This is a genomic window from Buchnera aphidicola (Macrosiphum gaurae) (assembly GCF_005080965.1).
Classification (GTDB): domain Bacteria; phylum Pseudomonadota; class Gammaproteobacteria; order Enterobacterales; family Enterobacteriaceae; genus Buchnera; species Buchnera aphidicola_S.
The window spans coordinates 346,027-576,712 of the sequence record NZ_CP034867.1 but is presented as its reverse complement, the minus strand read 5'-3'; the positions used below and the strand labels follow the sequence as shown (position 1 = coordinate 576,712).

The 230,686-nt window shown below is 26.0% G+C and carries 218 protein-coding genes, 12 tRNA genes, 2 rRNA genes, 1 other RNA gene and 2 pseudogenes (2 of these 235 running past the window's edge); 124 read left to right on the top strand and 111 right to left on the bottom strand.

All coding sequences use genetic code 11. The features are described from left to right. The 5 genes from aroK to trpS all read left to right on the top strand — a co-directional run. On the top strand, window positions 1-338 hold the 3' portion of the coding sequence (gene aroK, locus D9V72_RS02740; protein WP_158355287.1) for a shikimate kinase AroK. 184 nt of this gene lie to the left of the window's left edge; only the last 338 of its 522 coding nucleotides appear in the window; the start codon falls outside the window, past its left edge; its stop codon occupies window positions 336-338. A 40-nt stretch (window positions 339-378) separates the two neighbouring features. Continuing rightward, window positions 379-1,461 (top strand): 3-dehydroquinate synthase, encoded by a 1,083-nt coding sequence (gene aroB, locus D9V72_RS02735; protein ID WP_187308302.1) that lies wholly within the window; start codon window positions 379-381, stop codon window positions 1,459-1,461. A 632-nt stretch (window positions 1,462-2,093) separates the two neighbouring features. Continuing rightward, window positions 2,094-2,177 carry a DNA adenine methylase gene (locus D9V72_RS03215; RefSeq protein ID WP_158355442.1) on the top strand — a complete coding sequence of 28 codons (84 nt, stop codon included), beginning with the start codon at window positions 2,094-2,096 and terminating at the stop codon, window positions 2,175-2,177. 443 nt (window positions 2,178-2,620) lie between these two features. Beyond that, entirely contained in the window at window positions 2,621-3,307 is a 687-nt protein-coding gene (gene rpe / locus D9V72_RS02725; RefSeq protein ID WP_158355283.1) for a ribulose-phosphate 3-epimerase, read from the top strand. 20 nt (window positions 3,308-3,327) lie between these two features. Further along, window positions 3,328-4,350, top strand: a complete 1,023-nt coding sequence (gene trpS / locus D9V72_RS02720; RefSeq protein WP_158355281.1) for a tryptophan--tRNA ligase — start codon at window positions 3,328-3,330, stop codon at window positions 4,348-4,350. Window positions 4,351-4,407: 57 nt separating this feature from the next. On the opposite strand, the gene tsgA is transcribed toward trpS, so the two are convergent. Next, window positions 4,408-5,574 (bottom strand): MFS transporter TsgA, encoded by a 1,167-nt coding sequence (gene tsgA / locus D9V72_RS02715; protein ID WP_158355279.1) that lies wholly within the window; start codon window positions 5,572-5,574, stop codon window positions 4,408-4,410. A gap of 314 nt (window positions 5,575-5,888) precedes the next feature. Between tsgA and D9V72_RS02710 the strand changes: the two genes are divergently transcribed. The 37 genes from D9V72_RS02710 (at window position 5,889) to rplQ (ending at window position 27,907) form a co-directional block, all read left to right on the top strand. Further along, entirely contained in the window at window positions 5,889-7,106 is a 1,218-nt protein-coding gene (locus tag D9V72_RS02710) for an aspartate aminotransferase family protein (protein ID WP_158355277.1), read from the top strand. Between the two features lie 441 nt (window positions 7,107-7,547). Continuing rightward, a complete protein-coding gene (fkpA, locus tag D9V72_RS02705; protein ID WP_187308301.1) occupies window positions 7,548-8,312 on the top strand; it encodes an FKBP-type peptidyl-prolyl cis-trans isomerase in 765 nt (254 codons plus the stop codon). Window positions 8,313-8,396: 84 nt separating this feature from the next. Further along, a complete protein-coding gene (tusD, locus tag D9V72_RS02700) occupies window positions 8,397-8,783 on the top strand; it encodes a sulfurtransferase complex subunit TusD (RefSeq protein WP_158355275.1) in 387 nt (128 codons plus the stop codon). 18 nt (window positions 8,784-8,801) lie between these two features. After that, complete coding sequence (tusC, locus tag D9V72_RS02695) at window positions 8,802-9,161, top strand: sulfurtransferase complex subunit TusC (RefSeq protein ID WP_158355273.1); 360 nt, start codon at window positions 8,802-8,804, stop codon at window positions 9,159-9,161. Window positions 9,162-9,172: 11 nt separating this feature from the next. Continuing rightward, a complete protein-coding gene (gene tusB / locus D9V72_RS02690) occupies window positions 9,173-9,460 on the top strand; it encodes a sulfurtransferase complex subunit TusB (RefSeq protein WP_158355271.1) in 288 nt (95 codons plus the stop codon). A 125-nt stretch (window positions 9,461-9,585) separates the two neighbouring features. Then, on the top strand, window positions 9,586-9,960 hold the full coding sequence (gene rpsL / locus D9V72_RS02685) for a 30S ribosomal protein S12 (protein ID WP_158355269.1): 375 nt from the start codon (window positions 9,586-9,588) through the stop codon (window positions 9,958-9,960). A gap of 44 nt (window positions 9,961-10,004) precedes the next feature. After that, window positions 10,005-10,475 carry a 30S ribosomal protein S7 gene (gene rpsG, locus D9V72_RS02680; protein ID WP_158355267.1) on the top strand — a complete coding sequence of 157 codons (471 nt, stop codon included), beginning with the start codon at window positions 10,005-10,007 and terminating at the stop codon, window positions 10,473-10,475. A gap of 111 nt (window positions 10,476-10,586) precedes the next feature. Beyond that, window positions 10,587-12,695, top strand: a complete 2,109-nt coding sequence (gene fusA / locus D9V72_RS02675) for an elongation factor G (RefSeq protein ID WP_158355265.1) — start codon at window positions 10,587-10,589, stop codon at window positions 12,693-12,695. A 69-nt stretch (window positions 12,696-12,764) separates the two neighbouring features. Then, window positions 12,765-13,949, top strand: coding sequence for an elongation factor Tu (tuf, locus tag D9V72_RS02670; protein WP_158355263.1), 1,185 nt, complete (start codon window positions 12,765-12,767; stop codon window positions 13,947-13,949). Window positions 13,950-14,272: 323 nt separating this feature from the next. Then, the gene (rpsJ, locus tag D9V72_RS02665) at window positions 14,273-14,584 is read left to right on the top strand and encodes a 30S ribosomal protein S10 (protein ID WP_009874476.1); all 312 of its coding nucleotides are present in this window, start codon (window positions 14,273-14,275) and stop codon (window positions 14,582-14,584) included. Window positions 14,585-14,617: 33 nt separating this feature from the next. Next, window positions 14,618-15,247, top strand: a complete 630-nt coding sequence (gene rplC / locus D9V72_RS02660; protein ID WP_158355261.1) for a 50S ribosomal protein L3 — start codon at window positions 14,618-14,620, stop codon at window positions 15,245-15,247. Window positions 15,248-15,264: 17 nt separating this feature from the next. Next, window positions 15,265-15,870, top strand: coding sequence for a 50S ribosomal protein L4 (rplD, locus tag D9V72_RS02655; protein WP_158355258.1), 606 nt, complete (start codon window positions 15,265-15,267; stop codon window positions 15,868-15,870). After that, window positions 15,867-16,169: a 50S ribosomal protein L23 gene (rplW, locus tag D9V72_RS02650; protein ID WP_158355256.1), complete on the top strand. Its 303-nt coding sequence runs from the start codon at window positions 15,867-15,869 to the stop codon at window positions 16,167-16,169. Before rplD ends, rplW begins: the two co-directional genes overlap by 4 nt. A 15-nt stretch (window positions 16,170-16,184) precedes the next feature. After that, complete coding sequence (gene rplB / locus D9V72_RS02645; protein WP_158355254.1) at window positions 16,185-17,006, top strand: 50S ribosomal protein L2; 822 nt, start codon at window positions 16,185-16,187, stop codon at window positions 17,004-17,006. A 19-nt stretch (window positions 17,007-17,025) separates the two neighbouring features. Further along, entirely contained in the window at window positions 17,026-17,304 is a 279-nt protein-coding gene (gene rpsS, locus D9V72_RS02640) for a 30S ribosomal protein S19 (protein WP_158355252.1), read from the top strand. A 29-nt stretch (window positions 17,305-17,333) separates the two neighbouring features. Continuing rightward, window positions 17,334-17,666: a 50S ribosomal protein L22 gene (rplV, locus tag D9V72_RS02635; protein ID WP_158340821.1), complete on the top strand. Its 333-nt coding sequence runs from the start codon at window positions 17,334-17,336 to the stop codon at window positions 17,664-17,666. 20 nt (window positions 17,667-17,686) lie between these two features. Next, the gene (rpsC, locus tag D9V72_RS02630) at window positions 17,687-18,388 is read left to right on the top strand and encodes a 30S ribosomal protein S3 (RefSeq protein ID WP_158355250.1); all 702 of its coding nucleotides are present in this window, start codon (window positions 17,687-17,689) and stop codon (window positions 18,386-18,388) included. A 20-nt stretch (window positions 18,389-18,408) separates the two neighbouring features. Then, the gene (rplP, locus tag D9V72_RS02625) at window positions 18,409-18,819 is read left to right on the top strand and encodes a 50S ribosomal protein L16 (protein ID WP_158355248.1); all 411 of its coding nucleotides are present in this window, start codon (window positions 18,409-18,411) and stop codon (window positions 18,817-18,819) included. Continuing rightward, a complete protein-coding gene (gene rpmC / locus D9V72_RS02620; RefSeq protein WP_158355246.1) occupies window positions 18,819-19,016 on the top strand; it encodes a 50S ribosomal protein L29 in 198 nt (65 codons plus the stop codon). The genes rplP and rpmC overlap by 1 nt, the downstream gene beginning before the upstream one ends. Further along, the gene (gene rpsQ, locus D9V72_RS02615; protein WP_158355244.1) at window positions 19,013-19,267 is read left to right on the top strand and encodes a 30S ribosomal protein S17; all 255 of its coding nucleotides are present in this window, start codon (window positions 19,013-19,015) and stop codon (window positions 19,265-19,267) included. The genes rpmC and rpsQ overlap by 4 nt, the downstream gene beginning before the upstream one ends. A gap of 128 nt (window positions 19,268-19,395) precedes the next feature. Continuing rightward, window positions 19,396-19,764, top strand: coding sequence for a 50S ribosomal protein L14 (gene rplN, locus D9V72_RS02610; RefSeq protein WP_158355242.1), 369 nt, complete (start codon window positions 19,396-19,398; stop codon window positions 19,762-19,764). A gap of 24 nt (window positions 19,765-19,788) precedes the next feature. Next, a complete protein-coding gene (rplX, locus tag D9V72_RS02605) occupies window positions 19,789-20,103 on the top strand; it encodes a 50S ribosomal protein L24 (RefSeq protein ID WP_158355240.1) in 315 nt (104 codons plus the stop codon). 14 nt (window positions 20,104-20,117) lie between these two features. Beyond that, the gene (rplE, locus tag D9V72_RS02600; RefSeq protein ID WP_158355438.1) at window positions 20,118-20,657 is read left to right on the top strand and encodes a 50S ribosomal protein L5; all 540 of its coding nucleotides are present in this window, start codon (window positions 20,118-20,120) and stop codon (window positions 20,655-20,657) included. Between the two features lie 14 nt (window positions 20,658-20,671). Further along, window positions 20,672-20,977, top strand: a complete 306-nt coding sequence (gene rpsN / locus D9V72_RS02595; RefSeq protein ID WP_158355238.1) for a 30S ribosomal protein S14 — start codon at window positions 20,672-20,674, stop codon at window positions 20,975-20,977. 30 nt (window positions 20,978-21,007) lie between these two features. Beyond that, entirely contained in the window at window positions 21,008-21,400 is a 393-nt protein-coding gene (rpsH, locus tag D9V72_RS02590) for a 30S ribosomal protein S8 (protein ID WP_158355236.1), read from the top strand. Between the two features lie 18 nt (window positions 21,401-21,418). Next, entirely contained in the window at window positions 21,419-21,955 is a 537-nt protein-coding gene (rplF, locus tag D9V72_RS02585) for a 50S ribosomal protein L6 (RefSeq protein ID WP_158355235.1), read from the top strand. A 1-nt stretch (window position 21,956) separates the two neighbouring features. Next, window positions 21,957-22,325 (top strand): 50S ribosomal protein L18, encoded by a 369-nt coding sequence (gene rplR, locus D9V72_RS02580; protein WP_158355233.1) that lies wholly within the window; start codon window positions 21,957-21,959, stop codon window positions 22,323-22,325. A gap of 15 nt (window positions 22,326-22,340) precedes the next feature. Then, window positions 22,341-22,844 carry a 30S ribosomal protein S5 gene (gene rpsE, locus D9V72_RS02575; RefSeq protein WP_158355231.1) on the top strand — a complete coding sequence of 168 codons (504 nt, stop codon included), beginning with the start codon at window positions 22,341-22,343 and terminating at the stop codon, window positions 22,842-22,844. A gap of 10 nt (window positions 22,845-22,854) precedes the next feature. Continuing rightward, window positions 22,855-23,034: a 50S ribosomal protein L30 gene (rpmD, locus tag D9V72_RS02570; RefSeq protein ID WP_158355229.1), complete on the top strand. Its 180-nt coding sequence runs from the start codon at window positions 22,855-22,857 to the stop codon at window positions 23,032-23,034. A gap of 4 nt (window positions 23,035-23,038) precedes the next feature. After that, complete coding sequence (rplO, locus tag D9V72_RS02565) at window positions 23,039-23,473, top strand: 50S ribosomal protein L15 (protein ID WP_158355227.1); 435 nt, start codon at window positions 23,039-23,041, stop codon at window positions 23,471-23,473. Between the two features lie 10 nt (window positions 23,474-23,483). Next, window positions 23,484-24,797, top strand: coding sequence for a preprotein translocase subunit SecY (gene secY, locus D9V72_RS02560; protein WP_158355225.1), 1,314 nt, complete (start codon window positions 23,484-23,486; stop codon window positions 24,795-24,797). A 32-nt stretch (window positions 24,798-24,829) separates the two neighbouring features. Next, window positions 24,830-24,946, top strand: a complete 117-nt coding sequence (rpmJ, locus tag D9V72_RS02555) for a 50S ribosomal protein L36 (RefSeq protein ID WP_014499634.1) — start codon at window positions 24,830-24,832, stop codon at window positions 24,944-24,946. Window positions 24,947-25,034: 88 nt separating this feature from the next. Beyond that, window positions 25,035-25,391 (top strand): 30S ribosomal protein S13, encoded by a 357-nt coding sequence (rpsM, locus tag D9V72_RS02550; RefSeq protein WP_158355224.1) that lies wholly within the window; start codon window positions 25,035-25,037, stop codon window positions 25,389-25,391. A 17-nt stretch (window positions 25,392-25,408) separates the two neighbouring features. Further along, window positions 25,409-25,804 (top strand): 30S ribosomal protein S11, encoded by a 396-nt coding sequence (gene rpsK, locus D9V72_RS02545; protein ID WP_009874452.1) that lies wholly within the window; start codon window positions 25,409-25,411, stop codon window positions 25,802-25,804. Between the two features lie 25 nt (window positions 25,805-25,829). Continuing rightward, window positions 25,830-26,450 (top strand): 30S ribosomal protein S4, encoded by a 621-nt coding sequence (rpsD, locus tag D9V72_RS02540; RefSeq protein ID WP_158355222.1) that lies wholly within the window; start codon window positions 25,830-25,832, stop codon window positions 26,448-26,450. A gap of 28 nt (window positions 26,451-26,478) precedes the next feature. Further along, window positions 26,479-27,468 carry a DNA-directed RNA polymerase subunit alpha gene (locus tag D9V72_RS02535; RefSeq protein ID WP_158355220.1) on the top strand — a complete coding sequence of 330 codons (990 nt, stop codon included), beginning with the start codon at window positions 26,479-26,481 and terminating at the stop codon, window positions 27,466-27,468. A 46-nt stretch (window positions 27,469-27,514) separates the two neighbouring features. Continuing rightward, window positions 27,515-27,907, top strand: a complete 393-nt coding sequence (rplQ, locus tag D9V72_RS02530; protein ID WP_158355218.1) for a 50S ribosomal protein L17 — start codon at window positions 27,515-27,517, stop codon at window positions 27,905-27,907. Between the two features lie 128 nt (window positions 27,908-28,035). Here rplQ and fmt read toward each other — a convergent pair whose 3' ends face one another. Together fmt and def are read right to left on the bottom strand one after the other, a co-directional pair. Next, window positions 28,036-28,983, bottom strand: a complete 948-nt coding sequence (gene fmt, locus D9V72_RS02525; RefSeq protein WP_158355217.1) for a methionyl-tRNA formyltransferase — start codon at window positions 28,981-28,983, stop codon at window positions 28,036-28,038. Between the two features lie 14 nt (window positions 28,984-28,997). Continuing rightward, window positions 28,998-29,516, bottom strand: a complete 519-nt coding sequence (def, locus tag D9V72_RS02520; RefSeq protein ID WP_158355215.1) for a peptide deformylase — start codon at window positions 29,514-29,516, stop codon at window positions 28,998-29,000. A gap of 245 nt (window positions 29,517-29,761) precedes the next feature. Here def and D9V72_RS02515 point away from each other — a divergent pair, with 245 nt between their 5' ends. The 7 genes from D9V72_RS02515 to cspE all read left to right on the top strand — a co-directional run bounded on the left by D9V72_RS02515 (window position 29,762) and on the right by cspE (window position 35,606). Next, entirely contained in the window at window positions 29,762-30,235 is a 474-nt protein-coding gene (locus tag D9V72_RS02515; RefSeq protein ID WP_158355213.1) for a DUF494 family protein, read from the top strand. A gap of 101 nt (window positions 30,236-30,336) precedes the next feature. Beyond that, window positions 30,337-30,864 (top strand): Sua5/YciO/YrdC/YwlC family protein, encoded by a 528-nt coding sequence (locus D9V72_RS02510; protein ID WP_158355436.1) that lies wholly within the window; start codon window positions 30,337-30,339, stop codon window positions 30,862-30,864. Continuing rightward, window positions 30,857-31,678, top strand: coding sequence for a shikimate dehydrogenase (aroE, locus tag D9V72_RS02505; RefSeq protein ID WP_158355211.1), 822 nt, complete (start codon window positions 30,857-30,859; stop codon window positions 31,676-31,678). The genes D9V72_RS02510 and aroE overlap by 8 nt, the downstream gene beginning before the upstream one ends. A 148-nt stretch (window positions 31,679-31,826) precedes the next feature. Beyond that, window positions 31,827-31,899: transfer RNA gene (locus D9V72_RS02500), tRNA-Glu, on the top strand. Window positions 31,900-32,057: 158 nt separating this feature from the next. Further along, window positions 32,058-34,972: ribosomal RNA gene (locus D9V72_RS02495) — 23S ribosomal RNA — on the top strand. Between the two features lie 102 nt (window positions 34,973-35,074). Continuing rightward, window positions 35,075-35,190: ribosomal RNA gene (gene rrf, locus D9V72_RS02490) — 5S ribosomal RNA — on the top strand. 206 nt (window positions 35,191-35,396) lie between these two features. Continuing rightward, complete coding sequence (gene cspE / locus D9V72_RS02485; protein ID WP_009874442.1) at window positions 35,397-35,606, top strand: transcription antiterminator/RNA stability regulator CspE; 210 nt, start codon at window positions 35,397-35,399, stop codon at window positions 35,604-35,606. A 107-nt stretch (window positions 35,607-35,713) separates the two neighbouring features. On the opposite strand, the gene ybeD is transcribed toward cspE, so the two are convergent. After that, entirely contained in the window at window positions 35,714-35,977 is a 264-nt protein-coding gene (gene ybeD / locus D9V72_RS02480; protein ID WP_158340798.1) for a DUF493 family protein YbeD, read from the bottom strand. A gap of 203 nt (window positions 35,978-36,180) precedes the next feature. Between ybeD and cysS the strand changes: the two genes are divergently transcribed. Next, window positions 36,181-37,575 (top strand): cysteine--tRNA ligase, encoded by a 1,395-nt coding sequence (gene cysS / locus D9V72_RS02475; RefSeq protein ID WP_158355208.1) that lies wholly within the window; start codon window positions 36,181-36,183, stop codon window positions 37,573-37,575. On the opposite strand, the gene folD is transcribed toward cysS, so the two are convergent. Beyond that, the gene (gene folD / locus D9V72_RS02470; protein WP_158355206.1) at window positions 37,572-38,429 is read right to left on the bottom strand and encodes a bifunctional methylenetetrahydrofolate dehydrogenase/methenyltetrahydrofolate cyclohydrolase FolD; all 858 of its coding nucleotides are present in this window, start codon (window positions 38,427-38,429) and stop codon (window positions 37,572-37,574) included. The two genes, cysS and folD, sit on opposite strands and share 4 nt — an antisense overlap. 154 nt (window positions 38,430-38,583) lie before the next feature. On the opposite strand from folD, the gene D9V72_RS02465 reads away from it, so the two are divergent. Next, window positions 38,584-38,657, top strand: a tRNA-Arg gene (locus D9V72_RS02465). 4 nt (window positions 38,658-38,661) lie between these two features. On the opposite strand, the gene adk is transcribed toward D9V72_RS02465, so the two are convergent. From adk to dnaX, 5 genes are all read right to left on the bottom strand, one after another. Then, on the bottom strand, window positions 38,662-39,309 hold the full coding sequence (gene adk, locus D9V72_RS02460) for an adenylate kinase (protein WP_158355204.1): 648 nt from the start codon (window positions 39,307-39,309) through the stop codon (window positions 38,662-38,664). A gap of 68 nt (window positions 39,310-39,377) precedes the next feature. Further along, window positions 39,378-41,252, bottom strand: a complete 1,875-nt coding sequence (gene htpG / locus D9V72_RS02455; protein WP_158355202.1) for a molecular chaperone HtpG — start codon at window positions 41,250-41,252, stop codon at window positions 39,378-39,380. Between the two features lie 153 nt (window positions 41,253-41,405). After that, entirely contained in the window at window positions 41,406-41,735 is a 330-nt protein-coding gene (locus D9V72_RS02450) for a YbaB/EbfC family nucleoid-associated protein (protein WP_158355200.1), read from the bottom strand. A gap of 57 nt (window positions 41,736-41,792) precedes the next feature. Then, complete coding sequence (locus D9V72_RS02445) at window positions 41,793-42,368, bottom strand: DNA polymerase III subunit gamma/tau C-terminal domain-containing protein (protein WP_158355198.1); 576 nt, start codon at window positions 42,366-42,368, stop codon at window positions 41,793-41,795. Beyond that, window positions 42,361-43,458: a DNA polymerase III subunit gamma/tau gene (gene dnaX, locus D9V72_RS02440; RefSeq protein WP_158355196.1), complete on the bottom strand. Its 1,098-nt coding sequence runs from the start codon at window positions 43,456-43,458 to the stop codon at window positions 42,361-42,363. Before dnaX ends, D9V72_RS02445 begins: the two co-directional genes overlap by 8 nt. A gap of 196 nt (window positions 43,459-43,654) precedes the next feature. Here dnaX and ffs point away from each other — a divergent pair. Beyond that, window positions 43,655-43,750, top strand: an RNA gene (gene ffs, locus D9V72_RS02435) — signal recognition particle sRNA small type. Window positions 43,751-43,754: 4 nt separating this feature from the next. Here ffs and D9V72_RS02430 read toward each other — a convergent pair. From D9V72_RS02430 to D9V72_RS02395, 8 genes are all read right to left on the bottom strand, one after another. After that, a complete protein-coding gene (locus D9V72_RS02430; RefSeq protein ID WP_158355194.1) occupies window positions 43,755-45,497 on the bottom strand; it encodes a SmdB family multidrug efflux ABC transporter permease/ATP-binding protein in 1,743 nt (580 codons plus the stop codon). A 22-nt stretch (window positions 45,498-45,519) separates the two neighbouring features. Continuing rightward, window positions 45,520-47,265, bottom strand: coding sequence for a SmdA family multidrug ABC transporter permease/ATP-binding protein (locus tag D9V72_RS02425; RefSeq protein WP_158355192.1), 1,746 nt, complete (start codon window positions 47,263-47,265; stop codon window positions 45,520-45,522). An 841-nt stretch (window positions 47,266-48,106) separates the two neighbouring features. Continuing rightward, window positions 48,107-49,981 carry a SurA N-terminal domain-containing protein gene (locus D9V72_RS02420; RefSeq protein WP_158355191.1) on the bottom strand — a complete coding sequence of 625 codons (1,875 nt, stop codon included), beginning with the start codon at window positions 49,979-49,981 and terminating at the stop codon, window positions 48,107-48,109. Between the two features lie 153 nt (window positions 49,982-50,134). Further along, entirely contained in the window at window positions 50,135-52,468 is a 2,334-nt protein-coding gene (gene lon, locus D9V72_RS02415) for an endopeptidase La (RefSeq protein WP_158355189.1), read from the bottom strand. Between the two features lie 186 nt (window positions 52,469-52,654). Next, window positions 52,655-53,941 carry an ATP-dependent Clp protease ATP-binding subunit ClpX gene (gene clpX, locus D9V72_RS02410; RefSeq protein WP_158355187.1) on the bottom strand — a complete coding sequence of 429 codons (1,287 nt, stop codon included), beginning with the start codon at window positions 53,939-53,941 and terminating at the stop codon, window positions 52,655-52,657. 97 nt (window positions 53,942-54,038) lie between these two features. After that, entirely contained in the window at window positions 54,039-54,650 is a 612-nt protein-coding gene (gene clpP / locus D9V72_RS02405; RefSeq protein ID WP_158355185.1) for an ATP-dependent Clp endopeptidase proteolytic subunit ClpP, read from the bottom strand. A 130-nt stretch (window positions 54,651-54,780) separates the two neighbouring features. Beyond that, window positions 54,781-56,112 (bottom strand): trigger factor, encoded by a 1,332-nt coding sequence (tig, locus tag D9V72_RS02400; RefSeq protein WP_158355183.1) that lies wholly within the window; start codon window positions 56,110-56,112, stop codon window positions 54,781-54,783. 203 nt (window positions 56,113-56,315) lie between these two features. Next, a complete protein-coding gene (locus D9V72_RS02395) occupies window positions 56,316-56,621 on the bottom strand; it encodes a BolA/IbaG family iron-sulfur metabolism protein (protein WP_158355181.1) in 306 nt (101 codons plus the stop codon). A gap of 268 nt (window positions 56,622-56,889) precedes the next feature. Between D9V72_RS02395 and cyoA the strand changes: the two genes are divergently transcribed. Genes cyoA through cyoE form a run of 5 tightly spaced genes read left to right on the top strand, consistent with a single transcriptional unit; the run spans window position 56,890 to window position 61,618 of the window. Then, window positions 56,890-57,810: a ubiquinol oxidase subunit II gene (gene cyoA, locus D9V72_RS02390; RefSeq protein WP_158355179.1), complete on the top strand. Its 921-nt coding sequence runs from the start codon at window positions 56,890-56,892 to the stop codon at window positions 57,808-57,810. A 4-nt stretch (window positions 57,811-57,814) separates the two neighbouring features. After that, on the top strand, window positions 57,815-59,803 hold the full coding sequence (gene cyoB / locus D9V72_RS02385; protein ID WP_158355177.1) for a cytochrome o ubiquinol oxidase subunit I: 1,989 nt from the start codon (window positions 57,815-57,817) through the stop codon (window positions 59,801-59,803). Next, complete coding sequence (cyoC, locus tag D9V72_RS02380) at window positions 59,800-60,417, top strand: cytochrome o ubiquinol oxidase subunit III (RefSeq protein ID WP_158355175.1); 618 nt, start codon at window positions 59,800-59,802, stop codon at window positions 60,415-60,417. The genes cyoB and cyoC overlap by 4 nt, the downstream gene beginning before the upstream one ends. Further along, window positions 60,417-60,734: a cytochrome o ubiquinol oxidase subunit IV gene (gene cyoD / locus D9V72_RS02375; protein ID WP_158355173.1), complete on the top strand. Its 318-nt coding sequence runs from the start codon at window positions 60,417-60,419 to the stop codon at window positions 60,732-60,734. The genes cyoC and cyoD overlap by 1 nt, the downstream gene beginning before the upstream one ends. A 26-nt stretch (window positions 60,735-60,760) precedes the next feature. Then, window positions 60,761-61,618, top strand: coding sequence for a heme o synthase (gene cyoE, locus D9V72_RS02370; protein WP_158355171.1), 858 nt, complete (start codon window positions 60,761-60,763; stop codon window positions 61,616-61,618). A gap of 10 nt (window positions 61,619-61,628) precedes the next feature. On the opposite strand, the gene D9V72_RS02365 is transcribed toward cyoE, so the two are convergent. Then, on the bottom strand, window positions 61,629-61,973 hold the full coding sequence (locus tag D9V72_RS02365; RefSeq protein WP_158355169.1) for a TusE/DsrC/DsvC family sulfur relay protein: 345 nt from the start codon (window positions 61,971-61,973) through the stop codon (window positions 61,629-61,631). 64 nt (window positions 61,974-62,037) lie between these two features. Between D9V72_RS02365 and D9V72_RS02360 the strand changes: the two genes are divergently transcribed. The 3 genes from D9V72_RS02360 to dxs all read left to right on the top strand — a co-directional run bounded on the left by D9V72_RS02360 (window position 62,038) and on the right by dxs (window position 65,964). Then, the gene (locus D9V72_RS02360) at window positions 62,038-63,198 is read left to right on the top strand and encodes an MFS transporter (RefSeq protein ID WP_158355167.1); all 1,161 of its coding nucleotides are present in this window, start codon (window positions 62,038-62,040) and stop codon (window positions 63,196-63,198) included. Window positions 63,199-63,278: 80 nt separating this feature from the next. Then, complete coding sequence (locus D9V72_RS02355) at window positions 63,279-64,163, top strand: polyprenyl synthetase family protein (protein ID WP_158355165.1); 885 nt, start codon at window positions 63,279-63,281, stop codon at window positions 64,161-64,163. A gap of 19 nt (window positions 64,164-64,182) precedes the next feature. Further along, window positions 64,183-65,964, top strand: coding sequence for a 1-deoxy-D-xylulose-5-phosphate synthase (dxs, locus tag D9V72_RS02350; RefSeq protein ID WP_158355163.1), 1,782 nt, complete (start codon window positions 64,183-64,185; stop codon window positions 65,962-65,964). Between the two features lie 55 nt (window positions 65,965-66,019). On the opposite strand, the gene nusB is transcribed toward dxs, so the two are convergent. The 5 genes and pseudogenes from nusB to mltA all read right to left on the bottom strand — a co-directional run bounded on the left by nusB (window position 66,020) and on the right by mltA (window position 70,244). Continuing rightward, window positions 66,020-66,451 (bottom strand): transcription antitermination factor NusB, encoded by a 432-nt coding sequence (nusB, locus tag D9V72_RS02345; protein WP_158355161.1) that lies wholly within the window; start codon window positions 66,449-66,451, stop codon window positions 66,020-66,022. Window positions 66,452-66,483: 32 nt separating this feature from the next. Then, window positions 66,484-67,575: pseudogene (ribD, locus tag D9V72_RS03195) on the bottom strand (bifunctional diaminohydroxyphosphoribosylaminopyrimidine deaminase/5-amino-6-(5-phosphoribosylamino)uracil reductase RibD). A gap of 57 nt (window positions 67,576-67,632) precedes the next feature. Next, the gene (thiL, locus tag D9V72_RS02330; protein ID WP_158355157.1) at window positions 67,633-68,604 is read right to left on the bottom strand and encodes a thiamine-phosphate kinase; all 972 of its coding nucleotides are present in this window, start codon (window positions 68,602-68,604) and stop codon (window positions 67,633-67,635) included. 48 nt (window positions 68,605-68,652) lie between these two features. Next, window positions 68,653-69,129: a 6,7-dimethyl-8-ribityllumazine synthase gene (gene ribE, locus D9V72_RS02325; RefSeq protein ID WP_158355155.1), complete on the bottom strand. Its 477-nt coding sequence runs from the start codon at window positions 69,127-69,129 to the stop codon at window positions 68,653-68,655. A 35-nt stretch (window positions 69,130-69,164) separates the two neighbouring features. After that, entirely contained in the window at window positions 69,165-70,244 is a 1,080-nt protein-coding gene (gene mltA, locus D9V72_RS02320; RefSeq protein ID WP_158355153.1) for a murein transglycosylase A, read from the bottom strand. A gap of 109 nt (window positions 70,245-70,353) precedes the next feature. Between mltA and D9V72_RS02315 the strand changes: the two genes are divergently transcribed. Together D9V72_RS02315 and argA are read left to right on the top strand one after the other, a co-directional pair. After that, window positions 70,354-70,430: transfer RNA gene (locus D9V72_RS02315), tRNA-Met, on the top strand. Between the two features lie 130 nt (window positions 70,431-70,560). Beyond that, on the top strand, window positions 70,561-71,889 hold the full coding sequence (gene argA / locus D9V72_RS02310; RefSeq protein WP_158355151.1) for an amino-acid N-acetyltransferase: 1,329 nt from the start codon (window positions 70,561-70,563) through the stop codon (window positions 71,887-71,889). A gap of 37 nt (window positions 71,890-71,926) precedes the next feature. On the opposite strand, the gene recD is transcribed toward argA, so the two are convergent. The 8 genes and pseudogenes from recD to D9V72_RS02275 all read right to left on the bottom strand — a co-directional run bounded on the left by recD (window position 71,927) and on the right by D9V72_RS02275 (window position 84,478). Beyond that, window positions 71,927-73,726 (bottom strand): exodeoxyribonuclease V subunit alpha, encoded by a 1,800-nt coding sequence (gene recD / locus D9V72_RS02305; protein ID WP_158355148.1) that lies wholly within the window; start codon window positions 73,724-73,726, stop codon window positions 71,927-71,929. Between the two features lie 5 nt (window positions 73,727-73,731). After that, on the bottom strand, window positions 73,732-77,280 hold the full coding sequence (gene recB / locus D9V72_RS02300) for an exodeoxyribonuclease V subunit beta (protein ID WP_261979219.1): 3,549 nt from the start codon (window positions 77,278-77,280) through the stop codon (window positions 73,732-73,734). Further along, window positions 77,241-78,737, bottom strand: a complete 1,497-nt coding sequence (locus tag D9V72_RS03205; protein WP_315984298.1) for a hypothetical protein — start codon at window positions 78,735-78,737, stop codon at window positions 77,241-77,243. The genes recB and D9V72_RS03205 overlap by 40 nt, the downstream gene beginning before the upstream one ends. Before the next feature lie 843 nt (window positions 78,738-79,580). Beyond that, window positions 79,581-80,452 (bottom strand): annotated as a pseudogene (locus D9V72_RS03200) (exodeoxyribonuclease V subunit gamma); the annotation flags it as partial. A gap of 59 nt (window positions 80,453-80,511) precedes the next feature. After that, entirely contained in the window at window positions 80,512-81,357 is an 846-nt protein-coding gene (mscS, locus tag D9V72_RS02290) for a small-conductance mechanosensitive channel MscS (protein ID WP_158355146.1), read from the bottom strand. Between the two features lie 138 nt (window positions 81,358-81,495). Beyond that, a complete protein-coding gene (fbaA, locus tag D9V72_RS02285; RefSeq protein ID WP_158355144.1) occupies window positions 81,496-82,578 on the bottom strand; it encodes a class II fructose-bisphosphate aldolase in 1,083 nt (360 codons plus the stop codon). Window positions 82,579-82,593: 15 nt separating this feature from the next. After that, window positions 82,594-83,766, bottom strand: a complete 1,173-nt coding sequence (locus D9V72_RS02280; RefSeq protein ID WP_158355142.1) for a phosphoglycerate kinase — start codon at window positions 83,764-83,766, stop codon at window positions 82,594-82,596. 121 nt (window positions 83,767-83,887) lie between these two features. After that, complete coding sequence (locus tag D9V72_RS02275) at window positions 83,888-84,478, bottom strand: YhgN family NAAT transporter (protein WP_158355140.1); 591 nt, start codon at window positions 84,476-84,478, stop codon at window positions 83,888-83,890. A gap of 300 nt (window positions 84,479-84,778) precedes the next feature. Here D9V72_RS02275 and asd point away from each other — a divergent pair, with 300 nt between their 5' ends. Further along, window positions 84,779-85,891: an aspartate-semialdehyde dehydrogenase gene (gene asd / locus D9V72_RS02270; protein WP_158355138.1), complete on the top strand. Its 1,113-nt coding sequence runs from the start codon at window positions 84,779-84,781 to the stop codon at window positions 85,889-85,891. Window positions 85,892-86,018: 127 nt separating this feature from the next. Here the strand turns inward: asd and tusA are convergent, their stop codons facing one another. From tusA to prfB, 12 genes are all read right to left on the bottom strand, one after another. After that, window positions 86,019-86,249, bottom strand: coding sequence for a sulfurtransferase TusA (gene tusA, locus D9V72_RS02265; RefSeq protein WP_158355136.1), 231 nt, complete (start codon window positions 86,247-86,249; stop codon window positions 86,019-86,021). 68 nt (window positions 86,250-86,317) lie between these two features. Then, window positions 86,318-86,968, bottom strand: coding sequence for a nicotinate-nucleotide adenylyltransferase (gene nadD / locus D9V72_RS02260; protein WP_158355134.1), 651 nt, complete (start codon window positions 86,966-86,968; stop codon window positions 86,318-86,320). Window positions 86,969-86,993: 25 nt separating this feature from the next. Continuing rightward, window positions 86,994-87,989, bottom strand: coding sequence for a DNA polymerase III subunit delta (gene holA, locus D9V72_RS02255; RefSeq protein WP_158355132.1), 996 nt, complete (start codon window positions 87,987-87,989; stop codon window positions 86,994-86,996). A gap of 38 nt (window positions 87,990-88,027) precedes the next feature. After that, a complete protein-coding gene (leuS, locus tag D9V72_RS02250; RefSeq protein WP_158355130.1) occupies window positions 88,028-90,607 on the bottom strand; it encodes a leucine--tRNA ligase in 2,580 nt (859 codons plus the stop codon). Between the two features lie 95 nt (window positions 90,608-90,702). Continuing rightward, on the bottom strand, window positions 90,703-91,578 hold the full coding sequence (gene corC / locus D9V72_RS02245; RefSeq protein ID WP_158355128.1) for a CNNM family magnesium/cobalt transport protein CorC: 876 nt from the start codon (window positions 91,576-91,578) through the stop codon (window positions 90,703-90,705). Between the two features lie 80 nt (window positions 91,579-91,658). Next, window positions 91,659-91,967 (bottom strand): rRNA maturation RNase YbeY, encoded by a 309-nt coding sequence (ybeY, locus tag D9V72_RS02240; protein WP_261979218.1) that lies wholly within the window; start codon window positions 91,965-91,967, stop codon window positions 91,659-91,661. 178 nt (window positions 91,968-92,145) lie between these two features. Next, window positions 92,146-93,465, bottom strand: coding sequence for a tRNA (N6-isopentenyl adenosine(37)-C2)-methylthiotransferase MiaB (gene miaB, locus D9V72_RS02235; RefSeq protein WP_158355124.1), 1,320 nt, complete (start codon window positions 93,463-93,465; stop codon window positions 92,146-92,148). Between the two features lie 56 nt (window positions 93,466-93,521). Beyond that, window positions 93,522-94,316 carry a thymidylate synthase gene (gene thyA / locus D9V72_RS02230; RefSeq protein WP_158355122.1) on the bottom strand — a complete coding sequence of 265 codons (795 nt, stop codon included), beginning with the start codon at window positions 94,314-94,316 and terminating at the stop codon, window positions 93,522-93,524. A 6-nt stretch (window positions 94,317-94,322) separates the two neighbouring features. Then, complete coding sequence (gene lgt / locus D9V72_RS02225) at window positions 94,323-95,174, bottom strand: prolipoprotein diacylglyceryl transferase (protein ID WP_158355120.1); 852 nt, start codon at window positions 95,172-95,174, stop codon at window positions 94,323-94,325. A gap of 35 nt (window positions 95,175-95,209) precedes the next feature. Continuing rightward, window positions 95,210-96,457, bottom strand: coding sequence for a diaminopimelate decarboxylase (gene lysA, locus D9V72_RS02220; RefSeq protein ID WP_158355118.1), 1,248 nt, complete (start codon window positions 96,455-96,457; stop codon window positions 95,210-95,212). Between the two features lie 68 nt (window positions 96,458-96,525). Then, the gene (gene lysS, locus D9V72_RS02215) at window positions 96,526-98,043 is read right to left on the bottom strand and encodes a lysine--tRNA ligase (RefSeq protein WP_158355116.1); all 1,518 of its coding nucleotides are present in this window, start codon (window positions 98,041-98,043) and stop codon (window positions 96,526-96,528) included. A 9-nt stretch (window positions 98,044-98,052) separates the two neighbouring features. Then, a protein-coding gene (prfB, locus tag D9V72_RS02210; RefSeq protein WP_222836980.1) for a peptide chain release factor 2 occupies window positions 98,053-99,151 on the bottom strand; the annotation gives its coding sequence in 2 pieces (ribosomal slippage) (window positions 98,053-99,075 and window positions 99,077-99,151; 1,098 coding nt in all). 175 nt (window positions 99,152-99,326) lie between these two features. On the opposite strand from prfB, the gene ygfZ reads away from it, so the two are divergent. Next, a complete protein-coding gene (ygfZ, locus tag D9V72_RS02205; RefSeq protein ID WP_158355114.1) occupies window positions 99,327-100,289 on the top strand; it encodes a tRNA-modifying protein YgfZ in 963 nt (320 codons plus the stop codon). Between the two features lie 128 nt (window positions 100,290-100,417). Beyond that, window positions 100,418-101,041, top strand: coding sequence for a guanylate kinase (gmk, locus tag D9V72_RS02200; RefSeq protein ID WP_158355112.1), 624 nt, complete (start codon window positions 100,418-100,420; stop codon window positions 101,039-101,041). Between the two features lie 103 nt (window positions 101,042-101,144). Here gmk and typA read toward each other — a convergent pair whose 3' ends face one another. Then, window positions 101,145-102,968, bottom strand: a complete 1,824-nt coding sequence (typA, locus tag D9V72_RS02195) for a translational GTPase TypA (RefSeq protein ID WP_158355110.1) — start codon at window positions 102,966-102,968, stop codon at window positions 101,145-101,147. Window positions 102,969-103,171: 203 nt separating this feature from the next. Between typA and yihA the strand changes: the two genes are divergently transcribed. Continuing rightward, window positions 103,172-103,789: a ribosome biogenesis GTP-binding protein YihA/YsxC gene (gene yihA, locus D9V72_RS02190; protein ID WP_158355108.1), complete on the top strand. Its 618-nt coding sequence runs from the start codon at window positions 103,172-103,174 to the stop codon at window positions 103,787-103,789. 60 nt (window positions 103,790-103,849) lie between these two features. On the opposite strand, the gene D9V72_RS02185 is transcribed toward yihA, so the two are convergent. Both D9V72_RS02185 and D9V72_RS02180 read right to left on the bottom strand, forming a co-directional pair. Then, window positions 103,850-104,713: a 5'-3' exonuclease gene (locus D9V72_RS02185; protein WP_158355106.1), complete on the bottom strand. Its 864-nt coding sequence runs from the start codon at window positions 104,711-104,713 to the stop codon at window positions 103,850-103,852. Between the two features lie 110 nt (window positions 104,714-104,823). Then, window positions 104,824-105,453: a DsbA family protein gene (locus D9V72_RS02180; RefSeq protein WP_158355104.1), complete on the bottom strand. Its 630-nt coding sequence runs from the start codon at window positions 105,451-105,453 to the stop codon at window positions 104,824-104,826. Window positions 105,454-105,594: 141 nt separating this feature from the next. Here D9V72_RS02180 and mutS point away from each other — a divergent pair, with 141 nt between their 5' ends. From mutS to D9V72_RS02120, 12 genes are all read left to right on the top strand, one after another. Further along, window positions 105,595-108,000, top strand: coding sequence for a DNA mismatch repair protein MutS (gene mutS, locus D9V72_RS02175; RefSeq protein ID WP_158355102.1), 2,406 nt, complete (start codon window positions 105,595-105,597; stop codon window positions 107,998-108,000). Window positions 108,001-108,190: 190 nt separating this feature from the next. Then, entirely contained in the window at window positions 108,191-109,996 is a 1,806-nt protein-coding gene (locus D9V72_RS02170) for an assimilatory sulfite reductase (NADPH) flavoprotein subunit (RefSeq protein ID WP_158355100.1), read from the top strand. Beyond that, window positions 109,996-111,705 carry an assimilatory sulfite reductase (NADPH) hemoprotein subunit gene (cysI, locus tag D9V72_RS02165; protein ID WP_158355098.1) on the top strand — a complete coding sequence of 570 codons (1,710 nt, stop codon included), beginning with the start codon at window positions 109,996-109,998 and terminating at the stop codon, window positions 111,703-111,705. Before D9V72_RS02170 ends, cysI begins: the two co-directional genes overlap by 1 nt. Window positions 111,706-111,720: 15 nt before the next feature. Next, window positions 111,721-112,455 (top strand): phosphoadenylyl-sulfate reductase, encoded by a 735-nt coding sequence (locus D9V72_RS02160; protein ID WP_158355430.1) that lies wholly within the window; start codon window positions 111,721-111,723, stop codon window positions 112,453-112,455. A 368-nt stretch (window positions 112,456-112,823) separates the two neighbouring features. Further along, window positions 112,824-114,203 carry a siroheme synthase CysG gene (gene cysG, locus D9V72_RS02155; protein WP_158355096.1) on the top strand — a complete coding sequence of 460 codons (1,380 nt, stop codon included), beginning with the start codon at window positions 112,824-112,826 and terminating at the stop codon, window positions 114,201-114,203. A 55-nt stretch (window positions 114,204-114,258) separates the two neighbouring features. Continuing rightward, window positions 114,259-115,167, top strand: a complete 909-nt coding sequence (gene cysD / locus D9V72_RS02150; protein ID WP_158355094.1) for a sulfate adenylyltransferase subunit CysD — start codon at window positions 114,259-114,261, stop codon at window positions 115,165-115,167. A 21-nt stretch (window positions 115,168-115,188) separates the two neighbouring features. Beyond that, a complete protein-coding gene (gene cysN / locus D9V72_RS02145; RefSeq protein WP_158355092.1) occupies window positions 115,189-116,610 on the top strand; it encodes a sulfate adenylyltransferase subunit CysN in 1,422 nt (473 codons plus the stop codon). Between the two features lies 1 nt (window position 116,611). Next, window positions 116,612-117,232 (top strand): adenylyl-sulfate kinase, encoded by a 621-nt coding sequence (gene cysC / locus D9V72_RS02140; RefSeq protein ID WP_158355090.1) that lies wholly within the window; start codon window positions 116,612-116,614, stop codon window positions 117,230-117,232. A gap of 57 nt (window positions 117,233-117,289) precedes the next feature. Next, a complete protein-coding gene (locus D9V72_RS02135) occupies window positions 117,290-117,529 on the top strand; it encodes a septum formation initiator family protein (RefSeq protein WP_158355089.1) in 240 nt (79 codons plus the stop codon). Between the two features lie 60 nt (window positions 117,530-117,589). Next, window positions 117,590-118,297 carry a 2-C-methyl-D-erythritol 4-phosphate cytidylyltransferase gene (gene ispD, locus D9V72_RS02130; RefSeq protein WP_158355087.1) on the top strand — a complete coding sequence of 236 codons (708 nt, stop codon included), beginning with the start codon at window positions 117,590-117,592 and terminating at the stop codon, window positions 118,295-118,297. A 22-nt stretch (window positions 118,298-118,319) separates the two neighbouring features. Further along, entirely contained in the window at window positions 118,320-118,805 is a 486-nt protein-coding gene (gene ispF, locus D9V72_RS02125) for a 2-C-methyl-D-erythritol 2,4-cyclodiphosphate synthase (protein WP_158355085.1), read from the top strand. 305 nt (window positions 118,806-119,110) lie between these two features. Further along, the gene (locus D9V72_RS02120; protein ID WP_261979217.1) at window positions 119,111-119,902 is read left to right on the top strand and encodes a peptidoglycan DD-metalloendopeptidase family protein; all 792 of its coding nucleotides are present in this window, start codon (window positions 119,111-119,113) and stop codon (window positions 119,900-119,902) included. A 520-nt stretch (window positions 119,903-120,422) separates the two neighbouring features. Here the strand turns inward: D9V72_RS02120 and eno are convergent. The 3 genes from eno to glnS all read right to left on the bottom strand — a co-directional run bounded on the left by eno (window position 120,423) and on the right by glnS (window position 125,260). Further along, window positions 120,423-121,727 (bottom strand): phosphopyruvate hydratase, encoded by a 1,305-nt coding sequence (gene eno / locus D9V72_RS02115; RefSeq protein WP_158355081.1) that lies wholly within the window; start codon window positions 121,725-121,727, stop codon window positions 120,423-120,425. Continuing rightward, entirely contained in the window at window positions 121,720-123,381 is a 1,662-nt protein-coding gene (locus D9V72_RS02110; protein WP_158355079.1) for a CTP synthase, read from the bottom strand. Before D9V72_RS02110 ends, eno begins: the two co-directional genes overlap by 8 nt. Window positions 123,382-123,565: 184 nt before the next feature. Further along, entirely contained in the window at window positions 123,566-125,260 is a 1,695-nt protein-coding gene (glnS, locus tag D9V72_RS02105; RefSeq protein ID WP_158355077.1) for a glutamine--tRNA ligase, read from the bottom strand. Between the two features lie 97 nt (window positions 125,261-125,357). Here glnS and D9V72_RS02100 point away from each other — a divergent pair. The 4 genes from D9V72_RS02100 (at window position 125,358) to rpiA (ending at window position 126,514) form a co-directional block, all read left to right on the top strand. Further along, window positions 125,358-125,434, top strand: a tRNA-Met gene (locus tag D9V72_RS02100). Window positions 125,435-125,447: 13 nt separating this feature from the next. Further along, window positions 125,448-125,529, top strand: a tRNA-Leu gene (locus D9V72_RS02095). A 42-nt stretch (window positions 125,530-125,571) separates the two neighbouring features. Continuing rightward, window positions 125,572-125,646: transfer RNA gene (locus tag D9V72_RS02090), tRNA-Gln, on the top strand. Between the two features lie 178 nt (window positions 125,647-125,824). Beyond that, window positions 125,825-126,514, top strand: coding sequence for a ribose-5-phosphate isomerase RpiA (gene rpiA / locus D9V72_RS02085; RefSeq protein ID WP_158355076.1), 690 nt, complete (start codon window positions 125,825-125,827; stop codon window positions 126,512-126,514). 194 nt (window positions 126,515-126,708) lie between these two features. On the opposite strand, the gene D9V72_RS02080 is transcribed toward rpiA, so the two are convergent. After that, window positions 126,709-127,452 carry a 16S rRNA (uracil(1498)-N(3))-methyltransferase gene (locus D9V72_RS02080; protein WP_158355074.1) on the bottom strand — a complete coding sequence of 248 codons (744 nt, stop codon included), beginning with the start codon at window positions 127,450-127,452 and terminating at the stop codon, window positions 126,709-126,711. After that, window positions 127,449-128,120, bottom strand: coding sequence for an endonuclease (locus tag D9V72_RS02075; protein ID WP_158355072.1), 672 nt, complete (start codon window positions 128,118-128,120; stop codon window positions 127,449-127,451). Before D9V72_RS02075 ends, D9V72_RS02080 begins: the two co-directional genes overlap by 4 nt. Window positions 128,121-128,462: 342 nt before the next feature. On the opposite strand from D9V72_RS02075, the gene metK reads away from it, so the two are divergent. Beyond that, window positions 128,463-129,602 carry a methionine adenosyltransferase gene (metK, locus tag D9V72_RS02070; RefSeq protein ID WP_158355070.1) on the top strand — a complete coding sequence of 380 codons (1,140 nt, stop codon included), beginning with the start codon at window positions 128,463-128,465 and terminating at the stop codon, window positions 129,600-129,602. 133 nt (window positions 129,603-129,735) lie between these two features. On the opposite strand, the gene gshA is transcribed toward metK, so the two are convergent. The 6 genes from gshA to D9V72_RS02040 all read right to left on the bottom strand — a co-directional run bounded on the left by gshA (window position 129,736) and on the right by D9V72_RS02040 (window position 135,654). Further along, complete coding sequence (gene gshA, locus D9V72_RS02065; RefSeq protein ID WP_158355068.1) at window positions 129,736-131,292, bottom strand: glutamate--cysteine ligase; 1,557 nt, start codon at window positions 131,290-131,292, stop codon at window positions 129,736-129,738. A gap of 113 nt (window positions 131,293-131,405) precedes the next feature. Further along, window positions 131,406-131,479 (bottom strand) — tRNA-Arg (locus tag D9V72_RS02060). 18 nt (window positions 131,480-131,497) lie between these two features. Beyond that, window positions 131,498-131,591: transfer RNA gene (locus D9V72_RS02055), tRNA-Ser, on the bottom strand. A 165-nt stretch (window positions 131,592-131,756) separates the two neighbouring features. Continuing rightward, window positions 131,757-131,930 (bottom strand): carbon storage regulator CsrA, encoded by a 174-nt coding sequence (csrA, locus tag D9V72_RS02050; protein WP_158355066.1) that lies wholly within the window; start codon window positions 131,928-131,930, stop codon window positions 131,757-131,759. Between the two features lie 188 nt (window positions 131,931-132,118). Beyond that, window positions 132,119-134,755 carry an alanine--tRNA ligase gene (gene alaS / locus D9V72_RS02045; protein WP_158355064.1) on the bottom strand — a complete coding sequence of 879 codons (2,637 nt, stop codon included), beginning with the start codon at window positions 134,753-134,755 and terminating at the stop codon, window positions 132,119-132,121. Between the two features lie 155 nt (window positions 134,756-134,910). Then, entirely contained in the window at window positions 134,911-135,654 is a 744-nt protein-coding gene (locus D9V72_RS02040; protein WP_158355062.1) for an outer membrane protein assembly factor BamD, read from the bottom strand. Window positions 135,655-135,794: 140 nt separating this feature from the next. Here D9V72_RS02040 and rluD point away from each other — a divergent pair, with 140 nt between their 5' ends. Together rluD and fis are read left to right on the top strand one after the other, a co-directional pair. Continuing rightward, complete coding sequence (gene rluD, locus D9V72_RS02035) at window positions 135,795-136,748, top strand: 23S rRNA pseudouridine(1911/1915/1917) synthase RluD (RefSeq protein WP_187308307.1); 954 nt, start codon at window positions 135,795-135,797, stop codon at window positions 136,746-136,748. A gap of 158 nt (window positions 136,749-136,906) precedes the next feature. Further along, a complete protein-coding gene (fis, locus tag D9V72_RS02030; protein ID WP_158355058.1) occupies window positions 136,907-137,203 on the top strand; it encodes a DNA-binding transcriptional regulator Fis in 297 nt (98 codons plus the stop codon). Between the two features lie 184 nt (window positions 137,204-137,387). Here fis and aroQ read toward each other — a convergent pair whose 3' ends face one another. Then, a complete protein-coding gene (aroQ, locus tag D9V72_RS02025) occupies window positions 137,388-137,858 on the bottom strand; it encodes a type II 3-dehydroquinate dehydratase (RefSeq protein WP_158355056.1) in 471 nt (156 codons plus the stop codon). Between the two features lie 111 nt (window positions 137,859-137,969). On the opposite strand from aroQ, the gene tldD reads away from it, so the two are divergent. Further along, complete coding sequence (gene tldD, locus D9V72_RS02020; protein ID WP_158355054.1) at window positions 137,970-139,421, top strand: metalloprotease TldD; 1,452 nt, start codon at window positions 137,970-137,972, stop codon at window positions 139,419-139,421. Between the two features lie 83 nt (window positions 139,422-139,504). On the opposite strand, the gene rplS is transcribed toward tldD, so the two are convergent. From rplS to D9V72_RS01990, 6 genes are all read right to left on the bottom strand, one after another. Next, entirely contained in the window at window positions 139,505-139,852 is a 348-nt protein-coding gene (rplS, locus tag D9V72_RS02015) for a 50S ribosomal protein L19 (RefSeq protein WP_158355052.1), read from the bottom strand. 97 nt (window positions 139,853-139,949) lie between these two features. Further along, a complete protein-coding gene (trmD, locus tag D9V72_RS02010) occupies window positions 139,950-140,657 on the bottom strand; it encodes a tRNA (guanosine(37)-N1)-methyltransferase TrmD (protein WP_158355050.1) in 708 nt (235 codons plus the stop codon). Between the two features lie 14 nt (window positions 140,658-140,671). After that, window positions 140,672-141,202, bottom strand: a complete 531-nt coding sequence (gene rimM / locus D9V72_RS02005) for a ribosome maturation factor RimM (RefSeq protein ID WP_158355048.1) — start codon at window positions 141,200-141,202, stop codon at window positions 140,672-140,674. A 1-nt stretch (window position 141,203) separates the two neighbouring features. Continuing rightward, window positions 141,204-141,452, bottom strand: coding sequence for a 30S ribosomal protein S16 (gene rpsP / locus D9V72_RS02000; protein WP_158355046.1), 249 nt, complete (start codon window positions 141,450-141,452; stop codon window positions 141,204-141,206). A gap of 122 nt (window positions 141,453-141,574) precedes the next feature. Beyond that, window positions 141,575-142,930 (bottom strand): signal recognition particle protein, encoded by a 1,356-nt coding sequence (gene ffh, locus D9V72_RS01995; protein WP_158355044.1) that lies wholly within the window; start codon window positions 142,928-142,930, stop codon window positions 141,575-141,577. A 195-nt stretch (window positions 142,931-143,125) separates the two neighbouring features. Then, window positions 143,126-144,283, bottom strand: a complete 1,158-nt coding sequence (locus tag D9V72_RS01990; protein WP_158355042.1) for a chorismate mutase — start codon at window positions 144,281-144,283, stop codon at window positions 143,126-143,128. A gap of 222 nt (window positions 144,284-144,505) precedes the next feature. On the opposite strand from D9V72_RS01990, the gene rplM reads away from it, so the two are divergent. Further along, a complete protein-coding gene (gene rplM, locus D9V72_RS01985) occupies window positions 144,506-144,934 on the top strand; it encodes a 50S ribosomal protein L13 (RefSeq protein ID WP_158355040.1) in 429 nt (142 codons plus the stop codon). A 19-nt stretch (window positions 144,935-144,953) separates the two neighbouring features. Then, complete coding sequence (gene rpsI / locus D9V72_RS01980; RefSeq protein WP_158355038.1) at window positions 144,954-145,346, top strand: 30S ribosomal protein S9; 393 nt, start codon at window positions 144,954-144,956, stop codon at window positions 145,344-145,346. A 63-nt stretch (window positions 145,347-145,409) separates the two neighbouring features. On the opposite strand, the gene cgtA is transcribed toward rpsI, so the two are convergent. The 5 genes from cgtA to D9V72_RS01955 all read right to left on the bottom strand — a co-directional run bounded on the left by cgtA (window position 145,410) and on the right by D9V72_RS01955 (window position 148,818). Further along, window positions 145,410-146,414, bottom strand: coding sequence for an Obg family GTPase CgtA (cgtA, locus tag D9V72_RS01975; RefSeq protein ID WP_158355036.1), 1,005 nt, complete (start codon window positions 146,412-146,414; stop codon window positions 145,410-145,412). Window positions 146,415-146,557: 143 nt separating this feature from the next. Next, the gene (gene rpmA / locus D9V72_RS01970) at window positions 146,558-146,812 is read right to left on the bottom strand and encodes a 50S ribosomal protein L27 (RefSeq protein ID WP_158355034.1); all 255 of its coding nucleotides are present in this window, start codon (window positions 146,810-146,812) and stop codon (window positions 146,558-146,560) included. Window positions 146,813-146,816: 4 nt separating this feature from the next. Further along, window positions 146,817-147,143, bottom strand: a complete 327-nt coding sequence (gene rplU, locus D9V72_RS01965) for a 50S ribosomal protein L21 (protein WP_158355032.1) — start codon at window positions 147,141-147,143, stop codon at window positions 146,817-146,819. Between the two features lie 119 nt (window positions 147,144-147,262). Next, window positions 147,263-148,513 carry a UDP-N-acetylglucosamine 1-carboxyvinyltransferase gene (murA, locus tag D9V72_RS01960; protein ID WP_158355030.1) on the bottom strand — a complete coding sequence of 417 codons (1,251 nt, stop codon included), beginning with the start codon at window positions 148,511-148,513 and terminating at the stop codon, window positions 147,263-147,265. Between the two features lie 35 nt (window positions 148,514-148,548). Then, complete coding sequence (locus D9V72_RS01955) at window positions 148,549-148,818, bottom strand: BolA family protein (RefSeq protein ID WP_158355028.1); 270 nt, start codon at window positions 148,816-148,818, stop codon at window positions 148,549-148,551. A gap of 523 nt (window positions 148,819-149,341) precedes the next feature. On the opposite strand from D9V72_RS01955, the gene greA reads away from it, so the two are divergent. The 13 genes from greA (at window position 149,342) to D9V72_RS01890 (ending at window position 165,373) form a co-directional block, all read left to right on the top strand. Further along, complete coding sequence (gene greA / locus D9V72_RS01950) at window positions 149,342-149,818, top strand: transcription elongation factor GreA (RefSeq protein WP_261979232.1); 477 nt, start codon at window positions 149,342-149,344, stop codon at window positions 149,816-149,818. 79 nt (window positions 149,819-149,897) lie between these two features. After that, the gene (gene rlmE / locus D9V72_RS01945; RefSeq protein WP_158355024.1) at window positions 149,898-150,518 is read left to right on the top strand and encodes a 23S rRNA (uridine(2552)-2'-O)-methyltransferase RlmE; all 621 of its coding nucleotides are present in this window, start codon (window positions 149,898-149,900) and stop codon (window positions 150,516-150,518) included. 65 nt (window positions 150,519-150,583) lie between these two features. Then, window positions 150,584-152,419, top strand: a complete 1,836-nt coding sequence (gene ftsH / locus D9V72_RS01940; protein ID WP_158355022.1) for an ATP-dependent zinc metalloprotease FtsH — start codon at window positions 150,584-150,586, stop codon at window positions 152,417-152,419. A gap of 226 nt (window positions 152,420-152,645) precedes the next feature. Continuing rightward, complete coding sequence (gene glmM / locus D9V72_RS01935) at window positions 152,646-153,980, top strand: phosphoglucosamine mutase (RefSeq protein WP_158355021.1); 1,335 nt, start codon at window positions 152,646-152,648, stop codon at window positions 153,978-153,980. Window positions 153,981-154,165: 185 nt separating this feature from the next. Further along, window positions 154,166-154,495 (top strand): preprotein translocase subunit SecG, encoded by a 330-nt coding sequence (secG, locus tag D9V72_RS01930; protein ID WP_158355019.1) that lies wholly within the window; start codon window positions 154,166-154,168, stop codon window positions 154,493-154,495. A gap of 49 nt (window positions 154,496-154,544) precedes the next feature. Continuing rightward, window positions 154,545-154,627: transfer RNA gene (locus D9V72_RS01925), tRNA-Leu, on the top strand. 337 nt (window positions 154,628-154,964) lie between these two features. Then, on the top strand, window positions 154,965-156,458 hold the full coding sequence (nusA, locus tag D9V72_RS01920; RefSeq protein WP_158355017.1) for a transcription termination factor NusA: 1,494 nt from the start codon (window positions 154,965-154,967) through the stop codon (window positions 156,456-156,458). A 16-nt stretch (window positions 156,459-156,474) separates the two neighbouring features. After that, window positions 156,475-159,111 (top strand): translation initiation factor IF-2, encoded by a 2,637-nt coding sequence (infB, locus tag D9V72_RS01915; protein ID WP_158355015.1) that lies wholly within the window; start codon window positions 156,475-156,477, stop codon window positions 159,109-159,111. 45 nt (window positions 159,112-159,156) lie between these two features. Then, window positions 159,157-159,519: a 30S ribosome-binding factor RbfA gene (gene rbfA / locus D9V72_RS01910; RefSeq protein ID WP_158355013.1), complete on the top strand. Its 363-nt coding sequence runs from the start codon at window positions 159,157-159,159 to the stop codon at window positions 159,517-159,519. A 38-nt stretch (window positions 159,520-159,557) separates the two neighbouring features. After that, window positions 159,558-160,496, top strand: a complete 939-nt coding sequence (gene truB / locus D9V72_RS01905) for a tRNA pseudouridine(55) synthase TruB (protein WP_158355011.1) — start codon at window positions 159,558-159,560, stop codon at window positions 160,494-160,496. Between the two features lie 103 nt (window positions 160,497-160,599). Further along, the gene (rpsO, locus tag D9V72_RS01900) at window positions 160,600-160,869 is read left to right on the top strand and encodes a 30S ribosomal protein S15 (RefSeq protein WP_158355009.1); all 270 of its coding nucleotides are present in this window, start codon (window positions 160,600-160,602) and stop codon (window positions 160,867-160,869) included. 196 nt (window positions 160,870-161,065) lie between these two features. Then, entirely contained in the window at window positions 161,066-163,189 is a 2,124-nt protein-coding gene (pnp, locus tag D9V72_RS01895) for a polyribonucleotide nucleotidyltransferase (RefSeq protein ID WP_158355007.1), read from the top strand. A 381-nt stretch (window positions 163,190-163,570) separates the two neighbouring features. After that, window positions 163,571-165,373, top strand: a complete 1,803-nt coding sequence (locus tag D9V72_RS01890) for a DEAD/DEAH family ATP-dependent RNA helicase (protein WP_158355005.1) — start codon at window positions 163,571-163,573, stop codon at window positions 165,371-165,373. Between the two features lie 87 nt (window positions 165,374-165,460). On the opposite strand, the gene D9V72_RS01885 is transcribed toward D9V72_RS01890, so the two are convergent. The 4 genes from D9V72_RS01885 to argF form a co-directional block, all read right to left on the bottom strand. After that, complete coding sequence (locus D9V72_RS01885; RefSeq protein WP_158355003.1) at window positions 165,461-165,847, bottom strand: RidA family protein; 387 nt, start codon at window positions 165,845-165,847, stop codon at window positions 165,461-165,463. A gap of 43 nt (window positions 165,848-165,890) precedes the next feature. Then, entirely contained in the window at window positions 165,891-166,355 is a 465-nt protein-coding gene (pyrI, locus tag D9V72_RS01880) for an aspartate carbamoyltransferase regulatory subunit (protein WP_158355001.1), read from the bottom strand. 3 nt (window positions 166,356-166,358) lie between these two features. Beyond that, complete coding sequence (pyrB, locus tag D9V72_RS01875) at window positions 166,359-167,291, bottom strand: aspartate carbamoyltransferase (protein ID WP_158354999.1); 933 nt, start codon at window positions 167,289-167,291, stop codon at window positions 166,359-166,361. A gap of 116 nt (window positions 167,292-167,407) precedes the next feature. After that, complete coding sequence (gene argF, locus D9V72_RS01870) at window positions 167,408-168,424, bottom strand: ornithine carbamoyltransferase (RefSeq protein WP_158354997.1); 1,017 nt, start codon at window positions 168,422-168,424, stop codon at window positions 167,408-167,410. A gap of 268 nt (window positions 168,425-168,692) precedes the next feature. Here argF and D9V72_RS01865 point away from each other — a divergent pair, with 268 nt between their 5' ends. The 3 genes from D9V72_RS01865 (at window position 168,693) to D9V72_RS01855 (ending at window position 174,142) form a co-directional block, all read left to right on the top strand. Continuing rightward, on the top strand, window positions 168,693-170,192 hold the full coding sequence (locus tag D9V72_RS01865; RefSeq protein ID WP_158354995.1) for a leucyl aminopeptidase: 1,500 nt from the start codon (window positions 168,693-168,695) through the stop codon (window positions 170,190-170,192). An 85-nt stretch (window positions 170,193-170,277) separates the two neighbouring features. After that, window positions 170,278-173,145, top strand: coding sequence for a valine--tRNA ligase (locus tag D9V72_RS01860; protein WP_158354992.1), 2,868 nt, complete (start codon window positions 170,278-170,280; stop codon window positions 173,143-173,145). A 61-nt stretch (window positions 173,146-173,206) separates the two neighbouring features. Then, window positions 173,207-174,142: a rhodanese-related sulfurtransferase gene (locus D9V72_RS01855; RefSeq protein ID WP_158354990.1), complete on the top strand. Its 936-nt coding sequence runs from the start codon at window positions 173,207-173,209 to the stop codon at window positions 174,140-174,142. Window positions 174,143-174,240: 98 nt separating this feature from the next. Here D9V72_RS01855 and D9V72_RS01850 read toward each other — a convergent pair whose 3' ends face one another. The 3 genes from D9V72_RS01850 to pyrD all read right to left on the bottom strand — a co-directional run bounded on the left by D9V72_RS01850 (window position 174,241) and on the right by pyrD (window position 179,357). Beyond that, a complete protein-coding gene (locus D9V72_RS01850) occupies window positions 174,241-176,031 on the bottom strand; it encodes an ATP-binding cassette domain-containing protein (RefSeq protein WP_158354988.1) in 1,791 nt (596 codons plus the stop codon). Window positions 176,032-176,050: 19 nt separating this feature from the next. Further along, a complete protein-coding gene (gene rlmKL, locus D9V72_RS01845; RefSeq protein ID WP_158354986.1) occupies window positions 176,051-178,153 on the bottom strand; it encodes a bifunctional 23S rRNA (guanine(2069)-N(7))-methyltransferase RlmK/23S rRNA (guanine(2445)-N(2))-methyltransferase RlmL in 2,103 nt (700 codons plus the stop codon). 190 nt (window positions 178,154-178,343) lie between these two features. Then, window positions 178,344-179,357 carry a quinone-dependent dihydroorotate dehydrogenase gene (pyrD, locus tag D9V72_RS01840; RefSeq protein WP_158354984.1) on the bottom strand — a complete coding sequence of 338 codons (1,014 nt, stop codon included), beginning with the start codon at window positions 179,355-179,357 and terminating at the stop codon, window positions 178,344-178,346. A 284-nt stretch (window positions 179,358-179,641) separates the two neighbouring features. Here pyrD and pncB point away from each other — a divergent pair, with 284 nt between their 5' ends. From pncB to D9V72_RS01825, 3 genes are all read left to right on the top strand, one after another. Next, on the top strand, window positions 179,642-180,841 hold the full coding sequence (pncB, locus tag D9V72_RS01835) for a nicotinate phosphoribosyltransferase (protein ID WP_158354982.1): 1,200 nt from the start codon (window positions 179,642-179,644) through the stop codon (window positions 180,839-180,841). A gap of 151 nt (window positions 180,842-180,992) precedes the next feature. Next, on the top strand, window positions 180,993-182,393 hold the full coding sequence (asnS, locus tag D9V72_RS01830; protein WP_158354980.1) for an asparagine--tRNA ligase: 1,401 nt from the start codon (window positions 180,993-180,995) through the stop codon (window positions 182,391-182,393). 144 nt (window positions 182,394-182,537) lie between these two features. Further along, window positions 182,538-183,677 carry a porin gene (locus tag D9V72_RS01825; RefSeq protein ID WP_158354978.1) on the top strand — a complete coding sequence of 380 codons (1,140 nt, stop codon included), beginning with the start codon at window positions 182,538-182,540 and terminating at the stop codon, window positions 183,675-183,677. A 286-nt stretch (window positions 183,678-183,963) separates the two neighbouring features. On the opposite strand, the gene D9V72_RS01820 is transcribed toward D9V72_RS01825, so the two are convergent. The 12 genes from D9V72_RS01820 to rluC all read right to left on the bottom strand — a co-directional run bounded on the left by D9V72_RS01820 (window position 183,964) and on the right by rluC (window position 192,559). Next, on the bottom strand, window positions 183,964-184,491 hold the full coding sequence (locus D9V72_RS01820; RefSeq protein ID WP_158354976.1) for a hypothetical protein: 528 nt from the start codon (window positions 184,489-184,491) through the stop codon (window positions 183,964-183,966). Between the two features lie 60 nt (window positions 184,492-184,551). After that, window positions 184,552-184,896, bottom strand: a complete 345-nt coding sequence (locus D9V72_RS01815; RefSeq protein ID WP_158354974.1) for a histidine triad nucleotide-binding protein — start codon at window positions 184,894-184,896, stop codon at window positions 184,552-184,554. A 12-nt stretch (window positions 184,897-184,908) separates the two neighbouring features. After that, window positions 184,909-186,348, bottom strand: a complete 1,440-nt coding sequence (ptsG, locus tag D9V72_RS01810) for a PTS glucose transporter subunit IIBC (RefSeq protein ID WP_158354972.1) — start codon at window positions 186,346-186,348, stop codon at window positions 184,909-184,911. A gap of 122 nt (window positions 186,349-186,470) precedes the next feature. After that, the gene (locus D9V72_RS01805; RefSeq protein WP_158354970.1) at window positions 186,471-187,265 is read right to left on the bottom strand and encodes a TatD family hydrolase; all 795 of its coding nucleotides are present in this window, start codon (window positions 187,263-187,265) and stop codon (window positions 186,471-186,473) included. 24 nt (window positions 187,266-187,289) lie between these two features. Further along, entirely contained in the window at window positions 187,290-188,279 is a 990-nt protein-coding gene (locus tag D9V72_RS01800; protein WP_158354968.1) for a DNA polymerase III subunit delta' C-terminal domain-containing protein, read from the bottom strand. Next, window positions 188,276-188,914 carry a dTMP kinase gene (tmk, locus tag D9V72_RS01795; protein WP_158354966.1) on the bottom strand — a complete coding sequence of 213 codons (639 nt, stop codon included), beginning with the start codon at window positions 188,912-188,914 and terminating at the stop codon, window positions 188,276-188,278. The genes D9V72_RS01800 and tmk overlap by 4 nt, the downstream gene beginning before the upstream one ends. 113 nt (window positions 188,915-189,027) lie before the next feature. Then, window positions 189,028-189,270, bottom strand: a complete 243-nt coding sequence (acpP, locus tag D9V72_RS01790) for an acyl carrier protein (RefSeq protein ID WP_158354964.1) — start codon at window positions 189,268-189,270, stop codon at window positions 189,028-189,030. A gap of 45 nt (window positions 189,271-189,315) precedes the next feature. Continuing rightward, window positions 189,316-190,050 carry a 3-oxoacyl-[acyl-carrier-protein] reductase gene (fabG, locus tag D9V72_RS01785; RefSeq protein ID WP_158354962.1) on the bottom strand — a complete coding sequence of 245 codons (735 nt, stop codon included), beginning with the start codon at window positions 190,048-190,050 and terminating at the stop codon, window positions 189,316-189,318. Beyond that, entirely contained in the window at window positions 190,037-190,552 is a 516-nt protein-coding gene (locus tag D9V72_RS01780) for an ACP S-malonyltransferase (protein WP_261979216.1), read from the bottom strand. The genes fabG and D9V72_RS01780 overlap by 14 nt, the downstream gene beginning before the upstream one ends. Continuing rightward, window positions 190,516-190,992 carry an ACP S-malonyltransferase gene (locus D9V72_RS01775; RefSeq protein ID WP_158354960.1) on the bottom strand — a complete coding sequence of 159 codons (477 nt, stop codon included), beginning with the start codon at window positions 190,990-190,992 and terminating at the stop codon, window positions 190,516-190,518. The genes D9V72_RS01780 and D9V72_RS01775 overlap by 37 nt, the downstream gene beginning before the upstream one ends. Before the next feature lie 378 nt (window positions 190,993-191,370). Then, entirely contained in the window at window positions 191,371-191,535 is a 165-nt protein-coding gene (gene rpmF, locus D9V72_RS01770) for a 50S ribosomal protein L32 (RefSeq protein ID WP_158354958.1), read from the bottom strand. Window positions 191,536-191,614: 79 nt separating this feature from the next. Continuing rightward, window positions 191,615-192,559 (bottom strand): 23S rRNA pseudouridine(955/2504/2580) synthase RluC, encoded by a 945-nt coding sequence (gene rluC / locus D9V72_RS01765; protein WP_158354956.1) that lies wholly within the window; start codon window positions 192,557-192,559, stop codon window positions 191,615-191,617. 346 nt (window positions 192,560-192,905) lie between these two features. Between rluC and rne the strand changes: the two genes are divergently transcribed. Next, entirely contained in the window at window positions 192,906-195,623 is a 2,718-nt protein-coding gene (gene rne / locus D9V72_RS01760) for a ribonuclease E (protein WP_158354954.1), read from the top strand. Between the two features lie 165 nt (window positions 195,624-195,788). Here rne and D9V72_RS01755 read toward each other — a convergent pair whose 3' ends face one another. The 10 genes from D9V72_RS01755 to flgB form a co-directional block, all read right to left on the bottom strand. Then, entirely contained in the window at window positions 195,789-197,432 is a 1,644-nt protein-coding gene (locus D9V72_RS01755; RefSeq protein WP_158354952.1) for a flagellar hook-associated protein FlgK, read from the bottom strand. Window positions 197,433-197,480: 48 nt separating this feature from the next. Beyond that, on the bottom strand, window positions 197,481-197,795 hold the full coding sequence (locus D9V72_RS01750; RefSeq protein WP_158354950.1) for a rod-binding protein: 315 nt from the start codon (window positions 197,793-197,795) through the stop codon (window positions 197,481-197,483). After that, complete coding sequence (locus D9V72_RS01745) at window positions 197,796-198,893, bottom strand: flagellar basal body P-ring protein FlgI (RefSeq protein WP_410051774.1); 1,098 nt, start codon at window positions 198,891-198,893, stop codon at window positions 197,796-197,798. It abuts the gene before it with no gap. Window positions 198,894-199,144: 251 nt separating this feature from the next. Continuing rightward, complete coding sequence (locus tag D9V72_RS01740; RefSeq protein WP_158354946.1) at window positions 199,145-199,861, bottom strand: flagellar basal body L-ring protein FlgH; 717 nt, start codon at window positions 199,859-199,861, stop codon at window positions 199,145-199,147. An 84-nt stretch (window positions 199,862-199,945) separates the two neighbouring features. Continuing rightward, window positions 199,946-200,728 (bottom strand): flagellar basal-body rod protein FlgG, encoded by a 783-nt coding sequence (gene flgG, locus D9V72_RS01735; RefSeq protein WP_158354944.1) that lies wholly within the window; start codon window positions 200,726-200,728, stop codon window positions 199,946-199,948. A gap of 19 nt (window positions 200,729-200,747) precedes the next feature. Beyond that, window positions 200,748-201,506 (bottom strand): flagellar basal-body rod protein FlgF, encoded by a 759-nt coding sequence (flgF, locus tag D9V72_RS01730; RefSeq protein ID WP_158354943.1) that lies wholly within the window; start codon window positions 201,504-201,506, stop codon window positions 200,748-200,750. A gap of 27 nt (window positions 201,507-201,533) precedes the next feature. Beyond that, a complete protein-coding gene (locus tag D9V72_RS01725; protein ID WP_158354942.1) occupies window positions 201,534-202,757 on the bottom strand; it encodes a flagellar hook protein FlgE in 1,224 nt (407 codons plus the stop codon). Between the two features lie 39 nt (window positions 202,758-202,796). Continuing rightward, window positions 202,797-203,468 carry a flagellar hook assembly protein FlgD gene (locus D9V72_RS01720; protein WP_158354941.1) on the bottom strand — a complete coding sequence of 224 codons (672 nt, stop codon included), beginning with the start codon at window positions 203,466-203,468 and terminating at the stop codon, window positions 202,797-202,799. Between the two features lie 10 nt (window positions 203,469-203,478). Then, window positions 203,479-203,889, bottom strand: a complete 411-nt coding sequence (gene flgC / locus D9V72_RS01715; RefSeq protein WP_158354940.1) for a flagellar basal body rod protein FlgC — start codon at window positions 203,887-203,889, stop codon at window positions 203,479-203,481. 8 nt (window positions 203,890-203,897) lie between these two features. Further along, the gene (flgB, locus tag D9V72_RS01710; protein ID WP_158354939.1) at window positions 203,898-204,308 is read right to left on the bottom strand and encodes a flagellar basal body rod protein FlgB; all 411 of its coding nucleotides are present in this window, start codon (window positions 204,306-204,308) and stop codon (window positions 203,898-203,900) included. Between the two features lie 259 nt (window positions 204,309-204,567). On the opposite strand from flgB, the gene flgA reads away from it, so the two are divergent. Together flgA and flgN are read left to right on the top strand one after the other, a co-directional pair. Next, complete coding sequence (gene flgA, locus D9V72_RS01705; RefSeq protein ID WP_158354938.1) at window positions 204,568-205,248, top strand: flagellar basal body P-ring formation chaperone FlgA; 681 nt, start codon at window positions 204,568-204,570, stop codon at window positions 205,246-205,248. A gap of 79 nt (window positions 205,249-205,327) precedes the next feature. Continuing rightward, window positions 205,328-205,741: a flagellar export chaperone FlgN gene (gene flgN, locus D9V72_RS01700; RefSeq protein WP_158354937.1), complete on the top strand. Its 414-nt coding sequence runs from the start codon at window positions 205,328-205,330 to the stop codon at window positions 205,739-205,741. Window positions 205,742-205,756: 15 nt separating this feature from the next. Here flgN and pyrC read toward each other — a convergent pair whose 3' ends face one another. Then, window positions 205,757-206,812: a dihydroorotase gene (gene pyrC / locus D9V72_RS01695; RefSeq protein ID WP_158354936.1), complete on the bottom strand. Its 1,056-nt coding sequence runs from the start codon at window positions 206,810-206,812 to the stop codon at window positions 205,757-205,759. Window positions 206,813-207,095: 283 nt separating this feature from the next. Here pyrC and murJ point away from each other — a divergent pair, with 283 nt between their 5' ends. Together murJ and D9V72_RS01685 are read left to right on the top strand one after the other, a co-directional pair. Beyond that, entirely contained in the window at window positions 207,096-208,631 is a 1,536-nt protein-coding gene (gene murJ / locus D9V72_RS01690; protein WP_158354934.1) for a murein biosynthesis integral membrane protein MurJ, read from the top strand. A gap of 131 nt (window positions 208,632-208,762) precedes the next feature. After that, window positions 208,763-209,809, top strand: coding sequence for an OmpA family protein (locus D9V72_RS01685; protein ID WP_158354932.1), 1,047 nt, complete (start codon window positions 208,763-208,765; stop codon window positions 209,807-209,809). 64 nt (window positions 209,810-209,873) lie between these two features. Here the strand turns inward: D9V72_RS01685 and D9V72_RS01680 are convergent. After that, a tRNA-Ser gene (locus D9V72_RS01680) sits at window positions 209,874-209,958 on the bottom strand. Between the two features lie 181 nt (window positions 209,959-210,139). On the opposite strand from D9V72_RS01680, the gene D9V72_RS01675 reads away from it, so the two are divergent. Next, window positions 210,140-210,210: transfer RNA gene (locus tag D9V72_RS01675), tRNA-Cys, on the top strand. 13 nt (window positions 210,211-210,223) lie between these two features. Further along, window positions 210,224-210,307, top strand: a tRNA-Leu gene (locus tag D9V72_RS01670). Between the two features lie 18 nt (window positions 210,308-210,325). Here the strand turns inward: D9V72_RS01670 and rsmC are convergent. Both rsmC and D9V72_RS03185 read right to left on the bottom strand, forming a co-directional pair. After that, on the bottom strand, window positions 210,326-211,120 hold the full coding sequence (rsmC, locus tag D9V72_RS01665) for a 16S rRNA (guanine(1207)-N(2))-methyltransferase RsmC (protein ID WP_261979215.1): 795 nt from the start codon (window positions 211,118-211,120) through the stop codon (window positions 210,326-210,328). A gap of 11 nt (window positions 211,121-211,131) precedes the next feature. After that, the gene (locus tag D9V72_RS03185) at window positions 211,132-211,338 is read right to left on the bottom strand and encodes a hypothetical protein (RefSeq protein WP_261979214.1); all 207 of its coding nucleotides are present in this window, start codon (window positions 211,336-211,338) and stop codon (window positions 211,132-211,134) included. A gap of 209 nt (window positions 211,339-211,547) precedes the next feature. On the opposite strand from D9V72_RS03185, the gene minC reads away from it, so the two are divergent. Genes minC through minE form a run of 3 tightly spaced genes read left to right on the top strand, consistent with a single transcriptional unit; the run spans window position 211,548 to window position 213,354 of the window. After that, window positions 211,548-212,261 carry a septum site-determining protein MinC gene (gene minC, locus D9V72_RS01660; protein WP_158354930.1) on the top strand — a complete coding sequence of 238 codons (714 nt, stop codon included), beginning with the start codon at window positions 211,548-211,550 and terminating at the stop codon, window positions 212,259-212,261. A gap of 26 nt (window positions 212,262-212,287) precedes the next feature. After that, window positions 212,288-213,100: a septum site-determining protein MinD gene (minD, locus tag D9V72_RS01655; RefSeq protein WP_158354928.1), complete on the top strand. Its 813-nt coding sequence runs from the start codon at window positions 212,288-212,290 to the stop codon at window positions 213,098-213,100. Between the two features lie 2 nt (window positions 213,101-213,102). Continuing rightward, window positions 213,103-213,354 (top strand): cell division topological specificity factor MinE, encoded by a 252-nt coding sequence (minE, locus tag D9V72_RS01650; protein ID WP_158354925.1) that lies wholly within the window; start codon window positions 213,103-213,105, stop codon window positions 213,352-213,354. A gap of 159 nt (window positions 213,355-213,513) precedes the next feature. Here the strand turns inward: minE and tsaB are convergent, their stop codons facing one another. The 5 genes from tsaB to zwf all read right to left on the bottom strand — a co-directional run bounded on the left by tsaB (window position 213,514) and on the right by zwf (window position 219,191). Next, on the bottom strand, window positions 213,514-214,179 hold the full coding sequence (gene tsaB / locus D9V72_RS01645) for a tRNA (adenosine(37)-N6)-threonylcarbamoyltransferase complex dimerization subunit type 1 TsaB (RefSeq protein WP_158354924.1): 666 nt from the start codon (window positions 214,177-214,179) through the stop codon (window positions 213,514-213,516). 59 nt (window positions 214,180-214,238) lie between these two features. Then, on the bottom strand, window positions 214,239-215,825 hold the full coding sequence (locus tag D9V72_RS01640; protein ID WP_158354922.1) for a TerC family protein: 1,587 nt from the start codon (window positions 215,823-215,825) through the stop codon (window positions 214,239-214,241). Between the two features lie 282 nt (window positions 215,826-216,107). Then, window positions 216,108-216,317, bottom strand: a complete 210-nt coding sequence (cspC, locus tag D9V72_RS01635) for a cold shock-like protein CspC (RefSeq protein WP_158340647.1) — start codon at window positions 216,315-216,317, stop codon at window positions 216,108-216,110. A 344-nt stretch (window positions 216,318-216,661) separates the two neighbouring features. Next, entirely contained in the window at window positions 216,662-217,540 is an 879-nt protein-coding gene (htpX, locus tag D9V72_RS01630; RefSeq protein ID WP_158354920.1) for a protease HtpX, read from the bottom strand. Window positions 217,541-217,715: 175 nt separating this feature from the next. After that, the gene (zwf, locus tag D9V72_RS01625; RefSeq protein WP_158354918.1) at window positions 217,716-219,191 is read right to left on the bottom strand and encodes a glucose-6-phosphate dehydrogenase; all 1,476 of its coding nucleotides are present in this window, start codon (window positions 219,189-219,191) and stop codon (window positions 217,716-217,718) included. Between the two features lie 290 nt (window positions 219,192-219,481). Here zwf and pyk point away from each other — a divergent pair, with 290 nt between their 5' ends. The 3 genes from pyk to znuB all read left to right on the top strand — a co-directional run bounded on the left by pyk (window position 219,482) and on the right by znuB (window position 223,314). Continuing rightward, window positions 219,482-220,924 (top strand): pyruvate kinase, encoded by a 1,443-nt coding sequence (gene pyk / locus D9V72_RS01620; RefSeq protein WP_158354916.1) that lies wholly within the window; start codon window positions 219,482-219,484, stop codon window positions 220,922-220,924. Between the two features lie 837 nt (window positions 220,925-221,761). Then, window positions 221,762-222,478: a zinc ABC transporter ATP-binding protein ZnuC gene (znuC, locus tag D9V72_RS01615; RefSeq protein ID WP_158355426.1), complete on the top strand. Its 717-nt coding sequence runs from the start codon at window positions 221,762-221,764 to the stop codon at window positions 222,476-222,478. Between the two features lie 32 nt (window positions 222,479-222,510). Further along, complete coding sequence (znuB, locus tag D9V72_RS01610) at window positions 222,511-223,314, top strand: zinc ABC transporter permease subunit ZnuB (RefSeq protein ID WP_158354914.1); 804 nt, start codon at window positions 222,511-222,513, stop codon at window positions 223,312-223,314. Here znuB and aspS read toward each other — a convergent pair. From aspS to trxB, 3 genes are all read right to left on the bottom strand, one after another. Beyond that, complete coding sequence (aspS, locus tag D9V72_RS01605) at window positions 223,311-225,077, bottom strand: aspartate--tRNA ligase (protein ID WP_158354912.1); 1,767 nt, start codon at window positions 225,075-225,077, stop codon at window positions 223,311-223,313. The two genes, znuB and aspS, sit on opposite strands and share 4 nt — an antisense overlap. A 155-nt stretch (window positions 225,078-225,232) precedes the next feature. Beyond that, window positions 225,233-225,451 (bottom strand): translation initiation factor IF-1, encoded by a 219-nt coding sequence (gene infA, locus D9V72_RS01600; RefSeq protein ID WP_158354910.1) that lies wholly within the window; start codon window positions 225,449-225,451, stop codon window positions 225,233-225,235. Between the two features lie 107 nt (window positions 225,452-225,558). Continuing rightward, a complete protein-coding gene (gene trxB / locus D9V72_RS01595; RefSeq protein WP_158354908.1) occupies window positions 225,559-226,518 on the bottom strand; it encodes a thioredoxin-disulfide reductase in 960 nt (319 codons plus the stop codon). Window positions 226,519-226,855: 337 nt separating this feature from the next. On the opposite strand from trxB, the gene serS reads away from it, so the two are divergent. The 4 genes from serS to D9V72_RS01575 all read left to right on the top strand — a co-directional run. Further along, window positions 226,856-228,139: a serine--tRNA ligase gene (gene serS, locus D9V72_RS01590; RefSeq protein WP_158354906.1), complete on the top strand. Its 1,284-nt coding sequence runs from the start codon at window positions 226,856-226,858 to the stop codon at window positions 228,137-228,139. A gap of 35 nt (window positions 228,140-228,174) precedes the next feature. Beyond that, window positions 228,175-229,260 carry a 3-phosphoserine/phosphohydroxythreonine transaminase gene (serC, locus tag D9V72_RS01585; RefSeq protein ID WP_158354904.1) on the top strand — a complete coding sequence of 362 codons (1,086 nt, stop codon included), beginning with the start codon at window positions 228,175-228,177 and terminating at the stop codon, window positions 229,258-229,260. A 64-nt stretch (window positions 229,261-229,324) separates the two neighbouring features. Further along, on the top strand, window positions 229,325-230,608 hold the full coding sequence (gene aroA, locus D9V72_RS01580) for a 3-phosphoshikimate 1-carboxyvinyltransferase (RefSeq protein WP_158354902.1): 1,284 nt from the start codon (window positions 229,325-229,327) through the stop codon (window positions 230,606-230,608). A gap of 55 nt (window positions 230,609-230,663) precedes the next feature. Then, window positions 230,664-230,686: the start of a (d)CMP kinase gene (locus D9V72_RS01575; protein WP_158354900.1), read on the top strand. It continues 238 nt past the right edge of the window; only the first 23 of its 261 coding nucleotides appear in the window; it begins with the start codon at window positions 230,664-230,666; its stop codon lies beyond the right edge, outside the window.

The following is a 230,686-nucleotide window of genomic DNA, read 5'->3' as shown; positions in this document are numbered from 1 at the left end:
GAGAACGAAAAATTATTGATGAGTTAACAATTAAACAAGGTATTGTACTCGCTACAGGAGGAGGTTCAGTTAAGTTTAAAGAAACTCGTAATTTTTTATCATCTCGTGGTATTGTTGTTTATTTAGAAACAACAATCGAAAAACAATTAGCACGTACCAAAAGAGATAAAAAAAGACCATTATTACAAGTTTCTACTTCAAATCGTATTATATTAGAAAATCTAGCTTATGAAAGAAATCCTTTATATGAAGAAATTGCAGATATAAAAATTCAGACTGATGAGCAAAGTGCTAAATCTGTAGCTTTTAATATAATTCGTTTATTAGAAGAAATATAATAAAGATTGATAATAAAGAATTTATGAGGTATTAAAAATTGTGGAACGATTAAAAGTTGTTCTAGGAGAACGTAGTTATCCTATTAGTATAGGGTCCGGAATTATTCAACAAGATAACATTTTTTGGCCTTTGAAACCAGGCGATCAAGCTATGCTAGTAACTAATAAAACACTAGCCAATCTTTTGAAAGATAAAGTTTTTTTTCATTTAAGAAAATCTGGCATCAAAATAGATCAAGTTATTTTATCGGATGGAGAACAGTACAAAACATTAAATGAAATGGAATTAATTATTTCTGCTTTATTAGAAAAAAAACATGCCCGTGATACAACTTTAATCGCATTGGGCGGAGGTGTAATAGGTGATTTAGCTGGTTTTGCTGCTTCTGTTTATCAGAGAGGTGTACGTTTTATTCAAATACCTACTACTCTTCTGTCTCAAGTTGATGCTTCTGTTGGTGGAAAAACAGCAGTTAATCATTTACTTGGTAAAAATATGATTGGTTCTTTTTGGCAACCTTCTTCTGTAATTATTGATATTGATTGTTTGAAAACCCTGCCGTATACTGAATTAGTATCTGGTATGGCAGAAGTAATTAAATATGCTATTGTTTTTGATGAAATATTTTTTTCTTGGTTAGAAGAAAATATTGAAGATATTTTATCGCTTAATCATTCAGCAATGTCTTATTGCATAAAAAAATGTTGTGAACTAAAATCACAATTGATTTCTTTGGACGAAAGAGAAAATAATTTTAGAGCATTATTAAATCTTGGTCACACATACGGTCATGCGATTGAGGTTCATGCAGGTTATGGGAATTGGCTTCACGGTGAAGCTATATCAGTAGGAATGGTTATGGCTGCACGTACAGCGGAACTACTAGGATACTTAAAAACAATAGATTTTAAAAGAATACTTGTTTTATTGAAAAGAACTGGTTTACCTATTAAAGGACCAAAAAATATGTCTGCTGCTTCATATATTCCATATATGATGAGAGATAAAAAAGTAATCTCAGGTGAGATTAGATTAGTTTTACCAACATCTATTGGAAAAGCAAAAATTTATAGTAATATAGATAAAAATATTATTTTGACTGCTATCAAAAATTCTCAATAAATTTTTCATTATCTAAAATATCAAAGTTATTTATATATCATAATATAGTTTTTTATTGTTTTTTGCTCTTATAGTTTTATTCTTTAAGAAGACATTATATATTCTATATTTTAAATGTAAAAGTTATATTGAGTATTAAGAAGTATTTCTTCAAAATTCGCGTATTTTTTAGTAAAATTTTTAAAAAATACTCTATAATTAATATATTTTAAATTATAAAAATAAAACTATTTAGAGTAAAAATAATATTTTAAAAAATATTGCAATATAAAAAGAAATCAAAAAACAAATATTTTATGGAAAAACGTTTTTTTTTTACAGTGGGGAGAAAGAAAATATTTAGTATTAGAGTATATTCTTAAAATGCTTCTAGGAAGAAAATATTTAATTAAACCTTTATAGGTGCCGAGCCAGTATTTTAAAATGCTAAACACTACAGTTATATTTTAGTAGATACCAACCAATAGCGATCTCATTAATTGACTTAATTTTGTTAAACCCGTTTCTTGTATTTTATTGATGATGTGTGCAATTTTTTTTACTCCTTGGACTAATAAATTAGATTTCTATTCTAGACATCGTACCATATTTAATAAAATTTCTAATGATTATCAAAAAGTACTAATTTTTCTATATTTAAAAACAGACATTGCTATAATAAATTATATCGATATAATTTAAAAGAAGAGTTTAATGTTCCCTTTAGAAGCTATTAAAAACTGTATTTTCCACGAAAAGAATTATATCAATTTTCTAAATATGCTCAAAAATCAATTTTCATATGTTTTTCTTATAAAATTTTACATTAAAAAAAAATAGTGCTGATTCTATAGTATATTGTGATTCACCTTATTGATCTCTATTTAAAATTATAAATTTTTCTAGATATGATACTAAAATCATTTTGATTTTTATAAGTATAAAAAATCAGTATATCTTATAGATAGAATCTATTTTTAAAAAATCTATTCCTTTTCTAATATCGAATCAAAATGTTTTATTGACACGTTTATTATATCAAAAAGCTTTTTTATATTTTATGAATCTTAAACGTTCTATTAGTTGTACTACGAATAGTCGAAAAAAAATTAATTAATTATTAGCGTAATATAATTAATGCTATAATTAGTTGGTTTACATTAAAGATAGGAAAATTGAGATGAAAAAATTTTTTTTAGCACCATCCATTTTATCCGCTGATTTTGCACGTTTAGGAGAAGATGCAAAAAAAGTAATAGATGCAGGAAGTGATTTAATACATTTTGATGTTATGGATAATCACTATGTACCTAATTTAACTATGGGTCCTATGATTTTAGAATCATTGCGTAATTACGGTATTACAGCACCAATTGATGTTCATTTAATGGTAAAACCAGTAGATAATTTAATTCCTCAATTTGCTAAAGCAGGAGCAACGTTTATCACTTTTCATCCAGAAGCAACACTTCATATCGAACGAACATTACACTTAATCAAAGAACATGGATGTAAAGCGGGATTAGCATTCAATCCAACGACACCACTGAATTTCCTTGATTATACATTAGAAAAATTAGATTTAATTTTATTAATGTCAGTCAATCCCGGATTTGGAAATCAATCTTTTTTGCCATCTACATTCAGTAAATTGCGTGAAGTAAGAAAAATTATTGATGCTAATTTTCCTGATATTCTATTAGAAGTAGATGGTGGAGTAAAATTAAATAATATTGCTGAAATCGCATTTTCAGGAGCAAATGTTTTCGTAATCGGATCTGGATTATTCGAATGTTCTAATTATGAACTTATGATTCAAAAAATTCGAAAAGAACTACAACATGCTCATTCTAGATTTATACATTAATATTTTATTTAGGACCTGAAATGATTTTTTCTAAACCTGTTTTATTTAGTGCTATACAGCCTTCTGGAAACTTAACTCTTGGAAACTATATAGGTACAATGCGCCATTGGTCTAAAATGCAGGATGATTACGAATGTTTATATTGTATTGCTGACTTACATGCATTAACCGTTCAAGAAAATAAAATTAATTTAAAAAAATCTATATTAGACACACTATCTTTTTATTTAGCTTGTGGTGTGGATCCAAATAAAAGTATTATTTTTATTCAATCTCATGTTTGTCAACACAGTCAATTAAATTGGATTTTAAATTGTTTTAGTCAATTTTCAGAATTACTTCGTATGACACAATTTAAAATAAAAAGAAAAATAGAAAAAAATTGCGCAAAAAGAACAAGCGCAGCTTTATTTAACTATCCTATTTTAATGGCTGCAGACATTTTATTATATCAAACTAATTTTGTTCCGGTAGGAAGAGATCAAAAACAGCATGTAGAATTGACACGGAATATAGCCAATCGTTTTAATTCTTTATATGGAAACATATTTACACTGCCTGAACCATTAATTACTCAATATGGTTCTAAAATTATGTCTTTACTAGAACCGCATAAAAAGATGTCTAAATCTGATGTTAATAAAAATAATGTAATTTTTTTACTAGATGACATTCCAAATATTGTATTAAAAATACGACATGCTTTTACTGATTCAGAAATGCCATCTAAGATATATTATGATATAGAAAAAAAACCAGGAATTTCAAATTTATTAGAGATTCTTTCTTCTATTACTAATAAAGATATTAATGTTTTACTAAAAGAATTAGAGGGTATAATGTATTCAGAATTTAAAAATATTGTTGCGGATTCTTTATCTAAATTTTTGTTTAAACTACAAAAATCTTATAATAATTATCGTTGTGATGAATCGTATTTAAAAAAAATTGCCTACGAAGGAGCAATAAAATGTCAGTTAAAATCTGAAAAGACTCTAAAAAATATACATGATAAATTAGGATTGATCACATTTTTTAAATAAACCAGAAATTTTTTCTAGTTTATTTTTGCATGTACTGTATTTTATATATAAATAACTTTATTTAATAATTTTATATTTTTGATTGAAATAAATTAAAATAGATAGAAAAAAAACTATGGCATATAATATATTTGAACTAATCAAAGTAATATACAATCCCTTTTTTTCTACTATAGGACCAGTTACAATAAATGTAAGCAAGGTTCCAATTGTGCCAAACAATAAAATAAAATTTATTAATTTTGGAGAAGGTTTTTTTGTCTGTAACGACGCTAATGTTATAATTATAGTGTAAATAGCGCTGGAGAAAAAACCTAAACTAATGATTATATATTGCTGATTTAAAAAATTTGTACTATGAATAAAAAAATACATTAGTGTTGTAGAAATGCTTGTTAGAAATATAAACATACGATATAAATTAAAAAATTTAATTATAAAACTAAAAAACCACATTCCAATCATATAAGACATCCAAAAACTACTAACTAAACCACCAGTTTTTTTTATATCAACACTCATAATTTCAGTAGTATATTGTGGGATCCAAGAAATAAATCCTAATTGTCCCAAGATGTAGAGTAATGCTGCAATAGATAGTAAAAATACATTGCAGTTCCATTTTTCTTTTATCTCTTTAATATTTTTTATATGAGTTTTTAATTGTAGAAAGTTTAAATTTATTGTCAAAAGAAAAATTAATAAATAGATTACTCCTATGCATACATAAATCCAATACCAAAAAAATTTTTTTTCTAAAAGATAAGCTGTAATAATAGGAAAAATCATACCAGACATACTAAAAAAAGAGTCGGTTAATAATAATTGAGAACCTCTTTTTGATCCTGAGTATAGATGAGTGATAATGAATGTGCCAATCGACATAGTAATGCCACTTACTAATCCAAGTATGAACATATTTATTGAAAATAAAAATATACTATTAGAGAAAACTATACCGGTTATAGCTATAATAGTAAGTATGAATCCAAAGAGCAGTTGTTTTTTTAATGATATAATTTCTATTAGCCAAGAATTTATAAAAATTGATATTAAGATTCCTGCATTTAAAAAAGTAAATGTATTACTCATCTGAGATACAGATAAATGAAAATAATCAGAAATATTCCCCATAATCATACCAGTTACAACCACTAGTGCACCGGTAAACGCATATGATAAAAAACTAATCCATGTAAGTCCTATTCGATTAATATCTTTCATTTTTATTACCTTTTTATAAGTATTTTTTAAAAATGCAATCAAAAATATTGTATTTTTTTATATTTTTAATATATCGCACGATATTATGTAAAAATTAAATTGAGAATGTATAGACTACAAAATAGTATCTTGTATTTTATTTTTTTAAAAAAAATAATAAACGTTTTGAGGATTAAAATAAAATAAGTTTAATTTTAACAAAATATGATGTATATTTTATTATAAAAGTTTTATACATTTTTTAGAATTTTTTTATTCGTTAAAAAAAATTTTTGCAGTTTTTTTATTATAACAAATATATTTCAGGCAATTGAATGATATCAAAAAAAACATTAATTACACGAGATACTTTTGACAAGTTAATTTTACCTATTTATAATCCCGCTTCTTTTGTTCCTGTAAAAGGAAAAGGTAGCCGCATTTGGGATCAAGAAGGTAAAGAATACATTGATTTTTCTGGAGGTATTGCCGTTACATCATTAGGACATTGCCATCCTTTATTAAATAAAACATTAAAAAATCAAAGTAAAATTTTATGGCACGTTAGTAACATTTTTACTAATGAACCCGCTTTGAAATTAGCTAAAAAATTAGTTGCGTCTAGTTTTGCATCAAGAGTTTTTTTTGCTAATTCTGGTGCAGAAGCTAACGAAGCGGCTTTTAAGTTAGCACGTTATTATTCTAATAAAATATATAATACTAAAAAAAATAGAATTATTTCTTTTCATAACTCATTTCATGGACGTACATTATTTACTGTTTCTGTCGGTGGACAATCAAAATATTCTGATAATTTTGGACCCAAACCTTTAGGTATAATACATGCTGTATTTAATGATATTAATACTGTAAAAAATATTATTAATCATAATACGTGTGCAATAGTTGTAGAACTCATTCAAGGGGAAGGTGGAATAATACCTGCAACAATTGATTTTATACAAGAATTACGAGAATTGTGTAATCAATATAATGCACTTTTGATTTTTGATGAAATACAAACAGGAGTAGGTAGAACCGGAAAATTGTTTTCTTATGAACATTATGGTGTTACTCCTGATATTTTAACTTTAGCAAAATCTTTAGGTGGAGGTTTTCCAATAAGTGCCATGTTAACTACAAATGAAGTGGCATCTATAATAACACCTGGAATACATGGTACTACATATGGTGGAAATCCTCTTGCTTGTGCGGTAGCAGAATCTGTGATCGATATCGTTAATACTAAAAAAGTATTATCTGGAGTAACAAGAAAGTCTATGAGAATAATATCTGAACTAAATATTATTAACAACCGCTTTAAATTTTTTACGGAAATAAGAGGTCAGGGACTTTTAATAGGTATCGTTTTAAAACCAAGTATTTCTTATAAAATAAATAAAATATTAAATTTTTCATTTTTAGAAGGTGTTATTTTTCTTACAGCTGGCAATAATGTTATTCGTCTAGCTCCTTCGTTAGTTATTAAAGAATGTGATATTATTGAAGGTATGAAACGTTTTTATCATGCTTTAGAAAAATGTTTATTATAAAAATTAGAATTTATTTTATATGAATAATTTATCAAAATTATATTTATTTAAAATATAAAAAACTCTTATAAAATTAATACTATTTCTATAACTAGACGTCCGCATAATTATTATGTCACTAAAAATAATTAGTATATTTTTATTATTTTGAGTGAAATTAAATTATACCTGATTACTAGATTATTCTTTTTGTGAATCTTATCTTTGATTTATACTCGTCATAACGGTTAAAATATTTTTTTAATTCTACAGTTTTGATTAAAACTTTTTTTTTAAAAAAAATTATTAAAACAAGAATAGAATTTATTAATCTAATTTCTTTTAGATGGAAAAAATTTAATTTTTATTATTTTTCTATTTAAAAAAATATTTAAAACATATACCACAGAAAAAATATATTAAAAGAAAAATATGTAATATTTTATGTTTTTGGAGTCATAAATGATTTTTTTTCTTCTAAAAAGAATAATATTATTATTTATAATATTATATGTTCCAAAATCGTTTTCAGTATCAGAAACTTTATCTGATGTCTATTTACAATCTTATTCAAAAATAAATAATACACTTCAAAATAAAAATGAAAAATTAGCTTATGCTTTAGGTGTTTCATTAGGTAATTATGTTAATCAATCTTTTGAAAAACAAAAAAAGATAGGGATTAAATTAGACAAAAATAGTCTTTTAAAAGGAATACAAGATGCAATTTCTGGTAATTTAAAGCTTTCACATCAAGAAATTTCTTCAATTCTTGAAGAGCTAGAGGAGCAATTAAAACATGCAAAAAAAATTCAATCTGAAAAAAATATGAAAGAAAATTTTATTCAAGGAAAATTATATATGGAAAATTTTTCTAAAATGAAAGGTGTAAAAAAAACTTCTAGCGGTCTTCTATATCTTGTAGAAAGAGAAGGAGAAGGAGAGGCATTAACAAATGATACAAAAATTACTGTACATTATAAAGGTACATTAATTAACGGTATAGAATTTGATAATTCTTATAGAAGAGGCCAACCTATATCATTAATGTTAAAAGATGTTATATTAGGTTGGCAAGAAGGTTTAAAATATATAAAAAAAGGAGGTAAAATAAAATTAGTTATACCACCCAATTTAGCATATGGCAAAAAAGAAGTTAATGGTATTCCAAGCAACTCAACATTAATTTTTGATATAGAATTATTAGATGCAGTTAATAGACTATAGTATACTCTTTTATTCATTACTAATTTTCAAAACATGAGATGATTAAACATCATTTTTAAAATACTATAATATAAAGTTTTATACATGAACTATACAATATTAGTAACAGGTGCAGCTTATGGAACGCAAAACTCAAGCACTGCTTTTTTGTTTTGTAAATCTTTACTAAAAACAAAACATACATTATATAGTATTTTTTTTTATTGTGATGGAGTACTTAATGCTAATAGTATGACTACACCGGCAGTTGATGAATTTAACTTAATTGAAGCATGGCAAGGACTAAATAAAAAACATAAAGTAAAATTATATGTTTGTAATAGTGCTGCTCTAAGAAGAGGTGTGATAGCCGATGAAAAAACATTAAATGTAAACGTTAAAAAAGGTAATTTAGCATGTTTTTTTCAATTAAGTGGTTTAATGGAATTAGCTCATTCTATAAAAATATGTGATCGCATAATACAATTTTAATTTGGTATATTTATCATAATGAAGATGGTTGCTTTTGTTTTTTCGCATGCTCCACATGGAACTAGTTTCGGTAGAGAAGGTTTAGACGCTATTTTTAGCGTTTCATCCTTTTTGAAAAAAATAAGTGTATTTTTTATTGGTGATGGTGTTTTGCAATTAATGAAAAGTTATAAAGTAGAGAATATTTTAGCTCGTAATTATACGTCTTCTTTTCGTATACTATCTTTTTATAATATAAAAGATTTTTATTGTTGTAAAGCATCATTAATTGAACGGGGATTAAATAATAATAATAATTTTATATTAAAGATAAACATATTAGATTCACATATTTTACGTTTAAAATTAGATGAATATGATGCAATTATTAATTTTTAAGGTTTATCAATATGTTACATACGTTAATGAAATCTCCTTTTGAGACTAATGTTCCTCTTATTATAAATATGTTAAAAAAATCCGATGATTTTTTGGCATTACAAGATGGTGTGTTAATTGGATTAAAAAATAATATTTTTTTAAAAAGTATAATTATGTCTTCAGTCAAGTTACATCTTATAAAGGAAGATGTTTATGCACGAGGGATTGAAAAAAACATTTCCAGTAAATTTATTTTAATCAGTTATATACATTTTGTTTCGTTAACACTTAAACATAAGAAACAAATGACTTGGTAAAATAAACTAAGTTATATTTAATTTAAATATCCAATCCTAAAATTCTTCATGATAATAGAAAATGTTTTTTATTTATATTATTTTGATATTTTTCAGAACATCAATTGAAATGATAGGAGTTTTTTATGGCCACAGTAAATCAATTGGTCCGTAAACCTCGTGTACGAAAAGTTGTTAAAAGCAACGTACCTGCATTAGGAAAAAGTCCCCAAAAAAGAGGTGTGTGTACTAGAGTCTATACAACTACACCTAAAAAACCTAATTCAGCGTTACGTAAAGTATGTCGTGTAAGATTAACTAATGGTTTTGAAGTAACTGCTTATATTGGTGGTGAAGGTCATAATTTACAAGAACATTCTGTTATTTTAATACGAGGTGGTCGTGTTAAAGATTTGCCTGGAGTGCGATATCATATTGTTAGAGGTTCATTAGATTGTGCTGGTGTTAAAGAACGTAAACAGGGTCGTTCTAAATACGGTGTTAAAAAACCAAAATCATAAAAAAGCATTATTTAAATAATTTTTGCAATTCAATGGAGCTTTCTATGCCACGTCGTCGAATTATTAGCACTCGAAAAATTTTACCAGATCCAAAGTTTTCTTCTGAATTACTAGCTAAATTTATTAATATTCTTATGATAGATGGTAAAAAATCTATTGCGGAAGTTATTGTTTACACTGCTTTAAAAAATTTATCTAAACGTATAGATAAAAAAGAATTAGAAGCATTTGAAATAGCTTTAGAACATGTACGCCCAACAGTGGAGGTGAAATCTCGTCGAGTTGGTGGGTCGACATATCAGGTACCTGTTGAAGTTCGTCCAGTAAGACGTAATGCTTTAGCAATGCGTTGGATTGTAGAATCTGCACGTAAACGTACTGATAAATCTATGTCTTTGCGTTTATCTAATGAACTTTATGATGCTGTAGAAAATAAAGGTGCAGCAGTTAAAAAAAGAGAAGAAGTACATCGAATGGCAGAAGCTAATAAAGCTTTTGCCCATTATCGTTGGTAATATTTCAAGGTCTTAGTTTTTTTGCTTTACTTATAAATTATATTGAGATAATTATCTCAATTCGGCGTATGAGTTTTAACTTTTTAAAACTTAAAAAATGAGAGAAAGATAATGTCTCGTACAACACCTATTTCTCGATACCGTAATATTGGAATTAGTGCACATATAGATGCTGGTAAAACAACCACGACTGAAAGAATCTTGTTTTATACAGGAGTCAATCATAAGATTGGCGAAGTTCATGATGGCGCGGCTACGATGGATTGGATGGAACAAGAACAAGAAAGAGGAATTACTATTACATCAGCTGCTACTACTACGTTTTGGAGTGGAATGGCTAAACAATTTAAACCGCACAGAATTAACATTATCGATACACCCGGACACGTTGATTTTACTATTGAAGTAGAACGTTCAATGCGTGTACTAGATGGTGCTGTTATGGTTTATTGTGCTGTTGGAGGTGTACAACCGCAGTCGGAAACTGTATGGCGTCAAGCAAATAAATATAATGTTCCTCGTATAGCATTTATAAATAAAATGGATCGTATGGGAGCTAATTTTTTAAAAGTAGTAAGACAAATTAAAACACGTTTAGGTGCTAATCCTGTGCCTTTACAATTAGCTATTGGTTCAGAAGATACTTTTGTCGGTGTTGTTGATTTAATTAAAATGAAAGCTGTACATTGGAAAGAATCTGATCAGGGTTTAACATTTTTTTATGATGAAATTCCTACAGAAATGATTGAATTGGCAGAAAAATGGAATCAAAACTTAATTGAGTCTGCAGTAGAATCTAATGAAGATCTTTTAGAGAAATATTTAAATGGAATCAAGTTATCTGAAAGTGAAATTAAGTCTGCATTACGAAAGCGTGCCTTAAATAGTGAAATTATACTTATTACTTGCGGATCAGCTTTTAAAAATAAAGGAGTTCAAGCTTTATTAGATGCAATAGTTGAATATTTACCTGCTCCTAATGATATTCAAGACATTAAAGGCATTTTGAATGACAATGAACACACCTCGGCTATTAGAAATTCAAATGATAAAGCTCCTTTTTCTGCTTTAGCTTTTAAAATTGCAAATGATCCATTCGTGGGAAATTTAACTTTTTTTCGTGTATATTCAGGAGTAGTAAAATCTGGAGATACTGTATTTAATTCTGTAAAGTCTCAGCGAGAAAGATTTGGTAGAATTGTTCAAATGCATGCGAATAAAAGAGAAGAAATAAAAGAAGTATATGCAGGTGATATAGCTGCTGCTATTGGTTTGAAAGATGTTACTACTGGAGATACTTTATGTGATTTAAATCAGCCTATTATATTAGAACGTATGGAGTTTCCTGAGCCCGTAATATCTATTTCTGTAGAACCGAAAACTAAAGTAGATCAAGAAAAAATGGGTTTAGCATTAGGAAGATTAGCAAAAGAAGACCCTTCATTTCGAGTAAGAACTGATCAAGAGTCTAATCAAACAATAATTTCTGGAATGGGTGAGTTGCATTTAGAAATTATTATTGATCGTATGAAACGAGAGTTTAGTGTTGATGCAAACATTGGAAAGCCTCAAGTAGCGTACCGTGAAACCATTCTTGATAAAGTTGAAGATATTGAAGGAAAACATATCAAACAATCAGGTGGAAGAGGTCAATATGGTCATGTAGTAATAGAATTATTTCCATTAGATCCAGGAGGAAAAGGTTATTTATTTATTAATGATATAAAAGGAGGGGTTATACCTGGTGAATATATTTCAGCAGTTGATAAAGGAATTCAAGAACAATTAAAATGCGGCCCCTTAGCTGGTTATCCTGTAGTAGATATTGGAGTGCGTCTTTATTTTGGTTCTTATCATGATGTTGATTCATCTGAATTAGCTTTCAAGTTAGCTGCTTCTACAGCATTTAAAACTGGTTTTAAACAAGCACGGCCGGTTTTATTGGAACCAATTATGAAAGTTGAAGTGGAAACTCCAGATGACTATATGGGCGATGTTATAGGTGATTTAAATCGTCGGAGAGGTATTATTGAAGGTATGAAAGATTTATCTATTAGTAAAATTATTAACGCATGTGTTCCTTTATCTGAAATGTTTGGTTATGCTACTGATTTACGTTCTCAAACTCAAGGACGAGCTTCTTATTCTATGGAATTCTTAAAATATGTAGAAGCTCCATCTAACATTTCTAAAGAAATCATTGAAAAAAGAGAAAAGTAGAAGTTTTCTTCTGTAATGTATACAATATTTTTATTTATAATGATAGATATTTTATATAAGGAAAAAAGAATGTCTAAAGAAAAATTTCAACGTTTAAAACCTCATATAAATGTAGGTACAATTGGTCATGTAGATCATGGAAAAACCACTTTAACTGCAGCTATTACCACAGTTTTATCTAAAAAATTTGGTGGTTCTGCACGTGCTTTTGATCAGATAGATAATGCACCAGAAGAAAAAGCAAGAGGCATTACAATTAATACTTCTCATGTAGAATATGACACTGAGTTTAGACATTATGCTCATGTAGATTGTCCAGGTCACGCTGATTATATAAAAAACATGATCACTGGTGCAGCTCAAATGGACGGAGCAATTTTAGTTGTAGCAGCCACTGATGGGCCAATGCCTCAAACTCGTGAACATATTTTGCTTGGAAGACAAGTCGGTGTTCCGTATATTATTGTATTTCTTAATAAGTGTGATATGGTAGATGATGAAGAACTACTAGAACTTGTAGAAATGGAAGTTCGTGATTTATTAACACAATATGATTTTCCTGGAGATGATACTCCTATTATTCGTGGTTCAGCTCTAAAAGCATTAGAAGGCGATCCTGAATGGGAGTCAAAAATCATTGATTTATCTAAATTTTTAGATAGTTATATTCCTGAACCAAAACGAGCAGTAGATCAACCTTTTTTATTACCAATAGAAGATGTTTTTTCTATATCAGGAAGAGGTACAGTGGTAACTGGACGAGTAGAAAAAGGTGTAATTAAAGTAGGTGAGGAAGTTGAAATTGTAGGAATAAAAAAAACAACTAAAACTACTTGTACAGGCGTAGAAATGTTTAGAAAGTTATTAGATGAAGGTCGTGCTGGAGAGAACGTAGGTATTTTGCTTCGTGGTACAAAGCGTGATGAAATTGAAAGAGGTCAAGTTTTAGCTAAACCAGGTAGTATTCATCCACATACAACATTTGAGTCTGAAGTTTATGTTTTATCCAAAGAAGAAGGTGGGCGTCATACTCCATTTTTTAAAGGATATCGTCCTCAGTTTTATTTTAGAACTACTGATGTAACAGGTTCTATTGAATTGCCAGAAGGTGTCGAAATGGTTATGCCAGGAGATAATATAAAAATGACTGTTACTTTAATTAATCCTATTGCAATGGCTGATGGATTACGATTTGCTATACGTGAAGGTGGTCGTACTGTTGGAGCAGGTGTCGTTTCTAAAGTTTTACTTTAATAATTTTATATTTAAAATATTTTTGTACTGACATCTAGTTGAATTTATTAAGAAAAGAGTATAAAATGCTCTTTTCTTGATTAGATCTTATATTTTAATTAAAATAAGTGATTATTGTCTTTTAGTAGAATTTTATATTAAAAATTAATTTTTAATATTATAAAAAAATTATATATATTAATTTTATATATATTAAAATATTTTAAAATACTCCTGATATAGGAGTTATATAGTAACAATTAATTGTATCTACTCTTGAATAATCTAATTTTATTGAGAGCAGAGTGAATTTTCAATGTGTAAATAATTGGAGTTCTGGTCTGATGCAGAACCAAAGAATTCGTATTCGTTTAAAAGCTTTTGATCATAGACTAATTGATCAATCAACTACAGAGATTGTTGAAACAGCAAAAAGAACCGGTGCACAAGTACGTGGACCAATTCCTCTCCCAACTCGTAAAGAACGTTTTACTATTTTAGTTTCTCCACATGTAAATAAGGACGCACGTGATCAATATGAAATTCGTACACATAAGCGTTTGATTGATATAGTAGAACCTACTGAAAAAACTGTCGATGCACTTATGCGATTAGATCTCGCTGCTGGTGTAGATGTACAAATTAGTTTAGGTTGATGAGATAATAGATATGATTAAGGTATTGAATAAATGATTGGTTTAGTTGGTAAAAAAATTGGAATGACTCGTATTTTTACTAAAGAAGGAGCTTCAATTCCTGTTACAGTAATTGAATTAAAAGAAAACCGAATCACACAAGTAAAAAGTATAAATACTGATCTCTATTGCGCTGTTCAAGTTACAACTGGTATAAAAAAAACAAATAGATTAACAAAACCACAAGCAGGACATTTTTTAAAATCTGGTGTAATTCCTGGTCGTGGTTTATGGGAGTTTAGAATTAATAAAAATGAAATTTTCAAAGTTGGACAAAGCATTACAATTAATATTTTTAAGAATGTAAAAAAAGTTGACGTTACAGGTTTTTCTAAAGGAAAAGGTTTTTGCGGTACAGTCAAACGTTGGAATTTTCATACTCAGGATGCAACACATGGAAACTCTTTATCCCATAGAGTACCCGGTTCGATTGGTCAGAATCAAACTCCCGGTCGAGTGTTTAAAGGTAAAAAAATGGCGGGACAATTAGGAAATAACCGTGTTACCGTACAAAGTTTAAATATAATATATATTAATGAACAGAAAAATCTTCTTTTAGTAAAAGGCGCTGTTCCCGGTTCTACCGGTAGTGATCTTATCGTTAAACCAGCTATTAAGGTTTGAGCAGTGAGGAGTAAAGCATGGAATTAGTAGTTAAAGACGTACAAAGTGTTCTTAGTGTTTCTGAAATCATTTTCGCTCGCGATTTTAACGAAGCTCTAATTCATCAAGTCGTTATTGCTTATTCAGCATCTACCCGTCAAGGTACGAGAGCACAAAAAAATCGCGCTGAAGTTTCTGGATCAGGTAGAAAACCGTGGCGTCAAAAAGGTACAGGTCGTGCACGAGCAGGATCATTTAGAAGTCCAATTTGGCGATCTGGTGGTGTTACGTTTGCTGCAAAACCGCAAGAACATAGTCAAAAAGTTAATAAAAAGATGTATCGTGGTGCATTAAAAAGTATTTTATCTGAATTAATTCGTCAAAAAAGATTAATAGTTCTTGAAAATTTTTCATTAGATTTACCTAAAACAAAACTTTTAGTTCAAAAATTGAAAGATATCGATTTGAAAAATGCTCTTATTATTACTAATAAAATAGATAATAATTTGTTTCTTGCGTCTAGAAATTTATATTCAGTTGATGTGAAAGATGTGCATTCTATAGATCCTGTTAGTTTGATTGCTTTTGAGCATGTTGTTATTACTGTTGAAGCAGTGAAAAAAATAGAGGAAATACTTTCATGATTTCTGAAGAACGTTTATTAAAAATACTAGTTTCTCCGCATGTGTCTGAAAAATCATCTATATCTATAGAAAAATTTAATACTGTTGTTTTGAAGGTTTTGAAAAATGCTACTAAACATGAAATAAAATATGCAGTCAAAAAAATATTTGATGTCGAAGTTGAAAGCATAAAAACATTAAAAGTGAAAGGAAAAAAAAAGCGTCAATCCAATCGGATTATTCAAAAAAGTAACTGGAAGAAAGCTTATATTAAAGTGAAAAAAGGGTATAATTTAGATTTCATAGGTAATACAGAGTAGTCGGAGGACAAAACAATGGCAATTGTTAAATGCAAACCGACATCTCCGGGTCGTCGCCACGTTATTAAAGTTATTAATACAGAGTTATATAAAGGAAAACCACATTCTTTATTATTAAGAAAAAAAAGTAAAAGCGGAGGACGTAATAATAATGGTAGGATTACAACACGTCATATTGGAGGAGGCCATAAAAGAGCATATCGTATTATAGATTTTAAGAGAAACAAAGATGGTATAGGAGCTACTGTGGAAAGATTCGAATATGATCCTAATCGTTCTTCTAACATTGCTTTAATATTATATAAAGATGGTCAAAGAAATTATATTTTAGCTCCAAAAGATTTAAAAATAGGAGATACTATAATTTCTGGTTCTAATTCTCCTATAAAAGTAGGAAATTCTTTACCACTTAAGAATATTCCAGTAGGTACATTTATTCATAATGTAGAAATGAGGCCCGGAAAGGGTGGTCAGATAGCTCGTTCTGCAGGAAGTTATGTACAACTGGTAGCATTTGATAAAGAATATGCAACTTTAAGATTGCGTTCTGGGGAAATGAGAAAAATTCAATCTGATTGTAGAGCTACTATCGGAGAAGTAGGTAATTCTGAACATATGTTAAAAGTTTTAGGTAAAGCAGGAGCTTCGCGTTGGATAGGTGTACGTCCAACTGTTCGCGGTACAGCTATGAATCCTGTTGATCATCCTCATGGTGGTGGTGAAGGAAGAAATTTTGGTAAGCACCCAGTTACTCCATGGGGAATACAAACCAAAGGTAAAAAAACTCGTAAAAATAAACGTACTGAAAAATTTATTTTACATCATCGCAGAAAATAATTATTGTAAGGATCATTTTATGCCACGTTCTCTTAAGAAAGGTCCTTTTATTGATATCAGTTTGTTAAAAAAGGTAGAAAAATCAGTAAACATAAATGATAAAAAACCCATTAAAACATGGTCAAGACGTTCAACAATTTTTCCAAATATGGTAGGTTTGACAATATCTGTTCATAATGGTCGTAATCATATACCTGTTTTTATTACTGAAGAAATGGTAGGACATAAATTAGGTGAGTTTTCTTTGACTCGTACTTATCGAGGACATACTTCTGATAAAAAAGTAAAAAAACGTTAATGAAACAAAGCAAGATAAAAGAGGAGTGAATGGAAACTTTAGCTCAACATCGTCAAGCACGTTCTTCGGCTCAAAAAGTTCGTTTAATTGCAGATTTAGTTCGAGGAAAAAAAGTTCCACAAGCATTAAATATCTTGACGTATACTAATAAAAAAGCTGCTATTTTAGTTAAAAAAGTACTTGAATCAGCTGTGGCAAATGCAGAACACAATGATGGTGCTGATATAGATAAATTAAGAATAAAAAAAATATTTGTTAATGAAGGTTCAACAATGAAAAGAATGATGCCACGTGCTAAAGGACGTGCAGATCGTATTTTAAAACGTACTAGTCATATTACTGTAATTGTGTCTGATCGTTAAAACATTGAGGAGAATCAGTGATGGGTCAGAAAGTACATCCTAATGGCATGCGATTGGGTATAATAAAAAAATGGAATTCTGTTTGGTTTGCTAATACTAAAGATTTTGCTGATCATCTAGATAGTGATTATAAAGTTCGTCAGTTTTTAATACAAAAATTAGATAAAGCATCAGTTTCACGAATTATTATTGAAAGACCAGCTAAAAGTATTCGAGTAACGATTTATACTGCTAGACCTGGTATTGTTATTGGTAAAAAAGGTGAAGATGTAGAAAAATTAAGAGTCGCTATTGCTAAAATCACCGGAGTACCAGTTCAAATTAATATTTCTGAAATACGTAAACCTGAATTAGATGCGAAACTTGTTTCTGATAGCATCACATCTCAGTTAGAACGAAGAGTTATGTTTCGACGAGCTATGAAAAGATCTGTTCAAAATGCAATGAGACAAGGTGCTAAAGGTATTAAAGTAGAAGTTAGCGGACGTTTAGGAGGAGCAGAAATAGCTCGTAGAGAATGGTATAGAGAAGGAAGAGTTCCCTTGCATACTTTACGTGCAAATATTGATTATAGTATTTCAGAAGCCCATACGACATATGGTGTGATAGGTGTTAAAGTTTGGATTTTTAAGGGTGAGATATTAGGTGGGATGGAAACTATTGAAAAATTAGAAAAACCTTCTGTTCAGACAAAAAAGCAATATCGTAAAAATAGAAAGTAAGAAAGAGAGAGAAGCTGATAATGTTGCAACCAAAACGTACTAAATTTCGAAAAATGCACAAAGGTCGAAATCGTGGTTTAGCTTCTGGTACTAATATTAATTTTGGTTCTTTTGGTTTGCAGGCCATTGATAGAGGACGTTTAACTGCACGTCAAATTGAATCTGCACGAAGAGCTATAACTCGCTGTATTAAAAGACAAGGAAAAATGTGGATACGTATATTTCCTGACAAGCCTATAACTCAAAAACCATTAGAAGTAAGAATGGGTAAGGGCAAAGGAAATGTTGAATATTGGGTCGCTTTAGTACAACCCGGAAAAATTCTTTATGAATTAGATGGTGTTACTGAAGAAGAATCTCGTGAAGCATTTAAACTAGCAGCAGCAAAGTTGCCAATTAAAACTACTTTTGTAATTAAGATGGTGATGTAATGAAGGCAGTAGTAGAATTTAAAAAAAAAGATAAAAAAAATCTTTATGAAGAACTTTTGCAATTATTGCGAGAACAATTTAATCTTCGCATGCAATCTGTTTCTGGAAAGTTAAAACAACCTCATTTGCTACGAAAAGTTCGGCGAAATATTGCTCAAGTAAAGACTATATTACATCAAAAGGAGAAAATAAAATAATGGAAAAAATTCGAACTTTGCAAGGTCGTGTAATAAGTAACAAGATGCAAAAATCTGCTGTTGTAGCAATTGAACGTTTTGTAAAACATATGATTTATGGCAAGTTTATTAAACGTACTACAAAACTTCATATTCATGACGAAAAAAATGAATGCACTATAGGTGATTTAATAGAAATTCGAGAATCTCGTCCAATTTCTAAAACAAAGTCTTGGGTTTTAGTACGTGTGATTGAAAAAACAGTTTTTTAAAATAATAAAAATATGAACAAACTCGATTTTAATCGTTTTTTGATCAAAAAAATGTAAGCAGTATTATAATAAAATTATTTTTAATTAGTCATTTTTTATTTTAATTAAAATAATTGAGGTTTAAAAAAATGATTCAAGAACAGACTATTCTTCATGTAGCTGATAACTCTGGTGCACGATCTGCTATGTGCATTAAAGTTTTAGGTGGTTCGCATCGTCGTTATGCAAGTATTGGTGATGTGATTAAAATTACAATTAAGGAAGCAATACCTCGAGGAAAAGTAAAAAAAGGGGAAGTTCTTAAAGCGGTAGTAGTAAGAACTAAAAAAGGAGTAAGACGATCCGATGGTTCTATTATTCGATTTGATACAAATTCCTGTGTGGTATTGAATAATAATGAACAACCTGTTGGAACGCGTATTTTTGGTCCGGTTACTCGTGAATTAAGAACAGAAAAATTTATGAAAATTATTTCACTAGCTCCTGAAGTTCTTTAATAAAAAAATTTTTAAGGAATAAAAATGGCATCAAAGTTACGTCGAAATGATACAGTTATCATATTAACTGGTAAAGATAAAGGAAAAACAGGAATTATTAGAAATTTTTTGTCTTTAAACAAAGTAATTATTAGTGGTTTAAATTTGATCAAAAAACATCAAAAACCAGTTCCTTCTCAAAACAAAAGTGGTGGTATTATAGAAAAAGAAGCACCTATCCATATATCAAATGTTGCTATTTTAAATCCTGAATCTAAAAAATCAGATCGTGTTGGTTTTAGATTTGAATCAGGTAAAAAAGTTCGATTTTTTAAATCTACTAGAAAAACTATTCAATAGTTTGGAGTAATATGATGGCAACATTATATGATTATTATAAGTCGAAAGTCATCAAAAAGTTTATGCTTGAATTAAGTTATAGTTCTGTTATGCAAGTACCTAAAATTGATAAAATTACTTTAAATATGGGTGTGGGTGCTGCAGCGTCTGATAAAAAAATTTTAGATAATGCTATTTTAGATTTAACAGCAATATCTGGACAAAAACCAATTATTACTAAAGCTCGAAAATCTGTAGCTGGTTTTAAAATTCGTCAGGGTTATCCAATTGGATGCAAAGTTACGTTACGTGGTCAGAAAAAATGGGATTTTTTTGAGCGTTTAATTATTATCGCGGTGCCACGTATTCGTGATTTTCGTGGTTTATCAAGCAATTCTTTTGATGGTCATGGGAATTATAGTTTAGGCATTCGAGAACAAATTATCTTCCCTGAAATTGATTATGATAAAATTGATCGCGTTCGCGGATTAGATGTAACGATAACTACTACTGCTAAATCTGATAATGAAGCTCGTTTATTATTATCTGCATTTAATTTTCCTTTTCGTAAGTAAAAAAAGGTTGTTCAATGGCTAAAGAATCAATGAAAGCACGTGAAATCAAACGTGTAAAATTAGCTAATAAATTTTACACACAACGTAATGAATTAAAAAATATTATTTCTAGCGTGAATTTTTCAGAAGAAGAACGTTGGAATGCGGTTCTTAAATTACAATCTTTTCCTCGTGATTCCAGTCCATCACGTCAGAGAAATAGATGCCGTCAAACAGGTCGTCCACATGCTTTTTTACGTAAATTTGGATTAAGTCGTATTAAAGTTAGAGAAGCAGCCATGAAAGGTGAAATCCCCGGTTTAAAAAAAGCAAGTTGGTAAAATAAATTTTTTAGTTTTTGGAGTTTAAAAATGAGCATGCAAGACCCTGTAGCAGACATGTTAACTCGTATTCGAAATGGTCAATCAGCTAATAAATATTCTGTTAAAATGCCTTCATCTAAATTAAAACAATCAATTGTCGAACTATTAAAAAAAGAAGGTTATATTAAGGATTATAAAATCATAGGTAATATCAAATTAGAATTAGAAGTTATTCTAAAATATTTCCAGGGAAAATCAGTAGTAGAAATGATTCAACGTATTAGTCGTCCTAGTTTACGAATATATAAAAATAAGAATGATTTGCCTAAAGTGATGTCTGGTCTAGGGATAGCAGTGATTTCTACTTCTCAAGGTGTTATGACAGATCGTATGGCGCGTCAAGTTGGTCTTGGCGGTGAAGTTATTTGCTATGTGGCTTAATTGATAAATGGAGGAAGAATGTCTCGTGTTGCTAAATGTCCAATTGTTGTTCCTTCTGATATTGACATTCAATTAGATTTGCAAGATATATTAATTAAAGGAAAATATGGTGATCTTTCACGCACTATTCATCGATCAGTAAAAATTGAATTTTTAAATAATAAAATAATTTTTTCACCCCGTTTAGGTTTTTCTGATGGTTGGGCGCAAGCAGGAACTTCAAGAGCTCTTGTAAATTCTATGATTATAGGTGTTTCTAGAAAATTCAGCAAAAAATTACAATTTTCTGGAGTTGGTTATCGTGTATCAATAATAAAAGGTGATGTTATTAATATGTCACTCGGTTATTCTCATACAGTTACATATCGTCTGCCTAAAGGTATTAATGTAGAAAATCCATCTCCAACTGAAATTATTATTCGAGGAATAGACAAACAATTAGTTGGGCAAATTGCAGCTAATTTGCGTTCTTATCGTGTGCCAGAACCTTATAAAGGAAAAGGTATACGATATTCAGATGAAATTGTACGTATGAAAGAGGCTAAGAAGAAATAAAATGAGTTTTTCTAACAAAAATAAAATCATTTCTCGTATGCGTCGATCCATTAAAACACGTTCTAAACTTAAAAAATTAGGTGCTATTCGACTAGTGGTACATCGTACTCCACGTCATATGTATGCTCAAATAGTTTCTTCTTCAGAATCAAAAGTATTAGCATATGCTTCTACTTTAGAAAAAAAAATAAATTGTACTTTGAAATATACAGGAAATAAAGAAGCTGCAGCACAAGTAGGTAAAATTATTGCAGAACGCGCTTTGTCAAAAGGAATAAAACATGTTTCTTTTGATCGATCTGGTTTTAAATATCATGGTCGTGTAAAAGTTTTAGCTGAATCTGCACGTGAAGTTGGACTAAAGTTTTAAGGTGAAAATCATAGAATGGCTAATATTGAAAAAAAGAACAACAGCGATTTACAAGAAAAATTAATTACGGTAAATCGTGTTTCAAAAACTGTCAAAGGTGGTCGCATATTTTCTTTTACAGCATTAACTGTAGTAGGAAATGGAGATGGACGAGTTGGTTTTGGTTATGGAAAAGCACGTGAAGTTCCTGCTGCTATTCAAAAAGCTATGGAAAAAGCTAGACGTAATATGATTACCATACCGTTAGTCAATAAAACTTTGCAACATTCATTAAAAGGTTCTCATACTGGATCAAACGTTTTTATGAAACCAGCTTCTGATGGAACAGGAATTATTGCAGGTGGAGCTATGCGTGCAGTTTTAGAAGTAGCAGGAATACATAACGTACTGGCCAAAACTTATGGTTCTACTAATCCCATCAATGTAGTTCGAGCGACTATGAATGGTTTAGTTAATATGAGATCTCCAGAAATGATAGCTGCTAAAAGAAACAAGCGTATTGAAGATATATTAGGATAAATTTGATTTAATGAAAAATATAAAAATCACTCAAATAAAAAGTGCTATAGGAAGATTGCCTAAGCACAAAAAAACATTAATTGGACTTGGACTACGTTATATCGGACACACTGTCATACGTAAAGATACAAAATCTATTCGAGGTATGATTAAAAAAATTTCTTATATTTTAAAAATACAAGAGGAGTAAAAGCATGTATTTAAACACTCTTTCTCCAGCGAATGGAGCACATCAGAATCGAAAAAGATTAGGTCGCGGTATCGGTTCAGGTTTTGGTAAAACTGCCGGACGAGGTCATAAAGGTCAAAAATCTAGATCGGGAAGTAGTATTCGTCGTGGTTTTGAAGGAGGACAAATGCCTTTATATAGACGGCTTCCTAAATTTGGGTTTAACTCTAGAAAAAAAAATATTACAACAGAAGTTCGTTTATCAGATTTATCAAATTTATCTACAAATATTATTGATCTTGAAATATTAAAAAAAGAAAATATTGTTAAAAAAAATATTAAACATGCCAAGATAATTCTTACAGGAAAACTGAATGTTTCTTTAATAATTCGGGGTTTGCTTGTTACTAAAGGTGCTCGTTCTGAAATTGAAAATTCTGGTGGTAAAATTGAAGGATAAGCGGTAAATAATGGTTAAAAAATTAGGATTAAATTTTAAAAATACTAAAAAAAGTGTCAGTGAGCTAAAACAGAGAATTATTTTTTTAATAGTAGCTATCGTTGTTTTTCGTATTGGCTCGTTTATTCCGATTCCTGGGATTGATACTACGATTTTATCTAAAATATTAAACGAACAAAACGGTAGTATTGTTGAGATGTTTAATATGTTTTCTGGTGGTGCTTTGAGTCGTGCTTCTATTTTTGCTTTAGGCATCATGCCCTATATATCAGCTTCTATTATTGTGCAATTATTAACGCTAGTATATCCTACTTTATCTGAAATGAAAAAAGAAGGAGAATCTGGACGTCATAAAATTAATCAATATACTAGATATGCTACTTTAATACTAGCTCTTGTGCAGTCTATTGGAATTGCTACTACTCTCCCTAATATAGTAGGAATCCGTACAATTATAATAAATGTTGATTTTTATTTTTATTTAATTGCTATTATAAGTTTAGTAACTGGTACTATGTTCTTAATGTGGTTAGGAGAATTAATTACAGAATATGGTATTGGTAATGGTATTTCAATTATTATTTTTATTGGAATAATAGCTGGTCTACCCTCAGCGATCGGAAATACTATTGAAAAAACCAGACAAGGAGATTTGCATTTTTTATTGTTTTTATTTATTTTGTTATTAATTTTTTTAGTTATTTTTCTTGTTGTTTTTATAGAAAGAGGACAAAGAAAAATTACTGTACATTATGCGCAACGTCAACAAGGTCGTCGTATATATGCAGCTCAAAGTACTCATTTACCTTTAAAACTCAACATGTCTGGTGTTATACCTGCTATTTTTGCTTCTAGTGTTGTTTTGTTTCCTGCAACTATCATATCTTGGTGTAAAGTAAGCAGTCAATGGTTAAAAACTATTTCATTTTATTTGCAACCTAATCAACCTTTATATTTGATTATATATATATCTGCAATAGTATTTTTTTGTTTTTTTTATACAGGATTAGTTTTTAATCCTCGTGAAACAGCAGATAATTTAAAAAAATCGGGGGCTTTTATTTCAGGTATTAGACCTGGGGAACAAACAGCAAAATATATTAATAAAATTATGTTAAGACTAACACTATTTGGTGCTTTATATATTACATTTATTTGCTTGATTCCAGAATTTATGCGAAGTGCTATGAATGTTCCTTTTCATTTTGGTGGCACGTCATTATTAATTGTTGTTGTAGTTATTATGGATTTTATTATTCAAATTCAAACATTAATAATTTCTAATCAATATGAATCTATGCTAAAAAAAGCTAATCTAGATTAGACACATTATATTGAAAAATTCAAGGAAATACAATGAAGGTACAAGCTTCTGTAAAAATACTTTGTCGAAATTGCAAAATAATAAGAAGGAATAATGTTGTAAGAGTTATATGTAGTAATGATCCGAAACACAAGCAACGTCAAGGTTAATAATTTTTGTGAATTAAAATATTTTTAAATATTAATCATTGTGTTTAACGTATAGATTTATTTATATACATTTATAAGGTTTTATAATATGGCACGTATTGCAGGTATTAATATTCCTGAACATAAGCACACTTTAATTGCATTAACTGCAATATATGGAATTGGTAAAAAACGGTCTAAATTAATTTGTTCTATTGCAAATATTCCTGAACATTCTAAAATGATAGATTTAAGTGAAGAACAAATTGATCTTTTAAGAACACATGTATCAAAATATGTTATTGAAGGTGATTTAAGAAGAGAAAGAACTTTAAATATTAAGCGTTTAATTGATCTAAGCTGTTATCGTGGTTTACGTCATCGCAGGAGTTTACCAGTACATGGACAAAGAACTAAAACTAACGCTAGAACTTGTAAAGGTCCTCGAAAACCAATAAAAAAATAACTTAGGTAAGATTAATTATGGTAAAGAATTCAACATCTATTCGTACACGTAAACGTGTTAAAAAACAAATTTTAGATGGCATAGCTCATATTCATGCTTCTTTTAATAATACTATTGTAACTATTACTGATAGACAAGGAAATGCTTTAGGTTGGGCAACTTCTGGCGGTTCTGGTTTTAGAGGTTCTCGAAAATCTACTCCTTTTGCAGCACAAGTTGCTGCTGAACGTTGTGCGGAAATAGTGAAAGATTATGGAATAAAAAATTTAGAGGTCATGGTTAAAGGTCCAGGTCCTGGTAGAGAATCTACAATTCGAGCTTTAAATGCAGCCGGGTTTCGTATTACAAATATTACTGATGTGACACCAATTCCTCATAATGGTTGCCGTCCTCCTAAAAAACGTCGTGTCTAATTTTTAGGAATTTTTGGAGAATAAAATGGCAAAATATTTAGGCCCAAAATTAAAATTAAGTCGACGTGAAGGTACTGATTTATTTCTTAAGTCAGGACTTCGTCCAATAGAATCAAAATGCAAATTAGAACAGCCTCCCGGACAACATGGTATTCGAAAACCTAGATTATCTGATTATGCAGTTCAATTACGTGAAAAACAAAAAGTACGTCGTTTGTATGGTGTTTTAGAACGGCAATTTAAAATATATTATAAAAAAGCTGCTCGCTTAAAAGGCAATACTGGAGCAAATTTATTACAGTTATTAGAATCTAGATTAGATAATGTAGTTTATCGTATGGGTTTTGGTTGTACTCGTGCCGAATCTAGACAATTAATTAATCATAAATCTATTATAGTTAATAATAAAATTGTAAATATTGCTTCATATCAAGTTTCTCCTAATGACCAAATTTCTATTAGGAATAAATCTAAAAATCAATCCCGAATCAAAGCGGCTTTAGAACTTGTTGAACAAAGAGAAAAACCAATCTGGTTAGAAGTTGATCCAACTAAAATGGAAGGTACTTTTAAAAGATTTCCTGAACGTTCTGATTTATCTGCAGAAATTAATGAGTACTTAATTGTTGAACTTTATTCTAAATAGTAAAGTTGACTATTGAAGAGAGGATAATATGCAGAATTCTATCATGGATTTTTTAAAACCACGTTTAGTTGATATTGAACAAATTAGTACAACTCATACTAAAGTAACTTTAGAACCATTAGAAAGAGGATTTGGTCATACACTTGGAAATGCTCTGCGCAGAATTCTTCTTTCTTCCATGCCAGGATGTGCAGTAACTGAAGTTGAAATTGATGGAGTACTTCATGAATATAGTACTAAAGAGGGTATACAAGAAGATATTTTAGAAATATTATTAAATTTAAAAGGATTAGCTGTAAAAGTTTATGGAAAAGATGAAGTATTTCTTACATTAAATAAATCTGGAATTGGCTCTGTCACTGCTGCAGATATTATACATGATGGGGAAGTTGAGATTATTAAACCAGAACATGTCATTTGTAATTTAACTTATGAAAATGCTTCAATTAATATGAGAATAAGGGTACAGCGTGGAAGAGGTTATATCCCTGCATCATCAAGAGTGCATTTAGAAGAAGAGTCGAGACCAATAGGTTGTTTGTTAGTAGATGCTTGTTATAGTCCAATAGATCGTATTTCTTATAATGTAGAAGCAGCACGTGTAGAACAAAGAACTGACTTAGATAAATTAGTTATTGAAATGGAAACAAATGGAACTATTGATCCAGAAGAAGCTATTCGACGCGCCGCTACTATTTTAGCAGAACAATTAGAAGCTTTTGTTGATTTAAGAGATGTTCGTGAACCTGAAGTCAAAGAAGAAAAACCTGCATTTGAACCTATTTTATTACGACCAGTAGATGATTTGGAATTAACAGTACGTTCTGCTAATTGTCTTAAAGCAGAAGCTATACACTATATTGGTGATTTAGTACAAAGAACTGAAGTAGAACTTTTAAAAACCCCTAATTTAGGAAAAAAATCTTTAACTGAAATCAAGGATATATTAGCTTCTCGAAATTTGTCTCTTGGTATGAAATTGGAAAATTGGCCGCCATCAAGTATTTCAGATGAATAATTTACATTTTATTTTATATTAAAAAATTAATAGAAGGAATAAATTCATGCGTCATCGAAAAAGTGGTCGTCAATTAAATCGTAATAGTAGTCATCTTAATTCTATGCTTAAAAATATGACATGTTCATTGTTGACACATGAAATTATAAAAACAACTTTAGCTAAAGCAAAAGAATTACGTCGTATTGTCGAGCCTATTATTACTTTATCTAAAATAGATACTGTTGCTCATAGACGATTAGTATTTTCGCGTATTCGTGATAATGTGATAGTTGCAAAACTTTTTAAAAATTTAGGTCCTTGTTTTTTTAGTAGATTAGGTGGTTATACTCGTATTTTGAAATGTGGATTTCGATCTGGAGATAAAGCTCCAATGGCCTATATTGAATTAGTTGATCGTGTTAAAAAAAGTAAAAAAGAAGAAATTGTAGAACAATAAATGTGATATTTCTTATAAAAATCTATCAAATATAATTTTAAAGCAAACGGAAATATGCCGTTTGCTTGTTTTTTGTGATTTAAATAATTTTAAGAATATATAAAAACAATTATTTAAATACTATTTTTTTATATAATAGTACCGATTTTAAATAAATTTTTTTTAGAAATAATTATGTTTTTAACATCCATAATTTTTTTTCCTGGAAATTGTAATCGTTCGATATTTAATATTTGATGAGATGTATTTATTTGAATTCCATATTTGTTAGCACAGATAATTTCTCCTACAGAGAAATTTGATTGTGTGGTAGGAATTATTACAGTTGATTGCCACACTTTTATAATTGTATTGTGCAATGAAAAATAACATACAGGCCATGGATTGAAAGCTCGTATTAAACGTTCTAGTTTTTCAGCTTTTAGGTTCCAATTTAATAAAGCATCTTTTTTATATATTTTTTTTGATAAAATAGCATTTTTTTCATTTTGTTTTTTTGGAACAATTGTATTTAAGATAATTTTTTCTAAAACTTCGAGTAATGCCTGTATTCCAATTTCAATTAATTTTAAAGATAAGCTTTTAGTAGTATCTTTAGATGATATATTACACATTTTTGAATGTATTATAGTGCCAGAATCAATTTCCTCATTTATATTAATGATACTTATACCTGTTTTTTTATCACCATGTAAAATTGATGATTGAATTGGAGTTGCTCCTCTCCATCTAGGTAATAGTGAAGCATGAACGTTAATACAGCCTTTAGGAAACATAGTAAAAATTTTTTTTGGTATAATTTTTCCATAAGATACAACTATCATAATATCTACGTTAAGTTCTAATATTTTATTTTGAAAATTTTTATCATTTAAATTTACAGGCTGAAAAATAAGAATTTTGTTATTTATAGCTATTTTTTTTACTGGAGAAAAAGTAATTTTTTGTCCTCTTCCAGAAGAACGATCCGGTTGAGTAATTACTGAAATTACTTTATGTGAAGAATTAATTAGTGCCTGTAAATGTTCAGCAGAAAAATATTCTGTTCCAGCGAAAATAATTTTTAATTTTTTCAAATGTATTTTATTCCTTAATTAAAAATTTTTTTATTATCTTGTTTATTTAATTTTGTAAATTTTTTTTGAATTCTTTCTCTTTTAAATTGTGATAAATAATCAATAAATAATTTACCTTTAAGATGATCTATTTCGTGTTGTATGCAAATAGAAACTATAGATTTTGCTTCCATCTCTATTTTTTTCCCATGAAGATTAATTGCTTGAACTTTTATATAATTATATCTTGGTATAGAAGCTCGATATTCTGGAATTGATAAACACCCTTCTTCAATACTAATATTACCTTCTTTCTCAATAATTTTAGGGTTAATAAGAACTAAATTATTTTTTTCTTTTTCCATGGTGTTAATAACTATAATTTGCAATTGAATATTTACTTGAGTTGCTGCTAGACCAATTCCTTCTTCTTGATGCATTGTATTTATCATATTTTCTGCAATTTCTTGTATTTTTTGATCAATTTTATTTACCGGTTTGGCAATAAGTCTTAAACGCATATCAGGATAATAGAGTATTTTTAACAAAGACATATATATTTTAGTTATAAAATAGTTGAATTTTATATATTAGTATAGACTTTTTTATTATAATTAAAAGTTTGCTATTGTTGTTTTTTGTATTTTAAATAAAACAACTTATTATATTTTTTAGTAACAACTTATTTACATAATATTATAATATTTTTCATATTATATATTGACAATACTCATGATAAACTTATATGTAGAATGTATTACTAAATATTTAAATTTTTTAATATATGATTGAGGACGTAATGTTTGATATATTAATATATTTATTTGAAAATTATGTACATAGTGAATCAAGAATTTCTATTGATTACGATAGTTTAACTAATGATTTGTCTGATATAGGTTTTCAGAAACGAGATATTTACAATGCTTTACGTTGGTTAAAAAATCTTTCTTGTTATAAAAAAAATGTTATTTCATCTATTAATTTGTTATCTAATCAGATTTCTACGCGAGTTTATACTCAAGAAGAATCTTTTAAATTAAATGTTGATTGTCGTGGTTTTATAATTTTTTTAGAACAGTTAGAAATATTAACATTAGATACACGAGAAATGATTATTGAAAGAATCATGGAGTTAGATATTATTGAAATACATCTTGAAGATTTGAAATGGATTGTATTAATTGTATTATTTAATGTTCCTGGATGCGAATCAGTATATCGTAAACTTGAAAATTTATTATTTAATTTCAAAGAAGACGTTATTCATTAAATAATATTGTTTTAAATTAAATAAAAAATAATAATTTTCATTACGAGAAAATGTTAATGGATAAACATTGTTTTTCAAGCTCACTACTTTATTGCGTAAAAATGTTACATGACGAAAATGTCATTGCATATCCTACAGAATCCATGTTTGGTCTAGGATGCGATCCAACAAGCAAAAAAGCAGTAACAAAATTACTAAAGCTAAAAAAAAGAAGCATAAAAAAAGGTTTTATACTAGTAGCTTCAGATTTTAATCAGATAAAAATGTATATTGATGAAAAAAACTTGTCTAGAAAACAAAAAAAGAAAATATTTATTCATTGGCCTGGACCATTTACTTTTTTGCTTCCAGCTAATCCTAAAGTTCCCTATTGGTTGACTGGTAAATTTAATACTGTAGCTGTTCGCTTAAGTGCTCATATGGAAATAATAAAATTATGTAATGCTTTTGGAAAAGCTTTAATATCTACAAGTGCTAATATTTCAAACATGACTCCATGTTTGACTCCTGAAGAAGTTTTTAAAAATTTTGGTAAAAATTTTCCATTATTAAATGGAAAAATAGGAAATGAAAAAAGTCCTTCTAAGATCATTAACATTATCAATGGAAAGTTAATTCGCTATGTTTAGAAACCAAAGTTTTAATTATGCTGTATTTGGAAATCCTATTGATCATAGTAAATCTCCTAAAATTCATAATTTATTTGCGAAAAAAACAGGTATTTTTCATACTTATAAATCTGTTAACGTTCCACTAGATCAGTTTAATACTGTTTTGTGCAATTTTTTTAAACAAGGTGGTCAAGGTGCTAATGTTACAGCACCATTTAAACAAGAAGCTTATTTATTTTGTAATAAATTAACTGAAAGAGCTAAAATTGCTGAATCTGTAAATACATTAAAAAAAATAGATGATAAATATATTTTAGGAGACAATACAGATGGAATTGGATTATTATCTGATTTAATTAGATTAAATTTTATAAAAAAAAAATATTCAATATTAATAATTGGTGCCGGTGGTGCTGTTAAAGGAGTTCTTTTTCCTCTTTTATCATTTGGATGTTCAATTTTTATTTTAAATAGAACATTTTCAAATGCTAAAAAATTAGTTTCACAATTTAATAAATATGGAGATATCCATATATTTGATAAAACTTTATGGAATATAAAATGTTTTGATTTGATTATTAATGCAACATCAAAATTTATTAAAAAAAAAGATGATTTCATTCCTTTGTCTCTAGTATCTTCAAAAACTTGTTTTTATGATATGAATTATCAAATAAATAATACAGCTTTTATTGATTGGTGTCTTAAAATAGGATCTGTTTTTTTTTCTAATGGGATAGGCATGTTAGCTTTTCAAGCCGCTCATTCTTTTTTGTTATGGCATAATATTCTTCCAGAAACAGATGATATTATTGATATTTTGAAAAGATAAAATTTTTTTACTAATATATAATATTGCTTATAAGTTTTTGCTGTTTTTTAATATTTTAACTAATTATAAAAAAAGTTCTTGACTCTTTTTTTTTGATCTGTTATTTATTACATTATTAAATAGAAAAATTGTTTTTATATTTATAAAAGTCCCCTTCGTCTAGAGGTCTAGGACATCGCCCTTTCACGGCGGCAACAGGGGTTCAAATCCCCTAGGGGACAATAAATAAAAATATTTTAAAAATATTATATACTAATTTAAATTATTGTGTTATTCTCAAAATAACTTTTGAATTAAAGTTAAATTTTCATAAAAAAGCTCTTTAAAAATTCGGAAAACAAGCATATAACTTATTTTTTAAAACACCTGTGGGTTGTAAGGTTAAGCAAATAAGCGTACATGGTGAATGCCTTGGCAGTCAGAGGCGAAGAAGGACGTGCTAATCTGCGAAAAGCGTCGGCAAGCTGATATGAAGCGCAATAACCGTCGATATCCGAATGGGGAAACCCGATGCAACTTTATGCATCATTATTAACTGAATTAAATAAGTTAATAAAGCAAACCAAGGGAACTGAAACATCTAAGTACCTTGAGGAAAAGAAATCAACTGAGATTCCCCTAGTAGTGGCGAGCGAAAAGGGAACAGCCCAGAACTACAAGCTTCATAAATTATAGTAGAATGATTTGGAAAGTTCAGCGATACAAGGTGATAGCCCTGTATACAAAATAATTTATGTTGTGGGTTCGAAAAGTAGAGCGGGACACGAGAAATCCTGTTTGAATATGGGGGGACCATCCTCCAAGGCTAAATACTCCTGACTGACCGATAGTGAACTAGTACCGTAAGGGAAAGGCGAAAAGAACCCCGGCGAGGGGAGTGAAATAGAACCTGAAACCGTGTACGTACAAGCAGTGGGAGCATATTTTTTAAAAAATTTGTGACTGCGTACCTTTTGTATAATGGGTCAGCGACTTGTACTCTGTAGCAAGGTTAACCGAATAGGGGAGCCGAAGGGAAACCGAGTCCTAAATAGGCGTTAAGTTTCAGGGTACAGACCCGAAACCCGGTGATCTAGCCACGGGCAGGTTGAAGGCTGGGTAAAACCAACTGGAGGACCGAACCGACTGATGTTGAAAAATCAGCGGATGACCTATGGCTAGGGGTGAAAGGCCAATCAAACCGGGAGATAGCTGGTTCTCCCCGAAAGCTATTTAGGTAGCGCCTCGTGAACTCATCTACGGGGGTAGAGCACTGTTTCGGCTAGGGGGCCATCCCGGCTTACCAAACCGATGCAAACTCCGAATACCGTAGAATGTTATCACGGGAGACACACAGCGGGTGCTAACGTTCGTTGTGGAAAGGGAAACAACCCAGACCGCCAGCTAAGGTCCCAAAGTCATAGTTAAGTGGGAAACGATGTGGGAAGGCATAAACAGCCAGGATGTTGGCTTAGAAGCAGCCATCATTTAAAGAAAGCGTAATAGCTCACTGGTCAAGTCGGCCTGCGCGGAAGATGTAACGGGGCTCAAACTATGCACCGAAGCTGCGGCAATAAAAATATTTTTTTATTGGGTAGGGGAGCGTTCTGTAAGCCAAAGAAGATATATTGTAAAATATATTGGAGGTATCAGAAGTGCGAATGCTGACATGAGTAACGATAAAGCAGGTGAAAAACCTGCTCGCCGAAAAACCAAGGTTTCCTGTCCAACGTTAATCGGGGCAGGGTAAGCCGACCCCTAAGGCGAGGCTGAAAAGCGTAGTCGATGGACAACAGGTTAATATTCCTGTGCTTAATATTACTGCGAAGTGGGGACGAAGAAGGTTAAGTTATCCAGGTGACGGTCATCCTGGTTTAAATGTGTAGGTATGATAATTAGGAAAATCCGGTTATCTTTAATCTGAGGCATGATGACGAATCACTAAGGTGATGAAGTAACTAATACCACGCTTCCAAGAAAAGCCTCTAAGCATCAGGTAAAATTAAATCGTACCCTAAACCGACACAGGTGGTTAAGTAGAGAATACTAAGGCGCTTGAGAGAACCCAGGTGAAGGAACTAGGCAAAATAGTGCCGTAACTTCGGGAGAAGGCACGCTAACATTAAGTGAAAAGATTTACTCTTATAGCTGAAGTTAGTCGAAGATACCAGCTGGCTGCAACTGTTTATTAAAAACACAGCACTGTGCAAACACGAAAGTGGAAGTATACGGTGTGACGCCTGCCCGGTGCCGGAAGGTTAATCGAAGGGGTCAAAGGAAACTTAAAGCTCTGGACTGAAGCCCCGGTAAACGGCGGCCGTAACTATAACGGTCCTAAGGTAGCGAAATTCCTTGTCGGGTAAGTTCCGACCTGCACGAATGGCGTAATGATGGCCAGGCTGTCTCCACCTGGGACTCAGTGAAATTGAATTTGCTGTGAAGATGCAGTATATCCGCGGCAAGACGGAAAGACCCCGTGAACCTTTACTATAGCTTGACACTGAATTCTGAACTTTATTGTGTAGGATAGGTGGGAGGCTATGAAATCAAGACGCTAGTTTTGACGGAGCCAAACTTGAAATACCACCCTTTAAAATTCGGTATTCTAACCTAGTGCCGTAATCCGGCACAGAGACAGTGTCTGGTAGGTAGTTTGACTGGGGCGGTCTCCTCCCAAAGAGTAACGGAGGAGTACGAAGATTGGCTAATCACGGTCGGACATCGTGAGGTTAGTGCAAAGGCATAAGCCAGTTTGACTGTGAGCGTGATAACGCGAGCAGGTGCGAAAGCAGGTCTTAGTGATCCGGTGGTTCTGAATGGAAGGGCCATCGCTCAACGGATAAAAGGTACTCCGGGGATAACAGGCTGATACCGCCCAAGAGTTCATATCGACGGCGGTGTTTGGCACCTCGATGTCGGCTCATCACATCCTGGGGCTGAAGCAGGTCCCAAGGGTATGGCTGTTCGCCATTTAAAGTGGTACGCGAGCTGGGTTTAGAACGTCGTGAGACAGTTCGGTCCCTATCTGCCGTGGGCGTTGGAAGATTGAGGGGGGCTGCTTCTAGTACGAGAGGACCGAAGTGGACGCATCACTGGTGTTCGGGTTGTCATGCCAATGGCATTGCCCGGTAGCTAAATGCGGAAAAGATAAGCGCTGAACGCATATAAGCACGAAACTTGCCCCAAGATGAATCTTCCCTGAAACAGAAATGTTTACTGAAGGGACGTTGAAGACTACGACGTTGATAGGCTAGATGTGTAAGCATAGTGATATGTTGAGCTAACTAGTACTAATGACCCAAGAGGCTTAACCTTACAACACCAGAGGTGTTTTTAAAATAAATTTAATAAAAAGCTTGTTTTACTGAATTTAAAATTCTATTAAAGTATTTTAAAAAACAAAAATTTATTAAAATGCCTGGTCAAAATAGTGTAGTAGTACCACCTGAATCCATTCCGAACTCAGAAGTGAAATGCTATAACGCCAATGGTAGTACGGGGCCTCCCCGTGTGAGAGTAGGTCAAATCCAGGCAAAAAAAACCCGAAAATTTTTTCGGGTTTTTTTATATTTAAAATAAATTACTTTGTAGCTAACAGTAGATTTACATGTTAATCTATTGAGAATTTAAAGTTTTAATATTGTGATTTTTTAATTTTAATTTTAATTTTAAAATCATCAATAATTATTGATTGATCTTTTTTTCAATTTAGTATATTTTTTCATGTAAGGTAATATAGATGTCCAAGATTAAAGGTAATGTTAAGTGGTTCAATGAATCTAAAGGTTTTGGTTTTATTACTCCAGAAGATGGGAGTAAAGATGTTTTTGTTCATTTTTCAGCTATACAAAGTAATGGATTTAAAACTTTAGCAGAAGGTCAAAGTGTTGAATTTGAAATCACTGAAGGAGCAAAGGGACCATCTGCCGCTAATGTTATTAGTTTATAAAGTGATTTAATTTTTTGATCTAAAAGTATAATTCTGTTTTTTATAGTACGGCTCTTTAATAGGGCTGTACTATATTAGTAAAAAATATTTTTGTATTTCAAATTTTTTCATAAAACCATTCGAACAATATTAATTTTACTAATTTCATGATATAAAATTTCAATTTGTTCAAAATTTTTAGCACATATTGTAATTGAAACAGAAAGATAATTTCCTCTGTTGCTCGATTTTACTTGAGGTGTATAATCTCCAGGAATCTGAATTTGAATAACTTTTATTATTTGATCAATAAGTTCAGGCTGTGCTAAACCAATAATCTTGTAAGTAAAAAAACAAGGGAATTGTAACATTTCTCGTAATTTAGTTTTCATTATTAATCCCCAATTTTTTACAATAAAAAAATATTTTTCTCAAAATAAATAAGGTTTTTAAAAATCTTAATTTTTTATTATATATTTACAATTAATTTTAAAAATTTCATAAATAATGATTTAATCAGTTTAGCACATTGGTAATACGGAAAATAATATATTTTATACTATTTTCCTTGAATATATTTTTTAGGATATGCATTATGTTGAAAATTTTTAATACATTGAGTGGAAAAAAAGAAATTTTTAAATCTATTAAAAAAGATAAAATTAATTTATATGTATGTGGTGTTACTGTTTATGATTTTTGTCATATTGGACACGGACGTACTTTTGTAGTTTTTGACATGATAGTTCGCTATTTACGTTTTTCTGGTTTTCAGGTGAAATATATTAGAAATATTACTGATATTGATGATAAAATTATTTTAAAATCAATACAAGAAAAGACTACAATTAATTCTTTTGCTACTTATATGATAAAAGAAATGCACAAAGATTTTGATTTATTAGGAATTTCACGTCCTGATGAAGAACCTCGTGTTACACACTATATTAATGATATTATTGAAATGATTAGAAAATTAATAACAAAGAAACATGCATATATAAATAAAAATGGTGATGTTATTTTTTCTATAGATAGTTATCTTGATTATGGAACTTTATCCCGTCAATCTTTAATATTGTTAAAATCTGGATTGCGTATACCTATAAATAATATGAAAAAAAATCCATTAGACTTTGTACTTTGGAAAGTTTCTTCTCCAGAAGAATATTCTTGGAATTCTCCATGGGGCAAAGGACGTCCTGGTTGGCATATTGAATGTAGTGCTATAACTAATGTCTTTTTTGATAATTCTATAGATATTCATGGAGGTGGTTCTGATCTTCTTTTTCCTCATCATGAAAATGAAAGATCTCAATCTATATGTTTTAATGATAAGTCAATAATAAATTTTTGGATGCATACTGGCATGGTAATCATAAATAATCAAAAAATGTCTAAATCATTAGGAAATGCTCATTTTTTGAGAAATGTTTTAAAAGATTGTGATTCTGAAGTTTTGCGTTATTTTTTTCTTGCGACACATTACCGTCATCCTATTTATTATTGTGAAAAAAACTTAGATCAAGCATATACATCATTACAATATTTATATACAGCTTTATATAATACTAATCCCTGTTTAAATAATGAAGAGGGTGTTAATTTTGATTTTGAATTTTGTAAAGCTATGAACGATGATTTTAACACTCCTAAAGTTTTTTCTATTTTTTTTGAAATAGCACGAAAAATTAATTTTTTTAAAAATAAAGATATATCAAAAAGCAACAAATTTGCTTTTAGATTAAAAGATTTAGCCAACAATTTAGGTTTTTTATTGCAAAATCCAAAAGATTTCTTGCAAAAAAAAACTACATTAAACTCATCTACACTAAAAATAATCAAGTCATTAATAGAAAAAAGAAATATTGCAAGAAAATTGAAATTATGGGATAAAGCAGATAATATACGAGAAAAATTAATGTCTTTAGACATAATAGTAGAAGACTTGCCTAATGAAACAATATGGCGCAAAAATAAAAAAATTTAGCAATCGTGATATTTTTCACAAGCTTCTAATGTGTTTTGTAATAATGTTGCAACCGTCATAGGACCAACACCTCCTGGCACCGGAGTTATATAAGATGCTCTTAAAGAAGCATTTTCAAAGTCTACGTCACCTACTATTTTCCCGTTTTGTAACCTATTGATTCCAACATCTATAACTATAGAACCATACTTAATCCACTTACCTTTTAAAAAGTTTGCTTTTCCAACTGCAACAATTAATAAATCAGCATTTTTTACATGATTTTTTAAATTTTTAGTAAAACGATGTGTTACAGTAGTTGTACAGCCGGCTAATAATAGCTCTAGACTCATAGGTCTTCCGACTATATTAGAGGCTCCAACCATTACTGCATGTAGTCCATGAGTTTTAATTTTATTATATTTGAGCATTGTGATAATGCCTTTAGGCGTACATGCTCTTAATTTTGGAGATCTTTGACATAAGGAACCTGTATTATATGGGTGAAATCCATCTACATCTTTATCAGGGGCAATGCTGCTTAAAATTTTAACATGATTTATTTGTTTAGGCAGCGGTAGTTGTATTAAAATTCCATCTATATTTTTGTTTTCATTTAATTGAGCAATAAGATTTAATATTTCTTTTTCATGGACATGTTCAGGGAAATTCCAACATTTTGAAAAAAAACCAACATTTTTACATGCAATTTTTTTTTTATTCACATAGATTTGTGAGGGAGTATTATTTCCAACTAAAATCATAGCTAATCCCGGTATTTTTTTCCCGTTTTTTTTTCTTTTATTAACTTTTCTTAAAATATTTAATTGTATTTTTTTTGCTATTTCATTACCATCTATAATTATTGCTGACATGGGTAAGTAACTCAATTATTTTTTTTGTTATATATAAAAATATTACCATAATATATGTTAGTATTATTAAATTTAATAAAACATCAATAATATTAATAGAAATTTAGTTGCATATATATTATATTAATGTTAGATTTTAATCTAATTGTTTTATGCGTTCTTAGCTCAGTTGGATAGAGCAACGGCCTTCTAAGCCGTAGGTCACAGGTTCAAATCCTGTAGAACGCAAAAATTATTTTTCTAAGATCATATCTATTTTTTCTTTTATCAATGATAATTCATTCATAGCATCAATTTGAAAATACTTTACATTACCTATTTTTTTTTCATAAATGTAGTGTTTCACTAATAAATGATGTGTTTTCTTATATTCTTCTAATCTATTTTTAATGCTTTCTAATTTATCATCTTTTCTTTGAATTAATGGTTCTCCAGTTATATCATCTTTATCTTTGTTTTTTGGCGGACTAAATTTTACATGGTAGATCCGTCCCGATTGAAGATGTATTCGTCTACCTGATATACGTTCCAATATCGATTGATGTGGCATTATAAATTCTAATACATAATCTATTTTAATTTTATTTTTTGATAAGCAAAAAGCTTGTTTGACAGTTCTTGGAAAACCATCTAATAAAAAACCGTTTATACAGTCCTTTTTTCTAATTCTCTCTTTAATTAAATTACATACAATATCATCAGAAACAAGTTTACCTTCTTCTATAACATTTTTAATCGTTATTCCTATTTTATTTTTTAAGTCAATACTTTCTCGTAACATATCACCGGTAGATATTTGAGGAATTTTATGTTTTTCAGCAATAAATTTTCCTTGTGTTCCTTTACCTGTACCAGGTGCGCCTAATAAAATAATACGCATAATAATTTTTTTTTATCTATTAGTTAATTTTAAGATTACTACTATTATGTAGTAGTAATCATCTTTTTTTATTTAAGAAGTAATTGATTCATTCTAGAAATAAATTTATGTGGATTTTCTAGATTGCCTTTTTCAGCTAATAATGCTTGATCTAATAATAATTTAACCCATATATTAAGTTCATTTTCATTATTAATAGAAGATATTTTTTTTATTAAAATATGCTCTGGATTAATTTCAAAAATGTATTTTAATTCTGGGACAGGTTGTCCTGCTGCAGAAAAGAGTTTAGCCATTTGTGTAGTCATTTCGGCAGAATCGCTAAGTAGAACACAAGGAGTTTGTGTTAGTCGATGTGTTAATCTTACATCTTTGACTTTATTTCCAAGTATTTTTTTTACTTTTTTTAAAAAATCAACAATTTCTGTTGAAACTTCATTATTTTTTATTTTTTTTTCTTTTGTAATTTTATTTAATGATGCATCTTCTTTACTAATAGATTGAAATTTTTTTCCTGAAAATTCAGTAAGATAGTTCATCATCCATTCATCAATTCGATCTGATAGTAATAAAACATCAATATTATTTTTTTTAAATAATTCTAAATGAGGACTATTTTTAGCTGATGCATAACTATCTGCAGTAATATAGTATATTTTTTCTTGTTTTTCGTTCATGCCGGATATGTATTCTTTTAAAGACATATTTTGTTCAGAACTATTATTTTTTACAGATGCAAAACGTAATAGATTAGCAATTTTATCTAAATTTTCATGATCTTCTGCAGGCCCTTCTTTTAAAATAAGACCAAATTGATTCCAAAAAATTTGATATTTTTTACTTGTGTCTTGTGCTAATTTTTCCAACATGTTTAAAGAACGTTTGATTAATGCTTTTCGTAATTTTTCCGTAATGGAATTATCTTGTAATATTTCACGTGAAATATTTAATGGTAGATCACTAGAATCTACTAAACCTCGTATAAAACGCAAATAATTAGGAAGGAAAGCTTGAGAATTATCCATAATATACACACGTTTTACATATAATTTTAAACCATGTTTGTTATCTCTGTTCCAGATATCCCAAGCTGCTTTTTCAGGAATATACAATAAACTAATATATTCTTGATTCCCTTCTACATGATTATGACTCCAAACAAGTGGGTTGTTTTGATCATTAGTAAGATGTTTATAAAAATCTTTATAATCGTTTTCAGTAATAGATGATTTATTTAATGTCCATAATGCTTTAGCTTTATTAGTTTGTTCCCAAAAATATGTTTTGTTTTTTTCATCATAATTTTGTATGTGTATTGGAACAGTAATATGGTCAGAATATTTGCTGATTATGCTCTTAATTCGCCATATTTCTAAAAATTCTTCTTCTTCTTTCTTTAGAAACAGAGTAATTTCAGTTCCTCTAGTTTTTTTTATAATTTTAGTGATATTATATTCTCCTTCTCCTGAAGACTCCCATAATGTCCCTTCATTAGATTGTGAGCCAGCAAATCTAGTTCTTACTAATACTTTTTCTGATACAATAAAAGATGAATAAAAACCAACTCCAAATTCACCAATTAATTCATTTTTTTTATTTTGTTTTTTTTCTAGAGATTGAAGAAATGATTTGGTTCCGGATTTAGCAATAGTACCAAGATTTTCGATAGCATCTTGTTTAGTCATTCCAATACCATTATCACTAATAGTTAATGTTTTTTGTGCTTTATTAATAGATATTTGAATTTTTAGATCACTGTTGTTCTCATATAATTCTGGTGATGATATAGATTCAAATCTTAATTTATCTATAGCATCAGATGCATTAGATATTAATTCTCTAAGAAAAATTTCTTTATTTGAATATAGTGAATGGATCATCAAATGTAATAATTGTTTTACTTCTGATTGAAAGTTATAAACTTCTTTTTTTTCTGTTTTCATAAAGACATCTCTTTTAAGATTAACAATAAAAGTGATTTTTTAAAATATACAAAGTAATTTTTTAATAGAATTATTGTTGTAATGAAAAAAGTATTTACAAATAAATTTGTAATAATTTATTAATATAATATTTCTACTTTGTATTGTTTTAGTTTAAACAGGAAGATTAAATCCAGTAGGTAATTGCATTCCTGTAGATATAGCAGACATTTTCTTTTTTTGCACTTCAGAAATTCTTCTTGTGGCATCGTTAAATGCAGCTGCTGCTAAATCTTCTAGCATATCTTTGTCATCTTGAAGCAAACTAGGATCTACTTCAACACGTCTACAATTATGCGCTCCATTAATAGTCACTTTTACTAATCCAGCTCCCGCTTCTCCTGTTACTTCCATTTGAGCTATTTCTTCTTGTATTTTTGCCATTTTTTCTTGCATTTGTTGTGCTTGTTTCATTAAATTACCTAAACCACCCTTAGTAAACATATTTTATGATCTCTCTTTCTATGATATAAAGATAACATTTTTTGTTTTTTAATTTATTTAAATTAGATTGATATTATGTTTTGCAAAGTCTATGTTAAAAAATTTTTTTAATACTTCAATGTTAGGATCTTGTTGTAATAATAAATATTCTTTGAATATTCCTTCTTGATATATTTTATGAAACCATTCATAAGGAGTTAATATGTTTATTTTTTTTTTTTCTATAATCAATCGAATATCTTTTTCAGTTATTTTATGAAGTTCTTTTTTAAAAGTTAGCCATGCATTATTTTGTATCAGATGTTTTTTTTTATCATTCAAATATATATACCAACATGTTGAAGTATTTTTATATGAAGTATGCATAGCTAATTTTTTTAAATTTCCTGTTAGATTTTTTAATTCACATATTTTTTTATACCAAGGATCTATTTGTTTAATTTTTTCTTGTAATTTTATTATTATGTTTTTATTAATTAAAGTTTTTGACTGATAATTATTTTTATTAAATATTAAATTAATTTTTTTTACATATTTTTTTTTCTTTCTTTTCTGTTCTAAAGATATGATTTTTCTTTGGTTTTCAAATAGTTCATTTTTATTTTTTAATAATAAATTTGTTGTATTATTCATTTTTTTTTATTGTAGTGATTGCACGTAATAAACATATTTCTACTCCTATTTTTTGACTTGGAGCAAATTTTAGTTCTTTTCGTCCATTTAGTAATATTTGATAACACAAATCAACATTTTCTTTTTTAATATTTTTAGATATTTTTTGAATATAACACTTATATTTTTCAGTAAAAAATTTCTCCCATATTAATGGAAAAGATTGTGATACAGAAATATGATATAAAAAACGTAACATTTCTATTAAAACTTCTTCCCATTCTACTCCTATAGTACTTATTTTATTTAATAATAACATTATTTTTTTTGAATCTTTTTTTAAAACTGCATCAGTTAATAGAAAAGAGTATTTTTCAGGTGGGATGCCTAACATTTCTATTACATTTTTTATATAAATCTGACCGTTTCCGAGATTTATAGCATGTTCTAGTAAATTTAATGCATCTCGTATACTGCCTTTGGCATGATAAGAAATTTTTTTTAAAGAATATACATCAGGATTAATAGATTCTTTAATTAGAATATATTTTAAAAAATTAAAAATTTCCTCTTCAGATATTATCTGTAATTTAAAATACAGGCAACGAGAAATAATAGTTTTAGGGATGCGATCTATATCTGTTGTTGCTAAAATAAATTTTACATGTTCAGGAGGTTCTTCAAGTGTTTTAAGAAGTGCATTAAAACTATGACGAGAAAGCATGTGTACTTCATCAATTATATATACTTTAAAACGGCTTTTAGTAGGGGCATAATGCATATTATCTAAAATTTCTCGCATATCTTCTACTTTAGTACGTGAAGCTCCATCTATTTCAAGCACGTCTAAACAGAATCCTTTTTCTATTTCTTTACAAACAATACATTTTCTGCAAGGATATGATGAAATACCATTCTGACAATTTAAACTTTTAGCAAGTAATCGAGCAATTGTTGTTTTTCCAATTCCTCTAGTTCCAGATAATAACCACGCATGATGAATACGACCGAGAGACAATCCATTAGCTATAGCAGTTATAATATGTTTTTGACCGATGATGTCTTGAAAATATTGTGGACGCCATTTTCGTGCTAATATTTGATAATTCATATAAATTTTATAATATTTTATTAAAAGACTATTATGCTATCAATATTTATTGTATTATGATAGCACTCTTGTTTATTTTATAAATATTTTTTAAAATGTAAAATTTAACTATAAATATTAGTTGTAAATTACAAATTTGATCTATAGAATAGAAGTGCTATTTTTTTAATTACAAAAAATATATTTTAGAGTTTTCTGTTAGCTCCAAACACTGTAATATTGAATACTTGGTCAGATTCGGAAGGAAGCAGCCATATCAGTTGATGCAGGTGTTCTGATACAGCTAACAGGAACTCTTAAAATTTGGATGATTGAAATTTATACATTTTCCAATAGCATTTTTTTTTGTCTAATAATTGTTTATGTGTTCCTAATTCAATCACTTTTCCTTTGTTTAAAACTACAATTGAGTCTGCTTCAACAATTGTCGAAAGTCTATGAGCAATTACTATTAAAGTACAATTTTTCCGTATGGACAACAATGTTTTTTGAATTAGTTTTTCCGTACCAGAATCAATGTTGGCAGTAGCTTCATCTAATATAAGTACTTTAGGATATGCAACTAGTATTCTAGCAATAGCTAGTAATTGTTTTTGACCAACAGATAAATTATTACCTTCTTCCCCTAATAGAGAATATATACCTTTTGGCATAGATTTGACTAACTGTGAAAGATGAACTGTATTTAATATTCTCCAAACTTTTTCTTCAGATATTTCTCTTCCCAATGTGATATTATAAAAAACAGTATCTGAGAGAACTATTGGATCTTGTTGTACCATTAATATATTTTTTCTTAAGACACAATGACTTATTGAATCAATAGACCTATCATCTAAATATATTTTTCCATGTTTTAAAGGATAATACCCCATTAGCAAGTTGGCTAGTGTACTTTTTCCACTACCAGTATGTCCTACAAATGCAATAAAACTTTTAGAAGCAATATCAATATTAATATTTTCTAGTATGTTTTTTTCACAGTTGCTATAGTTAAAACTAATATTTTTAATATTTATTTTTCCACTTTTTAAAAGCTTTTTACTGTTGCCATATTTTTGTTTTGGTGAATCTATTAGTGAAAAAATTCTTTCTCCTGCAACAATAGATTGTTGTAATACTGATTGCTGAATAGTAATAGCAATTAAAGGTTCATTCAACCTTCCAAGATAAGTAATAAATGCATACAATATACCTACTTCAAATGCTCCAGTTGGCAAAAAACTAAATAAGAGCATAAAGTTACACAATATTACAGCAGATAATAAACTAAGTAATGGTCTTAATAAAAAACCATCTAATCTTAATATTTTCATCCGCGACATATAATGTAAATGACTGCTTTTTTTTATCTTTTGTTCAAATCTATGTTGTTGACGGAATTGTTGAATTACATTCATTCCATTAATAGTTTCATTGAATTTATTGTTAATATCAGCTAGGTAGTATCTTACTTTTCGCAAGAGCGGAGTACTATAATATTGATAAATCAACATAAGGATAATGACTAATGGCAAAATGAATAAAGCTACAATTGCCATGTGCCATTCAAGAATAAACATTGCAAATAATATAATAAAAATTAATAATATACTACGAAATAATATAGGTGCTACGGTATCATATAATTCTTTAACTGCTTCAGTATCGTTAGTTACTTTTGAAATCATTTGTCCAATAGGTTGAGAATCAAATTCACTGATAGGTTGTCTCAATGCAGCATACATAACATCTTCACGCAATTTATTAATACTTTTTACTGCTATTTTATTAAATAAAATACTTTGAAAATAGTTCATGAAAACTGATAATATTTGTAATATTATAAACAATACAATTATAGTTAATATTGTCAATAAATGTAATTGATGTTTAGATAAGATATTATTAATAAAATAACCTATTAAAATAGGCCCTAAAACTTCTGATATTGACCCACTTATAAGTAAAAAAAACGCCAAAGTTAATTTTTTTTTATAAGGTTTGACATATATTAACAAACGTTTTAAAATTGGCCAAAACTCAATTAAATGATCCATATTATAAATTTTTCACCTGTTTTTAGTTATCCTCAAGTTCAACTGCTAATTTTTGATAATGGAACATAGATTTATACCAATTTTCTTCTTGAATTAATTTTAAATGATTTCCTCTTTGTATAATTGAACCATCTTTTATTACTATGATTTCGTCTGCATCAATTAATGCAGATAGACGATGTGCTGTAATAATTAATGAATGTCCCTTTTTTTTCCATTTATTAATATTTTTTAATATATTATTCTCAGTTTGAGAATCAACAGCAGAAAGTGCATTGTCTAATATTAATATCTCTGTATTTAATAACAATGCTCGTGCTATGCAAATACGCTGTTTTTGACCACCAGATAACATGACACCACGTTCTCCTACTTGAGTTTCATATTTTTCTGGTAAATAGAGAATATCTTTATGTATATCAGCTAATTTTGCTGCTGTTTCAATTTCTTTTTGAGATGCATTAGTTTTTCCTAAAGCAATATTATTAGCTATACTTTCTGAAAATAAAAAAGAAGTTTGATTTACAACTGCAATTCGACTCCTCCAATCATCAATTTTTAGTTCTAATAATGATGAAGAATGATAAAAAATCTCTTTTTTATTAAAATTAAATTGTCGTTGAATAAGTTTTAAAAGAGTGCTTTTTCCAGATCCTGTAGGACCACAAATACCTAGAGTATTACCAGGTTTTAGAAGAATATTTATATTTTTTAACGATGGGATTTGATTATCAGGATAATAAAATTTTTTAATTTTAATGCTTAATGTACCAGGATATGGTGGAATTGTTTTATTTCCATCTTTAATATATAGCTCTTTATTTATAATAGAATGTATTCTATCCCATGCTGCACTTCCTCTTTCAACTATATTAAACATCCATGCAAGTGCTAACATTGGCCAAATCATTAATCCGAGATACATTATAAAGCTAGTTAATTGTCCTATAGTAATCTGATTATTCCATACTAACCATCCTCCGCCTATAATGGCTAACAAATTGGAAAAGGCTACTGACAAATAAATAACTGGGTCAAAACGAGCATCTATTTTAGCTACTTCCATGTTTTTTTTTCCTGTATCAGTTACAATGATGTTAAATCTACTTGATTGATTTTTTTCTAATCCAAAAGCTCTAATCATGCGAATACTTGTTAGCATCTCTTGTGTCTGATTATTTAGTAAAGAAAAAGCAATTTGAGCATGACGAAAATTTTGATGTAATTCTTTTCCGTATTTCTTTATTAATATAGCCATGATTGGCATAGGTATTAAAGCGATTATTGTTAATAAAAAACTAATTTGAACACTCATAACTATTAAAACAGAACAACCCATAACTAATGAATCAACAAATGTTAAAACACCTTCTCCTGCAGCAAAAACAATACGATCGACATCATTAGTTGCTCTAGCTATTAAATCCCCAGTTCTATTTTTTAAAAAAAATATTTGACTTTGTTGACTCAGGTAGGAATACAATTTTACTCGAAGTTCTGTAGCTAATTGATAGGAAGCACCAAATAATAATATCCTCCATAAACAACGTAATATATATACAATTATAGCAACTAAAAGAATAATCGAAATATATGGTAATGTTTGCAAACCATGCAGATTTTTTTTGATGATTAAGTCTATTAAAATACCAACTATTTTAGGCGGTAATAATTGTAGAATAGCAATTATTATTAATAATGAAATTGCTCCTAAATATCTTTTCCATTCTCGTACGAAAAACCATCTTAATTGATTAAACAATTTCACAAAAAATCCTATTTTTAAAATATTATCAAGGTTTGTTTAAAACTAAAGTATTTATTATAAGTTAAAAAATATTTTTATTTATTAATTTTAATATTAATTTTTTAAGACAAAATACTAGATTTAATAAATTTTTTAATATATTAAAATCATATATAAAAGAAGCAATTATATAAGATTTAATCATATATATAAAAAAATAAATTCTTATTTTTTTTATATTAATAAAATTGAAATACAAAATTTCATAATTTTAGATATCTAGTATTTTATGTTATATCTATTTTTTTATTAATAAAAACAGTATGCTAATTAATTTTTTTGTTTTTTTCTATATATTACTTGTCTGAGAATATTTGTTCTATTTATAATATTTTTCTTACTCTGTGTTTTATAACATGATTACGGAAAAAATGGATTTAGCATTTTTAGGTATAAATAAAATTGATTTTTTTAATTATCTAAATTATAAAAATCAATTTTCAAAAATAATAAAAAATATTATTTGATTAAATATCAATGATATTAATTATAAAAAATTTTTAATTAATTTAAATAAGTCAGAATATAGTTTTTATCGGATTAAAAGAATATAATATTGATATTATTTTAAATAAGGTAGCTACTTATTATAATTTAATAAAAAAATTTCTTTAAATATTAAACTACATCTTTCTCTGTAATAAAAGATTTAATAAGCAATAAATAAATTTTTATTTTTTTAAACATTAAAAAAATGAAAGGTATTATAATTAATTTTAAATATTTTTTCAATTCAGTTGTAATTTTTATAAAGTTATTCACATGTATAAAAAACAGATTTATACGGAATAACTTTTTTAGTCTAAGTAATATTTTTTTCTATATTTTTATATATGATTATTGATTTTTCGCGAAGATCTTTAAGGATAGAGTTAAAAATTGTTTCAGTATTATTTTTTTCTAAATATTCCCTAACAATATTTTTTTCTCTTAGAGAAAAATTTGTATTATATACTTTTTCAAGTGAGATAATTATAAAATTTTTATTTTTATCTTGATATAAAGCATATGTTTTTCCCCCTTTCTTTGGATGAGGTAAAGAAAAAACTATTGATGCTATAGAGTTTTGATCATAACGAGATATAGTTTCAGGATGAGAAAAATAAAGATTTGATTTTTTAAATAAATTCATTTTTCCTTCTTTCAATTCATAAATAATTTTTTCTGATAGTTGTTTTGTTTCTTTGATTGCTTTTATGAATTTTAATTTTTTTATAATATTTTCTTTAACATTTTCAAATGTTTGCATTTCTTTTTTTCTAAAATCTGTAATTTTAATTAAAAAAGATTGATTATTTTTTAAACTGATAAAATATAAATTTGGTTTTATTATTTTATTTTTGATAAATAATTCTTGATTAAAAATTATTTTTTTTAAAGCAGGAACATTTAATATTTCAGGAATAGATTTTTTATCAAACCAATCAGTTTCTTGAGTAGATAAATGATTTTCTTGAAGAATTAATTTGATTTGATCTGGATTTTTTGCAATATTATAAGATATTTCATTTTTTAATTTATTGTACAAACCTAATGATTTTGTCTTTTTTATCTCATTTTTAATAATTTTAGATACCTCATCTATTTTTTTTTGTTTTGCAGGTAAAATTTCGCTTAATTTAATAATTAAAAATTCGTTACGAAATGAAACGACATTAGATATTTGATTTTTTTGATTTAAATTTACATTTTTTATTTCATTTGGTAGAAGATCAATCGATATTAATCCAATATCTCCACCTTTTTTTGAGGAAATCGGATCTGTTGATTCTTTCTTAGCTATCTTTGAGAAATCTTCGGGTGTATTATGTAATCTAGATAATATTGATAATGCTTCATTTTTAGTTTTAGTTTGAATAATACTATATCTTCTTTTTTCTTTTGTTGAGTATTGTTGAATATTTTTTAAATACCACTCATGAATTTCTTGATTATTGCAATTTGTTTTAAAATCATCTAGTTTTAATTGAGTAAAACTAATTTTAAACTTTTCTGGAATATAGAAATTACTTCTGTTTTTATGAAAATAATTTTGTGCTTCTGTATCAGTTATATTTTGTTTGTAAATTATATAATGTGGTTTAATAATTGATTTTTTAATTACTCGTTTTTGAGATAATAATTTTATAATATTTTTTGTTTCGTTTTCTAAAAGAAAATTACTATTAGCAATAGTATGTATTAAATTTCTAGTATTTATTTTTTTCTTAATTGTGTTGATATATTCATGATTAGTTAAATTGATAGATGTGAGATAATTAAAATATTGTTCTTTATTAAATTGCTTGTTTTTTTGAAATATAGGAGAATTTAATATTATTTCTTTTATTGTAAGATCATTTACTTGTAGATGCATTTTTTTTGCATACTGTTCTAACAGAACATTATTAATTAATTGAGATAAAACATAGTGTTGAGTTTCTTTTATAAATATTTTATTATGGCTGAATTTTAAAAAATTTTTTCCTAGTATTTTTTTTTGTTTTTCTCTTTCAATAAAGTACATTTTTTTGAAAACATTAAAATTAATTTTTTCATTATTTACTATTGCTATATATTTTTCAGAATCTTTATTTATATAGATGCTTATAGTACTTAATATTAAAGATAGAATAATTATTACTAAAATGCATTTAACTATAATATGAGTCGATCGTGATTGTAAATATTTTGTCATGATATGACGGTCCCAGATATTTTTAATATCAAGTAAAGTAGAAAATATTTTTATGGTTAGACTTAAATATAAAGGCTGACAATTTTTTGTCAGCCAAGTTTTATTTTATCTATAGAATATTATTTTTCTCTATCAAAATATGTTTTTCTATATTTAAATATAAGGTTTATTTTTTAATGCTAAGTTTAAAACTTCTTCAATTTTTTTTACTGGATATATCTTTAATCCTTCAATAATATTTTGAGGTATTTCTTCTAGATCACGTTTGTTTTCATAAGGTATTAGTACTTTTTTAATTCCCCCTCGATGTGCCGCTAATAATTTTTCTTTTAATCCTCCAATAGGTAAGACCTGCCCACGTAGCGTTATTTCGCCTGTCATAGCGACATTAGATTTAACAGGATTTTTTGTTAATGATGAAACTATAGCTGTACACATAGCTACACCTGCACTTGGTCCATCTTTTGGAGTTGCCCCTTCGGGAACATGAACATGAATATCGTGTTTTTCATGAAAATCTTTCTTAATTCCTAATTTATCAGCTTGAGAGCGAACTACAGTTAATGCAGCTTGAATCGATTCTTGCATAACTTCGCCTAAAGAACCTGTATATGTAAGTTTACCTTTTCCTGATATACATGCTGTTTCAATTGTAAGTAATTCTCCACCTACTTCAGTCCAGGCTAATCCAATTACCTGACCAATTTGATTGGTACTGTGAATTCTTCCATAATCGAAACGTTTGATTCCTAGAAATTTTTTTAAGTTTTCTTTATTTATTTCAATATATTTTAAAGATTTATCTAATATTAAATTTTTTACTACTTTTCGACATATTTTAGAAATTTCACGTTCTAAACTTCGAACACCTGCTTCACGAGTATAATATTGAATAATACTAATTATTGCGCAATCAGTAATTGTTATTTCATTTTCTTTTAGTGCATTTCTTTCTATTTGTTTTGGATATAAATACCTTTTTGCTATATTTAGTTTTTCATTTTCAGTATAACCAGAAAGACGAATAATTTCCATACGATCAAGCAATGGTGCAGGTATGTTCATTGAATTTGATGTAGCAACAAACATTACATCAGAAAGATCATAGTCTACTTCTAAATAATGATCATTAAAAGTCATATTTTGTTCTGGATCTAATACTTCTAATAAAGCAGATGCTGGATCTACTCTTATATCACGAGACATTTTATCAATCTCGTCTAACAAAAATAAAGGATTTTTAACTTTTGCTTTAGCCATTTTTTGAATTATTTTTCCAGGCATAGAACCTATATATGTACGTCTGTGTCCTCTAATTTCTGCTTCGTCTCTTATTCCTCCTAAAGCCATTCTTACGTATTTTCGTCCTGTAGATCTTGCAATAGATTTTCCCAGTGATGTTTTTCCTACACCGGGAGGACCAATTAAGCATAAAATAGGACCTTTTATTTTATTTTTACGACTTTGTACGGCTAAATATTCTAATATTCTGTCTTTGACTTTTTCAAGACCAAAATGATCAATATCAAGAATTTTTTTAGCATTTTGAATATCTTTTTTTATTTTAGTTCTAATATGCCAAGGTACTTGTATCATCCAATCAATATAGCTACGTACAACAGTTGCTTCTGCTGACATAGGTGACATCATTTTTAATTTTTGAAGCTCTGATTCAGTTTTTTCTTTCGCTTCTTTAGGCATTTTAGATGCTTTAATTTTGCGTTTTAATATTTTATTTTCATCTGGGATTTCATCCATGTCACCAAGTTCTTTTTGAATAGCTTTTATTTGTTCGTTTAAATAATATTCTCTTTGACTTTTTTCCATTTGTTTTTTAACACGATTTCTAATTCTTTTTTCAACTTGTAGTAAATCTATTTCAGTTTCCATAATAGCCATTAAAAACTCTAATCTTTCATTTATATTGCGTATTTCTAGAATTGATTGTTTATCATTTAATTTTAATGGCATATGAGCAGCAATAGTATCTGCTAATTTTTCTGAACTTTTTATATTATTAAGAGTATTTAATATTTCTGATGGAATTTTTTTGTTCAACTTAATATAAGCTTCAAACTGACTGATTGTTGTTCGAATTAATACTTCTTGTTCTTTGTCTACAATAGTAGGAGAAATCATTAATTCTACTTCTGCAATGAAATGTTGCCCATTACTTGTTAAATTTTTAATGCAGGCACGTTGTAAACCTTCTATTAATACTTTAACTGTACCATCTGGCAATTTTAACATTTGTAAAATTGAACTAATAGTTCCTATATTAAATAAATCATTTGTATCAGGTTCATCTTTAGATGCTTCTTTTTGTGCAATTAACATAATTTTTTTATCATTATTCATAGACGTTTCAATACATTTAATTGATTTTTTACGACCTACAAATAATGGAATTACCATATGTGGATATATAACTACATCTCTTAATGGTAAGACAGGGATTGTAATGCGTTCAGAACGCTCAGAATTCATAGAGCTCTCTCTTAGTTGAATTTCCCGATATTTATAATATTTAAAAACTGCACGATATAATAAAACATGCAGTTACACCTATAATCAGCCAAGTATATCGGAATGGTCGCTTGACGTTTAATGGTAAGCGTTTGACAAAATAAAAGTTAATTGCTTTTATTTTCTAGATCATCGGATGTCTTATTTTTATTCACCTGATGCTTTTTTTGATTTGTTCTTTCCATATATTATTTTTGGTAATGAATTAGCGTTGATAACAGACTCATTAATTAATACTTTTTCTATATTTACCATAGATGGTAACTCGTACATTATATTAAGTAGTATATCTTCAAGAATAGATCGCAATCCTCTAGCACCTGTTTTTTTATGCGTAGCTTTTCTTGCAATAGCTCGAATAGATTCTTCATTAAATTCTAACTGTACTTTTTCTAATTTAAATAATGTTTGATATTGTTTAATTAAAGCATTTTTAGGTTTGCATAATATGTTCACTAATGCATCTTCAGTTAATTTATTTAATATAGTTATTATTGGTAAACGACTAATGAACTCTGGAATTAATCCGAATTTTATTAAATCTTCAGGTTCCACTTTTTTTAATAAAAAATCTTCTGATATTTTTTGTTTTTTTCCTTTAACATTAGCGTTAAAACCGATTTCTGTTCCTGTGTCAATTCTTTTAGAAATAATTTTAGATAATTCTGAAAATGCACCAGCACATATAAATAAAATATTAGAAGTATTAACTTGTAAAAATTCTTGTTGTGGATGTTTTCGTCCTCCTTGAGGAGGAATTGAAGCTAACGTTCCTTCAATTAACTTTAATAAAGCTTGTTGTACTCCTTCTCCGGAAACATCCCTAGTAATAGAAGGATTATCAGATTTTCTTGCTATTTTATCTATTTCATCTATATAAATAATACCTAATTCTGCTCTTTTTACATTGTATTTACATGTTTGTAATAATTTCTGTACTACATTTTCAACGTCTTCTCCTACATATCCAGCTTCAGTTAAAGTGGTGGCATCTGCAATGGTAAATGGAACATCTAGTAATTTAGCTAATGTTTGTGCCAACAATGTTTTTCCACTACCTGTTGGTCCTATTAATAAAACATTGCTTTTACCTAACTCAACTGAATCTTTATTTTTATTAAAATTGTAAAGACGTTTATAATGATTATAAACTGCAACAGACAAAACCTTTTTTGTATGTTCTTGTCCAATTACATAATTATCAAGATGTTTTTTGATTTCATAGGGTGTTGGTAAATAATTTATCTTATTTTCAGTGTCATGTGTTTTGTGTTTTAGTATTTCTTCAGTAATAATGTCATTACATAATCTAATACATTCATCACATATGTGTACTTTTGGTCCAGCTATTAACTTTTGTACTTCTTTTTGATTTTTTCCGCAAAAAGAACAATAAAGAAGCTTTTTAGAATTTTCTTTACTCTTATCTGTCATATTTACCTCTTTTCGCACATTTTATATTCTTGAGTAAATAGATTCTATATATTTTTACGAAATGTGTTGTAAAAAATTTATTAATTTAATTTTCTTATTAACGTTTAGTTAAAATAAAGTCAATCAGTCCGTATTGAATACATTCATTTGCTGATAAAAAACAATCACGTTCTGTGTCTTTATTTATTTTTTTAATAGATTGTCCGGTATGGAATGACATTAATTTATTTAATCGTTTTTTCATTTCCATTATTTCTCGAGCATGAATAGCAATATCGGAAGCTTGTCCTTGATATCCACCTAATGGTTGATGAATCATAACTTTTGAATTAGGTAGACAAAATCTTTTTCCTTTAGTTCCAGATGTTAATAATAAAGCAGCCATTGAACATGCTTGACCTATACAAATGGTACTAATTTCTGGTTTAACAAATTGCATAGTGTCATAAATAGACATACCTGAAGTAATAATGCCTCCTGGGGAATTGATATATAAAAATATATCTTTTTCAGGATTTTCAGATTCTAAAAATAATATTTGTGCTACAATATTATTAGCCATGTTATCTTCGATGGTTCCTACCATAAAAATTATTCGTTCTTTTAATAATCTTGAATATATATCATATGAACGTTCTCCTCTAGAATGTTGTTCTATCACCATCGGAATTAACGTGCTGTGCGAGTTCTTATTATTATTGTATAACATATGTACCTATTCCTGAATATATTCAATATTATTTTAAATAATTAATATTACATTTTTATGATTTATTTTTTTGAATAACTATAATTAAAAATTAATATACTAGAGAAATGTATATTATTATAATACAGCATCATTTTAGAATTAATTCTTCACAATTTCTCTCGTTATAAGTTATAAATTGATCAAAAGTCCAATATTTTTTTTCAATTTGAATGTTGTTTTTCAAAAAAAACATAGCTTGGCTTTCTAATTCTATATTTCTTATAGTATTTTGTATATTTTGATTTTTATTGTATAAATTAATAATTTCTACTGGTTTTTTATAGTGTAAGGATATTTTTTTGATTAATTGTTGTATGTTTTTTTCGTCTGAAACCAATTGATTATCAGAAATAATTTTTTCTACTATCATTCGAATGTATATTTTTTTTCTGACTTGTGAATTAAGATCAAAATGGTATTTTTTTTCTAAGATATTAGAATTTTCTTCTTTATATTTTTTTTTATGATGTTTGTATAAAATTTTTCTTTCTTCTTGAAATAAAAGTGGAGGTATTAATATAATGTTTTTTTTAATTATTTTTTCTATGATCTGATCCTCTAAATATTTTTCAGTTATGACGTTTATTTGAGAATAAATATTATTTTTTATAGTTTGGTAATATGATTGAGTTAATTTTTTTTCTGTAACATTTTTTTCATTGCTATTTTCTGTTTCTATTTCTTGTTTTTTTTCAACTTTAATAATTTTGATTTTAAACGTTATATCTTTATCTTGAAGTTCTTTTTCTGGATGAAATGCATGAAATTTAATTTTTAAAAAAATAATATCATTTATAAAATGATTGATTATTTTATGATTTAATTCAGGTATCAATGTATTTTGAGATACTATGAAAGTGATTTTTTCTGTATTAAATTCTTTTATTTTCTTATTTTTTTCATAGATGCAATAACTAATTGTTACACGATCATGTGATTTAATAATTTTATTGACTGTATTCCAAATATTTTTTTTTGTTTTATATTTTTCTATATTATTTTGAATATCTTGATCTGTTATTTTTACATTGATTTTATTTACTTTTATTTGTTTTATATTTTTTAATTGAAATTGAGGATATAGTTCGTAGATTACAGAATATTCGAAATGTTCTTTTTCTTTTTCTTCATTTTGATGCATGTAAAATTTTGGAGAACCAATAATTTTTATTTGTTCTTTGTTTATAAATTCATAAAAAAATTTTTGCATTAGTTGTTTAAATATATCATAATAAACAGAATTTCCATATTTTTCTTGTATAACTTTAATAGGAGCTCTCCCTTTTCTAAATCCATCAATTTTAGTTGTCTTATTAATTTTTATAAATTCTTTCAGAAGAGAATTATTAACTGTTGTTTTTGGAATCTTAATTGTAACACGATGACCCGCATCTTTATTTTTTTCCATAAAAAATTTCATCTTATTACCTCAAACGATTACTTTTATCAGTTTATTTTAATATTTAACATAATATTTTAAATATTCTATTTATACTTAAATTAATTTTTTATAAAAAATATTTTTTCATAAAAATATATTTTTTAAAGCATTTCGAATATAAATTTTTAAAAAAAATTTGAATAATTAAATTTATAAAATTTCTTTATGAAACTGATAAAGTTTTATTTTTTTTTAAAACATTTAGTATTGTTATTTATTTTAGATTTTTTGTTTTTCCATTCGTCGAGAGTGTAAGTATTTAATGTTAATGAATATATTTTCTTTTTAATTTTATCTGATAATATTGAAAAAATTATGCGGTGTCTGTCGATTAATTTGTGATCAATAAAATCATTGCTAATGATAATTATTCTTATATGTGTAATGCCTTTCTCTGTATAATTGTGACAAGAACTATCATCATAAATTTCAATAAAATTTATCTTCATTTTAGACATTAAACATTTTTTTATTTTTTCGAGAGTCATTAATTAATATTATGCCCTATTTACTAATAAAAAAAATCATAAAAAATACTTTTATACTGTATAAACAGTATTATATTATACTTTTTATAAAATAAATTTTTAAAAACACTTTTGATTTTAAATTTTATCAATTTTTAAAAAATAATTCAATTATTTCAAAAATTATTACTTTTTGATAAAAGAATAATTCTCAAATAAAGATTATTAATAAAAATAGTATTTAAAAGTTTTCTTAAATAAAAAATCATATTATTTTTGAGGTTTTTGAATGACATCTTTAAATTATAATAATTTTTTTAAAATATTATCATTAATATTAATATTTGTTTTTCTAAATGGTTGTAATGGTTTATTATTAAATCCTCAAGGGAAAATTGCTATAGAAGAATGTTCACTAATACTAATATCTTTTATACTGATGTTGTTTATCATTGTTCCTGTGATATTTATGACTATATATTTTTCTTTTAAGTATCGTTCAACTAATGTAAATCAGATATATAAACCCAATTGGTCTGATTCAAAAAAAATAGAAATAGTAGTATGGACTATTCCAATTATAATAGTTTCTTTTTTAGCTTTTTTATCTTGGAATTACTGTCATAAATTAGAACCAAAAAAACCTATAATCTCTTTCAACAAACCTATAAAAATAGATGCAGTTGCATTAGATTGGAGGTGGTTATTTATTTATCCAGATTACAATATTGCAACTATTAACGAAATTATGTTTCCTGTTAATAGACCTGTAATTTTTCATATTACTTCGAATTCTGTTATGAATGCTTTTTTTATTCCGTCTTTGGGAAGTCAAGTATATGCTATGCCAGGAATGACAACAAAATTAAATTTAATTGCTAATAATCCAGGCAAATATAAAGGCATATCATCTAATTATAGCGGTAAAGGTTTTTCTAACATGAAATTTACTGCTATATCTGTTTCAAAAAATTCAATTTTTATAGACTGGATAAAAAAAATCAAAAGATCAGGCATAAAATTAAACACAAAAAAATTTTTTAATACGATATCTATTCCGAATGAAAATTATTCACTAGAATATTTTTCTAATGTTAAAAGAAATTTATTTAATCAAATTATAAATCAATATTCTATGAAAAATTTTAAAATATTAGATAAAAATATTACTCACAAAGTCATGAAAAAAAATTCTAACGTGGAGACATAGAATAATGTTTGGAAAATTGACATTTGATGTTATACCATTTCATGAACCAATCATAATGTTTACTTATAGTGCCATTATTCTTATTGGGTTATGTGTTGCATCAACTATTACTTATTATAAAAAATGGCAATATCTATGGTCTGAATGGTTTACTACAGTTGATCATAAAAAAATATCTGTTATGTATGGAATACTAGCATTTATTATGTTATTTCGTGGTTTCGTTGATGCCATATTAATGCGTACTCAACAAGTTATCGCATCAACAGGATTAAAAGGATTTTTGCCCCCACATCATTATGATCAAATATTTACGGCTCATGGTGTGATAATGATTTTCTTTGTAGCTATGCCTCTTGTAATTGGTTTGATGAATTTAGTAATACCATTACAAATTGGGGCTCGTGATGTAGCATTTCCATTTCTTAATAATCTAAGTTTTTGGTTAAACGTTAGTGGTTCTTTACTGCTAACTTTATCTTTAGGGGTAGGGGAATTTGCTCAAACAGGTTGGTTGGCTTATCCTCCATTGTCTGGCATAAAATACAGTCCAGGTGTAGGAGTAGATTATTGGATTTGGAGTTTGCAAATTGCTGGTATTGGCACAACATTAACAGGTGTTAATTTTTTAGTGACAATTTTAAAAATGAGAGCACCGGGCATGTCTTTTTTTAAAATGCCTGTTTTTACTTGGGCTTCTTTGTGTACTAATGTTCTTATTGTTATTTCTTTCCCAGTTTTAACTGTTACTCTTGTATTGTTAACTTTAGATCGTTATTTTAATTTCCATTTTTTTACTAATGATTTAGGTGGAAATGCAATGATGTATGTTAATTTGATATGGATTTGGGGTCACCCAGAAGTTTATATTTTAGTACTACCAGTATTTGGTGTTTTTTCAGAAGTAGTAGCAACTTTTTCTAAAAAACGCTTATTTGGATACGTTTCCTTAGTATGGGCTACATTATCTATTACGGTTTTATCTTTTATTGTATGGCTACATCATTTTTTTACTATGGGAGCAGGAGCAAACATAAACTCTTTTTTTGGAATTACTACTATGATTATAGCAATTCCTACTGGTGTAAAAATTTTTAATTGGTTATTTACAATGTATCAAGGTCGTGTTTATATTCATTCCTCTATGTTATGGACTTTGGGTTTTTTAGTAACATTTTCTATCGGTGGAATGACTGGTGTATTATTATCCGTTCCTCCAGCTGATTTTATTTTACATAATAGTTTATTTTTAGTTGCACACTTTCATAATGTAATAATTGGGGGAGTAGTTTTTGGATGTTTTGCTGGAATTAATTATTGGTTCCCTAAATTATTTGGATTTATCTTGAATGAGATATGGGGAAAACGAGCTTTTTGGTTTTGGATTATAGGTTTTTTTCTCGCTTTTATGCCTTTATATTTTTTAGGATTAATGGGAATGACTCGTCGTTTAAGTCAGAATATTGATTCTGAATTTCATTTTTTATTATCTGTTGCTGCTATTGGCGCCTGTTTTATTGGAATTGGAATTATATGCCAAATAATTCAATTTTATGTTTCAGTAAGAGATCGGCGAGATAATTTAGATTTAACTGGTGATCCTTGGGATGGCAGAACTTTAGAGTGGTCTACTTCTTCACCTGCTCCACTATATAATTTTGCGATTATTCCTATAGTTAAAGATAGAGACGATTTTTGGGAAAACAAAAAAACAGAAAATCATAGGGGAAAAACAGAAAATATTAATTATGATGAAATTCATATGCCTAGAAATACAAGCTTAGGTTTTTTAATTAGTATTTTTGCATCATTATTTGGATTTTCAGCGGTTTGGCATATTACTTGGTTGTGTTTTTTGTCTTTTTTTGCGATTATTATTAGCTTAGTTATTAATAGTCTCAATGAAAATAACGAGTATACTCTATTAGTAGAAGATATAAAAAAAATTGAGAATCAGTATTGTAAAAATATTCAAAAAGCAGGTTTAAAATGATAGAAAATAAAATAAATAATATGAAATTGAATACTATCGAAAAAGTTCATGATACAAAAGCAGAAGCTAATAAACTATTTGGTTTATGGATATATTTGATGAGCGATTGCATTATTTTTGCAGTTCTTTTCGCTGTTTACGCTATTGTTTCTTCAAATGTATCAATTAATTTAATTAGTAACGAAATTTTTAATTTATCTTCTGTTTTATTAGAAACATTTATATTGTTATTAAGTTCTCTATCTTGTGGATTCATTGTTATTGCAATGAATCAAAAACATAAAAAAATGATTTGTTTATATTTAATGATTACTTTTTGTTTAGGTTTTATTTTTTTATTTATGGAAATAAATGAGTTTTATGAACTTATTATGAAAGGTTTTGGTCCTGATAGAAATGCTTTTTTTTCTATTTTCTTTACTCTTATTGCTACTCATGGAGTTCATATTTTTTTCGGTTTGATTTTGATATTATCAATTATTTATCAAATAAAAAAACTGGGTTTAACTTATCCTATTCGTACTCGAATTTTATGTCTTAGTATTTTTTGGCATTTTTTAGATATTATATGGATTTGTATTTTTACTTTTGTTTATTTAAACGGAGCTATTTAATGCAAAATTTTATTAAATTAAATATGAATAAAGAAACTAAATCTTATTTTTTAGGTTTTTTATTTTCTTTAGTATTAACTATAGTTCCATTTATATTAGTCATGGAAAAATTTTTTTGTAGTAAAATTAATTATATTGTTTTTTTATGTTGTGCTGTTATTCAAATTGTCATTCATTTCATATATTTTTTACATTTAGATTTTTCTGAAAAAGAAAGGTGGAATCTTATAACTTTATTATTTGTTATAATAATAATACTTATTATTGTGTTTGGTTCTATATGGATTATGTATAACTTAAATCATCATATGATGTAAAATTTAATAAAAGATATACTATTTATATGTTTAAAAATTATCTAGAGATTGTTAAACCCGGTATTATTATTGGAAATATTATTTTAATTATAGGTAGCTTTTTATTCGCATCTAGAAATCTCGTTTTTGATTTTTTTTTATTTTTATATACTATTTTAGGTGCGTCTTTAATTATTGCCTCAGCTTGTGTATTTAACAATTTAATTGATTGTGATATAGATAGAAAAATGAAGCGTACAAGTAACAGAGTATTGTCAAAAAAATTGCTTTCTATTCAATCTGTATTAATTTTTGCTATTTTTTTGGGTATTTCAGGTATATTGATATTAACTTTTTTAGTAAATTTTTTATCTATGATTTTATCTGTTTTTGGTTTTTTCATTTATGTTATTTTGTATTCTTATTTGTATAAAAGAAGATCAATTTATTCGACATTTATTGGAAGTTTTTCAGGTTCTACACCATCTGCTATTGGTTATACAGCAGCTTCAAATTCTATTGATATATGTTGTATTTTGCTATTTGTTATTTTGATATTTTGGCAAATGTCTCATTTTTATGCTATTTCTATCATGAGATTAGAAGATTACAAAAAAGCTAAAATTCCTGTTTTTGCTGTAGTAAAAGGTATTGCTATAACAAAAAAACATATTTTTTTTTATATTCTTATTTTTATTTTTTTTAGTGCATTGTTAACATTTTTAGGTTATTTAAGTAGTAATTTTTTATTTTTATTTTTGATTGTAAATTTTTATTGGTTATTTTTATCTTATTCTGATATTAAACAAAATAATAGCAGAAATAATGCGAGTCAATTATTTTATTATTCAATAATAGTTATTGTTGTATTTAATCTATTGATATCAATAGATGTTTTCTTTTAAATTTTTTAATTTATAAGCATTTATCTGGTTTAGGTACTCCAGCAATTTTGCTTGCTTGTTGAGCAGGTCCTTGAGGAAAAAGTTTAAACAAATAAATACTGTTACTTTTAGATTCTCCCATTTCTTTTTTGATACTTTTAATTAACATTCTCATCGAAGGTGTTATATTAAATTTAAAATAAAATTTTCGTACAAAGATAATTACTTTCCAGTGATCAGGACTCAGATCAATATTTTCTTTTTTTGCAATTTCTTCTGCTAATATTATATTCCAATCTTTAGTTTTTATTAAATATCCCTCTGAATCTTTTTCAACTTTTTCATATGTATATAATATTTTATTATTAGTATTCATCTTTTAATAAATATAGTTTAACTTAAATAAGTTTTTAAAAATATTAAATTTAGAGAATTATAAAATGAACTTTTCAGAATTACAAGTTACATTAAGTTTTTGTATAATTTTTCTGTTACGCATGTTAGGAATGTTTATGATTATTCCTATTTTAAGTAAATATGGGATGCTTCTAGATGGAGGAAATAAATTTTTAATTGGTTTTTCAATGGGGATATATGGTATTGCTCAAGTAATTTTTCAAATTCCATTTGGAGTTTTATCTGATAAATTTGGTCGTAAAAAAATAATTATATTAGGTCTTTTTATGTTTTTTATTGGAAATATTATATCAGCTAATATGCATTCAATTTGGGGATTAATAATTGGTAGATTTTTACAGGGTTCAGGAGCTATATCTGGTGTATGTATGGCTTGTCTATCTGATTTAATTCGAGAAGAAAATCGTGTTAAATCTATTGCTGCTATAGGCATAAGTTTTGCTCTTTCTTTTTTAATTTCTATGGTTTCTGGACCTATAATTGTTCAATTTTTTGGATTTTTTTCAATATTTTGGGTATCTGCATTTTTATCTATCATTTGTATAATGGTTGTTTATTTTTTTATTCCTTATTCGAAAAAAAATATATTACCAGAAAAATATACATGTTGTTCATATATTGAAACATTAAAGTTTGTTTTAAATAAAAAATTTTTTAGATCTTATTTAGGTATATTTTTTTTACATTTCTTATTAATGATTAATTTTATGATCGTTCCTAATAAGTTTGAAATGTCTGGATTTTCTTTAAATAATCATTGGAAAATATATTTAGGTACTATATTGATTTCTTTTTTTATTTTATTCTTATTTTTATTTTACTGTAAATGTAAACATATTTTAGAAAACATTATTGAAATTTGTATTTTATTTGTTTTGTGTTCAGAAGTTATCTTTCTAGAAGCACAAAATGATTTATTATTTTTGATAATTTCCTTACAGATATTTTTTATATCTTTTAATTTTCTTGAAGTTTTTCTTCCTTCATATCTTAGCAAACAATTATTAAAGAATCATAAAGGTAGTATAATGAGTATTTATTCTACTAGTCAGTTTTTGGGTATTTTTTTTGGTGGCATGATTAGTGGTTGGTTATGTGAGTTTTTAAATTCTTCAAAAATTTTTTCATTTGAAATTTTTATTATTTTTTTGTGGTTAATTTTTAGTTTTTTTTGTAAGAAGTAATGATAGTATAATTAACTTCCATAAATAATAGATAATTATTTTACAAAAAAATTGAATCTTTATTTTTTAGGTATTCGAATATGAATTTTTTTCATTTATACAAGATATATAAAAATCGTATCGATAAAAAATTATTTCATATATTAAATCAGTTGCCTTTTCAAGAATCTAATCTTTTAAAAGCAATGAAATATAGTGTATTTTCCGGAAGTAAAAGATTGCGTTCATCTTTAGTTTATGCTACTGGAGAAGTTTTAAAAGTAAATATAATTACATTAGATGTTATATCTGCTTCTATTGAATTTATTCATTCATATTCTTTAATACATGATGATTTGCCGTGTATGGACGATGATAATTTTAGAAGAGGAAAAAGTTCTTGTCATATAAAATATGGTGAGAGTACTTCTTTACTTGCTGGTGATGCTTTGCAAAGTCTTGCATTTAATGTTTTATCAGAAAATTTTATGCCAAATGTCTCTAATTTTAAACGTATAAAAATGATTTCTGAATTATCTAATTCTATTGGTTCATCTGGAATGTGCATAGGTCAAAAATTAGATTTAGAAGCAGAAATAGAAGAAATAAACTTATCTAGATTAGAAACTATTAATTTTTATAAAACTGCTTATTTAATGCGTTCTGCTGTACGTTTAGTATTTTTATCTTCTAACCATTCTTCTAGATCTGTATTATCAATGTTAGATGCATTTTCTATTTCTCTTGGTTTGGCATTTCAAATTCAAGATGATATTTTAGATTTTGAAAAAGATAAAGAAAAAATAAAAAATAATAAAATAATAAAAAAAAATACTTATCCATCAATAATAGGACTAGATGAGTCGAAAAAAAAAATAAAACAATTATATCAAAAATCATTTTTAGCATTGCATAGTTTAAAAAAAAAATTTAACACTAAAACACTAAAAAAACTAACAAAATTTATAATTAAACGTATTGAATAAATTTAATAATGAGCATCTAATGAATTTGAATTCTGAAAAATATCCAATTTTATCTTTTGCTAATTCAGTAGAAAATTTACGTCTTTTACCTATAGAAAAATTACCACAATTATGTTTTGAATTACGTAAATATTTATCAGATGTAGTTACTGTTTCTAAAGGACACTTTGCTTCTGGATTAGGTGTAGTAGAAATTACTGTAGCACTCCATTATGTTTATAACACCCCCTTTGATAATTTATTATGGGATACAGGACATCAAGCATATCCGCATAAAATATTAACAGGAAGAAGTAAGAAAATTAATAGTATCAGGAAAAAAAATGGATTACATTCGTTTCCTTGCCGGGAAGAAAGTGAATATGATGCTTTAAGTGTTGGTCATTCTTCTACTTCAATTTCTGCAGGTTTAGGAATGTCTATTGCAGCTCAAAAAGAAGGCAGAAATAGACAAACAATTTGTATTATTGGTGATGGTGCAATAACTGCAGGTATGGCATTTGAAGCTATGAATCATGCTGGAGAAATAAAACCTGATTTATTAGTTATATTAAATGATAATCAAATGTCTATTTCACAAAGTGTAGGAGTTCTTAACAAGCATTTAAAAATTTTAAGAAAAATCATCAATATCAAAAAAAATAAAAAAATTGAAAATAATTGCGTTTCTTTTAATTCAATATTTTCTAATTTAGGATTTAAATATTTAGGACCATTTGATGGGCACAATATTTTTTCTATCATTAACATATTGCAAAAAATAAAAAATAAAAAAGGCACTTATTTATTACATCTTATAACTAAAAAAGGAAAAGGTTATCTTCCAGCCGAGTTAAACCCTATTAAATGGCATTCAATATCTTCGTATAATTCATCAGTTTCAAAATCTCTCACTTATTCAGATGTATTTGGTTCTTGGTTATGCGAAATAGCTACATTTGATAAAAAATTAATAGCTATTACACCTGCAATGTGTGAAGGTTCTGGAATGGTAAAATTTTCTCGTCTTTTTCCAAAACAATACTTTGATGTTGCTATTGCCGAACAACATGCAGTTACTTTTGCTGCAGGTCTTGCAATTGGTGGTTATAAACCAGTTGTTTCTATTTATTCAACTTTTTTACAACGAGCTTATGATCAACTTATACATGATGTAGCATTGCAAAAACTTTCTGTTTTATTTGCTGTTGATAGAGGAGGTATTGTTGGAGATGATGGTCAGACTCATCAAGGGATTTTTGATTTAGCTTATTTAAGATGCATTCCTGGAATTGTTATTATGACACCTAGTAATGAAAATGAGTGCCGTCAAATGCTTTATACTGGTTACATGCATAATAAAGGTCCTAGTGTAGTAAGATATCCTAAGGGTCATGGTGTTGGTGCATTATTAATGCCTATGCACAGTATACCATTGGGAAAGTCTATAATAAAGAGAACAGGAAAAAAAATAGCTATTTTAAATTTTGGCACTTTATTACAAAACGCTTTTTTTGCAGCAAATAATTTAGATGCAACATTAGTTGATATGCGTTTTGTTAAGCCTTTAGATAAAAATATGATTTTAAAATTATCTTCTAAACATAAATTTTTTATTACTCTCGAAGAAGGTGTAATTTCTGGTGGGGCAGGAAGTTCTGTAAATGAATTTATTATGATAAAAAAGATTTTTTTACCAGTTTTAAATATTGGATTACCGGACACGTTTATTCCCCAGGGTACTCAAGAAGAAATTAGACATGATTATCAATTAGACGAAGAAGGTATTCATAAACAAATATTTTATTGGTTAGCACAATAACATAGAAAACATTCATATAAATTATATAATATAAAAATGTTTTTTTATTATATAATTATGTGATAATAACTTTTTTATTATATCCCATTTTAAATGCCGCTTTATCTAAAACTCCATTGATGAATTTGTGACTATCTTCAGAACCAAACAATTTAGCTAATTCAATACCTTCGTTAATAGATACCTTATAAGGTATATCATTTCTTTTATGTAATTCATAGAATGAAATTCTAAGAATTGCTCGTTCAATATGTCCTAATTCTTTTAGAGACCTAAACAAGTAAGGTTTCATTAAATTGTCTATATCTTCACATTTACATGTAATACCAATAATTAACTCATAAAAGTATGCCATATCAATATTGTTTGTATTTTTTTCTTTTAAAAATTCAATAGCACTTTCTTTAATGTTGTTATGAGATATTTCCCAAGAATATAGCATTTGTAAAGCACATGCTCGTGCTTTTCTTCGAGAAGATGGCTTCATAAGTAAAATTTCTCTTATTTTTCGTGTATTTTTTATGTTTTTTTAGGAAATAAAATTAATCTTATATCAGGACCTATTTGGCAAATATCTTGAAATTTAAATTGAAGAGCATTTGATATTTTTAATTTTTTATAAATAGTACACAATGGTATACCTTCTTGTCCTAGTATTTTAGGTGCCATATATATGATTAATTCATCTATTAAATATGAATCTAATAAAAAACCTGATAAAATGCTTCCTGCTTCTATCCAAACATTGTTAATTTCTGACTTTCCTAAAAATTTAAAAAGCGATAATATATCAATTTTTTTATTATCTGATTTTACTATAATTTGTTTAGTATTTATAGGCCATATATTTTTATCAGATTTTAATCGTATTAACCAAACTTTTCCTTTTGTTTTAATAATGTTATGTGATGGTTTAATACGATTTTTACTGTCTAGAATTACTCTTATAGGATGCTGAAATATTTTTTTAGGGAAAATAGATAGTGTTTTTTCATCAAATTCCTGATATCGCACATTTAATAAAGGATTATCACTTAAAATAGTAGAGCTACTGCTCATAATAACTGAGCTTTTTGCTCGAAACTTTTGAACATCTTGACGGGCATATTTTGAAGTAATCCACTTGCTGTTACCATTTTTCATAGCAATTCTTCCATCTATTGATATAGCAAGTTTAAGTTGTATTCATGGCAAACCAGTTTTCATTCTTTTAAAAAATCCTTTATTATTTTTTTTTGACTCTTCTGCTAATAAACCTATTTTTACAAAAACCCCATATTTTTTCAAATATAAAGCTCCATTTCCAGAAACTTTGGGATTAGGATCTATATTAGAAATTATAACACGATTAATTCCAGCTTCAATAAGTGCGTTGCAGCATGGAGGTGTTTTACCAAAATAATTACATGGTTCTAGTGTTATATAAGCTGTGCCTCCCCTTGCTTTTTTACCAGCCATAATTAATGCGTTAATTTCTGCATGATTTTTTCCTGGTTTTTCATGCCATCCTTCTCCAACAATAATATTATTTTTTACAATTACACATCCTACATTAGGATTAGGTGCTGTAGTAAATTCACTTAACTTGCTAAGTTCTATTGCTCTTTTCATATAAAATATATCATTCATGTTTAACCAGCATATTTTTTATTTGTTAAAAAATTTTTTTTAATTGAAATGATTAAAACCTTTTTTTTTGAAAATAATTTTCTTTTTATTGTAAAATAAATTAAAACCTTGCTCGATAGGTGTAACATGTCCAATACATGTAAAATTAATTAAAAAATTTTTTTTCATTAAATTGAGTTTTTTAATATTTTTTTTTGAGATAGTAAAACATAATTCATAATCTTCTCCTATATTTAATGCCCAATCCAAGTAATGTTTAGATTTAAAGTAATTAGTTAAAATTTTCGAAATAGGTATTTTATTTAAATTAATATTTGCTCCACATTGACTGTTATTTAATATATGACCCAAATCAGAAATCAATCCATCTGATATATCAATAGCTGAGTTAGCAATTTTGCCAAGAGCTATACCTTCTAAAACTCTAGGAATAGGATTAAGATGTTTTTTAATTAGATAATTTCGTATATTTAAATTTTTTATAAGTAGTTTTCTTTTAAGTACAAATAAACCAGCCGCACTTTCTCCAAGAGTTCCAGTTACATAAATTAAATCTCCTATCTTGGCATTACTTCTTAATAATGCATTGTTTTTTTTTAATAGTCCAAAAACGCTCAATGTAATACTTAATGGGCCGCAGTTTGTATCACCTCCGATTAATCGTACATTATATTTATTTAATATATTGAAAAAGCTAGTGCTAAATTTTTCCAACCATAAACTATCGGATTTAGGCATGGTAATAGATAATGTTGTCCATTTTGGAACAGCACCCATTGCAGCAAGATCGCTAAGATTGACTGCTACTGTTTTATACGCTAAATCTTGAGGAGATATATTTCTTAAAAAATGAGTGCATTCAACTAGTGTGTCAGTGCTAATTGCAAGAACATTATTCCGTGGTATTTTTATTAAGGCACTATCATCGCCAATTCCCTTGATTTCATTACAATCTTTTTTTTGATTTCGTTGAAAATATTGAGAAATAATTTCAAATTCAGTATATTTCATTTTTTACAGTTAAATTTTACAATAGATGTTCAATAAAAATATTTAATATTATATTACTTTTTTCAATTTTTTCATAACATTAATCATTTCTAATGCAGCTAAGGCAGCTTCAGAACCTTTGTTTCCCATTTTTGTACCAGATCTTTCAATTGATTGTTCAATGTTTTTTGTTATTAATATTGCCAATGTAATTGGTAAAAAATATTGAGTACTAATTCTTGAAAGACTACTACTAGTATCACTAGCAATATATTTAAAATGATCAGTATTACCTTTTATTATTGTCCCTATAGCAATAATAGCATCATATTTACTAGAACTTGCAATATGACTTGCAACAGTTGGTATTTCATATGTTCCAGGAACATATATCTTTAAAATATTATCTTTATTTACTTGTCCTACTCTTTGTAAAGCATCTAATGCTCCTGATAATAAATTATGATTAATAAATTCATTAAATCGAGAAATAATTATAGCAATAGATGCGTTTTTAGCTGTAATTCCTGCTTGAATTGTATTCATATTTTTATATTAACTTATCATTAGAATTGAGGTATTTAGTTGTTATTTAAGACCCAAGCATATCCATAGTGATTATAAAAACCTGCTGATATAGCAGCTTTTTTTCCAATTCCTTCATACATATCAAGATGTTGTCCTTTTATTGCACCACCTACGTCTAATGCTACTACTAAGCGCATTTCATATTTATTAACAAATAAACCATTTTTATCAAGTAATGGTACTTTCAATAGAATTACACTTCCTTTTTTTATTATAGAAGTATCTGCTGCAACTGATGTTTGAGCTATTAATGGAACAGCACTGGCGCCATATACTTGTTCTTTTTTTATTTCTTTAAAGAATACAAAAGATTGGTTTTTTTCAAGTAAATCTTGTATTTCTTTTTTTGTGTGTTTTTTAAACCAATTTTGAATAGCTTGCATAGACATGTTTTTTTTTTGTATATCTCCTCGATTTATTAAGATTTGCCCAATTGCTTTATAAGGCCAACCATTTTTTCCAGCATAGCTAAAAAAAGTTAGTTTTGTATTATCACCATAATCTATAAATGCACTCCCTTGAATCTCCATGATAAAATTGTCTATTAAAGATTTACTATAAGCTAAAATATATTTTTTATCTAAAGCTCCATTATATATATCTTTTCTTTTTGGTAAAGGTTGATTTTTATTAAAATGATAAGGCATGGAATATATTGGATATATAAAGTTATCTTTTTTAATTTTTCTGGCTTCTACTATTGGTGTATAATATCCAGTTAGTTTAACATTCCCATAATTATCTACACCTTTCATTTGAAATAAATTGATTCCAAATTTCTCAAGTTCATCAATATTAGAGTTATTTTGTAACCAGTTTAAAATTTTTTTATAAATAAGTTCATTTTTTAAATATAAAAATGGAGAATATTTTTTAATTTTATTTATTTGAATTAGAAATAATTTTGCATTAGTTATCTTTTCTTCAGTATTAATTTTTTTGATTTTTGTAAAATTTTTTATTAATTTTGTTTTATATTGTTGTTCTTGATTGATAGTTGTACATGCGTATATTTTGGAAGCGTAAAGAAATGAACTGAAAAATACTATTATTATGATTGTTATTTTTTTCATATTTTATATGTTAATGCTTATTAAGTCATAAAAATTTTTTAAATCATGTTTTTTTTATAAAAATTATTGCAATTTTTTTATAAAAGTGTATTATATAATTTATTACAGACGCGGGGTGGAGCAGTCTGGTAGCTCGTCGGGCTCATAACCCGAAGGTCGTTGGTTCAAATCCAGCCCCCGCAACCAGTTTCAATAATTTTATTTAATCCCATCTTTTTTAAAAACCTTCCAACGTTTTAGTCTAGTTTAAATATAATAAAAATTATATTAATAAAAAATAATATACAGGTTGCACTAAAAATGCAAGAGGATTGTTATGAAAGAACGTAATACTGAATTAGTTCAGGGTTTTCGTCACAGCGTTCCTTATATTAATGCTCATCGTGGTAAAACATTTATAATAATGTTAGGTGGCGAAGCAATTAAATATGGAAATTTTTCTGGTATTATCAACGATATCGGATTACTACACAGCTTAGGTATTCGTTTAGTAGTTGTCTATGGTGCTTGTCCTCAAATTAATGCTATTTTAAGAGAAAAAAACATTAGCATTGTTTATCATAAATCTATACGGATTACTGATTTAGCTTCTTTAGAACAAATAAAACAAGCAGCAGGAAGATTACAACTTGATATTACAGCTCGATTGTCTATGAGTTTAACCAATACTCCTCTTCAAGGAGCAAATATTAACGTAGTGAGCGGTAATTTTATTATTGCTCAACCATTAGGAGTAGATGATGGTATAGATTACTGCCATAGTGGTCGAATTAGAAGAATTGACAAAAGTGCAATTGATTGTCAATTAAGAAACGGAGCTATAGTTTTAATTGGTCCAGTTGCAGTTTCTGTAACAGGAGAAAGTTTTAATTTAACTTCTGAAGAAATAGCGACTCAAGTTAGCATTGAATTAAAAGCAGAAAAAATGATAGGTTTTTGTAGTAATCATGGAGTTATAGATCATGAAGGTAAAATCATTTCTGAATTATTACCTGATGATATAAAAAAAACAATTAAAAAATTAGAAAAAAAAGGTGATTATATTTCTTCAACTGTTCGTTTTTTAAGAGGGGCAATAAAAGCTTGTAAAAGCGGAGTAAATCGTAGTCATTTGATCAGTTATCATAAAAGTGGAGCACTTTTACAAGAATTATTTTCTCGAAATGGTATTGGTACTCAAATGGTTATGGAATCAGCAGAAAAAATAAGACGAGCCAGTATTAATGATATTGGGGGAATATTAGAATTAATTCGGCCTTTAGAGAAAAAAGGAATTTTAGTTCGTAGATCAAGAGAACAATTAGAAATAGAAGTAGATAAATTTACTATCATTAAACATGATAATTTAACTATTGCTTGTGTAGCACTATATCCTTTTTTAAAAGAAAAGATAGGGGAAATGGCATGTTTAGCTGTTCATCCTGATTATCGAAATTCTTCTCGTGGAGATTTATTATTAAAAAAAATTAAAATTCATGCTAAAGAAATGCATTTAGAAAAAATTTTTGTATTAACAACACAGAGTATTCATTGGTTTCAAGAAAGAGGTTTTATTTTAGTTAATATTGACATGTTGCCTGAAAGTAAAAAGAAAATGTACAACTATCAACGCGGTTCAAAAATTTTAATGATTGATATTATTTAAATGTATAGATCTTTTTATAAAAAATTAGCTCTTAACATTAAAACATTATTTTTTGAGAATTTTTTAAAATAGTTTTCAGAAAAACTTTTTTATCTGAAAAAATACTTAATAATTTTCGAGATCTTGTTATGCCAGTATATAAAATATCTTTATTCAACATGTGTGAAGTAACATTTGGTAATATTAAAGCTGTATTTATAAATTCTGAACCTTGTGATTTATGGACAGTAATAGCCCAAGCAGTTTTATAATTACTTAAAATTTTTACAGGAATATTATTAATTGTTTTATTTTCCTTTAAAAAAGATACTTGCAAAATACCGTTTTCACTAAAATTAGTAATACCTATATCTCCATTAAATACATCTAAGTATTTATTATTATTACTAATCATAATAGGTTTTCCTACATACCATTCTTGTTCATTGACATAAAAATATTTTATTATGTTTTTTTTATACATATATTCTTCTAATTTTTTGTTTAAAAAATTCACACCAAATAGACCATCATACAATACACATAATACTTGATAATCTTGAAAAGATTCTATTATTTCTTTTATTGTTGCTTTTTTATGTACTTTATCCCAAAAATTTTTATAGTTTAAAGTAATATATTTAATCATTTTTTTATATTTTTGAACAGAATTGTGTTCATAAAAAAAAACGTTTTTTATCGAATTTTTAAATAAATTTTCAATAATTTTTATTTTTTTATTACAAATTCCATTGGATAAAATATCAATCCCTGAATTTTTATCAAATCTGTAATTTTTTTTTAAAACACATATACTATTGCTAATAAATGTTGTATTCTTATTTATTTTTTTTGGTAATTCATATTGTGTAAGTTTTTGAATATCAAGAATAGTTTTTAAGCTATATCCATTATTAGCATGATGATAAATTTCTCTTAGAATAGAACCTGATTCTATTGGACATAATTGATTATAATCACCTATAAAAATTAATTTAGTATTTTTTGAAACTGCACATAATATTTTTTCCATCATTAAAATATCTACCATTGAAATTTCATCAATAATTAAAATATCTAAATCTAATAAGTTATTTTTATTGAAAAAACTATTTTGTGAAATTTTTTGAATTCCTAATAATTCATGTATGGTTTTGGCTCTAGATGGGAGAGAATGTTTTTCTTTTTCAGAAAAATAAAGATCAAAGATATTGCTTTTTATAATTGTGTTTAAACGTGTGGCTGCTTTACCTGTTGGAGCAGACAATTGAATTTTTATTGATTTATTTGAACTTTTTATTAATGCAATTATTATTTTTAATATAGTAGTAGTTTTTCCAGTTCCAGGACCACCGACAATAAAAGTTATATGATTTATCAAAGTAAGTGCTACAGCTATTTTTTGAAAATTTATACTTTTACCAGGAAATAAATTATTTAATATTTTAGAACATTTTTTTTGATTAATTTTATTTTTTTTTATATAAAAATTTTTAAAAATATTTTTTTCGGCTTTCCACATTTTATAAAGGTATATTTTTTCTTCATATAAGACTAAAGGTGTAGGAATAGAACCATTACCTACAGATATATGTTTAAATAATTCAAATGACCAATTTGTTTTTTTTTCTAAAATTGTTAATATTTTTTTTTTAAATTTGTGGTTGAAACTGGAAAAAAAACAATGTTTTTCAAAATATTGAACAGGTAGAAAGATATGACCTTTGCTATTTTCATAACTTACACAAGCTGCAACTAACATTACAATAGTATTTTCTTGTGCAACAAATTGAGAGAAATAGAAATCGATAGGACGTATCATTTTTAATTTTACTGCTTGTCTTAGTAAGATAATCATATTTTTTATGAAATTAAAGTAATTATTTTTTCTATTAATGAAAAATCTGGAACAGTATAAAAAATGCCATGGTTTTCTTGATCAATAGCACGTAAAAAAAAATACAAAACACCTCCAAAATCATTTTTATAATTATAATTTTTTATTTTTTTTTGTAAATACTTATGTAAAGCTATAGTATATATTTGATATTGTAAATCATATCTTTTTGTAATTATTTCTTTTTTTATACACACGTCAGAATAAAAACTATTATTTTTACCCAACCAATTAGACTTATAATCTAATATGTAATATTTTTTTTTCCAAAAAAAAACTAAATCGATAAATCCTTTTAATACACCTTTAACCGGATTAAAAAATAATTTTGGAGAAGCTATAGAGATAGGATCAATAGATTGGATAATTTGGTTTAATTCTTCACTATATAAGATATTATTTATAGGAAAAAAAAATTCTAGTTCTTTTGTACATAATTTTTCATTTATTTTTGATAAAATAATTTTCTTCTCACCTAGTGGTGTATTAATGATATTATTTATCCAATTAATTAACTTTGAAGTCCATGTAATAGGAATATTATATTTCTTTAACCAATCTGCAAACCAATCATAATTTTTTTCATTTAAAAAATGTAAATTTTTTAATATTTCATGCATCATTAATCCAGTATTCTTTCCTTGCGGAAAATTATGTATTATAAATGATTTATTATTTTTTTCTTTATTTTTTATTAAAAATTTTTCTGAGGTAATTTCTTTTATATTCTCTTGTAACGATTTATTTTCTTGATTTAATTTAGTGAAACTTGTTATATTCCAAATATTTTTTATATTTTTATTTAGAATGTTTTTTGAGGATATTAAATAAATATTATTTGTTACAGGCAATCTAAAATTATTTGAATTATTTTTTACTTCTATAAAATCATTCATTCTGAATTTTTTTAATTGGTTAAATAAATTTTCATAATTCATAGGTTTGCCATGTTGTACAGTATATCCTAAACTACTTTTATGGATATTGCTGTTATTTTTATTTTTTGTTGTTTTTTTTGTTAAACAAGCTATTCCAATACTGCAATGAAGAATGGATCTTGTAAGTGCAACATATAAAAATCGTATATCTTCTGCTAGTCTTTCTTTGTCTGATAATTTTAAATTTTCATTACTTTGTTTTATGTCAAAAAATGTTTTGAAATTTTTTTCATTGTGATAGACAGATAATAATGATGGTTTGAAATCTATACTAAAAGGTATCCACACAATAGGATATTCTAATCCTTTTGACTTGTGTATAGTAATAATTTTAACTGATTGAGATTCATTAAAATATCTAATACATTCATTATATGCAGGTTCTGTTTTTTTTAATATTTTTTTTTGAAGCCAACGTATTAAGGATATTTTTTTATGGAAATATTGAAATTGTTCTTGTAATAATTCAGCTACATGTAAAAAATTTAAATTTTTTAAATAATTTATATTTATTTCTATAGGATTAGCATTTATTTGATATTCTAATATCATAGTTTTAATCATATGGAAAATTCCTATTTTTTTCCATATATTATGATATTCATATAATTTTTCTATTATAAAATATTTGTTTTCATTTATTGATTTTGTTTTAATTTTAGATAATAACTCTTTTAAAATATGTGTAGAAATTGATTTTCGTAATAACTTTTCATTATCAGGTTCTAGAATAGATTCTAATATCCACAGTAATTCTTGGGCATCAAAAGTTTGAAAAATGCTATTTTTATCAGATGAGTATATTGAAAGAATATTAAATTTTTGCAACTCTTTTTGAATAAGATCAGCTTCTTTTTTGTTTCTGACCAATATAGCAATATCGTTCGCTGTTAAGATTTTTTCTCCATTTTTAGTAGTAATTTTAGCATTTCCTGCTTTCCCGCAAGTTAACCAAAAACTAATTTCATTTGCACACTGTTGAGAAATCCAAACTTTATAATCATCTATATACACTTCTTCTTTTTCTTGAAAAAAAAAGCTCATTGAAGTTTGAGGAACTCCATGAATTGTAAAGTTCATTTTTTTATTTTTACAAGAAGGTGTTATGGGTGTAAAAGGAATATTTTTAAAAATAAATGGATTTTTATGATGAGAAAATAAAAAATTAATACTTTTACACATATTTATTGAAGCACGCCAATTAATATCAAGATAATATTTTTTTTTTATTTTTGATTTTGCGTATAAATAAGAAAAAATATCTGCACCTCTAAAACTATATATTGCTTGTTTTGGATCTCCAATAAGAAATAATACAGTTTTTTTATTTTTTTTATATAAAAGATCGAATATTTTATATTGCTGAATGTCAGTATCTTGAAATTCATCAATAAATGCTGCAGGGTATTTTGTTCTTATCAAATTTTTAAGAGTTTTTTCTTTTTTTATAGTTTTCAAAAGAATGTTCAATAAATCATTAAATCCTAGTAATGATTTTTTTTGTTTTTCTTTTGATAAAATTTTTTTAATTTTGTTTATAGCATATACCATAATAATATTTTTAAATGAAAAATTTTTTTTTAATATTTTTTCAGTTTCTTTAAAAATAATATATTTTGAACATATGTTATTTATTGTGTTTTTTTCTATATTTTTTTTTGAAAAATATTTTAAAACAATAGGTATGGTATAATCTTTAGTTTCAGATTTTGCCCATATTGTAATATCATTAATCCATCTAGTCATATTAAATTGACTATATATTTTTTTATTTATTTTTAGATTATTAATTTCTTTTGGTATTATTTGATAATAAATCAACCACATTTCTTTGAAAAAATTTATTTTTTGTATGTTTTTTTGATGAAATATAGTTAATTTTTTATTATTTAAATTTTTTTCAGAAAAATTAATTGATTGCATGTGAAAAAATGGTTTTATCTTTTTTAAAAGATGATTTGGATTTTTATAATCTTGATAAATAATGTTAATAATATTTTTTGGCAAATTATAAAAAGTACGTCTCCAAAAATCTTGTGTAGCTTGTAAATATAACTCATGTTCATTATCAATTATTTTGTCTTCAAAAATAGAATTTAAATGAAAAGTATGCAATTCTAATATATGTTGACAAAACCCGTGTATTGTATAAATAGCAACATTATTAATATTATTTTGCGCTTTTTTTAGAACATAAATAGCTTCATTAATATCTTTTATTTCTCTTAAAAAAAACTTGTAAATAGGATTTATATTTTTCTTATTAACACAAGTTAAATATAGGTTTTGAATACCATCTTTAATACGTATATATAATTCTTCCTTTGCTGCATTTGTAAAAGTAACTATTAGTATTTCATGTACTGCAAGTTTTTTATTATATGTTTTTGTTTCTCCTATACCTAATAACAAACGTAAATATAATAGTACAATGGTAAAAGTTTTTCCTGTTCCTGCAGAAGCTTCTATTAAGTTTATGCCATTAAGGAGTATTTTAAAAACATTAAGTTTTTCTGCTATGTTATCAATTTTCATTGTTATTGTTTTAATTTGTTTTTTAATATTGGAATTAGCCATTTTTTAGCTATTTCACAAATTTCTTTTATGTTATTTGTATTTAACTTTGTTATTATTTTTGTGATGTAAAAATCTTTTTGTTCTCCGTCAATATAATTGTTTCCTGTCCAAGTTCCCATTAATTTTTTATATCCTGTTCTTTGTGTATGATAATCATTTTTTATAAAATTATTTTTTATATCGTAAACGTGATCAAGCCAAGATGCAGCGGATTTAGTTAATAAAATAGGTTGTTGTATACCTTTTACGTAACCTTTAATATATTTTAAAAGATAAGTATATGCTATATCAGATTTTAAAGAAGCAAAAGACCAATTTTGATTTTTATAACCTATTATTCTGCTTTCTCCATAACCGCCTAATACAGAGTAAATTAAATGTTCTAACCATAAAACAATACGATCACTATAATTTATAGCACTTGGTTTCCAACGTAATAAACCTGTTTTTTGTATTTCAGACAAAATGCCATGAATTTGATATTTTTCTATGTTTAAATTAATTTTTTTTTCTTTTGTTAAAATTCTGTATTTGATAACTTCTTTTGCTATTGATGTCATTTCTGTAATATTTTTATCCCAAAATATTTTTCCAAAAAAATGGTAAGGCAATTTCCCAGAAAGTATATAATATTGAAACAATTGTTTTGTATCTTGATTATTTATTATTTTATTTAATAAAGTATATTTTATTTTAAAAGAATCTAATTGATTTACTAAAAAAGGTTCTGTTGTAATTATTTCTTCTTTTTTATTAAGTTGTATTTTTAAATTAAAATTAAAAAAATAACGTAGTGGGTTTTTCCAGAATTTTGTTAAATCCTTTAAATTAATTATATTGTAGTTTTTATCTTTTAATAAGTTTGGATAATAGAATTTTTTATTAATGTTTTTAAAAATATTTTGTAAATTTTCTTTTTTGAAAGAAACTAAATGTTGTTTTTTATAAAAATATTGTGTTTTATATTTTCTGCATAGATGTTTAATAATTTTTTTAGTATTATCTTCTAAACTTAAGTGTTGATCTCCTATAAAACAAAAATTATATGCTATATAACTTAATAATTGATCAATTAAAACTGAAGGATATCTTTTACTTTCATCTTTAATTGAATATCCAATATAGCTAATATAAAAATATTTTTTCGCACAAGATATGCTTTGAGCAAATAGATAACAATATTTTTGATAAATATCAACATCTCCAATTAACGGATATTTTTTTAGTAAATTAAAATTATCTAAATGATTTATTTTGGGAATACTTGAATGATCAGCACCAATAATACATATTATTTTAAATGGAATGTAACATACAGAATTAGGATGACAAAAATTTACTACACCTGGTAAAAATGTTTCATTATTAGTGTAATAGCATTTATAGAAAAAAATTTTTTTTAATATATTAATTGAAATTTTTTGTGAATAATTAGACAATAAACTATCATTAATCATTTTCATCCAATTCTTTTGAATCATCTGAATAGATTTTTCCATTTTTTTGCTGTAGAAAAAAAAATCAATAATTAATTTTTTAGATAACGAACACCAATATGTAAGATATTGTGATTTAGATAATTTCTTTTGCCATTTCTTAAGTGTGTTTATGAATATGATTAATTTTCCGACAAGTTCTGCTCTAGAACCATTGATTGAACTGCATGATAAAATATTATTCCAAATTTTTTCTCTATCATTCATTGCATAACTCAAAAGTAGTTTTTCTATCCCATAAAACCAGGTATTTTGTTTATCTCTAGGAAAGGATAAATAGTCTTTATGTTTACAATCAACAGCCCATCGAATATTTGCTTCTTCTATCCAAGCATATAGAATTTTTATTTCTTCTTCTGAAAAATTAAATTTTTTTGCTATTTCAGGAACATCAAGTAATTCTAATATCTCTTCGTTTTCAAAACGACTATTTGGTAAATTTAATATTTTTTTAAAACAAGATAGTATTATTTCTGTTTTTTTAGAAAATTTTCTAGAAATAAAAAAAGGAATTTGTTTTTTTTTGTCTACTTTTGTAAATATTGCGTCAATATACGGAATATAATCATCAAGTAAAAAAGAAATAACAACTATATCGCCAGGTTGTATAGATGAATTTTCATGAAAAAATGTTAATAATTTTTCATGTAGTATCTCAATTTCATTTTTTTTATTAAAACAAATATTGATAGAAATTGAGTTATCTGTTATTTTTAAAAATCTTTTTTTTCTTGATTTAATACTTTGAAAAAAATCATTTTTAATATTATTTAGTAAATTATCATCTTTATTTTTTTTGAAGTAATTAATAATTTTAATTTCTGGAGATTTAATTATATCTAAAGAATAAATTTTTTCATATTGCCCCCATAATGTCATTAATGAATTATTTAAAGTGTTTTCTTTTTCTATTTTTTCATATGAATAAACTTTATTAGGTTGAATTGAATTAAATATATTATTTTTATAAGGTGTAATATATAAAAAATAAATATTCATATATATACTTATTTTTTTTAAAATTTTTATATAAGAAGGATTTAGCGAAAAAGAAGAAATGACAAAACAGCGATTAGGTAAGTGTGTTTTTTTTATTTTTTTTTCTTTAATTAATTTGTAAAAATCATAAAATAAATTTGAAAAATGATGAGTACACTGATTTAATTTTTTTGTATTGTCTATTATTTTCATCCATAATTTTATTTGCCATTTTTCGCTCAGATTAATTTTTGATTGTTTTTTTTTTCCCAATCATTAATCCAATTAGGACGATAAAAGATATATTGTTCAAATATATTTGCCATTAAAAATGAAAATTTAAAATTTTGGGTTTTATTTTTTTTTTTGTTATCGTAATATTCAAAAAAATTTTTTTGATCTAAAATATTCATAATTTTCCAAATCATTATAGAATGAGTAAACGTATTTTTTAGCTCTTTTTTAGATAATATGATTTGAAATAATTTCCATATAAAATCTTTAGGATGATACAATTTAAAATTTGCGGAAATGCCTACTTTTTCAGCAAGAAATATATTTAAATATTGAAATAATACTTTATTATCATAAATAAAAATCTCTTTTTCAAAAATATTAGAAAGAGGTTTTTTTTGAATAATATCATATGCTTTTAATAAGAGTATATTGAGTGAGTTTGATTTATAAACTTTAAACATAACAATCTTCTTCTAAAATAAATTAAAATTTTCTACATTTTTTGATATTTATATTGTCTTTATTTTTTTTTATATAAATGTACATCTAATTGAGGATAAGGAATATTAATATTATTTTTATCTAATTCTTTTTTGAAATTAGCCATTAAATCCCAATATACTGAATTTAAATCATTATTTTTGCTCCAACAGCGCACTATAAAGTTCAGAGAAGATGGAGCTAATTCACTCAGACCAACAATAATATCTCTATCTTTAATCACTCGATCTTCTTTTTCTATTACTTTACGTAATATTTTTATTACTAAATCAATATCACTATTATAAGATACACTGATAATAAATTCATTACGACGAGCAGGTTCTCTCGAATAATTAATAATATTACCAGAGATAATTTTATTATTAGGAACGACCACAATTTTTCCGTCTAAAGTACGAAGTGTCGTATAAAAAATATGAATATTTAGTACAGTTCCTGAAGCACTTCCTAAATTAACATATTCTCCAGTTTTTAACGGTCTAAGTGTGACCAATAATACACCAGCAGCAAAATTTGATAAAGATCCTTGCAAAGCTAAACCTATTGCCATACCAGCTGCTCCTAATATAGCGATTACTGATGTTGTTTGTACTCCAATTCTACCTAATGCAGCAATGAGTGTAAAAGTAATAATAATATATCGCATTAATGCGGAAAGAAAACCAGCAATAGTAGCATCAATATTACGAGTAATTAATACTTGGTTGACTCCATTTGATATAATTTTAGATATAAACATTCCGGCAATTAAAATAATAATAGCAGATGTTAGATTCACCATATATCCAAGCAGTAACTCTTGATTACGTATCAACCAATTTCCTGCATGATTGATATCATTTACCACATTTAATTCATCCATCATGTTCTCTGTATATTTTTCTAGTAATTAAAAAACTACAATAATTTATTTCAATAAATAGTCTATTTTGCAATGCAGCGATTTTCGGAGAATATTTTTATTTATTCCCCGGAATCAAATTAAAATTTTTTATAAAAATTATTTTAAAATATTGAGAGCATTTAAATCTTTAAATGATTTTTCTAATCTAATAGACATTGATTTCTGTGATTTTCTTATCCATGATCTTGGATCATAGTATTTTTTATTAGGTTGATTTTTATCTTTTGTATTTCCTAATTGATTTTGTAAAAATTCTTTATTTTTTTTGTAGAAATTTAGTACACCTTTCCATGCAGCCCACTGTATATCAGTATCAATATTCATTTTAACAACACCATATTTAATGGATTCATTAATTTCTTTTAAATTTGAACCTGAACCTCCATGAAATACTAAATTTAATGGATTTTTTTCTAGATTATGTTTAGTACTTACAAATTCTTGTGAATTTTTTAAAATAATAGGTCTTAGATCAATATTTCCAGGTTGATAAACACCATGTATATTACCAAATGAAGCAGCAATACTAAAATTTTTACTAATTTTATTTAGTTCTTCGTAAGCATAATTTACATCTTGAGGCTGTGTATAAAGTAATTTTTTATCTATTTTAGTATTATCAATACCATCTTCTTCTCCTCCTGTGCAACCTAATTCTATTTCTAACATCATATTAATATTTTGCATTTTTTTTAAATATTTTTTACAAGTGGAAATATTTTCTTGTAAACTTTCTTTTGACAAATCAAGCATATGAGAAGTAAAAAGAGGTCTCTTTTTATCATGGTAATATTTTTCGCCGACTTCTAGTAGTCCATTAATCCATGACAACATTTCTTTAGGACAGTGATCAGTGTGAAGTATGACTGGAATTTTATAATATTTCGCCATTAAATGTACATGTTGAGCACCAGATATAGACCCTTGTATTGCTTGCTCTTCTTGAGATGGTGAAAAATAGTTTTTATAACCAGCAATGAAAGAAGCTCCTCCATGAGAAAATTGTATGATAACTGGAGATTTTACTCTAGCAGCAGTTTCTAAAACAGCATTAATAGAATCAGTCCCTATACAATTCACAGCTGGTATTGCAAATCGTTTTTTTTTCGCTAATTCAAATACTATTCGAGCTTCATCACCATTCATAACACCAGGTTTGATAACATTTAAAATGTTCAATTTTTTTCCTATTAATTATGTGATTTGTTTTTTAAAATTTTCTTCTAACATATGTATTGCAGGTAATTTTTTCCCTTCCATAAACTCTAAAAAAGCCCCTCCTCCAGTTGAAATATAAGAGATATTGTTTTTTATATTAAACATATCAATAACAGATAATGTATCTCCTCCTCCTGCTATAGAAAATGCTTTACTATGTGCAATGGTTTTTGCAATTATTTCAGTTCCTTTTCTAAAGTTTGGAAATTCAAATACTCCAACTGGTCCATTCCAAATAATTGTTTGAGATTTTTTAAGAATATTAACAATTTTTTTAATACTTTCGTCGCCAAAATCCATAATTTCTTCGTCTTCTTTTATATCATTCGGCAATTTAATTGTAGATTTTTCATATTTACAGAATTTTTTTCCAATACGAGAATCGATCGGTACAATAATATTGTATTTTTCACGTAATTTTTTAGCTTCAAATATAAAATTTGGTTCATGTAATGATTTTCCTATTTTATAATCAATGGCTAAAAAAGTATTTGCTATACCTCCACCAACTATTATCGTATCTGCAATTTTCCCTAATTTATCTAATATATTGAATTTAGTTGATACTTTAGAACCTCCAATTATAGCCACCATTGGACGTTTTGGTTTTTTTAATGCTTTTTTTAAAGCATTTATTTCATTTATTAAAAGTAGTCCAGAGCATGCTATTTTAACAAATTTTCCAATCCCGTAAGTAGATGATTCTATCCTATGTGAACTTCCAAATGCGTCCATCACAAATACGTCACAAAGATTGGAATATTTTTTAGATAAGTTGTCACTATTCTGTGATTCTCCTTCATTGAAACGAGTATTTTCTAAAATTGCAATTTCTCCTGTATTAAGTTGAATGCCATCTAAAAAATTATCAGAAAAATGTATTTTAGTATTAGTAAATATTTTTTTAAAATATTGAAATATTGGTAATAAAGAATATTTTTTTGTATAACATCCTTCTTTTGGTCTTCCTAAATGAGACATAACAATTACTTTTGCATTGTTTTTAATAGCTAATTTAATAGTTGGTAAAGCCGCTAGTATTCTGGCATCAGATTGAATAATACCGTTTTCTATAGGAACATTTAAATCACTTCTTATTAAAACTCTTTTTCCAGTTATATTTATTTCAGTTATTTTTTTTATAGTCATGATAATGCCTTTTTTATTAATTTTTTTATTATTGATTTTTTTAATCTATTTCATATTTTCTTTTAAATACTTATTTTAACCTGTTATTCTACTAATAACAGGTTCTCAAAAAAAATATATTCTAATTTTTAAACCATACTTTGATTCCATCAAGAAACATTTGGGTAGAAAGCATAATTAAAATTAAACCCATAAGACGTTCTAAAGCATTAACACCTTTTGAACCAAATAATTTTAAAAATAGACCGGATAATAATAATATTATAACGGTGAAGCACCATGCAATTAGTAATGATCCCACTAAATAAAGCATATGATGTAAATATTGATGTGATAGCAACATTAATGTTGCTAATAAAGATGGTCCTGCAACTAATGGGATAGCTAAGGGAACTAAAAAAGGTTCTTCATATGCAGAAACTTCATTATTATTATCTTCAGAAGGAAAAATCATTTTAATAGCAATTAAAAATAAAATAATACCTCCAGATATTGAAACAGTTTCAGTTTTTAAATTTAGAATTACAAGTATTTTTTCTCCAACAAATAAAAATAATAGCATAACAATTAATGCTATAATCATTTCACGTATAACTACAATTCTTCGTCGTTTTTCTTCTAGGTGTTTTAATATTGTCATGAATATCGGAAGATTTCCTAAAGGATCCATAATTAGAATTAGTAATATGGTCGTAGAGATTATTTCAGTCATTTTAATCTATTATATCCTTTTAAAGTTATGCTATTTTTGATGTAAAATATTTTTTCTAAAATAAAATTATGATTTTATAGTATATTTAAAATTAAAATAGAATTTTCTATTTTAATATTCTTATTAAAAATTTCTCATATCTTTAGAGAGTATATATTTTTCTTACATAAAATTTATTATTATTAAATAATATTCTTTTGCTAATTTTTTAGGAGCCGGAAAACGTTTACTTTAACTGTATTTATTATTAATTTTAATAAAGACCACTGTTAATATAAATTGTCCGCGTATTTATTAAAGATGAAAACTGTAGGTTTAGTTGGTTGGCGTGGAATGGTTGGATCAGTTTTGTTGAAAAGAATGCAAGAAGAAAATGATTTTTTTAAAATTAAACCTGTATTTTTCTCAACATCTCAATTTGGTCAAAAAAGTCCTTTATTAAATAATATATCACATAATATGTTAGAAGATGCTTATGATTTTGATGTATTGAAAGAGATGGATATTATAATTACCTGTCAAGGAGGAATGTATACTCAAGAGGTTTATCTAAAATTACGAAGAAATGGTTGGCAAGGTTATTGGATAGATGCAGCTTCTAATTTACGAATGGAAAGTGATTCTGTAATTATATTAGATCCAGTAAATTACGACCTTATACAAAATTCTATAAACAAGGGAATTAAAACTTTTATAGGAGGTAACTGTACTGTTAGTTTGATGTTAATGTCTTTAGGAGGTTTATTTAAAAAAAAACTAGTCGAGTGGATTTCTATGTCTACTTATCAAGCGGCATCTGGTGCAGGTGCACGTCATATGATAGAGTTGTTAAATCAAATGGGTAAGTTATACAATGTCGTAGAAAAAGATTTATCAAATAATTCTCTTTCAATTTTAAATATTGAACATAAAGTAACTGAAATATCTCGCAACTTTGATTTTCCTGTGGAAAAATTTTCTGTTCCCTTAGCTGGTAGTTTAATACCTTGGATCGATATAAAAATGAACAATGGTCAAAGTCGAGAAGAATGGAAAAGTCAAGCCGAAACCAATAAAATTTTAGGATCTGCAAATAAAATTTTAATTGATGGTGTATGTGTCCGAATTGGTTCACTTCGTTGTCATAGTCAAGCATTTGTTATTAAATTAAAAAAAGATCTTTCTTTGGAAAATATTGAAGAAATTATTGAAAATCATAATCGATGGGTTAATGTTATTCCAAACAACATAAAAGATACATTGTTAAAATTAACTCCATCTTCTGTAACTAATACATTAAATATACCGATAGGTCGTTTAAGAAAATTGAACATGGGGAAAAAATATTTATCTGCTTTTACTGTCGGCGATCAACTTTTATGGGGCGCTGCAGAACCTTTAAGAAGAATGTTAAAAATACTAATTAATTTATAATATATTTTCTACTTAGAAAAATAGAAGTTTTTTTAATATATACACTGTATTTATATATAATGATTATATATTAAATTTGAAGTGTATATATTAAACATATAGTTTATATAAGAAATATTTTTAAAATTTATAATCCTTTTTTTAATAAATAACGATAAGGTTTCACTTTTATTTCATTTTTTAACAACTGATGTTCCATAAAATAACAGAAATTTGGAATATCTCTTTTAGTTGTTGGATCATCTGATAAAACTAATATTTTTTCATTTTTTTTCATATTGCGAAGTGTTTTTCTTATTATCATAATTGGTTCTGGACATCGTAGTCCAATTAAATTCAATATAATTTTTTTTTCCATTTTTTCATCAAATATCTTTCAAATTATTTCTTTTAGTATTATAAAAAATAAAAGAATTAAGGGGATCATTAATCATTATGATATAATTTTTTTGATATAATATAATTATTTACAATAGATGGCAAAAGTGCATAAGAACTTTTACCCGTAGAATAATTTTTTCTTATTTTACTAGAAGAAATATTAATAGAAGAACCGTGTGAAAAATAAATTAAACCAAATGATTGCTTATTTAACAAATTCAAATCATATACAGTATGACAATCAATCCATTTTTTAAATTCATCATCATTATGATTATTATTTTTTTTATGTTCTCGAGGATAAATTAATAAGTGAGAATATAATAATATTTTTCTCCAATCCTTCCAAAGATAGAATGTTTGTAAGTTATCTTCTCCCATTATAAAGCATAAAGGTCTTAAATGACTTATTTTTTTTCTAACTTTTTTTAATGTATCTATAGTATAAAAAAAATGATTTTTTTTTGTTTCTAAATAACTGATTTGAAATAAAGGATTTTTATGAATAGCAAGTTTGATCATTTTTATTTTATCTAGTATAGATGTTTTAGTTCTATTTCGATGCGGAGGATAATTGTTTGGTAAAAATATTATTTTTTCTATAGAGATTTCTTTTGCTAATTTTTCTGCTAAATAAATATGTCCATAATGAATAGGATCAAAATTCCCACCAAAAATTACATATAATTTTTTCATTTTTTGTTTGTTTAAATGTGAAATATTATTTACATAATATTAAAGTTAATTCTTGCAATTGATTCCAGATATTATTATTATATTTTTTTTTGATATTTATTTCTATTTTTACAAGCATTTGAACTGCTTTTAACAAACTGTTATTATTTATTTTTTCCAAAGCATTTATAAAAAATTTATATCTTGTATGCCAAATATTATGTTGTTTTAATTGTATATGCAAATTTATTTTTTTTTCACGTTTAATGTAAATTAATGTTAATAAGTCTTTTTGCAGAGCACGCACTAAAATGAGATGATTATATTTTTTTTTGTAAAAAATGTTTAGTATATAAATAGCTTTTTCTATTTGACCTTGAAAGATAGAATTAATCCAGTGTAATGGAGATAAATCAAAAAAATCAATAATAATTTTTTTTATTTTTTCCGTTGTAATAAAAGTTTTAGGCCATGTTAGATATAATATATCTAGAATTTTATATATAAATAAAGTATTTCCTTCATAATATTTGCATAATAGAGAAAATGCCTTTTCTTCTATATTTATATTTTTTTCTCGTATTTCATATTTAATCCAATTCACGAAATGTAAATTATATGGTGTAAAGCAAGAAACTACATGAAATTTTTTAAAGTTATTAATTAATTTATTTTTTTTGATAAAACAAGATAAATGATTAAATTTTAATATTATTAAAATATCTAAATCTAATAAAGATAATGTTTTATAAATATTTTCAATTATAAAGACATTTAATTTTTTTACAATAAAATTAATTATCAGGGTTGTTTTTTTAAAAAATAGACTTCTATTTTTATAGAAAAGATTAATTTTTTTATAATCTACATCTTTTTCTATATTAATTATAGCTTTTTCTAAAAATCCTTTTTGATATGCATAATGTAATATTAAATCTTGATTTCTTTCTAATAAAAAAATATCTTCCCCTAACAAAATATACAAATGATTTATTTTTTTTATTAATTTTTTTTTTAGTTCATATGGATTTATACTTTTCATATAAGCAATAGTAACATCTTTAAAAATATATTTTAATTTTATATTACAAAATTTATTATTTTTTTAGGAATATATATTATTTTTTTTATATCAACATTTTTTAAATATTTTTTTATTGCAGGCTCACTTTTTATTTTTAAAACTATTTCCTCTTTATTTAAGTCATTAGGTATTTTTATAGTGCACCGTGTTTTCCCGTTAATTTGAGCAATAATGATATCATATTTTTTCAATAAAATATTTTCTTCAAAGATAGGCCATTTTTCATTATCAATGGTTTTATTTTCATAAAAATATTTCCAAACAGAAAAACAAAAATGAGGTGTAAATGGGTAGAGCATTTTAATTATACAAATTAAAGATTCTCGTATAATAGATTTATCTTGTTCTTCTTGTATTGGAGCTTTTGCTAATTCATTTACTAATTCCATAATTGCAGAAATAGCAGTATTAAATGTTTTTCGACGACTTATATCGTCAGTAACTTTGGCAATAGTTTTATGTAATTGGTAACGCAAATGACTTTGTTGATCATTTAAAAGATTAAAATTCATTTTATAATGCGTATTTTTTATATTGATATAATTATATATTATTTTCCAAAGTTTTTTTAAAAAACGATGTACTCCTTTCACACCAGATTCTTTCCATTCTAATGAAGATTCTACAGGAGCAGAAAACATGATAAATAAACGAATTGTATCAGCTCCATAACGTTCGATCATTAATTCTGGTTCAATTCCATTATTTTTTGATTTGGACATTTTAATCATTCCTGCATAAAATAATTCTTTTCCTTTTTTATTGTATGATTTAATAATTTCTCCTTTTGAATTGCGTTTTATTAAGACGGATGACGAGTGAATCCAATTACGTTGTAAGTTTTTATCAATTTCATAAAAAGCTTCAGAAAGAACCATACCCTGACATAATAAATTTTTTACAGGTTCATCCGAATCGACTAATTTAAAATCGCGCAGTAATTTATGATAAAATCTAAAATACATTAAATGCATAATTGCATGCTCTATTCCACCAATATATTGATCTACAGGTAGCCAATATTTTGATGCTATCGAATCAATCATGCCTGTATTAAAATTTGGACAAGTATACCTTGCATAGTACCAAGATGATTCCATAAAAGTGTCAAAGGTATCTGTTTCTCTAATAGCACTTTGATTGTTGATAAAAATTTTAGCCCAATCAGAATCAGGACTAATAGACTTTTTAAATGAATCTATATTTTTTTCGATTGTTGGTAAAACTACAGGTATTTTATCTTCTGGTATTGATAATATTTTTCCATTTTTTAATGTTGCCATTGGAATAGGGGCTCCCCAATAGCGCTGTCTTGATACACACCAGTCTTGTAATTTATAATTGATTTTTTCTTTTAATATTTTCTTTTGAAACAATATATTTTTTATTCTTATACTACTGTCTTTAAAATTTAATCCATTAAATTCTTTTGAATTAAATAACGTTCCTTTTATGTCTATAAAAGAACTATATGAATTATATTTTTTATAATTAGGATTTAGAACAACATATTTGATTTTAAGATTATTTTTGACTGCAAAATTCCAATCGTGTTCATTATGTCCAGGAATAGATAGAACTGCATTTGTACCATATTCTTTTAGAGTAACATTTGAAATCCAAATGGGTATTTTTTTTTCTGTAATAGGATGAATAACAAATAGATTTGTATTAATTCCTAAATATTTAACAGTTTTTAGTTCTTCTTGTGAGATATATTGATATTTTTTTATAAATTTTTTAATAACTTCATTTTTTTTAGATAAACCAAGAGATAACTTATGGCAAATAGATATTGAAATATATGTGACTCCCATTATAAGATCTAATCTATTCGTAAATGCTTTTATTTTTTGACAACTTTTAAAAATATTTAATTTTATTTCAAATCCCTTTATTCGACCAATCCAATTTCGTTGCATATTTTTTACATTTTCAGGCCAATGAGTTAATTTTTTCAAATCTTGATATAAAGATTCGGCATAATGTCTTATCTTAATAAACCATTGTGGAATTTTTTTTATTGTTATCTGATTTTGGCATCTCCAACAACAACCATCAACGACTTGTTCATTTGCTAAAACGGTTTTATCATAAGAACACCAATTAACTAAACTATTTTTTTTATAAACGAGTTTTTTTTTATATAATTTAATAAAAAACCACTGTTCCCAACGATAATATTCTACATTACACGTAGTTATTTCACGGCTCCAATCATAACTAAAACCTAGCGATTGAAGTTGTTTTTTCATATATTTTATATTTTTCTCAGTCCATGAAAGTGGACTTGTATTATTTTTTATAGCCGCTTCTTCAGCAGGTAAACCAAACGCATCCCAACCCATCGGTTGCAAAACATTTTTACCTATCATTCTTTGATATCGTGCAATAACATCGCTAATAGTATAATTTCTAACATGACCCATATGTAATTTTCCAGAAGGATATGGGAGCATAGGAAGACAATAATATTTTTCTTTTTTTAAATCTTCTTTGACTTCAAAAGTTTTATTTTTTTTCCAATATTCTTGTACATATAATTCTATTTTTTTTGGTAAATATTCTTGTTCCATATTTTTCTCTGAAAAAATATTTAATAAATATAATACTTTTAATATCAATTAAAAAATAATTTTATTTTTTTTATTTGAATTTAAAAATTAATTTTTTATGTATTTATTAGAACTGGTACTTTATTTTCTGGTATTGTTACATGTATTTGTATAACTTTTCTACTGTCTGCTATGGAAATTTTAAAAGAATATCCATCAATATTGATGCTTTCACCACGACTTGGTAAATGACCGAATTCTTTCATAACTAATCCTCCTATAGTATCTACTTCTTTATCACTAAAATTAGTTTTGAAAGTTTCGTTAAATTCTTTTATTTCTGTAAGTGCTCTGATAGAAAATGTACATTTTTGCAATTTTCTAATATTTAATGTTTCTTCATCATCATACTCATCTTCAATTTCTCCAACTATTAATTCAAGTATATCTTCTATAGTAACTAGACCTGAAACTGCTCCAAATTCATCGATTACTATAGCCATGTGATTTCTTTTTGAACGAAATTCTTTTAACATTCTATCTACATATTTGCTTTCTGGAACTACGACAGCAGGTCGTAATATATTTTTTATAAAAAAAACGTTTGTTGAATTTTGCATAAATGGTAATAAATCTTTAGCGATTAAAAATCCTTCAACATAATTATTATCACTACTCATAACTGGAAAACGTGAATGTGCGGATTCAATGATAATATCAAGACATTTATTTAAATTATAATTTAGTTTTAATGTTACCATCTGTGTTCTTGGAATCATAATTTCTTTTATTCTTTTTTTGACAATATGCATAACTCCTTCTAGCATATCGCAGGTATCTTGATCAATAAGTTCATTTTGTTCTGAATCTCGAATTAATACTAATAGTTCTTCTCTATTTTTAGGTTCATCATGAAAAATTTGATTTAATAGAACAGAAAAAAAACCTTTTCTATTTATTTTATCAGAATTTTGTAAATGCTTATTACTCATAGTATTAGATTGTCTATTTTGAAATATGTTCTACTATTCTATTGTAGAAATGCTTGAGTTAAAATATTTTTTATAAAAGATTAATAATTTTTTAAAATGTGTGGTTGCTTATAATTCAAAGAAAGCATGATTTTATTTTCAATTTTTTCCATAATATCTGTTTCGTGATTATTTTGATGATCATATCCTAATAAATGTAGTGTTCCATGTATTGTTATATGGGCCCAGTGTGATTCTAATAATTTTTCATATTTTAAAGATTCTTTTTCTATTATATTCTTACATAATACTAAATCTCCTAATAATTTATAATTGCCTTTAATAAATTGATTGTAAGGAAATGATAAAATATTTGTAGGTTTATTTTTTTTTCTATAAGTAAAATTCAATTTTTTAATCTCTAATTCATCTACGATTCGTATCGTGATTATATTAATGTTTTTTTTTTATATAAAACTTTTTTTATCCATTTTTTAAAATATAATTTTTTTGGTATGTTTTCACTTTTCTGACAACAATGTTGCAGATTTAAAATAATATTTTTCATAGATCTTGATTAAATTATTTTTACAATAATTCACCTTTTAGTGAGTGTGTATGTACTTGTTTAATTTTTACGTTAACAAATTGACCAATCATTTTAGATGAACCTTGAAAAGTAACAATTCTATTGTTTTCCGTTCGCCCGTATAAGTTCATAATATTTTTATCAGACACACCTTCTACTAAAATAGACTGTATGCTTCCAAACATTTTTCTACTCCACAATAGTGTTTGTACATTTATACGATCTTGCAAAAGATATAAACGTCTTTTTTTTTCTTTCATATCAACATCATCTTTCATTTTAGAAGATGGTGTCCCAGGTCGATTAGAATATATGAAACTAAAACTCATATCAAAGTTAATATTTTTTATAAAGTTCATAGTTTTTTGAAAGTCTATTTCAGACTCCCCAGGAAAACCTACAATAAAATCAGAACTAATTTGAATATTAGGTCTAGCAATGATTAATTTTTTAACAATAGATTCATAATCTTCGATTGTATATGAACGCTTCATTAAATTGAGGATTCTATTGGAACCACTTTGTACAGGAAGGTGCAAAAAACTAACTAGTTTTGGTGTGTCTTGATATACTTCGATAATGTCATCCGTAAATTCTAGTGGGTTGCTAGTAATAAAACGGATTCTATCAATACCATCTATTTCTGCGACTAATCTTATTAATTCTGAAAAATAACAAATTTTCCCATTAAAAGTTGGGCCCTGATATGCATTAACATTTTGTCCTAATAAATTAATTTCTCTTACTCCTTGTTTTGCTAAAACTGATATTTCAAATAAAACCTCATCACATGGACGACTGATTTCACTTCCTCTTGTATATGGTACTACACAAAACGAGCAGTATTTATTGCATCCCTCCATAATAGAAATATCTGCTGTATATCCTGTTTTTTTAGGTTCTAAAGCATATTGAAATTTTTCTAATTTAGGAAAGCTGATATCAATAGATAATTTATTTTTTTTTTCTACTTCAGAAATCATTTTTGGTAGTCTATGTAAAGTTTGAGTTCCAAATATGATATCGACATAATTTGCTCTTTTAAAAATTTCTTGGCCTTCTTGAGTTGCTACACAACCTCCTACAGCAATAATAACTTTTGGGTTTTTATTTTTTATTTTTTTCCATCTTCCAAGCTGATGAAAGACTTTTTCTTGAGCTTTTTCTCTTATAGAACAAGTATTCAATATTAAGATATCAGCGTTATTTGCTGATTCAGTAAGCACGTATTTATTTTTTTTTTGCAACAAGGTAATTATCATAGATGAATCGTATTCATTCATTTGACAACCCCAAGTTTTTATATATATATATTTCATGTATTTAACAATTAATCCGATTGATTTTTCAAGATATTATTTTCAATATAAATTTTTTATACAGATATTTTCCCTTTAATAGAAGGATGAGGATAATATTCAATGATTTTAAAATCTTGAAGAGAATATTGAAACAATGATTGAGGTTTTTTGAGAATGATTAATTTTGGAAGTTTTCGTGGTGTTCTAAGTATCTGTTTTTTTGCTAATTCAATATGATCGTTGTATAAATGAACATCACCTCCTGTCCATAAAAATTCTCCAACTTTTAAGTTACATTGTTGTGCTATCATATGTATTAATAATGAATAACTAGCTATATTAAAAGGTAGACCAAGAAACACATCACAAGAACGTTGATATAATTGACAACTTAATGTGTTATTAAAAACATAAAATTGAAAAAGGACATGACAAGGAGGCAACTTCATTTTATCTATTTCTCCAACATTCCAACTAGAAACTAATATTCTACGTGAATTAGGATTATTTTTTAATTGTGTCAATACATTTTTTATCTGATCAATTTTATTGCCTCCGGGTGCATTCCAACTTCTCCATTGTTTTCCATATATTGGCCCAACATCTCCAGATTGATCTGCCCAATTATTCCAAATTGATATTTTATTTTTATTAAGATAATCAATATTAGTATCTCCTTTTAAAAACCATAGAAGTTCGTGAACAATAGATGGAATATGACATTTTTTTGTTGTCAAAAGTGGAAAACCTATTTTTAAATTAAACTTCATATTATAACCAAAAATAGATAGAGTACCTGTTCCTGTACGATCTGTCTTTTTATTTCCAATCTTAATAATTGTTTTAATCAATTTTATATATTGTTTCATGATTCCTCACGATCTATTTTTATAGAAAGATTGATACATGATAATTAATCCTACAATAATCATTGGAAATGATAGTATTTGTCCCATAGTAATCACATTCTTAAATAATCCTATTTGAGGATCTGGCTCCCTAAAAAATTCTATCAATACTCTAAATATTCCATAACAAATTAAAAATAAACCGCTAACACTACCTAATGGTCTATTTTTTTTTGAGAAAAAATAAATTATAAAAAATAAAATAATGCCTTCTAAAAAAAATTCGTATAATTGAGAAGGATGACGTGGTAATGCTCCATATTTATCTAATAATGGTTTTAATTGAGGATATTTTTTTATTGTTTCTAAATCTTGATATTGAGAATTTGGGAAAATCATCGCATATGAAAAATTTGGTGATACACGACCCCATAATTCACTATTAATAAAATTACCTAATCTTCCAGCACCTAAACCAAAAGGTATTAATGGAGTAATGAAATCAGATATTTCTAATATTTTTTTTTTGTATTTAAAAGAAAAATATAACATTACAATTATAGCACCTATTAATCCTCCATGAAATGACATTCCTCCTTCCCATATATGAAATACACACCATATATTCTGAGAAAAATATGTAAAATTATAAAATATAATATATCCTATTCTTCCCCCAATGCAAGAACCTAAAAAAATAGCGTATAGGAGTGTTTCTACTTTCTTTTTATACCACTTTTCTTTATTTTTAATACTGCGTTTTTTTCCATACCACATTGCGAATAAAAAACTAACAATATACATAAACCCATACCAATGAGCAGAAATAGGACCAATAGTAAAAATTATAGGATTTAATTTAGGGAAAAAGATGTACATTTATTTCGATGATATCCTTTTATCAAAAAAAAATATTATTTTTCTAAATTTAATATTTCTTCAATTGTCTGACGTCTACGAATAACAATAGAATCATTATTTTTCAGTAATATTTCTGGAATGAGTGGTCTAGTATTATAATTAGATGACATTGCAGCACCATAAGCTCCTGTATCATGAAAAATTACATAGTCTCCTATTTTTATAAAGGGTAATTTTCTAGTTTGAACAGTTCCACCTTCTTTTTGTGTAAAAATATCTCCTGATTCACATAAAGGACCCGCTACAACAGTATCAATTGTTTCTGTTTCGTTAATGTTTCTATCATCTCCAGGAATAACAGAAATATGATGGTAACTACCATACATAGTTGGTCTCATTAGATCATTGAATCCAACATCTACTAAAACGAAATTTTTATTACCCATTTTTTTTGTAGCCCATACTCTTGAAATTAAAATACCTGATTCTGCAACTAAAAATCTTCCTGGTTCAATTTCTAATTCAACTTTTTTTCCTAAAAATTCGGATATTTGATTTCTTGCTATATCCCACAACATAAAGTATTTTTTTATATCAATCGGTTGATCATCAAATTTATAAGGTATAGGTAATCCTCCACCAACAGAAACAGATGATATGTTTTGATTTAATTGAAAAACGTATTTAATCATAGATTGACAAACTTTTTTTAAATGTAAATAATCTACTCCTGAACCTATATGCATATGTAAACCTATTAATTTTAATGCATATTTTTTTATAATTGGTATTGCTTCTTTAGGTTCCCAAATCCCATGTTTGCTATTTTCCCCTCCAGTATTAGTTTTTTTACTATGTCCATATCCAAATCTTGGATTAATTCTTAACCAAACATGATGGCCCGGCGAAACTTTGCCTAATTGTTTTAACATATCTAAGGATCCAGCATTTACTGGTATTTTATAATCAACTACTTTAGATAAGGTTTCTTTATCTAAAATGTCCGCAGTAAATATTATTTCATTTGTATTTCCTTTGAACCCAGATAATAAAGCTCTTTCAATTTCACCTAATGAAACAGCGTCTATTTTTACATTTTTATTTCTCATGAGACGCAATATATTAATGTTTGAACAAGATTTTTGAGCAAATCTAATAATATCAAATTTTTTTAATAATTGAATTTTTTTATAGATAATATCAGAATCATAGACCCAAAATGGAGGTTCATATTTTTTTATTAAATTTTTAATTGTTTTTATATTAAGATTATTTTTAGTATCATTCAGTAGTTGTGGCATTTTATATCTCTTTGAATTTTTGTGAAAATTTTTTTATCTCTTAAAAGACAAATTTTAAATTTATAAAATTATTTATTAAAGGAACGAAGTGTTGGAAACAAAATTACATCACGAATACTAATTTGATCTGTTAATATCATAATCAAACGATCTATTCCAATTCCTAATCCTGACGTTGGTGGTAAACCATATTCTAAGGCTTCTATATAATCTTGATCATAAAATATATTTTTATTATTTTCTTTATTTGCTTGTTTAATTTGATTTAAAAAACGTGTTTTTTGATCTTCTACATCATTTAGTTCTGAAAATCCATTTCCTATTTCATATCCACCAATAAAAAGCTCGAATCTATCTGTTGTATCTGGATCAATATCATTGCGTCTTGCTAAAGGAGAAACTTCTACTGGATATTGCGTAATAAAAGTTGGCTGAATTAATTTTTTTTCTACTGTTTTTTCGAAAATTTCATTTTCTATTTGACCCTTTCCCCATTGTTTTTCTACTTTAATATTTATTGATTTTGCAAATTCTTTTATTGATTTAAAATCATCTAAATCCGACAATGTAATTGTCGGATTAAATTGAAGAATAGAATTTTTCATAGTCAATCTACGAAATGGTTTGCTAAAATTAAAATTATTTTTATTAAATATAATTTTATTATTTTTGAAAATTGATTCTGTAATCTTCTTAAAAAGATTTTCTATTAATGTCATCATATCTTCATAGTTAGAATATGCAATATATGCTTCCATCATAGTAAATTCTGGATTATGTCGAGCTGACACCCCTTCATTACGAAAATTTCTATTCAGTTCAAAAATACGTTCGAAACCACCAATGATTAATTTTTTTAAATATAATTCAGGAGCTATTCTTAAATACATTTTAGCGTTTATTTCATTATGATAAGTAATAAAAGGTTTAGCATTTGCTCCTCCAGGAATACTTTGCAACATCGGAGTTTCTACTTCTAAAAAACCATTTTCTGTCATAAAATTACGAATTGCCATAATAATATCAGAGCGTTTTTTAAAAAGATTGTATAATTTATTATTACTAATCAAATCGAGATATCTTTGTCGATATCGTATTTCTTGATTAGATAAACCATGAAACTTATCTGGAAACGGTTTCAATGATTTATTGAGTATTTCTATATGTTGACAATAAACAGATAGTTCCCCTGTTTTAGTTTTAAATAATGTCCCAGTTACACCTAAAATATCTCCAATATCCCATTTTTTAAAATAAGTATTATAAAAATCAGGTGATATTTCTTTTTCATTTATATAAATTTGTATTTTTCCTTCCATATCTTGTAGTGTAAAAAAAGAAGCTTTTCCCATAACACGTCTTTGCATCATACGACCAGAAATAGAAACTTCAATTTTTAATACTTTAAGTGCTTTAGCATCTTTTATTTGATATTTTTGATGAATTTTTTTTGAAGTAGTATTTTTTATAAAATTGTTTGGAAAAGAAAACCCTCTTTTTTTCATATCAATCAGTTTTTTTTGTCTTCTTGTTATTTCGTTATTACAAACATTTTTATGATAATCATTATTTTTTACTTCTGACATTTTTTTTCCTTATAATCCAATTATTAAACTTTGTTCAATAAAATCATCTAAATCACCGTCTAAAACAGATTGAATGTGATTTTTTTCAATACCAGTACGAAGATCTTTAATTTTTGAGTTATCTAATACATATGATCGTATTTGATTACCCCAGGTTATATTTGATTTATTTTTTTCTATTTTTTGCTTCACTTTTTGTTTTTTTCTTATTTCCATTTCATATAGTTTTAATTTCATTTGCTTCATTGCTTGTTCTTTATTTTTATGTTGAGAACGATTATTTTGACACTGGGTGACAATACTTGTAGGTAAGTGAGTAATACGTACGGCTGATTCTGTTCTATTTACATGTTGTCCTCCAGCTCCAGATGCTCTATAAACATCAATTCTAAGATCAGAAGAATTTATGTTTATGTTAATTTTTTCATCTATATCTGGATATATAAAAATTGAACCAAAAGAAGTATGGCGTCGATTCCCAGAGTCGAAAGGACTTTTTCTAATCAAACGATGTATTCCTGTTTCTGTTCTTAGCCATCCGAATGCATATTCTCCATTTACTTTAATAGTAGAAGATTTGATACCCACTATTTCTCCAATAGATTCGTGAATAATTTCTGTTTGAAATCCTTTTTTATCAGCCCATCTTAAATACATTCTAAGTAACATTTTAGCCCAATCTTGTGCTTCTGTACCTCCTGAACCAGATTGTATATCCATATAACAATTGCAGTGGTCATTTTTTTTTGAAAACATACGATAAAACTCAAGTTTTTTAATTTTTTTTTCTATTTTTTGTGTTTCTATGAAAGATTCTTTTAATACACTTTCATCTTCTGTTTCTACTGCTAATTCTAAAAAAATAGTTACCTCTTTAATATTTTCTTCTATTTCATTAATCTTTTGAACTACAGAACTTGATAAATATTTTTCTTTATTAAGTTTTTTTATAGATATTTGATTTTTCCATGTTTCAGGTAGTGATAATTCTAAATTAATTTCTGAAATACGAGATTCTTTTTTGTTATAGTCAAAGATACCTCTTGAGGTCTTTTATGCGTTTTTTAAAAGTTTTAATTTGATTGGTTATCATATTTGTTTCTGACATAGTTTTATAGTTCTTCTATTAATTTAATTTGTATTGAAAAATTTTTAACTTTTTTTAATATATTCTTTTAAAATATGTAAAAATTGTATTTTTTATTATATCTATTTAATTAAATAGATACATTTATTTTAATTTTATATACTTTATATTAAGTGTGTTTTAGGAAATAAAAATAATGTCATCATTTCTATTGTTACAAAATCTTGTTTATCCTTCAGATGAATTATCATTAACAATGATAGTTCTTGAAGAATGGTCTTTAACTTATGTAGAAGGTTTAGATAGTAAAAAATATCTTCAAAGTCAATTAACTATTGATATGAATTTATTACCTAAGACTCATCACACACTTTGCGCACATTGTGATTTTAATGGTAAAGTTTCAAGTACTATGCATTTATTTCATTATGAAAAAGGTTATGGTTATATTCAACGAAAAAGTATTAGCAAAATTCAAGTGAAAGAAATTCAAAAGTATTCTGTTTTTTCAAAAATAAAAATACATGAATTAAGCGATGTTTGTTTAATAGGATTTGCAGGGTTAAACGTTAGATCATTTTTATTAAATTTTTTCATTAAAATACCAGATAAAAATTGCTCAGTAATTCATGAAAGTAATAAAACTATACTGTGGTATGGAGAACCGTCAGAACGTTTTTTATTAGTTTTGTCTTTGTCTGACTTTTTAATTTTAAAAAGAAAAATAAATAAAAATATATTCTTTAATAATAGTAAACAATGGTTATTATTAGATATTGAAGCAGGATTTCCTATTATTGATGAAATATGTTCTAAAAAATTTACACCACAAGCAATTAATTTAGATAAGCTTAAAGCTATAAGTTTTAAAAAAGGATGTTATTATGGACAAGAAACAATAGCACGAATATTTTTTAAAAAAATAAATAAACATTTTCTATGTTTTTTAATAAGCAAAGGGAATATTTTACCAAAAATAGGTTCATTTATCGAAACTCAGATACATGATAAATGGTGTAAAATTGGTTTTTTATTATCTATAGTTCATGTTAAATTTGAAGAGATTTATATACAAGTAGTTTTACGAAAATCTGTAGACGTAAAGAATTTATTTAGAGTATATGGATTTAAAAATATTTTTTTAATAAAAAAAGGGTAGTTATATAGAAATTATTTTTTTATTTATATATTTTATCTTTTGAAAAACACAATATTTGTTTTTTATTTCATTAAGAAAAAATATTTTTTTTTATAAAATTTCAGGCGAAACTATATTTTAAAAATATCATGTCTCAAGGTATTCTTTTTATTATTTCAGCTCCGAGCGGAACAGGAAAATCAAGTTTAATTCAAGGATTGTTACAGTCAAAAAATTTGTGTAATATTCAAGTATCTGTTTCTTATACTACTCGAATTATACGACCAGGTGAATTGCATGGGAAACATTATCATTTTGTATCAAAAAAAGAATTTCAAATTATGATTAAACAGGAATCTTTTTTAGAATATGCAAAAGTTTTTAGTAACTATTATGGCACTTCGCGTCAATCTATTGAACGAATGTTGTTTTCTGGAATTGATGTTTTCCTTGATATTGATTGGCAAGGAGCTAAACAAATTAAATATAAAATGCCAGAATCAAAAAGTATTTTTTTACTGCCTCCTTCTAAAGATACATTGTATAAAAGATTAAGAGAAAGAGGTCAAGATAGTGATATAGTAATTGCAAACAGGATGGAAAAAGCAGTAGATGAAATGAAACATTATTCAGAATATGACTATTTGATTATTAATGACGATTTCAAACAAGCAGTAAATGATTTAAAAACAATTATTACTGCGGAACATCTATGTTTATTTCATCAAAAGAATAAATACAACTTATTAATTTCGAATTTATTAAAACGTTAATTAGAGAAAACTATTAAATAATTCCTGCAAATATTTTTATATAATTCTATTGAATAAATAGAATTATATAATTAAAAAGACAATATTAAATATTTTTACTTTTTTAATTTATATTTTGATTTCGTTGAGCTTTTTTTCTTTCATTTTCTTTCAAATAAAATTTGCGTAATCGTATGGAATGAGGTGTAACTTCTACAAGTTCATCATCATTAATAAATCCTATTGCTTCTTCTAACGTTAAATTAATAGGAGTCGTTAAAACTATTGCTTCATCTGTTCCAGAAGCTCTCATATTAGTTAATTTTTTCCCAGTCAAGCAGTTAACTGTCAAATCATTAGAACGATTATGTAATCCTATTATTTGTCCTTCATAGACTTGAGCACCATGTCCTATAAATAACTTTCCTCTTTCTTGCAAATTAAATAAAGAAAAACCCACTGCCATACCTGTGCTATTAGATATTAAAACTCCATTTTTTCTTTGTCCAATATTATTATTTTGAAGATAATCATAGTGACTAAAAGATGAATAACAGAGTCCTGTTCCAGAAGTTATACTCATGAATTCTCCACGAAAACCAATTAGTGCTCTACTGGACAATATATATTCAAGCCGTACTCTTCCTTTTGAATCCATAATCATATTTTTTAATTCACCTTTTCTTGTTCCTATAAACTGCATAACACTTCCTTGATTCTTCTCTTCAATATCTAAAGTTACATTTTCAAATGGTTCTTTTTTAATTCTATCAATCTCGCGAAAAATGATTTTAGGACGAGATACTTGTAGCTCAAATCCTTCACGACGCATATTTTCAATCAATATAGATAAATGTAATTCCCCTCGCCCAGAGACAGAAAAAATATTTGCGTCTTTAGTTTCTTTTATTTGTAATGCAACATTATGTACAGTTTCTTTTTTTAATCGTTCTAAAATTTGACGAGATGTAATATGTTTTCCTTCTTTTCCTGAAAAAGGTGAAGTATTTACTGAGAAAAACATATTTACTGTTGGTTCGTCTATACTTAATGCCGGTAGAGATTGTAAATTATCTGGATGACAAATTGTATCAGAAATTTTTAATTTATTGAGACCTGTAATAGCAATTATATCTCCAGCATTACCTTGATCGATTTCTATTCTTTTTAATCCAAAATAATTTAAAACTTTATTAATTTTTCCATTTCGATTTTTTCCGGAGCTATCGATAACAGTTACTGTATCATTAGGTTTTATTGATCCTTGTTTAATTCGACCAACTCCTATAACTCCTAAATAATTATTATAATCAAGTTGTGAGACTTGCATTTGAAATTTTTGATCAGGATTCACATTAGGAGCAGGAGCATATCTAATGATAGATTCATATAATGGAATCATATTATTTTCCATCTTTAGATAATCTGTTCCTGAAGTTCCAAGAATAGCAGATGTATAGATAATAGGAAAATCAAGTTGCTGATCATTTGCATCAAGATTAACAAAAAGATCAAAAACTTGATCTACTACCCAGTCAGGACGAGAATTAATTCTATCAATTTTATTGATAACTACTATAGGGTTTAGACCATGTTTAAATGCTTTTTGAGTAACAAATCTTGTTTGTGGCATTGGTCCATCTAAAGCATCTACGACTAGAAGAACTGAGTCTACCATAGACATTACACGTTCTACTTCACCACCAAAATCAGCATGTCCAGGAGTATCTACTATATTTATTTTATAATTTTTCCATTTTATAGAAGTATTTTTAGATAAAATTGTAATACCTCTTTCTTTTTCTAAATCATTAGAATCCATAATTCTTTCAGTTTTTTCTTCATGCTCTTGAAATGTTCCTGATTGTTGTAATAGTTTATCAAGTAATGTAGTTTTTCCATGATCAACATGTGCTATAATGGCAATATTTCTTATATTGTGATGCATTTTTTTTCCTTTTAAAAATAGTAATAATAGAGATGTATTACAGATTGGTTTGAGATAGAATTATAAGACGAGATTTATTATTGAGGAATAGTATTGATATGCTAACTTTTATGAATATGTGTAAAAAATATTTTCTTTTATATAAAAATAATAAAATTTTTATTTAGACAATTCTTTATGAATATCATAAAAAGGAGTAAATTTTGAACATATTAGATTATAATAAAACAAGTTTTTTAAAAAGCTATTCAAAAACAACTGATATAGAAATTCAAGACGGTATTGAAATTGCATTTGTTGGTTATTCTAATTCAGGAAAATCTAGTGCTATTAATACATTAACTAATCAAAAAAAATTAGCTCATTTCAGTAAAACTCCGGGAAGAACTCAATTAATTAATTTTTTTGAAGTAGTTTCGGGTTTAAGAATAGCTGATCTTCCTGGATATGGTTATGCAAAAGCGCCTTTTTTAATTAGAAAAAAATGGCAAAAAATGTTATATGATTATTTGGAGAAAAGAAATCAAGTAAAAGGTTTTGTTTTTCTAATGGATATTAGATATCCATTAAAAAAACTTGATCAAAAAATAATTAATATAGCTTTTGATAAAAAAGTTTCTATTTTAATATTGCTAACTAAATGTGAAAAAATGACAATAAGTCAACAAAATATTCAATTTAATATAGTTCGGAAGAAATTAAATTTTCTACTAGATTCTTTTGAAATTTTGCTATTTTCATCTCATAAAAAAATTGGTATTAAAAAATTGAGATCTATTCTAAGCAATTGGTATAATAAGTATATTATTTTAAATAAATAATGATGTCTAGATAATAAATAAAATATTATTAATATAATTCCATAAAAATTTTTTATATACTTATGATTTAAAAATATGACTTTTAAAAATTTGAAATGTATTTTTAGAACAATATTTATTTAAAATCATTTCTTTTGAAGTTATATTGATTGGAATGTCTAATTTTATTGCTGCTAATTTATATGAAAGAAAAGCTATGTCTTTATTATTTTTTAGTTGAATTGCAATATTCTTAGCATTTCGAAATGGTAAAAATTTTATTTTTTCAATATTATTGTAAATATTTCTAATATTAGAAAACTTATTTAGTAAAGACAATGCAGTTTTAGTTCCTATTTTAGGAACTCCTGGAATATTATCAGAAACATCTCCCATTAAAGCCAAAAAGTCAATGAATTCTTTAGGTTTAATACCATATTTTTTTTTTATTGATTCTGGTGTAATAATACAATTATTTTTTTTATTAAATATGTTAATATTTTTTGTTACAAGTTGGAGCATATCTTTATCATGACTTATAATTAATATCTTATTTCCTGTTTCTTCTAATTGAAAAGCTAAACTACCAATAATATCATCTGCTTCTATTCCTGGTATAGTTAATATTTTAATGCCAATTTTTTTTAATATTTCAAAAAGAGGTTGAATTTGAATATATAGTGAATTGGGCATAGGTGATCTATTTTTCTTATATTCTTTAAATAGTTTATTTCTAAATGTTTTTTTAGAGGAATCAAATATAATGACAAATTTTTTTGAATTTGGATATTTTTTCAAAATATTATCTATCATTTTTAACATACCATATATCGCTCCAAATGGTTCTCCTAAAGCGTTTTCAAAGTGGGGAAATCCATAATAAGATGAATATAAATATAAACTTCCATCGATTATAATAACAGGTTCATTTTTTTTTTGATTCATATTTTCTCTTTAATATATGTTTATTACATCAAAATGTTGTTTTTGATAAAATAAAATGGATAAATATAAAAAAATGAAAAAATTATATATTTTGATATTAATAAAAAATATTATTTTTTGTTTAGTAAAAATTGAATGAGTTGAATATATTTTTGAGAAAAACTATCTTTAAATATTTCTTCTATTGTTGAATAATCAATTATGTATTTTCCGTTAATTAGCATGCTTGGAATATGTTTTAAATTAGATTTTTTGATGTCTTTTTTTTGTTTTTGAACTAATATTTTAAGTGTTAAGCTGTTCCAAAAATTATTAAATGTACTTTCGTTCACTCCTGCTTCTTTTTCAAATATTTTTTTTATATTCTTTAGATTATGAATTGTATGAGTTTTTTGAATTCCTTCGAAAATAGGTAGAATAATTTTTTTTTCGATGCCCATTTTTTGTGCTATTATCCAGGATTTTGTTAATGTAGAACTTAATGTTCCTCCTAAAAAATTCACATGATATATTTGAATATTTATGTTTTTTTTTACATTATTTTTAATTAAATATCTTATATTATGTGTTTTTTCAAATTCATAACAGTATGGACAAAAAAATGAAAAAAAATCGATTATGTTAGGGACATCAGTTATAATCTTATTTTTTGTAGTATATTCTTTTCCGTTTTTAAATTCACAAGCAAAAACATTAAAAGAAAAGAGAAGGATCCATAAAATAATTAATATTTTTTTCATTTTGATCACCTAATTTATTTATCTGTTTTTTTAAAGAATAAAAGTGATCTTTAACATAATATAATATATAAGCGTAAAATACTATTAGTATAATTTTTCATGTTTTTGAATATATAAATGGAGAAAGATAGATTTTATATTATGAAAAAAAAAATAACTATTGATATTAATAATCATACTCCGATGATAAAACAGTATTTATCTTTAAAATCACAGTATCCTGACATGTTACTTTTTTATCAAATGGGTGATTTTTATGAGTTATTCTATAAAGATGCTGAACGTATTTCTCAATTATTAAAAATTACTTTAACAAAAAAAGGGTATTCAAAGAATAAGATTATACCAATGGCTGGAATTCCATGCGATAAATCACAATATTATTTGTCAAAACTAGTAAAATTAGGTGAATCTATTGCAATCTGTGATCAAGAAAAGGAAGCTTATCATAAAAATAAATTAATTTCTCGTAAGATAGTTCGTGTTATTACTCCTGGAACTATTACAGATGAAGCATTTCTTGAAGAAAATGAAGATAATTTTATAGCCGCTATTTGGAAAGAAGACAATGAATTTGCATATTCTATATTAGATGTTTCTTTAGGTTTTTTTGGTGTATCTAAGATTTTTAATACTAGTGATTTACTTTCAGAAATCGAACGTACAAATCCGAAAGAAATACTCTATCCAGAAAATTTTTTAGATATTTTTTTAATTGAAAATAGAAAATGTATTCGTAAACGTTCATTATTAGAGTTTGATTTAGAAACATCATATAAGTTGCTTAATTTGCAATTTAAGACTTATAGTTTAAGTGGGTTTGGTATAGAAAAAAATAATTTTATAATCCGTGCAGCTGGTTGTTTACTTCAATACGTTAAATTGATGCATATGAGCGTTTTACCAAATATTCGTTATTTAAAATATAATTATATGGAAGATAATATTTTTATGAATTTCAGTACACGTAAAAGTTTAGAAATTACTCAAAATATTTCAGGAGAAAAAAAAAATACTTTATCTTCAATATTAAATAAAACAGTTACATCTATGGGTAGTAGAATGTTAAATCGTTGGTTAAATTCTCCTTTAAAAAATTTTAATATCGTTAGAAATCGTCATGAAAGTGTTAAGATTTTACAACTTTTTTACAAAGAAATACAACCTATTCTTCGTCAAGTTAATGATTTAGAAAGAATTTATTCTCGTATATCTTTGCGTACTGCTTCGCCTCATGATTTTATACGAATGCGTTCTACATTAGAAATATTACCTGATTTACATTTAATACTAAAAAAAATAAAATCAAAACATATACAAAAAATACGTCTTTCTATTAGATATTTCAAAGATATTTTATTTTTGTTAAAAAAAGCAATTAGTTTAAAACCATCTTCATCAATTCGTGATGGAAATGTAATAGCTTCATTATATAATGCTCAATTAGATGAATTAAGATCTATTAAAATAAATTCTAAACAATATATCAAAGCTTTTGAAGAAAAAGAAAAAAGAAAATTAATGATTGAATCATTTAAGATTCGATTTAATAAAATTATTGGTTATTACATCCAAGTAAGTAAACGTCATATTCATTTAGTTCCGCAGCATTATATCAGAATACAAACATTAAAAAATGCAGAACGTTATACTATTCCTATACTAAAAGAGTATGAACAAAAAGTTTCAAATGCAGAAATTCAATCTTTATCTCTAGAAAAAAAATTATATGCAGAAATTTTTGATATTATAGAACCTTTTTTAGAAAAATTACAAGATAGTGCATTAGCATTATCAGAATTAGATGTATTAGTAAATTTATCTGAACGTTCTATATCATTAAAATATGTATGTCCTATTATGAGCAAGAAATATGGTATTTCTTTATTAGATAGTCGCCATCCAGTTGTTGAATGTGTTTTAAAGACACCATTTATCAGTAATTCTATTATTTTATCGAAAAAGCAAAGAATGCTTATTATCACAGGTCCAAATATGGGTGGAAAAAGCACTTATATACGTCAAATTGCTCTTATTATAATAATGGCTTGGATCGGTAGTTTTGTTCCTGCTAGATATGCTTCAATTGGTTCCATTGATAAGATTTTTACAAGAATTGGTTCTGCAGATGATTTAAGTAATGGATGTTCAACATTTATGATGGAAATGACTGAAATATCTAATATTCTTCATAATGCAACATCTAATAGTTTAGTTTTAATTGATGAATTAGGACGAGGCACATCAACTAATGAGGGATTGTCTTTAGCTTGGTCATGTTCTAGATATTTGATAAATAAAAATAAATCTATGACATTATTATCTACACATTTTTTTGAATTAACAAAATTAGAATTAATAGAAAAATGTGTAAAAAATTTTCATTTTACTGCTATTGAAAGTAATACGCATATTGCTTTTTTGTATAAAATTAAAAATGGTACATCAAAAAAAAGTTATGGTATATCAGTTGCTTCATTATCTGGATTACCAAACAGTGTTATAGAAAACGCGAAAATAAAATTAAAAGAAATGGAAAATATATAATTATTTTTTAATGCTGTGTTTACTCTTGAGATATTATATCAATATTTTCTTGAAAATTTTAGAATAAGTAATTTTACATAAAATTTTATTTTTATTATTAGGTAATAGCAAAAAATTAACATTTTCTGTAAATTATATTTTATTAATAATATTAAGTGTTTAATGTAATAAAATTTGGATATTTAGTACAATGAAAAATCAAAAAATGTTTGATCTTTTACTTCCATTAAATTCAGAACAATTAAATAATTTAAAACAACTTGAAATGACTTGTACTAATATTCAAAGTGCTTGGTTGTCAGGTTATTTTTGGAAAATTGCTAATCAAAAATCTGATGTAATATCTCTTAAAAAAGATAAATTAAATGAAAATAATCAAATTATTACTATAATTTCGGCTTCTCAAACTGGTAATGCAAAGTTATTATCTGAACGTCTTAACGAATATCTTAATAAAAATAATAAAAAAAGTCGCTTAGTTAATGCGATTGACTATAAATTTAAAAAAATAAAAGATGAAAAAATATTAATTTTAATTATTTCAACGCAAGGTGAAGGTGAACCTCCAGAAGAAGCATTATCTTTATACAAGTTTATAACGTCAAAAAAAGCACCTGATTTAAATCATCTATATTATAGTGTTTTTGGATTAGGAGATACATCTTACAATTTATTTTGTCAAGCAGGTAAGGATTTTGATAAAAGATTTAAAGAATTGGGTGGAAAATCTTTATTAGATCGATTTGATGCTGATATTGAATACGAAGATGATTATAACAAATGGTCCCAAGATTTATTAGAATCTATTAATAATAAAGAAATTATTGTTAAATCTTCTTTTTTAGATTTAGAAAAAGAAAATAAATTTACAATTTTAAATAATTCTTATACAAAACAAAACCCCGCTAAAGCTATTATTTTAAAAAATCAAAAAATTACTGGTCGTAATTCCACAAAAGATATTCGTCATATTGAAATTGATATTAGCGGTTTAAATATTAATTATATACCTGGTGATGCACTTGGTGTTTGGTATAAAAATGATACTAATCTAGTAAAAAATATATTAGAATTACTTTCTATAAATATGTTTGATAAAATTAAAATCAAAAATAATGTCATTACAATTTTTGATGCTTTGCAAAATAATTTTGAATTAACCAATAATACTAAAAATATTGTTAAAAACTATACAAGTTTTACAAAAAATAAATCTTTAAAAAATATTGTATCTAACGATTTTGATTTGCAAAATTATACGATTCAAACTCCTCTAATCAAAATGATAAATGATTATCCATCAAACTTATCTGCTGAACAATTGATTAGTTTACTTCGTCCATTAACACCTAGATTGTATTCTATTTCTTCTTCACAAGCAGAAATTTTTGATGAAATTCATATCACAGTCAGTGTTGTGAAAAAATTAATTTCTGGTTGCATGCACTTTGGTGGAGCTTCTGGTTATATTACACAATTTTTAAAACCTGATGATGCAATAAAAATTTTTATTGAAACTAACAATAATTTTCGATTACCTATTAACCCCAACACTCCAATAATAATGATTGGTTCAGGAACAGGAATTGCTCCATTCCGTTCTTTTATGCAACAAAGAGATAATGATGGTGCTAAAGGGAAAAATTGGATTTTCTTTGGAAATCCTAATTTTACTGAAGATTTTTTATATCAAACAGAATGGCAACAATACATAAAAAAAGGATTAATTACTAATATGCATTTAGCTTGGTCTCAAGATCAAGAGCATAAAGTATATATACAAGAAAGGATAAGAGAAAATGGAAAAGAAATATGGTCTTGGATAGAAGAAGGAGCTGAAATATATATCTGTGGAAATGCTTCTAAAATGGCAAAAGATGTTGAAAAAGCATTGTTAGATATCATCACTGAAAACAGTGGTTTAAATCTTGAAAATGCTCATGAATTTTTAAATAATCTTCGTTTTAAAAACCGTTATAAAAGAGATGTATATTAATGAAAAAAAACTATAATGAAAAAGTTCCAGAAAAAAAATTAACAGATGCAGAACGTATTAAAAAAAATAGTAATTATCTTCGAGGAACAATTATTGATGATTTAAATAATGAGATCACCAATGGTTTTAGTGGAGATAATTTTTCACTTATTCGATTTCATGGTATGTATCAGCAAGATGATCGAGATTTACGTTTAGAACGACATGAGCAGAAACTAGAACCACGTTATGCAATGATGCTTCGTTGTCGATTGCCCGGAGGAGTAATAAAAGCTAAAAAATGGTTAAAAATTGATCATTTTGCTAGCAAATATACGTTGTATGGAACTATTAGATTGACTAATCGTCAAACTTTTCAATTCCATGGAATTTTGAAAAAAAAATTAAAAGATGCACACAAAATGTTACATGATATAGGATTAGATTCATTGGCTACTGCTAATGATGTAAATAGAAATGTACTCTGCACATCTAACCCTATGGAATCTTTTATTCATCAACAAGCTTATGAATGGGCGCAAAAAATTTCAAGTTTTTTATTGCCACACACGAAAGCGTATGCAGAAATTTGGTTAGATCAAAAAAAAATCGTTGGAACAGATAAAGAACCTATATTAGGACAAACATACTTACCAAGAAAATTTAAAACAACTGTAGTTATTCCACCATATAATGATGTAGATTTGTATGCAAATGATATGAATTTTATTGTTATTGCAAAAAATGAAAGAATTATTGGTTTTAATATATTAATTGGAGGAGGACTATCTTTCATTCATGGTAATAAGAATACATGGCCGTTTCTTGCAACAGAAGTAGGTTATATTTCTGTAGAAAAAACTTTGTCTGTAGCTAAAGCTATAGTAACAATTCAAAGAGATTGGGGAAATCGTGCTGATCGGGCAAATGCTAAAACTAGATATACTATAAATAATTTTAGTTTAAATTCTTTTAAAAAAGAAATTGAAAAACGAGCGAATATTATTTTTGAACCAATTCGTGATTATAATTTTATCAGTAGAGGAGATAGGTTTGGTTGGATTAAAGATATTAATAATAATTGGAGTTTAACATTATTTATTCAAAATGGACGTATATATGATGATAAAAATAAATTACTTAAATCTGGATTATTAAGAATAGCCAATGTTCATGATGGTAATTTTAGAATTACATCTAATCAGAATATAATTATTTCTGAAGTATCTGAGGAGCATAAAAATAAAATAGAAAAAATAGCAGTATCACATGGATTGATCAGTAAAATTACTAATTTACGTCAAAATTCTATGGCATGTGTTTCATTTCCTACTTGTCCCTTAGCCATGGCTGAAGGAGAACGTATGCTGTCTTTTTTTATTACTCAGCTAGAAAAAATCATGTTAAAATATGGTTTAGAGAAAGAAATTATAATTTTACGTGTTTCTGGATGTCCTAACGGTTGTGGAAGGTCATTGCTAGCTGAAATTGGTTTAATTGGTAAATCTATTGGTCGATATAATTTATATATAGGAGGTAATCGAATAGGAAGTCGAATTGCAAAAATTTATAAAGAAAACATTACAGAAAAAGAAATATTAATTCATTTAAAATATTTAATTAAAATTTGGTCTCATGAACGAAAAAAACATGAAGCTTTTGGAGATTTTGTCATTAGAAAAAATTTTGTTAAAGAAATTATTAATCCTATTTATGATTTTTGGAGTTAGTATGGAGAAATCATGATGTCTATATTTAAAACTGAAAATATTAATTTACTAAATTCTCAAAAAAAAAATAAGATATTATCTGAATTCAATGTTCTTTTATCTAATTATTCTGCAGAAAAACGTATTTCTTGGGCATTAAGCAATTTGCCTCATATACATATTATGTCCTCTAGTTTTGGTATTCAATCAGTAGTATTATTACATCTGATAACTCAACAAAAACCCGATATTCCCGTCGTGTTAATTGATACAGGTTATTTATTCCCTGAAACATATAAATTTATTGATATATTAACTAATAAATTTAATCTAAATTTAAAAGTTTTTAGATCAAGAATATCTCCTTCATGGCAGGAAGCACGGTATGGAAAATTATGGGAGAAAGGGATAGAAGGAATTAATTTTTATAATGATATTAATAAAATACAACCTATGCATTGTGCTTTAAATGAATTATCAGTACAAACATGGTTTTCTGGTTTGCGTCATGATCAATCAAAAAGTCGAAATTCTTTAGTATATCTTTCTATTCAAAAAGGAGTATTTAAAATTTTACCAATATTAGATTGGTCTAATAATAAAATAAAAAATTACTTAAAAGAAAATAATTTAGATATTCATCCTTTATACAAGAAAGGATATCTATCTGTAGGAGATACTCATACTACTAAAAAATATGTTCCTGGTATGTTAGAAGAGGAAACTCGTTTTTTTGGATTGAAACGCGAATGTGGTTTACATGAAAATTAAATTTTTTAAATATTATTAGTAAAATTTTTTTTTTAGAAAGTATTATATATTTTTTTTATTAATTATATTGTAAATTATTTATTTTGTTAAGTATTTAATTTAATACATTTAAAATTCTGGTCTGTAATAAATAAAAAATATTTTTTTAAAATTTATATTTTATGTAATACATACATATATATTTTAAAAAGTTTTATTAAACAATATATGATTTTTATCATATTTTAATACATTACTTATAATGTAATACTAAAGATATTTTAGGTAATATTTATAACAGATTTATAATTATATTGTGCCACTCTTTTTTAACATTTAAAAATTATTTTTTCTATTGATATATTTTATATTTTTAAAATAAGGCTACTGTGAATTACCTTCCTCTTTTTATAGATTTGAAATCTAAAAATGTTTTAGTTATTGGTGCTGGAGAAGTGGCTTTTAATAAAATTAAATTGTTACTTCGAGCTGCTGCCAAAGTCAATGTTATTGCTAAAGAGTTATCCTTAGAAGTTAAATTGCTTTTGCGTGAAAAAAAAATAAATTGGTTGTCTAAAAAATTTGATTTGATTTATTTAAGAAAAATATTTTTAGTAATTTCGGCTACAAACGACACAAAATTAAATGAATATATATTTAAACAATGTAACAAACGTTGTTTATTAGTAAATATAGTCGATGATAAAGCAAAATGTTCTTTTATTTTTCCTTCTATTATTGATCGTTCTCCCGTAATTGTAGCCATGTCTTCTGGAGGAACTGCACCTGTTTTATTGCGTTTATTACGTGAAAAAATTGAAGCGATGTTACCAATTAAATTAGGTGATGTTGCTAAAATTGCAGGAAAATGGAGATCTGTAATTAAAAAACATTTTTTTAATGTTTTAGAAAGACGGCGATTTTGGGAGAAATTGTTTAAGAGTATTTTTGTTGATCATATCCTTAATGGAAAAAAAGAACAAGCGATTAATGTTTTAAAAAAAAATATATATAAAAATAATTTATTAAAAGGTGAAATTATTCTAGTAGGTGCTGGACCAGGAGATAGTGGTTTATTAACTTTAAGAGGACTGCAAATATTACAGCAAGCAGATGTTGTTTTATACGATTATTTAGTTTCTAAAGATGTTTTAGATTTAATTCGTCGTGATGCAAAATGTATATGTGTTGGAAAACGTTTTGGTTTAAAGAATATTACCCAAGAGAAAATTATTAAATTATTAATTTTTTTAGCACAAAAAGGGAAAAGAGTAGTACGTTTAAAAGGTGGAGATCCTTTCATTTTTGGACGTGGTGGAGAAGAAATAGAAGCAGCAAAAAAGGCTGGTATTGATTTTCAAATTGTACCAGGTATTACTTCTGCAATTGGTGTTTCAGCTTATACTGGTATACCATTAACACATCGTAAGTATGCCCAGGGTGTTATATTTATTACGGGACATAATTCTGTTGATGGTTTTGTCAATAATTGGTCAATTTTATCTGATGCCTCCTATACTTTAGTTATATACATGGGAACATTTCAGGCTGTATACATTGCTAAAAAACTTATTAAACTTGGTCGATCAAAACTAACTCCAATAGCAATTGTTAGTAAGGGAACAACTATATATCAAAAAGTTATTGTGGGATGTTTAAGCGAAATTGAAAAAATTATTCAATTTACTATAACTCCATCTTTATTAATAGTTGGAGATGTTGTTCGTTTACATGAAAAGTTAGCATGGTTTCACAATGAAAATGTATAAGATAACATTAAAAATAAATATATTTTCTACAGTTAAATTAATTTAAGGAGAAATAATGTTTAAAAAAAATACTACTTATTTGCGTCAATTAGAATCGGAAAGCATTTATATAATGAGAGAAGTAATCGCGGAATTTCAAAATCCTGTCATGTTGTATTCTATTGGGAAAGATTCTTCAGTTATGTTACATCTTGCAAAAAAAGCTTTTTATCCTGGATTAATACCATTTCCTTTGTTACATATAGATACTGGATGGAAATTTAAAGAAATGTATCTCTTTAGAGATTATATTGCTAAAACTTCAAAAATAGAACTAATAGTTCATTCTCATTCAAAAGGAAAATCATTAGGTTTAAATCCCTTTCAACATGGAGGAAGTAAATATACTGATGTTATGAAAACAGAAGGATTAAAAGAAGCTATAAATAAATATAGTTTTGATGCTGCTTTTGGTGGAGCAAGACGAGATGAAGAAAAATCACGTTCTAAAGAACGTATTTATTCTTTTCGCGATTCATTTCATCAATGGGATCCAAAAAAACAACGCCCTGAGTTATGGTGGAATTATAATGGTCAAATTAATAAAGGGGAAAATATTCGTGTTTTTCCACTTTCAAATTGGACTGAATTAGATATTTGGCAATATATTTTTTTAGAAAATATTGAAATTGTTCCTCTTTATTTTTCTGCTATGCGGCCAGTATTAGAAAGAAATGGTATGTTAATAATGATTAATGATAATCGTATTAACATTCAGTCGAATGAAGTAATAAAAGAAAAAATGATTAGATTTCGTACATTAGGTTGTTGGCCTTTAACTAATGCGATTGAATCAGAAGCTAAAAATATTGAAGATATAATTAGAGAAACACTAATAGTTAAAACAAGTGAACGATCTGGTCGAGTTATTGATCATGATCAAAAAAGTTCTATGGAATTTAAAAAAAAACAAGGTTATTTTTAAAAAAAGAGGAATTTAAAAAAAATGAACATCAGTGTAAAAGATGATTTCAAACAGTGGTTCGATGCACAACAAAAAAAAACTTTATTAAAATTTTTAACATGTGGTAGCGTGGATGATGGAAAAAGTACTCTAATTGGTCGTTTATTACATGATACTAAACAAATTTATGACGACCAATTATGTTCTTTAAAAAGCGATAGCAAACGTCATGGTACACAAGGATCTAAAATAGATCTCGCACTAGTTGTAGATGGACTGCAGTCTGAACGTGAACAAGGTATCACAATTGATGTAGCTTATCGTTATTTTTCTACTAATCAAAGGAAATTTATTATTTCAGATACACCTGGTCATGAACAATATACTCGTAATATGGTAACAGGAGCGTCTACATGTGACTTGTCTATTTTATTAGTTGATGCTAAAAAAGGATTATCAGAACAAACTTTTCGACATAGTTTTATTTCTACTTTGCTTGGAATTAAATATTTAATTGTTGCTATTAATAAAATGGATTTAGTCGATTATAAAGAAGAAACATTTAATAATATCAAAAAAAAATTTTTATTTTTTTCTAGAAAGTTACCTGATAATTTAAATATTGTTTTTATTCCGATGTCTGCTTTACTTGGCGAAAATATTGTTTTTAAAAAAAATTTTATGCCTTGGTATAATGGATTAACATTATTAAATTTTTTAGAAACAGTAGAAATTAAAACAAACACTAATCTAGAAGAAATTAGATTTCTCGTACAATACATAAATCGTCCCAATTCAGATTTTCGTGGATATTCTGGAATCTTACTATCTGGCACGATTCATGTCGGTCAACCTATTAAAATATTACCTGAAAATATTAATTCGTATATTTCTCGTATTGTGACTTTCGATCAAAACTTAAAAAAAGCTGAAATTGGTCAATCAGTTACAGTAGTATTAAAAGATGAAATAGATATTAATCGTGGTGATTTTTTTGTAAATGTTGATTCTATTTTACAACCTTCTCGAGAATCTATCGTTGATATTGTTTGGATGACAGATAATGTGTTGTTTAAAGGACAATCATATAATATCAAATTATCTAGTAAAAAAACTCGTGTTTATATAAAAGAAATTTTATTTAAGATAGATATTAACACTTTAACAAAAACAAAAACTAATTCTCTTAGTTTGAATAGTATTGGTCGAGTTAAAGTTATTTTTAGTGAACCTATGATTTTTGATAATTATAGTAAAAATAGAATGACAGGCAATATGATTTTTATTGATCTTTTAACAAACATTACTGTTGGTGCTGGAATGATCGTCAATAGTTCAGAAAAAAAAGAAAAAATATTTTCTTGTAATAAAAAAGATTTTGAATCAGATTTTCATGATTTAATTTCTCGACATTTTCCACATTGGAAAATACCAAAACTTTTAACAAAAAAGGTTTCTGATTAAAATGAGTAACAATTTCAAAAAAAATATTATTTGGCAAAAACATTCCATCACACGTGTAAAACGTGAAAAAAAAAATGCTCATAAATCAATTACAATATGGTTTACAGGATTATCAGGTTCAGGAAAATCAAGTATTGCTAATTTTTTAGATAAAACATTATTTAAAAATGGAATTAATAGTTATTTATTAGATGGAGATAACGTCAGATCTGGTTTATGTTCTGACTTAAGTTTTAGTGTTGTCGATCGAGAAGAAAATATTAGACGTATTGGAGAAGTAGCAAAAATAATGTTAGATGCTGGTATAATAGTATTAGTGTCAGTCATTTCTCCTTATGAATATCAAAGAGAAATGATTTGTAAAATGTTAGGAAGAAAAAATTTTTTAGAAATATTTGTTGATACACCTATAAGTATTTGTGAATCTCGAGATCCTAAAAAATTGTATAAACGAGCTCGTATTGGAAAAATACCCGATTTTACTGGTGTGCAATCTGAATATGAAATTCCACAAAACCCTGACGCCATTTTAAATGGTACAGATGTTTTAGAAGATAATTCAAAAAAACTAATCAAGATTTTGCATGATCGCAGTATAATACCTTTTTCGAGAAGCAATTAAAAGTATTTAATATAAAAAAATTTTTATTTATAGAAGATTATTTTTTTAGAGTAATTTATGAAAATATTAAAAATATTTTTTTTTTCTTTATTATTGTGGTTACAATATTCTCTTTGGATAGGAAAAAATGGTATTATAGATTATATAAAAATATATAAAAAAGTTGCAATGCAAAAAAAAAACAATGAATTTCTTGAGATGCGTAACAATCAGATAATCTTAGAAATCAAAAAATTCCATAATCATATTAATGATAATAAAAAAAAGTATGAAATTTATATGAATTTTTTTAAATAAAAAATATTTATTTGTATAATAATCCAATAAAATTTTTTATAGTATTATTTTGGATATTAAATGATCTTAATTAATTTATTTGAACCAAAAATTGTAGCTATTGTACCTGCCGCTGGAATAGGTAGAAGAATGAAAAATGATTTACCTAAACAATATATAAAAATTCGCAATCGTACTATTCTTGAGCATACTTTGAGAGTATTATTATTACATCCGAATATAGTTCGTATAATTGTAAGCTTAAACAAAAAAGATTATTATTTTCATAAATTATCTATATCATCTAATCTTCGTATTATTTCTGTGATTGGTGGTGAAAAAAGAATGAACTCAGTCTTATCAGGTTTGATAGCAGCAGAAAAAAATATCGATTGGGTTATAATACATGATGCAGTTCGTCCTTGTTTAAGTTATAAAGATTTAGAAAAATTAATATCTATTATTAAAAAAAATCCAGCAGGTGCTCTTTTAGCAAGACCAGTTTCTGATACCATTAAATGTAGTAATCTACAGCAAAAAAAAGTATTATATACTGTGCATAGAAAAAACTTGTGGCATGCTTTGACTCCTCAGTTATTTCAAATAAATTTGTTAAAAGATTGTTTGAAGAAAATCATTAAAGATAAAATCAGTATAACAGATGAAGCATCAGCATTAGAATATTGTGGATATAATCCATTACTAGTTATGGGTAGTTGCAGAAATATTAAAATTACTTGGCCTGAAGATCTCATTCTTGCAAGTTTTTATTTAAAAAAAATAATTTAGATAAATAAAAAAGGATATTTTTATGAGAGTTGGATATGGTTTTGATATTCATACTTTTGGAAGTACAAAACCATTAATTATAGGTGGTGTTTTAATTCCTTATCACAAAGGTCTAATTGCTCATTCTAATGGTGATTTGTTAATACATGCGGTAATAGATTCATTATTAGGTGCTGCTGCAATAGGTGATATTGGCACTTTTTTCCCCAGTGATAACCAAATATATAAAAACATTAACAGCAGAATTTTATTGAAAAAAATTTTAAAAAAAATTAAATTAAGAAATTATAATATAGGTAATATCGATGTGACTATTATTGCAGAAGAGCCAAAAATGTCTCCTTACATATTTTTTATGAGATCAAATTTATCATTAGACCTAAATACTGAAATAGATAACATTAGTATTAAATCTACGAGTTCTCAAAAAATAGGTTGTATTGGAAGAAAAGAAGGGATTGCTTGTCAAGCAATTACAATGCTAATAAAAAATAAAAAATGTGCTTAAATAGATAAGATATTTCTTTAGTTTTTTTAAATATATGGAAAATGTTATGTAAGAAATTTATTTCTTATTCAATTAAATAGATGAAATCAATGCAATTAAAAATTTTTTTATTTAAGTTTTTCTTTTTAGTATTTTTGTTATTTTTATTCAATGGTTTTGTGTCTGGAATGTCTATTAATTACCCAAATCATTCTAATTTGCATTTTAATAAAACATATACAAAAAATTTTTTATTTTTAAAAAAAAATGAATGTTTCTCATTTTTAAAGTCTAAAAAAATACTTTCTTCAAGACAAGATAAAATTATGATTGGTAATAATAATTTTATTGGTTTTTTTGAGGGAAATCGATTTAAAATTTTTTATATTGTTAAATTCAAAGATACTCTCTATTCTATTGCTAAAAATTCTGGTTATAATTATTATGAATTATCTAAATTTAATTCTATAAAAAAACCATATAAAATAATTGTAGGCCAAAAAATATGGATGGGAGATTTTTTAATTCATGAAAATACCAATAATTGTTCTATTATAAATTCAGAAAACAATACTATAAAGAAATACAGTTCTTGTGAATCTATTTTTAAAACACCATTAAATACTATAAATTTTTTAAAAAATAATATAAAATCAACTAAAATATGCTTTTTTTGTAGTAAAAAATTTAAAATTGTTAATAATTTTCCAGATTTAAAATCTTTTGATTTTTCTAATAATTGGTATTGGCCTGTCAAAAATACAAATGTTCAATATCTATATAATAAGAAATCAGATAATAAAACAATGGAAATTTCTGGTTTTAAAGGACAACCAGTTTTTGCTGCAGCGAAAGGAGAAATTGTAGTTGTAACTGATTTATTTGAAAAATATGGTCGATTAATTATTATTAGACATAACAAAAATTACCTTAGTATTTATGCTTTTAATGATTTGGTTTTAGTAAAAGAAAAAGATAAGGTAGATGAAAAAAAGCAAATTGCTACAATGGGATGTCCATCAAAAACTAATCTAGCGCGACTTTATTTTGAAGTGCGTTATCTCGGGGAATCTATAAATCCATTAGATATTTTACCTAAAATCAATAAAAATTTCTGATTTTTTAGAACTTAAAAATACTAAAAAATTTTATTTCAATCTATTTAACATTTTACAATACGTATTTTGAATAATATAAATATCAATGATTATATAGTTATTATTTTTTTATGAGTAATAAATTTATTTAAACGAACTAAAGAATATACTATTCTAATCTTAAAGTGACATATAATTATTGACGATAAATTTTATTATAAATTTTTAAAAAATATTTGATTGGTAAAGACTTAAAATCATTACTAATTTTTTATTGAAAAATTAGTAGATTTAAAATATTCTATTTTAATAAAAAAATTTGTACGGCTGTTTTTATTAAATAGTTTAATATATTTAAAAATTTTTATTTCTAATAACGTTTTTTATTAGTTTTTTACAATTTTTCTATAAAAAAATATTTTATATATGTTAATGATTATATCATTTTAAATGCATTAAACATTTTCACTAAATCAGAAACAGGCATATTGTAGAAATACCTGATTCTTTTTTAAAAAAAAATTATATTTTTATGAGAAAACTATAATGCAGATTTAATTTCTTTTAAACCATAAAAAGGTGCGTTTTTCTTGCCTAAGTTCTCTTCAATTCTAATTAATTGATTATATTTTGCAATTCTATCAGATCGACTCATAGAACCAGTTTTAATTTGTCCTGATGCTGTTCCCACAGATAAATCTGCTATAGAAGCATCTTCTGTTTCACCTGAACGATGAGAAATAATAACGCCATAATTTGCTTTTTTTGCCATTTTTATAGCTTCAATAGTTTCAGTTAATGTACCAATTTGGTTCAGTTTTATTAATATAGAGTTTGCAATGCCTTTTTTTATGCCTTTTTTCAAAATATTTGTGTTTGTGACAAACAAATCATCACCGACTAATTGCATTTTATTACCTAGTACATTTGTTTGATATAAAAAACCTTCCCAATCAGATTCATCTTGACCATCTTCAATTGAAACTATTGGGTATTTTTTAGATAATTTTTCTAGATAATGAGTGAATTCTCTTGAAGAAAAATAAGAATCTTCTCCCTTTAATTGATATTTTTTTTCATTTCTATCATATAATTCTGATGCAGCACAATCTATTGCTAATCGTATATCTTTTCCTAATTTATATTTAGTTCTATGTATTGCATCTTGAATGATATTTAAAGCTTCTTCATTAGATTTTAAATTTGGCGCATATCCTCCTTCATCTCCTACTGTTGTACTCATTCCTTTTTCTTTCAGTAATTGACCTAGTGTATAGAATATTTCACAGCCCATCTGTATAGCTTCTTTTATTGTTTTTGCACTAATTGGTTGAATCATAAACTCTTGAATGTCAATATTATTGTTAGCATGTTTTCCACCATTAATAATATTTATCATTGGTAGTGGCATCGAAAAAACGCCTGGTGTATTGTAAATTTCTGAAATATGTTCATACAAAGGCATTCTTTTCGATGCAGCAGCTGCTTTTGCGACAGCTAAAGATACAGATAAAATCGAATTTGCACCCAATTTAGATTTATTAATCGTTCCATCTAATCTAATCATAATTTGATCAATATCACTTTGATTTTTAGCATTTTTATTTTTTAATGCACTGAATATTTTTTCATTTATTAATGAAACGGCTTTTTTTACTCCCTTCCCCATAAATCGATTTTCATCTTTATCTCTTAATTCTAAGGCTTCTAAAGAACCTGTTGAAGCTCCAGAAGGAGAAGAAGCTAGTCCGACGAATCCGCCTTCCAAATGTACTTCAGATTCTACAGTAGGGTTTCCTCGAGAATCTATTATTTCACGAGCTATAACTTTTATAATTTTAGACATTTTTACCCTTATAATATATTTTGAAATTTTCTTTGTGCTTTCCTGCTGATTTTATAAAATCTATGAACAATGGATGTCCATCACGCGGTGTAGAAGTAAATTCAGGATGAAATTGGCACGCTAAAAACCATGGATGATTAGATAGTTCTATAATTTCTACTACATTATTATTTTTAGAACGTCCTGTTACCTGTAATCCAGCTTCTTCTATTTTTTTTAATAAAAGATTATTCACTTCATATCTATGTCTATGTCTTTCTATAATGATTTCTTGATTGTATAGTTTTCGAGACAAACTATTTTTTGTTAATTTGCACGCTTGACTCCCTAATCTCATAGTACCACCTAAATTTATATCATTTTCTTTTTTATTATAATATTTGTATGTACTATTATGCCAGTTTTTTATTAAATCAATGATAGGATACTTACATTGAGGGTCAAATTCTGTTGAATTTGCTTCTTTAATTCCAACAATATTTTGTGCAAATTCTATAATTGCTATTTGCATACCTAAACAAATTCCAAAATATGGAATATTATTTTCTCGTGCATATTGTATAGATAATAATTTTCCTATAATACCGCGATCACCAAAACCTCCAGGTATTAAAATTCCATTAAGGTCTTTTAAAGTTTTAAAATTTTTATTTTCTATATTTTTAGAGTCAATTAATTGTATGTTGACTTTAATTTTATTTTTAAAACCTGCATGTTTAAGAGCTTCTATAACTGATTTATATGCATCAGGTAATTTAACATATTTTCCAATAATTCCAATTATAACACTATTATTATAATTCTTTTCTGCATAAATTACTTCTTCCCATTCTCTTAAATTAGCTTCTGGAACATTTAATTTGAAATATTCACAAATATAATCATCTAATTTTTGATTTTTTAATAATTTTGGTATTTTATATATTGAGTTTACATCTTTTAGAGATATAACCGCATTAACTGGTACATTGCAAAACAATGCAATTTTTTTTCTTTCATTTAGTGGTACAGTATGTTCAGATCGACAAATTAAAATATCTGGTTGTATTCCTATTGAAAGTAACTGTTTAACTGAATGTTGTGTAGGTTTTGTTTTTATTTCACCTGCTGTAGCAATATAGGGTACTAATGTTAAATGTATATATATGACATTTTTGCGTCCGATATCTACTGCCATTTGACGAATTGCTTCTAAGAATGGAAGAGATTCAATATCACCAACAGTACCACCTATTTCTACAAGAACAATATTACTGTTTTTTGAGCATAAAATAATTCTTTCTTTAATAGCATTAGTGATATGAGGTATTACTTGAATAGTAGCTCCTAAGTACTCACCTCTTCTTTCTTTTTTTAAAACTTGGGAATAAACTGCACCTGTGGTAAAATTATTCAAATATGTCATTTTAGTATGAATAAACCGTTCATAATGCCCTAAATCTAAATCTGTTTCAGAGCCATCTTCAGTAACAAACACTTCTCCATGTTGAATAGGACTTATTGTTCCGGGATCCACATTAATATATGGATCTAGTTTTATAATCGTTGTTTTTAAGTTTCGTGCTTTTAATATTGCACCTAGTGAAGCAGCTGCAATACCTTTTCCTAAAGACGAGACAACTCCACCAGTAATAAAAATGTAATTTTTAGTCATGCTAAATATAAAAATATTAGTTAAAATGAATAAGTGTTTAATTTAAAACATTTTATAATGATTTGAAATCATAAAATATTTTGATTAAAATAAAAATTTTTATAGCAACACATTTGTTTTTTATATTTTGATTTGAAATACAAATGTAAGATTATATACTCGTATTAATTATTCGTAACGTTTTTTATTTTAATTTTTTTATATTCCATGTATCGCGCAAACTGACAGTGCGATTAAATACTAAATAATCTTTTTTGGAATTTCTATAATCTATACAAAAATAACCAATTCTTTCAAATTGAAAAAATAATTTTAGATTATTATCATGAATTTTTTGTTGTATTTTTTCTCCTATTATTTTTTCTATAAATCCATATTTCTTTATTAAAGAGTCAGAGTTAATATATGATAAAAAATTTTTTTCTTGATCTGGATTTTTTATATTAAATAATGGATTATATAATCTGAATTCTACTGCAAGTGTATTTTTTTCTGAAATCCAGTGTATTACTGAAGGGTTTTTATTATTTTTTGGTTTTTTTCCTAAAGTTTTCAAATCACAATAACATATTATATTAATAATGTTATTATATTGATCTTTTTCTATTTTTTCTGCTTTAATTATATAAGCATATCTCAGACGTATTTTTTCTCCTAGTTTTAATCTTTTATATTTATTATCATATTTCTCTTTGAAATCTGAACGTTCAATATATAAGGTATTAGTAAAAATAATTTTATGAGTCCCCATTTTAGGATAATTAGGATGATTGGGAACTGTAAATTTTTCTTCATGATTTTCATTTAAATTATATAAAAATATTTTAATTGGTTCTAATATAGCCATCGTACGTATAGCGGTTTCATTTAATTCTTTACGAATACAATGTTCTAACATAGAAAATTCTATTAGATTATTTTGTTTAGTTACTCCAATTTTTTGACAGAATTTCTTGATAGAAGATGGTGTATATCCTTTTCTTCTTAAACCAGAAAGTGTAGGAATTCGAGGATCATCCCAGCCTTCTATAATTTTTTTATCAATGAGTTTTTTTATTTTTCTTTTAGATAAAATCGAAAATTCTAGATTAAGTCGAGAAAATTCGTATTGTTTAGGATGATGTTTAACACTTGTGTGCTTTAATATCCAATTATACAAAGATTTATTATCTTGAAATTCTAGTGTACATAACGAATGGGTAATTCCTTCGATAGAATCAGAAAGACAATGAGCAAAATCATACATAGGATATATACACCATTTGTTTTGAGTCTGATGATGGTCAGCAAAAATAATACGATATAAAACAGGATCACGCATGATAATAAAAGAAGATTTCATGTCTATTTTAGCACGTAGGCATGCTTCTCCCTCAGAAAATTCTCCATTTTTCATTTTTTTAAAAAGTTGCATATTTTCTTTTATAGTTCTGTTTCTATAGGGACTGTTTTTACCTGGAGTATTTAAAGTGCCTCTATATTGACGTATTTGTTCTTTTGTTAACTGATCTACATAAGCCAAACCCCGTTTTATTAATTCTTTTGCATATTCATATAACTCTGAAAAATATTCGGAAGAATAACGAACATTACCATGCCATTTATAACCCATCCAATTAATGTCATATTTGATAGAATTAATATATTTAATTTTTTCTTTTAATGGATTTGTATCATCAAATCGAAGATTACATTGTCCTTCGTATAGATGTGCGAGCTCAAAATTCAAACATATTGATTTTGCATGACCAATATGAAGATGTCCATTCGGCTCAGGTGGAAAGCGAGTGCAAAAAGATAGACTTTTATTTTTATTAAAATCATTGTTAATAATTTGACAAATAAAATTTTTATATTTATTTTTTATCTTGGTATCCATTTTATTCCTAATTAATCTTTCCAATTAAAATAATTTTGTTGATTATTCAATTTATATATTATAAAATATATTTCTATTATAGAAAATATTTTTGTTAGGCTACGTAGCTCAGTCGGTTAGAGCACAGCACTCATAACGCTGGGGTCATGGGTTCGATTCCCGTCGTAGCTACCATTATTTACCAAGAGCGGGAGTGGCGAAATTGGTAGACGCACCAGATTTAGGTTCTGGCGCCGCAAGGTGTGCGAGTTCAAATCTCGCCTCCCGTATAGTATAAAAAATTTTTTTTATAAACATAAAATATTAAAAAATGGGGTATAGCCAAGTGGTTAAGGCACCGGTTTTTGATACCGGCATCCCTGGTTCGAATCCAGGTACCCCAGCCAATCTAAAAAATATCTTTTGTTTTAACTTCTTAATAAAATAGTTTTATTAGAATCATGAAAAATAAAATATTACTATTTAAAACCATTAATTATATATTCAATTTCAATTAAATCAGATCAAAAATCTACCCTTTTTCTAATTTAGAGTTTTATTTAAAATAAAATAATTTTTTATATTATGAATTTAAATCAATTAAAAAAAAAAGCAGCATGGGCTGCATTAGATTATATTTATCCCAATACTATTGTTGGAGTAGGAACTGGTACAACTATTTTTTATTTTATTGAAGCTCTAAGCACAGTAAAAAATTTAATATATGGCGCAGTGTCTAGTTCTAGTTCTTCTACTTCATTACTTAAAAAACAAGGCATAAAAGTATTTAACTTAGAAAATTTTAGTTCACTTACTATTTATGTTGATAGTGCTGATGAAATTAATAATTGTATGCAGATGATTAAAGGTGGGGGAGGTGCTTTAACGAGAGAAAAAATTATTGCTACAATGGCAAAAAAATTTATTTGTATTATTGATAAAACAAAGAAAGTAAATGTCCTTGGAAAATTTCCACTTCCTGTTGAAATTATTCCGATGGCTCTTTCTTATATTCTGCAAGAAATGGTAAAAATTGGAGGCATACCAAAATATCGAAAAAATTTTGTCACAGATAATGGAAACATAATTATAGATGTATATAATTTATATATAAAAGATCCTTTATCTATGGAGAAAAAAATAAATTCATTACCAGGAGTAGTTACAGTAGGTATATTTGCTTCTAGAAGTGCTGATGTCATTTTAGTTGGAACACGAAATGGAATAAAAACTATTAATAAAAAATCAAGACTTAAAGAGATAGAAAAACATTAACTTGTTCTAGAAACTAATTTTATTTTTTATATTTATAAATGTTTTAATTATGAAATTGATTCATAACTTAAAAATTTTTTTATTCTTACTTTATTGAAAATTCATAGAAATTTTAATTCAATTTTAGTAAAAAAATTTTTAAATGCTCAATAATGTTTTTTTTAAAAAACTATAAAAAATAAAAATAAATTATATTATTTTATTAAATCACCAAATTTTGTTTGCAATGCAGTAATAATTGCGAGGGAAGCTGTTTCTGTTCTTAAAATTCTAGGTCCTAATCTCATTGGAATAAATCCATATTTAATAATTTTTTGAATTTCATTATTTGAAAACCCTTTTTCAGATCCAATAATTATTCGAATATATTTTATGGGTTTTTTTAAATTATTGATTGTTAATTTAGTATTTGGATGAAAAATAATTTTTATATCATTATTTGTATTTCCTTCACACCATGAAAAAATATTTTTAGGCGTTTTGATTTTCGGTATAATATTACGATGACATTGTTGACATGCAGAAATTGCTATTTTTTCCCAACGTTTCATTTTATGAAATATATTAATGTTTTTTTTTTGAAAATAACTGTTTTCAAAAAATAATGGTGTAATCATATGAACACCCATTTCAATTGATTTTTGAATAGTAAAATCCATTTTTTCATGTTTAGAGATGACTTGTCCTAAATGAATATGGAGTGAAGATTCGATGTTTTTTAATTCACTTTTAAAGATTTTGATTTGAATTGTTTTCTTAGAAATATATATTATATTAGCAAAAAAAATATAGTTAGTATTATTGAATAACTCTAATATATCTTGAATTTTCATTCTTAAAACTTTTTTAATATAATGTATATTTTCTTCTGATAAAAAGTAAATTTTATTCGTTTCTAAATGGTCTTTAACGTATATACGTGGTATATTTTTATTCATATTTTTCTTTTTTTATAACATTTTTTATAAACATAATTATTATGATTGCCTTGTATTTTAAATATTAATTTTTCTCTTTCACATTCCCACTTTGTAACAGGAAAAATTTTATCCCACATTGAAAATGTTTTCTTTTCTTTTTTAGACAAAATGACATTATATTTTTTACTCATATAAAAATAAGTTCTAGCTATACTGCCCCGAGCTCTTTCAGGTGGCTCTGCTATTTTTCTTTGAAAATCTATTTTCATATTGCATCTCCCATACTTTGAAGTATTATAGCTTACTTGACCATATATAAAATTAGAACGATCTGCATTAAGTTCTCCAATCACGGGTTGTAAATTATGAAGATCAGATTCAATATATTGGTATGTTCTATCTGCGATACATTTTTTACGACCTCCTTTTTTCCAGCATTTTTTATGATGTCCAAATTGCCATGCTGGTACGACATGTTCCCATTCAATTCTTGTTGCACGATTAATATTTTTTCGAATTTTATATCCACAAGAATATAGATCAGGAACACCTTTTTTTTGTTTCCAAACAATTTTACATCCACAATAAAAAGAACCTGGGGAATTTTTGTTTATTTTTATTGATATAATTTTTGCTTGATAGAAATTTTTTATAGTATTTTTTTTAAAATTATTTTTTTTATTCAAGGATAAAAAAAAAACATACTAATTATAAAAATCAAAATTTTTTTTATCATTTTTATTTTTTCTATTTTTAAAAAATAAATTTTTTATGATGTTTTGTTATTAAAAATTAAAAACATATCGTTATTTTTCCTTCTTTTAAAATATAATATATTTCACATATTAACAATAAATATCTAGTTATAACTTTTTATTTTAAAAAATATTATAATGAAGTAAGATTTTATTATAAATTTAAAAAATTTAAATCTCAAGATATCTTACATTTGATTGTTATATGTTGAAAAATCTTGAATTTTTTAAAACTATAGAGATAAAATTATTTTAAAATAAGGTAAATAGAATATGACTGAATATCTTTTTACATCTGAATCAGTTTCAGAAGGTCATCCAGATAAGATTGCTGATCAAATTTCTGATGCATTACTTGATGAAATACTTAAACAAGATCTTAAAGCACGCGTTGCTTGTGAAACTTTTGTTAAAACAGGTATGGTTTTAATTGGTGGAGAAATTACAACAACTGCCTGGGTTGATGTCGAAGAAATTACTCGAAATACTATTAATAATATCGGTTATATTAATTCTGATTTTGGATTTGATGCTAATTCTTGTGCAGTTTTAAGTGCAATTGGAAAACAATCACCTGATATTAATCAAGGTGTAGATCGTTCTGATCCTTTAAAACAAGGAGCTGGAGATCAGGGTATTATATTTGGTTATGCTACTAATGAAACTGAATCTTTAATGCCAGCACCTATTACTTATGCTCATCTTTTAATGAAAAAACAATCTGAACTGAGAAAAAAAAATGTTCTACCTTGGTTAAGACCTGATGCTAAAAGTCAAGTGACATTTAAATATAACAACGGAAATGTAATAGGAATAGATACTGTAGTTTTTTCGACACAACATGATGAAAATATTACTCAAAATATTTTAAAAGAAGCTGTGATGGATGAAATTATTAAACCAGTACTACCCAAGAAATGGTTGACAAAGAATACAAAATTTTTTATTAACCCCACGGGTAGATTTGTTATAGGAGGTCCTATGGGAGATTGCGGTTTAACAGGTCGTAAAATTATTGTTGATACATATGGAGGTATGGCTAGACATGGGGGAGGTGCTTTTTCCGGAAAAGATCCTTCAAAAGTAGATCGATCTGCAGCATATGCAGCTAGATATGTAGCTAAAAATATTGTTGCTTCTGGTTTAGCTGATCGTTGTGAGATTCAACTTTCGTATGCTATTGGGATAGCTGAACCAATTTCCATCATGATAGATACTTTTAAAACTGGGAAAATAAGTAATAGTTCGTTGATTTTTTTAATTCGTAATGTTTTTGATTTACGTCCATATGGATTAATTAAAATGCTAAATCTTCTTCAGCCTATTTATTTGAAAACAGCAGTTTATGGACATTTTGGAAGAGAGGAATTTCCATGGGAAAAAATTGATAAAATAAATGAATTATCTCAATAAAAATATTGGGATAATCTTATTATTTAAAGATAAAATATTTAAAAACGTTTTTTATAAAGTAGCAAAGCATATCTAATATGAAAGAATATATTAATATTTTTATGAGTATCCCATGTTTACTAGCATGGGAGAATTATTTCATTTTTATATATTCTTCAAACGATAATATATCTTCTTTTTCTATGTTTTCCTGTTTCTGAAGGGAATATTTTGCTTCTTTTTCTAGAATATTTTGATTTAAATTTAAATGATTTTCATTAATAAATTTTTTATGATATTTGTTAGCTAAAAACAAACCTGTTTTTTTCATTCCTTTTTTAATTAAAAATTTTAAGCATTTAGCTGAATAAGTTAGATCTGGATTTTGAAAAAATGATTTGATTTCTTTACATGCTGTTTGATACAACAGATTATTTGAATTATTATCTAGTATTAATGCAATTTCATTTAAATCTTTAAATATAATATTGCTAATTTCAATTAATGTTTTTGTTTCATTTTGATTATTGATGTAAATTTTTTGATTAGGTTTTCTCCCTTCATAAATTATTCTTTCCCAATTTTTGGTAACCAGTATAAAATCATTTTTATCAATTTTAGGTGAATCAATTAAAGCACACCAAATCAAAAACAAATCTAACAATAGTATTTGTTTTTTACTTATGCCTATAGGAGAAAATGGATTAATATCTAAAGAGCGTATTTCAACGTATTCAATTCCTTGATTTTTTAGAGCTTCTAAAAGTGATTCACCAATTTTTGTCTTTCTTTTTGGTCTTATTTGAGTATAAAGTTCATTTTCTATTTGTAAAATATTGGTGTTTAATTGCTTAAAATTTCCATCTAAATCTTTTAATCCTATATTAAAAAATTTTTTTGATGGTGTTTCCAAAGCTTTTTTAAATGATTCGATATATTCATGGATATCATTAAACATGATATTTAAATCTAAAATATTTGTATTAGTGTAACCAATATCGCTAAGTCTTAATGAAGTAGACCATGGTAAATAAAGTATGTTTTCTTTATTTTTCTTGAATTTATATTTTTTTTTTGCATTTTTTAAAAAATGTGATGGTACTGCAGGTGATGATCCAAATAAATAAGGAATAATCCAACCAAATCGATAATAATTTCTAATTAAATTTAAATATCCTGATGAAACGTAATCAGTATTATTTTTTTTATTTTTATCTTTTTTCCAATTTTTCCAAAAGAACAAAGGTAATGAAAAATTATAATGTATTCCTGAAATAGTATTTATAACATCACCATAGCGATTTTTTAAACCTTTTCTATAAGTATTTTTCATTTTTCCAAGATTAGATGTTCCATATTGTGCTATTTGAATTTTTGGTTTTTTGTTACAAAAATAAGGTATACTAAAAGGCCACATACGTTCATTCTTTATTTTTGATGCTGTAAAACGATGTAGATCTGTTAGGAAAGATAATAAATAATCTATATTATTACTAGTAGGAGTAATAAACTCTAATAAATTTTCTGCAAAATCAGTAGTAATCCATTTATGAGTTAAAGAGGATCCAATTAAATGTGGATGTGTATTTTTAGAAAAATTTCCATTTTTTTCAATTCTTAAGGTTTCGCGTTCAATGCCTCGAAAAATACCTTCTAGCATTTTTGGATTAATTTTCAACCAGGCAATTTTTTCCGAAATATCTTGTATCAATTTTCTCTCCTAATCTAAAATATTGAAAGACTCTTAAAAATATTTTAAATATAATATTTAAATATACTTTTTTTATTATTTTTTAATTGAGAGATTATTTTTTTGTGTATTTTTGCATCCGGAAGGATTCGAACCTCCGACCGCTCGGTTCGTAGCCGAGTACTCTATCCAACTGAGCTACGGATGCAATATAAAAATTAATAATTGGCGGTGAGAGAGGGATTCGAACCCTCGATGCAGATATTTTTCTGCATACTCCCTTAGCAGGGGAGCGCCTTCATCCTCTCGGCCATCTCACCTGTGCATAAAATTTTTTAATTTTATAGATATTATTTTACTTTTTTTTTTATATAAGTCAAACATATTTTTTTATATAAAGAGTAGAGATTATATTTATTTTTTATTAAGTGAAAAACTACATCTTACTTAATATTGGTAAGATGCAGCATTGATTAATAATTTTTTTATTGTTTTTTCTCAGCTTGAATACGTTGATATATTTCTTCACGATGTACCGAAACTTCTTTAGGGGCATTTACACCAATACGAACTTGGTTACCTTTAACTCCTAGTACTGTTACAGTTATCTCATCGCCAATTATTAACGTTTCGCCGATTCGACGAGTTAAAATAAGCATTCTTTGTTCCTTGAAATATTAAAAGAGTTCCGCCTCTTTAGTTCCTGGCGTTATGAATAATACAGGGTTAAACGTAGACCATTAGACATTTAGATAATATATTCTAATTGTATATTCTCAATAAATTTTGAACTGATAATTTCTTCAGTATTTAATGTTTCACATGTAAAACGAAAATACTTCTTATTTTATTGTTTATGTAGCTTTTTATTAATCCATGATTTTATATTATCTAAAATAATAGGTAGTTGTTTTGTATAAATACCTCCTCCTTCAGCGATTTCATCTCTTCCCCCTCCTTTTCCATGTGTTTCATTTGTAATCATATCTATAATTCTTATTGCCGTTATTTGATTAAGTAAATTTTTCGTAACTCCAACAATAACAGTAAAGCGGTTATCTTTAATATTTATTAAAATAGTAATTACATTCTTTAATTCTTGTTTTAACTTATCAACTATGACTCTTAATAATTTATGTTCATAGTTATAAAAAATATTTGATAAAAATTTTGTACCCTTTATATCTGTACTTTTTTTAAGTAATTTTTTTATATTTTGTGTATTTTCTTTATTTTTTATTTGAATTATTTTTTCTTCTAAATTTTTTATTACAATAGTAAGTTTTTTTGTTTTTTCTTTAATATCGAAAATATTGCAATTTAATATCAAAGATATATCTTTTATATAATTATCTGTTTTATGCAAATAATCTATAGCTTTTTGTCCCGTTACAGCTTCAATTCGTTTGATTCCTGATGCTATGCTTGATTGAGAAATAATTTTAAATAATCCAATATCACCAGTTCTTTTGACATGTGTTCCACCACAAAGTTCAATTGAAAAATTGTTCATAAATACAACTCGTACGATAGAACTATATTGATTATCAAACAAAGCTATTGCATTTTTCTTTTTGGCTTCTTCTAAACTTAGCTCCTGAGTTTCAAGTTTAACATTTTTACGAATATTTATATTAATTACATTTTCAATTTTCTGTATTTGAGATTTATCTATTGTTCTAAAATAAGAAAAATCAAATCTTAAATATTTATTAGTTACTAAAGAACCTTTTTGACTAATGTTATTTCCCAAAATTTTTCGTAGCGCAGCATGTAATAAATGTGTTGCGGAATGATTTAATTGAATAGAATGTCTGTAATCTTTGTTAATTTTACTGTAAATAAAATCATCAACTGCAATTTCTCCTGAAATTAATTTTCCAATATGTCCTATTGTGTTTCCATATTTTTTTGTGTTTTCTACTACAAAAGATGATTTTTCAGAATACAAATAACCTATATCACCTATTTGTCCTCCTGATTCGCCATAAAATGTTGTTTTATCAAGGAAAATAACTCCATTCTCATTTATTTTAATATTGTTAACAGATTTATTTTTTACAAAAATATGTTTTACTAATGATTTTGTTGTATTTTTTTTGTAACCTTCAAAAATACACGTATCATTTATAATAATCTTATCATTATAATTTTTATGAAATTTTTTATTAACATTTGATTGTTTTTTTTGTTTTTCTTTAAATGATTCATATTCAGTGTAATCTATTTTTATATTTTTTTCACGACAAACATCTGCTGTTAAATCAATTGGAAAGCCAAAAGTATCATAAAGATAAAATGCGGTTTTACCCGAAAGTATATTGCTATTTATTTTTTTTATTTCGTTATTTAATATTTTTAAACCTTTATCAAGCGTATAAGAAAATTGTTTTTCTTCTATTTTTAAAATTTCTTCTATTTTTTTTTGTTTTTCTTTTAAAAAATCAGCAGTTTTGCCCATAATTTTAATTACACTAGATACTAGTTTGTAAAAAAAATTTTGTTTAATTCCGATTTTATGTCCATGTCTTAATGCTCGTCTGATAATTCTTCTTAAAACATAACCTCTGTGTTCATTTGACGGAGTAATATTATCTGCAATAATATATACGCAAGATCTAATGTGATCTGCTATAACTTGTAAAGAAACATTGTTTAAATTATTTGAAGAACTAAATTTAGATATAGTTTCTATTAATTCTTGAAATATATCGATATGATAATTAGAATAAACATTTTGTAAAACAGCAGATATTCTTTCCAATCCCATACCTGTATCTATAGATTTGTTTTCTAAAGAAATAATTTTTGTATTTGATATACGATTAAATTCTATAAAAACAATATTCCAAATTTCAACAAACCGACCGTTTTTGTTTTCTAAAAACTCTAGTGGATTATTTATAATTTTATTTTCATAATCATAAAATATTTCAGTACAAGGACCACATGGTCCACTATCACCCATTTGCCAAAAATTTTCAGAATTATATTGAATGTTGTTTTTATCACCTATCTTTATAATGCGTTCAGAAGGTATTTTTATGATGTTATGCCAGATTTTATATGTTTCATGATCATCTTGATATACTGAGACCCATAATTTATTTTTTGGTATGTTGAACCATTTTTGTGATGTTAATAATTCCCAAGCATACTCGATTGCCTTTTTTTTAAAATAATCTCCAAAACTAAAATTTCCAAGCATTTCAAAAAATGTATGATGTTTTGAAGTGTATCCGACATTTTCTAAATCATTATGTTTCCCTCCAGTTCTTAAACATCGTTGAACAGTAGCTACACGTGAGTGGTGGATTTTTTTTTCGCCTAAAAAGATTTCTTTAAATTGATTCATACCTGCATTAGTAAATAATAATGTAGAGTCATTATGAGGAATTAAAGAACTACTTGGAATAATTACATGTTCTTTTTCTTTAAAAAATTTTAAAAAATCTTGACGTATTTTATTTGTTGTTTTATTCATTATTTGTCTTGTTAATTAAAAATAAATATGATATGAACGCGGTATTCTAAAAACGGAATTTATTAAATCATTTTATTTTTAAAATAATCATAAAAGAATATTAGTAGGAAATATTTTACAATATTTTGCATAAAACAAATATTTTTATATTAATTTTAAGTTTCTTGAACTTTATTTAATAAAATTATTTTTGATATTTTTTTTGCTGTATCAAAAATTTTTAATGCTTTATAAGATTTTTCCATATATATAAGAGCTTTTCGTGCAGCTGGCGTTTCTGAATATTTTTGAATTATTTCTTCTCCTCTATTTATAACAGCTATATATTTTTTATGAAAAAAATAAAACTTTAAGATTTTAAGATCATATTCAGATAAACGATTTTTTAGATATATTAAATCTTTTTTAGCATTTACAAGATATCGACTTTTAGGATATTGATAAATAAAATTCTTCAATTGAAAGAATGAATGTATTGTATGATTAATATCATTTTTATAATGATCTATAGGTAAGATTTTAAAAAATATATCTTTATCTAGAGTCATACTAATTAAACATTTTATATACATCACGTAATCTAAATTTGGATGGTTTGGATAATAATATATAAATTCCTCTATATTTTTTTGAGCCATATCAAAATTTAAGTTTTTATAATAAGCATAAATTAAATGCATTTGAATTTTATCATTATTAAAATTTGCAATATTATTTTTTTTTATTTTTTCTAATATAAATATAGTATTATCAAAATGTTCTTTTCTTAATTCTCTTTCAGATTTTTCATAGAGAATATATGTTTCTATAAAATAATTGTTTTTTAAAGATTGAGAATGAACTGTTAAGCTTAAAAATAAAATTATAAAAGTAATTATAATACTCTGCTTTTTTTTCATTATTATGTATTTGATTTAAATTAATAAGAATTTTTATTAAAAATATTTATGTTTGTAATTATATAGAATATCATATTCTATAAATATTAAAAATTCGCTTTTAAAGTTAAAATAATATTCATCAAAATATAAGGGTAATTATATTGAAAAAAAAAGAGCTAAGTGCTGTGGTATCATGTTCGTCATTATTGGGGAAGAGATTAGATCTAGTTTTATCTAAAATATTTAAAGAATATTCTCGTTCTTATTTGAAAAATTTAATTTTTATGAACCGAGTATTAGTCAATAAAAAAATTCTAAACCAACCGAATAAAAAGATTTTAGGAGGAGAAATACTTACAATTTATCCTTTTTCTAAAGATATATTATTTAATGTTCCAGAAAATATTTTTTTAAATATTATCTATGAAGATAATGATATACTAGTTATTAATAAACCTGCTGGTTTAGTTGTTCATCCAGGTTCTGGAAATGAAAAAGGAACAATTTTAAATGCTTTATTATATCATTATAAATATATTAAAGACTTGCCTCGTGCGGGAATAGTTCATCGTTTAGATAAAAATACTAGTGGATTAATGGTTATTGCAAAAACTTTATTTTCTTATAACTATTTATTATCAGAATTAAAAAAAAGAAAAATTACTCGAGAATATGAAGCTATTGTTAAAGGCAAAATGATTTCAGGTGGGACTATTAATCAGCCTATCATGCGTCATCATTCTAAAAGAACTTGTATGATGGTACATCATTTAGGAAAAAAATCAGTTACTCATTATAAAATAATTAATCGTTTTAAATTTCATACGCATATAGCAATAAAATTAGAAACTGGACGCACTCATCAAATACGTGTTCATATGTTACATATTAAACACCCATTAGTTGGAGATCCTTATTATGGAGGTTCTAACATTCAACTCAATTATATAAAAGATAAAAAGATCAATAAAATCTATCAATTTTCTCGTCAAGCATTACATGCCAGTCATCTTTCTTTTCATCATCCTGCCAATAATAATTTGGTGTCTTGGACAATACCTCTGCCTTACGATATGCAAGAACTTATTCTGAAAATATCAAATATTAAATAAACTTTTTTATTTTATTGTATTTATTCTTAATAAAACATATTATTTATTTCATCAATAATTTTAAAATGTATTATTTCATATATAAAAAATTTACTTTTTAAGTACAATTTTTTTAAAACAATGTATATAAAATAAAAAAATTAAGAGTTAATGGTACTATGCTGGAAAAAAAAAATAACATTGAATTTATGTTTTTATCTACTATAAATAATCAAGATGAAAATATAAAAATACCTTTGCGTGAATTAGTAAAAAAATCTTTAAAACATTATTTATTAAATTTAAATGGTAAAAATGTAGATAATTTATATGAATTAGTATTGGCGGAATTAGAACAGCCACTTTTAGATATGATAATGCAGTATACTAGAGGAAATCAAACACGTGCTGCTTTAATGATGGGAATTAATCGTAGCACATTACGTAAAAAATTAAAAAAATACAATATGAATTAATGATTTTAAAGATTTTTTAGACTCTTTCTAATTGCACTTTCTATTTTAACAACAACTTAAGAGAGTGCAAAAGTACATTTTTGATTATTAAAATTTTTTTTGTGGAATAGTTTTAATAACTTGATTGTATTTTTTATAAATAATTAACATTTATTCAATCTTGTTTTTTAGTATTCTGAATATTTTATTTATAAATTTTATTATCTTTTAAACTGATCATTCTATTATGTATTGTTTCTAACGCCCAATGGTAACCATCTAGACCTAGTCCGCAAATTACACCTTTAGAAATATCAGACAACCACGAATGAGAACGAAAATTTTCTCTAGCATAAATGTTTGAAATATGAACTTCAATAAAGGGAATATTAACTGCAATTAATGCATCTCGAATAGCTATACTGGTATGTGTAAAAGCTGCTGGATTAATAATTATATAATCAACCTTTTTTCTTGAAGAATGAATTTTATCAATTAACACATGTTCTGCATTAGATTGTATATGTTTTAAAGATATATTAAGTTTTTTTGCTTTTATTTCCAAGTTCTTTAATAAATCAGATAAGGTAATATTGCCATAAATTTTAGTTTCTCTTGTTCCTAAAAGATTTAAATTAGGTCCATTTATTAATAATATATTTATAATATTTTTCATATTAATCTCTTTAAAAAATTGTATAATATTTCTTAGAAAAAATATTTTTGTTTGTTATTTTATCTTTTATAATGGATATATATAATATTATCATAAATTAAGTGAGTTTAAATGACATTTGAATTAGTTACTGAAAATTTGTTATCTGCAAATCAAATAAATTCTCAAGATATTTTTATTTCTTTGGAAGAACTTTGTAAACGCAAGTTAGATTATGGGGATCTGTATTTTCAATCTCACATTCATGAATCTTGGTCGTTAGAAAACGGCATTATAAAAGAAGGAAATTATCATTCTGACCAAGGTATTGGAGTTAGAGCTATTAAAGGAGAAAGTACAGGATTTGCCTACGCAGATCAAATATCAATAGATTCCTTGAGAACTAGTACTAATAAAGCATGTAGTATTATTTTTACAAAAGGTTCAGGAAAAACAAAAACCTTATCAAGAAAACAAATACAACCTTTTTATAGTACTGCGAATCCTTTGCCAATATTCTCTTCTAGAGAAAAAATTGATCTTCTTTATAGAGCAAATCATATAGCACGCAGTTTTGATTCTCGTGTTATAGAAGTAAACGCCACCTTAACAGGAGGGTATGAGCAGATTTTAATTGCTTCCACTGATGGGGATTTAGCAACAGATATAAGACCATCAGTACAATTTTCAATTAGTGTTTTAGTTGAAGATCATGGAAAAAGAGAGCGTGGTCGCAGTGGAGGAGGAAGTCGTACCGACTATAACTTTTTTTTAGATAAAGATGATTTTTCAAAAGAAATTAGAATTGATTATTGGTCTAAAGAAGCTGTTCGTATAGCTTTATTAAATTTATCTTCAAAAGAAGCTCCTTCAGGTACATTTCCAGTAGTTTTAGGCTCTGGATGGCCAGGTGTTCTGTTACATGAGGCCGTAGGTCATGGTTTAGAAGGCGATTTTAATAGAAGAGGTACTTCAATATTCACTAATATGATTGGTAAAAGGGTTGCATCAGAATTATGTACTATTATTGATGATGGAACAATTAAAGATCAGCGTGGATCATTAAGTATCGATGATGAAGGTACTCCAGGTCAATATAATGTTTTAATTGAAAATGGAATACTAAAAAAGTATATGCAGGATAAAATGAATGCACGTTTAATGGGAATGAAATCCACTGGAAATGCACGTCGTGAATCTTATTCATATTTACCTATGCCTCGTATGACTAATACTTATATGTTATCTGGAACATCTAAAATAGATGATATAATTAAAAGTGTTGATTATGGAATATATGCTTTAAATTTTTCTGGAGGTCAAGTTGATATTACTTCTGGAAAATTTGTATTTTCCACTTCCGAAGCTTATTTAATTAAGAAAGGAAAAATTTTGACACCAATTAAAAATACAACTCTAATAGGATCAGGTTTAGAAGTAATGCAACAAATATCTATGGTTGGTGATGATTTAAAAATGGATCAAGGAATGGGTATCTGTGGTAAGGATGGTCAAAATATTCCAGTTGGAATTGGTCAACCATCGATGAAATTAGAAAAATTAACTATCGGTGGAACTTTATAATTTTTAGAAATAAAAATCAATTACTATTTACATAGTATAAAAAATAATGCAGTCAAGAATTCTATTATGACTGCATATTAAAATTAATTTAGTCTTTCTTTAATACGTGCAGCTTTTCCAGTACGAGTTCTTAAATAATATAATTTAGCTTTTCTAACTAAACCTTTTCTTTTTATAATAATTTCATCAATACTATGAGAATGTGTTTGAAAAACTCGTTCAATACCTTCTCCATTAGAAATTTTACGTACAGTAAAAGATGAATTCAAATAACGATTTTTTATTGCTATTACTATTCCTTCAAAAGATTGTAGACGTTTTTTAGAACCCTCAATAACCCATACTTTCACTTCCACAGTATCTCCGGATCTAAAAATAGGTATATTTTTTTTTATTTGTTCTTTTTCAATTTCTTGAATTATACTGAGCATAATTTCCTCTTTAATTCAGAAAAATAAAAAAATTAATAATTATTTTTTTCTCTAAATTTTTTTTTAAATTCATTTAACAGCATTGTTTCTTCTTCTGTTAATTTTTTTTTTTTAGAAGATCAGGACGTTTAATCCATGTTGTTCCAAGTGATTTTTTTAAACGCCAAATACGAATTTGATCATGATTTCCAGACAATAATATTTTAGGCACTGACATGTTTTTTATAATTTCAGGTCGAGTATAACTGGGATAATCAAGTAGATTATTAGAAAAAGAATCTTCTTCTATTGACTTTTTTTTAATAACACCTGGAATTAATCGAGAAATAGAGTCAATCATAACCATTGCAGCTAATTCTCCTCCGGTCAGTATATAACTTCCTATAGACCATTCTTCATCTACTTGATTAGCAATAATTCTTTGGTCTATTCCCTCGTATCGACCACATATAAAGATAATTTTTTTTTTTTTAATCAATTCTGTTATATTATTTTGTTCTAATTTTTTACCTTGAGGAGATAGATAAATAACAGTTGCATTTTTTAATCTGGACTTAGCTTCTTGAATAGCTAGATATAATGGTTCAAAACTCATCAACATTCCAGGTCCTCCTCCATAAGGACGATCGTCTACAGATTTATATTTGTTTTTACTAAAATTTCTTGGGTTAAGAAAATTAATATTAATAATTTTTTTTTTAATTGCTTGTCCTATTATGCCATAATTAATAATCGCATTAAACATTTCCGGGAAAATAGTAATAACATTAAAATACATTATAGTATCATTATATTTTTTTTTCATTTAGAATACATAATTTAGTTCCATTGAACAAATATAAATTTATTTTTAGTATCTACATTTTTAATTATTTCGTTCTCGATAAATGGAATTAATATATTGTTTTTAAATACATCTGATTTATTTTTTATTATAAGAACATCATTATTTTTCATTCTTATTAAATTAATTACAGTTCCTAAATAACTTTGATCTGTATTAAATACTTTGTAGTTGATAATATCATGCCAATAATAATCATTTTTTTTTAATAAAGGCAATGTATTTTTACTAATAATTATCTCTGAATTAGTAAATTTTTCAGTTATTGAGCGATTGGAAATGCCTTTTATATTGACAATGAAATGATCTTTATATTTTTTCCAATTTTCAATTTCAATTTTTTCCCATTTTTTCTCTTTTAAAAAAAACCATGGAAGATAATTAAATATTGCGTCTTTTTTTTCTGTGAAAGAAAAAATGTGTATCCAGCCCAATATGCCATAAGATTTTCCAACTTTTCCTACTAATAATGGTTTTTCTGGTATATTAATACTGATATTGATAATCTTACCTCTTCTTATTTAGTAATTTTATTAATTTTTTAGTTCTTTCTGACATTTGAGCACCTTGATTAGTCCAGTATTTAATACGTTCTAAATTTAATTTTAGTGCTTCAGACTTTCCTCTAGCAATAGGATTAAAATATCCTAAACGTTCAATAAAACGGCCGTTTCTAGAAAAACGACTATCTGCTACTACTATCTTATAAAAAGGACATTTTTTTGTCCCATATTTAGCTAAACGAATTTTTACCATATTTTTTTCTTCTTAAAAGTTGTTAGATTAAAAGGATTGTTTTAAATCAATTGAAAAAATTATATTTTGTGATTAAAAAGCATAAGAAAAACATTAAATATATATTTTTATAATATAATTTTTTAAAAATTTTTAGGCAGCATGTTTTTTATTCCACGCATCACTTTTGTTATTCCATCAGTTTTAATTTTTTTCATAATTCTTCGTATATCATCAAAATTTTTTAATAGTTTATTTACGTCTTGTATTTTTGTTCCAGAACCTAAAGCTATTCTACGTTTTCTTGAACCTTTTATAATCATTGGTTTTTTTCTTTCTTTAGGTGTCATAGAACATATCATTGCTTCTGCTTTATTTAAAGTATTTTTGTCTGTATTTAACAATGATATACTATTAGATAGTTGATGATTTATAGAAAATTTGTCTATAAAATAATTTAAACCTCCTATTTTTTTCATTTGTTTAATTTGTGTTAAAAAATCATTTAGATTAAAATCATGACCTTTCTTTAATTTTTTTGTTAATTTTTGAAGTTGTGATTGATCTATTTTTTCTTCAATATCTTCAATAAGAGATATAATATCATTCATTCCCAGAATTCTATCAACTATTCTTTCAGGATAAAATGCTTCTAAAGATGTCATTTTTTCTCCTGTTCCTATAAACTTGATAGGTTTTCCAGTAATATATCTCATAGATAAAGCAATTCCGCTTCTGGAATCACTATCTGTTTTAGTTAATATGATACCAGATATTAATAGATGCTCATTGAATGTTTTTGCCATATTTATAGCATCTTGGCCCATCATAGAATCTACTACTAATAGTGTTTCAATAGGTTGTGATACATGTTGTATTTTCTGGATTTCATGCATCATTTTTGTATCAATATGTAAACGTCCTGCTGTATCAATTAATAAAATGTCATATAATTTTAATTGCGCGTGTTTTATTGCTTTTTCAGTTATTTCTATTGGTTCTTCATTTTCACCAGATATAAAAAAATCTACTTCGATTTGCTGAGATAATATTTGAAGTTGTTTAATAGCGGCTGCACGATAAATATCAGTAGACATGATTAATATTTTTTTCTTATATTTATTTTTAATCCATTGTCCTAGTTTTGCTAAACTAGTAGTTTTGCCTGATCCTTGTAAACCAACTACTAATATAATTGCTGGTGGTTTAATAGATAAATTTAAAGAATTGTTTTTTTCACCCATTGCTAAAATTAATTCATGTTTAACTATTTTTATAAATTCTTGTCCAGGAGTTAAACTTTTATTTATTTGTTTACCAATTGATTTATTTTTAACATTTTCTATAAATTTTTTGATTACTGATAATGTCACATCTGCTTCTAATAATGCTTTTCGAACTTCTCTTATCGTGTCTTGGATATTTTCTTCTGTGAGTCTTCCTTTATTTATAATTTTCTTTAAACTATTTGAAAGACGTTGCGTTAAATTTTCAAACATTATTTATTACTCACGTTACATTTCCTAAAAAATTATCAAAAATAATAATTATTTTTAAAATATAATATTTATTAGTTAACAACTAATTATTTTTTATATTTTAAAAAAATTGAAAAAAATATTTAAAATTATTTTTTAGTTTTAAATATGAAAGGTATAAATTCTACATTTAAAAATAATACATTTTTAAAAATTTTATTGTGTTATTGGATATGCATTTTCATTGGGATAACAGCCTAAAATTTTTATAAATTTAGTAATTTTTTTAATTCTTTTAAGAATATTTTGCATTAGTACTGATGATATATTGACTTCGATATCAATATAAAATATTTCTTCCGATGGGTTCTTATATAATATTTGGGAAGTTAATTTTTTCATAATTATTTTTTTTTCTTTCAATATTAACAAAACTTTATCAAGTGCTCCTGATTCTTGTTCTACACTAAATATTAATGTTGTTTTAGTTGGTATTTTTTCAGAAATTTCTATTGAATTTCGATTTAATACAACAAATCTTGTGATATTTTTTTCTTTATTTGCTAAATTTTTAGTTAAAATTTTTAAACCATAAATTTTACTTCCTATTTCACTTCCTAATGCTGCATTAGTTGTTTTATGATATTTAGTAAGTTTTTTCATTGCATCTGCAGTACTTTTAGTATATTTAATTTTCCATTCTGGAAATTGTTTAATAAAATTACTACATTGTTGAAAGGGTTGAGGATGGCTATATACTGTTGTAATCTTGTTTAATTCAGTTTTTTCAAGAGCAAGCAAACAATGATTGATAAAAATGTTAATTTCTCCAATAATAAATAAATTAGTATTTTTTAAGATATGAAAAACTTCGTGAATAAAGCCAGAACAAGTGTTTTCAATAGGTAAAATCGCATAATCTGCTTCATTGTTTTCAACTGATAAAATCACTTCCTCAAATGTTGCACATTCATTTATAATGCATTTTTGAAAATTTCGATTTGCGTATTCACAAGCAGCAATATGTGAGTAAGAGCCTTTAGGTCCGAGAAACGAAAAATGAGCAGGAACTAATTTATGATTATCACAAAATTTTTCTAACAACTTCTTTTGAGTTGAAACAGATTCTTCAATTATTAACTGGAATAATCTATTTATATAATCAGACGTAAGATGATTTTTTTTGCCCAAAATTGTTAATTTTTGTAACATTTTTTTCTCACGTTCCAGATCTCGTATTGCTTGATTATTTTTTATTTTAGATTGAGCTATTTTAAAGACTAATTTTTTTCTTTCTGCTAATAATTTTACTATTTTTTTATCGATATTGTTAATTTCATCACGAAATATTAACAAAGAATTTTGAGTAGGCATAATTTATTACCTATAAAAGATATAATTTTTCTGAATATAAAATAAATATAGCAAATTAGATAAAATTCTCAAAAAATATGATTGATACAATTAATTCAATTTCACAAAAAATATAAAAAATACTATAAAATATATTTTTAGTAAAATATGTTTACTATATATTATTAATCTCAATCATAGTATTATTTTCTGTATAAATAATTATTTTAAAATAGGTTCTATATGAAAACTTTTTCACTTAAATCAGGTAATATTAAAAGAAATTGGTATTATGTAGATGCAACTAATAAAATATTGGGTAGATTAGCAAGTGTGTTATCATTTTATCTTCGAGGAAAACATAAATCTGAATACACACCTCATCTTGATACTGGTGATTATATTATAGTCATAAATGCTTCGAAAATATTAGTCACAGGAAATAAAAAAACTGATAAAATTTATTATCATCATACGGGTTACGTCGGTGGTATAAAACAATCTAGATTTGAAGAAATGATTTCTCGTCATCCAGAAAGAGTGATAGAAATTGCAGTAAAAGGTATGCTTCCAAAAGGTCCCTTAGGACGTTCCATGTTCAAAAAATTAAAGGTTTTTTCTAATGAACATCATGGACATGCAGCACAATGTCCTCAATTTCTTAATATTTAATAAAAGGTATATAAAATAAATGATTCAGATTCAAAACTATGGTACTGGTCGTCGTAAAAGCTCTTCTGCTAGAGTATTTCTTAGATCTGGTAATGGAGAAATTATGGTGAACAAACGTTCTTTAAATGAGTATTTTGGTCGTGAAACTTCTTGTATGATTGTTCGTCAACCATTAGAATTAGTTGATATGGCAGATAAATTTAATATTTATATTACAGTAAAAGGCGGAGGCATTTCTGGTCAAGCCGGTGCAATTCGTCAAGGTATTACTCGTGCTTTGATTAAATACAATCAATTATTACGTTTTGAATTAAGAAAATCTGGATTTGTAACACGTGATTCACGTCAAGTTGAACGTAAAAAAGTTGGTTTTCGAAAAGCTAGAAAGCGTCCACAATTTTCTAAACGCTAAACTGAGCATAATTGATTTTGATTTATAAAGAACTTGGTTTTTTTGATGGACCGAGTTCTTTTTTTATTTCATCAAATACTTGCTTATATCAAAACATAATTTTTTTATACCAGTTTTGTTCATTGAAGAAATAAAATAGCATTTTTCATCTATTTTGCATTGGTATTTGAGTTCATTAATCGTTTGATTTAATTTTCCTGGACTTAATAAATCTATTTTATTAAAAACCAACCATCTTGGTTTGTTGTATAGTTTTAGATTATATTTTTTTAATTCATTTAAAACAATAGCTATATTATCTACTGGGTGTAAACTATTTTCAGGAACTAAATCAACAATATGCAGTAATAATTTGCATCTTTCTAAATGTTTTAAAAAATGAATTCCTAATCCAGAGCCATTAGATGCACCTTTAATTATACCTGGAATATCTGCTATAATAAATTTTTTGTTGTTTTGAATAGTCACGCTTCCTAAAATTGGATTTAATGTTGTAAATGGATAATTTGCAATTTTTGTTTTAGCTCCGGATATATTTCTAACTAACGTAGACTTTCCGACATTAGGCATTCCTAATGTTCCAACATCAGCAATTAAAATTAGTTCTAATTGTATATCCCTTTTTTCTCCTATTGTACCTAATGTACTTCTTCTAGGAGTTCTATTTGTCGAAGATTTAAATCTAGTATTACCTAATCCATGCCAACCTCCTTTAGCAATTAATATTTGTTGTTTGTCTCGAATTAGATCACCTATTATTTCTCTTGTTTGATAGTTTATCACTCTTGTTCCTATAGGAACATCTATTTTTATATCACTTCCTTTTTTTCCAGAACATTTTCTACTTGATCCATTTTGTCCATTTTGTGCTTGAAATTTCTTTTTGAATCTAAAATCTATAAGAGTATTTAAATTATTATTAGCTTCTAACCAGACATTTCCGCCGTCTCCACCGTCTCCACCATCTGGACCTCCTTTAGGTACATATTTTTCTCTTCTAAAATTTACACAACCATTTCCACCATTACCAGCAATAACTTCTATTATAGTTTCATCGATAAATTTCATTTTTTCATCCATGTATAATATTTTTTTATATTAGCAAGTATTTTAATATTTTACGCTTTTATTAATAAAATTAATTAGTTTGTATATTTTATAAAAAATATGGAACCCCTGGCATAGGGGTTTTTCATATATAAATGACTTATTTAATTAATAATATTTATGTATGTTCTTTTTTTTAATCCTTTTTTTTTGAATTCCACCTTTCCTTGTACAACAGCAAAAATTGTATGATCTTTTCCACAACCTACATTTTTACCCGGATGAAATTTTGTTCCACGTTGTTTGACAATTATACTTCCTGCTGAAATTAATTGGCCGCCAAAACATTTAACTCCTAGTCTTTGAGCGTTAGAATCGCGTCCATTTCTAGTAGAACCACCAGCTTTTTTATGTGCCATTTATTTAAATTTCTCCTGTGATATTACTAATATCTATGATTTTTATATCAGTGAAATACTGACGATGACCCTGTTGTTTTTTATAATGTTTGCGACGATTGAATTTAATAATTTTAATCTTTTTAAGACGACCATGATTTTGAATATGAGCTTTTATTACCCCACCTGTTATAAAAGGAGTTCCAATTTTTATTGAATCTTTATCAGAAATCATGAGAATTTTATCAAATTCTATAGTTTCCCCCAATAGATTCTTTAATTTTTCTAATCTAATCACTTGGTTTTTAATTACTCGATATTGTTTTCCACCGCTTACAAAAACTGCATACATAAAACACTCCGGTTCTTTAACATTTTCTATTTTTATGATTTTTTTATAAAAAAATTAAATTTTATAAAATTTTCTTTTGATAAGAGTTAGTTACATATTACAGAAAAAATTAATTAAAATTATATAATTTTAATATCAGCTCCTAATTTATTTAATTTATTAGGAAATGATTCATATCCTCTAATAAGATGATGAGTATGATTTACTATTGTTAAACCTACAGCAATACATCCTGCTAATATTAATGTTGCTGATGCTCTTAAATCACTACAAAAAACATTAGAAGATATTAATTTAGGTATCCCATAACATATAATGGTATTATTTTTAATTTTTATTTTGGCACCCATATTAATTAATTCAGATATATAAACAAAACGATTTTCAAATATAGTTTCGGTTATAGTACCTATGCCATCAGAAATAGTATTCAATAAAGCAAATTGAGCCTGCATATCTGTTGGAAATCCCGGATAGGGAGAAGTGCAAATATTCAAAGACTTAGGTCTTTTCCCTCTCATATCTAATTTAATCCAGTCGTTTCCTGTTTTAATTTTTGCTCCAGCTTCAGTTAATTTTATTAATACACTTTGTAAGTGTTTAGGTTCAGTTTTATGACAAATAATGTGGCCTTGAGAAGCTGCTGCACCGACTAAAAAAGTTCCTGTTTCAATTCTATCTGGAATTACTCGATGTGCACCACCAGTTAATTTTGAAACTCCTTGAATACATATTTTATTACTACCTGCACCAATAATATTGGCTCCGATGGTATTTAAAAACTTTGCAATGTCAACGATTTCTGGTTCGCGAGCGGCATTATCAATTACTGTAGAACCCTGAGCTAAAGTAGCAGCACTCATAATTGTAATAGTAGCACCGACACTAATTTTTTCCATTAAAATATATTTTCCCTGTAAACGACCTTTCACAGAAGCATTAATGCAATTATTTTTTAAATTAATTTTAGCTCCTAACTGTATTAAACCATTTAAATGTAAATCTACAGGTCTGCTTCCAATTTTGCATCCTCCTGGTAAAAATATTTTAGCTTTGCCAAAGCGTGCTAAAAGAGGACCTAAGATCCAAATAGATGCTCTAATTTTTTTAATTAAATGATATGGAGCATAAAAAATATTTATTGAGCTTGCATCGATATATAATATTTTTTTATATTTTATTTTTACGCCTAAATATATAAGTAATTTGAGTGCTATATTAATATCAGTTAAATTTGGAACATTACTAATTTCAACTTTTTCCTCTGTTAATATAGTCATAAATAAAATAGGTAATGCTGCGTTTTTAGAACCTGAGATAACAACATTGCCATTTAAATTTTTATTTCCTTGTACGTGCAGTTTATCCATAGATCAATCAATCTCTATTATATTAATATAATTTTTTATTTTAATAGATAATCAGAATTGTTTTTCTTATCATTCTTTTCCCATTCCTCAGGCGTATAAGCCGTAATAGATACAGCATGAATATGTTTCTCTTTGATCATGTTTATTAAAGGAGTGTAAACTATTTGTTGTCGTTTTACTTGAGTTCTACCTTTAAAAATGTCTCCTATAGCAGTTATCTTAATAAAATTTCTATCTCCTGTAATATAAGTTTTTTTTAGATTTAATTTTGTAGAAAGTAATAATTTTATATCTTGATTTTCCATTTTTTAGTGTACTTTTAATTAGAGATGTAATGTCGTATTAAAATCTTGAACAAGAATTAACATTTTTTATTAATTAAAAATGTTATTAATTAAGTTAATTAAGAATATATAAATATATGCAACTAAATTTTTAAAATTTTGATAAATTTTATTTTTTACTTTAAAATAGATGAATATATTTTAATATTAAAATATATATTTTGAAAAAACATCAGATTGAATAAAAAACTCTTTTTAAGAAATTAGTTGAATAAATTTAACATTTTTATTTTTTTATATTTTTATTATCTATAAAATTTAATTAAATTTTATTAAGAAAACGTTCTTTTTTTGGAATCTTTAATTTAAAATTTTTAGTAAGAGATATAATATAAAAATATTGATATTTGAGAAATTCTATAAAATATAATGCGATTAAATAAAAAATATAATTTAACATTTTTTTAAATTTTTAAAAATATTTTTTATTTTTTAAAGAATTATTTTTAAAAATTACACAATAAAATAGTGGAGTATTTATATGATTAATTTAATTCCAATGACTGTAAGAGGGGCAGAAAAACTTCGTCAAGAACTTGAAAAATTAAAAAGCATACAACGTCCTCGTATTATTAGTGCGATAGCAGAAGCTAGAGAACATGGTGATTTGAAAGAAAATGCCGAATATCATTCTGCTCGTGAAGAACAAAGTTTTTGCGAAGGACGTATTAAAGAAATTGAGTCTAAGTTATCTAATTCTCAAATTATAGATATCACGAAAATATCTAATGATGGTCGAGTAATTTTTGGTTCTACTGTTGAAATTTTAAATATAAAAAATAACGAAAAATTTATTTATCAAATTGTAGGTGATGATGAATCTGATTTTAAAAAAAATTTAATTTCTATTAATTCTCCAATAGCAAGAGGTCTCATTGGGAAAAATAATAATGATACTGTAATTATACATACACCAGGCGGTGATGTTGAATATAAGATTTTAAAGATAAATTATATATAATTTTTAAATTTAAAACTTAAGATAATTGAAATTTTTGTGAAATTTTTGATTAAAAAATTAATTTTAAAATAGTGAAGACATGATATCCAAAAAAAAAACAAGTAGTTCTAATCGTTGGTTATTAGAACATTTTAAAGATCAATATGTCAAGGATGCGAAAAAAAATAATATACGTTCAAGAGCTTGGTTTAAATTAGAACAATTAGATAAAAGTAATAAATTATTCAAAACTGGTATGAGTGTAATTGATTTGGGTGCTGCTCCTGGAAGTTGGTCACAATACGCTGTTAATAGAATAGGTAAAAAAGGACGTGTTATAGCTTGTGATATATTACCTATAAGACCTATAGAAGGTGTTAATGTTTTTCAAGGAGATTTTCGTAATAAAAAAACATTAAATTTAATGCTAAGTTCTGTAAGAAACACTACATTTCAGCTGGTAATGTCAGATATGGCTCCTAATATAACGGGAAATTTTTCTATTGATATGCCGCGAATTATTGACTTGTGTAAGTTGGCATTAAAAATATCAAATTACTTGTTATCTAAAAATGGTATTTTTTTGTTGAAATCATTTCAGGGAGAAGGTTTTAATGAATTATATAAAGAAATTAAAATGTTATTTACAAAAATTAAAATTTGTAAACCTAAAACTTCTCGAACAAGATCTCGAGAGATATTCATTCTAGCAACCAGATGAAAATTATAATAGTCTGTGTTGTTTTTAAAATATAGATTCAATGAGAGGTTGTTCCTTTGAGTGACATGGTTAAAAACCTGATCTTCTGGTTAGTTATCACAGTTGTATTAATGTCTATTTTCCAAAATTTTAATACTAATGATATAAATAATCATAGAGTTGATTATTCTACTTTTTTATCAGAAGTAAATCAGGATCAGGTCCGTGAAGCATATATTAACGGACGTATGATTAGTGTTACGAAAAAAGATAGTAGTAAATACACTACGTATATTCCTGTTAATGATCCTAAACTTTTAGATAATCTTTTAACAAAAAGAGTTAAAATTATTGGAGCAACACCTGAAGAACCAAGTCTTCTGATTTCAATTCTTATATCTTGGTTTCCGATGTTATTACTTATTGGTGTTTGGATTTTTTTTATGCGTCAAATGCAAATGGGTGGTGGAAAAGGTGCAATGTCATTTGGAAAAAGTAAAGCTCGTATGCTATCAGAAGATCAAATTCAAACTACCTTTGCAGATGTTGCGGGATGTGATGAAGCAAAAGAAGAAGTTAGTGAATTAGTAGAATATCTTAAAGAACCTAGTCGTTTTCAGAAATTAGGAGGGAAAATTCCTAAGGGCATATTAATGGTTGGACCACCTGGTACTGGTAAAACATTACTTGCTAAAGCAATAGCTGGAGAAGCGAAAGTTCCTTTTTTTACTATTTCTGGATCTGATTTTGTTGAAATGTTTGTCGGAGTAGGTGCTTCAAGAGTAAGAGATATGTTCGAACATTCGAGAAAATCTGCACCATGTATAATTTTTATTGATGAGATTGATGCTGTAGGACGTCAAAGAGGTACTGGATTGGGTGGAGGACATGATGAGAGAGAACAAACACTTAACCAAATGTTAGTGGAAATGGATGGTTTTGACGGTAACGAAGGTATTATTTTAATAGCAGCAACTAATAGACCTGATGTTTTAGATCCAGCTCTTTTGCGTCCTGGTCGTTTTGATCGTCAAGTTATTGTAGCACTACCAGATATTCGGGGAAGAGAGCAAATTTTAAAAGTACACATGAGAAAAGTTCCTTTGTCTAAAGATGTAGATCCCATGATTATTGCACGCGGTACACCAGGTTTTTCAGGTGCTGATTTAGCGAATTTAGTCAATGAAGCAGCCCTTTTTGCAGCTAGACTCGATAATCGTGTAGTTTCTATGTTGGAATTTGAAAGAGCTAAAGATAAAATGATGATGGGTTCTGAAAGAAGATCGATGGTTATGAGTGATTTTCAAAAAGAGTCTACAGCATATCATGAAGCTGGCCACGTTATTATTGGAAGATTGGTACCTGATCATGATCCTGCACATAAAGTAACTATTATTCCTAGAGGGCGAGCATTGGGGGTTACATTTTTTTTACCTGAATCAGACACTCTTAGCATAAGTCGTCAAAAATTAGAAAGTCAAATATCTACTTTATATGGTGGTCGTTTAGCAGAAGAAATTATTTATGGTGCTGAGAATGTTTCTACTGGTGCTTATAATGATATTAAAATAGCTACAAGCTTAGCGCGAAATATGGTCACTCAATGGGGCTTTTCAGAAAAATTAGGTCCTTTATTATATGCTGAAGAAGAAGGAGAAGTGTTTTTGGGACGCTCAGTAGCTAAAGCAAAGCACATGTCTGATGAAACAGCGAGAATTATTGATGAAGAAGTAAAATTATTAATTGAAATTAATTATAGTAGAGCTAGGAATATTTTAAATGAAAACATTGATATATTACATGCTATGAAAGAAGCTTTAATAAAATATGAGACTATTGATGCATTTCAAATTGACGATTTAATGAAAAGAAAAGAAGTACGAAAACCAAAGGGATGGATCGAGACAGATATAAATAAATAATTTCTTTAATTTAGAAATACAAATATATTTTTGTATATTTTGCAAAAATTTTATTTTAAAAAATATTAATTTTATAATGTTTAACATTCCTTCATTTAATGTATCTTAAAATAAGATGAAGTGATAAAATTATTATAACTTCATCTTGTTTTTAATAGAAAAAATAATGCATTACAATCTATTGCAAAATATAATTATTTTTAAATAATATAGGAATGAAATCATCATGACTTTTTTGCAATATTTTAAAACAGATGGTATACGCGGGAAAGTAGGTATAAATCCAATCACACCAAATTTTTTATTAAAATTAGGCTGGTCTATTGGAACAGTTTTAGGTAAAGATAAAACAAAAAAAATTATTATTGGAAGAGATACACGTGTTTCTGGATCTATGTTACAGTCTATTTTAGAATTTGGTATTTTGTCTGCAGGTGTATCTACTTTATTAGCTAACTGTATACCTACTCCAGCAATTGCATATTTTACTAAATTTTTAAATGCTTCTGCAGGAATTGTCATTTCAGGCTCTCACAATCTTTTTTATGATAATGGGATAAAAATTTTTTATAAAAATGGAATTAAAATTACTAAAAAAATAGAATTTTCTATCGAACAACAAATACAACATACTTTTTTTTATTCTCATTATACAAATTATGGTTGTTCAAATAACGTTATAAATCCCGAAAAAAAATATATTGAATTTTGTAAAGATACTTTTCCTAAAGATTTAAATTTATCAAAATTTACTATTATTTTAGATTGTGCTAATGGTTCCACTTTTAATATAGCACCTAAACTTTTTGAAGATTTAGGCGCGAAAGTAATCACAGTTTCTATTCATCCCAATGGAATTAATATAAATCAAAATTCAGGATCAACTGATATTGCAAAATTAAAAAAAATAGTTCTATTAGAAAAAGCTGATATTGGTTTAGCATTTGATGGTGATGGAGATCGTGTGATTATGGTAGATCACTTAGGTAACAGAGTTGATGGAGATCAAATAATTTATATTATTGCCAAGGAATATTTAAAAGAAAAGAAATTAAAAGGTGGTGTGGTAGGAACTTTAATGACTAATACGGGTGTGATTTTGGCTTTAAAAAAACTTGGAATTCCTTTTTATGCTACAGAAGTCGGAGATCGTAATATATGTGAGAAAATTAAAGAAAAAAAATGGATGTTAGGAGCTGAACAATCTGGCCATATTATTTTATTAGATAAACACTCTACTGGTGATGGAATTATTGCTAGTTTACAAGTTTTATTAAGTATGATTAATAATAATATGACTTTATATAATTTATCAAATCGAATAAAACTTTTTCCTCAAGTCTTGTTAAATGTTTTTTTAAAAAAAGATAAAAATTTAGAACAAGATCTAAAAATAAAAAATATTCTTTTACGATATAAAAATATTTTAGGTAAAAACAGTCGTGTTTTAGTTCGTAAATCCGGCACAGAATCATGTGTTAGAATTATGGTAGAAAGTGAAAATTATTTAAAAGCTTACCAATTAGCTAATGATATTAAAGAAACTATTCAATTACTTTAATTTATGTATTTCATAAAAATGCAAGTTATGATAAATTTTTAAAATAGATAATTTATATGTAACAGTTTACATATAAATTCTTTATCAGAAAGAAAAAATTTTTTAATAATGAACATTATGTATTGAATTGAAAAATGAATGTATTATAAATAATAATATTATATGAAATAAGGAAATAATTTTTTATGTATTTATTTTTTTTAATCTTTTTTATTTTCGTTTCAATTTCTTTAATTTTTTTTATTTTACTGCAGCCAGGAAAGGGTCTGAATAATACAATTCATTTAAATACAAAAAATAATAGTAAGTTTTTCAGTGGCGTAGGAACAAATAATTTTGTAACTAATATTATTAGAATTCTGTCTTTTTTATTTTTAGCAACAAGTATTATCTTATGTAATATTCATAGAAAAAAAATTGATTCAGATTTTTTTTGGGAAAATGATCATCAAAAAACTGTAACGAAGAAACATCTTTTAAATAAAAAAATTTTAAGTTCAGATATACCTAATTAATTATCAGATTTTTCGTATAAAAAAATATATAATCGTATAACAAATTTTTACCGAGATGGTGAAATTGGTAGACACGCTATCTTGAGGAGATAGTGCCGAATAGGCGTATGGGTTCAAATCCCATTCTCGGTACTAAGGTGCCATTAGTTTTTTTAGGTAATTATATTAAGTTTTAAATTGATAATACTCAAATATTTAATATATAAAAAATTTATCAAAAATAATTTTATATATAGGGTGATAGCACCTGAAACCCCGAATTTTCGGGGTTTTTTATTAGAATATTTATTTCAATTATATAGCTTAATTCGTTTTTAAATGTTAAATAATAATTAATTATATAAACTCTTGATTAATAAAAATTAGTGTATTAATTATCTAATTTCATAATTAATTTTTTTGTAATTAATACATGTAAAATGAGTTGCAATTACTCATTTTAAAAATTTTTATTTTGAGGTTCTCTAAGATGAACAAAGAAATCTTAGCTGTTGTTGAAGCCGTTTCTAATGAAAAATCTCTCCCACGTGAAAAAATTTTTGAAGCTTTAGAAATCGCATTAGCAACAGCAACTAAAAAAAAACATGAACAAGAAATTGATATAAGAGTGAGTATTAATCGTAAGACTGGTAGTTTTACTACTTTTCGACGTTGGATGGTCGTAGAAACAGTTACTCAACCAACAAGAGAAATTACTTTAGAAGCAGCATGTTTTGAAGGTGAAAAAGTTTATATTAACGACTATATAGAAGAACAGATTAAATCTGTGGATTTTGATAGAATAACAACTCAAACTGCCAAACAAGTAATTGTGCAAAAAGTACGTGAAGCAGAACGTGCAATGTTAGTTGAACAATTTCGCAAATATCTCGGTCAAATTATTACTGGTATAGTTAAAAAAATTAATCGAGATAACATAATGTTAGATTTAGGTAATAATGCTGAAGCATTAATTTTACGTGAAGGTATGTTACCTAGAGAAAACTTTCGTCCTGGCGATCGTATTCGTGGTATTTTATATGGAGTGTATCCAGAAGCTCGCGGTGCTCAGTTGTTTATAAGTCGTTCAAAAACTGAAATGCTCATTGAATTGTTTCGAATAGAAGTTCCTGAGATTGGAGAAGAAGTCATTGAAATAAAAGCTGCAGCACGTGATCCAGGTTCTCGCGCTAAAATTGCAGTAAAAACTAATGATAAACGTATTGATCCTGTAGGAGCTTGTGTAGGTATGAGAGGAGCTCGAGTGCAAGCAGTATCTAGCGAATTATGTGGAGAACGCATCGATATTATTTTATGGGATGATAATCCTGCTCAATTCGTTATAAACGCTATGGCTCCAGCTGACGTAGCTTCTATTGTTGTAGATGAAGATCATCATACTATGGATATAGCAGTAGATACAAATAATTTAGCACAAGCAATTGGTCGAAATGGTCAAAATGTTCGTTTAGCATCTCAAATTAGTGGTTGGGAATTAAATGTTATGACTACAGAAGATCTTCATTCTAAACACCAAGAAGAAGCTCATGCTGCTTTTAATTTTTTTAAAGAAAATTTAAATATAAATGAAAATATTATTAATGTTTTAGTAAAAGAAGGTTTTTCTTCTCTTGAAGAATTAGCTTACATACCATTTAATGAATTATTAGAAATTAAAAATTTGACTGAGGATCAAGCAAAATTAGTACGTGAAGGAGCAAAAAATAGATTGTTCTTAATAGAATCGAGCAAAAAAAATAGCATAGTTAAAGAAAGAAAAACGGCAGATAATTTATTAAGAATTAATGGTATGAATACAGCACTAGCTTTTCAATTAGCTGAAAAAAATATATTTACTTTAGAAGAATTAGCTGATCAGGGAATAGATGATTTAACTGATATTAAGAATTTAAATGCTGAACAAGCTGGTTTATTAATTATGACTGCTCGTAATATTTGTTGGTTTGGTAATAATAAAGTCTGATAATAGGAAGAATAGCATGCCAGATATAAGCTTAAAAGTTTTATCTAATGAAATAAAAATTTCAATTAATGAGTTAATAAAAGAACTATCTAATATCGGTATAGTGAAAACTCCAGATAATTATATTAATTTACTTGAAAAAAATCTTTTATTAAAACATTTACAATCTAAAAAAAAATATTCTTTAGATACTTTAGTTCTACAGAGAAAAACACGGAGTACTTTGAGTGTTTCAACTATTGGAGGAAAAAATAAGTCCATACAAGTAGAAGTTAGAAAAAACAGAACTTATATAAAAAATAATAAATTTGAAACTCAATCTTTATTGAATATAAAAAGAGAAATTAAGCCTTCGATAAAAAAAATATTACCTATCGAAGATAAAGAAAAAAAAATTTTTAAGAAAAATACTATAAATAATGATAAAGAGAAGAAAAATATAAATAATCTTGAAAAAGCAGAATCAAATAAAACCGATTTTAAATCTTTTAATTTAAAAAAACTGAATAAAGAAAAAATTTTAAAAAAAGATGAAAAAAATAAGAAATCTAAAAAACAGGTAGAATCTAATTCTTTTCAATTAAACAATAAAAAAAGAATTAAAGAAAATGCAGAGATTTGGTCTTCTCATCAAGAAGAGAAAAAAGATTATCATTTAACAACATTTTTACATGCACGTCAAGCTGAAGATGACAATGATAGAGAAGTAGAAACAGATAAAAGAAATCATGGTCGAGTTTTGAAAAATCATCGTCAAAGAAAAAATAATAAAAATTATCATAATGGGAAATACTATAAAGAAGAAATACGTATTTCTAATCGCAATAAAAAAAATAACAAACAAAAAAATAAACCTGTTTTATTGCGACAAGTTTTTCAAAAACCTGAATCTATTGTAAATAGAGATGTTGTTATTAGCAATGCAATTTCTGTATCTGATTTAGCAAATAAAATGGCTATCAAAAGTGCTGAAGTTGTTAAAAATATGATGAATATGGGAATTACCGGTACGATTAATCATATTCTTGATCAGGATACAGCTCAGCTTATTGCAGAAGAAATGGGTCATAAAGTCATTATACATCGAGAAAACGCATTAGAAGAATTAATCATGAAAGATCGTGATACAGGAAACAACGTCCCTATTATTAGAGCACCGGTAGTAACTATAATGGGACATGTTGATCATGGAAAAACATCATTGTTAGATTATATTCGTTCAACAAAAACAGCATTTCATGAAGCTGGCGGGATTACACAAAATATTGGTGCTTATCATGTAAAGACTAATTTGGGTTCAATTACTTTCTTAGATACACCTGGACATTCAGCATTCACCGCAATGAGATCTCGTGGTGTTCAAGTGACTGATATTGTTGTTTTAGTTGTAGCAGCAGATGATGGAGTAATGCCACAAACAATTGAAGCTATTCAACATGCAAAAGAAGCTGGTGTACCAGTTATAGTGGCTATTAATAAAACTGATAAAATAGATTCTGATATTGATAAAGTAAAAAATGATTTAACAAAATATAACATTCTTTCAGAAGAATGGGGTGGTGAAAATATATTTGTCTCTGTTTCCGCAAAAACTGGAAAAGGTATCAATAAATTATTGAATGTAATTTTATTACAAGCAGAAATGTTAGAACTAAAAGCAGTACCAACCGGTATGGCTGAAGGTGTTGTTATAGAGTCTTTTCTAGATAAAGGTCGAGGTCCAATAGCTACTGTTTTAGTAAAAAAGGGAAAATTAAACAAAGGAGACATCATATTATGTGGTTTTGAATATGGTCGTATTAAAGCTTTGCGTGACGCAAGTGGAGAAGAAGTCTTAAGTGCTGGACCATCTATACCAGTAGAAATTCTGGGATTATCTAAAGTACCTTTTTCAGGAGATGTAGTTACTGTAGTTCGCAATGAAAAAAAGGCAAGAGAAGTAGCGTCTTATCGTAAAGAGAAATCACGTGAAATAAAATTATCAAATCAGAATAGAATAAAATCAGAAAATATTTTTGATAATATAAAAAAAGATAATATTTCTGAATTAAAAATTATTCTTAAATCTGATATACAAGGTTCTTTAGAAGCCATTTCAGGAGCTTTATTAAAATTATCTACTAAAGAAGTACAAATAAAAATAATAGGATTGGGTATTGGAGGCATTACAGAAACAGATGCTTCTTTAGCATTAGCTTCAAATGCTATTATTTTAGGATTTAATGTTCGTGCAGATTCTTCTGCGAAAAAAATAATTAATTCAGAACATTTAGATCTTCGATATTATTCAGTGATTTATGATTTACTTGATGAAGTAAAATCTGCTATGACAGGTCTTTTATCACCTGAATACAAAGAAAATATTATTGGTTTAGCTGAAGTGAGAAATACATTTAAATCTCCTAAATTTGGTTTGATTGCTGGTTGCATGGTGATAGAGGGAATAATTAAGCGTAGCAATCCTGTTCGTATACTCAGAGATAATATAGTAATATATGAAGGTGAATTAGAATCATTACGTCGTTTTAAAGAAGATTTAAATGAAATTCGTAATGGATTAGAATGTGGAATTGGGATAAAAAATTATAATGATATACGTATTGGAGACATTATAGAGGTTTTTGAAGTTAAAGAAGTCAAAAGAATATTATAAACTAAAATATATATTTTATAAAATATTTAATTTGGTAATACAGTTATGGAAAAATTTTTTAATCGATCTCTTCGTATCGCTCAAGAATTGCAAAAAAAAATAGCTTTAATTATACAGTATTCACTTAAAGATCCGCGTATTCAAACGATTATAACAGTTTCTAACGTACAGGTTTCTCAAGACTTATCTCATGCTCAAATATTTGTTAGTTTTTTAAAAAGTTATAATAAATTAAATATAAAAAAAAAAATAATGATCTTAAATAAATCTTCTGGTTATATTCGTAGGTTGTTATGTAAAAAAATGAGATTGAGAATTATTCCTAATATTATTTTTTATCATGATGATTCGTGTTTAAAAGGAAATAAAATTTCTTTTATTTTAGAAAATTTAGCAAAAAAAGAGTAAAAAATATATTTTGTATCAATAAAATATAAGGAAAATAGATGTTTTTTTATAAAAAACGCAGTGTGCATGGATTATTTTTACTAGATAAACCTCAAGGTATTTCTTCTAATAACGCTTTACAGAAAGTTAAAATTATTTTTAATGCAAAAAAAGCAGGTTATATTGGTACTCTAGATCCCTTAGCTACAGGCATGTTGCCAATTTGTTTTGGAGAATGTACAAAATTTGCACATTATTTAACAGGATCTAATAAACGATATCATGTCATTGCTAAATTAGGTGAAAAAACATCTACATCTGATTCCGATGGAATTGTCATAAAAAAACGTCCTATTTTATTTACTTCTTACAAACTTGATTTATCAATTAAAGAATTAATTGGCCCAATTGAACAAATTCCTTCAATGTATTCAGCTATTAAATATAATGGTATACCGTTATATAAATATGCACGTCAAGGTGTAAATATTGAACGTAATAGCAGAAAAGTGACAGTTTATGATATATATTCTATATATCAGGAAAATAATTTAATTGAATTTAAAATATTCTGTTCAAAAGGAACATATATTCGTACATTAATTGATGATTTAGGAGAAAAATTAGGGTGCGGTGCTCATGTTATTTTTTTACGGCGTTTACAAGTAGCTTCCTATCCTTATACTCAATTAGTAACAATTTCTCATTTATATGAATTACTCAATAAAAAAAATATAAATAATTTCAATCCTTTTAAGAATATAGATGATTTATTAATGCCAGTAGATAGTCCTGTATCTTTTTTACCTAAAGTACATCTTTCTTCTAAACAATCATATAATTTTAGATTAGGACAAATAGTACATTTTTGTTCTACTATAAAAAATAGTTTAGTTCGTGTAATAGAAGAAGAAAATAAAAAATTTATTGGTTTAGGAAAAATTAATATGGGGAAATTATTAATTCCATACCGATTAATTTCTGAATTTACTAATTAAGTTATTCACTATTAAATTTAAGATTAGCATGATATTATTTTAAAATTACTTAATCAAGTTGAAAATGATTTAATATAGTTTTAAATATATGGAGTCTTATTATATGTCTTTATCTACACTAGACACAAAAAAAATTATTTTAAAATATGGAAAATCTGAGCATAATAGTGGAATGACAGAAGTACAAGTTGCCTTGTTAACAAATCAAATTAATCATCTTCAAACACATTTTTCTGAACATAAAAAAGATCATTGTAGTCGTAGAGGTCTTTTAAATATGGTATCAAAACGTCGTAAGTTATTAGATTATTTAAAGAGAAAAAATATATCTCGCTATACTGCTTTAATTGAAGATCTACATTTAAGACGATAAATAATTTCTATAAAATGATAAAATTAAAAATTTTATATTAATGAAAAAATAGATTTTTTACAAAGGGCTTTGTTAGCCCTTTTTTTACAATTTTATTTAAATTTTTTGGTTAAATGCTAATTTTTTATCGTTCAAAAAAATTTTAAGAATGTAGTTTATTTTATTGAAAAATTAGTTTCATGTTAAGGATATTATTTTGCTAAATCCAATTGTACGCAAATTTCAATATGGGCAACATACAATCACTTTAGAGACCGGGGTGATTGCTCGACAGGCTACAGCTGCTGTTATGGCTAGTATGGATGATACAGCAGTTTTTGTAACTGTTGTAGGACAAAAAAAAATGCATATAGGACAAAAATTTTTTCCACTTACTGTTAATTATCAAGAACGCACATATGCAGCAGGTCGTATACCTGGCGGTTTTTTTAGAAGAGAAGGACGACCAAGTGAAAATGAAATATTAACAGCTCGATTAATAGATCGACCTATTCGTCCATTATTCCCCAAAAATTTTTTTAATGAAATTCAAATAATTGCTACAGTAGTATCAGTCAATCCTCAGATTAATCCTGATATAATTTCAATTATAGGTGCATCTGCAGCTCTTAGTTTATCAGGAATTCCATTCTATGGTCCAGTAGGTGCTGCTAGAGTAGGTTACATCAACAATCAATACATTTTAAATCCTATTAGCGATGATATGAAAAATAGTTCTTTAGATTTAGTAGTTTCAGGGACACAAAACGCTATCATTATGGTAGAAGCTGAGTCTAAAATACTTAGTGAAGAAAAAATTCTTGGAGCCATTGTATTTGGTCATCAACAACAACAAGTAGTAATTAACAACATTCGTTCTTTATCAAATGAAGCTAGCAAGTTACCTTGGGTTATGTCTTATCCAGAAACAAATAAAACATTAGAATCGAAAATAATTAATTTATTTGAAAAAGATATAAGCAATGCTTATCTTATTTTTGATAAGCAAAAAAGAGTTGAAAAATTAAATAATCTTAAAGACAATATAATTAAATTATTTTCAGAAGAGAATTCACATATAGATATATTAGAAATAGAAGATATTTTTCAAAAAATTGAAAGAGAAATTGTTCGAAAACGTATATTAAGTAATCAAACACGTATTGATGGGCGTGAAAAAGACATGATTCGTGCTTTAGATGTTCGTACTGGTATTTTACCTCGAACACATGGTTCTGCTCTATTTACTAGAGGAGAAACTCAATCTTTAGTTTCTGTGACTTTAGGAACATCTCGAGATGCACAAAATTTAGATGAGTTATTAGGAGATAGAATAGATAATTTTTTATTTCATTATAATTTCCCCCCTTATTCTGTTGGAGAAATAGGAATGGTGGGCTCGCCTAAAAGACGAGAAATCGGTCATGGTCGACTTGCAAAAAGAAGTCTTCTAGCAGTCATGCCCAACTTAGATAATTTTCCCTATACTATTCGAGTGGTATCTGAGATTACTGAATCTAATGGTTCTTCTTCTATGGCTTCTGTTTGTGGTGCTTCTTTAGCCTTAATGGATGCAGGAGTTCCTATAAAATCTGCTGTAGCTGGAATAGCGATGGGTTTAGTTAAAGAAGGAGATAAATATGTGTTACTTTCAGATATTTTAGGTGACGAAGATCACTTAGGTGATATGGATTTTAAAGTTTCTGGTACAGAAGAAGGAATTACAGCTTTACAAATGGATATGAAGATAGAAGGAATTACTAATGAAATTATACATTCAGCTTTAAATGAAGCCAGATTAGCTAGATTACATATTTTAAATGTAATGAATCAAGCATTAAATCAATCTAGAAGTGAAATTTCTGAATTCGCACCGCGTATTCATACTATCAAAATAAATCCTGAGAAAATTAAAGATGTTATAGGAAAAGGAGGTTCCGTCATTCGTATGCTGACTGAGGAAACAGGAACTATCATTGAAATTGAAGATGATGGAACAGTAAAAATATCATCTTCTGTTAGAGAAAAAGCAAAGAATGCTATCCGCAGAATTGAAGAAATTACAGCAGAAATTGAAGTAGGTCGTATTTATTCTGGAAAAGTCACTCGTATTGTTGATTTTGGTGCTTTTGTCTCTATTGGTTTAGGCAAAGAAGGTTTAGTACATATTTCACAAATTTCTAATAAAAGAGTAGATAAAGTATCTAATCATTTAAAAATTGATCAAATGATATCTGTAAAAGTCTTAGAAATAGATCGTCAAGGTCGTTTAAGATTGAGCATTAAAGAAATAGATGATTCTGTTGTTTCTAATAAATCAATAAATAATACTATTATCTGATATAATTATTTCAGTTTGAAATTATTTATATTTTTTAATAAAATATAGATTTATATCTTTTCAAATAGTACCATATAAATAGAAACAATATAAAAATTAATTCATTTTATTTTACTATAATCATTATATAATATAGACATATAATTTTTAAAAAAATAAACTTCAATAAGTTGCTAATGTTGTTTTTTATGAACATTTTAATATATAAAAAAACATTAGCAATAACTAATAAATATTATGATTGATTCTTAAAAATTTCAATTTTTTATTTTTTAGATCATTTAATTTGAGCCGGTTCACATTTTTCAATGAGAATAAATAAATATTTTCATAATGAGCTACGTAGACTGGCTGCTGTAACTTAAAAGGCATATCTACTGCATGACTCATATTGAAAGCACATTTTCTTTTCTTGGTTTAAATCCTTTTATAATTCAATCTTTAACTGAAATGGGATATGTTAAACCTTCTCCTATTCAAGCAGCTTGTATCCCTTTGCTTTTAGAAGGACGAGATGTATTAGGAATGGCGCAAACTGGAAGTGGTAAAACAGCTGCTTTTTCACTACCACTATTACATAATCTTAATATTAATTTAAAAGCGCCTCAAATATTAGTGTTAGCTCCTACAAGAGAATTAGCAGTTCAAGTAGCAGAAGCATTTTCAGATTTTTCTAAACATATGATTGGAATACAGGTTTTACCTTTATATGGTGGTCAAAGGTATGAACTTCAATTACGTGCATTACGACAAGGACCTCAAATCGTTGTAGGAACACCAGGTCGATTGTTAGATCATTTAAAAAGAGGAACACTTAATCTTTCAAATTTACATGGATTAGTTTTAGATGAAGCTGATGAAATGTTACGTATGGGATTTATAGAAGATGTAGAAACAATTATGGCCCAAATTCCAAAGGAACACCAAACTGCATTATTTTCAGCAACAATGCCCGAAGCAATTCGACGTATTTCAAAACGATTTATGAAGAATCCTCAAGAAATAAAAATACAATCTAATGTTACTACACGACCAGATATTAAACAAAGTTATTGGATGGTATATGGTCGAAAAACTGATGCATTAATTCGTTTTTTAGAAGCAGAAGATTTTTCTGCTACAATTATTTTTGTTAGAACAAAAAATGCAACTTTAGAGGTTTCTGAAGCATTAGAACGAAACGGATATAATAGCGCAGCATTAAATGGAGATATGAATCAAGCATTGCGAGAACAAACTTTAGAAAGATTAAAAAATGGTAGATTAGACATTTTAATTGCTACAGACGTTGCAGCACGAGGTTTAGATGTTGATCGTATTAGTTTTGTTATTAATTATGACATTCCTATGGACTCAGAATCTTATGTTCATCGTATAGGTCGTACAGGTCGAGCAGGTCGAGCAGGTCGAGCATTATTATTTGTCGAAAACCGTGAACGTCGTTTATTGCGTAACATAGAACGTACTATAAAACAGTCTATACCAGAAGTTCAATTACCTAAGATAGAATTATTATGTCAAAGACGTCTTGAACAATTTGCTAAAAAAGTACAACAACAATTAGAAAGTCGTGATTTAGATGAATACAGTGCTTTATTAGATAAATTATATTCTACAGATGATTTAGATATAAAAACTTTGGCAGCTGCTTTATTAAAAATGGCTCAAGGCGAACGTCCTCTAATTATTAAACCAGATTTAATAAAGCGTCAACCTCGAGATGTGTTTTTTAAAGATGACCGTCGACGTGAAGATAATAGAAATAGTCGAGCACGTCGTGAACGTCGTGATAGTAAAGAAATAGAATTATATCGTATTGAAGTAGGTCGTAATGATGGGGTTGAAGTACGTCATATTGTTGGTGCAATTGCTAATGAAGGCAATATTAATAGTCGCAATATTGGTAATATAAAACTTTTTTCTTCTTATTCAACAATTGAATTGCCTAAAGGAATTTCTAAAGATTTATTACCAAGCTTCACTCGTACTAGAATTTTGAATAAGCCAATTAATATGAAAGTTTTGCGAGATTCAAGAAGCTATGAAACTCAGATGTTCAATCGTTCTGTATTTAATAGAGATAAAAATAGCAATCGTCGTGTTTCTGAAAATAGTTTGAATAAATCTCATACATCTAAAAAAAATGAACTTAAATCATCTTCTTTCCGTCGTAGAAATGTTTAATTTTTTCGTTTTTATGCCGCGTTGCGGCATATTAAATATATTTTATCTCAAATCAAATAATTTGTTCAGTTGATAATACCTATAAGATTATTTCTTATATGCGATAGCCTCAATTTCTATTTTTACATTTTTAGGCAGTGCTTGAACTTCAATACAAGATCGAGCAGGAAATTTTGAATTATGATCGATAAAAAATTTTTTATACACTTCATTAATAATATCAATTTTTTTTAAATTAGTAGTAAAAACTGTAGTTTTTATAATGTTTTCTACTTGAAATCCTATATGAAATAAAATTGATTTTATATTTTTTAATACAAGATATGTTTGTTCTGCGATATTCTCTGGTATATGATTAGATATGACATCAATAGGTATTTGTCCTGATAATAGAATATAATTGTCAAATTGAACAGCTTGGGAATAGGGTCCAATAGGTTGAGGAGCATTTGTGGCATTAATTATATGATTCATAAAATGTCGCTTATATGTTTAATTACTTATACGTTTGAAAATATCATTGACATGATAAAACTATGTTTTTGGAAAATTCTTTTTCGCAATATTTGCATTTTAAGTTCATGTTGAAAAATTGATCTTTTTTAAAAATAAAACTGGAAGATACAAGATTATGATTACTAACACAATTACTATTTGGACAAATTAAAATTCTATCAATTTTATCAGGTAAAGTTGGAAACACTTTTCTTACTAGATTATATGCATGAATATAATTTACAGTAGCGTGTGGAGAATAAATTGCTAATTGATTAATTTGATCGTCACTGAGAAAAGTATTTTCGATTTTTATAATATCTTTTTTTCCTAATTTTTTAGAAGGTAAATTGAAACCTATAGTAATGCGTTTTTCTGTTTCAGTAAATCTAAACAAAGATAGTAATTTGAAACCAATATGTGCGGGAATATGATCAATAACACTACCAGATTTTATAGCTTCTACTTGAAGTTTGTTTATTTCCATTTTTTATAAGTGTTTTTCTATTAGTACTAGAGATAAAAGTGCTTGACGTGCATAAATTCCATTTGCTGCTTGTTTAAAATACCAAGCATAAGGTGTGTAGTCAACATCACGGTCTATTTCATCTATACGAGGAAGAGGATGCAATATCTTCATATTACTACGTGCATTTTTTAAAATTTTAGCATGTAGTACAAATTTTGATTTTGCATTTGCATATTCAGTAGAATCTAATCTTTCTTTTTGAATTCGAGTCATATAAAGAATATCAATTTCAGAAATTATTTCTTCAACATTTTTATGTCTTTTCCAATAAATTTCTTTTTTATCGAGCATATTGTTAATATAATTTGGCATTTTTAAAGCATCAGGTGAAATGAAATAAAATTTATTGTTATTAAATTTAGCTAATGCTTGTGTCAATGAATGTACTGTTCTTCCATATTTAAGATCTCCGACTATAGCTATATTTAAATGAGTAAGTCTATCTTGAGTTTCTTGTATAGTAAATAAATCTAAAAGTGTTTGTGTAGGATGTTGATTTGCTCCATCTCCTGCATTAAATATTGGTATTTTATTCGAAAATTCTACAGCTAAACGTGCAGATCCTTCTTGAGGATGTCGAATAATAATTGCATCTACATAAGAACTAATAACTGAAATAGTATCTGCTAATGTTTCCCCTTTTTTTTTCAAAGAAATGTTATTGCCGTCAGAAAATCCTACTATTGAAGCTCCTAAACGATAAATCGCAGTTTCAAATGATAAACGAGTACGAGTTGAAGCTTCAAAGAAGCAGCTAGCAATAATTTTGTTTCTCAACAAATGAGGTTGCGGTTTTTTCTTAAGCATTGCAGATTTATTTAAAACTAATTCTAATTCGTTACGTTGAAGATCATTAATTGAGATGATATTTTTTTTATATAGAGAATTTCTCAAATTTTATTTTCCTTGATTATTGAAGAAAAGATAATATTAAATGCTTCTCAACAGTATAAAGAAACTAAAAAATATTGAGTTTTTCATAATTATTTAAAATAATTTATTATATTTATTTAAAAATTAATCGTTTTTAATAAACTAGATACAAGTATAGCTTTTATAGTATGCAATCTATTTTCCGCTTGTTCAAAAATAACTTTTTCGTTTTTTTGAAAGACTTCATCTGTTATTTCCATGCCATTTTCAAAACCATATTTTTTTAATATAGATTCACCAATACAAGTTTTTTGATCGTGTAAAGCTGGAAGGCAATGTAAAATCTTTACTTTTGGATTATTCGTCATATTCAACATTGAACGATTTACTTGATAAGAACTTAATAATTTAATTCTTTTTTCCCATACTTTTTGTGATTCTCCCATAGAAACCCAAACATCAGTGTAGATAAAATCTACATTATTAACTCCTTCGACAATATTTTCAGTACATATTATGTTTCCTTTTTTCTTTTTTGTTTGTTCTTGACAAAGTTTAAATAGATTTTTGTCAGGCCAACATTCTTTGGGAGCAACTAAACGTAAGTCTAATCCAAACAATGATGCAGCTTCTAATAAAGTGTTTCCCATGTTATTATGTGCATCTCCAACATATGCACATTTTATTTTATCGAATTTTTTTTCTGGAAAAATTTCTTTTATAGTAAGTAAATCAGCAAGCAATTGTGTGGGATGAAATTTTTCAGTTAAACCATTCCACACTGGCGCTTTTGAATATTTAGCTAAAATTTCTATTGTTTTATGATTATGACCTCGATATTGAATTCCGTCATACAAACGTCCGAGTATTTTTGCTGTATCTTCGATTGATTCTTTTGTACCAAGGTGTGTGCTACCAGGACCGAGATACGTAACATTAGCTCCTTGATCAAATGCGGCTACTTCAAAAGAGCACCTTGTACGAGTTGATTCTTTTTCAAAAATTAAAGCAATATTTTTTTTATTAAGAAATTGAATTTCTTGATTATTTTTTTTGTATGTTTTAAGTTTTTGCGCTAATGTGATTATATTTTGCAGTTCTAAAGAAGTAAAATCTAATAGTCTCAAAAAATCGCGTTGATAAAGATTATTCATATTAAAGTCTCAGCATCAAATAAAAACATATTTTTCATAATTTGAAAATTGAAGAAAAAGCATTTTTATAGTATATAATATTTTGAACTAAACTTAAAATTATCATTATTGTTAATAAAAGTAATGAAAATTTAGTATATATACAGCAATATGCATAAATAAATATTGTGCATTTAATAAAAAGATAGCAATATGAAAATATTTTTTTTATATTAAATATTTTTTATTATATAAATTAATCAATTTTATTTAAAACAGAGCAAACATTATGAATTTTTTTATAAAAAATTGCAAATTAGATAAAGAAAAAACTGACTGTATAGTAGTTCCTGTTTTTGATTTATGTGAACTATCTCATTCTGCTTGTTATTTAGATAAATGTAGTAATGGTTATATAACCTCACTAATAAAATTAGGTGATATTCAAGGAAAAATAGGAGACACATTGATTTTATATAAAGTTCCTAAAATCTTTTCAAAAAGAATATTGCTAGTAGGTTGTGGAAAAAAAGATGAAATAAATAAAGTACGTTTTAAAAAAATATTTAAAAATACTATAAATATTTTAAAAAAACTTTCCATAAAAAATATTATTTATTCTTTTTCTGAACTAAATATTAATAATATATATTGGATGACTAGAGTAGCTGTACTTTCAATAAAAGAATTTTTATATAAAGTTATGAAAATAAATAATACCAATGTAGATAATATTAATATAGATTATATTATATTAGATATTTCAAAAAAACATGATTTATTTATAGCAAAAATAGCTTTAAAACATGCTTTAGCAATTGATTATGCTATTACATCAGCAAAAAATTTAAGTAATTTACCACCTAATATTTGTAATCCTCTATATTTATCTTCTAAGGCCAAAGAACTTGCTGAAAAATATAAAAATAATATTGTTGTTGAAGTAATTGATATAAAAAAAATGAAAGAATTAGGAATGAATGCTTATGTAGCAGTTGGAGATGGTGCAAAAAATAAGCCATTTATGTCTGTAATAAAATATTCTGGAAATAATATCATTAATAATAAAACAATTGCTTTTGTAGGAAAAGGCTTGACATTTGATTCTGGTGGTATATCTATTAAACCTTCATTTAATATGCATGAAATGAAATATGACATGTGTGGTGCTGCAGCAGTATATGGCATTTTAATTATGGCAGCTGAATTAAATTTACCTTTAAAAATAATAGGAATTTTGTCTGGTTGTGAAAATATGCCAGGAGGTTATGCTTTTAGACCTGGAGACGTTTTAACTACTATGTCCGGTAAAACGGTGGAAATATTAAATACTGATGCTGAAGGACGTTTAGTTTTATGTGATTCGTTAACATATTTAGAACGTTTTTCTCCAAATGTAGTAATTGACATTGCCACATTAACTGGGGCATGTGTTACAGCGTTAGGAGAATCAGTAAGTGGCCTTTTTAGTAACAATCAAGAACTTGCAAACCAATTGCTTCATGCTTCAGAAGAAACAGATGATAAAATATGGTCTTTACCATTATTTGAAGAATATCAAAAAAAAATAATTTCTAATATCGCAGATTTTTCTAATGTAGGACAGGGCCAAGCAGGTGCTATAACTGCAGCTTGTTTTCTTTCTAAATTTACAGAAAAATATAATTGGGCACATTTAGATATTGCTGGAACTGCATGGAAATCTGGAAAAAATGGAGGATCGACAGGACGTCCTGTTGAATTGTTATGTCAGTTTTTATTAAATCAGTCAAATTATATTTATTCTTAATTTTATTGAATAAATTTTTTTTTAATCAAAATACTATCTTTGCAACATGGCAATATCGCCTTTTTTTAAAAAATAGTTAAATAAAATGGAAAAAAATTATAACCCTCAAAATATTGAACAATCTTTATATAGTTTTTGGGAAGAAAACGGTTATTTTAAACCCAATAATTCAGGAAAATCAACTTTTTGCATGATGATGCCTCCGCCTAATATTACGGGAAGCCTGCATATGGGTCATGCATTTCAACAAACAATTATGGATATATTAATTCGCTATCATAGAATGCAAGGTAAGAATACATTTTGGCAAGTCGGAACAGATCATGCAGGAATAGCAACACAAATTTTAGTTGAACGTCAAATTCTTTTAGAAGAAAAAAAAACTAAAAAAGATTATAGTAGAGATGATTTTGTCAAAAAAATTTGGACATGGAAAAAAAAATCTAGCAATATTATTACAAAACAAATGCGACGTTTAGGAGTATCTGTCGATTGGGATCGTGAAAAATTCACATTAGATCCTGATATCTCTATTGCTGTTAGAGAAGCTTTTATTATATTTTATAAGAACAATTTAATTTATCAGAAAAAAAAATTAGTACATTGGGATTCAAAATTAGAAACTGTAATCTCAGATTTAGAAGTTGAACATCGTTTAACAAAAGGAAAAAAATGGTTTATTCGTTATCCTATCCTTGAAAATAATAGTTGTTCGAAAAATAAATTAAAATATTTAGTAGTCGCTACAACTCGTCCTGAAACTTTATTAGGAGATACAGCTATTGCTATAAATCCTAAGGATAATAGATATAACCAATATATTGGACGGACTGTTATATGCCCTTTAATAAATAGGAGAATTCCTATTATTGGAGATAAATATGCTGATACAGAAAAGGGAACTGGGTGTGTAAAAATTACTCCTGCACATGATTTCAACGATTATAAAGTAGGATTTTATCACAAATTACCAATGATTAATATTTTTACTTTTGATGGACGAATTAATTCTATTTTTGAAATTTATAATTATAAAGGTAAGAAATCTAATGAATATAGTACATTCATGCCATATCAATTTCAAAAATTAGATATTTTTTCTGCGCGAATTAAAATTATTGAAGAAGTTAAAAAATTAGGGTTATTAGAAAAAATAGAAGAATGTAATATCACTATTCCTTATAGTGATAGAAGTGGTGTTATTATTCAACCAATGCTTACAAATCAATGGTATTTGAAAACGTCAGAATTAGCTAAAGTAGCTTTACATGCTGTAAAAAATAAAAAAATTAAATTTATACCAGAACAGTATGAAAGTATGTATACATCTTGGATGAATAATATTGAAGATTGGTGTATTTCTCGTCAATTATGGTGGGGTCACCGTATCCCAGTATGGTATGATAACAAAAAAAATATATATATTGGTCAAAATGAAAAAGAAATACGTCAGGAATACTCAATATCAGATAATACATTATTGGAACAAGAAAATGATGTATTAGATACTTGGTTTTCTTCTGGATTATGGACTTTTTCTTCATTAGGATGGCCTAAAAAAACTAAATTTTTAAAACTTTTTCATCCTACTGATGTTTTAGTAAGCGGTTTTGATATCATTTTTTTTTGGATTGCTAGAATGATTATGTTAACAATGTATTTTGTTAAAGATACACATAATAATCCTGAAATACCATTTAAAAATGTTTATATAACCGGATTAATTCGAGATGAATACGGAAAAAAAATGTCTAAATCAAAAGGCAATGTAATTGACCCCTTAGATATGATAGATGGAATTTCTTTAAACGAATTAATCAAAAAAAGAACCAATAATTTATTACAACCAAATTTATCAAATAAAATTATTCAACGAACTATTAAACAATTTCCCGAAGGCATCAAAGCTACTGGTACAGATGCATTGCGGTTTACTTTTTCTGCATTAGCATCTAGTACGCGCGATATACAATGGGATATGAATAGATTAAAAGGGTATCGTAATTTTTGCAATAAACTTTGGAATGCTAGTCGTTTTGTTTTAATTAATACAGAACATCATAATTTTTCAAAATTTAATACAAAAGATAAAATGTTGTTAATAAATAAATGGATTTTAATAGAATTTAATGACACAGTAAAATTATATCGTGAGTCATTAGACACTTATCGTTTTGATATTGCAGCTAATATTTTGTATGACTTTATTTGGAGTGTGTTTTGTGATTGGTATTTAGAATTTGTAAAAATCATTATTAAAACGAGTTCTTCTGAAGAAATACATTTTACTAAAAATGTGCTCTTACATATTCTGGAATTGCTTCTAAGATTAGCTCATCCTATTATTCCTTTTATTACAGAAATAATTTGGCAACGTGTTAAAATAGTTAAAAATATTCAAGAAGATACAATCATGTTACAATCTTTTCCGAAATATAACTCGGAATTATTTGACAAAAAAACACTTATTAATATGAATTGGATTAAAAAAATAGTTACTTTCTTAAGGAATATTAGGATTAATATGAATATTAGTTCTAAAAAATTGTTACCGTTATTTTTATATAATACTACTTCTGAACAAAACAAGATTATTAAAGAAAATATTTTACTGATAAAAAAAATATCTTTTTTAGATAGTATTACAATACTGTCTCAAAAATATGATAAAGATTTATGCATAAAAGAAATAATAGATGGAGCTGAAATTTTAATTCCTATGCTAAAATTAATAGATAAAGAGGCGGAATTAAAACGATTATTAAAAGAAGAAAAAAAAATACAAATTAATATATTAAAAATAAAAAATAAAATATTAAATAAAGATTTTTTAGATTACGCTCCAAAAAATATAGTAATTCAAGAAAAAAACAAGTTATTAAAATTAAATGAAATATACATCAAATTATCCGAACAAATAAAAATTTTGACAGATTCATCTAAAAAAAAATAATGCTTATAGTATTTTTTTATGTGTATTATTTTTTATTTATAGTAATTATAGGAAATGTAACATGTCGATTTTATATAATCTCATTTCAAAGAAAGAACTAAAAAAACGTATTTTTTCTCAAACAGAACCACGTTTAACCTTGTCTTTTTATAAGTATTTTCCCATTAAAAACACTCAAGAGTATCATCATGAATTTTATAAAAATTTTAATAAATATAATGTTTTAGGGAGAATTTATATAGCTACTGAAGGTATTAATGCACAAATTAGTGTTCCAAAAAAAAACTATTTTTTTCTAAAAAACTTTTTATATAATTTTGATTCAGAGTTAAAAAATTTACGTATTAATAAATCATTAAATAATAATGAAAAATCTTTCTGGTTTCTTTCAGTCAAAGTGAGAGAGAAAATCGTACAAGATGGAATTAAAGAAGATTTTTTTGACCCTAAAAATGTTGGGACTTATATTAAATCAAAAAAAGTCAATTCAATGTTAAGTGATAAAAAAATAATATTTATTGATATGAGAAATTCTTATGAATATGCTATTGGTCATTTTGAAAACGCGATAGAAATTAAAAGCTCAACTTTTAGAGAACAATTAAAAAAATTAGTACCATTAATGAAGTATGCTAAAAATAAAAAAATTGTTATGTACTGTACAGGTGGTATCCGATGTGAAAAAGCTAGTGCCTGGATGCGTTTTAATGGTTTTAAACATATTTATCATATAGAAGGAGGTATTATTGGTTATGTGCATGATGCTCGAAAAAATGGATTACCAATTCTTTTTAAAGGCAAGAATTTTGTGTTTGATAATCGAATGGGTGAAAAAATTTCAGATGAAATAATATCATTTTGCAAACAATGCAATCAACTTTCTGATACTTATGTTAATTGTAAGTACAATTCGTGTCATCTTCTGTTTATTCAATGTGCAAAATGTTCTATTCATTTTAAAAATTGCTGTTCTTTAAACTGTATGGAAAAAATATAACATGATCTATACGTAGATAATTTTGAAGAGGCATTTTTTATAAATTAACTCCTTTATTAATCTATTTAATATATTTTATATGTTCTAAAAATTAGTTTTTATTTTTTAGTATTTATAATTTTTTTTTCTAAATTTTCCCAAAATAGTATTTCTCTTTCTAATTTTTTTTCTTGTTGAGCTAGCATTTTTAGAATTGGCAATTTTTCTTCTAATTTTTTTTTAAAAAAATCGGGTTCATTTACTTTTTTTTGTAATTTTTTGATGTTAATTTCAATTTTTTCTATTGTACATAATATTATATCAATTTCTTTTTTGAAATTATTTTTAATTTTGATATTTAGATTTGTTTTTAGTTTGTTTTTTGTTATTTTTTTATTTTTTAATTTATTTTTTTCTTTTTTTAAATCGGCATAATTTCCAAAATAGGTATTGATTAATCCATTTCCTTCAAAATACCAACACTTTTTTACTGTGTTATTGATGAATGTTTCATCATGACTAACAATTATAACAGTACCTTGATAATCAATAATAATTTTTTCCAATAATTGTAGAGTTTCTAAATCTAAATCGTTTGTAGGCTCATCAAGAATTAAAATATTACTTGGTTTTAAAAACAATCTAGCTAAAAGTAATCTGTTACACTCACCACCTGATAGTGTTTTTACTAAAGATTGTAATTGATTAGGTTTAAAGAGAAAGTTTTTTAAATACCCGATTATATGTTGTTCTTTGCCATTTAATATGATTTTTTCTTTTCCGTAAGCTATGTTTTCCAAAATAGATTTATTTGGATCCAGTATAGATCTGTTTTGATCGAAATATGATATTTTTAATCCTGTACCTGTATAAATTTTGCCTTTATAAGGTTCGTATTCCCCTATGATAATCTTAATTAATGTACTTTTTCCACACCCATTGTTACCAATTAATCCTAATTTATCACCGTGTTGAATAGTTGATGAAAAATTTTTTATAATAACTTTATTTTTAATTAAAAAATCTATGTTTTCTAATTTGAATAGTATTTTCCCTAAATAATTTTTAGATTCGTTAATTTTGATATCATTTAATTTTTCTACTTTTGTATAATTTTCATATTCTTTTCGTAATATTTTTAAACTTTTTACTCTTCCTTCATTACGAGTGGAACGTGCTTTAATACCTTTTCTAATCCATTTCTCTTCTTTTTCTAGATTTTTATCAAATAGTTTTTTTTGTATTTTCTCAATACGATTACTTTCATTTTTTAGTTTGATAAAATTTTTATAATCACCTGGCCAAGAAATTAGTTTTCCTCGATCAAGATCTATAATACGTGTACATATGTTTTGAATAAAATTTCTATCATGTGATACGAATAATATGCTACCGGAAAATTTCTTTAAAAATTTTTCAAGCCATTTCACGGTGTTAATATCTAAATGATTTGTAGGCTCGTCAAGCAATAGTATATCAGGTTCTTTGACTAAAATACGACCTAATGCAGCTTTTCTTAATAGACCTCCTGATAGATGAGACAATAAAGTGTTTTTATTTAATTCGATAATTTCAATTATTTTTTCTATTTTCACAACTTCTTTTATATTTTTTTTTTTACTTATTTTATATCTACTTAATCCCGAACTAACGAAATCATATATAGAAATATTAAGATTTTTGGGATTTTCTTGGGGTAAATAAGCTGTTTTTATATTTTTTTTATAAATAATATCTCCATGATCTAATTCTTGTTTTTTATTTATAATTTTTAATAAAGTAGATTTTCCAGCACCATTTTTACCGATCAAGCATACTCTTTCATTTTCGTTGATATATAGTGTACTATTTTTTAATATTTCTAAATTACTAAATGATAGACAAGCATTTTGAATGTTAATTAAAGACATAAATTTTTTATTCTTGAATTTATTTTGCATGTTTTATCGACCACGAATGGTAAATATTTGATTTTTTAAAGAAATCTTTTGATTGTATTTTTTTCGTAATTTTTTGTACATATAATTTTGTTTTTTTAATATAATCAAAATTAATTTCAAAATTTCGCGTAGAACTTGAAAAGATAATTTCACCATTATAACGTAAAATTCTTTTCAAGTTGATTATTATATCTAAATAATCTCTCGTTAAATCAAAATCTTGTTGTGTTTTTTTAGAATTAGAGAAAGTAGGTGGGTTTATAAATATTAAATCAAATTTTTGATTAGTTTTTTTAATCCATGTCAAACAATCTGATTGAATAAAATAGTGTTGAGAACCTGTTAAATTATTAAGAGACATATTACGCATAGACCATTTTATATAAGTATTAGAGATATCTACACTAGTTGTGCTATTCGCTTTTCCTAATCCAGCATACACAGTAGCAGTTCCAGTATATGAAAATAAATTAAGAAAATCTTTTCCCTTAGCCATTTGTCCTAATAATTTTCTTACGAGTCTTTTGTCTGAAAATAAACCAGTATCTACATAATCTGTCAAATTTACTAAAAATTTTGCATGATATTCTTTAACAGTAATAAAATTATTACTATTAAATAATTTGTTGTACTGCGTTTTATTTTTATTCTTTTGTCTAGTTTTTAATATAATATTATTTATAGAAATAGATAATGTTTCTTTAGTATAATAAATAGCATGGCATAGTCTTTTAAATGCTTTGTTATAATTAATTAATTTTGGTGCTTTATACTCTTGAATTACTATCCATTGATGATAAATATCTATTATTATATTATAATCTGGTAAATCTGCGTCATAAATACGAAAGCATTCTAATTTTTCTAGATTAGCCCATTTTTTTAATTTTTTAAAGTTTTTATTTAATCTATTTTTAAATTCATTTTTTTTAATATTTGAGTTTTTTGAAAAAATTGAAAAATTTCTTTGAAAACAATGTAATGATCCGTTTCTAAAACAATATTCTTCATATGATTGCATTTGTAGAAATTTTAATAAAAATATTGATGAACTAAATATTGATAATTTCCAATTTTTGAAATGTTTTTTTGATATAACACCTAATTGTATATACAAACCTACTAACTGACTTTCATTTTGAAATCTTTCTCCATATGGTGGATTACTTAATATAATTCCTATTTGCTCTTTATTATAAATGTTTTTTAAATCATTTAAATTTTTCGTTGAAAATTGAATTATGTTTAATACGCCTGCATTTAATGCATTTATTTTAGCTTTTTTTATAATTTCAGAGTTGTAATCATATCCTATAAAATAATTTTTCACACATTTTGTTATTCCAATTTTAAATCTTTCTTCTGCTTCTTTGACAACCTCTTTCCATATATTTTTGTTGTATTTTCTCCATGATTGAAATCCCCATTTTGATCTTTTTAATCCCGGAGCTCTATCAGAAGCGATCATAGCGGCTTCAATTAAAAGTGTTCCTGAGCCACACATAGGGTCTATCATAGGTGTATTCTTTTTCCAACTTGAACTTAATACAATTGCTGTTCCTAAATTTTCTTTAATAGGAGTAGAATTGCAAAATTCACGATATCCTCTTTTATTTAAAGATTCTCCACTTAGATCTAACATAATATTTGATGTATTATCATTTAATAATACTTTGACTCTAATATCAGGTTTAATAAGATTTACACTCGGACGAGAAGAGTATTTTTTTTGGAATTGGTCAACAATTGCATCTTTAGTTATTAGTGCTCCGAATAAACTATTACGAATAGTATCGTTGGTCCCTTTAAAATCAACTAAGAAAGTATTTTTTATATAAAAAATTTCAGTCCAATTAATATTATATACATTATGATAAAGATCATCGCTATTTTTTATAGTAAATTTTCTTATACATAAATAAATACGTGAAGCAATTCGACTCCACATTAAACTTTTATATAATAATAAATCATCAGATTGATAATAAATTCCTCCACTTATTATCTTTATGTTTTTAGCACCTAAAGATAAAAGTTCTTTTTCTAATAATTTTTCAGTTCCAAAATTTGTACTTGCAAATAAATTATTCATTTTTATCTTTTATTATTAGTTGTATGCAATTAAAAACTATTTTAGTAACATATTTAATATTTTTAGATATATAATATACGCTAACTAAATAGTTAAATGAATAATTATATTTATTTAAAGTTTTTTATAAAATTTAATTAATTGTTTTAGATTTAAAAAACTTAACTGTAAGAAATCATTAATAGAAATTTTATGCTTTATTAATAATTTCTTGTACTAGTTTTGGACCATGATATATTAACCCAGAATACATTTGTATTAGAGTAGCTCCTGATGCAATTTTTTCTTTAGCTGATTTTATAGAATTGATACCACCAACTCCAATAATAGGAATTTTTTTTTGTAAATTTTTTGATAATATTGAAATTATCTCAGTGCTTCTTTTTTGTAAAGGAAATCCACTTAATCCTCCTTTTTGCAAACTATTTTCTAGTCCAGATACTGATGAATGATCTAATGTCGTGTTAGTTGCAATGACTGCATCTATTTTATATTGAATCAATTGTTTTGAAATATAAATTAATTCTTTTTTTGATAGGTCTGGTGAAATTTTGATTGCTATAGGAACATATTTTAAATATTTTTTATGGAGTTCTTTTTGTTTTTTTTTTATTTTATATAATAAATTCTTAAAAAGAATTCCGTATTGTAAATTTCTTAAATTTGGAGTATTTGGTGAAGAAATATTAATTGCAATATAGCTAGCATAACAATAAACTTTTTCTATACATATCAGGTAATCATTAACTGCATGTTCAATTCTAGTATTTTTATTTTTTCCAATATTAACACCTATGATTCCTTTAAAATTCGATTTTTTTATATTATCAATTAAATTATCTATTCCTAGATTATTAAATCCCATTCTATTAATTATGCCTTCTATGGGAATCAATCTAAAAACTCTAGGTTTTGGATTTCCAATTTGAGGTAAAGGAGTCACAGTACCTACTTCAATAAAACCAAATCCTAATTTTGATAAAGAATGTATGTATTCTCCATTTTTATCTATTCCTGCTGCAGTACCAAGTTTATTTTTAAAAGTTAAACCCATGCATTGAATGTTTTTTGATGCCATCTTAGTTTTATAAAAAAAAAAATCAAAGAGCAGAAAATTTTTAATATTGAGATATTTTAATGTTAAAAAATGAGCTTTTTCAGGTTCTATTAAAAATAACAGTTTACGAATTAAATAATAAAACATTATAATTCCTTTTTGATATGGGATAAAATACTAAAAAACTATAGTAAATATATTTTATAAATATATAAATTGAAATAATTTTATTTTATATGCTATTTTTTTAAAAGATATTATTTTTTTGAAAAATTGATAACTTTTTTATTTATGTTATATTTTTATAAAAGACTTGAATAATATTTCTTTTAAATTCTTTTATGTTATTAAAACATAAAATAATTATAATGATTATCGTATATATAGTTATTGCAGACGAAAAAAAATAGAATAAAAAATAAACGAATATTATGAAAAGATATGATTATCCAATAGTAAAAACATTGCTTGATACTGATGCATATAAGCTTCATATGCAACAAGCTGTTTTTTATCATTATAAAAATGTAGACGTAGTTGCTGAATTTCTTTGTAGAGGAGATAATTTTTTAGGTTGTTATTCAAATGTTTTGTTAGAACAGATTGATATGATGAGATCTTTGTCTTTAAGTCATGAAGAATATACTTACATGACCTCTTTCCCATTTTTTAAGAAAGAATATTTACATTGGTTGAAAAAATTTCGTTATAATGTTTCACAAGTAAAAATTCATAACTATCAAGGTCAATTACATATTCGCATAAGTGGACTGTGGAAAGAAGTAATATTATGGGAAGTCCCAATTTTAGCTTTAATTAGTGAAGTTTTTCATGGAAATTTTTCTCCAGAGATTAGTTCTAAATCTGCTGTACAATATTTAGATAATAAACTGATAAAATTTTTCAAACATACTAAATATATAGATTTATCTCGTTTGAAAATTGTTGATTTTGGTACAAGAAGAAGATTTTCTTATGATGTGCAGTATTCTGTTGTTAAAAGATTAAAAAAGAATTTTCCTTTTTTAATTGGATCTAGTAATTATCATATAGCTCGTGTATTAAAGATTAAGCCAGTTGGAACACAAGCTCATGAATGGTTTCAAGCACATCAACAAATTGGAAAAAACTTACAGGATAGTCAAATCTTAGCATTACAAACATGGTTATATCAATACAAGAATCATCTAAGTATTGCTCTTACAGATTCAATTACTATGGATGCTTTTTTGCAAGATTTTAATTTATATTTTACTTCTGCTTATAAAGGGATCAGACATGATTCAGGAGATCCTGTAGAATGGGGTGAAAAAGCTCTAAAGCATTATGAAAAATTAGGAATAGACCCTTGTACTAAAACATTATTATTTTCTGATAATTTAAATTTTAATAAAATTATATTTTTGTATAAAAAATTTAATAAAAGAATTAATGTTATTTTTGGAATGGGAACAAAATTAACTTGTGATATTCCATATGTAAAACCATTAAATATTGTTATTAAATTAGTAAAATGCAATGGAAAACCTGTTGCTAAAATATCTGATAGTCCAGGAAAAACATTTTGTTTGGATTATAATTTTTTACAACATTTATGTAAAGTATTCAATGTACCATTAAAAAATAGATAAATTATGATTTTTCTATATTATTATTTTTTAAATTTTTTGATTATTGATTCATGTTTTTTCTAAACATAAAAAAATTTTTACTATTTTAAAAATTTATTTCTATAATAGTCTATTTTAAAAAATAAGTAATAAGTATAAAAGGGAAGAATTTATGAGCACAGTATCAATATCAGATATATATAAAGATGATATTATGGTAAATAGTTTTATTACTGTATGTGGATGGGTCAGGAGCCGCAGAAGCTCAAAATCTGGTTTCTCTTTTATTACAATTTATGATGGTTCATGTTTTGATTCGATACAAGCGATTGCGAATAATAATTTACCCAATTATTACAAAGAAATATTACATTTAACCATTGGATGCTCTGTTATACTAACCGGTATATTAGTGTTATCCATTGGAGATAAACAAAAATATGAAATTCAGTTAACAAAAATTCAAGTTTTAGGTTGGATTGAAAATCCAGAGACTTATCCAATATCTGCTAAAAAACACAGTACAGAATATTTAAGAGAAGTTGCACATTTGAGATCTAGAACAAATTTAATAGGTGTAATAGTACGAATAAGAAATCATATATTACAATCATTACACCGTTTTTTTTATGAGAGAAATTATTTTTGGGTTCCAACACCTATTATAACTAGTTTAAATACTGAAGGCACTGGAGAAATGTTTCGTGTTTCAACATTAGACATGAAAAATATTCCCAAAAATGAAGATGGATCCGTTGATTTTAAAAAAGATTTTTTTGGAAAAGAGTCTTTTTTAACTGTTTCGGGGCAGTTAAATATAGAAACATATGCTTGTGCTTTATCTAAAGTTTATACTTTTGGTCCTACTTTTCGAGCTGAAAATTCTAATACTAGTCGTCATTTAGCAGAATTTTGGATGCTAGAAGTAGAATCAGCTTTTGCTAATTTAAATGATATATCGGATTTTGCTGAGTATATGTTAAAATATGTTTGTAAATCTCTTTTAAAAAATTGTATGTCAGATATTAATTTTCTTAAAATTTATATTGATAATGATATAGTTAACCGTCTAGAAAAAATATTATTAGTAGATTTTATACGTATAGATTATGAAGAAGCTATAAATATTTTACTTGATTCTAAAATGCAATTTAACAACTCTGTTTTTTTAGGCGTTGATCTGTCTTCTGAACATGAGCGTTTCCTTGTAGAAAAGCATTTTAAAATTCCAGTAATAATAAAAAATTATCCCAAAGAATTAAAAGCATTTTATATGAGATTGAATGACGATAAAAAAACTGTTGCAGCAATAGATTTATTAGTTCCTAATATTGGTGAGCTAATAGGCGGTTCTCAACGTGAAGAACGTATTTCAATTTTAGACGAACGTTTATTAGAACTGGGATTAAAAAAAGAAGATTATTGGTGGTATAGAGATCTTCGTCGATACGGTACGGTGCCGCACTCAGGTTTTGGAATGGGTTTTGAACGATTAATCTCTTATGTCACTGGAGTAACAAATATAAGAGATCTTATTCCATTTCCACGTACTGTTAATAATGCTCATTTTTAAATAAAAATATTTAATATTTACTAAATAATTTTTTTATTTGAGTATTTACATAAAAATACAGAATATATAAAATTCATAGTTATTTTTTAATAATATATTGATCTTGATTTAAATTATTTTTACTAAAAGGTAGTATAAAAAATTATGACAAATCATAAATCTTTAGCAATTTTAATACCAATGTTATTAGCTGCTAGTAATGGAGTTAATGCCTTGGATATATTTAATAAAAACGGTAATAAACTTAAATTATATGGTAGTATTAATCCTAATCATGAGTTATCTCATGGTTTTTTATCGACTAAAGTTACATCTCATAACGATAATACAAATGCTATTTTAGGTCTTTCAGGAGAAATAAATATTAGTGATGAATTATTAAGTTATGCTACTATTGAATATAAAACTGATTTTTCCGCACCAGAAGAACTATTAAACAAACAACAGTCTAATACTGTACGATTAGGATATGCTGGTTTTAAATATGGTAATTGGGGTTCGATAGATTATGGTCGTAATTATGGTATTTTTCATGATGTGCAATCATTAACTAATCATACGCCATATATTAATAAAGATAGTGTATTTTCTTATAATGATAATTATATGATAGGAAGAAATAATAGCTTACTTACTTATCGAAATAATAATCTTTTTGGTTTGGTTAATGGAGTTAGTTTTGCATTACAGTATAAAAATCAAGATAAAAATAGAGCAGAACTTCAGCAAAATGGTACTGTTTGGGGTGCTTCTTTAAAGTATGAAACTGATGTTGGATTAACTGCTATTGGTTCGTGTTTTTCTTCTGAAAGAACTGCATCTGATAACAAAGGCAATCAAGATGAAAAACTTCCTTCTGTAGGAGCATATGGATTAGGTTTTAAATATGATGCTAACGATATATATATCGCAGCTTTTTATGGTGAATCACGTAATTTAAAAACATCATCTATTGATCAAAATAATGCACCTAATGAACAACCATATATCAATAAAACACAAAATATTGAAGCTATTGCAGAATATGATTTTCATTCTGGTTTTCATCCTTCCTTAAGTTATTTAGATTCTAAGGGACAAAATTCAAACACAAAAGATTCATCTAATCATTCAGATTTAGAATTAGCAAGACAAATTAATATTTCTACTCGTTATGATTTTAATAAAAATATTTCCACATATATGAATTATAAAATTAATTTGTTAAAAGGTGATGATTCTATGAAAAAAACTAAGAATCCTATAGACAACACTATTGGTGCTGGAATAGTTTATCATTTCTAATTTTTTGAAAATATATATTTTTTTAAAATTACTTTAAAATTTTTTAATAATAATTAAGAGCTAGAACTTTCTACTGCTATAAAAATAGATAAATCTATTTTTTATATTCAAAAAATAATTAATTTTTTGAATTATATAAATTTCAGTAGAAAGGGCTACTCTTATTGAGAGGAAATATTATTTCTTGTTAAAAAACTAGTTCTCAATCTTTTTATACAACAATAAAATTAATTTTTAGGATATAAAAAAAATAATTTTAAAACATGTTTTATATGTAATATATTTATTAATATAATTTTTCTTTTTTCATAAATACTATTTCTCCTGTTTTAACTAGTATTAATTTTATTTCTAATGAAAAAAGTTTATTTTTACCGGAAATACAGCTATAAAGATAATATTTTGCATGGTTATTCCGAGATAACAAAAGTGCAGTACTAGTATCTAGTGTATTTTTATTTTTTAATACGCCCAATTCTTTTTTATTTTTTTCGATTATTTCTTTTTTAAGGAAACTAATTGTATGATTTTTTTTAATAATTTTATTTTTAATTGAATCTGTTAGTTTTTTTGTATCTATAAACATATCAGTTTCATTTTTTAGTAAATCAATAAAAAATAATGTATTATTAGCAATAAATATATTTTTAGATTTTAATATTTCTGAAATAATATTTTCTGTAGTTGAGTCAAAGTTTAAAAAAGTAAAATTTAATGTTTTTGTTTTTGTAAAATCTTTCTTGATTTCTTTGGAAAAATTACAACCATGTATGAAAAATATAAAAAATAATATAGATAGTAAATTTTTACTCAAATTTTATCCTTCAATTTATAAAATAAATAATATTTTTTTAGAGGTTTTAAAATAAAAAAATCAAAAAAATGATTTAAGTTTTTTGCCTCCTAGTAAATGCATATGAAGATAATTGATTTCTTGTCCTCCATTTTTATTACAATTAATAATAATTCTATATCCTTCTTGACTAATTTTTTCTTTTTTTGCAATATGAACAGCAATCTCGAACATATTTGCTATAATCCATTTATTTTTTTTATTGATATCATTTGATGATGCAATAAAAAAATTAGGTATGATTAATATATGTACTGGTGCTTTGGGCTGTATATCTTTAAAGGCAGTGATTGTTTCATCTTGATAAATAATACTTGCTGGTGTTTTTTTTTCTATGATATTCTTAAAAATTAAATGATTGTGCATAATTAAAATTCCTTATTTTTGCATTTTTTTTATACATTCATCCATTGCTGTTTTAATATTTTCAGATCTTGTTCCGAACACAATTTGTATTCCCGAACCTGCAATTATTACTCCTGCTGCCCCAATATTTTTTAAATCTTTTTGATTTACTTTAGATATTTCTAAAATTGTAATTCTTAATCTAGTAATACAAGCATCTAGATTTTTAATATTGTTTATTCCACCTAATGCTGTGATGATATACGGTGCGATTTCATTATTATTTTTTTTCAGTATATTATTTTTAATATCTTCTCGTCCTGGTGTATTTAAATTAAAATTCATAATTAATAAATAAAATAAAATATAATATAATAATCCATAAAGTATACCAACAATTGGGAAAAGAAATATATGATTACTATTTCCACTTAATACTATAAAGTCTATAAAACCATGTGAAAAACTAGTACCTGCGCGCATATCTAAAAAAATACATAATGGAAAAGATAATCCAGCTAACAATGCATGAATAATATATAATACTGGTGCAACAATAATAAATGAAAATTCAATTGGTTCAGTGATTCCAGTTAAAAAAGCAGTTAATGCGGCTGAAATCATGATGCTACCTATTTTGGTTTTGTTTTCTTTTTTAGCCGTATGCCAAATTGCTAATGCAGCACCGGGAAGACCGTACATTTTAAAAATGAAACCTCCTGATAAATTTCCAGCTGTAGAATCACCTGCCATGTACCTAGCAATATCTCCATGGAATACTTGACCTATAGAATTAGTATATTCTCCAATTTGCATTTGAAATGGAACATTCCATATATGATGCAATCCAAATGGTACCAATGCTCTTTCGACTAATCCATATAGAGCAAAAGCCAGGATAGGATTTTGATAAGCAGCCCATTCAGAAAAAATCTGTATTCCATAACCTATTGGAGGCCAAACAATAGATAATATTACACCGATTAATATTGCAGATAATCCTGAAATAATAGGAACAAATCTTTTTCCAGCAAAAAATCCTAAATATTCAGGTAATTGAATACGATAAAATTTATTGAACATATATGCTGCAATTGCACCTGCAATAATACCTCCTAATATACCAGTATCAGAAAGATGTTTGTTTTTAATCACATCAATAGTTGTATGTAAAACAATTGGTTCAATTGAAGTTAATGTTTGTATTAAAATCCCATAAGATACAACCGCAGCTAATGCTGCAACACCATCATTTTTAGTAAAACCGAGAGCAACACCAATTGAAAAAATTAATGGCATATTGCTAAAAACAGAACCTCCTGTTTGAGCCATAATTTGAGAAAGAACCTCTGGTATTAAACTAAAATGCGCAGATCCTATCCCCAAAAGTATTCCTGCAATAGGTAATACTGAAACAGGTAACATTAGTGATTTACCAACCTTTTGAAGGTTTGCAAATACATTTTTAAACATATAAAAAAAACTCCTAATTATATATAAAATTGTTTTAGATGGATTCTATTCTATATAATATATATTATATTTTTTTTGAAAAACTTATTTCATATTAAGCGTAAGATTAAATATTAAATTTACTATACATTAAATAACGTATAAAAATTATTTTTTGTAATTTTTGCGAGTATATTTATGTCTATTTTTTTTAATATAGAAATTTTTTTTGCTATATTAAATAAATATGCAGGTTGGTTTTCTTTGCTTCGATAAGGCACTGGTGATAAATATGGTGAATCTGTTTCTATTAATAAACGATCTAATGGTATTTTTTTTATTATATCACAAAGTTCTGTAGAATTTTTAAACGTAATTATGCCAGAAAAGGAAATATAAAAACCCATATCTAATAATTTAAATGCGGAATCACAATTTCCGGTAAAGGAATGTAATATTCCGATGCATTTATATGCGTTTTCTTCTTTTAATATTTTTATGGTGTCATTCATAGCATTACGAGAATGCACTATAATAGGTTTTTTTAATTTTATTGCAATTCTAATATGTTCTCGAAAAAAATCTTTTTGTATTTTTTCAGTTTCATATGAGTAATAATAATCTAAACCAGTTTCACCTATAGCTATTACACGTTGTATTAAAGACAATTCTTTTATTTTATTAGATAAGTTTTCTATTCTATGAAAAGCATCAAGTTCTTTTTGACAATTTAAGGGATGTATACCACAAGAATAAAAAATAAATTTGTATTTTTTAAATAATTTTATAATTGTATAAAAATTATTTATAGAAGTAGATACTGTCAAGAAATTTTTTACATAATTTTTATAAGATTTTTTTATTACATCATCTATATTTTTATGTAATAAATGATAATTTAATCTATCAAGATGACAATGTGAGTCAATTAAGAACATAATCTTTTCTCTTTTATATAAAAATTAAGTTGCTGATGTAAAATTTAAAATTTTTTCCCATCTTAGCAATTGTTCTAATAATAATAATTCATGATTAATTCCCGGTATATTTAATAACCTATGTTTACAATGTATCCAAGTCCGAATGCTAACATCTAAAATAATATTTGTGTAATTACACGCAATAAATTTAATAAGTTCTATTTGATCAAAATTAGTGAAATAGTTTTTTTCATTAAAATTAAATTTAATAGAATCTAAGAATATAAAACATATCCAATCAATTTTAATAATGTTGTTTTTTTCTTGTAGTAGCGGCAATATTTTTAATAAATCTTTATTTTTAAAAGCATCACATAAACATTTATAAAAATTTATTCTATCCATCCATAAATTGCTATTAAGGAATTTTTTTGCAAATAGTGGAGAACCTTGATTTATACGTAGTGCTGTTAAATTTGATCTAGTTTTTTTTATGTTTTCTATTTCCAACCACTTTAAACTAGATTTTTCTGTTGGAGTAAATAATTTATAGATAAGACAACGACTATTAAGTGTAGAATGTAAAGCTAATTTTTTATAATTTACAAGAAAAAACCACGTGTTTTTAGGTGGCTCTTCTAATGTTTTTAAAAAAGCATTAATTGCTGATTCCGTTAATTTTTCAGTGTCTGATAAAAAAATGATTTTAGAACCGCCTTGTTGAGCACATTTAAATATTTTTTTATTAATTTTTCTTATATTTTCAACACTAAATATATTATTTTTTTCAGCTATAAAATTATGCCAATCTGGATGATTATTTGATGACATTAATTTACATCCATGACATTTATTGCAAAAATTTATTCCTACAGGTTTTAGACATAATAGCCACTTGCTAATAAACCAAACTAATAATGATGCTCCTATGCCTCTTGGAGAGTTTATCAAGATTGCATGGTGAGCTTTTTTTGTTTGATGTTGTCGTATAATACTATTATATGGTTTTATTAACCAGGGGTATAATTTCATATCACTTGTTTATTAAGCCAATCCCATATTTTTTTTTTAATGTTTTGAGTTACTTTTTTAATATTTAAATTAGCATTGATTGTTATGATGTTGTTATCTAATTTTGCATGTTTTAAATAACATCTTCTAGTTTGATTAAAAAATTTTAAAGATCTTTTTTCAATTAAGTCTAATGTATTGCGTTTTAAAGCTCTTTCCAAACCAATTTTTGGAGATACATCTAAGTAAACAGTCAAATCTGGAATAAAATTGTGCAAAAATAAAGATTGTAATTTAGTAATTTTTGCTTTTTTGATACCTAAACCCCCGCCTTGGTAAGCTAAAGAAGATAAATCATGACGATCAGAAATTACCCATTCTCCATTTTTTAATGCAGGTTTTATCTTTTTTTCAACCAATTGTATTCTTGCAGCATACATTAATAATAATTCAGTTTCTTTAATAAGATTATCAGTATTAAATTTTTTTTTTATTAATTTTCTTATGTCTTCAGCAATAGGTGTACCGCCTGGTTGACGTACTAACAGTATATTTTTAATGTTATTTTTTTTTAATATATTTTTAATACATACACATGCATTAGTTTTACCTGCACCTTCTAATCCTTCGATTACAATAAATTTATTTTTTATCATTGTTTTGTAAAACTTTTATTATTTAATTATGTTGATGTGTAATTTGTATTAAATTTGTATTTATAAAAAATGGAAATATTTAATATTTTTTTCTTAAATAAGATAAATATTATTTATTTTTTTGAATATCGATTTTTAACATAATCAATTGATTTTTGTACTGTGTTAATTTTTTCTGCTTCTTCATCTGATATTTCAATATCAAATTCTTCTTCCAAAGCCATAATTAATTCTACTGTATCAAGCGAATCTGCACCAAGATCATCTATAAAAGATGCTTCGTTAAAAATCGTTTCTTCTTTTATATCTAATTTTTCAATAATGATTTTTTTTATACGTTTTTCAATATTTTTCATTTTTATTATTTCCTTAGTATTTTAAAAATTTATGTAATCAATATATTATATCATATACATACCACCATTTACATGCAATGTATGGCCTGTTATGTATGATGATTCATTTGAAGTTAAAAAAATAACAGCATCTGCTATTTCTTCTGTTTTTCCTAATCTTTTCATAGGAATATTAGATAAATATTTTTGATATTGAATTAAATTTAATGTATTAGTAAAATCTGTTTTAATAAAACCTGGTGATACAATATTAACAGTAATACCTTTAGAAGCCACTTCTAATGCTAGTGATTTATGAAATCCAACTAGTCCTGACTTTGAAGCACTATAATTGACTTGTCCTTTATTACCTGTATAAGCAATTATTGAACTAATAGTAACAATCCTGCCTTGTCGTTTTTTAATCATTGATCGAATAACAGATTTCACAAGATAAAATACTGATGATAAATTAATTTTTATTACATCTTCCCATTCTTTGTTTTTCATTTTTATTAATAAATTATCTTCTCTGATTCCAGCATTATTAATTAATATATCAATACATATTTTTTTTTTATAAATTTCTTGAATTTTTTCTCTAATAGAATCAGTATTGTTTAAATTTAAAATTAAACCAAATCCATTTTCTTTTAAATAAGAATTAATAGAATTTACTCCATCTTTAGTAGTAGATGTTCCAATAACTTGAATCCCTTTTTGTATTAATTTTTTAGCAATTGCTTTTCCTATTCCACGATTTGCACCTGTTATTAATGCAGTTTTTTTATTTTCGTTCATTTTTTCCTTTGTTAATTTTTTTAAATGCTATTAAAAAATTTTTTAAATTATTTGAGCTTAATGAAATAATATTTTTATCTTTTTTGTTTAAATTAGTTAATATTTTATTAGGTCCAATTTCTAACATTACGAAAATTTTTTTTGATTTTATAAAATCTATAATTTCTTTCCATCTTACAGTATTATAGATCTGTCTAATTAATGCTTTTTTAATATTTTTACTAGTATTTTCAAATTTTACATCAACGTTATTAATAACTGGAATTTTAGGTGGATTTATAGTAATAATTTTTAATATTTTCTTCAATTTTTCAGATATTGGTTTCATTAATTCAGAGTGAGCTGCTATTTTATTTTTAAGTTTAAAAATATGTTTAGCACCTAGTCTTTTACAATTTAAACTAGCTTCATATACAGAAGATCTATCTCCTGAAATTACAATTTGATTATGAGAATTTATACTTGCTAAAGAAACAATTTTTTTTTTGATGATGCTAAACATGCCATTTGAACTTGTTTTTCATCTATTCCAATAACGGCTTGCATTGAAGTAGGTCTGTTTATAGTTGCTTCTTCCATAAGTTGACCACGTAAAAAAACAATCTTTAATGCATCAGAAAATTCTATTGCACCAGAACATACTAAAGCAGAATATTCACCAAGGCTATGACCTAACATAAATGATGGACTTTTTCCATTTTGTTCATTCCAAAAACGATAAATTGAAACTGATGCAGTTAATATTGCTACTTGCGTATATTGACTTTTATTTAGTTTTATTTTAGGTCCTTCTTGTATTAATTTAAGTAAATTAATCTGAATGTGCTCTGATGCTTCATCAAAAGTTTTTTGAATAATGTTGTTATTTTTATAGAAAAATGAAGATAACATACCTATATATTGAGAACCTTGTCCTGGAAATAACATTGCGAATAAAGTCATTATAATTTCCTTCTTTTAAAATGAAATTTTGCAATATTTTATAAAATATTTTCTTAACTTATTTTATTAATTTTATAGATTTTTACATTTTATAAATATCTTGAATATAATAGATTCGTATTATTTAAAATATTTTTTTTTATATTAATTATCTTATGTTAAATTTATTTTTTTAATTAAAAAAATATATTTTATTTATTAACATATATAAAAATTAAATTTCTAATAAACAATTGTATTAATGAAATAAAATTTTTTATGTGGTATATTTTTTATTAGTTTTTACAATAATTTTTTTATTTATTGAATAAATTTTATGTTTATATTTTATTTAATAAAATGGTACTTTTAAAAGCACCATTTTTTAGAATATTTTTTTTAAATAACTTTCTTGCCTTTATAATAACCATTCTTAGTAATATGGTGTCGGATATGTGTTTCTCCAGAAAATCTATCTATGGATAAAGTAGGTGCTGATAAAGAGTCGTGAGAACGTCTCATGCCTCTTTTGGAACGAGTAGGTTTGTTTTTTTGAACGGCCATATCACATTTCTCTATTCAATATGTTGAAAAGTAGTTTAATAAAAATAATATTTTTCTATTAACTTGTGTTTTAAATAAACTATATCATATTATTTAGATAATTTTTAAAATCTATATCTAATGGCGCTTGTATATAAATTTTATTGCCATTTTTTGGATGAATAAAATGGACTCCAGAAGAATGAAGTAACAATCTATTAATATTTTTTTCATTTTTTATATTAGCATCTAAATTACTTCTCCCGTAACGTTTATCAAATAATATTGGATGTCCTGCATATAAAGCATGAACACGAATTTGATGTGTTCGACCGGTTTTAGGTATAATTGATAGTAAAGTTGAAGAAGAAAATTTTTTTTTGATTTGAAAACAAGTTTCTGAAGGTTTGCCTTTTGGATCAATTAAAACTATTTTTTTTTGATTTTTTAATCTAACTTTTAAAAGAGGTTCTGAAATTTTTTGTATATGAAGAGGCCACAATCCATGAACTAATGCTATATATTCTTTTTTAATTTTTTTTTCGCGTAATTGTTCGTGTAGTGATGCTAAAGATGTGCGTTTTTTTGCTAATATTAGAATACCTGATGTTTCACGATCAATACGATGCACGAGTTCAAGAAATTTATCTAGTGGACGTAATTTTCGAAAATATTCTATAACTCCAAAACTTAATCCACTTCCACCATGCACTGCGATTCCTGAAGGTTTATTAATAATTAGCAAATGATTGTCTTCATATAAAATACTATTTAGCAAATTTTTAGCATGATTTAAGGGAAAGAAATTATTTTTTACATTATATGAAATTTTTATTGGTGGAATTTTCAGCATATCTCCAATTTTTAATTTATAATGTGGTTTGATTCTTTTTTTATTAACTCGAATCTTTCCTGTTCTTATAATGCGATAAATCATACTTTTAGGTACATTTTTAAACTTACTATGTAGAAAATTATCTATTCTTTGATTTAGCATATCTTTATTAATATATATAATAGATATAGGTAGTATTGTATGTTTCATTAAAAAAATCTCTATTTTAAGTAATTTTTTTAATTTTTATTTATTATAATATAATTATTTTTATAAATATATTAAATAAATTATTTGTTAAAATATATAATATAAAAAATTTTATATTATATTTTATATAATAATTTTAAATATTTTTATATATATTTATATATAATTATTAATTATATATTTATATTTTTAAGTTTATTTAAATTTGAAATTTTTAAAAAAAATTATTTTTATAGATATTTTAAGTAAAAATCATAATATGATCATAAAAAATTCATTTTTTAATAGTTTATATTTCCTGTTGATGTATTTACTTATTTATAAAAATAAGAGAGAAAAAGTTACAATGAAAAGAATGTTAATTAATGCAACTCAGCAGGAAGAGTTGCGTGTTGCTCTTGTTGACGGTCAACGCTTATATGATCTTGACATAGAAAACTCTGGATCAGAACAAAAAAAATCAAATATATACAAAGGAAAAATTACTCGTATAGAACCTAGCTTAGAAGCTGCTTTTGTAGATTATGGTGAAGAAAAAAACGGTTTTTTACCGTTAAAAGAAATATCTAAAAATTATTTTCCAGAAAATAATATTTATCCCTTAGATCTTAATATAAAAGATATTTTAAAAGAAGGGCAAGAAGTTATCGTTCAAATAAGTAAAGAAGAACGAGGTACTAAAGGTGCTGCTTTAACAACATTCATTAGCTTGGCAGGAAGTTATTTAGTTCTTATGCCTAACAATCCTAAATCTGGTGGTATATCTAGAAGAATTGAAGGAAATGACAGAATAGCACTAAAGGAATTGCTAACGTTATTAAAATTACCTGAAAATATGAGTTTAATTATTCGTACGGCTGGTGCTGGAAAATCTATAGAATCATTAAAATGGGATTTGTCTCTTAGATTACAGCATTGGAATACAATTCAAATAATAGCAAAAAGTCGAACTGCACCGTTTTTAATTCATCAAGAAAGCAATATCATTGTTCGTGCTTTTAGAGACTATTTACGTCAAGATATTGGAGAAATTTTAATTGATAATCCTGAAGTATTAGATTCAGCGCGGAAACATATTACTTTTTTAGGTCGTCCAGATTTTGCCAACAAAATCAAGCTTTATAGTGGAGAAATTCCATTATTTAGTTATTTTCAAATTGAAACACAAATCAATTCTGCCTTTCAAAGAAAGGTGAGATTGCCTTCTGGCGGTTCAATTATGGTGGATAGTACAGAAGCTTTAACTGCTATTGATATTAATTCTTCTCGTTCCACAAGTGGGACAGATATTGCATCTACAGCATTTAATACCAATCTTGAAGCAGTAGAAGAAATTTCCCGTCAATTGCGTCTACGAGATTTAGGCGGTTTAATAGTAATTGATTTTATAGACATGTCAGCTATTAGTCATCAACGAGCTATTGAAAATAGATTACGTGAAATTGCACGTGACGATAGAGCACGTATTCAAATTGGACAGATTTCTAGATTTGGCTTATTAGAAATGTCTCGACAAAGACTAAGTTCATCTTTAGGAGAATCTAGTCATCATGTTTGTCCTAGATGTACAGGTACAGGAACAATTAGAGATAATGAATCTTTATCCTTATCTATTTTACGTTTGATTGAAGAAGAAGCTTTAAAAGAAAATACATATGAAGTACGTGCTATTGTACCTGTAGAAATAGCTTGTTATTTATTAAATGAAAAAAGAGAGGCAGTTCATGCCATTGAAAAACGTCAAGCTGGTGGAAAAACTGTTATTATTCCAAGCAAAAAAATGAAAACTCCGCATTATTCTGTTTCTAGGATCAGAAAAGGCGAAAGTATAAATTCTACAAGTTATGGTCTTTCTAATATCAGAAAAAACAAAATCCGAAATTTTCTAAAAGAAAATATATTGAAAAAAAAACAGAAAAAAAAATTAGAATTTAATAATTTTAGTTTATCTAATAATAATCATAAAAAAATAAAAACAGAAAAAAATATTTTAAAAAAAAATAACTGTCACAATGCGTTTTTAAAAATTCTGTCAAACAATAGTAATTTTATTTTTAAAATGATAGATTGGTTTAAGAACTCTTTTTTAATTAAACATATTTTGATTAAAAGTGAGGTTATTAAAAAAAACACTTTTCAAAAAAAAAGCAATATTTTTTTAAAAAAAAAACATTATTCTTCACATAAAAAAAATTCTGATCAAAAACAGACGATAGATTTATCTAAATTTTTTAAAAAAAAGATTGAAAGTAGATCTTTAAGAGATAATAATTCTGAATTAGTGAAAAACTATTACGATGTTTCTTTAACAACATCTAATAATTTTCATAAAAAAAATATTATAAAAAAATTTCAATTAATACAAAAAAAAATAGATGATAATGTTTCTTTAAAAAACATTTTAATAAATAAACATAATTCTATCGACATTGTTAAAAATAACACAATATTTTATAAATTTTTTAATAGTTCTGAAACTGATAAAAATAGAAATTTATATAATAAATTTTTTCATTGTTATCCTGTTAAATCTCCAATATTAATATTATCTTCAGTATTTTCATTAGAATTAGCATCAGGAAAAGTTCGGATTAAGTATTTGACTATCATACCAGATGCAGTAAAAAATCAAAAAAAAGCTATAAAAAAGAAAAAGTTATATATATCTTCTATTTTCGAAAAAAATAGGATTTTTAAAAATAATGATTTTTTTGATATCAAAAAGACTAAAAATAAAATGTATTCATTTAAAAAATCTATAAGTAGTAATCCTCTAACTCAAAGAGTTGCAAAATATAAATTTCAAAAAAGAAATCAAAAAAAAGATTTATTTATTTCAGACAAGAAAAATTCTTTTCATAAAAAAATACATGTTAGAGAAAATCAAAAAAATCAATCAAGTGCACCGGTAACGCAAATTTCTGAAAATTTATATTTCAAAAAAAAAGAAAAAATGTTTAATTTAAATTTATTAATCATGAAATTAAACTTTAGAAAAAAAAATTCTGCAGGAGCACATTCTGCCACAAATTTTTCTAATTCACCTATTTCAAAACCTAAATAAAGTATTTTTTTATATAAAAAAAGTATTTTTAAAAAAGAATTTAACTATTAAATCTTTTTAATATATGTAATATTTTATATTTATTAAATAATTTATTAAAATAAAAAATAAAAACTTACTTTCAAAGTAAGTTTTTATTTTTTATAAGTCTCAAATAAAATACAATTAACTATAACGTTCGATTATTTCATTAAAAATTTTTTCTGCTGTTTGTAAAACTTTAACATTTGCAAGATAACATTCTTGTTGATAGTTTAAATCTTGGTAATCTTCTTCAATGTTATTAGACATAGACATTTTTTTATTTTTAAGTATGTCAATCATGTTTCTCTTAAAAGGTAGTTCTTCTTCTAGTGCATTACATTTATGAGCTATAGATTGAGAAAAATTTTGATAAGCTTGATCCAGTGTATATTTATTGTCAACAAGTAAGCCTTGATATAATTTATCTATTATCATAGCGTTATTTCTATTTGGATAATTTGAGTCACTTGTTGTTGAAAATGCAAATAATTCATTTTTATTAATCAGTAATTGTAATTCTTCTAATGTTTTAGAATATGGTTTAATCATATAAATATCACCATCAGAAGTTTCACCTTGTATTGAAAGTTTAATTCCATCAAAGGTAATTGATACATTGTTGTTTTTTTTATCTATTTCCGGTTGAACTATAGTATGATCTGAAAGTCTTGTTACTGTCCAATTGTTATTTTTAAAAAATACAAGATAATCAGTGTCTTTTGCATCACTGGTAGTAGACAACCATTTTGCAGATATTGCAGGATGTGAATGATTGCTGAAACTAGATACTACTTCTGGTTGACCAATGTTAAAAACTTGTTTACCAACATCTCCAAACATATCATATCCTAATGTATGATATGAATTTATACTGTCAGCAAAATTAATTGTTATTTGCCCTATTTTATTTCTTGTATTTCTTAGTTCTTCTCTTCGAAATTTAAGAAGTGCTCCTAAAGTAGCACTAGGAATCATATCTTCTATTTTTTTTACTATTTTATCATTATTATCAATATATCCTATACTGATATATCTATCATCTGTTTTAGATGTTAGTGGAATTAAATTTTGTTTTTGATTATTATCTATGACAGCTATTCCATTATTTAAATAAAGTTTATAATTATCATGATCTTTGACAACTTTTACTCCAATTAAATTATTTAACTCGTCTACTAGATTCTCTCTTTTTTCTATGAGACTATCAGTTCTATCAGTTCTATCAGAAAAATTTAAAATAGGAAAATAATGAATATCTATAGTAATATTATGAATTTCATCAATTAAAGCATTCACTTTTTGTATTTTATTTATAACCAACTCTTTAATATCTTTTTCTAAAAATTTTAATTTTTTATCAAAATCTTTTATTTGATGAACTATATTATTTAATCTATTTTGTATATTTTCATTAAAAATATTTTTTTTATCTAAAACAATCTCTTTCTCTATTTGCTTATATAAATCATTTATTAATTCATTAAAAATATTTGATTTTTCACATAATAAATCTTCAAGTTTTAATAATTGTTCAATTTTAGTTTGTTCATCTTGAACTTGTACGTCGGTTTTACGTTTTTCTTCTACAATAAAATCATTATAATTATCATATATTTCTTTTACTTTTACTGTAGTGTTTATATTTGAATCTTGCACAGTATTTTCTACAACCAGACGTTTCCCTGAGTTTTTTCTAGTAGGATTATTAATTTTATCAACAGTGTCATCAATCATGACCTTCATTGCATTAATTCCAGCAATAGCAGTATTAAATATAGAACCCATTTTTTGTCCTTATTTTTATAAGATATTTATCTTAAAATATATTTTTTATTATATGATATTATTTTGTAGTTGAATTTGTTTTAAAATAATATCGGATAATCCTATACCTTTTTTACTAACGTCTTGAGACAACTGTTGATCATAAAAATCAGTGTAGAGACGACTTTGATTATTATCTAATAAATTATCTTTTGATAAAGAATTTCTCATATTTTTAATTAATAATTGAATAAAGATACCTTCTACTTCCCTAGCTGTTTTTAATTCATATTTTTTGGGATTGAGACGAACTTGGTATTTAAGTTCGTTGATAAATTGCATGTTATAATTTGATGTTTTAAATAATAATAAATTATCGTTCATTTAAGCAATTTCCAATTTTGCGTTAAGACAACCAGCACTTTTCATTAATTGTAAAATAGACATTAATTCATCAGGTTTAGTACCCAATGTGTTTAAAGCTCTAACTATATTATGTAAATTTTCTCTATTTTTGTAAATATCGTCCATATAATTTTTATCAACCATATCTTCTGTAGATTTATCTCTTTTTTGAACTTTTTTAAATGATTTTAAAAAATTTAGATCTCTTTTTTTATTTATAATTTCATGTACTATTATAGACATATTACCATTTGAAACGACACATGATCCTAATTTTACTGATTGATTAATAACAATCGAACCAGTACGAGAGTTTACTACAACTTTAGCTTCTTGTGATGGCAAAGAAATATCTATATCTTGAATATTAGATAGCATGTGTACTTGTACATCATTATTGGCTGAAGTATTCAGTTGTACTGTTTTAGAATCAACAGGAGTAGCTGTATCTGGATATTTTATATTAATCATATCGCTAATACGTTGTGCTGTACTAAAGTTTTCTTGATTTAACTGTAAATTTATTGTTTTTTGTTTTCCAAAGTTATTGATTATTTCACGCTCAATTGTTGCACCACAATGAATCTTTCCCGAATTAACTTGATTCGCATAAAGATAACGGATTCTGTTTTTTTGGTTATTTTTTTCAGATACTAATATATTACCTTGAGCAATAGCATAAATTTGATTATCAGCACCTTTTAAAGGAGTCATTAAAAGTGTTCCTCCCTTGAGACTTTTTGCATTACCTATAGATGAGACCACCACATCTATTTTTTCGCCTGTATGACTAAATGCTGGTAAGTTTGCTGTAACTATTACTGCTGCTACATTTTTCAGATGCATATTAGTATTTGAGGGAACACTGACACCTAATTGTGATAACATATTATTTAGTGATTGATTAGTAAATGGAGCTTGTGTTGATTGATCACCTGTTCCATCTAAACCAACTATTAAACCATAACCAATAAGCGGATTATCTCGAATTCCTTGAATACTAGTTAAATCGCGTATTTTTTCAGCATATAAAGAAGGTGATGAAAAAATTACAAATACAAATATAATTAATTTCATCAATAATAATATTTTTTTAGACATAAAAACCTTTATCCATGTGCTTTTAAAAAAATGTTATAGTATATATAAATATGTTATTTTATAAAAATATTATAATTATAAAAACTTTCTTTATTTTTAGTTGTTTTTAAAAAAATAATTTTTTCTCATAAAGAATAAACAACATTCTTTATGAGATTTAATTAAATTTAGAAGAAATATAATTTCCTGATAGTTTTTTTAAAATTATTCCATTTTAAAATATACATTTATATAGGAGAAATTTTTAATAAAAATCTTTGCAACCAACCCATTTTTTGAATGTCGTTAATACGTCCATGACTTAAATATTCAATACGTGCATCAGCAATATGAGTGGATGCAATCAAATTGTTTTTATTAATATTATTAGGATTTATTACACCTGAAAAACGAATAAACTCTGTACCTTCATTAATAGCAACTTGTTTTTCTCCAACAACTTTTAAATTTCCATTAGAAAATACTTTTTTTACAGTAACGGTAATAAGCCCGGTAAATTTGTTTTTAGCTGAGTTACTACCTTTTCCAGAAAAATTATTTCTTCCCGTACTATCTAAACTTGTTGTATTATCTTTCACATCAATATCTAACATAGGATTCAATTGTCCAGGTGTCATTTTTATTCCTAGGTTAGTAGTTCCGTTTCTACTCATATCTGAAGCGGAACTATTACTAGCACTGATATTTTCTTGTAATACAACAGTTATTGTATCTCCAATATTATGTGGACGATGATCTTCAAATAATGGTTGATATCCATAATTTAGAGGTATTTTTTCTTGAAACAAAGAACCATTAATTACTTTTGGCCATATATTAGGTGCTACGGCAGTTGTATTGCCTTCTACTAAAGGTTTGTATTCAACATTAGCACAACTCTGAATTGTTAATAAAAAAATAGCCATTAAATAATATTTTATTTGACTAATAAATAACTTTATCACGAAAAAGTTACCTTTAATAATAGACGTTTAGTATATAAAATTTTCTCGAAAATATTTTTATGAACATATTATAAAATTCAATTATTACAATTGTGATAGTTTTTGTAACATTTGATCTGATGTACTAATAGATTTACTGTTAATTTCATAGGCTCTTTGTGTTTGAATCATATTAACTAATTCTTCAGCCACATTAACATTAGAAGTTTCAATATACCCTTGACATAATAATCCTGAACCATTTAAACCTGGAACAGTATCAATAGGAACTCCTGATGCTTGAGTTTCTTGATATAAATTTTCACCTAAACTTTCTAATCCAGCATCATTAACAAAGGTGATTAGATTTAATTGACCAACTAAAATAGGTTGTGTTTGTCCTTGAACAGTAGCACTAATAAGACCATCTCTTGCTATATTAATATTTGTGGAATTAGGCGGAATATTAATTTCAGGTACAACAGGAAAGCCACTATTCGTTACTAATTGACCATTTTGATCTAATTGAAAACATCCATCTCTCGTATATCCCATATTTCCGTCGGGTAATTGTACTTGAAAAAATCCTGAACCGTGAATAGCTATATCTTTTTCAGCTTCTGTTTTCGAAAGATTACCCTGACTATGAATTCTTTCAGTAGAAACAGGTCTTACTCCAGTTCCTAACTGTAATCCTGATGGCAAATTTGTTTCGAGTGATGAATTCGTTCCTGCTTCTCGAATTGTTTGATACATTAAATCTTCAAAAACTGCTCTAGATCGTTTAAATCCATTCGTGCTAACGTTAGCTAAGTTATTAGAAATAACATTCATATTAATTTGTTGGGCATCAAGACCAGTTTTAGAAATCCATAAAGAAGCAATCATATTTTTATCCTGTTTATTATCAATTGTTAATATTGATTAGATGATTTGCATATTCTGCGTTTTGATCGCACATAGATATCATTTTCATTTGCATTTCAAACTGTCTAGCATTCGATATCATTTCTATCATATTTTGAGAAGCGTTCACATTGCTTTCTTCTAACATGCCTGATTGTATACGTATTTCATTATTATGATTTATAGTTTGATGATATTTATTAAGTGAGTCATAATTTTTTCTTATGTAAAATAATCCATTTTCTTTTTGAATAAGATCTTGTGAAGGAATACGTACTAATTTTAATGACCCTATTTTATTTTCAATAATATGCTTATTTTTTTTTATTGTTGATGTAATTATTCCATTAGATAAAATTTTTAAAGTGATATTATTTGGTATTTCTATATTGCAATTATTTCCTACTACTTCATTGCCTTGAATAGTTAGTTTTTTGTTTGAACTAATTTTTAAATGACCATTTTTGGTGTATGCTTCTTGACCATCAAGGTCTTTGACTGTTAACCAACCGTCATTTTTAATAAATACATCCAAATTTCTTCTTGTGTGATTTAATATTCCTGAAGAAAGATTATGATATTCTTTTATAATTGTATTATAATTATTATATAAATTTTTTATATTCTGGTTTTGTATTGCACAAATAAACTTCTCTTTAAAACCAGTAGTTGAAATATTTGCTAGATTATTAGCAATAACAGTTTGTTTTTCTAATAATTGATTAGCAGCAATCATAGATTTATATACCGCGTTCTCCATTATATTCTTCAATCCTATTTATATAGATTATCGCAAATTTATTAATGTGTTAATTATTTTATCTTCCATTTTAAAAGATTGAGCATTTGATTGATAATTACGTTGTGCGATGATCATGTTTATTAGTTCTTTATTTAAATCTACGTTTGATGTTTCCAACATTTTATCATGTAGATTTCCGAATCCTTGATCACCAGCTGTTCCTATCACTTCTTCACCTGATTCTAAAGTAGCAGACCATAGATTACCACTTTCAGGTTTTAATTTTTCAGGGTTAATAAATTTTGATAATAGTATTTGACCTACTGTTTGCTCTTTCTGATTTGAATAAATTGCAATAATATCACCATTTGGAAAAACATTAAATGTTTGTAGAGAACCTTGAGGATATCCATTTTGAGAAGTGTTTTCAAAAGAATTATGAGTATTAAATTGTTCTGTAGTACCAGCTAAATTAAGAGTGATATTCTCATATTTTTCAGGGTTTTTAGACTGAATGTTTAAACTTGTATTAGAAGTTAATTCACCATTAGAATTGAATGTTAAATCAAAATTATCACTTATGCTTTTTGGATTATTAGAATTTTCTGATTCTACATTAACGTTCCATTTGTTTTTTTCTTTTTTACTAAAAGAAATTTTAATTTGTTCTTTTTCACCCTGTTTATTATATATATCAATATAAGTGACAGCGTTTTCTGATTTAGATAATTTATTATCAAAACCATCTGTATTTGTAATTGTATCAGAATTACCGTTTAAAACGGCTGTTAATTTTATTTCAGAAGTAGATTTTTTTTTTAGTATACGAGCGTTGCGTAAATTAATAGGTTCTAAATTAAATTTACTATCGCAAGTATTTTGTGAACAAGATTTATTTCTTCCAGTTAGATACATTCCTTGCGTATTAATAATGTTCTCATTTTTATCGATCGAAAATTGACCATCTCTTGTATAATGTACATTACCCTGGTTATCTAAAACACGAAAAAATCCGTCTTTTGCAATCCCTAAATCTAAATCTCTACCAGTTTCAACTAACATTCCGTTGTTAAAGTTCTGTACAATATTTGAAATCCCTACACCATATCCTTTACCAACATTTGAATAAAATGAATGAGTGAACATATCAAAAAAAATAGGTCTACTAGATTTGTATCCTATAGTAGATGCATTAGCAATATTATTTGATATAATATTCATATAGTCATTGTTAACTAATAAGCCGCTTACAGCTCCCATAGTAGGCATAAATTTACTCCTGTTCTTTGTTTTAAAGAAAACATTATTTTATTTAAGAATTTCACAAATATTTGAAGCTGTTGTTTTTCCTGCGTCTCCTAAATCGATAATAGGATCATTAGCAGACATAATAATACTATTAACTACAACTTCACTTAAACTTTTAACGGGAACATCCTTATCTTGGTTTTTAGCTATCACTGATATATTATATTTTCCAGTCATTACATTTTTATTATCTAAATCTTTTCCATCCCATACGAAAGTATATATGCCAGATTTTATATCTTTTATTTCTTTTACATGTAAAACTTTATTTTTTTCGTCTGTAATTTTTATTTTCACTAAAGTCGCATTTTCAAACAATTGTATTCCAAATTTTGTTTCAGTATCTTTAGTGTGTATTATTTTTTTATTAGGTATTATAAGATGACGCCCAATTAATGAAGACAAATAAATACTTTGATTTTTGCTCATTTGGTTCGCAAATTGAAGTGCAATATTATTTAGTTTCTCAATTCCATTTGTTGTATTAATTTGAGCTAATTGTGATGTTAAATCAGAATTTTTAATAGGATTAGTAGGATCTTGATTTTTAATTTGTGCAACTAATAAGGTTAAAAAGTTTTTTTGTAAATTTAATGAATCAGTGTTACTTGGTAAGTTATTATGATCTTTTTCAATAAAATTTGTTGGTGAATGAATATTAATAACGCTCATTTTTTTTTCCTTATTCACCGATTGTTAATGTTTTTATGATCATAGTTTTAGCTGTCTTTAATACTTCTATGTTAGCCTGATAACTTCTTGCTGCCGAGATATTATTTACCATTTCTGTAATAGGATTTACATTTGATGTTACAAAATATCCTTTATTATCAGCTAATGGATTATTTGGATCGTATATCAACTTCATAGGACTAGGATCATCTACTATACCAGATATTTTTACTCCACCTATTTTTGAATTTTTCAATGCATCCAATTCAAAAATAACTTTTTTTGCAACATATGGGTAAAATTTTCCATTTTTATATATTGTACTATCCATATTAGCTAAGTTACTAGCAATTACATTTATTTTTTGTGACTGCGCAGTCATTGCTGAACCTGCAATACTAAATATGTTTAGCAGAGACATAATCTATATTATCCTTTTAAAACATGCATCATATTTTTAATTTCATTTTTCATGAATACTAAACTTGATTGATATTTCAAACTATTATTTATGAATTCAATTCTTTCTCTATCCATATTTACTGTGTTACCGTCTTCCTTCATTTGATGAGTAATGACAGGAATAGTTTTTAATAAAAAAACGTTTTTGTTTTTTGCATCTAAATGGTAAGGAGACGTTTTTTTTAAAAAAATGCTTGTATTTTTTACATTTTTTTTGTTTAGCATTTTTTTTAGTTCGTTTTTAAAATTAATATCTATTGATTTATATCCAGGTGTATCAGAGTTAGCAATATTGGCGGATAATATTTCTTGTCTTTTAGAATAAAGGCTTAATGCTTTTTGATTAAAATCAAAAATTTGATTTATTTTATCAAACATGTTTTTATCCTTTAATTTTACATATGATAAATTATTTTAAAGAAAATATCGTTACAAATAAATAACATCTTATTTTGTTTTTTTCGGAATATCTATTTTTTTATGAAAAATTTTAATAAAATTAAAAATAAAAAATTTTAAAAATATAAATATATTCATATTATACCTTTATTAAACATTTTCTATCAAGAAAATGTTCTTAAAATTCTACATTTATAAATCATTTAATGAACATAAATTAAGGAAAAGAATGATAATAATGAAGATGATGATTTATTTTTTTTTATTATTTATATCTTTTACAGTTAATTCTGCCAGTTCAAATGTACAAAAATTTAATTTTTTCGACTTAAACAAACAATTAAACATTTTTTTTAAAAAGGAATATCCCTTTAATAAAGATAATATCAATATAATAATACGTACTCCATTAAAAAAAAATATTTATTGTAAAAAACCTGTTTTTTCTCTTTTAAGAAATATTCATACTTTTGGTTTGATTGACGTCCTTTTGACTTGTAATCAAGAACGTTATTATCTACAAGTAGAAGTTCAAGTTGAAGGTGAATATATTGTAGCAAATAGACCGATTCCTAGGGGTACTAAAATAACAGAATCAGATTTAAAAATTTTAATAGGACGTTTAGATATGTTACCTAACAATACATATCGAAAAAAGAAAGATGTCATAAATAGAATAAATTTACATGACTTTGTTCCATTACAACCAATAACATCTTTTATGACACGACCATTTTGGTTGGTTACAGTTAATCAGCAAGTTACTGTGATTATCAATGATAAAAACTTCATGATTTCTTCTCAAGCAAAATCATTAAGCAATGGTGCTAAAAACGATATTATACGTGTTAAAACTAAAACTGGAAAAATTATTCATGGTGTTATTAATGAAAATGGTGAAGTCTTAGTATCCGTATAAAAAAATGTTTTTTTTGTTGATGTAATTTCATGTTTATGTAAGTATGTTATATATATGTATATAGTAGTTTATATTCAAAATGAAAAAATTAATAAAAACAATAACGGAAATAAAAAACATTTCAATTTCTTTAGAATTTATACTGCAGGAAGAATATAATATTTTATTAAATCCTGAAACTTGCAATAATATAAATACTATTTTGAAGCCAATTGAAAAAAAAACAATGTTATTTAAAAAATTTGTCATTTTAAATGAAGATAGATTATCTCTTGAAAAAAAATATAGTATATTTGCACCTTATAAAAATGTTAAAGAATTAAATAATTCTTGGAATAAAATTATAGAAAAACTTTTTTTATTGAGAGAATTCAACCTTAAAAACAAAATTCTTATTAATAAAAAACTGTTTTTAAATCAATATTTTTTAGAATTGTTTGCAACCCATAACAAAGCAATTACTTATGATTTCAAGGGTGATCTAAAAATTTAGTATAAAAATACTGGATTAGTATTTATTTTCAAGAGACCAATTTAAAGTTTCACCTGATAAAAATGGAACAATTGTGTCTCTTCCAACTTTGATATTTTTCATGATCTTATATGGCTTTTTAACTATTGTTATAGTTTCTTTATTAATGGGCATATTGTAAAATTTAGGACCATTTTCAGAACAAAAAGACTGCAAATGTTTCAAAGCATTCATTTCTTCAAAAACTTTAACATAAGATAATAGAGACGATGGAGCATTAAATATACCAGCACATCCAAGAACATTAATTTTATTTTTATGAAGATGTGGTGCTGTATCACTTCCTAAAAAAAAATGCTTATCTCCGTTAGATATAGCTTCTCTTAATGCTTTTTGATGTATATTTTTTTTTAAAATTGGTAAACAATAAAGATATGGTTGAATTCCACCAGAAAACATATCGTTCCGGTTTAGCATTAAATGATGTGGGGTGATAGTTGCTGCTAAATAATTGAAATCATTTTTTTTAATATACTCGACAGATTCTTTAGTAGTAATATGTTCTAAAACTATCTTTAACTTTGGAAATTTTTTTCGTAAGGGATCTAGTGTTGTTTCGATAAACTTTGCTTCTCTATCATATATATCAATATTTTGATTGATCTCTTCACCATGAATTAATAATGGCATTCCTATATTTTCCATACATTCTAGAACAGAAGTAATGTTACTAATTTTTTTTATGCCTGTTTTGGAATTAGTTGTACAGAAATTAGGATAATATTTAGCTGCTATAAATATTTTCTTAGAAAAACCAAATTCTAATTCTTTAGGTTTTGTAAAATTAGTTAAATAACAAGTCATTAGTGGTTGAAATTTATAATTTACATGCATTGATTTTAAAATTTTATCACGATAAGCAATGCTTTTTAAACAATTTGTAATAGGATCATCAAGATTAGGCATAATAATAGCTCTTTTATAAAATTTACCAGTATATTTAATAACTTTTTTTAAAATATCATCATCTCTTAAATGAACATGCCAATCATCAGGTTTTTTAATTTTTATCTTTTTTATAAATTTAGACATTGTCTTTTTTTATATGGTTATAATTATTTAGCTCATTTTAAATATTAATTAGTTTTTTTTAAACTGTTTTAATCAGATTATTTTAACGTTTATTTAATTTATTTTTCTAAATACATATTTTATATAAAAAATTTTTATTAATAACTTATTAAGTTGATTTTTGTAATTTATATATTTTAATGTTGGTTAAGTAATTGAAACAATTCAATTTAATTTTTAATCTCTTTATTTTAAAAGATTAAAAGAGTGCAAAATTTTTTTATGGTTAGTAGGTTAGTTTTCTATGAATCTTATAAAATCTTTAATATCAGTGAGTTTGATGACTTTTGTCTCTCGTGTGTTAGGTTTTATTCGAGATATTTTAATTGCTAGTATCTTTGGTGCCTCTATTTTTACCGATGCTTTTTTTATATCTTTTAAAATCCCTAATTTATTACGTCGTATTTTTTCTGATAGCACGTTTTCTCAAGCCTTTATACCTGTTTTAATGGAATACAAAACTAATAAAAACGAGAAAGATATAAAGGTTTTTATTTCTTCTACATTTGGTTTTATGATCTTTTTTTTGTTTGTACTAACTATTTTAGGGATATTTTTTTCTCAGTTTATAATTAGAATGAGTGCTCCAGGTTTTGTAAATTCACCTGAAAAACTAATATTATCGTCAAATTTATTAACAATAATGTTTCCTTATATTTTATTAGTTTCTTTATCTTCGTTATTTTCATCTGTATTAAATAGTTGGAATTATTTTTCTATTCCTGCATTTTCTCCAATTTTTTTAAATATAAGCATTATTATTTTTTCTATGTTTTTTAGTTCTTATTTTCATCCTTCGATTATTTCTTTAGCATGGGCAGTTATTATAGGTGGTTTTATTCAAGTCTTTTATCAATTTCCGTTCTTATATAGAATAAATATGTTAGTTTTACCAAGTTTTAATTGGAATAATAGGGGTCTTTTAAGAACTTTGAGAAAAATAGGGCCTGCTATTTTAGGAGCTTCTGCCAATCAAATTTCTTTAGTTATTAACACTATTTTTAGTTCATTACTTAATTCTGGTTCAATATCTTGGATATATTATGCTGATCGATTAGTAGAATTTCCAGTAGGTATATTAGGCGTATCATTAAGTACTATTTTATTTACGTCTTTATCTAAAAATTATAAAAATAGAACACTATCAGAATATAAAAAATTGCTTAATTGGGGCTTTCGTATTAGTTTAATTTTATCTTTACCAAGTTCAGTAATGCTATTTTTTCTTGCTAAACCAATAATTATAGTTTTGTTTCAATATGGTAAATTTACAAATTTTGATGTTTTAATGACAGAAAAGGTATTAAAATTATATGCTTTTGGTTTAGTTTCTTTTATTTTGGTAAAAGTTTTATCTTCTTCTTTTTATGCTTGTGAAGAAATAAATTTTCCTATGAAGATTTCATTACTCACGCTTTTTTTAACTCAACTAATGAATCCAATTTTTATTTTCTATTTTCAACATGCTGGTCTTTCTTTATCTTTAAGTATATCGGGGTGGATAAATTTTTTGTTACTTTATTGGGAATTATACAAAAGAAGAATTATATATTTTAAATATAGTGAATTAATTTTTATCATTTACGTAATTTTATCAACGTTAGTAATGATGTTAATTTTATTTTTCACATTATATATGATGCCACTTTGGAATGTTGGTTCATTTTTTAATAAAATCATTCGCTTGTCTTTTGTTTTTTTAGTATCTGGAATCACATATTTATTGATGTTAAACGTTTTTGGAATACGTTTATTAAATTTTTCTTATGAAAATTCTTAAGGATAGTAATATTATATTGATCATATATCGTTCACATATCATGATTGATATATGATTAATATGATATTTATTATATAATATTATATAAATTTCATGTTTCTTATAATTCATCTAAAAAAATGGAGTTTCAAATGAAAAAACGAGCTCTTGCTATCGTATTTTTATTAGGAAGCTTAGTTACCTATGTTCAAGCTGAAGAAAAAAATGGATGGTATCTAGGCACAAAAATGGGATGGTCCCACTTTAATCCCTTAAAATATGATGTCAATAATTCTGAAGTTAGTGATGATGATTTTATAACAGAAAATTTTAGTGCACCAATTATTGGATTATTTTTAGGATATGAATTTAATCCGTATCTTGGTTTTGAAATCGCAAATGATACTAATGGTTTTTTTCCTCATTATATGCTTCAAAAAAATAAAGAACATATGCAGTCTAATAGTGTTCAATTAACAACTAAGTTATCATATCCATTAACAGATAATTTTCATCTTTATACTAGATTAGGCGGAGTAGTTTTATGGGATGATCTTGCTTCTCAAAATAGTTTAAAAAATTTTTTTAGCAAAAAAACCCCATTATTTCCTAGTGTTTCTTTAGGTGCTGAGTATATCTTTAATGAAAAATTTATTACTAGATTAGATTACAATTGGAAAAATAGCGTTAAAAATATATTAAATTCATCTATTAAACCGTCTCTAGGAGATGCAATTCTATCTATTGGATGGAAATTTGGGCCATCAAAAATAAGTAATATTTTTTCATTTTATGATCCTGAATTATTTAATTCACAATATAGTGTATTAAATGAAAATATCAATTTTCCTTTTAATAGTACCGAATTAAAACCAATCGCTTATGACAAACTTAATAAGTTAGATGATAATATAAAAGACATGAAACTAAAAAATATTTCTATTATTCTTTTAGGACATGCTGATAAAATAGGTAATCAAAATTATAATCAAAAATTATCTGAAGATCGCGCTTATAGTATTAAAAATTATTTAACATCACGAGGTTTTTCTAGAGACAAAATAACTGTTAAGGGTTTGGGGAGTTTGTATCCTTTAACTAATGAAGTATGTAAAGATATAGAAAATAGACCTTTACTAGTTACCTGTTTAGCTCCGGATCGTCGTGTAGAAATTGAAGTATTATCTGAGATTCAATAAATATTTTTTAATATATTCAGTTTTTAGAGTTGAATTAATTAAAATTTTATAATGTATTAATTTTCGGAGAGAGAGAGATTCGAACTCTCGGACGATTTCTCGTCGGCGGTTTTCAAGACCGCTGCCTTAAACCGCTCGGCCACCTCTCCGATATAAGTATGTAAAAAATAACTTAAAATAAGATAATAATTTTATATTAAATCATTATATTGTTTATTGCAAAGGTAATTTTATTTTATTTTATATTAATTAATTATTTTTAGTACATTTTTTAAAATAATTTTTTTTTTATTTGTAATTTTTATTTTTTTTTTCTATAATAAGGTTATAGGCGTGTTGACAGATTGGATATGTAGCGGATTGCAAATCCGTATAACCCGGTTCGATTCCGGGATACGCCTCTAAAAATTTTAGGCCCGGATGGTGAAATTGGTAGACACAAGGGACTTAAAATCCCTCGGCTTTATAGCTTTGCGGGTTCAAGTCCCGCTCCGGGTAATAAAAAAAATGATAAATTTATAAAAAAGCTTGATAAACTTTATATCTATTTGTCTTTTTTAGAACACAATATTTTTTAAAATTTTTTTGCAATAAACTATCATAGTTCAAAAAACTATTTGTTACAAATCTTAATTCTCCTTTTAATTTTAAATATTTTTTTGAACAACGTATTATTTTTTCTATTATATTCACATTCATTTTTAAGTCATAATGAAAAGGCGGATTAGAAATAATTAAATCAAATTTTTTAAAAACATTCGAATATAAATCACTACATATGATTTCTCCTTTTAATTTATTAGAATTAAGTGTAGAACGACTACATTTCAATGCAAATAAATTATTGTCAACTAATGTTAAGATTGTATTAGGTGCAGAATATAGTAGAGATGCTGATAAAAAACCAGTCCCACAACCAATATCTAAAACTTTTCCAGTTATCTGATTTGAAAAAGTAGAAGCAAGAAGTTTGCTACCGGAATCTATTTTTTTATGACCAAACACTCCTGGTAATGATTTTATAATTAAGTTTTTCCATACATGTGTTTTAAAAAAATTTTCTAATATAAAAACTGTTTTATTTTGAATAAATCCTGAGATTAAAATAGAATGTTTTGCATTATCTACTTTAGATAAAGTAATCCATTTTTTTAAAATTTCTGGAGCACTTCTTACTCCGCTAGAATTATTTCCTACAATAAAAATTTCAGTTTTGATAGAAAAATATGAAATAATATTCATCAATTGAAATTTTGCCTCAGATTTATCTTTAGGCCAATAATAAATTATTGTGTTACAGTTTTTAATCATTTCTTTAGAAACTAGTATATTATTATAAACCTTGATGTTTTTAATATTTTTTTTTTTAAATTAATATAATCATTATATCTTTGAATGTTTATTTTTGTGCTAACAGTATCTAAATGTAGGGGAAATTCATCTTGTATATTTCCTGAAAAAAAAACTTTTTTTGTTTGAAATATTTTACTATGACGTAGTATAAGTTGACTATTTTTAGATAGTGACAAAATAATACTTTTCCTTATAAAGTTTAATAAATATCAATATTATTGATTTAATAATATTTCTTTTTAATATAAAAATAGAAATTGTTATCATATAGTATTTATACTATAATTTCATAAAATTTTATTAATTTTTATGAAATATAAAAATAAAATTTATGTTGACATATAAATTTTATGTGCATATAAGTCAATATTATTGAGCAATAAATATGCAAAAAAAATATATCGAACTTAAAAGTAATAATTTCACATTATTAGTATTGTATTTAAATAATCAAAATATAGATTTAATTAATCAATCATTATATAAAAAAACTCAAGAATGTCCAAAATTTTTCAAGAATGCACCTGTTATTGTTAATGTTTCCAAATTATGCAATACAGTAAATTGGAGGAAAATACAAGAAATTATAGTTTCTCATGGTTTTTTTGTTGTAGGTGTAAGTGGTTGCCAAGATAATATATTAAAAAAAAATATCATCGATTCAGGATTGCCTATTTTATCAGAAAGAAAAAAGAATGAATCTAATTTTGTTGGTAATTTTTTTATTAATTCTACAAAAAATAAAAAAAAAGAAATTTTTAATAAAGTAGAAAAAACTCATATTATTGATATACCTGTACGTTCAGGTCAAAAAATTTATGCTAAACATGCTGATTTAATAGTTATTAATAATGTCAGCGCGGGAGCTGAATTAGTAGCGGATGGAAATATTCATATTTATGGTATAGTTCGGGGAAGAGTTCTTGCAGGTGCTAGTGGAGATACATCAAGAAAAATATTTTGCACAGGATTATTTGCTGAATTAGTTTCTATATCTGGTGAATATTGGCTGTCAGACCAGATACCATCAGAATTTATTGGAAAATCAGCTCAAATTTACTTAAAAAATAAATTTTTAACTATCAATTCTCTCAGTTAAGTGTGTTTTTTTAAGGACATTTTTATATGGCACGGATCATTGTAGTAACTTCAGGGAAGGGAGGTGTAGGTAAAACTACTTCAAGCGCAGCTATTGCAACCGGTTTAGCAAAGAAAGGTAAGAAAACGATTGTTATAGACTTTGATATAGGATTAAGAAATTTAGATTTAATCATGGGATGTGAACGTAGAGTAGTATATGATTTTATCAATGTTATTCAAGGTGATGCAACACTTAATCAAGCTGTTATTAAAGATAAAAAAATAAGCAATTTATTTATACTTCCTGCATCACAAACACGTGATAAAGATGCTTTGACGCGAATAGGAGTCGAAAAAGTTTTAACAGAACTAATAGAAATGGAATTTGATTTTATTATTTGTGATTCACCAGCTGGAATTGAAACTGGTGCTATTTTAGCAATATATTTTGCAGATGAAGCTATTATTACTACTAATCCCGAAGTTTCTTCAGTACGAGATTCCGATCGAATCTTAGGAATAATTGCATCTAAATCAAAGAGAGCAGAACAAAATATAACTCCCATAAAAGAACATCTTTTATTAACACGTTATAATCCTAGACGCGTTAAAAAAGGGGAAATGTTAAGTATGACAGATGTTTTAGATATTCTTCAAATACCTATAATAGGCGTAATACCTGAAGACGGATCTGTTCTTCGTGCATCTAATCAAGGTGAATCTATAATATTAGATATCAATTCAAGAGCAGGACATGCTTACAGTGATACTGTAAATCGATTATTAGGTGAAAAACAGCGATTTCGTTTCATTGAAGAAGAAAAAAAAAGTTTTTTACAACGTTTATTCGGGAGATAGGTATGGCCTTGTTAGATTTCTTTTTATCCCGGAAAAAAAATACTGCTAATGTTGCAAAAGAGAGATTGCAAATCATTATTGCAGAACAAAGAAGATATAATGATGAACCAGATTATTTCCCACAATTAAAACGTGAAATATTATCTGTAATTTGTAAATATGTAAATATAGAACCAAATATGGTAACTGTTCAGTTAGACCAAAAAAATCAGGATATTTCTATATTAGAATTAAATATTATTTTGCCTGATTAAATTTTTTAAACTACAACATATTTTTTTAAAAAAATTAATATTAATATATTGAATTTGTATTTCATAACTTTTTGCTAATTTAGTTCAATCAATACTGAAGTATACTAAATATTTCAGCATTGATTGTTTTTTTATATTATTTGAATGAAAACTTTTTTTCTAAAATTTATTATATAAATAGTTAACACTATTCTCTTTAGAAAAGAACAATTTTTTATTTTTTATTCTTAACAAAGCAAATGGAATTATATCTTTTGCGTTAGGAAAAAAAATTTTCGTCTTGTTTATATATAAAATATTTTCAAATTTAATTAATTGAAATGCATTGCCTACAAGAGTCCATTCATCTTTTAGATTGTTTATTTCATGTATAATTAATTTTTTTTCCATTAAACATTCAGTGTGTTCTCCTATCCAAATAGATTCCTTATTTCTTATATATTTAGCCCAATATATTTCTTTTTTTTTTGCATTTATTGCAACTATTATTTGTTTTTTTTGATATTTACGCCATGCTTTTTCGGCCATAATTGCTAAAGTGGAAATACTTATTATAGGGATATTTAAACTGAGTGATAAACTTTGTGCAACACTTGCCGCAATACGTATACTTGTAAAATTTCCAGGTCCTTTAGAAAAACAAACATAATCTAATTCTTTAAATTCTGTTTGTGTTTGAAACAATATCTTTTGAATTATAGGTAATATTTGTTTGGTGTGCTTTTTTTCGCATTTCTCTGATAGAGAATAAATATATTTATTTTTATATATAGCAACTGAACAGCAATCAATTGAACTATCAATTGCTAAGATTATATTAGACATGTTTTTCTCAAAAAATTAATTTTTTTATTTTAAAAAAAGTATATAATTTTTAATTATTCCTACATTATATGAGACGTTTCTTGGTTTTCATCTTGATTTCTAATGATTCTTACTAAATCAATACGATATTCTGTTGCCTTAACAATATGAAAATGAAAAGGATAAATATAAATTATTTCCCCAGGAAGGGGCAATTGACCCTTTTGAGCAATCAATAAACCTCCTAAAGAGGCGTAATTATTTTCTTTAATAAGTTCTTCAGTATTAAGCAATTGTTGTAATGAATGTAAATCAGTCTCACCCTTTACTAACCAGCTATTATTTTCTTTGATAATATCGGGTGTTTCATCAGCATCTGGAAATTCTCCTGCTATAGCTTCCAAAACATCTAAGGGAGTAATTAATCCTTGAACTACTCCAAATTCATTACTAACAATTACAAAACTACCTTGAGCGCGACGCAGTACACCAAGAAGATTAATTGGATCAAGTGTATCTGGTATAATAATTGGTAAGATTTTACTTGAAAAAGTAGATACATCTATTTTTTTTTCAATAGCTACTAATAATTCTTTAGCACGTACAATACCTATTATTTCATCTAATTCTCCTTTACATACTGGAAACAAACTGTGTGGTGTATCCAATAACTGCATTCGAATTTCATCAGTATTTTTTTCTGTATTGACCCAAGAAATATTGCTTCGTGGAGTCATAATACTTCTAATAGATCGTCCAGCTAATGTAAGGACACCATTGATCATGTATCGTTCTTCCTCTTTAAACGTTTCCATTTCTTTTGAAGCGTCAATGGAAGCAGTTTTTTTATTATCATTTACTATTTTTTTTGTTTGTTTTTTTTTGTTTTGTTCTCCTACCATTAAACGTAGGATAGTTTCAGCAGCTCTTTGTCGCATAGGTCTTCTAGATTGATTTTTCATAAAATTATGGCGTGCTATTTGATTAAAAATTTCGATTAAAATTGAAAATCCTATTGCAGCATATAAATATCCTTTTGGAATACAAAACCTTAATGCTTCTGTAACTAAACTAAAACCAATCATCAATAAAAAACTAAGACATAGTACCACTACTGTTTGGTGCACGTTGATAAAATTGGTTAATGCTTTAGATGCTAATAACATTAGAAGAGTTGCTATTACAACTGCTATCATCATGATCAATAATTGATTAACCATCCCTACAGCTGTTATTATGGCATCTAAAGAAAAGACTGCATCTAAAACAACTATTTGAATGACTACAGCCCAAAAACCTGCATAATTCTTATTTTCTGAATTTTCATGATGATTATTTTCTAATCTTTCATGTAATTCCATTGTAGTTTTAAATAATAAAAAAAAACCACCAACTAAAAGAATCACATCACGTATTGATAAAGAAAAAAACTTATTATGAATAATAGGAGAATTAAGTGTAACAATCCAAGATATTAATGATAATAATGCTAAACGCATTATTAGAGCTAATCCCAAACCGATTAAACGTGCTTTATCTCTTTGATTAGGAGGTAATTTTTCTGATAAAATTGCTACAAATATCAGATTATCTATTCCTAATACTACTTCTAGTATAACTAGTGTTAATAAGCCGGCCCAAGTTGACGGGTCTAAAAAAAACTCCATCAGAAAAACTCCATAAAGAATAGGATGTATCGATTTATTATATCTAGAAGATTAAAAATATTTTTGATAAAAACAGGTCATGTGAATGAATATATTTTGAAGAATTAATTTGTGAGTTAGTATTTATTTAAAATTATAATAAAATAATAGATTTTTTAGAGGTTAAAAATAAGTGTTTTAATAAAAAAATTTTATGATTTTTTAATATTTAAAAAACGAAGTCCTCTGATTTTTTAACAGAGGGCTTTTAAAAAATTTTCTTGTTAATGCTTTTTGTGTTTTTTATATAGAGAAAACATTTACTGCGGCAGGGCCTTTTTGTCCATCTTGAATTTCGAATTCAACATTTTGCCCTTCGGTTAATGTTTTAAATCCATTACCTTGAATAGAAGAAAAATGAACAAAAACATCTTTACTTCCATCTGATGGTGTAATAAAACCAAAACCTTTAGATTCGTTGAACCACTTAACTTGACCTTTGATCTTAGCCATTGCGTAACTTCCTTAAGAATATTTATCAGTCTTATTGCTTAATTTATGTAGAAAAAAGAAACATCACTGTATGCCGCATGAATTTAAGATTTGGCAAGAGAAGCTGTATCAACGTCTTTACTCTAAACTTTTTTAAATTTAATATTCTATGCATAAACAGAATTGTAACTTATTTTACCTAAAAATTTAATTAATAATAAAAAGCACGATATTTTGATAAAATATCATTTTTTTATGATAAAAGCAAGTTTAAATTGCTTTTAAAATAGTTTTATATTTTCAACTGTAAATTTTCTTAATAGAAATAAGAAAATATATTTCTATTAAGAAAAAGTGTGTTTTTACTACATATATTCTTTATTATGTAACGCTTGTATTCTTTTATCTAAAGAAGGATGGGATGCAAACAAACTTAAAAAAGAGTTAGATTTTCCGTTTATACAAAATGCAATCATACTATCAGATTCTTGAGGTTCATGACTTGTTTTTAAACGATTAAGAGCAGAAATCATCTTTTCACGTCCTACCATTTTTGCAGAACTAGCATCAGCATAAAATTCACGATGTCTAGAAAACCACATTGTAATAATACTAGCTAAAATACCAAAAGTTAATTCTAAAAATGTAGAAATTAAAAAATATGCAAATGGATTTTTTGTTTCCGTATTATTTTCATTTCGATTACTTGATAGAACACTACTTATAACTTGTGAAAGAATACGAGATATAAAAATTACGAAGGTATTAACGACACCTTGAACTAAAGTCATAGTAATCATATCACCATTTGCAATATGACTAATTTCATGAGCAATTACCGCTTCTGCTTCATGACGAGTCATATTTTCTAACAATCCTGTTGAAATAGCAATTAAGGCAGCATTGCGACGTGCACCAGTTGCAAATGCATTAATATCAGTTGCATGATACACTGCGATTTGAGGCATAATGATACCTTTTTGAATAGATTGCTTCCGAACTGTATTAATAAGCCAAGTTTCTATTTCATTTCGAGGGTGAGTTAAAATTTCACCATTCACTGACCGCAATGCAATCCATTTTGAGAGAATTAACGATAAAATAGAACCACTGAAACCAAATAAACTTGACATGATTAATAAACCGTAAATATTATCAGACTGAATACCTGTCAAGATAAGAATCAGACTAAATATTAACATAACTGCTAAATTAGTTAATAAGAAAAGAATAATACGCATCATAAGATATTATCTTCCTCGATTAGCAAAATGGGTATTTTGCATCAATGTAAAATTAAATATTTTTTTATCTTAAAATATATAAGTTTTTTATTTATAAAAATATTAAAAAATTAATTTTTAAGCTATCATAATTATCTTAATTAAGTCAAGATAGATAAATTTTTTAAGATTTTTTTTAATTAAATTCATGCCAATAACGATTGTCATGAGCGAGTAATAAATCTGAATTTTTAGGACCCCAAGTTCCAGACATATATAATTGAGGAGGATTATTTTCAGTATTTTTCCATCCCTCTATAATGGGATCTATCCATTTCCATGCTTCTTCCACTTCATCTCGACATACAAACAAAGATTGTATACCTCTAATGCTTTCAAATAATAATCTTTCATAAGCATCAATTATATTTTTAGAATATTTTTGATGAAAATAATTAGATTTCATTTGAGAACTTTCTAATTTATATTCTTGTTCTAATCCTGGTATTTTATGTATAAAATCGAATTTAATATTCGCGTTTGGTTCTAAACGTATAATTAATTTATTTTGTAATAATTCTGATTGAGAATTTTTAAATAAATTTATAGGGTTTTTCTTAAAAAAAACTACTATTTCAGAATATTTATGTGCTAAACGTTTTCCTGTCCTTAGATAAATTGGAATACCAGACCATTTATTATTATTGAGATTGACTTTTATAGCAACAAAAGTTTCAGTTTGACTGTTTTTATTTGCACCATTTTCTTCTGAGTAAGCAGGTACTTTTTCACCTTTAACAAATCCTGAACAATATTGTCCTCGAACAGTGTATTTATTTATATTACTAATATTAATAGGACTCAGAGTTCGTAGTATTTTTACTTTTTCATGCCGAATACTTTCAGAAGTAATGTCTTTTGGTTGATCCATTGTAAGTATTGTTAATATTTGCAAAAGATGGTTTTGTACCATGTCTCTCATTTGACCCATCGTATCAAAATAATTCCATCGATCTTCAATTCCTACTTCTTCAGATACAGTAATTTGAATATGATCAATTGTTTCATTGCTCCAATTGTAGAAAAAAAATGAATTAGCAAATCGTAAAGCAAGAAGATTGAGTATTGATTCTTTTCCGAGATAATGATCAATACGAAAAATTTGTGATTCTAGAAAATATTTAGAAAGTTGATCGTTAATTTGTTTAGATGTTTTTAAACAAATTCCTAATGGTTTTTCTAAAACTATACGTGATGGAATCATATTTAAATTCGCATTACCCAAACCTATAAAAATAGAATCTAATGTATTTGGAGGTACTGCACAATAATAAACAATTATATTTTTTTTTTCATTTAATATTTTTTTTAATCTAAAAAAATCTAATGGTTTATAGACATCAATATTACAAAAAAATATACGAGAACTAAGTTTTTTCCAAATAAAAATATTAATTTCTTCATTTAAAAAATATTTTATTTCTTTTTCTGCTATTTTTATATATTTTTGTGTATTCCAATCAGCACGACCAGTAGCAATTATGCGTGTATGTTCATGTATTTTTTTAGATTTTTCTAACTTATATAAAGCAGGTAATAGTTTTCTTTTTGTTAAATCTCCTTTTGCACCAAAAATGACTAAATCACAAGCTTGATTTGTTTCTATAATCATAATCTTCTCTTTTTTAAAATTTACATGTAAAATTTAAAATTTTAATGCAATAATTTAAATACTAATCTTTGTATAAAAATTTCATAAAAATTTTTAGATGTGTACACAAAATTCCTTAAAATGTACTATTATTTAAGATTTTTTATTTTTGATAATATAATTATCAATAATAAAATTGTTTTTATTAATTTTACTGAATAACTAAATAAACACAAATAAATATTTTATATTTAATAATATTTATATAGAAGTATAAAATTTTTGAAAAACTTTTAAAAAGGTGTGCTTTCATGTTAAATCGATTAAGAAGAACAAAAATTGTAGCTACTTTAGGGCCTTCTACAGATATTGATAATAATTTAGAAAAAATAATTCGTTCTGGGGTAAATGTTCTTCGATTTAATTTTTCTCATGGCTTAGAACATGAACATAAATTCAGAGCAAATAAAGCAAGAGAAATAATGGCAAATTTAAATTGTCATGTTGCATTGCTGGGTGATTTACAAGGTCCTAAAATTCGTATTTCTAAATTTAGAAAAAATAATATTTTTTTGAATATTAATGAATTTTTTATATTAGATGCAAATTTGGGAGAAAATGATGGAAATAAAGAACGTGTAGGAATTGATTATAAACATTTACCATACGACCTAAAAATAGGTGACATATTATTATTAGATGATGGAAGAATACAATTAAAGGTTATAAAATCAACTTATCCTGAAATATTAACTAAAGTTGTTATAGGCGGAATTCTTTCTAATAATAAAGGTATTAATAAATTAGGTGGTGGTCTATCTGCAAACGCATTAACTGAAAAAGATAAAAAAGATATAACTCTTGCAGCTGAAATTGACGTCGATTATTTAGCAATATCTTTTCCACGATGTAGTAATGACTTAAAACAAGCAAGAAAATTAGCTAAAAAATCTGGTAGTAATGCTAAAATTATTGCGAAAATAGAACGTGCTGAAGCTGTAATAAATCAAAATATTATAGAAGATATAATCTTGTCATCAGATGCGATTATGATCGCAAGAGGTGATTTAGGTGTAGAAATAGGAGATTCTGAACTAGCAGGAATTCAAAAAAAATTAATTAGAACTGCTAGACAATTAAATAGAATAGTAATTACCGCAACACAGATGATGGAATCTATGATTATAAATCCACTACCTACTCGTGCAGAAGTTATGGATGTAGCTAATGCTGTTTTAGATGGTAGTGATGCAGTTATGCTTTCTGCTGAAACAGCATCTGGAAAATATCCGGATGAAACTGTTATAAAAATGGCAAAAATTTGTAAAGGTGCAGAAAAAGTACCAAGTATTAATGTATCAAGACATCGCCTTAATGCAAAATTTAATGATATTGAAGAAGCAATTGCTATGTCAGCTATGTATGTTGCTAATCATTTAAAAGGAGTTGCTGCAATTATAACAATGACAGAATCAGGAAAAACTGCACTTATGACGTCGAGAATTACATCTGGATTACCCATCTTTGCTTTGTCAAAGAATAAAAAGACTTTGAATTTAGCTACTCTTTATAGAGGGGTTACTCCTATATACTTCGATAGTAAGAAAAATGGTGTTGAAGCTGCTAATGAAGCAATTATTCTTTTATGTAATCAAGGTTTTTTATCCAGTGGTGAATTAGTTATTATAACTCAAGGTGATATTATGGGGAAAATAGGAAAAACTAATACTAGTAGAATTTTAAAAGTTTTATAATCTTTTTTTATTTTCTTTATAAAAATATTTTTTCTTGATGCGTACTTGATTGTCTAATTTAAAATAAAATATTTTTTTAATATACATTGACTAGCGTTATTAATTTTTATTTTTCAATGAGACATAAAAACAAACTACTACTTGAAAAATAATTTTATATTTTTTCATTCTTAGTATTAAAATATAAAACTCTCTTATAATACATCTAAATCTATTTTAAAATAATTGATAATTGTAATGATCTACTAGATTGAGAAGAAATTTTGTATTTTCAAAAAATAAAAATTAAAAAGAATGCTTTTACTCAAACTATTAGTATCATTTTAAATTATCATTAAATTGATAAATAGAAGAATTTTTTTATAAAATTGTTAATTTTTATACATAGATTTATTTTTTTGAAAATTTATGAAAAAACTATATTACAATAGTCCTTATTCCAAATTTTCAAAAATATGTTTACCATTAAATATTTTTTATATTATTTATCTTAGATTGATTTCAACTTGCATGTAAATCAATTTTCAAAGAGATTTATTTTTTTTAAATCAATATAGTTTTATTTAAAAAAATAAAATTTCTTGTTTAGAATATATATGATTTATATTAAGAAGTACGCTTACATTATAAAATATCAATATATTTAGTATCGTTAATTTTAGTAAATATTATCGAGAATAATTTTTTTAAAATACATATTAAGAATTTTGACATTCAAACTATATAAATCAATATTAGAATTCAAAAAAAATAAATTGATAATTAATATAATATTTATATTCATCTTAAAAAATATATCTTATAATGCTAGAATTAAACAAAATAATTCATAAAACTATGTTAGAATTAGTAAGATTAAACAATGTTTGTCTAAATTTATCTAATCGTTCTATTCTCACTAATATATCACTATCTTTAATTCCTAATCGTGTCCTGACTTTAATTGGACCTAACGGAGCTGGAAAATCTACTTTAGTACGTATTATTTTAGGATTGATTAAACCTAGTTCAGGTTCAATTATCCGATCCCATAATTTATCTATTGGCTATGTTCCTCAAAAATTAAATCTTAATACTTTATTGCCTATTACAGTAGAACGATTTATGCAATTATCTCAAAGAAGAAACAATAGAAAAATATTAGAAATATTAAAACGTGTTAATGCGGAATCTTTAAAAACTTACCAATTACAAAAATTGTCTGGTGGAGAAATGCAACGTATTCTCTTGGCTAAAGCATTATTAAAAAATCCTAACCTTCTAGTATTGGATGAACCGATACAAGGAGTTGATATAATGGGACAATTAGCTTTATATAAACTAATTAATGAAATTCGATATAAGTTAAAATGTTCTATTTTGATGGTATCTCATGATCTAGATTTTGTAATGGCTAAAACAGATGATGTAATTTGTTTAAATAATCATATTTGTTGTTCTGGAACACCAGAAACGGTTTGCAATAATTTAGAGTTTATTTCTATATTTGGATTTAAACGTGTGCAAGAATTAGCAATTTATCATCATGACCATAATCATGTTCATAATTTTTAAATGTATAATAATGTAATTATAGAGTGGTTTTTATGTTCGAACTAATTTTTCCAGGATGGTTAGTAGGTGTTATTTTATCTTTAACAACTAGTCCATTAGGCTCATTTATAGTTTGGCGGAGAATGTCATCTTTTGGTGATACCTTATCACATTCTTCTCTTCTTGGTATAGCAATATCTATTGCATTTAATATTAACTCGTTTTGTGCTCTCTTTCTTCTTATGAGTTTAATTGCAATCATTTTAGCATGGTTAGAAGAATTATTACCTGTTTCATTAGAAACTATACTAAGTATAGTATCACATAGTTCGTTATCTTTAGGAATGGTTTTTATTAGTTTGATTTCTAATAATAAAGAGGTAAACATTACACATTATTTATTTGGTGATTTGTTATCTGTCACAGAATATGATTTAATTATCATCTTCATAAGTAGTATAATAATACTTGGCGTTTTACTTTATCACTGGAATATGATTTTATCAGCAACCATCAATGAAGAATTAGCTAAAATAGACGGTGTAAATGTCTTTTATGCTCGTTTAACTATTATGTTAATGACTGCTTTTACTATTTCTATAGCAATGAAATTTGTAGGTGCATTATTGATTACTTCTTTATTAATTATTCCACCTGCAACTGCACAACATTTTTCAGGTTCTCCAGAAAAAATGGTTATTATTGCCATAATAGTAAGTATTTTATCTGTTACAGGAGGAATATTTTTATCTTTTTTTTACAATACACCATCTAGTCCATCTATTGTTTTATGTTCTTCTTTCCTATTTTTTTTAAGTAAAATAAAAAACGTTTTTATTAAAAATAAAATTCTTTAAGATTTATTTTTTAAAATTTTTATAGCCAATTCTTGTAATATTGAATTATTTATTTTGCTAGGAGAATTAGTCATTAAACAAGTTGCTGATGTTGTTTTTGGAAAAGCGATAACATCTCTAATATTTGTACTATTGGTTAAAAGCATGACTATTCTATCTAGTCCTAAAGCTATTCCAGCATGTGGCGGAGCCCCATATTCTAATGCTTCCATCAAAAATCCAAATTTTTCATTTTGTACTGATTTTTTTATTCCAATAATATCAAATACTTTTCTCTGTATATTGACATCATGAATACGTACTGAACCTCCACCAATTTCATAACCATTTATCACAAGATCATAACTATCTGAAAGAGCAAGTTGAGGCGAATCATCTAAATTTTTTATGTGCATATTTTTAACAGCAGTAAATGGATGGTGAACAGAAGAAAAATTCCCATTAACATCCTTACTAAACATAGGAAAATCAACTATCCAAACTGGTTTCCAAGCGTTTTTTTTAGTGATATTCAGATCGATGCCTAATTTTAAACGTAACATACCAAGAGATTTATTAACAATAGATTCTTGATCAGCAATTAAAAATAATATATCTCCATTTTTAGCTTTGCTTTTTTCTATTATTTTTTTTAAAGTAGTTTCATCTAAAATGTATTTTATAGAACTATATACACCTCTATATCCAATGTTATTTTCTATTATTTTTATATAAAATAATTTTTTTGCATTAAATTTCTGTACGTATTTACTATAGGTATCAATTTTTTTCCGACTTATGTCAGCACCTCTAGAAATACATAGTAATGCTATTCGATTATTTCTTTTAGAATCTAAATTAAAAAATAATATAAATTTTTCATCTTGACAAATATTAGAAATATCAATAATTTTTATTGGATTCCGTAAATCTGGTTTATCCGATCCATATTTTTTCATTGATTCGCAAAAAGATAATTGAGGAAATTTAATTAAATTAAAGTTTATTATTTTTGACCAAATTTTTATTACGAGTTTTTCTATTAAACTGCGAACTTTTTGTGCATTCATAAAAGAAACTTCAATATCAATTTGTGTAAATTCTGGTTGTCGATCTGAACGTAAATCCTCATCACGAAAACATTTAACTATTTGATAGTATCTATCTATACCAGCAATCATTAACATTTGTTTAAATAGTTGAGGAGATTGAGGTAGTGCATAAAATTTTCCAAAATGATTACGACTTGGGACTAAATAATCTCTTGCACCTTCTGGTGTAGATTTTGTAAGAATTGGGGTTTCGATGTCTATAAAATTTCTTTTCATCATAAAATCTCTTATTAAAAAAGTGATTTTATTTCTAATTTTAAGATTTTCTAGGATATTTAAAGAACGTAGATCTAAATATCTATATTTCAATCTTGAGTCATCATTATTTTTTTGTGTATAATTTAATGGTAATGATTTTGAAATATTTAAAATATTGATTTCATTTGCTAAAATTTCTATTTCTCCAGTACTGATTTTGATATTTTTATTTTTTTCTTCTCGTTTTTGAACTATACCACAAACTTGAATACAAAATTCATTTCTTAAAGTTAAGGCTTTTTTAAAAACTATATTATTTTTTAATTCAAAAATGACTTGAACAAGACCAGTATAATCTCTCATATCAATAAAAATAAATTGACCAAAATTTCTAATTTTATGTACCCAACCACATAATTTTACTATTTTATTCAAATGAATTATTCGAATATTTCCACAATATTTAGTACGCATAAATTCTCTTTAAAATTTTCTTATTTTTAAAAAAAAAAATTTATTTTTATTTTAGAAGATTTATTAAATAGATAAGTTTCTAGGAAGTGAATTTTATTCTTTAGAAATAATTGATTTTGTATAATTTTTAATTGTATTTTTATCTATATTGCTTTTTAGCGACTTCTAAAAATAATTCTTCCCTTGGTTAAATCATAAGGTGTTAATTCTATTGTCACTTTGTCTCCAGTTAATATCCTAATATAATTTTTTCTCATTTTTCCTGAAATATGTGCTGTAATAATGTGTTTATTTTCTAGTTCGACACGAAACATGGTATTTGGTAATGTGTCTATTACAGTTCCTTGCATTTCAATATTTTCTTCTTTAGACATTTTATTCTCATTAATAATAAATTGAAAAATGTTAGTTCTATTATATCAGATACTAGTCATTTTGACTAGTATGTTTTTATAATAGAATATTTCTTATACAATTTGTTTTATATTAATGAATTAAGATAACGTTCGCTATCTAGTGCTGCCATACAACCACTAGAAGATGATGTAATTGCTTGTCTGTATACATGATCTATTACATCTCCAGCAGCAAATACGCCAGGTATACTTGTTTGAGTGTAATTGCCATGTGTTTCATGCATTACTTGAATATAACCATCTTTCATTTTTAACTTGTTAATAAATATATTTGTATTAGGAATATATCCAATAGCAACAAATAGTCCAGAAACCTGAACGTTTAATTCTTTTTTTTCTTGAAAATGTTTTTTTTCAACCAACAAACTGGTTACACCAGAAGAATTGCCTAATATATCTTTTATAGTAGAATTTAAATAAATAATTATTTTTTGAGTTTTTATTTTTTTTTCTAATCTATTCAATAAAATTTTTTCAGCACTAAAATTAATACCACGATGTATTAGGTAAACTTTTTTAACAAAGTTTGACAAATATAATGTTTCTTCTATAGCTGTGTTCCCCCCTCCTACAACTGCAACTTCTTTGTTTTTATAAAAAAAACCATCACACACAGCACATGTTGAAACACCTTTTCCTTTAAAATTGTGTTCTGATTTTAGTCCTAAATAACGAGGATTTGCTCCAGTTGCAATGATAATTGAATCAGAAGTATATTTATTTTTTTCTCCTATTAAAGAAAAAGGGGTTGTTTTAAAATCTACTGAAGTGATAGTATCAGAAACAATTTTAGTCTTAAGTTTAATAGCATGTTTATGCATACGGTTCATTAATTCCCAACCACTGATTTTGTCCGCATCCCCTGGCCAATTTTCAATTTCACTAGTATTCATAAGTTGCCCCCCTTTATTTACTCCAGTAATTAAAACGGGATTTAAATTAGCTCTTGAAGCATATATTGCTGCAGTGTATCCTGCGGGGCCAGACCCTAGAATAATTATTTTACTATGATTCATATCATGCATTTTAAATTTCCTTAAAATGAACATTTCTACAATTAATTGGATAGAAGAATAGAATAAATATTGTATTTTTATGTATTACTAAAAATGAAATATTTTTTATATGATATATTTTATATTAAATACTTTTAATAAAAATTTTTTAACAATACTATCATATTTGTTTTAATTCTATAAAATACATCTTAATATGTAAATTACATAACTTGATTAAAAAAATGTTCATTTTATATATAAAAATCTAAAATTTTTAATGTTGGTATTATGCGTAGATAAAACATTTTACAAACTTTATTAAATAATAATATTTATTGATAATTAAAAAGAGCAAAAGAACTCTATGTTAAATCCTTGTTTATTACGAAATGAATTGCATTTAACAGCTAGAAAGCTATTAAAAAGAGGTTATAAATTAGATGTTTCTAAAATATCTTATATGGAAGATAAAAGAAAAAAGTTACAAATTCAAACTGAAAATTTACAATTTAAACACAATTCTCTATCTAATCTTATTAAAGAAGCTAAGATTATTAAAAACGAATATAAATCATTGAAACATGAAGTCATACAGTTAAGTAAAGATTTGGATGCTTCTAAAATTGAACTTAACGCTTTAAAAGAAAAAATACATCAATTTTCTATGTGTATTCCAAATATTCCTTTTGATGATGTTCCAGAAGGAAAAACTAGTCTTAATAATAAAGTAATTAAATATTGGGGTCAAAAAAAGAACTATAATTTTATAGTCCAAGATCATGTAGAAATAGGTAAGAAATTTAATGAATTAGATTGGAAATCTTCAGCAAAAATGTCAGGATCACGTTTTGTTTTTATGAAAGGTAAAATTGCACTTTTACATCGTGCACTTAGTCAATTTATGTTAGATTTGCATACTATAGATCATGGTTATACTGAATCTTATGTCCCTTATTTAGTTCATTCTGAAGCTTTATATGGAACAGGACAATTACCAAAATTTAGTGATGATTTATTTCACATAAACTTTGAAAATAAAAAAAAATACATATTAATTCCTACTGGAGAAGTCCCCCTAACTAATTTAGTTTATAATCAGATAATAGATGAGAAAGATTTGCCTATTATGTTGACTGCACATACTCCTTGTTTTCGATCAGAAGCATCTTCTTATGGACGTGATGCTCAAGGGTTAATTCGATTACATCAATTTGATAAAGTAGAATTAGTTCAAATTGTTGCACCAGAAAAATCCGCAGAAGCATTAGAAAACCTTACTAATCATGCTGAAAAAGTTTTGCAACTTTTAGATTTACCATATAGAAAAATGCTTTTATGTGCAGGAGAAATAGGTTTTTCAGCTGTAAAAACTTATGATTTAGAAGTTTGGTTTCCTTCTCAGCAAAAATATAGAGAAGTCTCTTCTTGTTCTAATATGAATGATTTTCAAGCGCGCCGTATGAAAGCCCGTTATAAAAAAAAATCTACACAAAAAAATTTTTTTGTACATACACTAAATGGTTCAGGTTTAGCAATAGGTAGAACGTTAGCAGCTATTTTAGAAAATTATCAATGTTCTGATGGTCGCGTAAGGATTCCTAAAATTCTTCAAAAAAAATATATGCGAGGCTTAGAGTTTATAAACTAGTTTACAAGTATAACATTGATACGATTGGTGAAATAATGAATAAATTTTATAATTTTAGTGCTGGTCCAGCTATGATTCCAAGAGATGTTCTTTATCAAGCTAAAAAAGAGTTGCAAAACTGGAAAAAAATAGGTTGTTCTATAATGGAAATCAGTCATCGTAGTGAAGAATTTATCCAGGTTGCTTTAGAGGCTGAAAAAGATTTAAGAGATTTATTAAAAATACCTGATTCTTTTAAAGTGTTATTTTGTCAAGGTGGTGCTAGAGGACAATTTTCTGCTATTCCTATGAATTTATTAAACAATTCAGAAACAGCTGATTACATAAATAGTGGTTATTGGTCAAATTGTGCGTTTATAGAAGCTAAAAAATACTGTACTCCTCGATCTATATTTATTAGAAAAAATTATAATGAAAAAGAATCTCTTTTACCTATGAACCAGTGGAATATTAGTAAAAACTCAGCATATGTTCATTATTGTCCTAATGAGACAATAGATGGATTATCTATTTATGAAGAACCATTTTTTAAAGATAAAATTATTATCGGAGATTTTTCTTCTGTTATTTTATCACGTATGATTAATATTAAAAATTACGATATTATTTATGCAGGTGCTCAAAAAAATATTGGTCCTGCCGGTATCACCATAATTATCATACGAAAAAAACTCATAAGACATTCGTCTAACATTGCTCCTTCTGTTTTAGATTATCAAAAAATATCAGAAAATAATTCTATGTTTAATACACCTCCGACATTTTCCTGGTATTTGTCAGGATTAGTTTTTAAATGGCTAAAAAAACAAGGAGGATTGAAAGCAATTGAAAAATTAAATCAAAAAAAATCAGATTTACTATATAAAAAAATAGATAATAGTAATTTTTATATTAATAAGATAGATAGTAAAAATAGATCACAAATGAATATTGTATTTCATTTAATTGATCCTAGATTAAATGAAATTTTTTTGAAAGAAGCTTCTGAACTAGGTTTAAATTATTTAAAAGGACATAGTATAGTAGGTGGTATGCGTGCATCTATTTATAATGCTATGCCATTAGAAGGTATTAAATCTTTAATAAAATTTATGTCCTATTTTGAAAATCGATATGGATAAATTATATCTAATTTAGTTTTTAAAATATCATTTTAACTTTAATTAATTAGAGCGTATTTTTATTATGCAAGATTCTTTTAATTTAAAACCAATATCTTATGTTAATGGAACTATTTGTTTGCCGGGTTCAAAAAGTATTTCAAACAGAGTTTTATTACTTTCTTCAATAGCTAAGGGTACAACATACTTAAAAAATTTATTAGATAGTCATGATACACAACACATGTTAAATGCTTTAAAAAAACTAGGTATTAAGTACTCTTTATCAAATGATAAAAAAATATGTTGTATTCAAGGTATAGGTCAAGCTTTTAATTTATCTCAACCTATTTCCCTATATTTAGGGAACGCAGGTACTGCTATACGACCTCTTCTTTCCGTATTATCTTTACATAAAAATCAAGTTTTATTAAGTGGAGATAATAGAATGCATGAAAGACCTATCGAAGATCTTGTTGATGCTTTAAAACAAGGAGGTGCTATTATAGAATATAAAGAAAATAAAGGATATCCGCCAATACTAACAAGAGGCGGTTTTATTGGAGGGACTATTTTTTTAAACGGTGATATTTCTAGTCAATTTTTAACATCATTATTAATTAGTGCTCCGCTTGCTCTAAACAATACTACCATTATTATCAAAGGAAATTTAGTTTCTAAACCTTATATTGATATTACACTTAATTTAATTAAATGTTTTGGAGTAAATATTAAACATGATTCTTATACTGTATTTTATATAAAAGGTCAACAAGAATATAAAGCACCTGGAAACTATATAGTTGAAGGAGATGCTTCTTCAGCTTCTTATTTTTTAGCTGCTGCAGCCATCAAGGGTGGTTCAATTAAAGTTACTGGTGTTGGTAAAAAAAGTATTCAAGGTGATATAGAATTTGCAAATATTCTTAAAAAAATGGGAGCAATAATTTGTTGGGAAGATTATTCCATTACTTGTACTCATAACAAATTAAATGCAATAGATTTAGATATGAATCATATTCCTGATGCAGCAATGACGATTGCCATGGTGGCTCTTTTTTCTAAGGGCACTACGACTATTAGAAATATATACAACTGGAGAGTTAAAGAAACTGATCGCTTATCTGCAATGACTATCGAATTAAGAAAAATTGGTGCTAAAGTTGAGGAAGGGAAAGATTTTTTATCTATTACTCCTCCTGTTATGTTTAAATATTCAAACATTGAAACTTATAACGATCATCGTATAGCCATGTGTTTTTCTCTTATATCTTTATCTGGAATAGGTGTAAATATACTTAATCCTAATTGTATTTCAAAAACTTATCCATCTTATTTTGAAGATTTTTTGTCTATCAGTAATATCTGATAAATTTTGTAAAATTTTTTTTAATGAAACTTGTAGAAAATTATAAAGATAAAATATGATAAATAAAATTCCTGTTAT

Coding starts and splice junctions, on each gene's coding strand:
- fusA (WP_158355265.1), top strand. CDS start 10,587: ATGTCTCGTACAACACCTATTTCTCGATACCGTAATATTGGAATTAGT.
- D9V72_RS02360 (WP_158355167.1), top strand. CDS start 62,038: ATGAACTTTTCAGAATTACAAGTTACATTAAGTTTTTGTATAATTTTT.
- rne (WP_158354954.1), top strand. CDS start 192,906: ATGAAAAGAATGTTAATTAATGCAACTCAGCAGGAAGAGTTGCGTGTT.
- alaS (WP_158355064.1), bottom strand. CDS start 134,755: ATGAATAAAACAACAAATAAAATACGTCAAGATTTTTTAAAATTTTTT.
- gmk (WP_158355112.1), top strand. CDS start 100,418: ATGTCTCAAGGTATTCTTTTTATTATTTCAGCTCCGAGCGGAACAGGA.
- rplX (WP_158355240.1), top strand. CDS start 19,789: ATGGCATCAAAGTTACGTCGAAATGATACAGTTATCATATTAACTGGT.
- ygfZ (WP_158355114.1), top strand. CDS start 99,327: ATGTCATCATTTCTATTGTTACAAAATCTTGTTTATCCTTCAGATGAA.
- minC (WP_158354930.1), top strand. CDS start 211,548: ATGCAAAAAAAATATATCGAACTTAAAAGTAATAATTTCACATTATTA.
- secY (WP_158355225.1), top strand. CDS start 23,484: ATGGTTAAAAAATTAGGATTAAATTTTAAAAATACTAAAAAAAGTGTC.
- tuf (WP_158355263.1), top strand. CDS start 12,765: ATGTCTAAAGAAAAATTTCAACGTTTAAAACCTCATATAAATGTAGGT.
- rplW (WP_158355256.1), top strand. CDS start 15,867: ATGATTTCTGAAGAACGTTTATTAAAAATACTAGTTTCTCCGCATGTG.
- htpX (WP_158354920.1), bottom strand. CDS start 217,540: ATGATGCGTATTATTCTTTTCTTATTAACTAATTTAGCAGTTATGTTA.
- D9V72_RS02710 (WP_158355277.1), top strand. CDS start 5,889: ATGATATCAAAAAAAACATTAATTACACGAGATACTTTTGACAAGTTA.
- rpmJ (WP_014499634.1), top strand. CDS start 24,830: ATGAAGGTACAAGCTTCTGTAAAAATACTTTGTCGAAATTGCAAAATA.
- pyrD (WP_158354984.1), bottom strand. CDS start 179,357: ATGTTTTATTATTTAATTCGTAAACTGTTATTTTTAATAGAACCTGAA.
- D9V72_RS01755 (WP_158354952.1), bottom strand. CDS start 197,432: ATGGGTTCTATATTTAATACTGCTATTGCTGGAATTAATGCAATGAAG.
- typA (WP_158355110.1), bottom strand. CDS start 102,968: ATGCATCACAATATAAGAAATATTGCCATTATAGCACATGTTGATCAT.
- csrA (WP_158355066.1), bottom strand. CDS start 131,930: ATGCTTATTTTAACTCGTCGAATCGGCGAAACGTTAATAATTGGCGAT.
- rpiA (WP_158355076.1), top strand. CDS start 125,825: ATGAATTTAAATCAATTAAAAAAAAAAGCAGCATGGGCTGCATTAGAT.
- D9V72_RS02510 (WP_158355436.1), top strand. CDS start 30,337: ATGTTACATGACGAAAATGTCATTGCATATCCTACAGAATCCATGTTT.
- rpsK (WP_009874452.1), top strand. CDS start 25,409: ATGGTAAAGAATTCAACATCTATTCGTACACGTAAACGTGTTAAAAAA.
- rpsL (WP_158355269.1), top strand. CDS start 9,586: ATGGCCACAGTAAATCAATTGGTCCGTAAACCTCGTGTACGAAAAGTT.
- D9V72_RS02515 (WP_158355213.1), top strand. CDS start 29,762: ATGTTTGATATATTAATATATTTATTTGAAAATTATGTACATAGTGAA.
- lysS (WP_158355116.1), bottom strand. CDS start 98,043: ATGTCAGAAGTAAAAAATAATGATTATCATAAAAATGTTTGTAATAAC.
- pyk (WP_158354916.1), top strand. CDS start 219,482: ATGTTAAATCGATTAAGAAGAACAAAAATTGTAGCTACTTTAGGGCCT.
- tig (WP_158355183.1), bottom strand. CDS start 56,112: ATGAAATTTTTTATGGAAAAAAATAAAGATGCGGGTCATCGTGTTACA.
- flgG (WP_158354944.1), bottom strand. CDS start 200,728: ATGATTGCTTCTTTATGGATTTCTAAAACTGGTCTTGATGCCCAACAA.
- D9V72_RS02445 (WP_158355198.1), bottom strand. CDS start 42,368: ATGAATAATACAACAAATTTATTATTAAAAAATAAAAATGAACTATTT.
- rplR (WP_158355233.1), top strand. CDS start 21,957: ATGAGTTTTTCTAACAAAAATAAAATCATTTCTCGTATGCGTCGATCC.
- D9V72_RS02180 (WP_158355104.1), bottom strand. CDS start 105,453: ATGAAAAAAATATTAATTATTTTATGGATCCTTCTCTTTTCTTTTAAT.
- mltA (WP_158355153.1), bottom strand. CDS start 70,244: ATGAAAAAAATAACAATCATAATAATAGTATTTTTCAGTTCATTTCTT.
- D9V72_RS01750 (WP_158354950.1), bottom strand. CDS start 197,795: ATGAACGATAATTTATTATTATTTAAAACATCAAATTATAACATGCAA.
- metK (WP_158355070.1), top strand. CDS start 128,463: ATGACTGAATATCTTTTTACATCTGAATCAGTTTCAGAAGGTCATCCA.
- holA (WP_158355132.1), bottom strand. CDS start 87,989: ATGAAAAGTATAAATCCATATGAACTAAAAAAAAAATTAATAAAAAAA.
- D9V72_RS02170 (WP_158355100.1), top strand. CDS start 108,191: ATGAAAAATCAAAAAATGTTTGATCTTTTACTTCCATTAAATTCAGAA.
- rpsG (WP_158355267.1), top strand. CDS start 10,005: ATGCCACGTCGTCGAATTATTAGCACTCGAAAAATTTTACCAGATCCA.
- D9V72_RS02365 (WP_158355169.1), bottom strand. CDS start 61,973: ATGAATACTAATAATAAAATATTATATACATATGAAAAAGTTGAAAAA.
- D9V72_RS01850 (WP_158354988.1), bottom strand. CDS start 176,031: ATGTCTTTAATTAACATTCAAAATGCTTGTCTATCATTTAGTAATTTA.
- ribE (WP_158355155.1), bottom strand. CDS start 69,129: ATGAATACAATTCAAGCAGGAATTACAGCTAAAAACGCATCTATTGCT.
- D9V72_RS02080 (WP_158355074.1), bottom strand. CDS start 127,452: ATGAATAAAAATATACCACGTATATACGTTAAAGACCATTTAGAAACG.
- tusA (WP_158355136.1), bottom strand. CDS start 86,249: ATGGAAAAAAAAATTATATTGAATTTAATTGGACTACGATGTCCAGAA.
- D9V72_RS02110 (WP_158355079.1), bottom strand. CDS start 123,381: ATGACTAAAAATTACATTTTTATTACTGGTGGAGTTGTCTCGTCTTTA.
- fabG (WP_158354962.1), bottom strand. CDS start 190,050: ATGAACGAAAATAAAAAAACTGCATTAATAACAGGTGCAAATCGTGGA.
- lon (WP_158355189.1), bottom strand. CDS start 52,468: ATGAATTCTGAGCGTTCTGAACGCATTACAATCCCTGTCTTACCATTA.
- nadD (WP_158355134.1), bottom strand. CDS start 86,968: ATGAAAAAATTATATGTAATTTTTGGTGGGAATTTTGATCCTATTCAT.
- rplB (WP_158355254.1), top strand. CDS start 16,185: ATGGCAATTGTTAAATGCAAACCGACATCTCCGGGTCGTCGCCACGTT.
- minE (WP_158354925.1), top strand. CDS start 213,103: ATGGCCTTGTTAGATTTCTTTTTATCCCGGAAAAAAAATACTGCTAAT.
- cysN (WP_158355092.1), top strand. CDS start 115,189: ATGAACATCAGTGTAAAAGATGATTTCAAACAGTGGTTCGATGCACAA.
- cyoD (WP_158355173.1), top strand. CDS start 60,417: ATGCAAAATTTTATTAAATTAAATATGAATAAAGAAACTAAATCTTAT.
- rluC (WP_158354956.1), bottom strand. CDS start 192,559: ATGAAACATACAATACTACCTATATCTATTATATATATTAATAAAGAT.
- dxs (WP_158355163.1), top strand. CDS start 64,183: ATGAATTTGAATTCTGAAAAATATCCAATTTTATCTTTTGCTAATTCA.
- glnS (WP_158355077.1), bottom strand. CDS start 125,260: ATGGATACCAAGATAAAAAATAAATATAAAAATTTTATTTGTCAAATT.
- cspE (WP_009874442.1), top strand. CDS start 35,397: ATGTCCAAGATTAAAGGTAATGTTAAGTGGTTCAATGAATCTAAAGGT.
- adk (WP_158355204.1), bottom strand. CDS start 39,309: ATGCGTATTATTTTATTAGGCGCACCTGGTACAGGTAAAGGAACACAA.
- flgA (WP_158354938.1), top strand. CDS start 204,568: ATGAAGATGATGATTTATTTTTTTTTATTATTTATATCTTTTACAGTT.
- acpP (WP_158354964.1), bottom strand. CDS start 189,270: ATGAAAAATATTGAAAAACGTATAAAAAAAATCATTATTGAAAAATTA.
- tusC (WP_158355273.1), top strand. CDS start 8,802: ATGAAGATGGTTGCTTTTGTTTTTTCGCATGCTCCACATGGAACTAGT.
- rpsC (WP_158355250.1), top strand. CDS start 17,687: ATGGGTCAGAAAGTACATCCTAATGGCATGCGATTGGGTATAATAAAA.
- D9V72_RS02430 (WP_158355194.1), bottom strand. CDS start 45,497: ATGGATCATTTAATTGAGTTTTGGCCAATTTTAAAACGTTTGTTAATA.
- D9V72_RS02135 (WP_158355089.1), top strand. CDS start 117,290: ATGAAAATATTAAAAATATTTTTTTTTTCTTTATTATTGTGGTTACAA.
- ptsG (WP_158354972.1), bottom strand. CDS start 186,348: ATGTTTAAAAATGTATTTGCAAACCTTCAAAAGGTTGGTAAATCACTA.
- D9V72_RS01725 (WP_158354942.1), bottom strand. CDS start 202,757: ATGCCTACTATGGGAGCTGTAAGCGGCTTATTAGTTAACAATGACTAT.
- D9V72_RS02535 (WP_158355220.1), top strand. CDS start 26,479: ATGCAGAATTCTATCATGGATTTTTTAAAACCACGTTTAGTTGATATT.
- infA (WP_158354910.1), bottom strand. CDS start 225,451: ATGTCTAAAGAAGAAAATATTGAAATGCAAGGAACTGTAATAGACACA.
- rplO (WP_158355227.1), top strand. CDS start 23,039: ATGTATTTAAACACTCTTTCTCCAGCGAATGGAGCACATCAGAATCGA.
- D9V72_RS01775 (WP_158354960.1), bottom strand. CDS start 190,992: ATGACTTTATTCGCAATGTTATTTCCAGGACAAGGTTCTCAATATATA.
- D9V72_RS02275 (WP_158355140.1), bottom strand. CDS start 84,478: ATGACTGAAATAATCTCTACGACCATATTACTAATTCTAATTATGGAT.
- cgtA (WP_158355036.1), bottom strand. CDS start 146,414: ATGAAATTTATCGATGAAACTATAATAGAAGTTATTGCTGGTAATGGT.
- tmk (WP_158354966.1), bottom strand. CDS start 188,914: ATGATAAAAAATAAATTTATTGTAATCGAAGGATTAGAAGGTGCAGGT.
- cspC (WP_158340647.1), bottom strand. CDS start 216,317: ATGGCTAAGATCAAAGGTCAAGTTAAGTGGTTCAACGAATCTAAAGGT.
- znuC (WP_158355426.1), top strand. CDS start 221,762: ATGTTAGAATTAGTAAGATTAAACAATGTTTGTCTAAATTTATCTAAT.
- rplD (WP_158355258.1), top strand. CDS start 15,265: ATGGAATTAGTAGTTAAAGACGTACAAAGTGTTCTTAGTGTTTCTGAA.
- rplV (WP_158340821.1), top strand. CDS start 17,334: ATGGAAACTTTAGCTCAACATCGTCAAGCACGTTCTTCGGCTCAAAAA.
- rpsP (WP_158355046.1), bottom strand. CDS start 141,452: ATGGTAAAAATTCGTTTAGCTAAATATGGGACAAAAAAATGTCCTTTT.
- rplM (WP_158355040.1), top strand. CDS start 144,506: ATGAAAACTTTTTCACTTAAATCAGGTAATATTAAAAGAAATTGGTAT.
- rlmKL (WP_158354986.1), bottom strand. CDS start 178,153: ATGAATAATTTATTTGCAAGTACAAATTTTGGAACTGAAAAATTATTA.
- aspS (WP_158354912.1), bottom strand. CDS start 225,077: ATGCGTACTAAATATTGTGGAAATATTCGAATAATTCATTTGAATAAA.
- rpsE (WP_158355231.1), top strand. CDS start 22,341: ATGGCTAATATTGAAAAAAAGAACAACAGCGATTTACAAGAAAAATTA.
- zwf (WP_158354918.1), bottom strand. CDS start 219,191: ATGATTATAGAAACAAATCAAGCTTGTGATTTAGTCATTTTTGGTGCA.
- cyoB (WP_158355177.1), top strand. CDS start 57,815: ATGTTTGGAAAATTGACATTTGATGTTATACCATTTCATGAACCAATC.
- D9V72_RS01825 (WP_158354978.1), top strand. CDS start 182,538: ATGACAAATCATAAATCTTTAGCAATTTTAATACCAATGTTATTAGCT.
- aroA (WP_158354902.1), top strand. CDS start 229,325: ATGCAAGATTCTTTTAATTTAAAACCAATATCTTATGTTAATGGAACT.
- flgC (WP_158354940.1), bottom strand. CDS start 203,889: ATGTCTCTGCTAAACATATTTAGTATTGCAGGTTCAGCAATGACTGCG.
- D9V72_RS02185 (WP_158355106.1), bottom strand. CDS start 104,713: ATGAATCAAAAAAAAAATGAACCTGTTATTATAATCGATGGAAGTTTA.
- thyA (WP_158355122.1), bottom strand. CDS start 94,316: ATGAAACAATATATAAAATTGATTAAAACAATTATTAAGATTGGAAAT.
- murJ (WP_158354934.1), top strand. CDS start 207,096: ATGAATCTTATAAAATCTTTAATATCAGTGAGTTTGATGACTTTTGTC.
- D9V72_RS01640 (WP_158354922.1), bottom strand. CDS start 215,825: ATGGAGTTTTTTTTAGACCCGTCAACTTGGGCCGGCTTATTAACACTA.
- trxB (WP_158354908.1), bottom strand. CDS start 226,518: ATGCATGATATGAATCATAGTAAAATAATTATTCTAGGGTCTGGCCCC.
- rpsO (WP_158355009.1), top strand. CDS start 160,600: ATGTCTTTATCTACACTAGACACAAAAAAAATTATTTTAAAATATGGA.
- rpmD (WP_158355229.1), top strand. CDS start 22,855: ATGAAAAATATAAAAATCACTCAAATAAAAAGTGCTATAGGAAGATTG.
- flgN (WP_158354937.1), top strand. CDS start 205,328: ATGAAAAAATTAATAAAAACAATAACGGAAATAAAAAACATTTCAATT.
- infB (WP_158355015.1), top strand. CDS start 156,475: ATGCCAGATATAAGCTTAAAAGTTTTATCTAATGAAATAAAAATTTCA.
- D9V72_RS02395 (WP_158355181.1), bottom strand. CDS start 56,621: ATGACTCTCGAAAAAATAAAAAAATGTTTAATGTCTAAAATGAAGATA.
- D9V72_RS02420 (WP_158355191.1), bottom strand. CDS start 49,981: ATGACAAAATATTTACAATCACGATCGACTCATATTATAGTTAAATGC.
- D9V72_RS01745 (WP_410051774.1), bottom strand. CDS start 198,893: ATGAAATTAATTATATTTGTATTTGTAATTTTTTCATCACCTTCTTTA.
- D9V72_RS01955 (WP_158355028.1), bottom strand. CDS start 148,818: ATGGAAAATCAAGATATAAAATTATTACTTTCTACAAAATTAAATCTA.
- dnaX (WP_158355196.1), bottom strand. CDS start 43,458: ATGAATTATCAAATATTAGCACGAAAATGGCGTCCACAATATTTTCAA.
- mutS (WP_158355102.1), top strand. CDS start 105,595: ATGAAAAAAAAAATAACTATTGATATTAATAATCATACTCCGATGATA.
- rplU (WP_158355032.1), bottom strand. CDS start 147,143: ATGTATGCAGTTTTTGTAAGCGGTGGAAAACAATATCGAGTAATTAAA.
- rpmC (WP_158355246.1), top strand. CDS start 18,819: ATGAAGGCAGTAGTAGAATTTAAAAAAAAAGATAAAAAAAATCTTTAT.
- tusB (WP_158355271.1), top strand. CDS start 9,173: ATGTTACATACGTTAATGAAATCTCCTTTTGAGACTAATGTTCCTCTT.
- eno (WP_158355081.1), bottom strand. CDS start 121,727: ATGTCTAAAATTATAAAAGTTATAGCTCGTGAAATAATAGATTCTCGA.
- serS (WP_158354906.1), top strand. CDS start 226,856: ATGTTAAATCCTTGTTTATTACGAAATGAATTGCATTTAACAGCTAGA.
- pncB (WP_158354982.1), top strand. CDS start 179,642: ATGAAAAGATATGATTATCCAATAGTAAAAACATTGCTTGATACTGAT.
- znuB (WP_158354914.1), top strand. CDS start 222,511: ATGTTCGAACTAATTTTTCCAGGATGGTTAGTAGGTGTTATTTTATCT.
- D9V72_RS01720 (WP_158354941.1), bottom strand. CDS start 203,468: ATGAGCGTTATTAATATTCATTCACCAACAAATTTTATTGAAAAAGAT.
- cyoC (WP_158355175.1), top strand. CDS start 59,800: ATGATAGAAAATAAAATAAATAATATGAAATTGAATACTATCGAAAAA.
- lgt (WP_158355120.1), bottom strand. CDS start 95,174: ATGTACATCTTTTTCCCTAAATTAAATCCTATAATTTTTACTATTGGT.
- htpG (WP_158355202.1), bottom strand. CDS start 41,252: ATGAAAACAGAAAAAAAAGAAGTTTATAACTTTCAATCAGAAGTAAAA.
- D9V72_RS02040 (WP_158355062.1), bottom strand. CDS start 135,654: ATGAAAAAAAAGCAGAGTATTATAATTACTTTTATAATTTTATTTTTA.
- D9V72_RS01865 (WP_158354995.1), top strand. CDS start 168,693: ATGAATTTTTTTATAAAAAATTGCAAATTAGATAAAGAAAAAACTGAC.
- rpmF (WP_158354958.1), bottom strand. CDS start 191,535: ATGGCCGTTCAAAAAAACAAACCTACTCGTTCCAAAAGAGGCATGAGA.
- D9V72_RS01805 (WP_158354970.1), bottom strand. CDS start 187,265: ATGTTCTTAATTGACTCACATTGTCATCTTGATAGATTAAATTATCAT.
- mscS (WP_158355146.1), bottom strand. CDS start 81,357: ATGGATGAATTAAATGTGGTAAATGATATCAATCATGCAGGAAATTGG.
- D9V72_RS01855 (WP_158354990.1), top strand. CDS start 173,207: ATGTCGATTTTATATAATCTCATTTCAAAGAAAGAACTAAAAAAACGT.
- folD (WP_158355206.1), bottom strand. CDS start 38,429: ATGTCAGCAATAATTATAGATGGTAATGAAATAGCAAAAAAAATACAA.
- aroQ (WP_158355056.1), bottom strand. CDS start 137,858: ATGAAAAATATTATAAATATATTATTAATAAATGGACCTAATTTAAAT.
- asnS (WP_158354980.1), top strand. CDS start 180,993: ATGAGCACAGTATCAATATCAGATATATATAAAGATGATATTATGGTA.
- secG (WP_158355019.1), top strand. CDS start 154,166: ATGTATTTATTTTTTTTAATCTTTTTTATTTTCGTTTCAATTTCTTTA.
- nusB (WP_158355161.1), bottom strand. CDS start 66,451: ATGAAGCCATCTTCTCGAAGAAAAGCACGAGCATGTGCTTTACAAATG.
- trmD (WP_158355050.1), bottom strand. CDS start 140,657: ATGAAAAAAAAATATAATGATACTATAATGTATTTTAATGTTATTACT.
- clpX (WP_158355187.1), bottom strand. CDS start 53,941: ATGACAGATAAGAGTAAAGAAAATTCTAAAAAGCTTCTTTATTGTTCT.
- tsaB (WP_158354924.1), bottom strand. CDS start 214,179: ATGTCTAATATAATCTTAGCAATTGATAGTTCAATTGATTGCTGTTCA.
- rpsH (WP_158355236.1), top strand. CDS start 21,008: ATGAGCATGCAAGACCCTGTAGCAGACATGTTAACTCGTATTCGAAAT.
- rbfA (WP_158355013.1), top strand. CDS start 159,157: ATGGAAAAATTTTTTAATCGATCTCTTCGTATCGCTCAAGAATTGCAA.
- rplC (WP_158355261.1), top strand. CDS start 14,618: ATGATTGGTTTAGTTGGTAAAAAAATTGGAATGACTCGTATTTTTACT.
- D9V72_RS01800 (WP_158354968.1), bottom strand. CDS start 188,279: ATGAAATTATACCCCTGGTTAATAAAACCATATAATAGTATTATACGA.
- D9V72_RS01685 (WP_158354932.1), top strand. CDS start 208,763: ATGAAAAAACGAGCTCTTGCTATCGTATTTTTATTAGGAAGCTTAGTT.
- D9V72_RS03205 (WP_315984298.1), bottom strand. CDS start 78,737: ATGATTAATGATAGTTTATTGTCTAATTATTCACAAAAAATTTCAATT.
- cyoA (WP_158355179.1), top strand. CDS start 56,890: ATGACATCTTTAAATTATAATAATTTTTTTAAAATATTATCATTAATA.
- D9V72_RS01780 (WP_261979216.1), bottom strand. CDS start 190,552: ATGTTTAGCATCATCAAAAAAAAAATTGTTTCTTTAGCAAGTATAAAT.
- ybeD (WP_158340798.1), bottom strand. CDS start 35,977: ATGAAAACTAAATTACGAGAAATGTTACAATTCCCTTGTTTTTTTACT.
- clpP (WP_158355185.1), bottom strand. CDS start 54,650: ATGTTATACAATAATAATAAGAACTCGCACAGCACGTTAATTCCGATG.
- rlmE (WP_158355024.1), top strand. CDS start 149,898: ATGATATCCAAAAAAAAAACAAGTAGTTCTAATCGTTGGTTATTAGAA.
- glmM (WP_158355021.1), top strand. CDS start 152,646: ATGACTTTTTTGCAATATTTTAAAACAGATGGTATACGCGGGAAAGTA.
- rpmA (WP_158355034.1), bottom strand. CDS start 146,812: ATGGCACATAAAAAAGCTGGTGGTTCTACTAGAAATGGACGCGATTCT.
- truB (WP_158355011.1), top strand. CDS start 159,558: ATGTTTTTTTATAAAAAACGCAGTGTGCATGGATTATTTTTACTAGAT.
- tusD (WP_158355275.1), top strand. CDS start 8,397: ATGAACTATACAATATTAGTAACAGGTGCAGCTTATGGAACGCAAAAC.
- recB (WP_261979219.1), bottom strand. CDS start 77,280: ATGGCTAATTCCAATATTAAAAAACAAATTAAAACAATAACAATGAAA.
- murA (WP_158355030.1), bottom strand. CDS start 148,513: ATGGATAAACTGCACGTACAAGGAAATAAAAATTTAAATGGCAATGTT.
- argA (WP_158355151.1), top strand. CDS start 70,561: ATGAAAGAACGTAATACTGAATTAGTTCAGGGTTTTCGTCACAGCGTT.
- serC (WP_158354904.1), top strand. CDS start 228,175: ATGAATAAATTTTATAATTTTAGTGCTGGTCCAGCTATGATTCCAAGA.
- aroE (WP_158355211.1), top strand. CDS start 30,857: ATGTTTAGAAACCAAAGTTTTAATTATGCTGTATTTGGAAATCCTATT.
- D9V72_RS01815 (WP_158354974.1), bottom strand. CDS start 184,896: ATGCACAATCATTTAATTTTTAAGAATATCATAGAAAAAAAAACACCA.
- nusA (WP_158355017.1), top strand. CDS start 154,965: ATGAACAAAGAAATCTTAGCTGTTGTTGAAGCCGTTTCTAATGAAAAA.
- rpe (WP_158355283.1), top strand. CDS start 2,621: ATGAAAAAATTTTTTTTAGCACCATCCATTTTATCCGCTGATTTTGCA.
- def (WP_158355215.1), bottom strand. CDS start 29,516: ATGTCTTTGTTAAAAATACTCTATTATCCTGATATGCGTTTAAGACTT.
- cysD (WP_158355094.1), top strand. CDS start 114,259: ATGTTTAAAAAAAATACTACTTATTTGCGTCAATTAGAATCGGAAAGC.
- rplE (WP_158355438.1), top strand. CDS start 20,118: ATGGCAACATTATATGATTATTATAAGTCGAAAGTCATCAAAAAGTTT.
- flgF (WP_158354943.1), bottom strand. CDS start 201,506: ATGGAGAACGCGGTATATAAATCTATGATTGCTGCTAATCAATTATTA.
- rpsM (WP_158355224.1), top strand. CDS start 25,035: ATGGCACGTATTGCAGGTATTAATATTCCTGAACATAAGCACACTTTA.
- ispD (WP_158355087.1), top strand. CDS start 117,590: ATGATCTTAATTAATTTATTTGAACCAAAAATTGTAGCTATTGTACCT.
- D9V72_RS01990 (WP_158355042.1), bottom strand. CDS start 144,283: ATGCCTACTCAAAATTCTTTGTTAATATTTCGTGATGAAATTAACAAT.
- D9V72_RS02120 (WP_261979217.1), top strand. CDS start 119,111: ATGATTGGTAATAATAATTTTATTGGTTTTTTTGAGGGAAATCGATTT.
- thiL (WP_158355157.1), bottom strand. CDS start 68,604: ATGAAATATACTGAATTTGAAATTATTTCTCAATATTTTCAACGAAAT.
- cyoE (WP_158355171.1), top strand. CDS start 60,761: ATGTTTAAAAATTATCTAGAGATTGTTAAACCCGGTATTATTATTGGA.
- ispF (WP_158355085.1), top strand. CDS start 118,320: ATGAGAGTTGGATATGGTTTTGATATTCATACTTTTGGAAGTACAAAA.
- minD (WP_158354928.1), top strand. CDS start 212,288: ATGGCACGGATCATTGTAGTAACTTCAGGGAAGGGAGGTGTAGGTAAA.
- rplP (WP_158355248.1), top strand. CDS start 18,409: ATGTTGCAACCAAAACGTACTAAATTTCGAAAAATGCACAAAGGTCGA.
- cysI (WP_158355098.1), top strand. CDS start 109,996: ATGAAAAAAAACTATAATGAAAAAGTTCCAGAAAAAAAATTAACAGAT.
- ftsH (WP_158355022.1), top strand. CDS start 150,584: ATGGTTAAAAACCTGATCTTCTGGTTAGTTATCACAGTTGTATTAATG.
- lysA (WP_158355118.1), bottom strand. CDS start 96,457: ATGCCACAACTACTGAATGATACTAAAAATAATCTTAATATAAAAACA.
- fis (WP_158355058.1), top strand. CDS start 136,907: ATGCTGGAAAAAAAAAATAACATTGAATTTATGTTTTTATCTACTATA.
- rpsD (WP_158355222.1), top strand. CDS start 25,830: ATGGCAAAATATTTAGGCCCAAAATTAAAATTAAGTCGACGTGAAGGT.
- asd (WP_158355138.1), top strand. CDS start 84,779: ATGAAAACTGTAGGTTTAGTTGGTTGGCGTGGAATGGTTGGATCAGTT.
- miaB (WP_158355124.1), bottom strand. CDS start 93,465: ATGAAATATATATATATAAAAACTTGGGGTTGTCAAATGAATGAATAC.
- ffh (WP_158355044.1), bottom strand. CDS start 142,930: ATGTTTGAAAATTTAACGCAACGTCTTTCAAATAGTTTAAAGAAAATT.
- rpsN (WP_158355238.1), top strand. CDS start 20,672: ATGGCTAAAGAATCAATGAAAGCACGTGAAATCAAACGTGTAAAATTA.
- rpsJ (WP_009874476.1), top strand. CDS start 14,273: ATGCAGAACCAAAGAATTCGTATTCGTTTAAAAGCTTTTGATCATAGA.
- recD (WP_158355148.1), bottom strand. CDS start 73,726: ATGATTATCTTACTAAGACAAGCAGTAAAATTAAAAATGATACGTCCT.
- rpsI (WP_158355038.1), top strand. CDS start 144,954: ATGATTCAGATTCAAAACTATGGTACTGGTCGTCGTAAAAGCTCTTCT.
- fkpA (WP_187308301.1), top strand. CDS start 7,548: ATGATTTTTTTTCTTCTAAAAAGAATAATATTATTATTTATAATATTA.
- rplQ (WP_158355218.1), top strand. CDS start 27,515: ATGCGTCATCGAAAAAGTGGTCGTCAATTAAATCGTAATAGTAGTCAT.
- D9V72_RS02355 (WP_158355165.1), top strand. CDS start 63,279: ATGAATTTTTTTCATTTATACAAGATATATAAAAATCGTATCGATAAA.
- rplF (WP_158355235.1), top strand. CDS start 21,419: ATGTCTCGTGTTGCTAAATGTCCAATTGTTGTTCCTTCTGATATTGAC.
- rsmC (WP_261979215.1), bottom strand. CDS start 211,120: ATGATTAAAAACTGTAACACAATAATTTATTATTGGCCTAAAGATAAA.
- D9V72_RS02280 (WP_158355142.1), bottom strand. CDS start 83,766: ATGACTATAAAAAAAATAACTGAAATAAATATAACTGGAAAAAGAGTT.
- rplN (WP_158355242.1), top strand. CDS start 19,396: ATGATTCAAGAACAGACTATTCTTCATGTAGCTGATAACTCTGGTGCA.
- D9V72_RS02450 (WP_158355200.1), bottom strand. CDS start 41,735: ATGTTTACTAAGGGTGGTTTAGGTAATTTAATGAAACAAGCACAACAA.
- rpsS (WP_158355252.1), top strand. CDS start 17,026: ATGCCACGTTCTCTTAAGAAAGGTCCTTTTATTGATATCAGTTTGTTA.
- flgB (WP_158354939.1), bottom strand. CDS start 204,308: ATGTTTGATAAAATAAATCAAATTTTTGATTTTAATCAAAAAGCATTA.
- pyrI (WP_158355001.1), bottom strand. CDS start 166,355: ATGGAAATAAACAAACTTCAAGTAGAAGCTATAAAATCTGGTAGTGTT.
- argF (WP_158354997.1), bottom strand. CDS start 168,424: ATGAATAATCTTTATCAACGCGATTTTTTGAGACTATTAGATTTTACT.
- trpS (WP_158355281.1), top strand. CDS start 3,328: ATGATTTTTTCTAAACCTGTTTTATTTAGTGCTATACAGCCTTCTGGA.
- cysS (WP_158355208.1), top strand. CDS start 36,181: ATGTTGAAAATTTTTAATACATTGAGTGGAAAAAAAGAAATTTTTAAA.
- rplS (WP_158355052.1), bottom strand. CDS start 139,852: ATGCTCAGTATAATTCAAGAAATTGAAAAAGAACAAATAAAAAAAAAT.
- leuS (WP_158355130.1), bottom strand. CDS start 90,607: ATGGAACAAGAATATTTACCAAAAAAAATAGAATTATATGTACAAGAA.
- D9V72_RS01890 (WP_158355005.1), top strand. CDS start 163,571: ATGACTCATATTGAAAGCACATTTTCTTTTCTTGGTTTAAATCCTTTT.
- corC (WP_158355128.1), bottom strand. CDS start 91,578: ATGAGTAATAAGCATTTACAAAATTCTGATAAAATAAATAGAAAAGGT.
- D9V72_RS01885 (WP_158355003.1), bottom strand. CDS start 165,847: ATGAATCATATAATTAATGCCACAAATGCTCCTCAACCTATTGGACCC.
- D9V72_RS01860 (WP_158354992.1), top strand. CDS start 170,278: ATGGAAAAAAATTATAACCCTCAAAATATTGAACAATCTTTATATAGT.
- tsgA (WP_158355279.1), bottom strand. CDS start 5,574: ATGAAAGATATTAATCGAATAGGACTTACATGGATTAGTTTTTTATCA.
- D9V72_RS02160 (WP_158355430.1), top strand. CDS start 111,721: ATGTCTATATTTAAAACTGAAAATATTAATTTACTAAATTCTCAAAAA.
- cysC (WP_158355090.1), top strand. CDS start 116,612: ATGAGTAACAATTTCAAAAAAAATATTATTTGGCAAAAACATTCCATC.
- pyrC (WP_158354936.1), bottom strand. CDS start 206,812: ATGTCTAAATTTATAAAAAAGATAAAAATTAAAAAACCTGATGATTGG.
- tldD (WP_158355054.1), top strand. CDS start 137,970: ATGACATTTGAATTAGTTACTGAAAATTTGTTATCTGCAAATCAAATA.